This window comes from Novipirellula rosea, from assembly GCF_039541335.1.
Classification (GTDB): domain Bacteria; phylum Planctomycetota; class Planctomycetia; order Pirellulales; family Pirellulaceae; genus Novipirellula; species Novipirellula rosea.
In genome coordinates this window covers 1-230,686 of record NZ_BAABGA010000029.1, presented here as the reverse complement: position 1 = coordinate 230,686, position 230,686 = coordinate 1, and the positions used below count along the sequence as shown (strand labels likewise).

Sequence of the window (230,686 nt, the reverse complement as noted above, 5' to 3'; positions counted from 1 at the left end):
TCGAGCTCGGCATTGGTGTCGACCGAGTCGTTTGTGGCAACGTCGGCCTCGCCCCGGGCATCACTTCGCAGGCCAGAGGGCTCACGAGCATCTTCGGCAGTGCCGTCTTCGCTGGATTCTGCAGTGCCCTCTGCGGCAGCCTCTTCGGCGACCTCTGCGGCAGCCTCTTCGGCGGCTTTCGCTGCTTTTCGCTCTTCGCGGCGGGCCATATGTTCAGCCGCCATGTCTTCGATCGACTGCACGTGATCGGGTTCGGTCTTGCCAAACTTCTTTTCGTACAGTGATTCGATAAATTGCGGCAGCGGCACCTTCCACGGTTTATGTTCGGTGTTCGCGAGCCGGTCGAACCGCTTGGGCGACATCCCCAATTCGCGAGCCATTTGGACTTGAGCGTGCGACAAACGGTACTTTTTGCGAACATCAATCCACGGCAAAAATTTGTGTGGAATGCGGGTGTTTTTCTTTTTCTTCTTGCTCATCATCTGCTTTAAGTACGTCGTCTATGGGTCAATTCGCTCGCCAGCGTGGGTGGTGAAGGACGAGCCAATCCAGGATTGTAGCAAGAACTGGCAAATGTTCGACTTCGGTTTGCGAAGAATCATCCGTCGCATTCAACCGAACAGGGGTGCGAGTGAGGATTGCAAAGCAGTTTGCAGAGAGGGGGGGAAGACACATCCAGGCGAGACGCAGGCGAATTTTAGCGTGATTCCGCTGGCAGCGTCGTACTGGCCGTGACCGTTGTGCCGGCCAACATCCACTGTACACCGACTCCGACTTGGCTGTATGGCACCGAGATGGTGACCGTGACCGGCTGCATCTCGGCCGTGATCTCCGCCTTGGTCGCAGGGACGAAATCGATAGTGTGTCCCGAGATGCCTGCTTCGCCTAGCGACAGATTAATCATGTCACTTGCCTGTTGCTGCGTCTTGTCGCCAAGGGCGTAGATACGGCACCCATTGATACACGCTTCTTGTAGCGAGTGCTGGACGGCAAAGGCGCGAGCCACCTCGACCGATACCAGGATCAGCAACAACAGGGGCGGCAAGACGACGGCAAATTCCACCGCCGCGATCCCGTGTGATTTTCGTCGTCCGATGAATCGAGATTTCGCGTGACGACGAGCAATCGACTTTGGTTTTAAAAATGACATCATGATTCTATTGCACTAAAACGGTGCGGTTGATCGTGCCGGCGATGTTACGATAGGCCTGTTTCAACGTACGGGTAAGTTCGCTTCCGCTGCCTGTGGCCGAAAACTGTTTACCGCCGGTTGCGTTTGCAATCGCGGTCATCAACGCGACATCCGCGTCGTCTCCCAAGCTAATCGTGTGAATTTCGATCCCAAGGCTTTCGGCATAGTTTGCCATCGCGATCGCGTATTGGTCCGGGTCGTTTTCAGGTTTGTTGGCATAGCCGTCGCTCATCACCACCATCAACATCTTGACTTTGTTACCGTGGCTGTCGTGTTTGCGGTGATTGGCATACAGATAGTGAGCCCCATCGCGAACGGCAGCACCGATCGGAGTTCCTCCGCCGTATTTGTCGGACGTCAACGAACTGCTCGACAGAATGCTGTTCTTCAAGAATGAGAAATCATTTGTCATCCGAGCTTCGAGAATGCCAACCCAGTCCGTGGACGTGTCATAGGGATCCGGAAACAAGCTGGACGGCGTTGCGGTATACATGATTCCGGTGTGTCCCGCTTTTTTGGGATCGTAGCTACCTTTTCGGGCACCGTACCCCATCACTCCGATACGGTCTTCTTTCAGCGACAGCTCGATCATCCCGACAAATTCAGGCGAAGCTTGTTGTAGTGCTTCGATGCGTCCATCGGAGCTCATCGATCCCGACAAGTCGAGGACCATGACGATATCCAGCGGGATACCGGGTGCGGATGCAATGGCATGGCGTGGGATCGAGAACGAGGATTGACCAAAGATGCCCGCGAAAAAGAAAGGCTCTTTGTCTTGAACCGCGTGCACCCGAATCGCACTGGCGCTGGTGTTTGATACGGTAAAGGTTTCGGTGTTGGGGTCCCAGTTTCCGGTTTCCAAAGCGATCGTATCCGGTGGTACATCGACCACGAAGCCCACTTTGTTCTTGGCAATAAAACTTTCCGCCACCGTCTTGGCACCCTGAATATCATCGGGGTTGTTTTTAAGGTGCAGTCCTCCGGCGATTGCTCCTGCATCCACTGCGGACTGCAATTGGCTGCGGACCAATTGCATCCGGCCAATGTCCACCGCGAAGGCCGCCATACCAACAATGACGACCATTAAAACGGCAAACAACACAATCGTGCCCCCGCGACGTTTGCACGCTGGAGAGAAAGCAATTTGCGGCATCATCGTAACTCGCTGAAGAAAAGTGAAATGCCATTGCGTATGGCGTGGAGAGAACGCTAACCCATCAAGACTATTGAACGAGCTCGCCTTCACGAGGCAAAACACAAGCGGCGGTGTAACTCATGCCGCTGAAATGACGTGGAACTGGTAACCAAGTCATATCGGCAAAGTTCGCAGTGACACGCACCGTGACGGGATCCCATTGCGGAGTGGTGTCTAGCGACGCGGGTTCTATTTCGATGCTGTGTTTGGAGATTCCCATCGCTTCGGTCAATTGTTTGACTTCGGCTTTGATATCCGAGGCGCTGGCTCCTTTGAGTACCGCGATCCGGCAACCCGATCGTGCCGCTTCCTCCAACGCTTGGACCGTCATCATTCCGCGGCCTAGTTCGACGGCTGCAAACAGCAAGATAAACATCGGAATGGCGACAAAGGCAAATTCGACGCTGACGGTACCGCGACGCTGTGCCACGCGATGGATGGCGACCGAGCGGCGAAAGTAGCGATTGCCTTGTAATTCGGCGCTGCGTTCGGATTCAGCGCTGCGTTCGGATCCGGCGCTGCGTGTTGATTCGGCGCTGCGTGTTGATTCGGTGGCACCCATGATTTCGGAAATCGCCTTTGAGCCAATTTTCTAGTGGGGAAGGGACTCGCGTCGCAGCCATTGATCCACGACGGACTTCGCATTCAATTAATAACTAGCTTGCAAACCCCCCAGAAAAGCGGATCTTCCTTCGATTTTTGCGGCCCGAGTTAGCATGTCATGCTGAATGTGCCGATTGCACCAAGTGCACCGGTAATTGCCGAGACGGATAGAACGATGAATGACAGCGGAGTCAGCAGAGTGGATGTTCACCGCCAGCCTGCGACTTTTCCACAAGCCGACTCGGCGTGCGAGCGATATGAAGTACAATGCTGGATTGATTGATCCTTTCACTCCACTAGATAACGAAATCATGGATAAAAAAGCGAAGAAGCGTCTCGATGTTATCAACAAGAAACTGCAAACCCTTCGCCCCCGTTTGGCTGGGTCGCGTGAACAGGCCGACGATCTCGATGAACTGAAGCAACTCGAAGACGAAGTCGCTGCGTTGGAAGCCGAAGCAAAGAAATTAAAAGAATCGAAGTAAACCTGCAGCCGTCGCCCTAATCCGAAGCGACCGACGATTCTTGCTCGTGACTCGCTTCCGCCGCATCGGCTCCGATGATCTCGGCAGCAATCTTCGCTAACGTGGCAATGCTGGGTTCGTCCATGAAATGGCTGATCGGGATCACGATTGCCAACTTGGTTTCGATCGTGTTTTTCAACTCGATGGCCATCAGCGAATCGAGACCGAGCGAACCGAGCGATTCGGATCGATCCAATGTGGTCGGGTCCAACGACATGATTTTGCCAAGTTGCTCGCTGAAGTAGATTTCCAGCCGCTCGCACCGTGCATCGTGGTCGAGCAAACGAAGCTCTTGCAGCAATGCGTCGTCTTTCGCCGAAACCGCCTCGGAGCGAGATTGACCGTTGGCAGTGTGCAGAGCACGAAAAATCGAGGGCACCGCAGATTCGGGAAGCGAAGAAAGCATTTGATGCCAATTCGCGTCCACCATGACTCGCGAGCGAGGGCCGTTTGGATTACCGGCATCAATCAGTAGGTCCAAAGCGGCATCAAACCGCAGCGGACGCAGTCCTCGCGAGGCCAGATTCTTTAGCCGCGTCGGGTCGTCCGCCATGCCTGCCGAACTCCAAGGGCCCCAGTGGACCACGTTGGCAGGTAGCCCCTCGTTGCGCCGCCGGGCCGCGAATCCTTCCAAAAACCCATTCGCAGCCGCATAGTTTGCTTGCCCGGGTGACCCGAATACCGAAGCCACCGATCCGAGCATATTGAACATCCTCAGCGGTTGGTCTTCGGTCGCCTTGGCCAGCGCAACCGCTCCGTCGACTTTCGGACGCAGCACACGGGCCACGGATTCCGGCGTCATCTCGTGCATCAGACCATCGTCCAAAAGGCCGGCGGTGTGAATCACGCCCACCACGGGTCGCATCGCCGGAGGTAGTTGCCGCATCGCAGCGAGCAGTTCGTCTTGGTTCGTACAGTCGCACTGCAGATACAAACACTCCGCACCGTTTTCTTCGGCCCACCGGATCAATGCTTCGACCCGCTCGGTCGCTTCACGGCGTGCAAGCAGGACGACCTTGGTCGCACCTCGCTGAATCAACCGCCGTGTGATTCCCGCAGCGATCGCGCCGCTGCCGCCCGAAATCAAATAAGCCCCGTCGGCGGTGACGTGATCCCGTCCGTCATGCGTGGCGTTCTTTTCAGGCGATACGACAATCTTGCCAATATTCCGCCGAGCACTCATGAACCGCAGCGATGCCGGCAAATCCGATAACGCAAACGTGGTAATGGGTTTGGGTTGATAGATGCCCTTTGCGAATTGCTCAGCCACCTCGGCAAACAACGTTCGCACTTGCTCGGGGCGATGCCGGAACAGTCGATCCAGATCGATAGCCGAATAGGTCAGGTTGTCCTGGAATGGCAGCAAGCCAAGTTGTCGGTTTTGATAGATATCGGTTTTCCCAATCTCTAAAAACCGGCCGTGCGCCGCTAACAGTTCCAGCGACCGGTTGATCCATTCGCCCGGCAACGAATTCAAAACGACATCAACGCCGCGGCCTCCGGTGCGAGCACCAATGGTGTGTAGCGAATCGATATCCCGACTGTCAAAAATGTTTTGCGGGTCGATACCCAGCATCGACAACAATCGACGTTTCAGTTCGCTGCCGGCCGTGGCAAACACCGTGGCGCCGACGCTGTGTGCGACCTCAATCGCCGCCAATCCGACGCCGCCTGCGGCAGCATGGATCAAGACCGTTTCGCCCGCGGCAAGCCGGCCAATGTTTCGCAGCGCATAATGCGCCGTCATGTAGGCGACCGGGATGCTCGCCGCCTCTTGCGGGCTGATTCCTGATGGAATCTTGACGAGCAAGTATTCTTTTGTAGCGACATCGGACGCGAATCCGTAGGGCACAATTCCCATCACGTGGTCGCCAATGCCCACCGATTGCACTTGATCGCCAATCGCCGTCACGGTGCCGCTCGCTTCGATCCCCAGCGGAACCACCTCGTCCGAAATTCCGGGATAAAGTCCCATCGCCTTCAGCACATCACTAAAGTTCAAACCCACCGCATCGACCGAAATCACCACCTCGTCCGGCTTGGGTTTCGGCATCGCCATCCGCTCGACCCACAATCCTTCGGTCCGATTGGTTCCATCAAGCCGGACTCGATAACTGCCGCTCAACGGGATCGGCAATTGCGACGCGTCAGAAGGTTTGGAGAGCGAACGTGGTGACGCCATCAATCGTGGCGACAAAAATTGACCATTTCGAAAGGCAAGTTCGGTTTCATTTGATTGCCGAGCAAGCCAAGACGTAACCGGTTCGGTGCTGGCAGCATCGCACACAGCAACATCGAGCATCCGGATTTGCAACGCTGGATATTCGTTGGCGGCAACTCGGGCCATGGCGGCCAATGCCGCGGACGCCGGGATGCTGTTTTCATTGCCGATTCCAAACGCACTCTGCAGCACCAACGACACCAGAGGCGTCGTGGGCTGGCGAACCGCGGTTTGAATGAATTCCAGCAGCTCGCAAACACTCGCTTCGACATCGTCATGCGTGTGTGGTTGTGTCCAAAGCCAGTGCTCTTGCGACGAACTCGGTTCAAAGGTCTTGGGGATCAGCGTTTGGTAAATCGCCGATCCAAAATGGCGGATAGGATACGTGTCGTGGTCCTCACCCGAGTTGCCATCCGCCACCGATACGGGAGTCCACGAGCATTCATAGATCCATTGTTGAGGATCCATTTGGTAGCGGGTGTGATCCTTTTGCAGCCGTTTGCAACGCACCCCTTGTAGCGACACACAAATGCGGCCTTCACGGTCGAGCAATTGGACATCGGCAACGACTTCGCTCCATTGGTCGTTCGTGTTTTCGTGCCGACGCACGACGGCCGAAGCGATCTCAGTTCCGTCCTGCGTCACAACACGGTCCACGCCGACCGGCAGAAAGGTGGGTGGGTCGGCGGATTGGCGAATGGACGCTGGCATCGTGGTCGCAATCAGTTGCAAGGCGCCATCGAGCAAAGTCGGATGCACCAGCGACCGCTTTGCTTCACTCACCAAGCTTGCGTCGATTTCAAGTTGGGCACTGGAAGTGTGGTCTTGATTCAGGATCGATCGCAGCGGTTGAAACAGTTCGCCGTAACGAAGTCCCGACGCGGCGAGCGATTCATAGAATCCGGCTCGATCAACCGCGGTGGCTTGTGAGGGGCTCAAACTTTTTAAGGCCGCCAGCATCGTTCCGCTGGCCTTTTTTACTCGGCATGTGGCCGACAACGTCCACTCCGAATCATCCCCTTGGGACCGCGAGTGAATTTGAATCTGTGATTGTCCGCCCTGAATCGGATCGGCCGTCGTTTGGATTTCAACGGATTGATCCTTGTGCAAAAACAAGGCACGGTGAATCGTGACTTCAAAAAGCTCGAAGGCAAACTCGCCAAACAATTCCTTTGCTGCAATTCCTAATGCGTCAATCCAGGCTGCGGCGGGAACAGTCACCGATTCGGCAACGACGTGCTCCGAAAGATAACCAGGTTTGTTGATCGCAAGATGCGAAATAAATAACAAACCACCGGATGCCAAACGCTGACGGCTGCCCAGCACCGGATGAACGCTTTGACCGCCAATGCCAGATTCCAGAGCGGGAGGTGAATGCCAACACCGTTGGCGTACAAAAGGGTACGTCGGCAGTGCCACTCGCTGAGATGGATAGATGCGATCGATAGCGCTGAAATCAACCGGGGCACCCACGCACCAAGCCGTGGCGACAGCACGGATCCAATTGGTGTAATCGTTGTCGTCCGGATGCAGCGTGTCGACGGTGCGAAGCAGCGGTTCGCCTGCGTCGGATTTTAGTGAACGACGAATCATTCCCGTCAATTGAGGTCGCGGCCCCACTTCGATCGCCAGATCTATGTTTTGGTTTGCCAATTCGGCCATCACGTCGCCGAAGCGAACGGGGCTCATCAAGTGCCGGATCCAGTAGTCAACGTCGATCGTTCCCTCTTGCGCCGCGCCGGTGACCGACGAGACAAAGGTGACGTAGGGAGGCAGTTTTACGTCGCCAACCCACTGCGATAAACTCGCCCGCAGCGGATCGGCAGCATCTTGCATCAGCGGCGAGTGAAAGGCGTGCGATACCTTCAGCGGTCGACACATCGTTCCGGCCGCTTCGGCCTTTGCGACGATTCGCTCGACCGCTTCGTGCGTACCAGCAATGACCGTGTTTTGGTCACCATTGATGGCGGCAATCACGGCATCCGACTCGAGTTCATCGATCCACTGCTGCACTACCGCCGCGCTAGCCAGCACTGCGGTCATCGTGCCACACTGCGGCAGCTCGCCCATCAAACGGCCGCGATGAGCCGCAAGCATCAGTGCTTGCTCTTTGCTTAACGCTTTCGCCGCATACAACGCGGCGATCTCGCCGATGCTATGACCCGCCACCACGTCGGGAACGATACCAACGTCGGCAAGTGAATCGACCAAGGCGATTTGAACCGCCGTGATCGCAGGCTGGGCCATCGCGGTGTCGTCAAGAGAACGTCTCGGGACGTCGTCACAAATCAATTCCAACAGAGACAAATTCAAGACGGGATCGAGAATCGCCGCACATGCTTCGAGTGATTGCTGAAAACTCGGCAACGTCTGGACCAAGCCTAACGCCATTCCCGCGTACTGAGACCCTTGACCGGTAAACAGCAACGCGATCCGGGGCCGACGTCCATGCACCGGTCGGCCGCTAACCGCTTGTTTACTTGCGACGCCCTCGGCAAGTCGCTGTAGTCCTTTGGAAAGTTCCGAGCTGGATTCGCCCAACGCGACGGCTCGGTGCGATAACATGCTGCGGTATTTTGCGTACGAACCACACAGATTGTGCGTTTGCAATGCGTCGGTCGTGGAAGAATCGGTCAACCGACCCAAGGCTTGCCGAGCCGCTTTGGGCATCGCATCTTCGCTGCGAGTCGACAGCGGCAGAAAGAAACACGGCGGCACGCGTGGTGCTTCTTGCTCGGGCGTGTTGGTCCCGACTGCCTTTTCCAAAATCACATGCGCATTGGTGCCCCCGAACCCAAACGAGCTGACGCCGGCCAGGAAGCGTCCCTGTTTGTTGGGCGTCCAAGCTTGGTTCTCGGTGGCAATCCGGAGCCGATTCGAATCGAGTTTCGCGTTCGGATTCAGTTTGCCAAAATTAGCCTGACCCGCGATCCATTGGTGCTGGCACATCTTCAGTACTTTGATCATTCCGGCAATTCCCGAGACCGTTTCGGTGTGCCCGATGTTGGCTTTGACGCTGCCGATGTGAACCGGCGGTAGATTTTCGTCGCGGGCGGCAAACGTTTCCGACAACGCCATCAACTCGATCGGATCGCCAAGCGGGGTGCCGGTGCCATGCGCTTCGATGTAGGTCAAATCGTCCACCGAGATTTCGGCCGCCTTCATTGCGTTGCGGATCACACGTTGCTGGGCCGAACCGCTCGGTGCGGTAATCCCGCTGGTTCGCCCATCTTGATTCACCGCACTGCCGCGGATCATGGCCAGGATTAGGTCCCCATCGCGAACCGCGTCGGCCGCACGTTTCATCAAGATCAAACCACAGCCTTCGCCTCGAACGTAACCATTTGCGTTCTCGTCAAACGAACGGCAACGTCCATCGGGGCTCAGCATTCTGGCCTTGCTAAACGCGATCGTAGTTTCCGGTGAAAGAATTAGATTTACACCACCCGCAATCGCGGCATTACTTTCACCACGCAACAACGAGATGACTGCCGAGTGGACCGCAACCAAGGCAGATGAACATGCGGTGTCGACGATGAACGACGGGCCTTGTAAGTCGAACAGGTACGAGATCCGGCCCGCCGCGATGCTGAGCGCGTTGCCCGTTCCCATGTGGGCATCAATCTGTTCGAAATAGTCAGGGTAGCGAGCGGGAATTTTGGAGTAATCGGTGCCGCCGATGCCGATAAAGACACCGGTTTGGGTTCCCGAGAGACGTTCGATCGGAACGCCGGCGTCTTCGATTGTTTCCCAGGCGACTTCGAGCAACAATCGTTGCTGGGGATCCATTCGCGAGGCTTCACGCGGTGCGATCCCAAAAAAAGCGGGATCGAACATGTCGACGTTCGAGACCGCACCCATCGCATCGACCGACATTTTCCCAGGGGTGCGGCCACTGGGATCAAAGTATTGATCGCGATCCCAACGGCTTGCCGGCACGGGCCCCACACTTTCGCGTTGTTGTTGGATCAGGTCCCAAAATGCGTCGGGGGAATCCGCGCCTGGCATCCGGCACCCCATTCCGATAATCGCTATCGCATTGGAATCATTGACAGCGGATGGCGGACGCGATCCGAGCCGGTTCTGTAGCAACGCACGTTGCGCAGGAGTCAATTTGGCCAGTCGAGCTGCAAGTTGTTTGTCCATCAGCGATTACGTTTTTTTCTTGTCGCTCAGGGCCGCGTCGATCTCGGCGTCCGAAAGTTGTTCGATTTCACTTAATAAGGCTTCGAGTTCTTCGGGTGACACGTCTTGCGACACCGTCTCGTCGACGGACTCGGACCGAGGCGCACCGTTGTGCGCGCCGTTGTGCGTTGCATTCACGCTTGACGGCACATCGTCGGGCAGCGTTTCGGGCGTTTCCGAACCAATCAACTCTTTGGCGATAAAGCGACTCAGTTGTGTCACCGTGGGATGGTTCCAGGCCACGATCGGAGTCAACTCGATTCCCGACCAATCTTCGGTCTCACCACTGAGTTCGACCGATGTCATCGAATCGAGTCCGTAGTCGGCAAACGGTTTATCAAGTTCGATGGTCTGCGGAGCCACTCCGGCGCGAACCACTAACCACTCGGCAAGCCAAGCTTCAATCATCCGCGTCAGCGGCTCACGATCCGCTGCGGTGGGATTTTCGGGAAGTTTTGGGATCGCGATCGGCGCCTGCTCGGACAGAAATTTGCGGTCGTAGCGATACTTGCAGCGAATTTCGTCGGCGTCGAACATTTTGCGACATCGATGTCGCTGGACTTTTCCGCTGCTCGTTAGCGGCACTGTCGCGGGGCGACATAGCAACACGTTGCGTGGATCGACTTCGTGAACGTCAATGACGCTTCGGCGAATCGAACGCACCCATTCGGGAAACGCAGCTTCATCACAGTGCCGCGGAACCTCGGCGACGATCGCCAATCCTTCACCGCGTGGACCGTCGACCGAGAACGCCGCACATTGGCCCCCTTCGCTGCCGATGATCTCGCGAACCGTCGCTTCGATATCTTGAGGATACAAGTTGCGGCCGCGCAGAATCACGACATCCTTGATCCGTCCGGTCACATACAGTTGCCCGTCGTCCAAAAAGCCAAGGTCACCGGTACGACAAAATCCGACGCGGCCATCCGCGGTTAGCGCCGCAAACCGCTGGCGATTCTCTTCGTCGCGATTCCAATAGCCGGCGGTGACACTGGCGCCTTTGATCCAGATTTCGCCAATGATTCGTTCCTCGCAAACGGACAAGGTCTGCGGATCGACGATCAATAATTCGGTTTGGTCGACAGCGGAACCGCACGCGACAAGCTTTTGGAACGCTTTGCCACGGCCTTCGGGTTGGATGTCGACGCGGCCTTCACTCAGTTTGTCGCGAGAAACGCTCAGCAAACGTGGTTCTGCGGGCCCGTTGCCGCCGGCGGCGAGCAATGTGGCTTCGGCGAGTCCGTAACAAGGATAAAACGAACTGGCGGAAAATTTGCTGCTCGAGAAACGGTGCGCAAAATCGCTGAGCGTGCGAGGCATAATCGGTTCCGCACCACAGAACGCTGTTCGCCAATTCGATAGATCCAGCGAATCGGTTTGATCAGGTGAGATGCGATCGATACACAATTGGTAGGCAAAGTTAGGGGCACCGCTGATCGTCGCCTTGTAATCGCTGATCAACTGCAACCAGCGAAGCGGCCGCTGCAGGAAGGCTCGCGGGCTGATGAACACGGTGGACCGGCCCATGTATAGCGATGCTAACAATCCGCCAATCAGCCCCATGTCGTGGAAAAACGGCAGCCAGAAAACGCCGGATTCGGTTTGATTGGGATCATCATCGATCCAGGGGATTTGAAATCCTCGCCGAATCGCTTCGAGGTTGGCCATCACATTGCGATGACGAACCATCACACCCTTGGGATGGCTGGTGCTGCCGCTGGTGTATTGCAGTAGCGCGAGCGAGTCAGGGTCGATCGACAGTGAATGCGGATCGATCCAGTGCTGCGGTTTGTCTGTTCCGAGCGGTGGCACGGAGGCGTCGGTCGCAAGACGAGGGATATCACGTGCCGCGTCGCACAGTTTTTCGGGATCCATTCCCGCTAATGTTTCGGTGTCTGCAATGATGGCCGAGGGATGGCAGTCGCGTGCGGCCGAATCGAGCCGTTCCATCACCCGGCCTGGTTTGGGGTAACAGGTCGGCACAGGAACCCAGCCGGCGACGTGGGCTGCGAAGAAGCCTGCTACGAATTCGAGTCCTGGTGGGAATAACAACAGAGCGCGAGGTTGATCTTGATCGACCTCAGGCATCCGCGCTGCAAACTCGCAAACACGCGACCAAAGATCGCGGTATGTCCATTGTGTCATGCCGCCGTCATCGTCGATGAACGTCAACGCAAGCCGATCACCATGTCGTTGGGCACGGATACCGATCCACTGCGGCAAGGGGGTCGCGGTGGACGGATCGAGTGATGACATAACACGGTACTCTGCGTCTTGCTACGCGTTTTCTGACTCGAGAATATCGGGTCCGAAGAGCGCGAAGGAATGGATGGGCGTCAAAGTTTTTGTTGGCTCGTTCCGCTAGGCCGGAACAACCGTCGGTGGCAACGGATCGGTCGTCACGAAAACGTCGGAGACGAATCAGTTGGGGCGGTAACAAGATTGTGGCGATGCAATCTCTTCTTCGCCCTTCTCTTCTTCGTCCCTTCGCTCACGCAACTACAGTGTACTTCAGCGTAGTAGCTCGGAGGGGCTTCGACAAATGCATCCTCCATTCCTTAAAAACGTTAGAACCGATTGCGATTCGAGAAGAGACGACGAAGTCCCATTGGGTTCGAGGTCGTAGACGCGTTACTTGTTCCCATGCTTGGGTATGCCAAAGGGGCATATTGATAATTCGACGCGGCAGGCTGGCCGACCACGCTCGGTACGACGCTCTGAGTTACAGGCAAATCGGTGGGGCGTGGCAGAACTTCGCCGCGATAATGCATACGCCGAACGGTGTTGCCATAAAAATGCCCCGGACGATAGGGACGCTGTTCGATCGGCATCGATTTAATCTCTTGCCGATAGGCACCTGTGGGAATGATGATCGGCGACCAGCCGGGCTCGGCCGCTTTCGTCGTCTGGACGTCGAGCCCCAAAACCACAAGTAGAAGGGTGAACATCAACACGGCACGTAGAACGTTCTTCACGCTGCTTTCCTCTTTTCTGCTGTAAATGTGTATGATCTTTAGTACAGGTACGATCGCAATGCGACGATCACGCCAGGCAAGCTTCCCATCTTCTCACGATTCCAGGGGTTTGCAAGGCAGGCCATCATGACTTGATTTCGCTGCGAGTCTACTAATCTAGGTTACTCTGACGGGAATACGAGATGGATAAATCCGAGCCTGCTGGGAAAAATCCCCTGACAGTAGGGAAGTCGTCGCTCGGGGCGATCGGAACCCTCGTCCTTGTGGGGGTATACTCCCTCGTCCAACCGGAGCTGAATGCCCGCTTTGGCTGGAATCTGCCGCAGCTTCGATCTGACGATGCGGGCGAAGTCGCGGTGGTGGCCGAACCGAAGTTCGAGCCCCAAAAGACACCGCAATCACAGTCGACGCCACAATCCGAATCGGCAGCACAATCCGAGTCGAAGTCTGAGCCCGAGCTGAAATACGGATTGCTGCGTGAGGTTTCCACAGATCGCTATCTTTCGCCCGCTGGATTGCAGTACACCCCGGGCAGTGCCGAGGGCCATCGGCTCGAACACTTGCGGCGGCACATCAAGGATGACCCTTCGCGACCGGGCAGCCACGGTGTTTTCGATGGCGACATGGAGGGAGCGCTTAAGACGATTGACCGCGCCTATTTGAAAGCCAAGCAAGGCACAAAAACGACCACACGCGTCGATGACGGGCGGACCATCTATACCGTTGATCTCGGTAGCCGAATCGGATTTGTCGGGGGACGTGATGGCGCTCGCAAACGCAATCCCATGGCACGTCGTGTCCGCATTGTATTGGAGGGAACACGCGTCATCACTGCGTACCCGCTGTAGCGAGCACCGTCCTACGTCCGTTTTCCCGGCTATTTTCCCTCTCTATTTTCCCTGTCTATTTTCGCTGTCCGCGTGTTTTTCGGAGACCCCACCATCGTGAGCCCAAGACATTCAGTTGACTACTGTCCGAATTGCGGCGGTGGATTGTGCGGGGTTCGCATTTGCGGTTTGCCCGAGCCAACGGAAAAACCACCCAAGTCCGTAGATTCATCCAACGTCAACGATCCCCCGCTGCCTCATGGATTGGTGGTGTGTGACGAGTGCGACGCGATCTGGCTCGAGCCGGATCTGACGTCGCGGCATCAATACCCCAATGGCTGTGACGCTCGCTGCCCGGTTTGTCTCGAACCCTTGTGGGGCAACCAAAGTCGCTGGGCTTCCCAAACCGACATCGAAGTGCTTGGATGGGCTGGCTGCACCAAACCCGAACTCGATGTACTGCCCGACTCAGCCCCACCCGAATCCGACCAACCCAACTCAGACGCGCCGTGAGCGGATGGAAATTTTAGGGCGGGGGCGCGAGTGCGGCTAGAAAATGCAGGTCCGCAACCCAAGCTATCGAAAGCACTTCCTTGTTAGAACGAATCGCCATCCCCTCGTCCGTTGATCGGCGAACCCCACCCGCAGAAATCCAGTTGTGGATCAGCGACGCGCGGCAGCGGATCGAAGCGTTCCAAGATCGCTGGGACCAACCGCAAATCGAACAGTTCGTCGCCGCCGATTACGAACTGGTTTACCAATCGCTTGGCTGGGCGCTGGAATCGCAAATGTTGATCGGCAAACGGTTCCTGGAATGGGGCTGCGGTTTTGCGGTGGTCAGTGCGCTTGCCTCGACGCTCGATTTGGATGTGATTGGAATCGAAGCCGAGTCGGAGTTGCTAGCGCAAGGCCGTCGCTTGGTCGACGAATGGAAAGCGGATGTCGAACTGATCCATGGAAACTTTTTGCCTGCCGATAGCGAATCGCTTGCCGATGATCCGACGCTGCCGAGTCTGGGGCATGACGTCCCCTGCGGCTACGCGGCGCTCGGTTTGGAACTGGATGATTTTGCGATCGTCTACTCCTACCCCTGGCCGGGCGAGGACGATTTTCACGAGCGAGTGTTCGATCGCTACGCGTCCAGTGGAGCTCTATTGATGCAATTTTGCGGTCCCAACGACGTCCGATTGTGGCGAAAACGTGGCTGAAATAGCGACGATCGCGATAGCAATCCCCGTGTCGTCAATGCAGTGACAACTCCAACAACCGCTCCACTCGGCACAGTTTTCCTCAACTCGATACTCCTGAATCGCCGAAACTTCATCTTAAGCACAGGGGTCTGCACTTAGCGGATCACGAAGCTCGTCGCGGTTGGTGGACTGCGGCAAAAAACACGGTGGGGGATGACGGTGCCGGGGGGATCGATTCAACGAATCGTAGGTGGGAGATGCGCGCTCACAGCGGCACTGCTGCTGACGTTGGTGTTGTCAACAACCACCGCGTCGGCCCAGGGGCTGTTGGACCGTTTCGGTGCCGGCATCGGGAATTCCGATGACGGCCAAAGCGGGACCGCGTCGATCGAGCGCCGTCGCGAAGTATTGGCAAGCTTGCCGATGCAGCGATTGACCGTGGATGCGCAGCAGCGGATCCTGTCGATCGCCAATTCGCCTACGATCTTTCGCCAATTGCCGACCCAGGCGATTAGTTGCGATCGAGATCTGTTTTTGCTGATCGCTCGGAATCCCGAAATCCTTGTCGGTATGTGGGATGTGATGGGAGTCACCCAGGTGACCACCAAACGCATCGCGCCGTATCAGCTTGATGCGTCTGATGGCAGCGGTACTCACTGCGTTGTCGACCTAGTCTACGGCGACCCGAATATGCATATCTATGTTGCCGATGGATCGTACGATGGCAAATTGGTTGCCAGCCCAATCAAAGGACGCGGCGTGTTTGTGTTCCGCAGCACGTATGCAAAATCGGCCTCGGGTGAAACGACGGTCACGGGGACGTTGGACTGTTTTGTGCAGTTGGACAGTTTGAGTGCCGATCTAATTGCTCGCACGTTTAGCGGGTTCATCGGCCGCTCGGCGGACAGCAACTTTATCGAGACCGCTCGCTTCTTGAGTCAAATCTCGGCCGCGTCGCAGCGTAACCCACACTCAATGATCGATCTGGCTCACCGTTTGCCCCAAGTCCCGCGTGAGACGAAGCAGCAGTTTGTCGAGGTCATCAAGAATGTAAACCGTCGGCAAAACGAACTGGTTCATTCGTCGCGACCACCGCGGACCGCAACCGCACCGACGGCGGATCATCGCTAGAATAGAACGTTCGTTACGAGCGTTCTTTTCTATTGCGACGGACTCCTTTCTACGATGACGACGTTCGAGCACGCACTGCTGGGGATCAACGGAGCCTTGGCTGCCGGATTACATCGTCACCACGGCTGGAAAATTGTTGCGCTCGCTGGCGTCGCTGCGATCGCGCCAGACTGGGACGGAGTGCCGATGTTGATCGACATGAGCCGGTTCGAGGCGGGGCATCGCGTGTGGGGACACAACCTGCTGGCTTGCTGCGTGCTCGGTTTGCTGCTGGGGACGGCGGATTACCGGTTGGATCTCAGCGGCCGCGCCGCCGCTCGAATCACACGGTACGGACCCTTGAAAGAACTGGCGACGTCGATCGAACGCCGGCAATCGTTTTCCACCCGCAGCTGGTGCGTCTGGATCAGCGTCGCGACCGTGGCAGCGCTCAGCCAGATCCCTGCCGACGCCGTGGTTTCGGGAGCCGTAGGTCTGAGCGACTGGGCGCTGAAACCGCTGTGGCCTTTCTCGCACTTTCAGTTCATCTATCCGCTGGTCCCCTGGGGCAACGTCGGCGTCACGATCGTGTTCGCCATCGCCATGATTGTCGAGCTAAAGAAGCCCAATCAAGCTCAGCAAATCGCCCTGCTAACGCTCGTGGTCGTGGTGATCTATATCGCGTTGTGGGGAGCTTTTGTGAACGTGCGAAATTAGGAACGTGCTGGATTAAGAATGGGCTGGATTAAGAATGGGCTGGATTAGGAATGGGCCAAACAACGCAGGGCGCGGGATCCCATTGAGGCGTCGATTTTCTGTTTTCACCTTGACTTCGCTGCTGCCGTTTTGTTACCGGAGGGGTGTTGGATGCACCAGACGCGGAAGCTCGGGTCAATTTTCCCTCTCTGACACACTCTTTTCTTGTTGGGAACCACGCATGGGCACTCTCGAAATCACCCTGCCGCTACACACCAGTGTCCGCAATTTCCCAAAAAATCTACGGTCCCGCGACGTCCAGCTTTTTGCCTCGTGTCGGTATCAAGAAATCTCACCCGCATCGATCGAGCGATTGCGAGGGGTAGAGGCGTTTGGCCGAGGTCCGCTGCGTCACGAAGGACGCTACTTACAAGAGAGTTTTGTGACGCCGGCCCATGCCGAAACGTGGCGGCGTGAACGCGGGCATTTGCGTGCCGCTGCCGAACGTCTAATTCAATCTCGCTCGGTCATCCAGTCTCCCACAATCTGGATCACCGACAATTGGAGCTGTGGCTATTACCACTGGATGTGCGACGCCTTGCCGCGTTTAGAAATGGCGTCCCAATCGCATGACTTGTCGGCGATGACGCTGCTGTTGCCCTACAAATATCGCAAGCACGCCTACATGCGGCAAAGCTTGATTCCCTTCGGGCTTGGCGAGGTTCGATTCTTAAAACGGTTCGAACGGGTGCTGTGCCACAACCTAATTTTACCGTCGCATGTGGCCGTGACGGGCAATCACAACCAACCGATCATCCAGCGAATGCACCAGCGGTTCAGCAGCTATTTGCCCGAGTCGGCTACGGCCCAGGACCACGCCGCAGTGAGCAAATTTGGCGATCGCGTTTACATCAGCCGCAGCATGGCAACGCGGCGGCGTGTCGCCAACGAAGAAGCGATAATGCCGGTGCTGAAGAAACACGGATTCACCGTATTTACGGCCGAACAACACGATTGGCGGGTCCAGGTCCAAGTCGCTGCTAACGCGAAATATCTCGTTTCCAACCACGGCGCGGGGCTGACCAACATGATGATGATGACGCCGCAAAGCCGCGTGCTCGAGATCCGTGATGCCGTTGAAGAGACGCCGAACTGCTACTTCTCGCTCGCTTCCGCATCGCGACTGGACTACTACTACGCACTAGCCCATCGTGTGGATCCACAGCAATGTGTGCATCACGGCGATGTAAACGTCGATCCCGAGCAATTCGATACGACGCTCGGCGAAATGGTCGCCGAGTGATTTGACGTTCGCCGCGATTTCGCAGACACTCGAGTATGCGTGCAGCGGATTGCCTGAGAAATCTCTTCGCTACATCTTTCCGAGTCGCGGATCGCTAACGATAATCAAAGCATTCGCCGAGACCTATCGGATGTCATGACACGTTGGACATCACGATTCCTTTTTTGTTTCTCTCCCAAATTGCCTCACGTCTTTCATGCACACCAAACCCAAGTCCCCTGTCCGCGTTGGTACGCGACTTGGAAAATATCGGATTGAAAGACGGCTTGGCGCGGGGGGATTTGCGACCGTTTATGCTGCGTTTGATACCTTGCTTGGGATCAAAGTGGCGCTGAAGATTCCGTCCCCGGAATTGGTTTCACCGCAACTGCTCGAAGAGTTTCGCCGCGAAGCGCGTTTGACGGTCCAATTGGATCACCCCAACATCTTGCCGATTCGCGATGCCGCCTTTATCGAAGGCCACTTCGTGATCGTTGCCCCCATGGGAGAACGCACGCTGGCGGATCGCATCCAAAAGCGGATCGGGTTCGAGTTGGCGTTTGACTACGTTAGCCAATTGCTCGAAGGGGTCGCATACGCGCACGAGCAGGGGGTCATCCACTGTGACATCAAGCCCGAGAACATTTTGTTATTCGAGGACAATGTGATTCGGCTAGGCGACTTTGGGATCGCCAAGGCGGCCCAAACCACGATTAGCGGTTCGGGAACCGGAACCCTCGGACACATGGCTCCGGAACAGGCGATGGGGAAACCATCGACCCGCTCGGACGTCTTTTCGATCGGTTTGATCGCTTATAGGATTTTTTCCGGTAAGTGGCCTGAATACCCGTTTGAGTGGCCACTAGAGGGGGCTGCACAGCTCCGCCGGCGTGCTCACGGTGATTTAATCGCTGTAATCCGCAAATCACTTGAAGTTAACCCCCGCCATCGTTATCGGGATGCGCCTCAAATGCTATCGGTCTTTGAACAAACTCGACTGAAAGCGATCCGCTTCTCTCGTCGGAACCGAGTCACGGGCTAGAATTAGGTACACGCTAATTCTTCCCCCCTCCACCTGCGGGTGGGTTATGATTCCGCCTACCATGCTCTCCACCATCCCCGAAACGCTGCTCGAGTTCTGCATTGAAAGCGATATGGGCGAACCACGCTCGCTGCCGATGCTGTCGGGATCCGTGATTTCGATTTCGCGGAGGTGTCCAGGCAAGATCGAACCCAACGATGATAGTTCGGTAGTGGTTCGCACGGCTGGGGGTGCGTTGGTGATGGCGGTGGCTGACGGAGTGGGCGGCTGCCCGCTTGGCTACAAAGCGTCGGCGATCGCGGTGCACTGCATCGCCGAAATGGTCGCCGCGTCGGCCCCCGATGCAGATCTGCGGCCCGCGATCCTGGATGGGATCGAAAAAGCCAATGCTGAAATCTTGGATCTTGGCATCGGAGCGGCAACCACATTGTCGGTGGTCGAGATTGTCGAGGGACGCGTTCGCGCGTACACGGTCGGCGATTCGATGACGATGATTGTGGGTCAGCGGGGATCGCTAAAGTGGAAATCGACGTCGCATTCGCCGGTCGGCTATGCGATCGAATCGGGCATGTTAGACGAGGCCGCTGCGATGACGCACGACGATCGTCATGTCGTCTCGAATCTGGTTGGATCCAAAACGATGCACATCGAAGTCGGCCCGTCGCGTCAATTGGCCGCGCGAGACCGCGTGATCTTGGCCAGCGACGGATTGTTCGACAATATGCATCTGTCCGAAGTCGTTGCCACGATGAAAAGTGGAAAACCGATCGGCTGTATGCAGCAACTGGTTCAAATCGCCAGCCAGCGGATGACTGGCAGCGATGAACAGTTGCCCGGCAAACCCGACGATTTGACCATGCTGTTGTACGCCCGCTAAGGCTGCACTGTCGCCTAGTAGACGTCGCGGACGTAACGTTTTGCTTTCGATAGGTTGGCCACGTATTGATCGGCCTGTTCTTCGCTCATGTTGCCATGCTCCGCAACGATTTGCTTTAACGTTCGATCGACATCGGCTGCCATCCGTGATGCATCGCCGCACACATAGAAGTGAGCTCCCTCGGTCAACCACTGGAACAACTCGGCCCCGTTTTCTCGCATCCGGTCTTGAACATAGACCTTCTTGTCCCCATCGCGACTGAACGCGGTATCGAGCCGCTGTAGACTTCCCGATTCGATGTAGCCTTGCAGTTGTTCTTCGTACAGAAAGTCATAGGCTTCGTGTTGATCACCGAACAACAACCAATTCTTTCCCTTGGAATCCGTGGCGACGCGTTCTTGCAAAAACGCCACAAACGGCGCGATGCCGGTTCCCGGACCGACCATGATGATTGGCACACTCGAATCGGTCGGGACCGTGAATCCGGTATGATTCGCATGCGTAAAGATTCGCAGCGACGACCCCGATTCCAAGCGATCGGTCAACATCGTGCTGGCGACTCCCTTGCGAACGCGTCCTTCACGCTCGTAAGTGACTTTGCCGACGGTCAAGTGAACCTGTTCGCCAACCGCCTTCATGCTGCTGGCGATCGAGTACAGACGAGGATTGAGCGGTTCGAGAGTTTCCATCAATTCACCAGCGGTTAGCCTAACGTCGCTCGCGAGACTCAATGTATCCAGCACGTCAAATCCATCGGGCACGCCGTCTTCGAGCAGCTTGGCCAGAGCCTGCTTGCCGGTTTCGTCCGCACAGCGACCGATCAGTTGTTCGAGCAGTTCGTCGCTGGGGTCTTTCAAGCAGCAATCTTCTTGCAATCCCAACGCGATCGGCTTGGTGTTTCCTAGCGGCGTGGTGACTTGGGCATTTGGGTCCGACTCGATCCGTGTGAGAATCTCGCTCACCAGATCACTACAATTCGAGGGGCATACGCCCAGGGCATCACCGACTTCGTACTTGATCCCCGATCCCGACAAGTCGATTTCGACGTGATGAACCGCCTTGGCGGATCCCTCTTTGTTCAAACAGCGTGACGCGAGCAGCTTGGCGGTGTAGGGAGCGGAACGCGAAGAGCCAGGGATTTCTTTTGCAACCGCGACGCCGTTCATCGCAGCGCCATTCATTGCAGCGCCGTTGGATTCTGCACCGCCTCCTTCCTTCAGCAGTTTCTTGATCATCTGCTTGGTCTCTTTGCCACCGGGGCTACACAACGACAGATTCTTTTCTGTCCCCGAGGCAATCGCTTCACTGTACGTTTGGCACAGATAGCCACACGATCCACAATCGAGCTGAGCCATCGCGGCCATCAATTTTCGGTCGAGTGGCTTGCCTTCGGCTAGACTCATCCGGTCCACGATCGGCAACGAATCATCGTGCCAAGGAAAATCCTCTTCCTCGTCGGGCGATTCGCTTGACACCGCGACGGTTTCACTGGAAAACCCCATCGCGGCAAGCGTTTCGCCTTGCTGAGTATTGGACTGAATGCCCATCATGCCGGCGAAGAAACCGTTCAGCCAAGCACGCTGTTCTTGGGAAAAAGGCGCGGTATCAGGAATCAAGCTACTCATGGTTCGGTTCTAGAAGGAGAGGGAGTTTCTTTTTCGACAATGACCGTAGTCACTTCATTTCAAACACAACTAACGGCCAACGCTTTGAGATCTTCGTCACTGGTTCGCCGAGCAAAATCGACGAACGATTCGTTGTCTTGGCGTCCTTGCAAATAGCCACCGACGATCGCCGTGATCAATGCCGGGATGTCCGAAAACGCGACCGATTCAAACAGCAGTCGGGCGATCGCTTTGCGCGTTCCCCAACCGCCACCCACATTGACGTGATATCCGTCGACCATGTCATCGCCTTGTTCCACTTGACACGCCTGCAGACCGATGTCGCCGATGTAGTGCTGGGCACAACTGTGGTGACATCCGGTGACATGAATATTGATGGGTTGATCGAGTTCGAATTGCGATTCAAGCGTCTCGGCAATGATCATCGCGTGTTTTTTGGTATCGGCCCCTGCAAACTTACAACCGGCACTTCCGGTACAAGCGACGAGTCCGGCGCGAAACGAACTGGCGTCGCAACTGAGGCCAATCAAATCTAGCTTTGCTTTCACTTCCTCGACGTCTTCGTCGCGAATATGCGGGATCAAGACGTTCTGCCAAACGGTACAACGTATCTCACCGTTACCGTAGGTCTCGGCAATATCGCTGAGCCCGCGTGCTTGATCGCTGGTGATGCGGCCGACCGGCAACACCACACCGACGTATTGACGACCGTTTTGTTTTTGCGGGTGGACGCCCACATGCGCCTGGCGGTTTTCATTGTCAGGGATCACGACAAGACTCGAATCGACTTTTCGCAGATCCCGCCCCATCTCGGTTTCGACCGCTTGAATGAACTTTTCAAACCCCCAATCATCCAGCACGTATTTCAAACGAGCTTTTTTGCGGTCGGTGCGGTCTCCGTTTTTCACGAACACGCGAACGATCGCGCCGGCGACTTCCACGCACTCCTCGGGACGTAGCAAAACGCCGGTGTCGCGAGCGAAATCTTTGTGTCCGGTGATCCCGCCGAGCGTCAATTGGAAATAGACACCCGCGGGCAGCGTTTCGTTGGCGTTTTCGTCGGTCACCTGCACCGCGTGGAAGCCGATGTCGTTGGTGTCGTCGAGCGCACTGATGCTGCCGCCGCCATCAAAGGCGATGTTGAATTTGCGTGGCAATCCATACATCTCGCGGTGGTTCACGATGTAATGATGCATCCGTTTCGCATACGGAATCGTTTCAATCAATTCGCTTGGATCGATTCCCGACAATGCACTCGCGGTGCAGTTGCGGATGTTATCGCCCCCTGAACCGAGGCTGATGATGTCGAGTTCGCGAAGCCCATACAGGATGTTCATCGCGTGATCGGCCGGGATTTCGCGAAGCTGCAGATTCGCGCGTGTGGTCACGTCGACGAAGCCGCCTGCAGATTTTTCCGATAAATCTGCCAACCCACGCAGTTGCCGCGAATGCAATACGCCCCCGGGCAATCGCATCCGGCACATAAAGCTGTTCTGAGCCGGAGCGACGAAGAACAGTCCATGGAATTTGGTCAGAAAGACATCGTCGCCTTTGGGAAATTCGTTGGCATCGGATCGAGCTTGAATCTCGTCCCACATGTCCAGCGGGTTTTTCGCCTGCTTGGCCTTCTCTTCTTTGCAGAGTTTTTTGCCAGCGGCAATACAGTCGGCTTGGGCTTGCAGTGCGATCCGTTCAGGCCCGACCGGCAGCACTTTGCCGTCGACGGTTGCAGCGCCACCGCCAACGGTGACCGAGTTCCCCGAAGGACCCGCGACACAGTTGCTAACCATCGGCAATCGGTTCACCGCGCGTGCCACGTCGGCACCGAATGCGAATCCGGCGATGTATTGTTGTTGCTCTTTGCTAAATGGTTTCTCACTCATGCTCGTTCGATCCTTACGGCACAGTCTTTGTAACTGGGTTGACGGCTGTGGGGGTCAAAGTGTCCCAGCGTTAGTTGGTTGGTGGCTTCGTAATGCATTGGCATAAACGCGTGTCCTGGTTTCACGGTGGGTGTCACCATGGCCGTTGCCAGCAGGCTGCCGCGACGTGATTGAGCACGGACTTGGTCGCCGTTTTCGACGCCCATCGCCGCTGCATCCTCAGGATTGATCTCGATATACGCTTCGTTGGGATACAGTTTGCGAAGCACCGGACTTTTGTTAGTGCGAGTTTGTGTATGCCATTGGCTGACCGTGCCACGGCCGGTCATCAACAGCGTCGGGTATTCCGCGTCCGGGGCTTCGGGCATCGCGGTCACATCGTCGACGACCAAGCGAGCGCGACCATCGTGGTGATAGAAACGGCCATCGGCAAACAGACGACGTTGTTGTTCCGGTTGGAAATCGCCTTCGGCATCCGCTTCGGTCCATGGCCACTGGACACCGCCGCAGCGATCAATTTGTTCGTAGCCTTGGATCCCGGTGATGTCACAGGGTTGATCTTCACTCGCCCGTTGCATGATGCGAAACACCGCTTCGGGATCAGTCCATTCCGCGAACATCTCTTCCACGCCCCAATACGATGCAAGCGCACGAAAGATATGGAAATCAGCCAGTGCTTTGCCGGGCGCGCGACGCACTTTCTTCAGGACGCCGTAGCGACGTTCGCTATTGATGAACGTGCCGGACTTTTCCCCCCAACCGGCGGCGGGCAGAATCAAGTCCGCATGTCGAGCCGTTTCGGTGGTGTGATACATGTCTTGAACGACGAGGAAATCGAGCCGATCGAGTAGGTTGCGAGCTTCGCTCTGGTGAATCCAACTGTGTGCGGGGTTCGTCGCGATCACCCACAATCCACGAATGTCGCCGCGGCGAATCCCATCCATAATCCCGTCGTAGGACCAACTCGGTTCGGTCGGGATTCGTTCCGGATCAATTCCTAGACTGCTGGCGACTTTTTCACGATCCGCCGAGTCCTTGAAATCGTGGTGCCCGAAGAGGTTAGTGGTGTTGCTCCATAATCGTGACCCCATCGCGTTGCATTGGCCGGTGATGCTGTTGGCCCCCGTTCCCGGTCGGCCGATATTGCCGGTGATCAAGGCAATATTGATGATCGCTTGTGCGGTTCGTGTGCCTTCATAGCTTTGGTTGACACCCATCGTCCACCACAGCGACACCGCTTTTCGTCGCCCAATTGTTTCAGCCGTCTGGCGAATCGCATCGGCCGAAATACCGGTCATCGGAGCGACCGCGTCGGGTGTAAACCGGCTAACGTGCTCGCAAAGTTTTTCAAACCCTTCGGTATGATTGTTGATGAATTTGCGATCCACACATTCGCACGCGATCAAGTGATTGGTGATCGCGTACAACAACGCCAAGTCACTTTTGGGACGAATTTGCAAATGCTGAGTCGCCGCCATCGCACTTTCCGTACGACGAGGGTCGATCACGATGATTTCAGGATCGTTCTGGTTCCGTAGCACACGTTCCCACATGATCGGATGGCCGATGCAAGGATTGGCACCGATGAAGACCATGCAATCGCTTTGCTCGAAATCGTCGTAGGTGAACGGCGGTGAATCGAACCCGAATGATTCCTTGTATGCAGTTGCCGCGGTGGCCATGCATTGACGTGTATTACCATCGCCATGCTTGATCCCCATCCCAAATTTTGCCAACGCTCCTAGAAACGCCATCTCTTCGCAGGCGATTTGTCCCGTGCTCAAGAATGCGACCGAATCGGGGCCGTGTTGACGTTGGATCCCTTTCATCCGGGTCGTGAACAATCGCAAAGCATGATCCCACGACACCGCGGCGAATTTGCCGTCAGAGCCGCGAATCAACGGCTCCGTTGCACGGTCCTCTGAATCAAGCACCCGCAACGCTTCCCAACCTTTCGGACACGCCATGCCGAGATTGACCGGGTATGACGTTTCCGGAGTCAATCCGACCGCTTCCTCGTCACGCAAGTGCAGTCGCAATCCGCATCCGGTCGAACAGTATCCACATACCGCCGTCGTAGTCGCGTCGGCTTGCATCGACTCGTGGGTCATCCCGAGTCCGTGATCTCCCGGGTGCAGCAGTAATTCACGCGTCATCTTGCCATCGTGCTTACGCAACAGTTTTGGCAAGAGTGACCGCGGTGACATTCCGTTGGCATTGGGCGTTGGCTGAATCATCGGAAAGTTCCTGGCATCCGGTCGTAAACCACACTCATGAAATACAGCAGTCGTTCGGCAATCTCGCCGCCAATCACAATCAAGCTGGCGACGATCGCAATCGCCGCCGCAGTCCAAGGGGAAACGAACGTTGCCGCCGCGGCAACACACAACAACCCCAAGCTCGCATGGGCCGCCAGCATCCGAGAACGTGCAAGCCGCGATAGTGATTGACGCACCAAGCGGCGTGAACGACGATCGTAAACATCGCCTCGCCCGTTTGGATTCAAATGCACGCTCCACTCCCAAGCGGCTTTGCCAGCCAGCGTGATCAACCCCAAGATCGTGATCGCCACGCAAACAAAACGGCTTTCACCACTGAGGATTAAAATGGGCAGTACACTGATCGCTCCGGCAACCACGGCGGTTCCCATGAAGCGAATCAACGTTCGCGAGCTTCGCCAAATTTGCCGGCGCGTCGCGATGTAGATCATGGCGCTGCTGAACAGCCCCGCCGCGCCGACGATGATCGCCATCACAAGAGTCAAATTTGCGGCCCACGCGGGGATCCACTGCGAAATCGATTGCGGCAGGTAATCACGAAACACTGGCATCCAATACAATGCGGTCGCGGCGGATAGCAATCCCATGTACTTGCCCAGCACGACGGCTTCGCGACTGAGCCAGCTCGTTTTTAAGCCTAGAAAGACTCGCCACGCTCGCAGCGGTTGACCGAGGTGCAGCGAGGCGATGTTCAATCCGACGCCGCCAATCAGCAGGGCGACAAGCAATATGGATCGTGTGGCGATGACCGAGTGATCGTGTCCCGAAACCCAAGCCAATGTCGCAGCGAAACGCTCGATGAAAATCATTCCCACCGAAACTTGGGTGGCAACCAACATCACCGCCAATGGCCAATGGCTTTCGGCAACATGATCCACCCCGATGTCTTGGGGTGCAGCGTTCTCTGCAATATCACGGTATTCGGTGCGGTAGTTCGTTGTCGGTTTGGTGATCGTCGATACAGGAGCGCCCGCTGCGATGCGGTCGTCGGCGGCGAATTCGGTTTCGGCAATATTGACCACCGCGATCGAGATGGCTTCGTTTGGACACGCTTGCACACATGCGGGAGCTTCACCAGCGGACAAGCGTTGGTGGCACATGTCACATTTGCGGACGATCCCGAGACGCTCGCTGTACTGAGGCACCTCGTACGGGCACATCATCGTGCAGTATTTACAGCCGATACACTGGTCATCCAAGTGACGGACGATTCCCGTCTCTGAATCCTTTTCGTAGGCTTTGACCGGACATCCGCTCAAACATCCTGGGTCCTCGCAGTGATGACAGGCGGTGGTGACGTGTTGGATTCGCGGCGATTCAAGCTCACCAATCGTCAGCGTACCGACACGCCGCCAACTCTCGTCTTCGTCCAATCCGTTCATCGTGTGGCACGCGACCACACATGCTTTGCAACCACTGCATTGATCCAGATCGACGTCGAACGAGTACTGTTGTCCCGGCCCCGGTGGTGAAGCGGGCATCAGACTGCGGTAGTATCGTGCTTGTGCCGGTGCCACACTCGCGTCGCTGTCATGTGCGGAACTGAATTGTTCCACGGCCGAAAGCGACTGCTGCTCGGCCAGCAATTGCTCGACCAAGTCAGGTGACGACTGAACGATAGGGAGTGCGATGGACATGATTAAAACAACAACACAGTGACGCTGGTGATTGCGTCGGATTCATAAAAGGGGATTGCAAGACATCCTTGGATTGGGGTGGCGTCCTCGTCGAAGTGTCGCCCCGATCGCAGAATCGTTGGATTTTCCGACACCGTGGCTCCACCGTGCTCACACGCCAACGCAGGAATGCCCGAGTTCGCTGGCATCGGAGTGCCGATTCCTAGCTCGATCGCCGGGTCGGAGTAGCTGGCGGATTCAAGGGTGTAGCCGCCGTCCGCGTCGGCTCGCCAAACTTCAAAGCCGCGCGCCATCGGAGTCGCTTTGCTGCTGAGCAGCAGCACCGAAGCGACGTAGTTTTCGCCAGCAACCGGAATCCCGATTGCCGTCTCTAAAGTCCCAGCACTTGCCCCCGCCGCACGCAAAAATCCGCTGTGATTGGCGAGATCTTCGTGGATGATCGAACGCAGCGAATTCCAAACTTGCCCTGGTAATCCCGATCCCTTTTCAAAACGAACAAAGGACGAGACGTTTTGGAAACGTGCTAGATTGCCATAAAAACCCGAGCTTAATGCAACTTCTTCGTGGATCCCCACCGGCGACCAGACTTCAAACACGCCTGGCGTTTGGTCGTCTGCCTTGGTTGCCAAGACGACGATCGAAACAATGACCTCACAGCGATGGACCGGAAATGCGATGGCCGCGCCCGGTGCCTCTTGCTGCAATGTGACCACGCGAGCGGTTCCGGTTTGCAGACACTCGATTGCCAAACGATCAAGTTCGGATTCACCTTCGTTACCGACACAGCGGTTGTCATCGACATCGTAGGTACGAACATCGCACAAGAATGCGTTGGAGAGCTGACTCGGCAGGACTAAGCACATACGGAGTCCTCCTCGTTCACGTTTTCTGTTTTCTTGGCTTCATGCTCAGCAACCTCTTGCTTTAACTTTTTGTGGTCTTGTTCCTCTAAGAAACGAAGCAATTTTTCTCGGTAATCGTAGTACTCGGGATGCTCGAGCACCTCGGTGCGAACACGGGGACGATCAAACGGAATATCGAAAATGGCACCAACGGTCGCACGGGGACCGTTGGTCATCATCACGACGCGGTCGCTCATAAACAGAGCCTCGTCCACATCATGGGTAATCATCATCGTGGTCACTTTGTCTCGCATCAGTATCTCAAGCAGAATTTCTTGCAGTTCCATCCGCGTCAGCGAATCGAGCATCCCGAACGGCTCGTCAAGCAAAAGCATTTTGGGTTTCAAAGCAAACGCACGTGCAATGCCGACACGTTGTTGCATGCCTTGGCTTAGATCCGATGCACGCGTGCGTAAGTTGTTGCCCAGACCGACGAGCGACAGGTAATACGCGGACAGATCGTGTCGCTGTTGCTTAGTCGCATGCGGGTAAACCTGGTCGACACCCAAAAGCACGTTTTCGATCGCGGTCATCCACGGCATCAGACAGGGCGACTGGAACACGATTCCGCGATCGGGTCCGGGACCATCAATCTCATGATTCGCGACCACAACGCCGCCGTCGGTGATATCACAGAGTCCCGCAACCATCATCAACACGGTGCTCTTGCCACAACCAGAGTGCCCCAGCAGACTCGCGTATTCACCCTGCTTCATGTTCAAGTTAAAGTCTTCGACGATAACCGCAGGACCTTTCAACGTGTCATACGTCTTGCCGAGACGAAACATTTCTACGTAGCCAGCCATTTTCTTTTCCGTTTCGTTATTACTTAGCCGGTGTATTGACGATCAAGCGATGAGGCTTCGTCAAACTGACAGGTTCGATGTCGGGTAGTTCAAACTTGGGCGCGGTCGAAACAGCTGCTTCGTCGGTACGCGACTTTTGGCGAACGGCAACCAAGTAATTGGTCACGGCGTTTCGCAGCCCTTTAAAACGCTCGTTGTGGTTGAGTGCCGATTTGTCACGTGGACGGTCGAGTTCGACCGTGAACATCGGACCTAGCGAAGCACGCGGGCCTGGGTTCAAAGCAACAATCCGATCAGCGACCAAGATCGCTTCGTCGACATCGTTGGTGATCATCAAACACGTTTGACGCTCCTCTTCCCAAATCTTCAAAATCTCTTCTTGCAGCACGCTGCGGGTTAACGCGTCGAGTGCGGAAAGCGGTTCGTCCAGCAGTAGGACTTTGGGTTTCATCGCCAACGTGCGTGCCAACGAGGTGCGTTGCCGCATACCGCCGGACAATTCATGAGGATGGCGATGCGCCGCGTGAGAGAGCCCGACCATCTCGATGAACTTTTCCACGTGGTCGCGGCGTTCTCCTTTGCCCCACGTGCGAAACACACTATCAACCGACAACGCGATGTTGCCGCGAACGGTCAACCACGGCAGCAGCGAGTAGTTCTGAAACACCAAACCGCGATCGGGCCCTGGGCCGGTGATCGGTTCGCCTTCCATCAAAATTTCGCCACTGTCGGGCTGGATCAGTCCCGCCAACAATTGAGTAAAAGTGGTCTTTCCACTGCCTGAAAAACCAACGACCGCTAGAAACTCGCCCTCGCGGATATTCAGATTGATGTTCTGCAGGACTTCGTTGCGAGTCACCCCACTGCCGTACCCCTTCGATACGTTTCGCATCGTCAGAATCGGGTTTGGCGGCGAGTTGTCCAGTCGTGTATCAATTGCTGGATCCGCAAGAATGGCGACGCTCATCGTTTCTCTCGTTCGTTCGTGAGTAAGGTCTTCGGAAAAATAGGAACCTTGGTGTCCTAGCCCGCGACCGGGTTTCCGAAACTAACCATGTTGCGTAAACAAATCATGATGCGATCAAGCACCAGTCCGATCAGACCGATGATCAAAACGCTAAATGCGATACGTGCATACGTGGTGCTGCTGCCGTTTTGGAATTCGTCCCAAACGAATTTGCCCAGCCCTGGGTTTTGAGCCAACATGTCCGCCGCGATCAGCACCATCCATCCGACACCGAGACTGATTCGCAATCCCGCGAACATCAGTGGCAAACTTGCTGGCAAGATGATCTTGAATAACTTTTGCGACCAAGTCAGCTTCAACACGCGAGCAACGTTCAGGTAATCCTTATCCACGCTGGCGACACCCAAGGTGGTGTTGACCAGCGTCGGCCATAGCGAGCAGAGTGAAACGGTAACAGCGGAGATCAAGAACGCTTTTTCAAAAAACGTCTCTCCCGGTTGTGAATTGCTGTATGCCCAAATGATCACGAGACTGGCCAACGGCAACCACGCTAGCGGGCTGACCGGTTTGAACATCTGAATCGCCGGTGTTAACGCGGCGTTGAACCAGGGGCTCATGCCACACAGCACGCCCAGTGGAACCGCGATCAAGGTCGCGATGGCAAACCCAAAGAAAACGGTCTTCAAACTGGTGAAGATTTGGTCGATAAAAGTCGGAGCACTCGAAGGGACATAGTTTGCCGCTTGAAGTGCTTTCTTTTTGTAGATCAACGCGTTGGCGAGCAAGGTTTCCTTGTCGCTGGCCGATGCGGCGATCGCTTGATTTTCCAGTGACTTGGCTTGCACCATGAAACTGATCGCCTCGGCAAGCATTTCATCCTTTTTGACACGATCTTCGGCGCGTTGTGCAAAGTGCATCGAAAACAAGTCGGCACCGGCTTGCCACGTCGCTGATGGACTAGGCAACTGCATGCTTTCCGTGACCACCGTTTTTGCCGCCAACGACCAGGCACCGATGAACAAGGCGATGGCGACGATCGGCAGCAAAACGAATTTCGCAATTCCTTTGAACTGCTCTTTAGGATCTTCGCCCGCAGCGAGCCGCACGAAGGGCTCGAAGATCGGCATCCCCGAGACGTTGCAAAGCTTTAAAGCGGTTCCACGCCAATTCATTTTTTCTCTCGATAACAGTAGTTGTGTGATGTAAATCTCGCTGACCGCTCCGCGATCGTGCTAGACACAGTGGACTTTGTTGATGAACCGTTGCTTGGGATTTTGAACAAGATTCACTACGGTCAAGCTCTGGTTTGCATCCCGCGATGCGATCCGCGTTAGTGATTTCGGATCCGCCCCCCTCTCTCCCCCGCAACTGGCTACGTGGCGGGGGAGAGAAGACAGAAATGCCAAAGTGAATCACCAACCGTGTGGTCACGGTTATTCGTTAAAGCTTTGTGGGCGGGGCGTCAGCAGAGTCGCCGTCTTTGTTGCCAATCACGAAGCTGTTGATATAGCCAATCGGATCACGAGCATCGTAGGTGTTGCCGTCGATGAATTCGTTGGTCGCCGGTCGATAGCCGTCGTAGTCGCTCGCGGGAATTTCTTCCGTCGAAACTTTGCCTTCGGCTACCAACATCGCAGCGGCCTTGCGGTAGATCTCCGGCTTGTAGACCTCTTTTGCGGTTTCTTCGTACCACTCGGCCGGCTTACTTTCGGTGATCTGCCCCCAGCGACGCATTTGGGTCAGGAACCAAATGCAATCGCTGTAATGCGGATAGCTGGCGTGATGATTGAAGAACACATTGAAATCAGGCATCGGGCGAACATCGGTCTTTTGAAAGACAAAGGTGCCCGTCATGCTTTTCTTGATCAACTCTTCGTCGGCTCCGACGTAATCTTTGCCACTGAGAATCTTGGCCGCTTCCTGACGATTGGCCAGCTTGCCATCGGCATCGGTTTCATCAAGCCATTTGCCTGCTCGAATTAACGCTTTCACGACCGCGATGTGAGTGTTCGGATACTTCTCGTTCCACTCCGCAGAAACTCCGAACACCTTTTCTGGATTGTTCTTCCAGATGTCGTAGTTGGTCGTCACTGGGACGCCGATTCCCTTGGCAACCGCTTGCTGGTTCCATGGTTCGCCGACGCAGTAACCCAGGATCGTCCCCGCTTCGAGGGTCGAGGGCATTTGGGGCGGTGGCGTGACCGACAACAATACGTCGGCGTCAACCATCCCAGTGATATTGTCTTTGTTGTAGAAGCCAGGATGAATCCCAGCGGCTGCCAACCAGTAACGAATCTCGTAGTTGTGCGTGCTGACGGGGAACACCATCCCCATGTTAAAGTCTTTGCCGTCTTGCTTGTAACGATCAACAATCGGCTTGAGCGATTTTGCCGAGATTGGATGCGGCGGCGTTGGCGATTTCAAGCTCTCGTCGTTCTCTTGCATCTGGCTCCAGATCTCGTTGCTGACCGTGATGCCGTTTCCGTTGTAGTCCAAGCTGTAAGCGGTAATGATGTGCGCTTTGGTGCCAAATCCGATCGTCGCCCCGATCGGCTGGCCAGCGAGCATATGAGCGCCATCGAGTTGGCCGTCGATGACGCGGTCCAGCAAAACTTTCCAGTTCGATTGAGCTTCGATCTCGACGTTCAAGCCTTCGTCCTGGAAGTACCCTTTCTCTTTGGCAATCACAAGCGGTGCACAGTCGGTTAGCTTGATAAAGCCAAACTTCAGTGACGGTTTTTCGATGTCTAACAATTCAGCGACGACGGCATTTTCAACGACTGACGCGCCATCGGATGTAGTATCTTGCTGCACCTTCGCAGCGGCGGCCTCCAGGTCCTCCAGCGTAATCTTCGATCCTCCACAGCCAGCGGTCGTCAACAGTAACAACGCAGTCAAGGAACACACGGCCCCACCGAGGCCAAGATTTTGGAAAGATCGATAGAGAGTTGCGGAAGGCATAAAAACAGACCTGGACGGTGCGCCGTCGGAAAAAGTGGAAGAGCGATAAGGGGGAGGGATACACACGCAAGGCAGCCATCCGGTGCGTACGATCGGGTACTGCCGGGGGCTGCGTCGCCGTCTGCAGTGTTAGGCAACAAATGGGCCAACCGCCTGTCTCGCCAGGGGGACACCGGAGCTAAGGTGGGATAACTCGCGATAAGACCGTGATTGCGGGATCCAGAATCTCGGTAGCGTCTTTGGTTTTCTCGAAAATACCAGTTTTTGTATTCTGAGTATCAGTTTTGGATCAGCTTAGAATGTCAGCAGTTGCCTATTTGTTAAGCATGGCCAACCCATTCCAGGCGTATGAGGGCGCAATAGAGGCCCGCTAATCATGATCGTCCCGTTTGTATGGCTGGCAGGGATACGGGTTGAACTTCCCCTGTATCAATGGTGTCGTTTGGGATCGTTCGTCCGGATTGGTGCGATCGATCGCATTTTAAGTGCCAGCCATTTATTGCAGGTCCCACCCCTTTGGGATGCCGATGGCAGCCATAGTCTCGATTTGCTGGAGACGGTAAGGGGTTGGCGGGAATGAGGAATTCTCACCATGAATGATGTTCTTGTTGATGCGGAAAACGCATCGACGAAGCGCGGGAACGCATGCTGCAAATCCGTGGCTCCTTACTTTGGTTTTGCAAAATATCATTCACTGGGGAAGGACCCTCATCATGATGACGCTCCCAAAACGACGTCGTTCACGTGCCGCACTGTTGGCGGCACTGTCGACCTTATTCACACTCAATGCGGCTCAGGCGGATCCGTATAACAATACTGGCATCTTGGATTCGGCGACGGAAACCGTCTTTGTCGAACCGGCCGTCCGAGTCGTTAGCGATACCGTCGACACCGCAGCCGAAGCGATCGCGCCGGACGAGGCTGCACCGCTGTCGGACACCGCGGTTTACCCCGAAGCGTTGCCAGCCCCCGCCGACGACACGTCGGCACCCTGCGGATGCTGTAACAGCACCTGTTGCAAAAAGCAACAACGAGACGCCGCGACCGAGAAGATGAAAAAGGCCTACGGTGGGGTATTTTACGCGAACGATTTCAGCTATTTGAATGACCCTTGCTACAACGGCCCCTCGTTTTTTGGCGATTCACTCAAAGGCCTCGCCGATGGCAAGCTTGATCTTGGTGGCGAAGTTCGCGTTCGCTATCACGACGAAGATGGGATGCGTGGACTTGGATTGACCGGACGCGACGACGAATTCTGGTTGACTCGCTTGCGTCTGTTCTCGGACTACCGCATGAACGACTACATTCGTTTGTATGGTGAGTACTTGTACGCCGATTCGGGAGGCGAGTTTTTCGACAACCGCCCGATCGAAGAGAATCGTGGCGAGATCCAGAACTTGTTCGCCGACGTGAACTTGTTCTCTGACGGATCCAGCAAACTGACGGCACGCGTCGGTCGCCAAGAATTGCTCTACGGCAACCAGCGGTTGATTTCGCCATTGGATTGGGCCAACACCCGGCGCACGTTCGAGGGTGGACGCTTGTTGTACTCCAACGAAGATTGGAACGTGGATGGATTCTTTGTTCATCCCGTCAATCGCAACGCGGCAACGGAGAGCAAGATTGATGACGCCAACGAGAGCGTCGATTTCTTCGGCACCTACTTGACCCGCAAAGGGTTAGATATCGGCACCTTGGATATGTACTATCTCGGGCTCGATGACAGTACTAACAATTTTGACTACCACACGCTGGGATCTCGCGTTGCCGGCAGCAATGGCGATCTGCTTTACGAATTCGAAGGCGGTGTGCAGTTCGGTTCCAACAGCAACGGCAGCAGCCACGATGCTGGATTCTTCACCGGAGGATTGGGACGCAAACTAAAAGTCGCCGATTGGAAGCCCACCGTTTGGTTCTGGTATGACTACGCCTCCGGTGGCGACGCCGACTTTGTCGCTCGCGGTGATGACGCGTTTGATCACCAATTCCCGCTGGCCCATAAATACAACGGTTTCATGGATTTGTATGGCCGTCGTAACCTTCACGACATCAACATGCAGTTCATCACTCCGGTGCTTGGCCCCAACGTCAATCTATTGGTTTGGTACCACTATTTCCTGCTTGATACGTCGACCACGCCCTACGGCGTGACGATGCAGCCGTACAATACGACCGCATTGGCCGAAGACAAAGAACTCGGACACGAGATCGACGTCGCCATCAACGTCAATTTAAACCCGCGTAGCAGCATGCTGATTGGCTACTCGCGTTTCTTTGCCGGCGACTACTACGACGAAACTCCAGGCGTGTTGTCCAACGAGGATGCCCAGTTCGTCTACACCCAGTTTCAAACGCGTTTCTAAACCACCAACCGACCGGTTGGAAACGATAAACGCCGCTTGATCAATCAAGCGGCGTTTTTTGGGTGAGCCGTGGGCCACGAGGCAGCGGGCAGCGGGTTGGGCGGCATCTCTAACAATCACGTACGCACCGCGAATCAACGATTCTTAGTGAACGGCGATGGTGAGCCACCCGTCACGCGAATCGATGTGATGGGCACGGTATTGGCGTCCGCGAATCGCTTCGATTTCAACGGTCTGAGGGACCTCGATCTCACGCTGCAAAAGCGACTCGGGAAAGACTTCGTCAAAGCGTTTTTGAATCGTTCGCTTTAGTCCTGCTTGGGAAACACTCAACCGTTTACGTCCGGGGAAGTCAACATTCACATCGGCATCACGGATCAAAATGGCGTGCCCTTCGGGCGTCATCGCGGGCCGGTAGGTGGCGGTGATTTCCATCGGCACCTTTAATTCGCGTTCGCCTTGGGCAAACCGAGTTCCGCGAACCCCAAAACGAATGGCGCCGTCGCGTGCTTCAAAGACGATCGGTTGCAATCGAGCAAAATCGATTTCAAACGGCGGCTCAGCGTCTTCGCTCTCTTTCTTTTCAACCGGTCGGCCTGACTCGGCCAACAAGTCGTTGATCATTGCTTCGTTGACGGTTCGTCCGGCCAAGAAAGGGCCCAACGCATTATCCACTACGGATTCTTGGATTTGAATCGCAGCGTCATAGGCAACCGAGATCGGCGGCCGCGAGACGGTTGTCGAAATCTGGTCATTGCGGCGCAACGTCGTGTCGACAAACAAGGCGTCGTCGGTCGAGCCCCATAGTCGAGCTGGATCGACAAGCGACAATCGGTTTAATGTGGGAGCGATTTTTTGCGAGATGTTTGGCGTCTCCATCCCACTGGCTTCGCGAGTTTGCTGGGCAAATTCTTCGCCCACCTGCTGCCGCATTCGTTCGACGGCGATGCGGTCAGCTTTGGGTTTCTGCTCGGCAGCCTTCTTTCGTGCGATGCGGCGAACCAGTTTCAACTTGTGTTCGATCGCTGTAATTTCGGTATTTAAAGAAGCCGTCGCAAAAGCGGGGTCCATCGTTACCCCCGACTCGTTGATGTTCAACGTGCGAGTCGCGGAAACCTGAGCATTGCCTGTGGTGCGAAGTTTCACAGGGCCGTTGTATCCGGTGCTGCGAGTGGAGACATCCGCGTTCAGCGAGACTTGGATTCTCGCCGCGCCGATCGAAGGCAAAAGATTGGCAGTCACAAAGCCGGTCGTGTAAGCTTCGCCAATGATCCGTGTTCCCAGGATACAGTCGCGGATTGGACGTGACCGATTGACGTCACGATTGACCGCTTGTTGGATTGCGGATTCACCGACAAAGATGGCGACGTTGGGACGCCCAAAGACTTCGCGAATCGATGCAACGACGCCGCGGACTTGTTGCGACTCTTCGAGCAGCGATACCAGTGCGGAGAGTGCCGCCGCGTCTTCGGCCGAAGGGATTTGGTCCATCGCCTCGATTCGCTCCGCCAACGATTCGAGTTGCTTGCCGAGCTGCTCGGCCGCTTTCTCGCCGTCACGGAATCGGATGGCCGCGAGCAATTTTTCGATCGAGCTGCGAAGCCGTGTCAACGAGCTCATTTCGAGCCCTTCGATGTTTCCGATCAGACGAAAGCGTACATCGATCGCAGATCGTGCGACATCCGACAGCGAGTCCGATTGCAACGCCTCGGACAGCGGAGCGAGATCAAGGTAATCCAGCCATGCTTGGCCATTGCTCTGCGAGCGTTGCGCGAGCATGAACTTCCGCACCGCATCAATCTTTTCAGTGACGTCTTGTTTCGCCAACTCCAAATCGGGAAATCGATCCTCGGTGATCTGGCTGGCGTCATAGCGAATCTGGGACACTAATCGTGCCCGATCGCTATCGGAAAGTTGCGCCGCCGATTCACTCGGAAAATAGGCCTGGGCACCGAGCAAAGCGGCGAAACAGACCGTGCGGAGAAGAATAAACGGATGTGAGCTGAGCTGTTGCAATCCCATTGCGTACCACGGTTAGTCTGGGGGTTTTGGGGTGGATTTGAGCCCTATTGTAAGTCCCCGGCATCGTTAGGGTGAGAGGGCGCCCCCGACAAAAACTAGCTCTTTTCCAGATCCAGCACTCCTGACCATCCCGCCGGTGGCGATTGTCCCTGACGCGCCATTTGGCCCAAAATTCGCTGGCTCGGGCGATCACGGTCGGCAATACAAGCAAAGGCCTCACTTGCCACGCTCCAATCGCCCTCGATAAATGCCTCGAGTCCGCGTTGGTACGTCGCCAGATCACCGTCTTTGAGCGATTCACTGGCGAGGCTGAGCTCGTAAATATTCACTGGTTGGATCAGGCCAGCGGGTCGCACTCGGGCCAATCGCCGCGTCACAATCGGCGACTCAAGGCCGTCGATCGCTCCGTGATCGGTACGATTGCCGTCGATCGCCCCGCGATCATTGCGTCTCATCTCCATCAGACTCGTGGCCGTGGGTTCATCGATGATCGTTTGCACCCCGAATTGCTTCGTCAGCCCCTCCAAACGACTAGCGAGATTCACGACCGGTCCGAACGCGGTGACTTTCACCTGATCGATGGTTCCAATTTGCCCCGCGACGGCATTGCCCGTCGCGATCCCGATGCCGTGTTGAAAGTGGTGTCCGCTCTCGCTCTCTCCCATTTCATTAAGCAACGTGAGTTGACGACGAATTTGAATCGAGGCATTGGCCGCTCGGACGACATTGTCGGATTGCGCGATTGGCCAGCCCCAAAACCCCATCGCAGCATCGCCATGGAAATCGCCGATCACGCCACCGCAATCGAGGATCGCTCGGGTCATGACGCCAAGCGACTCGCTGACTTGGTTTAACAGTTCCAGCAGATGGTCGGATTGTTCTTCACTTTTTTGAGTGAACCCCCTTAGATCGCAAAACATGACCGACAAATTCGCCTCGCGCGGCCGCAGCACTTCGGCCGGATCTTGATTGGCCAGGGCATCCATCACGATCGGTGCAAAGAATTGTCGCATCGATGCTTGGCGTCTTTCCAAGCGGCGAGTTTGCCGCAGGTTGGCAACCATCGATCCAACAAGTTCGGCAAACTTCAAATCGTCTTGCAGCGCGTCGGGCGGGGTCGCATTTTGGTCTCGCGGATCAAAATGCCCATGCGTCGCGGATTGACCGGTGACGTAGATCGCCCAGCCACGACAGGCAACGCTTCGCAGCGGAACACAGAACGCCCAATCAACACCTTCGTTCGTCGTGAATCCGCTCTGCGCCGCATCGTGCGGGGACCAGACCTGCAACACGCTCTCGCGATTTTCGATCGCCGAGCGTGCCAGCCGCGCACTGACTTGTGCCGAATCGTATTCAAACCCGCGGCTATCGTAATGCAAAATTCGGACGGGCCGGTCCGCTCGCGGACGGCTACGATTTTCGGTTGCCGCGTCGTCTTCGAGTGCGACGACGGCCACTGCGGTTGCCGCCGGTGTGGCCTGCAGCAAGACGTTGGTCATCCGCACCAACAACTCCTCATCGGTCTCGCTGCTGGTGATCAAATCAGGCAAACGACTCAGCATTTCGATCCGCGAATTGGCATCGCGAAAATGACGGCGCCGCAAAACGGTGTAGTCGTAGGCGTGCTGGGTAACATTCTCGCTGGATGGCAATTCCGAGGCCCCCGGCCGATTGACCACCGTGAAGGTGGTTTCCCCAATAACAAAATGTTCTCCGACCGTCAGTTTAAATTGGGGCGATTGTCGTCCGCGATAGAAGACAGGATTGCGAGCATGCACATTCTGAATGATTTCGATTTGATGATCCAAATGCACTTTGATCCGCGTATGACGTCGCGAGATCATTGAATCCCAGGGGACGTTCCAATCGCTGTCGGCACGTCCCAGCAGAATCTCGCGACCGGAAGCGGCGTCCGGTAGTGCACGCCGCCAACGCTGTTGGTCTTGAGGCCCTTGAGCGATTAAGTCCGCCACAGCTTAGCTTTGAGTGCGATGAGAAATTAAGAAGTCGATCGTCAATTCACGAGCCTTTTCATTGTTCATCAAGAAACTATGCAGCACAGGCACGGTGTAAAACTGCTCCGCTCCGTCGAGTTGAGCTTCCTCCACGCTGACGACAAAATCACTGGCTCCGTCGACAAGCGGGTTTTGAATAGGGTTCGAGGAAAGGTCACCAGCGACAATTGCAAATGGAAACGGCGGTGTCGCCAACCGGTCTGCGAACGCTTGCCACTCACCTCCCAGCTCGCGACAGCCTTTGCCGGTGATGACGTCAAAGATCCCAGCGGCATTGATTCGCCGAGCGATCGCGGCGCCTTGGTTCGGTGGCCCCAACATGACCATCGACTCACATCGCGGCAATAGGTTCTTGGGATCTCCGTCTCGTTGTAGATCCCCGATCAGATGCCGCGTGACAATGTTGCCCATGCTGTGTCCAACAAAGCTGATACGAGTGTCCTCGGGTAACCCTTCGAGCAGTTCGCGAAGGGCTGCGGCGTGGTCGCCAATCGAACAACGTGTGCTGGCGTAAGAAAATCGAATGATCTCGGCGTCGTCGGTCGCCCTCAGATCCTTTTCTATTTGCATCATCGAATGATGCGTTCGCATCAAACCGTGCAGCAGAATGACCACGCGTTCGCAGTTGGGTGCGGGAGAGGCTTTTGCAATCTGCTGGGCCAAACTGGTTTCACAGTGCTGGCGAGTCCCCCAGGTGATGCGAGTGTTATCTCGAGCCAGCAAACGCCAATGCCCCGTCAACGCATTTTGCTGAATGCGGTGTCCATCGCCCCACGCATGGTCGGTCCAAACCTGGGTCCCCCCGGCCGTCTTGTTCAGGAAGGCCATTGGCGAGGAAGGCGTCGCCGGAGTTTCATCATCGGTCGACGCTTCGGCGATCGGCGGATCCGTAGGTGATTGAGATCGCACGAGATTCGATTCCTGAGAAAGAAACAACAGAGCTAGGAGGCAGAAAATTCGCATGATCGTCGTTCGGGGATGAAAGAAAAAGCGAGTGATAAGCCTAAAGAGACCGCCGCAGGCCAATCACTTCGCAATTCTTCGAGAATTCTCATGCAATTCGAAAGGTCGTGGAACGTGCTACTTCCTACTTCTTTTCCTCTATCTGCTTTTCCTCTATCTGCTTTTCCTCTTCTGCTTCGCTGTTTTTCACAGCAGCTTGCTCCGCGTTCGTTTTCTTGGCTGCGGGGGCTTTGATCACGGCAGGCGGCTTTTTGCCTTGAGGGACAAATCGCATGGAGATCGAGTTGACGCAGTGGCGAGTGTTTTTGGCAGTGAACCGCTCGCCTTCGAAAACGTGGCCGAGATGCCCCTGGCAGTTACTGCAGACAATTTCGATCCGCACGCCATCGGCATCCAAATGTCGCTGGACCGCCCCTTTGATCTCATCATCAAAGCTGGGCCATCCGCAATGGCTCTCAAATTTGCTATCGGATTTGTATAGCGGAGCATTGCATTGGCGGCAGATATAGAGCCCGGGGTCCTTCAAGTTGGTGTATTCCCCGATTCCCGCTCGCTCGGTTCCCTTGTGCAGAATCACATAAGCTTCGCGTTCGCTGAGCGGATTGAAAGCAAACGGAGCATCCGCCGCCTCCGTCGTTTCGGCTCCCGCGTCGTTTTGGAGCTGGGTGGAGGCATTGTCGGCCGGGTCGGCGGGAGCCGAGACGAAAGTCGCGGCAGTTTGCGGCGAGCCAGCCGATTCTGTGCTTGCGGCATTGTGGTTGGCGGCATCGCCGTTGGGCAGCGACGTGGTCGTTTCGCATCCAGCGAAACATCCGGCCAAAAGGAGGGGGAAAATGGCAGGCAGTCTCAAGCGAATTCTCCTACGAGCGAATCATTAGTCATTTCGGTGTGAGATCGGATCTCCGATCGTTCTCCATTCTAGCCGCGAAATAGCTCGATGGGTCCCCCCTTTTTAGCCGCCCATTGTCGGCACGGCTCTCCAAGCCGATGGCGTTCCTTCACTCGCAGCAAGACCGCTTCATCGGCAACCCGTTCATTGCGACCACTGGTGCACCAACGGCGAGCAATTCGTCTCTCGCGGATCGGAGGCATCTATGCCCCTCCTACTATGCCCATCCTGCAATGCTTGCAAGGCAAAATCTTTTAGGGAAGCCACGGAAAGTGTGGTAGGCTGGTTCCCCGATTTTGCGTTTCGATCCGCGTGCAACAGCGACGGCTCAACGCGACTCCGCTCTCTTCATTGCATATTGGGGCACCCAAGGCATGAACACTTCTTCTTCTCACAGCGGCACAAGTCCTTTGTCGACACGTTGGCTGGGCGTCTACCGCGATGGGCGACTGTACACTCAGCCTCGCGGCCGCTACGCACCACGCGAGGCGATCGAGGACTTTTTATCGAGCCGGTTAGCCGTGATCGATCTTGATTCCGTTCGTCCTACTGCGGCCGAGTTTCTGCGAATCATCCGGCGTGAACTAAAAATCAACTTCTTTTCGTTCAACACGCAATCGAATTACCGTAGCTATCTGAAATCATTTTTACGTTGGTTTGGCAACGCACCGCACGCGATTACCCGCGAGCACGTTCGTGATTACCTCGCATACTTGGTAGATGCTGGCCTTGATTCGTCCACCGTTTCGGGGCACTTGTCAGCGATCCGCACGATCTTTGACAAAATGTGTTTTCGCGAGATCACGCTCGGGATCGCCACCCCCCGAAAACCGAAACGCAAGCCGGTCATCCTCAGCACGGCCGAGGTCCAGCGACTGCTGCAAGCGACACCCTCGCTGCGAGACAAACTTTGCTTGGGGTTGATGTATGCGACCGGGATGCGGGTCAGTGAAGTCGTGCGACTTCGCTATCGCGACATTGATTTTGATCGCGGCATGATCAGCGTTTGGCAAGGCAAAGGGCGCGCCGATCGATCGGTCACATTGCCCAACAGCTACCGGCCACTGCTGAAAAGTCTCGGCGATCAGCACGACGCATCGGAGTATGTTTTTCCGAGCGAGAAACGAGGCCGCCATCTGTCGCCACGAACGGCCGAGCGGATGATGGCCCGGGCGGTGAATATTGCGGAAATCAAAAAACACGCCACCCCGCATACCCTCCGTCACTGCTTCGCCACGCACAGTTATGAAAACGGCTGCGATATTCGCCGTATTCAACGGGCGCTGGGGCATGTGAATTTAGAAACGACGACGATCTACGTCCACATTGCCCGCCCGGGCGAAGGCATGTTGCCCAGTCCGCTGGACCAAATCGAGTCGTCCGCCACTCCAGATCCGACCGCGTCGATCGATGCCAAGTTGCCGTCAAAGCCGATCAAAACTCGCGAACGCAAACGGGCCGGAATTCTCAGGTTGCATTTCAAGCCCGAGTACGATTTGGCAGGCGAATTGTTGTCGAGTCGGGTCACGATCGCCGTGCAGAACGGGGATCGTCCAATTTACTTTACGGGCATCACTGCGACGATGGAGCGACCAGGATTTGTGACGCTATCGATTCCGCCTGAGGAGCAATGGAGTGACTCACTTCGCTGGCTCACAAGAGAACAGCAAGAGCGGTTTGCCACTGCGGAATTTTTTACAATGCTACAAATGCAGATCACCGGTCGGTATTTGAGGCTCCCTCAACGCTCGCCACCGAAGTAAGCGGTTGCTGAATGTTGCAACGGCAAGCTCCGGACAAGACCGTCGTGATCGCAAACAAGCTGGCTGCGGTTTCGCACAGAGGGCAACAGGGAGCTGGAACCCCATTCCACAAAGCGAACAAATTTTGCAGCAACCAGTAATACCTCGTCAACAAAAATGGATTAAAATCAAGGAAATTAAAAACGAGACTCCAGCGTGGGATCTCCTCCCCCATAAAGTACGACACCGAGTCGTACATAACTCCGTTGTCCGCTCCAGAACCATGCCCAAACCCACTGGAGAATACCACCGAGACGCCAGTGATTGCCTGTGCTTCGAGATGTTCGACGTTGACTCCACTGACTACCCCAAACTCGTAGCTCGAATCGTCGAGCACTTCGGGTTGAAACCAACGTCCGATCTCGTGATTGGCCCCGACCAACTGATCGGCGGGTACTCGTGTGGCAACTGCTCAATCGGTCTGGACTGGGACAATTGGTCTGGCTTCTTCGTGACCGCGCACACACCTGAGGCCGAGCCATTGGTTAAATCTATCGGCACGTTTCTCTCTAATGGCTGACCGCAGTGGGCGGACAACATGGTTTTTACGCTAGGCCTTCGGCACACCTTGGCTCTTTGGCAACGGGCCATGGCCTTGGTACAATCTTTTGTAGTTCAGACATCGTTCGCTTCGTTCAGGGCGGTGTCGTAAAAACCTTCCGTTACCCGCCCGCTAGTCACTTGGTCGTGGCAGCCTTCTGCCGCAGTTTTGGCCGTTCCGATGGCTTAATCGCCAACGACTTGTAAACCAGATTCTGGAGTAACCCAACGCCCTTTTTCCGGCCGTCATCGGCCAACACGTAAATGAACGACAGAGGTATTTCAAAAAATCCAGCCAGCGTTTCCATCTTGGTTGACGACAGCTTTCGTCGCCCGTTTTCAACTTGGCTGATGAAATTGACTGTCACTCCCAACGCGTTCGCAACTTCTTCTTGCGTTACATCCTTCGCCTCGCGAAGTTCGCGAATTGCGTTTCCGATATCCACTTCTTGTACTTTCATGATTCCGTCCTTATTTAACGAAACAGGTCAATCAACTTGCCAACAGACGCGCCAACAGCTCCAATTCGATCGACACCGCGAATCACACGATCCAAAAGCGATCGGTGTTCCGGGATCGGCAAATTCAGGAGCTCCAGCATGCAGTCCTCAAGTTCATTTTCAACGTAGGTCAGCAAGTGGTCGGTATCAGTAAACCCAGACTTGTCTGGTGCTTCACGATACTCCTCCATGTCCACCAGCAATTCTTCAATGCGCTGTCGTACGGGATTCATATTGTCTTTCCCTCAACTCGTTAACGTCCATGAAATAATGAACGTGACGCAGTCCAACCACGCCAAAACCGCTACATTCACAACGATACGCAAGGATTGACATATTGTCAAGGGTCGCCGCAGGCGGGTAACATGGTTTTTACGCTAAGGCCGCTCTCATTTGGAGACTCGTTCGGCCATGAACGTCGTTTGCTTCGGTAACGTTTTGCTCCGATGGAGACAGCGGCACACCCTCGCTCTTTGTTCAACCAGCGTTCCTTTGGTACGATGTTCGGTAGTTCAAGCTCGTTTGCTTCGTTGAGGACGGGTGTCGTAAAAACCTTCCGTTATGCGACCTTCCGTGATCAATGATCGACTATCCACGTTTTCTTGCTGCGACGAACGCGTAAACGATCGCGACACGTTTTCTGCGTGGGCGTCCGGACGATGGCCGTTCCACGAATCACGTGGTCCACTTGGCGCTCTGCCAGTTCGTCGCGCGTACGCTATCGCCAACTGGCGCGGCACAGAACTCGATCATTACGCTGGACTCTACCCGCGCGATACCGCGACCGACATACTCGACTTTGCGCTTTTCGAGGCGTACACCTGCTCCATTCAGCAGAGCATAATCAGGGACTCGGAACCTGACCTCGACTGGTTTCGTCCCGATGATCTAGCGACTGGCGTCGCCGGATTCGTCCGTTACATTACGGACAACGATTCGATCTACGCTGGATTTGCCATTCAGCGACGCATTGCTGCTTGGCAATTGCCACCTGAATTTGCTTGGCTCTCTGAACTCAACATCAACGAGGGCTTTCTGTTTGAATCAACCAGCGAGGCTCACATTTGCGCAGCTACAGACGAGGGCTTTCTCACGTTCATGGCCCTCAATGGTTGACCGGTCGCATAACATTGTTTTTACGCTAGGCCTTCGGCACACCTTCGTCCTTTGGCAACGATCGCTGGCCTTGGTACAATCTCTCGTAGTTCAAACATCGTTCGCTTCGTTTAGGGCGGTGTCGTAAAAACCTTCCGTTGTGTGCCCCTAGAGTGAACGAATGTCACGGTCTCCGGCGATCACGCGTGCGACTTCGATACCGTCCCTGATTGGCCTGAAGAATATCACGTAGCGACCAACCACACTGCTGTGGATGTCGGCACCGTACTCAGGACGCCGTTCACCGAATTCGGGCGTTGTCGCGATGAGCTTGCACTTCTCTTCGATTCTCTCGACCCAGTTAGCCGCAGCAATGGGTTTGTCGCGTGCGATGTAATCGTAGATGTCCGACAAATCCTGCTGCGCGGACGGTGCAATTATTAACCTTGGCATCACTCGGATGACTCCATCGCCTTCTTACTCCATCGCCTGCTTGGCGCGTTCTCGCAATTCGCTGAACACGACATCTCCGTCGATTCCTTGACCCGCGTCTAGCTCATCAATCCCCTTTTGAATTTCCGCGCGCAACTGCTGCTGGCTTTTCAATAACTGCACGCCAGCATCAACCGCAGCCTCTGTAGACTCAAACTGTCCTGACGCTACCAAACCCTCTACGAATTGCATTGAATCGGGGCTAAGCTGTACATTCATGGATACCTCCAATCGGGGCTGCCGGGTCACACAACATGGTTTCTACGCAAAGGCCCTTCGGGCACACCTTCGACGTGGTGCTGGGCTCGCTCTCATTATACAATCCGATTCAGTTCAAAACACCTCCGCGTTGGTAGCGGCGGTGTCGTAAAAACCTTCCGTTGGGCGGCACAGATAATTGGCAGCGTTTTACCCACTTGTGTTCCGCGACGATTGGAATCAGCAATCTGTAATTGACGCGGTAGCGCAAATTGCGAACTCGCTCGGCTTTGCCAACACCAAAACTGATTCTGACACCGATTGGGCCGACCCAGAACGCACAATCGCAGAGATTGTTCGTGACTATCGCATTACTGATTCATCGGCACTAGCTCGGCTCGATTCGCAGCGCCCCCAACTTTCGCGGAGCTACGATAGACTTGCGTACTATTGGTCAGGTGATCACGGCGAGATCACCCTCGTGATCTGCGATGCCAACTTGACACCATTTGCGGCTCCCGGTGTTCGCAAGACCGGCGACATTTGGTTTGCATGCGGTTTTGTTGACATCTTCATGCCTGACGGTGACATCGAACGTCTCGGACTTGATGAGCGCATGGCGACGTTGCAATTGCTGTACGTCCCAGAGTGACGCCTAACATACTAGGCCTTCGGCACACCTTCGCTTGTTTGGCAACGGGCGATGGCATTGGTACAATTTCCGTAGTTCAGGCATCGCTCGCTTCGTTTAGGGCGGTGTCGTAAAAACCTCCCGTTAGGCGACCTAGCGATTTTTGTTGGCGGCGGTGACGTGATTCTGACGCGGCACCGATTAGTGTGCGATTAGCGCTGATTAGTGTTCCCAAACTCGGGCGCTACGCGGAACACTAATCTTCTCTAATCAAGCACTAATTTGAATGGCTGGATGGTCTGTGCTGCGTGAACGGCGAGTCAACGGTCGCCTAACATGGTTGCACCGCAAGGCCGCGGCTTCGTCGGTGGTGAGTCTTTCGGTTGGTCACGTTCATTCGCTTTGGTAACTTCGTCTGGCTGGTCACGCCGCGGTCGCCTCATTTGGTTGTTTGACCTTTACTCCGTTGGTAGAATCAAATGGCTTGCCACGTTATCTCACTTCGGTCACGAACGGCGTCGGCAAAAACCTCCCGTTGGGCGTCACGGACTATTGGCACGTAAACGTAAAAAGAGATCGCTGGATCTTCCAAACACAATGACCAAATCGCGTGAAGACGATGGGCTGTCGTTTCGCGACCGTGTTAAGCAGCTTCGCTGCCCTCACTGCTGCGAAGCGTTTACCGACAGTGCTGTTGACTGGGGCGACGAATGGCTCGCGAATGACAGCCCGTTTGCACGCGATGGGCCGTTTAAAGCGCAATGCGAAGCATGCCTGCTTCACGCGTTTGTCAACTACTTTGACTGGACCGTCTCCACGACACATCCGCACTGCGAGTGACGCCCAACATGGCTTTTACGCTAGGCCTTCGGCACACCTTGGCTCTTTGGCAACTGGCCATGGCATTGGTACAATCTCTTGTAGTTTAGACATCGCTCGCTTCGTTTAGGGTGGTGTCGTAAAAAACTTCCGTTGTCGGACCTAACGACCTCGGATGACAAACGACGAACCTGCTGGAATCGGGGTAGTTCACTGCGATCCGTTCACTGGAATCGTCGGCGAGCCATCTCCACCGTTCGACAAATACAACTGTCGTCCCAATCCAACCACAATCCCATTTGACTCGCGCGACGACGCGATCCGTTACTGCGAATCGGTTGTCGCCGAATATCCTCATCTGCAATGCATGCTTCTGGGCGACCCAACGGGCGAGGGATTCGTTCTGGATGCCCCCGACTGGATTGAACAGGAATCGCAACGACGCCAATCGCTGCATCACTCGCAAGTTACACAGTATCGCTCCGCCACCGCGATGATCACTGCTGCGATTTTGGGCCTCTTCCTTGGGGCACTCGTCGTATACGCCCTGTTTTGGTCATAGCGTAACCAAGTGGACCAGCCCGACAACTTTTTAGGGGTTGGGGTCAGCAAGGGACGAGCCTGATCCCAAACTGATGTTCAAGGCGAGCCGCTTCGTGGTGGGAGGCGGCAGGATCGTTTACGCGACGTCGGTTGACATGACCAATCGCGTGTGGGGAGTACAGCTCGATGCATCGCAGTTCCCCGGATGGAGTACTACATTGAGAAGAAAACAAGAAAATGGGTGACACGAAAATGAAGATGTTGCATTTGGGGGCTGACCATTTTGCTGTCCCTCATCTTCCTGTAAATTCACCTTTGCTTGATTGATCGATGAAGCGATGTTTCGTAAGGCCAATTCCTACACACCGAACTAATTAGTCGCCCACAGTACCTTTCCAGCAACAATGAAATAGAATCGGGGTAATTAGAAGCGAGCCTCCAGCGTAGAGTCTCCTCCCCATAAAGTACGACACCGAGTCGTACATAACTCCGTTGTGCGGCAACTCCCGTATGGAAATCATCCGCATCACCGACCAGAAAAACGGAACTCTCTCCGATTTCTACACCCGCGAGAGTGATGGATACCGTTCTCGCGGCAATGACACCAACGCAGACATGATCGCAAACATGGTTCGCTTGCTCGATGCACTTTCTGTGGCTGACGGGCCAACACTGTTCGGCGTAACGTCACACTTTCGCTTGCGGCTCCTCAACGTCGACGATTATCGTGCCGCAACTGTCGCTACGATCCAACCCGTCATCGACGGCCCCAAGACTTTCGCCTTCGACATTGCGTATCCCATGCCCATCGCGGATTCGCCGTGGGACAATGCGTGGGTTCGTGGACTTGCATTCGACGCCGAAATGGCCGTTCCTATGGTGCTGTCCGCTGTTCGCCACTCTGCCAACAGCGCGTAGCCCACGCTCGTGTTGCCGCACAACATGGTTTTTACGCCAGGCCTTCGGCACACCTTCCTTGAATGGCCATGCGGGCTGTCTTCGCCGACCGCGATCATTTTGGCACGGACAGCGAACGGTATTCGGAGATGGTTGACCTCTTTGAGATATGGTTCTCGTAGCCTCTTTCGAGGAAACGAGCGATCGGCAAGAATGAGTGGCTTACAATTTCCGACGCCAAATCCGTGGCCAAATTCTCTTTCACAGTCCGACCTTAGTGCCAAGCGAACCCTCCACCCCTACCGGAAAGTCGGCGATCAATGCGTTTCTGATTCACGCGGCAATGATCTTGCACCGCTACGGAACGCCTTCGCACCGACTCGAGCGTGTGATGACACAAGTGGCATCATCGCTGGGGGTGGAAGCGGTATTTCTGTATACGCCCACGGCGCTGGTGATCTCGATCACCAACGGGACCCGCGAAGAGACGGTGGTCCGCCGCGTGGATTCACGCGAAATGCATGTCGACAAGCTGTTCCAAGCCGACGATGTCCTGGGAAAGCTCGAGCGGGGTGAAATCACAATCAAGATCGCCGCTTCACGCCTTCGCGAAATCGATCACAGCGAGCCGACCTATCGGTTTATCCCGTTCGCGCTCGCCTGTGCAACCGGCTGTGGCGTACTTGCCACGCTATTCCAAGGGTCGCTCGCCGAAGTACTGGCCGCGATGGTGATCGGGTTGGTCATCGCCGTGATCGAGCGGACGGCCGAACGATTCAGTGGTGAACCAAGCCTGCTGCATCCGATCTCGGGTTTTGTGGCGGCGATCTTGTCGCTTGCCATTGCCCACTTCGTCGTCCCGATTGATGACCGCTTGGTCACGCTAGCGGGGTTGGTCGTGCTGCTGCCAGGACTCCGGCTAACCGTCGCCCTTACCGAGTTAGCGGTAGGGCATTTGTCGGCCGGCGTGGCTCGTCTTGCCGGCGCGATTGTGATGCTATTTACGCTACTGCTGGGCGCTGCGATTGCTTGGCGTTTTGCACTCCCGTGGCGTGATATTCCTGAAAAAATTGCGGTCACAGGAACTTATTGGCAATGGATCGCACTGCTGATTGCCCCGATGGCATTTGCCATCATCTTTCAGGCTCGCATGGCTCAGTGGCCGGCGATCTTCAGTGTTTCAATGCTGGGCATTTTGGTCCTTCGCTCGGTGGATCCGCACTACGGTTCCGAAGTCGCCTCGTTTTCTGCAGCACTGGCAGTCGGATGTGGCAGCAACCTGTACGCTCGTTTCCGTGGTCGTCCCGCGTTGATCGTGCAAACGCCCGCGATGATCATCCTAGTTCCAGGATCGTTTGGCTATCGATCGCTGATTGCGATGTTGGATCATGAAACCATCGCGGGTATCGAGATTGGATTTCACACGGTGATGATTGCGATGTGTTTGGTCGGTGGGTTGCTGATGTCCAACGCCCTCGTCCCCCCGAATCGAATTCTGTAATCCAAGAACGCTCACATGAAAACGCCGGCGGAAGAGCTCGAGTCTGCCTATCGGCAAACAATTTACTGGTGCGAATTGCCGGAACAATCCGTTGCAATTCGCATTGGGCACAAACATCCCGTGCTGGACGATGCACTGCGAAACGAAGCGGTGAACGAGTGGGCCTTCATCACCGCCTATAACCCTCATTCGACTCTAAAGACGCCGCCACAAAATCGTGCGATGAACGAGCAACTAGAGTGCGAGATTGCCCGTCTCGGCTACTCGTACTGGCACGGCACCGGCATCGACCCCAAGGGGCAATGGCCGCCCGAAGCCAGTTTTTTGGTGCTCGGATTAGCCCCTTCATCCGCAGCCGATATCGGCAGGAAATACCACCAGAACGCGATCGTCATCGGACGTGTCGGTAGTGCTGCGGAACTAGTCTTTTTGACTTCTGAATCGGAATCACGCTGATGTCGACCACGCTGCAAAGCGTCTGGCAGCTTAAATCCAACAAGTGACGACCTTGTTTGCTGACGTTATAATGGCGGCACCCCCTTGGAATTGATGCAATGTCCGCTGCCTTAAAATTTGCTCCTCACTACACCGTCGATGACTATTCGCTTTGGAAGGGCGACTGGGAACTGTGGGAAGGGCTTGCGATCGCGATGAGCCCTAGTCCGTTTGGTGTGCATCAAGACGTGGTAACGCAGCTAATTCGCATGCTTGGCAACGCGGTGGAAGCGGCGGGCTGCGATGCAAATCCGCTGGTCGAACTCGATTGGATTGTGAGTCGTGATACGGTCGTTCGTCCCGATGTGCTCGTCGTGTGCGGTCCACCACCAGAGCAGCATTGCGAGAACACTCCGGCGCTGGTCGCCGAGGTTTTGTCGGATTCAACACGTCAAAACGACCTGGGCTATAAGCGACAGCTTTACCATCGCGAAGGAGTGGGCGTCTATCTAATCATTGACGTCGAGGCGAAGACGGTTCAAGTGGATTCCCGAGTTGCCGACGGCAGCTACGATACACACGTCGCGGGCGACGAACTTGGCTTGCGACTTTGCGAGGACTGTGAAATTTCGATCCCGATTACGAAACTTTTTCGGCATTGAGGACAGCTAACCAGGAACCGTGGCGAGTTGATTTAGTCAGCCGCTCGTGAGTCAGGGGCCGGGTTCCACGCATTATCCTGTGCGTTACGGCCCACGACTCACAAACTCCGCTCGCAATCGCTCCTTGTTAGCCTTCACTCATGAATCGAATTTCGTTACTAGCCGGCGGATCGGTCATCGTCTTCGTCATTTGCGTGGCGCTGCTGTTTGCTACTGATACGAACCGCAGTTCCGATCGCGATGTCGATACACGGCCTTTGATGCTGTACTGTGCCGCCAGCAACCGAGGCGTGATGGAACAGATCGTGCGTGATTACCAGCGTGAATTTCAGCGGCAAATTCACGTTCAATATGGCCCGTCGCAAACCTTGTTGTCATCGATTGCCGTCAGCAAGACGGGCGATCTGTTTCTGCCTGCGGACGACAGCTATTTGAAGATCGCGGAACAGAAGCAGCTTGTTACACAGCAATTCCCGATCGCGATGATGCATGCCGTGGTGGCCGTTAAAAAAGACAACCCTCACGCGATTTCCAAACTCGAAGATTTGCTGCAAGACGACATTCGCTTTGTTCAAGCAAGTCCCGACTCGGCTGCGATCGGCAAGGTGACTCAGACAGCACTGAAGCGTTTGGGACGCTGGGACGCGATCGATGCGGCGACCATTGGATATCGCACGTCGGTCAACGAGGTGGCGAACGACATCGAAGCAGGATCCGCCGACGCGGGCATCGTTTACGACGCGGTGCTGCACACCTATCCGAACCTCACACTGGTTCGCATCGCGGAACTCCAAAACGCGACTTCCCAGGTTTCGATCGGCATCATCGCGACAACGAACCATCTAGAAGCGGCGGAGCATTTTGCCCGTTACGTTTCCCGTAGTGCTCGCTCTCGCGAGCACTACAAGAACTACGGCTTTGATGTCAGCGACTGAAAGGGCAGCAGCTGCTACGTTACAGTCAGAAATCAGGGTGCAAGTCGTAGCGGAAGTCGTCAAGACTTTCGACGTTTAGCTGAAAAGACGAAACTCTTGACGAGTTCCGCTACCCTAAAATCAAGCTGCAACGCATCACTACTGAACAGGTACAAGCTTGGCTTCGACGCCGAGCGTTCCCTTCGCAGCCGACTTGCTTTGATCCAACACAAACGGCCCAAATTGACGGTCCAGATGCAGCATTAGCACGGTCTCGGATGCCGCAACCAAGCGTCGCTCGGGCTTGAAGTCAGAGGTGTAGATCGCTTTCTTGGACACTCGAACTTCGTCGATCTTGCCCAGGAACGGACGCGTGGCTTGGCCTTGCGTGTCGGGATCGGCTCCGATGAACAGCGGCAATTTGTTAGTCGTTCGCTTGCCGGTGGCCTTTTTGGAACCCACAAGCGTCCCGTTAACATACAGCTTGACTTCGGCGCCGTCATAGACGCCCGCCAAGTGAGACCACTGATTCACAGGCAGCACATCCGTGGCTTTTGCACTGTTGTATTTGCCCTTTAGATTCACATCAAATTGCGGCACCCCTTCATTCATAAAGAAGGCGAACTCACTCTGCTGAGTCTTTGCGATCAAACCGCGATGACCTTCGGTTTGTGCCGGGTTAACCCATGCTTCGATTGTGAAAGGCCCATTAGGAAGTTTCAGTTCCGAAGAATCCACTCGCACAACCGATCGTTCATCGACGACATTCAAGCAGCGATTCTCGCTGCCACTGAAATAGTCGGCGGGAACAGCGGCCAATTTCATCGAAATCGGAGTCGAGGTCGGTGGCAAATTGATCCGTGTCGACTGGCCAACATAATGCAAATCCATGCGGATGCGTGGGTTGGTCAGTTCAGCTTGCAAATCGGCTTTGCGTTGTAAACCGAAGGACAATTGAAGTGTTTTGCCTGCTTCGATCGTCACATGTTGATGGTCGAGCGTGGTGGTCCAGTCTCGGTTCACTGGGTCCAGCGACGCGGTGGCTTCGATCGGTTGGGCCGAAGTGTTTGTCAACGAGAACGTTAGCTCGCCTGAAGCCGATCCATCAATCTGCAGCATCAAGTTGTTGTCGACCTCTTCAGGACGGATCTTGCGAGCCTTGTTGACGTCGGCCAGAAATTCAGGAGTAAATTCGGTTGGATCGATGACCGACCCGACGGGCAACGCCGCAACGGTGACACTTTCTTTGCGAACGGTCACGACGTTTAGATGGTGCAAGTATCCTGCCCCAGGAATGTCGGCCGACAAATGGCCTCCGGTGGTCGCCAACGTGTAGTAGGCGATCCCGTCTTTGGGTCCATCAAAACGCATTTGGTGAATGTGACCGGCGAATACGGCACTCACGTTTCCAGCCGCCTTCAAAATCCCGTGAACTTCATCCCAGTTGCCGTCGGTGTAACCGGCACCGATCCAGCGTGGGTGATGCAAGAACAAGAAAACGTGTTCGAGATCCTTATGTTTTTCCAGCGACTGACGCAAGAAATCCAGCTGCTCGGGGCTCATCGTTTGCAACCGACCCTCGTTAAACCCTTTTTCGTTGGTGGCCGAATCCCCTTCGTCACTATACAGAACCACAAAGCCCGCGTTTTTGTGCTGGAACGTGTACCAAAGCGGCCCGAAGTGTTTTTCGTAGTTGGTTTCGTGTTGGCCTTGAGGAGCTTTGCCCTCACCACGCCAATAGACGTCATGGTTCCCAGCGACGGGGAACCACTGCATCTTTAAACGATCCATGATCTCTTTGTACTCGGCCATCTGTTCCATCCACAACGGCGCGTCGTTGTAACCTTGGATCAAATCGCCCACGGTCATGACCAAATCAGGATCGAGCAAATTGGTGTCGATGACCGCTTGTTCGAGCACTTTCAAACCCGCTGGCACGCCTCCGGTGCGATCCCCATAAACGACAAAGTGAAAGACATCCTCTTCTTTGGCCAGCGGCAGAACCCGCGATGATTTGCGGGTCGTAAAGAATTTACCCGCATCATTGTGACCGCGAGTCTTGCTGTGCACATGAGGATGCGGGCCCTCATGAGCTTGAGCGTTTGGAACACACAAAATTAACAGCGAGAAAACAGAGCAATGCAGAAGTAGTCGTGACATGTTGTTAGTTAGACCGTGGGGGAGAGGGGGAGGAAGGAAGGGATGGGGCGAGACGCAAACCATCTCATGATACCTAAAAATTTCACCGGCTACCGAGAAGCGGGTTCGCAAGCGTCGCTACGAGGCATTCTTGGTCGTTCCGTCGCCGCGTAGATCAAAATTGAAAGTCGTCTGAGAATCGGAGACGCTGACCTGCAACTCGGATTTTTTGTTGTAAGTCACGGGAAAACGCTCGGTCCGCTTTGCTTTAGGTGCACTCGATTCGGACTCGGACTCTTCCTCGTCTTCTTCTCCTCGTTCGCCCGTACTGGCGACCGTGCTGATTCGCACCGTCTTGGGACCTTGGGTGACCCCCGTCGTTTTGCTGTTGAATTTCAGTTCGTAATGGCCCGAATCATCAGTCGTGCCATACGAAAACGTGCGATCATCCGCTTCAAAAAAGACGACGGCACCCTCGATCGGTTCGCCATCGAGCGTCACCGTGCCCGAGACGGGAACCAATCCGATGCTGGAGTAGTCGGCATCCAGCGATCCGCCGCAACCGAGAGTGGAAAGCACAAGCACGATACACGCGGTGGTGATGAACGCTGTGGCTTGTAAATGAGGACGCATGCTAGTTGACTCCTTCACTGAGCGACAGCAAGTTCGCAGCCTGCTGTCTGCCCCGTGATGTTTTAGTTTGGCTTTAAATGAAATGAAAGGAAGTTTCGGTGCTGTTTTTAGTACTCGGTCACGACTTCGTGTCCGTCACGCGACCCGATGGCCTTGTACGTTTCCATATCGAGTGAATCGGTGATGAAACGTACCGCACCGTCACTCATCGAAAAATGAGCACCACCGACGTGATAGCTGCCAAAGGACAGTTCCATCAAATAGCCGCTGGTTGTCGGCGCTTTGCGAATCGCATTGATTTGGGCGATCGTGGTGCCGACGACTTCCGAGAACTCCGAACCGCCGGTGCCACCATCGCAGCGACATGGATCGGCTTGTGGCGAACCGATATACCAGTAATCCATTCCCTGACCGTCTTTGACAAATTCAGGGTCGGTGTAGGATTCGCCGATCATGATCGTGTTGGAGGTTCCGTCGATGATGTCGCGAAACTTGGTTTTGCTACAGGCATAGAAAATGCCGTCTTGATCAAGGTTTTCGAGTCCCTTGGTTCCAGCCACTGCGGTGCTGGTATCGTCGGAGCTCGATTCGGTGCCCGCGCTACCGCGATAGCTGCCGGGAACACGCTCGGGGATTCCGTTGTAATCCAAGTGTTCCTTTAGCGCCATGCTGGGACATCGGTAAGTCGGGATCACAGTGCTGACGGCGATTTCGTTGGGCGAACCATCCGAATCCCAGTTCCCCGGTCCACTCTCTTGAAAGATCAGAGTTTGGTACAGGTTCGCTTGCTCGATTTGCGGCAAGATATGACCGCTCCAGGTCATCCCACGATTGTCCCAGCCGTAAGGAAAAACGCGAAAGGTGTCGTGATAGGTGTGGAGCCCCAAACCAATTTGTTTCAAGTTATTGCTACACGACATGCGTCTCGCCGCTTCACGAGCGGCTTGAACTGCGGGCAGAAGCAGCCCGACTAATACACCGATGATCGCAATCACAACCAACAGCTCGACCAGAGTGAATGCGCCGCGTAAAGGGCGGCGAGGAAGCTTCGCGGAGGTGAGATTCCACTGCATGTTTTTCAATTCCGTTATGGGGGACTTCGCTGCAAACGAGCAATCGCTTCCAGCGTGGTTTCGCTTTTCAAATTCAGACCACAGTCATCTGAATCGGCGGAAGAATAGAGAAACGCGATGAGGTTTCCGTCAACGAAATGTGAAGGAATCGTGTAGCTGACCCGATCCGCCGAAGAGCCCCCCGGCAGTGAAAAACGCGGCAAAACGAAGGGCAATTCCAAGTCGCACTAAGGCAACCACTAAGTGGAAATCCAGCCCAATAGCCCGCGGGCGAGCCTTCTAAGGAGGGGCGTGAAACTGCCGAGAAATATTTGTGACGGTTCCACAAAATGGTGGTCCGAACAGGAAACCTCTCGGACTGAATAGGACGTCCGGCTGAGGACGCGAATCAATCGCGATCGTAATCGGGGTTGACCAAGTTGGCTGGGCGTTTTCCGGTGCATCCGGCGAGACAGTTCTCTACGGCCAACTCGCCCATCTTGGTGCGAGTGGCGATTGTGGCACTGCCAAGATGCGGCGCGAGAACCGCGTTGTCGAGCTCAAACAGTCCCGCTTCAATTTCTGGTTCATTCTCGAACACATCCAATCCCGCGCCCGCAATCGCGTTGGTCTGCAGCGCTCGCAGAAGCGCCTTTTCATCGACCACCGGACCACGAGCGGTATTGATCAGATATGCCGTTGGCTTCATTTGCCCAAGTCGCCGTTCGTCGATTAAGTGTTTCGTGGCTTCGGTCAAGGCAACGTGCAGCGAGACGAAATCGCTTTGAGCGAGCAATTCGTCAAGCTCAACATACTCGACGCCCAGCTCGCGTTCTTCATCCGTCCCCATTCGCGTGCGGTTCCAATACAGCACCTTCATATCAAATCCTTTGGCCCTTTGGATCATCGCGCGGCCGATGCGTCCCAGCCCAACAAGCCCAAGCGTGCTGCCGCTGATGTCGAGCCCTAGATATTGCAGCGGAGCCCAGCCTTGCCAATGTCCGCCGCGGACAAAGCGGTCAGCTTCGACCACGCGGCGGGCCACCGCGAACATCAACGCCCACGCCATATCGGCGGTCGAATCGCTGAGCACGCCGGGGGTGTTCGTGACCGCAATTTTTCGCTTCGTGGCCGCAGCGACATCCACGTTGTTGAACCCCACGGCGTAATTAGAAACCACCTTCAAATTGGGATTCGACGCAAGCACCTCGTCGTCGATGATATCGGTCAATTGACACAATAAACCATCGACGCCTTGCAGCCCCGCAAGCAGTTCTTGCTTACTCAGCGAGCGATCCTCGTGATTCATCGTTAACTGCGAACTTTCTCGTAACCGTTTCATACTGGCTGGCGGCAACTCGCGAGTAAGAAAGATGCGGGGCAGATCGCTCATCGGAAAGAACCTGGGTGCTATGCAATCGGTGGAAGGGAGAAAACGGCTTTTTTACGTCTGCGATATCGTAACGGATGTGCCCGTCGATCCTAGCACCGATTGTCGTAGGACGGATTGGCAATCGTGGCTCGACACATTCCAATCGAAAACAGGGGGGGTGACAATCGGAGATTGTCTGGACGCTTTTTGACGATACTTCTCGACCCGCGGAGGGGGTTTCTGAATGGCACGCAACGAACAACTGATTCGCCAACACAAGCTGCTTCAATTATTAGAAATGTCACGCTTCGGCAAGACGCTTGACGAATTACGCGATGATTTGGTCAGCGACTTGGGGCTAACGACGCTGCACGAGCGAACGGTTCGCCGCGATGTCGAGGCGCTGCAAGCGGCCGGTTTTGACATCCAAAGTGAAACGCTCGAACGCGGCAAGGTTTTCAAACTGGGCCGCAACAACAAGGGCGTTCACGAGATTGGGATCTCCGCGACCGAGTTGATTGCGCTGTCGATCGGACGCGAATTGCTGTACCCGCTGCTGGGAACCCAATATTGGCGAGGGATCGAGACGTTCTGGAACAAGGTCCGTGAAGTGATTCCCGACGGCGTCTTTGAACACTATGACCGCTACCGTAAAACGCTGTACGTGTTCGGATCGCCCAACAAGACGTACGAACAACACGAAGGGATGCTGAAAACACTCAATCGTGCGATTCTCGAGCACCGCGTGGTCGAGATCCAGTACGCGTCGGTGGGCAAACCGGTCTCGACGCGGCGAATTGAACCGTACGGATTGGCGGTTTACCAGAGCAGCATCTACGTGGTGGCAACGGCGCCGGAGGTCAAAGAGCCGAGCCAGCGGTTACGCAACTGGAAACTCGACCGTTTCCGCCACGCTGTGGCGCTAGACGAATATTTCAAGCCCGACCCCAGCATCGAACTGGCCGACCGGCTGGGGCGAGGTATTGGGATTTTTTCAGGCGAATCGCCGACGATCGTCCACATTCGCTTGGGCGAGCGAGCTGCCGCGTGGGTCAGTGAAGACCCCTGGCACCCGGAACAACGAATGGAATTGCAGGACGATGGCACCTCGATCCTGACCGTCCCAGCAGCCCATCCCCGTGAAGTACTGCCCAAAGTGCTGTCGTTGGGCGTGGACGCCGAGGTCCTAGAGCCGAAAGAGTTCCGTGACGCGGTCGCCGAAGCGGTGCAAGGAATGGCGGCGAAATACTGAGTCGGCAATAACTTGACGCTGGCGGTGTAGCCCCAAAGCTATCGACTTTTGCTAGCGGAGCTATTTTACTAGGGGGTGCGGGCTGATGGTTTAGTGAGCCGCTCGCGCGTGAGCGGCCGGGTGTGACGCACTACCCGGTGCGTTACGGCCCATGGCTCACTGTCTCGGAGGGGACTCGCCGTGGAGCAAAAGCCGTCGACGACTTCCGCTACGCTAAAAATGCATTCACAGAATGCCAAATTCGGATTACGGCCATTGGATCCACGCGTCGGGTTCGGCCGGAACGACGCGGGTGAATCCGTCAGCGAGCGGATCGGTGGCGTAATGATAGCCAAACGCGGTCCCGAGGAGCTGGTCATCGATCGCGTACACCTCGACGCGGACGCGGTGGTACAGATTGTCGAAACCAGGCTGATTCGTCCCTTCGATCTGGTCCAAAACCTTCAGCACTTGCGGCATTTGCTCATTCGTGAAGCTCCAGAATTCGCCCCGAACTCGGTCCTCGCCCGCCTGCATTGCCGGATAATCGTGACGATGAAACAGCGTCCCCCGCGTCCAACCGATTTGGATCGACGCGGGACTGCAGGGCCAAAGCGACTCGCGACATTCACCCCGTTTGAGCGTTCCGTAGACAAAGACCGATGTCAGCATGGTGGTCCATTTTGCTGGCTAAAGAGGATCGTCCGGCTTGGCAAAACCATAACCCGAGCGAGTCGAGCTGAAAATATAATCCGAATGCAGCGGCGAAGATCCTGCGGTGCTCTGGTTCTCAATCGCAGCTTGATGCATGATGATGATTGTTCCCCTTTGTTACCAGTTCTCTTTGCTACTATTTGCCGATGTCATTGGATCCTGAATTTGCTGCTGCCCTTGACGCTCATTCGATGGAAATCGACGAGGTGATCGCGCTAAAGCTGCAGGCCTATGCCGAAGCGATGTGGCGATGGAACGAGCAATTGAATTTGACCCGTCACACGACCTGGGACTTGTTCGTCAGCCGCGATTTGCGTGATTGCCTGCAATTGGCTCCGCTTTTAGAGGCGGGCGAGGAGGTTTTGGATTTGGGCAGCGGCAACGGGGTTCCCGGAATTCCGCTGGCGATTTTGCGGCCGGATATCGAAGTTTCGCTGGCCGAATCGGTGGCCAAGCGTGCTAACGCGTTGGGCGAGATCATCGAAGAACTTGGCTTGCCGGTGCCGGTTTACGCTGCCCGGGGTGAAGATTTGCTCGAGGATTTCCGTTTTTCGAGCGTGGTCAGCCGCGCGGTCGGCAGCATTGCCAAATTTTGTCGCTGGATCGAACCCCACTGGGCCAGCGTCGATCGTCTGCTGCTGATCAAAGGGCCTAAATGGGTCGAAGAACGGGGCGAAGCACGTCACCTCGGCTCGCTCGCGAATCTGCAACTGCGTCGCGTTGCGACCTATCCGCTGGGCGATGACGAGGCCAGTGAAGGGGTGATTCTGCAGATTTGGCCCGCCGGCCCCCGCGGTGCTCGCTACAACTAGCGTCCGCCAAAGCACGCCTGCTGCGGATTCACCCGAGCCACGCAGCAGGTTCACCTAGTCACAGATCGGCGAACGTCTATACTCGTGCATTGAACGTGGCCAAAAATGGCCCAGCCCTCTCCCTTTTGCACTCGATTCCTCGGCGCGATGTCGGACTACAACCTAACTCACCTCAAGCAACTTGAAGCCGAGAGCATTCACATTATTCGTGAAGTGGTCTCGGAATTTAACAAGCCCGTCATGCTGTATTCGATCGGCAAAGACTCGGCGGTGCTGTTGCATTTGGCACGAAAAGCGTTTGCTCCTGCCAAAATCCCATTTCCGCTGTTGCATGTCGACACGACGTGGAAATTCCGCGAGATGATCGAGTTCCGCGACAACTTGGTGAAAAAAGAGCTCGGTTTGGACCTGCTCGTTTACATCAACCAAGAGGGTCTAAAGCACGACATCAAACCGTGGGAAGACAGCGAGCGGCACACGGAATTGATGAAGACCGACGCGCTCAAGGCGGCCTTGAACAAATACGGCTTTGACGCCGCCTTTGGCGGTGCCCGTCGTGACGAAGAAAAGAGCCGCGCGAAAGAACGCGTGTTCAGCTTTCGTGACAAAGCGCATCGCTGGGACCCCAAGAACCAACGCCCCGAACTTTGGAATCTGTACAACGGCCGCGTGAACAAAGGCGAATCGATTCGCGTCTTTCCGATGAGCAATTGGACGGAACTAGACGTTTGGCAGTACATCCACCTGGAAAATATCCCGATCGTCCCGCTGTACTTGTCCGCCCCTCGCAAGGTGGTCAATCGAAACGGTGTGCTGCTGATGCGAAACGACGATCGCATGCCGCTGTTGGAAGGCGAAAAGGAAGAAACCCGCATGGTTCGCTTCCGTACGCTCGGTTGTTATCCGCTGTCCGGCGCGGTTGAAAGCGAAGCGACAACGCTGCCCGAAGTGATCCAAGAAATGTTGTTGGCGACGACCAGTGAGCGACAAGGCCGCATCATCGATCAAGACGAAGGCGGCGCCGGCATGGAAGAAAAGAAACGCCGAGGATACTTCTAGAAACTGGTGTCCTGCCCACGCCAAACGCCACCCTTTCAACTTCATATTTGACGCATGTCCCACAAATCTGACCTGATCGCTACCGATATCGAAGCCTACTTGAAGCAGCACGAGCACAAGCAGTTGCTGAGGTTCATTACGTGTGGCAGTGTCGACGATGGCAAAAGCACCCTGATCGGCCGCTTGCTGTACGACAGCAAGATGATTTACGAGGACCAACTATCGCAACTCGAAGCCGACTCGAAAAAGATCGGCACAACGGGCGGTAATTTCGACCCCGCGCTACTGACCGACGGCTTAAAGGCCGAACGGGAACAGGGCATCACGATCGATGTGGCCTACCGCTACTTCAGCACAGCGAAGCGAAAATTCATCATCGCCGACACGCCGGGGCACGAACAATACACTCGCAACATGGCCACGGGCGCTAGTTCCGCCGACTTGGCTGTGATCTTGATCGATGCACGTCACGGCGTCTTAACGCAAACTCGGCGTCATAGTTTCATCGTTTCACTGCTGGGCATTCGCCACGTGATCGTGGCGGTAAACAAGATGGATATCGTCGATTTTGACGAACAGCGATTCAACGAGATCTGTGACGACTATCGATCCTTTGCAACACGATTGGATCTGCCTGACCTGCACTTCATTCCGATCAGTGCACTGAAAGGAGACAACCTGGTCGATCGCAGCGAGAACATGCCGTGGTACAGCGGCAGCACGCTGATGAATTTCTTGGAAACCGTGTACATCGGCAGCGATCGCAACCTGCAAGATTTCCGCATGCCGGTTCAATACGTGAACCGTCCAAACCTGAATTTCCGTGGTTTCTGTGGCACAATCTCCTCGGGCATCATTCGTCCCGGCGAAGAGATCATGGTGCTGCCAAGCCGGCAAAAATCCAAAGTCAAAGAGATCGTCACGTTTGACGGGAATCTGGACGAAGCCTTTGCTCCGCTTTCGATCACGCTGACGCTCGAAGACGAAATCGACGCCAGCCGCGGTGACATGATCGTCCGCGCCGGCAACCTTCCCAAGAGCCGCGATCATATCGATGCGATGTTGGTGTGGATGGACTCCGACGCGATGGTTCCGGGCAAGACGTATCTGTTTAAACACACCACGCAAACGTTACCCGGCACGATCGACACGCTGAAGTATCGCGTTGACGTAAACACGTTGCATCGCGAGCCGGCACCGCAGTTGGAACTAAACGAAATCGGACGCGTCAGCATCTCGCTGAGCGGACCTCTGCATTTTGATGCGTACCGTCGCAACCGCAGCACGGGTGCTTTCATCGTGGTCGACCGGATCAGCAACGCCACCGTGGCGGCCGGAATGATCTTGGATAAATCGGGCGACAGTGATGCCAAGAGCATCTGGGACGATGATCTGCAAGCGAGCGATTCGGGCGACCCGAACGAAGTTTCGGCCGTGACCCCCGCGGAACGGGAAGCTCGATTTGGTCAGAAACCGGCCACGGTGCTGTTGACCGGATTAACCGGCAGCGGCAAGACCTCGATCGCGCTTGCGGTGGAACGGAAACTGTTCGAGCAAGGCCGCGCCGCCGCGATGATCGATGGCGAAAGCGTTCGCCGTGGGCTGAGCCGCGACCTTGGATTCTCGGTTGCCGACCGTAGCGAAAACCTTCGCCGCAGTGCTCACTTGGCACACGCACTGAACCAAGCGGGCATGATTTGCGTCGCCGCGTTCGTGGCACCGTCCGAAGAGGTGCGAAGCAAGGTCGGCAAGCTGATCGGCGAAGATCGATTCTTGGTGGTCCACGTGGCGACCCCGGTCAACGTTTGCCGAACGCGAGACACCAAGGGCCAATACGCCAAAGCCGACGCCGGTGAACTTCTGAATTTCCCCGGTGTGACGGCCGAGTACGACGAACCGGCGACCCCTGATTTGACAATCGATTCGAGTCAACAGAGTATCGATGAATGTGCTGACGCCATCGTCAAGCTGCTGCGAACTCGCGAAATCATCCGCTAATCACGTCTGCTGAGGACCGCCGCAACAATTTCCGGCGGTCTATCGCCGTACGGGGATTTCGTAATTCAGGATCCGCTTGCCATCTTGTTCCCCGGCACGCAGCAACATTGTGCTACCGAGCAGCGACTCGGCGTCATCCCAGTAAAATTCACGACGCACCGTTTCGCCTGGTTTGACCGTGATAAAGCGGCGTTGGTACTGCCGGCCTCCCTGCGGAAAGAGCATACAGTCGTATGCCTGGGTAACGCCGGAATCGTTCGTCATCTCAATTTCGACTCGCAGCTGATTGCCGGCCAATAGACGTGTTTCGGTTTCGATTCGCAATCCAATCGGACCGACCGTCAACTCGCGGTAAACCGTAAATTTCTTAGCCGGAATCGCTTGGTGTTCAAACCGAAGCGGGACTTCGTATTTGCCGACCTTGGCACTATTGCCGAGTACCAAATTGAACTGCAGCGTCGTACTCTTTCCCGCTTGTAATTCCCAAGGAATCGAAGGCTCATTAAAACTCCAATGCTCGGGTGCTAGCACACTGAGCGAACCGCCCAACCCTTCGCGTGTCGGGTTGGTGAAAGTGACATCCACCGGTTGCGTTTGCCCGAGCAAGCTATCGACTTGCTCCTGTTCGACCTCAACCGACATACGAAACGCCAACAACGCTGGATCCGCTCCGGTGATAAAGATCGGACGAGGCCCAATTTTGACGCGATGTGCAAGCTGCCCCTCCACCTCCGCGAGTTCCAAGGGCTGTCGTCGGCCCCAGATATCGACGACCTGAACTGCATCGCCAAGATAGATAAGTTCTTCACATGGCTTCGGTGACCACAACATCACCACGGCACGATCCGCTCCGGCGAAGACAATATTTTCAGCCTTGCTTCGCAGACGCAGCGATCCCATTTGACGCAGATTACCGATCATCAACGAGGTGGTACGCCAAGGCAACAACATCTCCTCGGGACGTCCATCGGCGGTCAACAGACCTCGTTCGGGATCACGCGGCTGAGACACAAATGCAGCCTGGACACGATGTTTCCGCACCACCGCCATCCGTTTTGCCAGATCCAAAATCCGATCATTACGGCCGTACCGACTTTGCTCGATCGGCTCGACAACCACCCACGTTCGTGGACCGTTCCGGCTGCCTTGCAACTCTTCGAGACGCAAATACTCATCGAGTTCATCGGCGGTCAACTCGGGTTCGCTCGACCGCTGCACTGCGTTCCACGATGTTTCCGAGGGCAAAAGGTCTCGCTCGGTCCACGGCCAACAGATCGCGACCTCGATCGGTTGCCCGTAGCCTTGCAGTCCCGTTGCGATCTCTGCGATCGATTCCTGAAGATGACTGCGGTCCAAAAAACTGTAATCCTGATTTCCGCCCAATTGCCACATCTTTACCTTCAGCGTCAGACGCGTCATCACCGGTTCGAGCAACGGTTGCCAGACCCGCGAATCGCGAAACAGCTGAGATGCCACAACATCGCGGCGACCGCGAATGTCGAACAGAGGGACTTGCGATTCAGGAGGCACGTCGAGCACCCCGATCGTCTGAATTCCGACATCTTGCAACCGCGAACTGGCATCCAAAATTCGGTCCGCTGTCGCGGTGTCGTTGGGCTCGATCCAACATGGAATCTTGACCCAATTGACGCCCAACGGAGCTAACCAGCCGGCCAGTTCACGTGGCGGCATGTCACGGCCACTTTCAAACAGCGTCCATCCAAAACTTCCTTGATTGGATTGCCCGATCGCCGGATCGATCACCGCGAACGTGGTCTCCGTTGCCAAGGTGCGGAGGTTACGGCCCTGAAGCGATGCCATCACACGATAGAAACCGGGTTCCAAATCAGGCAATTTCCAGTGCACCTGCATTCCCCGTGACCCACTCGGTTTTGACGCTCCTCGCAGTCCGGCTTGAGTTTGCGCCCCATCGACCGCAACGACGTTGGGAATATCCGATAGCTGCCGAGTGATCTCGTGGCCATCGACATCCATCAAACGAAACAAAACCTGAGTCGCACCGCTGGGCAACCCCAACACCGTCGCCGCTGCATCCACCGGATTGCCCACTGGGTGAATGCCCATTGGGTGATCGGTTACGAGTTGGAGCTGAGGAAACGGCTCGATGCTGATGTCGTCAAATCCAATTTCACCACGAATGTCCTCGAGCCCATCTTCGGCACCCTCGACAATCAGACGAACGAATACACCCGTGGCCGATCGCGGCGCACGGATGCGGTCGAGCACCAATTCGGTCCAAGCGGTGGTCCCGGTAACCGATTCAGTCAGATGCGTCTCAACCTCGTCGCCATTGTCATCGACAAAAACGAACTCCGCCCGGGCGCGGTCATGCCGCAATCCTTGGGTCATCACTCGGACGCTGAACCGATATTGATAAACGTGACTGGTTTTCACGGGGGGCGATTGCGTCATCACCAAACCACCATCCAGTTCGATCTTTAAATAGCGATCCACCATCGCATCGGCAAGTGACGGCGGCAGCACCGGCAATCCCTTGAAGTGCTTACGCAACCGAGGCCACTCGCGAATGACCATGGTGTCGATGGCCAGCAACTGCTGCTGAGCTGCAGGGTTCTTCGCTGCAATCGCCACTTTGACATATTTGGGATAGCGACGCCCTACGCGTCGCTGCCACGCGTCGGGCCAATCGTCGAAGTTCTTGTCGCTGCCGCGGCCAAAGTTCCACAGGTGACGCGGCAACTTATCAGCCGGCAAACTGTCAGCCGGCAACTTATCAGCCGGCAACTTATCAGCTGGCAAACTATCAGCCGGCAACGACCCCAAGGCAGCCTGCGAACTTGATCGCTCGGCCGAACCTGAAATCGAGCTGTTTGCTAGCGAAGGAGATTGAGCCGAGAGGATTAGCGGGGATGCCGCCACGGCGCAGAGCCCCAGCACCGCTACCATGATCGCAGAAACGATCCGGCGGCAATCGCCATACTGGCTTTCGTTTCGATAACGGCAGAGTAAAATGCCGCCGATTCGAAGGTTCATTTGCAAACGAAAGTAGGAATTCTGTGGCTGAAGTCAAAGTGGCGGTACGATTGGATAACTTGCGAGCTCCGTTACGCAAATCGCTGCCGCTGGTGGCAGCAATGGGTGCATCGGCAATCGAAATCGACGCGCGCAACGGCATTCGCCCTTCTGAATTGTCGGACACTGGGCTGCGACAATTGCGGAAAATGCTGGATGATCTGAATTTACGGGTTGCTGCGGTCCGTTTTCCCACTCGGCGGGGATACGATGTCACCCAGGATCTCGACCGCCGAGTCGAAGCGACCAAGGCGGCGATGGAGTTTGCTTACAAACTTGGCGCCCCGGTGGCCGTCAACCAAATCGGGATGATTCCTGAGGAAAAAGACGATCCTCGCTACATCACACTGCAAAGCGTCATGGAAGATCTCGGTCGCTACGGCACCCGAATCGGTGCGATGTTCGCTGCCGAAACAGGCACCGAATCGGGCGAAACGCTAGCAGAGCTTTTGGATGCTAGCGAAGACACTTACGTCGCCGCCGCGCTGAACCCTGGCCAATTGATCATCAACCGACACAGCCCACGGGATGCTATCAAAGCATTGGGGAATCGAATCCAGATTGTCTGTGCGGTCGACGGGGTGATCGACTTAGCGGCAGGCCGCGGGCTGTCGGTACCGTTGGGTCAGGGGACAGCCGATTTCCCAGAACTACTCGGGCTGCTCGAAAATTTTCAATACCGCGGTTATTTCGTCGTGGGCCGCCGCGACATGCCCGTCGACTCGGCCTACGACGAGCTGGCACAAGGCGTCGAGTACTTGCAGAACCTGTAAGCTTGCCAAGCAGATGTTTAGCGGCAACAGTACTTAGTCTCGTTGCCCCAGCATGGGGAAACTCGCCTCGTGCGTCATTCAGCAATGATCTTGCAGTTTGCGGCAGTGGACGAGGCGACGAGTCCCCACGATTCGACCGCACTTCAGGGACTCGTTTCCTCGTCCACTACCGCAATGTTAAAGTTGGCCCAACGCTAACGTTGAATGGTGCACTGGCTAAGTCGGCATACGAAACACTTCGATCGCTTTCTCGGTCCCGATGCCGGCTTCGCGTGCTCGCCGCGACAGAATCGTGATCGCGTGACGCCCCACGTCCCCTAAGTCGAGTGTCCAATCGTTGACGTACAAATCGACGTGTTTCATCAACACTTCGTCACTGAACTCTTGAGCGTATTTTCGCATGGTCGGCAGCGGGGCGTCGCGGTCGGCCATGGCAAAGGCGATCGAATCGCGGATGACTTGTTGGACTTTCGCAGTCACCTCCGCCGGCAAGACGCGGCGAGCCACGATGCCGCCCAACGGCAGCGGCGTGGTCGATTCGGTTTCCCACCGCTCGCCCAAATCTTCGACGCGGCCGAGCCCTTGGTCTTGCCACGTGAAACGGCCCTCGTGAATACAGACGCCAAAGTCGGCCTCACCACGCTGCAACATCGGCATGATCTCGGAAAAGACGACCTGCTTGATGTTTGTCGCCTTAGAATGAAAGATTTTCAGCAGCAGCGTCGCCGTCGTATGCTCCCCTGGGCAGAGCGTCGTTTTATTTTCGTCCTCGGGGGTGCCAGCATCATCGGGCGATGCCGATAGCAGCAGTGGACCGACGCCAAACCCCATCGCCGATCCGCTGGGCAATACCACGGTTTCTTCGCTAAGCAGCAGTGCCGCATGAAAGCTGGTTTTGGCGACGTCGAATTCGTTGCGAAACAGCCCATCATTCAGCTGTTGGATGTCCAGCAGACGAATATGAAAATCGAGACCACGCCAATCGACCAACCGGTTCATTAGGGCGTGAAACGCAAACGTGTCATTGGGGCATGTTGAAATGCCAAGTTCGATCGGTCGATTCACGTGAGAGTCTCTCTGGCTAGCGTGTTGCACAAGCGATGCTTGTCGGATCCTACAGCATAACGAGCTCGCGAAGTAGTGTCGCGGATCGCGCTGCGATCTTGCCTTTTCATTTTCACTTTGGTTTTTGCGTTTTCGGTTTGACCGCGGGGCGATCAACGACGATCGAGTAGCCGAATCACGAGTTCGGAGGCGGCTTGCAGAGCCTTGTCGATTTGCCATCGCGAATGATCGCGGTCACCCACGTCGTTCGAGATCCCGCGAACCACCTCTAACGGTACGCTGTGCATCTGGCATGCCATCGCGACACCAAATGCCTCCATGTCCTCGGCGACTGCATCGGGAAACCGATCGGCCCGAGCATCCGCTTCGCTCTCCGACTGCGACGCCGCGCACACACTCAGCAACCGCCCCTCGACCACCGTGGACGTGTCGCTCCATCCGCCCAGTTCAATTTCATCCCCGATATCGGCAAAATGAGCCCAACCGATATCCGACGCCGAGCGAAACGTTTCACCGGCGCCGACTCCGATCCCGTCACACGTCACTCTCCTAAACCGATACGCCGAACCGACATCCGCGCGACCAGAGAATGCTCCTGCAATTCCAACCAAGATGATTCGTTCGGGGTGGTGCTTCGCAATCAATTGTGAAGTGCGTGCCGCCGCAGCGATCTGGCCAAACCCACACAATTGGGTCACCCAACCATCATCGATCGCAGACACATCCAATCGCGACATGATTTTGTCGCGTTCGATTGCGGTTGGAATCAGCAATAAATTAGAAGCCACGCTGCAGTCCAGGAGTGATATCGATATCGAAGGAGGCAAAATCGCCGCGTCGAATCTTTTCCAACGCAATCGCACCCATCACGGCATTGTCGGTGCACAGATCCGGTGGGGCGATCGTCAGTGCAAAGTGATCCTGCGTGGCGGCGGCGGCGAATTGTTGACGCAGATAGCCATTGGCCGCGACCCCGCCGCCAATAATCAACTGCTTACACTTGTACTGTTTCAGTGCCCGGCGACTCTTGCGGACCAACACGTCGACAACCGCGGTTTCAAACGACGCACAAACATCCGCTTTGACCTGATCGTCGATTTCCAGTTTTGCAAAATCCTGTTGCCCCGGACCGGTGATCGCATACCGCACTGCCGTCTTCAGCCCACTGAAACTAAAGTCGAAATGCTTTTCATGGATCATCGAGCGTGGAAAGGCATACGCATCTCGCTTGCCCTTGGCGGCCAACTTTGAAACCTCGGGTCCCCCGGGGAACCCAAGACTCAACATCGCGCCGACTTTATCAAACGCTTCGCCCGCCGCGTCATCGATCGTACCGCCAAGGTATTCGAGGTCCAGCGGGCTGGTGCAGTAATACAAACTGGTATGCCCCCCGCTGACGATCAAACCGACGCACGGATAGACCGACGCTTCACTCGATAACTGGCAGGCGTACAAGTGAGCGTGCAGGTGATTCAGCGAGACAAGCGGTTTCTGCCAGGCGATCGCCAGGGTCTTAGCGGCGACAACACCGACCAGCAGCGAACCGGCTAATCCGGGGCGATCGGCGACCGCAATCGCGGTCAAATCATCAGGCGAAACGTTGGCTTGCCGAATCGCGGTGTCGATCACCGGCAAAATTCGCTCCAGATGAGCACGGGCGGCAACCTCGGGAACCACCCCGCGAAACTGCTCGTGAAGTGCCTCCTGAGTCGCGATGCACTGGCCCATCACCGCCCCATCGTCGCTGATCACGGCAGCAGCGGTCTCGTCACAAGTCGATTCGATCGTCAAAATAGGCAAAATAGCGTCCGCCCAAAACCCCATCCAAAGAGGGGCTGCGAGTTTGATTTTGCGAAGAATAAGCGTGCCAGCCGCAATTGTCCGCATAAAAAGAGATCTAAATCCTAAAACTAGCGTGAATCCTGCGGTAGGCCTGCCTTGATCGATTGGCGGCAGGTTGCTACATTTCGTGGCTCAAAACACGCTAAAACCCCCAGGTGGTACTGATGGCACATAAGAAAGGGCAGGGCTCCAGCCGAAACGGTCGCGATTCGAACGCTCAGCGACGTGGAGTCAAGAAGTTTGGTGGCGAAGCCGTCCGCGCAGGCAATATCCTTGTTCGTCAAGTTGGCACCAAGTTCCACGCTGGAAAAGGTGTTGGCCAAGGCAAAGATTACACATTGTTCGCATTGGTCGACGGCAAGGTCATGTTTGACCGCGAAGGCCGCCGTATCAATATCGTCACCGAGTAAAAGCCAAAACCGAGTCAATCAACGGCAAGATCGCTGCGACTTCGTTCGCAGTTACTCGCTGCTGAATGGACCGTAAACGCCTGCGCACGCAGGCACCACTGAACAAACCCAAGGTATTGCGCCCCGACGCTGCCTTGGGTTTTTTCGTGCTTGGATAACTCTGCGGGCGGGTGAACGCAGATCCGCTATAATCAATTGGAATGTCTCGTCGCTGGACATCCGACTGAAATCCCCCGAGCACAGCGGCACCCTCAAACTCGCTCGATCATTCACCGGGCCAATCTGCAGACAGGCCAATTTCCAGGCGGGGCTAACGGCGATGACATCCGACCCATCGAGAAAGGGCTCCTCCAGATCAGGCCCGTCGCTTACAAAACGTGCGGGCAACCCAACGTCGACCAACGCGGCAGTGCTGCTGGCCGTCGTGATCGCATGCCTGGTGGGCGTCGCCACGTTCAACGTGACGAAGACGCCAACGATTGAACCGGTCACCCCAAACGAATTTGATGTCATCGTTCCCAAGGTTCTCGAACCTTCTCGGGATGTGGTCCGTGCCGCGTTCTTTGATCGCGAGGTCGAGCCGGAGATCGCAAAGACCGACCGACTGAACCGCGAAGCGGCCGATCGCTGCATCCAGCGAATCGGACTGCTGATCCGCCGCTACCATCGTGGCGTGACCCCGTTTGTCAACGATTTGACCAGCATCTCGACTCGCTTGGGAATCGTCAAACGAATGCCTGGCGATTGGTGGCAGGAAGACAACCGTATTCAAAGCTATGTCGCGGAGAAGTTCGAAAAGCATTTGTTCTCGGAAAAAGTCCTGACGGATGACATTGCCGCGATCCTCGATGACTTTCGCAAAGAGATCGATGCCAATCAGAAACGCATGCTCGTTAATGTGCACGCGTCGCTCGAAGTGGCAGACCTTCCCGAAGTCCAACTCGATCAATATGAAACGTTTTACGAATCGATCTCACATCAGTTGCAATCTTTCTCCGCCGAGCAGGGTGCGACGAGCGTTTACAACGCGATCGTCGTGATTTTGATTAGCGAAGCTGGCAGTTACGCGGCCACCACCATCGTCGCTGGGCTGCTGGCACGTTTTTCCGCAACCGCCGCCGTCGGTGCTGCTGCGGGTGCGGGAACCGCTGCGGGTGCTGCGGCAACAGGTGCCGGTGGCGGAAGCTTTGTCGGTCCGGTGGGAACCGTCGTCGGGCTGGGTGTTGGATTGGCCGTCGGGCTGATCATCGATTGGTGGATGACTGAAAAATTCGAGGGCAAAGTCAGTGAGCAGCTGCACGACTATCTCGACATGCTCGAAGCCACCTTGTTGGACGGTGCTCCGCATAAATCCAATATTGATTCTTTAACGACGCAGCCCAGCGAGACCGCTGCAACACGCGGGCTCGGTTCGATCGACAACGCCAGCGGATTAAAAGCAACACTACCGCTGGTGTGTGACCAGTTACTCAATGCCTATCGCGACCAATTCTTTACCAAAATCGTTTCCCCGGGTGTAACTCATGACGAAGCTCTTTAATGCCTCGCGTCCCAATGTTTGCGGCTACACGTTGGCGGCATTGTTCATCATGTTCATGATGGGAACCGGTCGGGACGCCACAGCACAGCGATTGATGGGAAGTTCGATCCCCACCTCGGTGGTCAAAGCCGTTGTCAAATACTTTGGCAAAGAAGGGGCCGAACAAGCGACCGAATTTCTAGCCAAGAGTGCCAGTAAGGAAGTGATAGAACGTGTCGCAACGATGGCGGCACGCGAAGGGGGCGAAGAAGCGGTCGAGCAGGTCGCGAAACTGACCGGCAAGCACGGCCCCGAAGTGCTGATGGCTCTGGACAATAGCGCCACGGTGTTGCCTGTGATCAAGGCACTCGATGAGATCCCGGCATCGCAAGTCCGCGCGGCGCTCGGCAAACTCGCGGCGGGCGAATCAGGAAAAGCACTCAGCACCGCGGTCACTCGCTATGGCGCCAAGGCGCTCGAAACCGAACTAAAACATCCCGGCGCCGGCTTGGTGCTATTAAAACATTTTGGCGACGACGGAGCCGAACTGGCCAGCAAAATGACGAACGATCAAGCGATCGTGATCGCACGTCATGCCGACGAAATTGCGGCGTTGCCCGCCGCACAACGAACCGGCGTGCTATCGCTGATCCGTAACGATACTGAAAAAGTCGTCGCGTTTGCGGGACGTTTCATCGAAGCGAACCCAGGCAAATCGCTGTTCACAGTCGCCACCACGACGATCATCTTGGCTGAACCCGAACGCATTCTCGGTGGCGACGAAGTCGTCTTTGATGCCGATGGGAACCCGATCGTGGTTTCCAAGGCGGGCATCGTCGGCCGATCGATCGAATCAACCGGCAAAGCAGCCGAACACATTTCCAACAACTTTGTGCAACCGCTGTTCTACGCCGCACTCGCCTTCGCAGGAACGTTCGCCGCGTTGTGGATCGTGCTAAAGCTATGGCACACTCACAAGCGAGAAAAGCAGCTAACCGAACAAGCGATGCTGAAAAATCTGCCGTCCGAAGATCAGGCTTCCTAATCGAACCAAACAATTACGTCTGGGCTCGACCGCACGCTGGGTTGTCCACGTGATCCTGAGTCCACTGGAACGATGCCGGTCACGCGAACAGTTCCGAGATGACGGTGCCTTCGACGTCGGTCAAGCGAAAATCGCGACCGCCGTACCGGTAGGTCAACCGCTCGTGATCAATCCCCAGCAGATGCAACAACGTGGCATGGAAATCGTGAATGTGAACCTTTTGCTCTGCCGCGTAAAAGCCAAACTCGTCTGATTGGCCGTAGCTGAACCCTCGCTTCACTCCGCCGCCCGCCATCCAGTAGGTGAACGCATGTGGATTGTGATCGCGACCGTTATTGCCTTGCGCGGTCGGTGTTCGCCCAAACTCAGCGCCCCAAATCACCAGCGTATCTTCGAGCAATCCACGTCGTTTCAGATCAGCAAGCAGCGCAGCGATCGGCTGGTCCACCTCGCCCGCCAATTCAGTGTGCTTCTCTTTTAATTTGCTGTGTTGATCCCAGTAATTATGTGTGACCTGGACAAACCGCACCCCTGATTCAGACAACCGGCGAGCCAACAAACATTGACGTCCAAAATTGTCGGTCGGGCCGCCATCGATCCCGTACTCGGCAAACGTCGTCGCGGTTTCTTGGGAAAGATCCATCAGCGTGGGCGTTTCCATCTGCATCCGAAACGCAAGCTCGAACGATTCCAGCCTCGCCGCCAACTGCGCATCCAATCCCGCAGAACCCGCTTTCGCAGCGTCCAGCTTGTGCAGCAAATCGAGCTGCAACTGTTGCAGCTTTGGCGAGGTCGCAGTGGCGCTGGCGAGATTTTCGATCCTTGCATTCTTCATCGGGGCACGCGTCGATCCGATCCGAGTGGCTTGATGGATCGGCGGCAAAAAGGCCGAACCGAAGTTCCGCACTCCACCATGTCCCAAGGTCGGATTGATCGTAATAAAGCTTGGCAAGTTCTCGTTTTCCGAGCCTAATCCGTAACTGATCCACGACCCCATACTGGGTCGAACAAAGGTGTCCGAACCGGTATGCACCTTTAACATCGCCCCGCCATGAGCTTCGTTGGATCCGTGCATCGATTTGACGAACGTCAAATCATCGACGTGCTTTGCAACGTGGGGAAACAGATCACTGACCCAGGCGCCGGATTGTCCGTACTGGCGAAACTTCCAAGGACTTTTGAGCAAGTTGCCTGTCTTAGCAAACTGGATCCGCGGTTTATCAAACGGCAGCGGCTTGCCATCGTGCTTGGCGAGCTGCGGCTTGTAATCAAACGTATCGACATGTGACGGGCCGCCATGCATGAACAAGAAGATGACTCGCTTTGCTCGCGGCGGAAAATGCGGCAACGCCGCATCCGAATCCGCCAGCGACGTGGCAGCGGCGACCGACTTGCTCGACATCATCTCGGCCATGGCAATGCCGCCTAAACCGATCGATCCCTTGATCCAGTCGCGGCGGTGAGCCCGAGCCCCATTTTGACAACACGAGTCATTGGGTTTGGATTCAATCGACATAGCTAAATAAACTCCCCGCAATTAGCGTACGGCACAGTCCCGACCAAGCATGTCGAGGACTCGCCCCATCGGGAAGTCGCCGTGCGGCATCGGTAATAAATTCCTGGCAAAGAGCGATATCGGCCTCGGTGGGCGGACGGCCATACAGCTTCATCCACAAATGGGTGATTTGGTCCTCATCGTCTGCGTGGTCCAACATCGATGCACTCAGCCGTTCGGCTTGTTGATGGACAAGTTTGCTGTTGAGCAGGAACAGGGCCTGATTGGGCACCGTGGTAACGGGACGCTGTTCGATATGGTTGGCGGTTTCGACATAATCAAAGGTTGAAAACAGATCCAACAGCGCCGCCCGATTGATCAGCAAATAAACCGATCGTCGCGGGGCATCGGCATCAACCGGGCTACCCCCAAACGTGCGATCCAAAGAGTCGCCAGCGATGTGAATCGCATCACGCAGAGGCTCGATCTCCAGTCGCCGGCGATTCTGGTGCGAGAGGTACTCGTTTTCGGGGTCATCTTCGGAATAGTCCGCAAGGTCGCTTCGCATTTGGTAGGTACTGCTGAGCATAATCAAGCGATGCATGCGTTTCAGCGACCAGCCATCATCAATCAATCGTCGCGTTAACCAATCCAACAAATCTTGATGCAGCGGAGCTTGACTTTGCAAACCAAAATTCGAAGGGGACCGCATCAACGGCTGCCCAAAATGCCACATCCACAATCGATTAGCCATCACACGTCCGGTCAGCGGATGATCGTCCGAGGTCAGCCAGCGAGCCAAGTTCAAACGTCCGCTTTTATCGTCGGCAATCGTGTCAAACCCGACGACGCTTTGCAGCCGCTTCGGCACTCCACGGGGCACCGGCGTATCACCTTTGCTGAGATGGTTGCCACGGATGTGCACCGCCAACGTGGCTGGACTCCCTTCTTCGACCGCCATCGCGATGTCATACGCGGGCATCGCTTTTTCAGTATCGGCCAAAACTTTCCTAGCTGCGGCGAGTTGTTTCTTTGTCGCTTCGGGATATTGGTCTTCGGGTTTGGCGGGCAACTTCTCCGTTTTCAATTGTGCCAGTAGGGCTGCGTTGGCGTCGGCCATGATTTTCTCGACCGCCGCCCGGCTGCGATCAATCTTCTTCTGGTGTTCGCTCCGCTGTTTGTCGATCTCTGTCGACGGCAGATCGCGTTCCATCCATTTCGAAACAAAGTCTTCATGCAGCATCGACCGGGTGCTCGCGAAGATGCCCGCCAACGCGTAATAATCTTCGGCCGAAATCGGATCAAATTTATGGTCATGACATCGAGCGCAGGCGATGGTCATCCCCAACATCGTGCGTGTGACCGTATCAATTTGTTCGTCGACAATGTCGATCCGCATCTTCTCTTTGTCTTGTTCGGCCAGCATTTTGGGACCGATCACCAGCATTCCTGTTGCAGTGATCCGCTGACGATGGAGCTGTTCGTCGTCCGTGGGCAACAAGTCGCCAGCAAGTTGATGAATGATAAATTCGTCGAGTGGCTGATCATCATTGAGGCGATCAAAAACCCAATCGCGATAACGCCAAGCATGAGGCATCTTGTGATTTTCATCGGCGCCGTTGGTGTCTGCATAGCGAACAAGATCCAACCAGTGTCGTCCCCAACGCTGGCCGTAATGAGGCGACGCGAGCAAGCGGTCCACCACCCGATCGAAACTTCGTGGCGAGTCGTCGGCAAGGAACGCGTCGATTTCACTCTGGCTCGGTGGCAAGCCGATCAGATCAAACGTCGCACGACGCAGCAGCGTATATTTGTCGGCCTTGGCGGCTGGACGCCAACCTTTCTCGCTGAGTTTCGCCAACACAAAGGCGTCGATCGGGTTACGAACCCAATCTCGATCGTGTGGATCGATTTCCCGCTGCGGAACCTCGGGTGCAACCACGCTCTGAAACGCCCAATGATCACGAGCTGCAACGGGATCGATTCCGTGACGCGGGGCAGCGGCGGCCTGTGTGCGAGGATCAACCGCTCCTCTTTCAATCCAAGTGACGAAATCGTCAATGACCGATTGCGGCAACTTCTGCTTCGGCGGCATTTCAAAGTCGTCGTACTGGATCGCCGAAATCAACAAACTTTCCGAAACGTTGCCCGGCACCACCGCGGGACCGCTATCACCCCCGGTGTGTACCGCCTCACGACTGTCCAGCAACAAACCACCTTGAACAATCGCTGCGTCGCTTGAGTGACACGAATAGCAGTGCTCATCGAGTACGGGACGAATCCGACTTTCAAAAAAGTCGATCTCCGATTGCGGCAACGAGCCAGAAGGCTCTGTCGCGGCTACAGATCGCGATTGGATGACCCACCAAATGACCGCGAGGGCAATCAGCAAGGCCGCTGTGCGTCCGACAGGCAGCGGTTTCGATTCACCCATAAAAAATGGCATGGGAATTAGCAGTTTTGAGGCGGGGGGGGAAGTTCAGGCAGGACACGTATTGTAAACGCTCTGGCGGCGTGGCGCAACATTATTTGGCGGCAACTTACTACCGGCTCAACTGCATCATCCTGCAAACGTCCACCCTACAGTTTCCAGCAGGCAACCAGCAAAATTCCTCCCTGCTTGCCCAACCTACTTCATTTATCAGAAGAACTGCATATGGCAGTATGAGCCGAGTCACCATTGAGCTCTCCAAAAAATTTTTTATCTCTTAACGGGGAATCTGTCACATTCACGGTGGAAAAACACTCGACAAAGTAAAACAAAACGCCGCTAAGATCCTCCGGGTGGTTAAAAAACACCCCGTTAAGTTTTGTTCACTTGAAACGTGCATTTCCCCCCACTCTACTGGTGTATGTGATTTGACAGTTCTCATTTACGAAAGGAGCAGAAAGATGGCCGATTTTGATAAACAATGTCCGCGATGCCAAAGCACGATGTTTCGCGTCCCCCGCCATTGGCTGGAACGCGTTTTCTGTTCTGCTGCCTATCGCTGCAATCGATGTCGAAAGCGACGACGTCTCGCAATCATGATTCGTACACTTCTTTAGCTCCATACGCGGCATTGGCAGCGAGCGGTACAATGGATGGGAATGAACGACTTGGCACTTCGCTTCGAGTCATCCCTTCCAAGCTTGAGACTTTTCCTTGACCGATTCGAATCAAGATGGCGTGCCAAATCCGATCGATGACCAGGGCCGTCAAGATGACAAACTGGCACAGCACACTCCGCTAGCCGTTCACCGCGAGCCTAACTTTCCGGTCCGGATTGCAGTGGTCGCCATCACAGCGGGCGTCGTTGTTTTTCTGCTGCAGCGATTCGTTTCCGAACGAGACCATCAGAACGCCAACTTGTTCTCGTTTGGCGTCGTTGCAATTGCGCTGCTGACAATTTTATTCCAACTGTTTCGTCTCGCGCGAAACCATGGCTACCCACTGCTGATTCCGATCGTGGCGTTCACGGCGGCGGTGGTGTTTGCCAGCCTGTTTCGCTTCGAAGGCTTTAGCGGCGAGATGGTCCCCGATTTCAAACCACGATTTTGGAGTGTCAATCAACCCGAACGCATTCCGATCGCAGCGGGATCCACCGACTCGCTTGCGCCGCTCGAACCGTCGGAAGAGACGATTGCTGCCGAAGATTCAACGGGGTTCCTAGGAAACTCGCGAAACGGCTTCATCGCAAAGAGACAATTCAAAGTGCCCGCCGATGCAGCGGAGGCCGAAGTATTGTGGAAACAAGGTATCGGCGAAGGATGGGCGGGATTCGCTGTTAGTAGCGACCGAGCCGTCACCCTGGAACAACGCGACACCACCGAATCATTGACCTGTTACCGGATTGGTGATGGTGCGTTGCTGTGGGCAGTCAGCCACCAAGCGAGACACGAGCATCCGCTCGGTGGAATCGGCCCACGATCAACCCCTACGATCATGGGCGAGCGAGTGTACGCGCTCGGAGCCACCGGCAAACTCTGGTGCATCAACATTAACACTGGCGAAGAGATCTGGAGCGCCGACTTACTGAAGCTTGCCGGATGGAACCAAACGCAGTCCGAAACCGCGATCCCCTGGGGACGCTCCGCTTCGCCATTGCTGGTCGACGACATGTGCATTGTTCCGCTGGGTGGACCAAGCGATCCTGCGATCCCATCGTCCAACTTGGCCAAAGCCGGCCGAGGTCTGATCGCGTTTGACGCGGCAAACGGCGAAATCCGCTGGTCCGCCGGTGAAGATCAAATCAGTTACGCTTCGCCGATGCTGCTGACATTGGCGGGACAACGCCAAGTGGTCATTGTCAACGAGAGCACGGTTAGCGGACATCACATCGACGACGGAGTGGTCTTGTGGTCGTTCGAGTGGCCAGGTCAAACCAACGCATCCGCCAACTGCTCGTCCGTTGTCTTGGCCGACGACGACCGATTCTTAGTCGGCAAAGGCTACGGTGGTGGTAGCGCTCTTGTCGAAGTCACAGCCGATGCGGATGGAGACCTCTTCGCAAAGTCGGTTTGGCAATCTGGTCGCGTCTTAAAAACCAAATTCGCCAACACCGTGGTCATCGGCGCCACCGCCTATGCACTCAGCAATGGGTCGCTCGAAGCGGTAGCAATCGCCGACGGTGAACAGCAATGGCAACAACCTCGACGCGAACGTTCGGGGCAGGGCCAAATCCTGGTGGTAGAGGATACGATGGTGGTCCAAGATGAAGCAGGCGACGTGCTGTTTGTCCAATTAGACGATGAACAATATCAACTCGAACTTCGCTTGCCCGCCCTCACCTCGAAGACATGGAACGTGCCGACCATCGCAGGCCGGCATCTGATCGTGCGAAACGATCGCGAAGTCATCTGTTTTCTGCTGCCCGAGCGAGAGTAGAGGGAGGGCACCCACTGAATTATTCAGGTGGGCTGGCCAGCATTTTCATAGGAAAGATGCCGGAGGAATGGCCATCGGAAAACGCGATGCTGTAGGCGTAGGAGCCAACCGGCCGCATCGATTCGATCCGCAGCGGACGGGCCTCTTCGGCACTGAGCACCGGCAGGCTCAATGATTTCGGCGACGCCTGCTTTTTCTCGGATTCCTTTTCCTGTTCACCACGTTTCTTTTCGCGGCAAGTTGCACAGGGGCATGCGGCACGCAGTTGAGCCACGGTCCAGCGAGTGCGTGTACCGTCATTCCATTGAATTTCGATCGCCGTTTCGCCTTCGCGGGTGATCGAGACGGGCGTGAGGTCGGATTCGCTTGACGCAGATTTGTTTTCAGAGGTATTCATCGTGCTCACGGTTTAACCTTGGCTCGCCCTTTGGTCAACGAGACGACGTGATTTGGCTTCGAATCGAGGCAGCGATCCATCGGCGACCACAGCCACGTCGACCCGCAATGCAAGGCGATCACGCAGCAATTGCGAAACGAATGCTGCCTGCTCCGCCGTCCCTTCCAGCTCGATCCGAATTTGGTCCATTTCATCGAGTTGCTCGACGATGATCCGATATTCGCTCGACTCGCTCGTCTCGCGGACAATCGACTCAATACTGCTTGGAAAAATGTTCACTCCACGAACAACGATCATGTCATCTGCTCGGCCAATCACGCCTCCGTCGAGCCACAAAAATGTCGATGGCTGATCGTGATTGCGAAACGCTCGCACGATATCACCGGTACGATAGCGAATCGCGGGCCCTCCGTAACGTCCCAGATTGGTCAGCACCAATTCACCGATCTGCCCCTCGGCGACTTCGCTGCCGCCAGGATCGTCGCCGCTGAAATCGAGCACTTCTGCGATAAATTCCGATTCGATGACATGCAGCCCGCGTCCATCGAGACTACCGAATCCCCAAGCTCCAAGCTCACTCGCCCCGGCATGGTCGATTAATTTGGCGCCCCACGCCTGTTCGATTCGATTCCGGACCGCAGGCAACGACCCGCCGGGTTCCCCCGCCACAATGATCCGCGAGACGCTGTTTTTCGTCAGATCCAACCCCTGCGATTTTGCGGTCGAGACCAAATGCAACGCGTAAGTCGGCGTACAGCACAGCACGGTACAGCCGTGATCTTGAATCATTTTCAAGCGTGATTCGCTGGACATTCCGCCGAGCGGTACACAGGTTGCCCCGCGGTCGATCATGGCGTCGTTGGCGGTCCAAAATCCGATGAAGGGACCAAATGAAAACGCCATCATGGCGATGTCGTTCTCGGTCACCTGGGCCACGTCCAACACGTAGTGCCAACAACGAATCCACCATCTCCAATCGTCTTGAGTATCCAGCACCGGAAGCGGCCACCCCCGAGTCCCGCTGGTTTGATGCATGCGGGTGTAATGCGACATTGGCAAATCGAACATGCCCGCGGGCTTGGGCTGCGACGCGGGAATCAAGTCAGCCTTCGTCAACAGCGGAACCTGCCGAAGCTGCTCAAGCGACGTCAGTGGCAATCTCAGCCCCGCGAGCCGATCCGCATAAAACGGACGCTTCTGAGCCACCCTCAACAATGCGTTCAGCCGATCGAGCTGGCGTTCGCGAAGTCGAGCGAGGGATCCGTTTGCTGGAAAATGCTCAAAGTTGCTGTCACGCATCCAAAATACCGTCTCATTTGTGAGTAAATCGTCGTCTGCAATTATGAAGTGTCCGTTAACGCACTCGACCCGTCCGCCCCATTCGGAAATGCGAAATATTTCAATCCGTGATTTCCCAGCGGTATTCTCGCAGCCACTAACCGGCAACTATGGTGCTCCGGCAGACATCTCTAGGCAAAACGCTAAGCCTGTGTCTCCCCCCGCCCCCCGCTTGTTCATGAAGACGCGATGAAGGCTTTGTGAGTAACTCAGATTGCCATTTTCAAGCAGCATCTGACCACATTTAATGCTCCGCAACGTTGACGCCACGACGTCCATTCGAACGTGGATTTGTCGGCCGCGGCAGTGGTCATCACTGACATCCGAACACCGCCGAGCAAAAGCGAGGTTCGAATTTTACATCAATCTTATCACTGCCATCACCTTGCATTCATCTTCTGGAATTTGAATACGCAGGAATGCTTGAACTTCATCGTCTTCCCCATAAAAAATCTCTCGAGAAAAGTCATGTTGTCTAACCGATCGAACACCTCCGCCCCGACAAAGCGAGCGTCTGCGGCGTTCACGCTGGTCGAAATGTTGGTGGTGATTTCGATTATCGGAGTGCTTGCGACGCTGATGTTGCCCGCAATCAATCGAGCTCGAGCGGCTGCACGAGGGACACAGTGCCAAAGCAATCTGAAGCAATTCGGTGTCGGATTAACCTCACGAACCGTCACCGCTCCGGATTCAACCTTTTGCACGGGCGACTTCAATTATGAACGCGATGGTGTTCCCACCGAGTTTGGATGGGTCGCCGATCTGGTGGATCGTGGCGTGTTGGTCAGTGAGATGCGGTGCCCGGGCAATCCCGCGATGGCATCAACTGCGATCCAGCAATTGTTGACGATGGACATTAGCGAAATCAATTTGTCGAAATATGCAGGCTGCACGCCTTGCGTCGACTGTCTCTCGAGTCGTCGACTCGGCAGCGAGCCCTTCGAAGACGCGATGGGCGACCGAGTGATGAACATCGCTCGCGAGATTGACGAAAAATCAGTCAACGACCTCGCTGGCCGTGCAAATCTGGTTGATCGACGCTTGGTCCAAAAAGGATACAACACCAATTACGCAGGCACTTGGTTCCTGTTTCGCACCGAGTTCACGTTCGACGACAACGGCAACCCCAGCATAAACGAAAAGGGATGCAGTAACGCGATTGCCTCGGCCAGCAGCGAATTCACGCAACTAATCAACGATACCCGCGGTCGCTACAAGACACGCGGCCCGCTATCGACCAATCGAGTCGATGCGGGCAAGGCTCCTGCCAGCACGATTCCGCTACTTTGTGATGCCGCAGCGATCGGATTCCTGGAACTCGGTGTGGGGGAAACGATTCCCGATAGCGCACTCTACGCCACATCGATGGTCGGACAACCGGTCGCCATCAACAATGGCTCGGACTGGAGTTTGCTCGAAGTCCCCAAGCTTCCTTCGGGCACACCCCGCGAAGGCGTTTCAGGTTGGCTGCGTGTTTGGAACCACAAAACGCGACAAGACTACCGCGGCATGGCTCCGCTGCACCTAGGTGTCGCCTATGTGTTGATGGCCGACGGATCGATTCGTGCGATTGGGGACAAGAACGGCGACGGCTACATCAACAACGGCTTTACTCAACATCCCGATTACTGGACCAGCAGCGATGTCGAAGCTCCTGAGATCATGCTGTCCAGCTACTACTCGCTGAATTCCAAAGGAAGCGAGAACTAATCCGTTTTACTTACCGAGACTCAGTTTTTAACAACGAAGGAGGAGGGGGCTAGCTAAACGTAATACCGACGCACTCGGTGGCTTGGATGGAGATGATTCCATCAAGCGAACGCAGTGCATGTTTTGATCAAGTAACTAAAGAGCAGAGCGAGTGGCGCTAATCGTCAACGTCTTGGTTCGTGACAACCCAAACAGCAGCCTCCCTTTCACAGGAAGCTGACGACAACGCCACAACACTCCACCTACTCATCCCCATTCTGGGCTGCTTCTGCGAAGTGGGTCCAGAGTAAACAAGGAACTTTACGAATGAAAATGTCGAAAAAAGGCTTTACTCTCATCGAAATGCTGGTCGTCATTTCGATCATCGCGATCCTGGCGGCACTCGCGCTTCCCGCACTCGCCAAAGCACGTGAAGCGGCTCGCCGCAGCACCTGCTCGAACAACCTTCGCCAATTTGGTATCGGTCTGCTGACCTACGCCGAACGCGACCAGGTCGGCCGCTTGTGCACCGGTGCGAGCGATTACAACCGCGACGGATGCATGGACACCTACGGCTGGGTCGCTGACCTTGTCAATTCCGGTGCCGCACTTCCATCGGACATGCTTTGCCCAAGCAACGGCGGCAAAGGCTCAGAAAAACTCAATGACTTGCTCGGCAGCAACTCCACCAACGGCAAAGGAACCACCGCAGCACGTCTGAACAAAGGTGCTTGCCGCCAAATCTTTGGTGCCACTCCTGCCCTGGCTGCTGGGTCACCCGAACGTGCTTCACACATTGGAACCCAGTTCCTCGAAAAAGGCTACAACACGAACTACTCGGCCGGATACCACCTTGTCCGCAACGCGCCGCTGACATCGGGTACCGGAAGCAACATCGTATTGAGCACTCGCTCGGCCAACCAAACCGACTTCAAACAACGCGAAGGCACTTACGGTCCGATCCAATTGTCGATCATCGACGGCAGCCGTATTCCATCGTCGAGTATCGCTCTGCTTGGCGACGCCGGCCCTGGCGACATCGACGAAGCCGTTTTGGTTGTTTCGATCACCGACAGCAACGGCGAAGAACTGCTGCCCCAAGGCATGCTGTTGACCGAAGCGTTCAACGACGGCCCTGCCTACGTCAACTCTTCGGATTCGATTTCGTTGGCCAAGCAATCTGCTGCTGGCGACTCTTCGCTTCCTATCGCTTCCCAAATGCAATGCGAAAAAGGCAACGCAACGATCGCAGCTTGCTTTGATTTTGACAGCACCACAACCGGTGCAACGAACAAAGGTCCTACCGGAAAAGGTGGCAACAACCTTTACCTTCAAGACACCCGTGACTGGTTGGCCCTGCACGGCGGCATCGCCAACATCCTGATGGCTGACGGTTCGGTCAAACAGTTTTACGACGGCCGCAACGGCGACGGTTACTTGAATCCTGGATTCCAATTCGCCAATGGAGTTGCTACCGATTCTCAAATCAGTGGCTACGCCGACAGCGAAGTGGAATTGATGCCAAACGAAATGTTCAACGGTTTGTTCATCGATGCAGCGACCTTGAAGGGCACCTTCGAAAGCAACTAATTCGGTTGCTTCTGAAAAACACATCCGACCCAACCTTGTTTGGCCGGAATCAACACGACGGGGATGAGTGATGGTGCATCGCCAGACCTCATCCCCGTTCTTCCATTCACCCCGTTCATTCATTCACCCTGATTGCTCCTGAAAACGGATCCTCACCATGTTTTCCCTCCGCTCGACGGGTCTTCGCATTGCGATTGGCGGCTTGGCACTTGTGACCGTCTTTGGTCTCGCCATCGCGCTCGGTTCGGTAACCAAGTACAAACCGTACGGCGTCCCGGATCACCGCCGCGCTGAATACGACGCGATCCTGGCGAAGCTTGCGGCCGAGGCCAAGGAGATTGCCGAAGCGAAAAAGAGCAAGAACCCTGTCGCCAAGGTCGAGCAAACGGAATTTGATTTTGGATTGCTCGATCCCGGAACCCAGGGGGCAACTCACGACTTCGTCATTTACAACGACGGACAAGACGAACTCTTACTGACCTCCGCAGGCAGCAGCTGCAAATGCACCGTTGCCAAGATCGAAGACCGCATTGTTCCCCCCGGTGAATCCCGCCCGGTCACCTTGGTCTGGAATGTCGGCGAGGATGTCAGCGACCAATACGAGCAGGTCGCGATCATCGAAACCAATGATCCTCGAAAACCGAGCATCGAATTCACCGTGCGAGGAAAAGTGCGATCGGCATGGGCGGTGAACTCCGACGCGCTCATCCATCTGAAAGGCAGCGCCGACAAACCCATCGAAGCCTCGTGCGTGCTGTACAGCCAGGTGTTTGATGACTTTGTCATTCTGGAAACCGAAACATCCAGCGGAGCGATCGAGGTTGCGACTGAACCGCTCTTGCCGCTTGACCTGCATTCGCTGCAGGGACGTTGTGGCTACAAGCTGAATGTGAAATACCGTTCGCCCACCCACCGCACGGGGGCCTTCCAAGAGAACATCCGCGTTTGTGTGCTCGATACGCAAACGACACAAACCGAGTGGATCGATCTGCCGGTCAGTGGAACGATCGGCAAACCATTGGTCTTTCACGGTCCGGAACTCGATTCACAAGGATTGGACCTGGGCACGGTGGAGGTGGGCGATCCCAAAGAATGGTCCTTTTTTGTGCGTTTTCGCACTGAAACCAGCGTGACCGAAGCGATGGTGACCGATATTGCTCCGCTGGGTCTGACGGCAGTCCTCGAGCCGGTCACGCGAATCAAGAACACCTTTCGCGTGACGATCAAGTTGGCCGAGGATGCCAAACCGCACCGATTCTATTTTGACCGCCAAGGCTATATCGAAATCGCGAACAAGGCAAATCCCGAGCAGAGTGACTGGATGCCCCTTGCTGGCCAAATCATCACGCCTGCCGCAAAGGGGTTGGTGGGCCGCTAATTTCGGTCGTAGCCCGTATCGAAAGTCGCCCAGACTTTCGGCCTCCTGCGCGTCCGGTAGCGAAGACTCCCATCCCCACTCTTCCTTGCCGGGGCGGAATCTTGCTTGCCGGGGCGGAATCTTGGTCGGGATTGCCCGCCAGAACCTCATTTCTCTGGTGATCGCCCTGATTTTCACCGCGAAACCCGCAAATTCGGCTTCGCAAGAGGCATCCGAGCGGCGAAGATGCCTACCGCACGGGATGGACATGCGGGTATCTTAGTGGCATGTTCGCAGAAATTAGCCAGATCCGCTTATCGCCACCCGTCGTGCTGTGGCTCGTGTTTTCGTTAATCGCGGCAATGCTATTATTTTCGGGGCTCCATCGTCGCCGCTCTCGGCTGACCGACGCCCTCCGATCCTTCGTGCAGCGCAGCCAAGACGCTGGCAGCAAAACCGAAAAAGAGAAATCAAAAAAGAAGACATGAGCAAAGTTTTTATCCACACCGTTGGCTGTCAAATGAACGTGCTTGACAGCGAGATGGTTATCGCCGACCTGAAGCGACACGGTTATACCGTCGTGGATTCGCCCTTGGATGCCGACTGCGTGCTGTACAACACGTGCAGTGTTCGCGAGCATGCCGAGGACAAAATTTACAGTGCTTTGGGCAAAATCCGTGCTGCCAAAGAAGCCGACCCCAGCAAAATGATTGGGGTGATGGGTTGCATGGCGCAGAAGGACCAGGAAACGATCTTCAAGCGTGCTCCGTATGTCGATATGGTCGTCGGTCCCGGACAATTGCACACGATTCCTGAGTTATTGCAGCGAATTGGTCGCGGCGAAGGACGTCAACTCGCCGTTTCCCTCTCGCGGACCGATGGATCGCAAGCGACGATCGCGCGGAGCCATGAAACATTTGACCCGCTCCGCGATCCGACGATGCGGCCGACGCCGTTCCAGGCTTACTTGCGAATCCAAATCGGCTGCGACAAGTTTTGCACCTACTGTGTCGTCCCCAACACACGGGGGCCCGAACAAGGACGACCGCCGGCACAGATCTTATCCGAGGCTCGCACGTTGGCCGAGCAAGGATGTCGCGAAATCACGCTGCTCGGGCAAACGGTCAACAGTTACCGCTATCGCGATGGGGATCACACCACTGACATGTCTTCGCTGCTCGAAGAGCTGCACGAGGTCGACGGGATCGATCGCATCAAATTTGTGACGAACTATCCCAAAGACATGACCGAGCGGTTGTTGACGACGGTGCGTGATTTACCGAAATGCTCGCCTTACCTTCACGTCCCCGCACAAAGCGGTTCCGACGCGGTGCTGAAGCGAATGAAGCGTGGCTACACGATCGCCGACTACATGGAAATGTTCGAGCGAATCGAACGGATTTTGCCCGAAGCCGCCGTCAGCAGCGATTTCATCGTCGGTTTTTGTGGCGAAACCGAAGAGGACTTTCAAAAATCGGTCGCTTTGATTGAGCGTTGCCGATTCAAGAACAGCTTTATCTTTCAGTACAGTGTGCGACCGGGAACGCAGGCATCCAAACGACTCGAGGACGACATCCCGCACGACGTCAAAGTACGCCGCAACAACGAGTTGCTTGCGGTCCAAGATGCGATCGCCAAAGAAGACAATTTGAAATTGGTGGGCAGCGTCGTCGAGGTGCTGGTGGAAGGCCCTAGCAAGAAGGCGGCGAAAGCGGATCCCGATGCGAATGTCGTGCAAATGGTCGGCCGCACACCGTGTGACCGAATCGTTGTTTTTGACGGCAACCGTCGTCAAGCAGGCCAATTCATGAAGATCGCGATCGACGACGCACTTGTTCACACGTTGATTGGTCGAGTACAAACGGTGGATGTCGTTTCGATCGACCTCGCCCGAACCTAAGTACCCGTACCTAGTATCTGAAACTCACCTTGAAGGGATTGCCCTGAATACGTTGTCTTCCTCGACCGAATCCATCCATATCGAAAAACTTGATAACGGGATGGCGGTCCTTGTTCAATCCATGCCATGGCTGCGAACCGCAGCGTTTTCGTTATCGTTGCGAGGCGGCGTCAATGCCGAAGCGGATGACGACGCGGGACTCGCGTCGATGGTTTGCGAGATGGTCCAGCGTGGCGCGGGAAATTACAGCAGCCGTGACCTGGTCGCGATCCAAGACAATCTTGGGATGGATCGTTCGTCTGGCGTTTCGACCTCGGCCGTCTCGTACGGTGGATCGATGCCCGCGGATTCGCTGCAGGCCGCACTGGAGCTGTATGCCCACATCGTACGTCGCCCGCACTTGCCCGCCGATCAACTTGACGATGCCAAATTGATGGCGATGCAAGAACTGCGAGCAATCGAAGACGAACCGACCCAACGAGTAATGATCCGGTTGCGTGAAATGCAATACGGAAAACGACTCGGTCGCAACAGCCATGGTACGCAGACCAGTTTGGCAAAGATCACGCCCGATCACATTCGCGAATTCTACACATCCCACTATCACGCAGGCGGTGCGATCTTGGCGGTCGCAGGCAATTTGGATATTGAGGAAGTCGTGGGCTGGGCCAAACAGAATTTTGGCGACTGGAAGTCGGGCGAGATCGCGGCGGCGGCAACGTTTGAAGGCACCGCCGGTCAAGAGCACATCGATTCTCCGTCGAGTCAAACGCACATCGGTTTTTCCTTTAACGGGATCCCCTTTGGGCACACCGACTACTTTAAACTGCGTGCGGCGATCGGGATTCTCAGTGACGGAATGAGCAGCCGCTTGTTCGATCGCGTGCGAGAACAACGAGGACTCTGCTACACGATCACCGCAGGCTGCCATTCACTCGAGCAATTAGGGGCAGTGTTCGGCTATGCCGGCACCACACCGGAACGGGCCCAGCAAACCTTGGATGTGACGCTCGGCGAATTCAAAAAATTCACCGAGGACCTCCGCATCGATGAACTCGAGCGATGGAAAGTACGCATCCAAAGCAACTTGATTATGGAGCAAGAATCGAGCGCATCGCGTGCCTCGTCGATCGCGTCGGATTACTTTCAACTCGGCCGCGTGCTAACCACAGCGGAATTGGAACAGATCATCGAGTCGTTGACGCTTGACGAGGTCAAGTCTTATTGGTTGGACCATCTTCCGGGCGACTTTCGCATCGTCACGCTCGGTCCCAAAAAGCTGTCTGCACCGCAATAATTGCCGGATGCCGCTGTCCGTTCCCTCCACCCGCAATCTTAAAGTTCGATTTGAATATGGCGCAGTTCCGACACCACACGCTTGCCAACGGCCTCCGCATCGCAGCGGAGATTGATAACCGCTGTTATTCTGCGGCAATGGGCTACTTTGTTCGCGCGGGTTCTCGCAACGAAACCGACATCGAATCGGGGTTAAGCCATTTCCTGGAACACATGATGTTCAAGGGAACAGCGAAGCGATCGGCTGCTGATGTCAATCGCGAACTCGACGAGCTTGGTGGCCAAAGCAACGCCTACACGACCGAAGAACAAACGGTTTACTACGCCACCGTGCTGCCGAAATTTCAAGATCGGATCATCGAACTGCTGACCGATATGCTCAGCCCGTCACTGGATGCTGGGGAATTTGAAACCGAACGACAAGTAATCTTGGAAGAGATCGCCAAGTACGAAGACCAACCTCCGTTTGGTGCCTTTGAACGTGCGATGGAGCGTCACTTTAGCCCGCGAGGCCTCGGACGCCGTGTGCTCGGGACGAGCGAGTCGATTGAAACGATGCGTATCGAAACGATGCGTGACTATTTCAATCGCCGTTATCGTGGCGAAAACATTGTGTTGGCCGCAACCGGCAACGTCGACTTCGATGCGTTAGTCGCAGCGGTCGAAGAACAAACTCGCGATTGGGCCGACCGGCCCTGTACCCCCGAACCGCAGGCGGACGATCCGCAAACGCTGCCGGACGGGATTTCCATGGATGCGGAACTTGATATCGAAGATGCTGCGCAAGCTTATTTCGTACAGATGAGTCCCGGACCAAGCATGGCCAGCGAGGATCGCTACGCGGCACGCATCCTGGCTTCGATCGTGGGTGACGAAGGAGGCAGCCGGCTGTTCTGGGACTTGATCGATACCGGACGCGCCGAGGCCGCGACGGTGTGGCCGCAAGAATTCACCGATTGTGGCGCGTGGTTCGCCTACTTGGTTTGCGAACCAAGCGAGATGCAGGCCAATCGCAAATGGATGGCCGATGTGCTTCGCCGCACCGCCGACGAAGGGGTCACCAGTGACGAACTCGAGCAAGCCGTGAACAAGGCCACCGCCGCCTGTATCATGCAAAGCGAACGGCCCAGCAACCGGCTGTCCAGCGTCGGCAGCCGATGGCTAATCCGCAACGAGTACGCCAGCACCGACGATTTGCTCGAGCGATTCCGCAAAGTGGACCAGCAAGCGGTCGCCGATGCGGCTAAAAAATATCTCTGCCAAGAAACAACCGATGTGTTGGCAACGGCCAGCGAGGCGGCGGTCTAGGTCACGCTGCAGTGATTTCACAACCCGACGCGTCAGCGAGGGGAAACGGATCTTGATGCGATCCCTCGCCGACGCTTCGGGTTAGGATTGACTGAAAAAAACGACAAAAAAAACGCAGTTCCGATCGGAACTGCGTTTTTGAGAATGACGATTGTCGAAAATGATGGAAAAGTGAATCGGAGAGGCGAGAGGGATAATGAGTGGCCAGAGCAATTGCTCCTAACGGCGTCTCACCTGAATAAACCCGATTGTTTCGACGTGGGTACGAATTTAGATCATATTGGTTCGTTAGAAAAGAGCAGTTTCCTTGAATTTTTCTGAAACGAACGACGTCCCAGCTCTGCTGAGGATCAGTCCACGACTCGCCGTGCTGCCGATCATCCACGGCAGCGGCCAATTTGCGCTGACGGTTCGCCGTTGGTTTTTGGAGTATTCGTTTGATTGTTTGGCAGTTCCGCTGCCGGAATCGTTTCGCGAAGCGGTCGAAGCGGGCGTGTTGGACCTGCCTCGCGCGTCGATTGTCCTGCAGCCTCCGAAACCCGATTTCGCCGCCAGCGAATTTCGCTCGGAATGGGCTCAAGGCCCCTGGAACGAAAACGAGTCCGAAGCCTCGGACGATGACGAGGAAGATCCCGAAACGCCCCCGACCAGCTATGTGCCGATCGATCCTTGCCAACCTGTGATCATGGCGATCCGAGCGGCGATGGGCGAGCACCTGCCGCGAGCCTATGTCGACCTGGAAACCGATCCGTTTTGTCCCTATTCCACCGTGATGCCGGATCCCTTTGCCGTGCGGCATGTGGCCCCCGAGATTTTTGCCGCCGCATTGCTGCCCAGCATCGCTCGGCCGCCAGACCACCAAACCCGCAGCCGCATCGTGCACATGGCAATGCGGCTGCGTGAACTGGAAACCCGTCACGAGCGAACGCTGTTTGTGTGCAGCGTGCTGCATTGGCCATGGATTCGCGAAGCATACAACCAATTAGCACCGTCGACACAGCAAAGTTCGCGTAACGAGATGTCGGCCAACATCAGCCTACCCGAACATGACGTCGTGCAACCGGCCGAACGCTTTGCCGTCAAAGACCGCACGCTGATGTTCCTGTATGGCGAATTGCCCTTCATCACCGGATTGTACGAACGGGCGCGATCCGAACTGGAAAACGATGACAACATCCAAATTGACGGCGTCAAGGAATTGCTGATCGCGGCGCGTGATAGCTATCGCAAAGAACTCGGCAATCGTGCTCGCCGTGTCACGCCACTGCTGCTGTCGAAGTGTTTGCAATACATCCGCAACCTGTCGCTGATCCATCGCCGTATGACGCCCGATTTGGTCACGATTGTGACGGCGGCAAAACAAATCCTCGGAGATCAGTTTGCCTTGCACGTTGCCGAACTGGCTAACACCTATCAACACGGCAACCGGGAACCATTGCCACCGCAGGACGATGGCGAAGCGCTACCCGAAGTCACCCTGGGGATTGACCAAGCTCGCTTGCCCGACGGAGAAACGCATTCGCTGGTCAGCCGATTGCCAGGCCCGCCGCTAATGTGGCAAACCATTCAATTACAGCGCCGCGCGACCACGTACGAGAAAGAACGCTGGAAATACAAATGGAATCCATACAGCCATTGCAGCTATCCGCCTGAAGATGCTCGCATCGAAAATTTCCGCACGCGTGTGTTCGACCGTGCTCAAGCGATCATCGGTAACGATCTTGCCAAGACCGAGAAATTTACGACCAGCGTCAAAGATGGCATCGACATTCGTGACACGCTGCGTCATTGGTACGAACGACAAATCTATGTCAAGGTCGTGCCGCCGAGCCGCGGGGTGCTCGATGCTTGTGTGATGCTGTTCGATTCGCCCGCCGACCCACGAAAGTACCCCTGGCGCACCACTTGGTTCGCAGAACACAACGAGGAATCCACGCTCGCACTATTTGCTACCAATTACCAAGACGAGATGGTGGGTCCGGGAATCGGACTGAGCATCTATGGTGGCGCCCTGTTTCTGTATCCGCCGGTCGTCATTCCCGACGTTTGGGTCGACCCTCGAGTGGACTACGCCGAAACGCTCGAAGAACGGCTGATTGCCGCGGCTTGCTTGCATTCACGCGGACGCGAGATCGCTTTGCTATCACCATTACCGCCTGGTTCGGGATGGCAACGGTTGGCGCGGCGGCATCACAAACGGTTGGTGCATGTCCCGCTGAACTCGTTCAGCGACGAACAAGTCCAACAATTACGGATGGTCCACGTGCTCAATGGCAGCGAGATACGCAGCTTTGCCGCCGATTTCATTCGCCACGTTTAGAGGTCGGTGCTGCCCCCTCACGTCAAAAATTCTCGGAAATCAAGGTCGACAGGGGGGCTAGCTTCCTGATAAAGCCAAACGAGCTGGACGTTCGCATGTGATAACTCGTCACCGCGTTCGGCCGTCAACGCTGTTCGTTGACTTTATGTGTGTTATTCCATTTGGAATCGAAGATGACCGAGTTGTTTGGACTCCCGGCTGCTTTTTCCATGCTTGCGTTCCTGATCGCCGGCCTCCTGGTGGGACACCTGTTGTGGTATCGCGATAACGCTTCGGATCGCAAACGACTGCGTGAGACTGAAGATCGCTATCTGAAATCGCGCGAGGTCGTTCGTCAACATAAGCAACATGTCGCCGAACTCGAGTCACTGCTGAACGCCAAATCCAGCGAGCTCGATAGCCGATCGTCTGAACACGAGAACTTGGCGACTCGCAACGCCGAGCTTCAAGCATTGCTGGACACCACCCGTGGTGAATCGAGCGAAGCAGTCGCTGCACGCGAAGAGGCAACGATACGGCTGAACGAAGAGGTCAGTCGCAACGAACTGCTTGTTTCTCAGCTTCAAGAGGTGCTGCAATCCAGCTCGGCCCTGGACGCCGAAATCCAGCAAACACGTCAAGAAAACGAAACACGTGGGCAGAAAATCCAGGATCTAAACCAAACCAACACCCAGCTCAATGACGAGCTTGTGAAATTGCGAGCCGAACTGCAACAGCGGCAAAACGAAATCACCGAGTCCAACGACCAAACCGTGATCGATTTGCGTCAGCAACTCGAATCCGCACAAGCAAATTACCAGCACGTTGCTGAGACGAATCAGAATCTCGAGCAAGAACTCATCGCTCGGATCGCCGAGATCCAACAGCGGGACGCCGAGATTGCTGAGTTAACGACGCAGCAAAACGCCGCACACGAGCAAACCCAAGCACAACAAGAACGTTTCAGCCAACTCGACGACGAAATCAAAAGCAAACAGTCGCGGCTGGACCAAATGAGCGAAGAACTTGACTCGCTGTTGCCGTTGCGGGCTGAACTCGCCGAGACATCCGTCGCCTTGGCCGAGCAAAAAATGGCCTACGACCAACTGGTCAAACAAAACGATGCCCAGGCCGAAACGATCGATCAACTCACCGCTCAACACAGCGATTCGGGTAATCGCTACGAATCGTTGCAGCAACAGTTGAGCGACAAGGATGCAGAGATCACCGCGTTGACGGCGAAGCATGACGAATTAGCCGACGATTACCGCCAGCAAGCCGAAACCATTGCTACGCTGATCGCAGCGAAGGGTGAATCGGAGGATCGCTGCTCGGCGTTGCAGCAGCAATTGAGCGATAAGACAAGCGAGCTGGCTGCCTTGATGGACCACCATCAACAACTTGCCGAAGAAAACCAACAACATAGCGAAACCATTGCCACGCTGACGGCGAAGCACAGTGACGCGGGCGATCGTTACGACTCGCTACAGCAACAAGTAAGCGAGAAGGAAGCCGAGATCGCCGAGCTGATCGGAACCCAGCAACAACTCGCCGAAGAGAATCAACAGCATCTCGAAACCATCGCCACGCTGACTGACCAACACAGCGAAACGGGCGATCGCATCGCATCGCTGCAGCAACAGCTGAGCGACAAGGAAGCCGCAGTCGCCGAGCTGATCGGTACCCAACAACAACTTGCCGAAGAAAATCAACAGCATCTCGAAACCATCGCCACGCTGACTGACCAACACAGCGAAACGGGCGACCGCATCGCATCGCTGCAGCAACAACTGAGCGACAAGGAAGCCGCAGTCGCCGAGCTGATCGGCGTCCAACAACAACTCGCCGAAGAAATCCAACAGCATACCGAAACCATTGCCACGCTGAACACACAGCACGGTGGCACGGACGGAAACGTGCAACTGCTGCAACAACAGCTCGATGAAAAAGACGCGACGATTGCCGAAGCGATCGCTCACCAAGAACAACTTCAACAATCGTTACAAACGAAGGTTGCCGAAATCGCTCGCCTCGAAGACGAATTGAGCGAACTCGTACCCCTGCAGAGCGTTGTGGCTGGCAAACAAAGCGAACTTGTGCAACTGCAACAACGGTTGTCGAGCGCGATGATTGACTTGGAGCGGCAAACCGAGACGCTGCAAAGCCAAGAAAGCGAAATCAGCCAACTGCAGCAACAACTGCTCACTTCGGGAACTGCGACCGCCGAATTAGAACAAACCAAGCTCGAACTGACGCAAACCAAGAGCGAACTGGAACTATCCACGACGGCTCTTGCGGAAACTCAAACCGACCTGGGTCAACGTCAAAGTGAACTGGAACAAACCCAATCGCAACTTTCGGAAACCGTGCGACAGTTGGACGAATTGACTTCCGAGCGAGAACAGAGTCTTGTTGAAATACAACAACTGACGAGCGAACTCACCGAGACTCAATCACGTTTAAGTAGCCGCCAGGACGAATTGGATCAAACGAAGTCCAAATTGATCGAAACCACCTTGCGACTGGACGAACTGAAGTCCGAGCGGGAACGGCACGTGGCCGAAATCCAACAGCTAAGTGCGGTACGCGAACAAACGGCCGCGATGTTGGAACAAGCCAACGCAAAGTCGAACCAAAGCAAAACACTGCTCGAGCAGCACAAGACTCAGCTCGAGCAGGCGAAGGTCCAGATCGAGCAATCCTCGGAGCGAATCAAGCGACTCGCCGACGAAAATAGCCAACTGCGTGGTTCGATCCGACCGCGGCAGGCCGAGTTCGAGCAGATGCAATCTCAGTTCGCTGACTTGCAGCGATCGGCCGAAGAACTTGTCTTCGCGAAGCAAACCATTGTGGAACTTCAACACGAAATCGTATCGTTTGAAAAGACGAAGAACGAGTTTGCACACCAAAGCGAACGTTGGCAACAGGAAGCCGAGGTATCCGCTTCGGTTCGCGAAAAACTGCAACTTACCCAGGGTCAACTCGAAGAACTTCGCCGCGTTAACGAAGAACGCCGCGAAGAGATCGCGGCGCAAACCGACCAACTCGATTCGCTGAAGAGCCAACTGAAAGACTTTAGCCAATTGCGACATCAATTCGAGGAGGTGCAGCAGCAACTCGATGAGACTCGCGATCAACGAAGCCAGATCCAAGCGACCATCGACAATCAACATGCGACGATCCAAGAGCTGCAAAGCCAACTCGAACAATCCGAGCAACTGCGCCCCGAAAACGATGCGTTGCAAACCCAGATCATTGATTTGCGTGAACATCTCGACCGGGTGACCGCGGAACTCGAAGACAGTCTCGAGGCGAATGCCAAGGCAAGCAATCGGATTCGCGATCTTGAAAGCGAACTTCACGATCATGCCGAAAAAATTCGCGAACTACGGCGGGCACGGGTTTCGGCTTCCGAACCCCAGCGCCCTGCGATTGCGGACGACGAGGTAAAACGAGCGGCATAACCCAAGTCGCCGGGAATATCATACGCCGCGTTTCAGGGGTTGCTCGGCAAAGTCCCGATACACCCCCTGCAACGTATTGGCACTGGTGGGAACAAGGTTGAACTGAGCGAACGCACCTCGCTGAAATCGTCCGTGCCGGAACCTTCCCATCGCATCGGCGCCCTGGATCGTCCCCATACCGAGCACCTTTTCCGGATCGATGTCAGGACGTTGATTCAGCAGAAACTGAATCTCTCGCCAGAGATTCAGATCAGGATTGCTGGCACGCGAATCGGTCCCTAGCGCAACCCGAACTCCATGCTCTAACATCGCAAGAACGGGGTGGGGTGAGTATCCAAAAAAGTGATGCGTCCGCGGACAATAAACAACACTTAGCGATGGGTGATTGGCGATCTTTTCGATTTCGTTTACTTGAAGATCGTTGCCATGCACAAGCAAACCGTGGGGTGCTTTGGCAAGCTGGTCGATCAACCACTCAAACGGTTGATCGCCCCACGGGAACAGCGATGCATCCCAGACACCCAGCTGTTTCAACGTCTCGGCAAATGGTCCTGATCCGCCACATAACAATTGTCGCTCGGCAGGCGATTCGGCAACATGCATCGCTAGCGGACGCTCCGTTTGGCACGCCAATTGAACGCATCTTTCAATCAGCGGACGCGATGTCGAATAAGGCGCATGAGGACTAATGCCACCGCTGGGTTGTGTTTGAACATGTTGCTCGCTGAGCGCAAAACGCTCGTCGCCGCGTTGTTGTGACAGCCCGATCGTCTCGGCAAACGTGATGAGTTCAGGAGATTGATTGTGTGGTGAGAAATCAGACTGCGACGGATATTCACTCGGAAGCGTCGCAATTTCGCCGACCAGACTCACCCCCGCATCAAACGATTCCTGCAAACCTTTTGCGATCGCCGCGGCTTTTGCTTGGCCCGTGGTCGATTGCCGTGCTGCAATGACTTGGCCGACCCAGCGGTACAGCGTAATGCCGGGCTCGCCAATCGGAGCGTCGCAATCAGAAAACTCGAGATGCGTGTGCGCGTTGACCAAGCCTGGCAGTAGTGCCACATCGCCAAGATCCTCGGCATCGGTGGGTGCCGCCCCTTGCCCCACTTCGACGATCTGTTGACGATCCATGCGGACCCAACCACCATGAATAGGCGGACTCGAAACGGGAAAGATCCAACGTGCTGCAAAAGCGCGAGTTTGTTTTGTCATGAATAAATTGCCACTTCAAAAAGACCGTTTGACTCGCGAGTTCTATGCGAGGCCGACTGAAATCGTCGCTCGAGAATTGCTTGGCAAATGTCTGGTGCGACGTACGAATCGGCAATGGGTCGGTGGAATCATTGTCGAAACCGAAGCCTATTTGGCCGACGGGGATCCCGCCAGCCACAGTGCACGTGGGAAAACCCGAAGCAACGCGTCGATGTTTATGGACGCTGGCACATTGTATGTCTATCCGATCCACGCGAAATACTGCATGAATGCCGTCACCGAAGGCCCGGGACGCGGAAGTGCGGTTTTGATCCGCGCGATCCAGCCGCAGTGGGGAATCCAGCAGATGCAAAGCAACCGTCAAACGCAAGACCTGAAACGTTTGACCCGCGGCCCCGCGATGCTCTGCCAAGCCCTCGCCGTGGACCGCGGCGATGATGGAATCAATTTAACGACGGACCGCAACATCTTGATTGCTCAGCCGAGATCCCCCTCGCCTGCGACCGATGTTTACGCCACGCCGCGGATTGGGATCAGCAAGGCGATCGACGAGCGTCTGCGTTTCTTCTATCGCGGCAACTCCTTCGTCAGTGGACCTAAACGCGATCATCGCTGATGATCAAGAGAAGATTTCATCGCTGTGGATGATTTGCACGCCCGCCGCCTTCATCTCGTCGATCGCGTCCTCGAGATCGCCGGAACTCTGACTGACACTGCGGCATCCGTCGATCAGTACCGACGTTTCGAAATTTAACATCGCGGCGTCCAGTGCGGTGTACTTGACGCAGTAGTCGGTCGCCAGCCCCATGATGTACAGACGCTTGATCTGATGTTCGCGGAGATACTCGTGAAGTCCCGTGGCGTGTTTGTGACCGTTGTCAAAAAACCCGCTGTAGGAATCCATCGCTGGATCGGTGCCCTTTCGAAAAATGGCGACGTCGCAGCGGATTTCAAGCGCATCGGCAAACGCAGCACCTTCGCTCAGCTGAACACAGTGATCGGGCCACAACACTTGATCGGCATCGCCCACCTTCACGACATCACCAATGTGGCGACCTGGATGTTGGCTGGCGAAGCTCGAGTGGTTCGCGGGATGCCAATCCTGGGTAGTGATCACATTATCGAATTCCGGCACACATCGGTTCGCCACCGGGATCACTTCGTCGCCTCGGGCGACTGCCAAGGCACCACCGGGCAGAAAGTCATTTTGGATATCGACAAGAATCAAGGCTTCGTGTTTAGATTTCAAAGTGGAACCCTTCCTTCAAACGTTGCTGGTACTTGCGGCGATTGAATCGATACATGCGGGCCGCACGATGCGATACGTTTTGCTCGAACTCGTCAAGCTCTTCCAACACATCCATGTTTAACATCTTTTTGCGAAAGTTTCGCTTGTCGATCTCGCGATCCAAAATGATTTCGTAAAGTCGCTGCAAATCACGCAGCGGAAATTTACGAGGCAGCAATTCGAATCCAATCGGCTGATATTGAACTTTGCTACGAATTCGCTCGTGCGCCATCTTCAAAATTTCTTGATGATCAAACCCCAACTTGGGAAGCGAATTCACAGCAAACCAATCGGCGTCTGCCGCATCGTCGGCGTGTTTGGGCTGGCAATCTTCTTGGCGGACGAGTGCCATGTAGGCCACCGAAACGACACGCCCGCGCGGATCACGGTCGACGCCTCCGAACGTATACAACTGCTCGATAAACAGATTCTCAATCCCCGTTTCCTCTTGCAGTTCACGGCGAGCGGCGTCGTCGAGTGCTTCGTCCATGTCAACAAAACCGCCTGGAATTGCCCATTGACCTTTGAAAGGCGGATTCGCACGCTGGATCAATAAGACGTTCAGTGAGGAATCGCTCAGCCCAAAAACCACGCAATCAACGGTCAATGCGGGACGTGGATGTTTATAGGTATACGGCATCGAAAATCTCTTCGTGATAAGAACCTCAACCATGAAACGGCGATGCCGTCGCGATCAGCCTGCGTTTGGTTTCAAACAGTTGGACATCCAATCCGGTGGGATAGACCGCCGGTTCGACCAATTTACGAACGTCACCCGAGAACATTGCCAGCTGTTGTTGAGTGCGTTCGCGAATCTGATGAATCGTAGGCCACTGGCCCACTCGGCTGCCATCGCGAAGCACGGGAACAAGTAGATCCTCGCTCTGCCAATCTGCCTCGGATTCATCCGCAAGAAAGGAACGAATTTGATCGCAGCCCATCGGCACCATATGGGGCGACGCTGCGGTTCCATCGCGGACATCATAAATGACATCGGCGATGGCTTGCTTCGCTCTGTAAAATCGCCGGACTTGTTGGATCCCCGGATTGGACGTTTTGACCGATTGTTCGGATAACTTCACCCGGTCATGCCATTGCCCCTCCGCATCACAAATCGCCGATAATTTGTAGACACCACCAAGCGCCGGTTGCTCATATCCGGTCACCAATCGCGTGCCGACTCCCCAAATATCAATCTGAGCTCCGTCGAGTTTGAGCTTTTGAATTTGGTGTTCATCCAGATCGTTGCTGGCCACAATCTTGGCATCCGGTAATCCCGCTGCGTCCAACATCGCACGGGCCTGTTGACTGAGCATGACCATATTGCCCGAGTCCAACCGCACTCCAATCATTTCATGGCCTTGCTTCCGCAACTCCATCGCCACCAAGATCGCGTTGGCGACTCCGTGCACCGTGTCGTAGGTGTCAACAAGAAAGATGCAATTGTTTGGCATCACGCTCGCGTAGGCAGCAAACGCTTCGTGTTCTCCATCAAAGGACATGACCCAGCTATGGGCATGCGTTCCCTTGACCGGGATGTCGTAATGCTTTCCCGCCAACACGTTGCTGGTCGCATGACAGCCACCAATATATGCGGCGCGTGTCGCGGTCATCGCGCCGTTGATCCCCTGCGCTCGGCGAAGCCCGAACTCGAGCACCGTGTCGTCTTGAGCCGCCTGGCATACGCGGGCAGCCCGCGTGGCAATCAACGTCGGAAAATTAATGCTGTTCAGCAGCAGTGTTTCAAGAATCTGGCATTGCAGAATGGGACCTTGAACGCGAAGCAATGGTTCGTGTGGAAAGACCACCGTGCCCTCGGGAACCGCGTCAATGTCACAGCTCAACCGCAGCTCACTCAGATAGCGGAGAAACGGCTTGGAAAAGAGCGGTTGATGATCATTGCCACGAAGAGTTGCTAGATACGCAAGGTCGTCGGGTGTGAAGCGAAAGTCATCGAGCGTTTCCACCAACGGAGCCAAGCCCGCCATGATCGCGTAACCACCCTGAAACGGACTGAAGCGAAAAAACAGGTGGAAGACTGCGTCGCGATCGTGCCGCTGCGTCTTCCAATAGCCATACGCCATCGTCAGTTGATAGAGATCCGTCAGCAGAGCTAACGATCCGTTGCCGCGAAAGCTTTCGCCCATACTCTCATCTCAGTTAGTGTTTTCAATACACTAAGGATAGACGTTTTGTCGTGGTCGCGGGTTCACCCATCTCGGCAGCGACATCCGAAAAGCCGAGATTTCCGAATCCAAGTTTTGTTAGGCGCAAAGGAGGCAGGCTACGCTTGGGGCACAGGCACCTTTGAGAGCTGGCACCTTTGAAAGCTGGCATTTTCCCACTGGTTTTGCTCATTTCCTCGTCTGGTGCGGAACATTCCACAGGGGGGCATGCATGCGAATGCGGCCAAGACAGGAAAAAACCTTGCAAATTTAGCGATTCTTGGCAGATTGCGAGCTAGGTTTCCCATAGAGCCGGCTTCCTTGCTTCGCAAACCGGTCTAAACCCTATGACATTTGTAACCATGTTTAAACGATGCACCTCCAACACCTGTCCGCCGCGACGCGGTCGGCCGGCAACGCGACGACGAAAACGCCGCGGCGTTGCCTCGGTTGAATTTGCTGTATGCATCCCCGTGCTCCTTGTCCTGACACTGGGCACGATCGACCTGTGCTCGATGCTATTTTTGCGAGAATCGATCACGCTTGCCGCCTACGAAGGAGCTCGCCGTGGTGTCGGCCGAGGCTATACCAACAGCGATGCGACGACTCGTGTGATCGAATTCTTGGACCAACGCAACATCCAACATAACGGCAGTAGTTCGGTCAGTTTCAGTTCACCTGGATTTGACAACGCAGACACATTGGAAAACGTCACGATCACGGTCACGGTTCCTTGTGCGGGCAACCTGTTGGTTGCTTCGGGAATGTTCACCGATCTGACGATGACCACCAGCGTCACGATGCGCAAAGAATACCAAAACCTCGGAAAAAAATAGACGTCACGCCAAGCGGCATCTCACTTTTTCAATCGCAATTACATTCATGAAACGTCACCGAACTCGAACCGCTTTCCAACGCCGCAGACCGCGCCAAAAACGCGATGGAGCTGCGATGGTGGAATTTGCAATCGTGGCGAATTTGATGTTTGTCATGATCTTTACTTGCATGGAATTTGCCAGAATGAATATGGCTCGCAACTTGGCGCAAGACGCTGCCTATTTCGCAGCGCGTACCGCGATGGTGCCAGGAGCAACCCGAGCCGAAGCGATCGCTGAAGCGGATCGCATCATGGGTTCGCTGCTCGATGACAGCGGTTACGACGTCACCGTCAGTGACGTCAACTTTGACTCATCCACGATCACCGTCACGGTCAGCGTGGATCTGCAGGCGATTGCGATGTTCACGCCAATGTTCCTACCCAATACAACGATCGAAACCCAAGCGGTAATGAAAACCGAACGCTACGAAGGGTTCTACGAACAATAACGTTTTGCCAACACCGCCGTCATTCATTGAGTTAACTCCCCACACACCTATCGTTTCTCGCTGCGATCATCCCCATGACCACACGACTTTTCCATCGCACCGTTTCCAGCATCCTCACCGCTTCGTTTACGCGATCGCATCGACAACGACGCGGGAACGTATTTGCGTTGATGGCGCTGATTTTACCTGTGCTGGCGTTGCTTGCCGCGTTCTGTATCAACAGTGCCCAAATGCAACTGAACCGTACCGAGTTGATGGTTGCAACCGATGCGGCGGCCCGTGCGGGCGGCCGCGCATTCAGCGAACATCAAACCGTCGAAGCGGCAAAGGCCGCTGCGATTGCTACTGCGGCGCTGAACAACGTGGATGGGCAACCACTGCAAATTCGCAGCGAAGATTCCGCCAACGAAATTGAATTTGGCGTGACCACGCAGCCCAACGGCTTAACAGGCCGTTACGAATTCCAAAAGTTACCGACCGCGGCGGTGCAAAGCGGGACATTGATCGCCAGCGCCATTCGTGTCAATGGACGTCGTGACACAGGATCCCTCTCGGGTCGTGTGCCGTTTGTCATCCCTGGCATGCTCAACGCAAGCGACTTTGGCCCTCGCCAAGAATCGGTAGCCATGCAGGTCGACCGCGATATCTCGCTGATCCTTGATCGCAGCGGATCGATGGTCCCCAACCTGAACTTCGATTGGCCTGAGGGCATGGACCCCAACTCGGACTTGGTCAAAGAAGCTGCGGTGGCAGCCGGTGTGATGACCAAGACAGTGACAACCAAAGGCAACAATGGAAAAGGGAATGGAAAGGGGAACGGGAAAACCACGACAAGCTATGACTATGCCTCTGGCTACAACCAAATGACCTACAACCAATGGGCTTGGCAAGATTTTTTCAACCTGCCCAATTGCCCGATGCAGCCGTGGCAGGAATTGGTGATCGCCGTGGATGCGTTCTTAAACGTGCTTGATACAACCGTCCAAGAAGAACAGGTTTCGGTCGCCAGCTACGCGTCGAGCGGGTCGCTTGATGCCTGGCTTGTGAAGGATTTTTCACAAATCCGAACCGTCGTTGATGCTCTAAATCCCGGTGGGAATACGGCGATTGGGGACGGAATGCAATCCGGTATCCAAGCGTTACTGGATTCCGCAGCACGCCCTTATGCGGCCAAGACGATGGTCGTGATGACCGACGGCAATCATAACCGAGGCACCGATCCGCTCACCGTGGCAAAGTTCTTTGCCGCCAACTATCCGCTCACGATTCATACGGTGACGTTTGGTAGCGGCGCGAATCAACAACGGATGCAACAAGTCGCTGCGTCCGGAGGCGGGAAACACTATCACGCCGATGATGGTGAACAGCTCAAAGCGATCTTCGAAGAAATCGCGAACAACCTGCCAACCATTTTGACGAAATAATCCTGCGACAGCATGCCGATAGGTGTCGCCTCTGGTGTATCAAGACATGACTCCTGAAACAATCGAAACGACCTCGCCTCCGCCCCCCGAGAAACGCCCTCCCATGCGTTGGATTTGGCTTTCCATCGCGGTATCAAGTGGCATCATCATCTGGGCCTTTACGATTCCCATGCGGCATTCGCATGACCCGCACCTCGCCGCGATCGATGGGAACGCTCCGATCGCGACCGTGTCACATCACCGCGATCCATCACTCGACCAAGCACGGCGGTCCGAACAATATGTCGCCAGGGCATTGGAAATGGATCGCAAATTGATGAAGTTACAGCGAGCCAAGGACGCGCGTCCTCCACTGCCATCGCTGCCGGGCGAGGAGGAAGCACTGCAGCACCAGGAGAATTACCGCAACTGGATGCTCGCGGAAATCGAGCGATTGGCGACCGCACCAGAAAATTCCCCCGAATGGGAATTTCGTCAACAGTTGGTCCAGTCACTTGATGCCCCCCAGTAAGCGCTGCGTCAGCCAGGAAAAACGCGAGCCCTAGAAAATCGCGGGCCCTGGAAAAACACGGCTCTGGATGAACCAAGCGGCCCGTGACAACCAACGCCCATGGTACCAAAAGCCTGTGAAAACGCGGGGCGGGCCATAATTTGCCCTGCTCTTTGCGGGATCCAGGCGATCCGACGTTGTCGTTCATTTTCTTGATTATGATGAGAGCGTGTTGCCCAGCGTTCTCCCTGCAATCCACCTACGGTTCTCATGTCCTGCTACCTCCGAGCCATTGCTGTCGTTTCCCTGGTTGCCACATTAATGCTGGCTGCTCCGGGGCCTGAAAACCTCGTTGCTCAAGACGATTTGTTTGGCGCCCCTGCCGCCGCTCCCCTGTTCGGAGACGATTCGGGATCCGCTGCGGCTGACCAGCAGGCGGGCGAAGCAACCTCGGATCCATTGAGCGAACAACTGCAAATCAAGGCTCGCCGGGGCGATATCCAGCTTGCCGAATCGGTCGCAGCCCTGGTCCGCGTGGGGCGTTGGAGCGAAGTGAACACGCTGCTCAGCGAGGCGGCGGCCCGCGACATCAACGAAGCGATGTTGGCCGCAATGGCAGAACAGATCGAGCCCGCGCTGCGGCTGCGAATGGTTCGCTCGGACCAACTCGAGGAGCCGGCTCGCAAGTTTGTCGAAAAACTTTCCCAAGCTGCCACCGCAAACGCTCAATCGGAAAAGCGGTTGACCGCCGCGATCGACCGTTTGGATGCCGCCTCGGTCGACGCCCGCATCGATGCGGTACGCACCCTCCTCGCAGGCGGAAACCCTGCGATCGCCGCGTTGGTCAACCATGTTGTTTCTGATTCGCCCTCCGCGCCGCGCGACGATATTTTGCGAACGATGCTGCGGCTGGGTGATGGCGGGATCGATGCGCTGCGGCAACTTGCCTTGTACGGCAAACCAGCCGAACGGCTGGCAGCACTCAAGGCACTGGTGCGGATCAATCATAAGGCGGCGACGAGCGAATTGGTCACCACGCTGTTGGCCCCTGATTCCACCCAAGACGAAATTGATTATGCCACAACACGATTGCAACGCGTCTCGGCGGGCACGATCGATTCGGCTGCTGGAATCGATTTTTTGGCCAGCCAGTTGCGGCGGCTGCGAGCGACGGCAAAAACCGTTGACAATGATTTCCAAACGCGAATTCTGTGGAGCGTAAATCCGGATCGCCAGAGTGTCGGTTTTCGCGAAGTCCAAGCGATGCTCGCTGCCTATCGCGACGCGGCGGATGCCGCATCGCGGTTGCGACGAATCGGGACGCTACCGCTGAACGTCGCCAATGAGGTTTTAGCAGCCGAACTAAGCTATCGCGTGATCCTAGATCCCGATTGGGGTGACGAAAAACAGATGGAAACTTTCATTTCCGATTTCGCTCCGACGCTTCAGACCGCTTCTTGGGTCGGCATCCTTTCCAATGCAGTCGATAGCGGGGACGTTCCTGCCGCAATCGGCGTGCTGCGTTTGATCGGTTCGTTGCCGGATGCGGACCAGCGATACGATTTGCTGCTGTCCGCCGCCCCCAATCCTTCTCCGTTGGTCGTCGCTGCGATTTCCGCCGAGCCTCGCATTCGTTACGAAGCGGCCACTATCATCGCCGCGATGGGTATCCAGCGCGACTATCCCGGCAGCAGTTTGGTCCTAAAAACATTAAAAGAGATGGCATCGCTGGAATCGCTGCCGATCGCAATCTTGATAGAAACTCGGGCAGAAATGATTCTGGCCCAAGAAACCATTTTGAAGCGACTCGGTTACGCGGTCATGATTGCGCACTCAGTGGCCGGAGCCGAACGCGCGGTGGCTGCTAGCAGCGATCTACGACTGATCGTCAGCAAAACTAACCTGGCCGATGCCAGACCGATTGAATTGATCGATCGCGTTCGCCGGCTACCCATGGGTGAGGGCGTGCCCATTGTCTTCTTTGGTGACGCTGTCGCCCCCTTTAACAGTGATCGCTGGCCCGCTGCGATCCGTTGGATGTCCGATCCTCCGTCGTCGCCACAAGCGTATGCCGAGCTGCTCGACACGATCGCACTTCGCAACCGATTGCCCGAAATGACGCAATTGGACCGCGAACTTTACCGTCAAACCGGGATCACCGCGCTAAAACAACGACGAGCCAATCAATAGAGTCGCCTGTGTCCGATGTCGCCTGTGTCCGACGTCGCCTGTGCTCTGCGGTCATCCGCCTCCTTCAGGTATCGGCTACCCAAAATGGAGTTGGCAGGCTATTTTTAGGAAACGAAAGCGTTTTTCTAGAGATCCAAGACGAGGCGGCGTCGAAGATATCTTATAAGTAGAGGCTCTGAACGGCGATTGTCGCTGGACTAAGAAACACCAACGTATCTTCAATGGCGATGCTCGGCATATCCCCAAACGGTCCCGGAGAGCCACCGATCGCAGGCATCATTGGCAATTCGCCAGCGATGCAGCAGGTTTATCGCGTCACCCGTCGTGTCGCACCAAGCAATGCTTCGGTATTGATTCTAGGTGAAACCGGCGTCGGCAAGGAATTGATCGCCAGTGCAGTTCATCGTTTGAGCCACCGTAGCGGCGCCCCCTTTGTCCGCGTCAACTGTGGCGCGTTGAGCGAAAGCCTGCTTGAAAGCGAATTGTTTGGCCACGTCCGTGGTGCGTTTACCGGTGCGGTCGCCAATCGTGCGGGCCGTTTCGAAGCGGCACAGGGCGGCACGATCTTTCTAGACGAAATCAACAGCACAACACTCACGCTGCAAGTCAAATTGCTGCGGGTACTGCAAGAGAAAGAGTTCGAACGGGTCGGTGATACCAGCACCTTCAGCACCGACGTTCGCATCATCGCCGCGAGCAATCGCGATCTGATGAACGAGGTTCGCGAGGAACGGTTCCGTGAAGACCTTTATTGGCGACTTAACGTCGTGCCTGTGGAAATTCCACCGCTGCGTCGCCGTCGCGAAGACATCCCGGCCTTGGTTTCTTTCTTTCTAGAACACTACAACGAAATCAATGACCGCTACGTGGTCCATATCGCGCCGGGCACCCTCGAAGCGATGCAGGATTACCATTGGCCTGGAAACGTGCGCGAACTGCAGAACTATATCGAACGCGCTGTCGTGATGTCCGAAACCGACGAATTGACACTCGACCTGCTGCCGCTCTGCGTCACCAACCGTGACGTTGCCGTTGGCACCGAAAAACCGATCGGTGACATGAACGAATTGACTCGCGAAGTCGTGATGAAGGGACTCGGGGAAGCGGACACAGGCGAGGGCGGCGTCCACAGTTTGGTGGTCGACCGCGTCGAGAAAGAATTGATCGTGCAAGTCTTGTCGGCGTGCGGCGGCGTCCAAACCAAGGCCGCGGCGATGCTTGGCATCAACCGCAACACGCTGCACAAGAAAATCAAAGACTACGGTCTGGACGATTCAGACAACGGCAACAGCTAGACAGGTCGTTCGGTATTTACCGGTGAAACGTCGATCCTTTTGTGAGCCGTGGGCCGTAAGGCACCGGGTAATGCGTGGAACCCGGCCGCTCACGCGTCACGGCTCACTAAATCAACGAGCGGCTAGCGCCGTCGGCTCAGATCATTATAGTTCCCATCGGCCAATTCGATTGCGGAGCACGGCTGGTCGGAACCGGCCTTACTTGCCACGTGCCGTCGCCCGCTCAGCCGGGCCGAGTAAATGGCGGATCGGCGTTCCAGCGATTCAGTAGCCCGCCGTAGGCATCGATTCGCCGGTCGCGAAGGAACGGCCAATGCGTGCGGACGACGTCGATTTCGTCCAGGTTGCAATCGGCAATCAGCAGCCCTTCGCTCTGGTCCCCTTCGGCAACCACTTCGCCGCGAGGCGAGACGATGATGCTCGATCCCCAAAACTCGAGATTGTCTTCGATCCCGACTCGGTTAGGCGCCCCCAACCAAATCCCGTTGGCGATCGAATGAGCTCGCATTGTGGTCTGCCACGCACTTCGCTGGCCCGCACCAAACTCTTCTTTTTCCTCGTGAATCCATCCAATCGCGGTCGGATACAACAGGATCTCGGCCCCGGCGAGCGCGAACAAGCGAGCCGCTTCGGGGAACCACTGGTCCCAGCAAATACCAACGCCGAGTTTGGCAAACCGCGTTTCGATCGGACGAAACCCCAAGTCACCTGGCGTGAAGTAGAACTTTTCGTAGAACAGGGGATCATCGGGAATATGCATTTTGCGATACACGCCCGCCATCGAACCATCGGCATCAAGCACCACGACGGTATTGTGGTACAGTCCAGGGCCACGTTTTTCGAAGATCGGCGCGACGATGACCACCTCGAGCTCTTTGGCGAGTTTTGCCATCGCCTCGGTCGATTCACCGGGAATCGTTTCCGCCAAATCGAACATCCGATGATCTTCGCTCTGGCAGGGATAGGGGCCATTGAACAACTCTTGCAAACAAATGATCTGAGCTCCCTGGCTGGCGCTTTCGCGTATCCACTTTGAAGCGTTTTCGATCATCGCTGACTTCGAGCCAGCGTCTTTCATTTGCACGAGTCCGAGTTTGACGTTGCGTGTCACAAGCACTGCATCCAAGAATTAAAAAGGGGCTAACATGAATCCAACTCAACCAACCACAACCCACCCGTCATCCGAGCCGGGCACTCGACCCGCACGCCGATTGTTCATTTGCGGTACCGATACCGATGTGGGAAAAACTTTCGTCGCGTGTGCGATGGCGAAGCACTACCGACATTCTGGCATGCAGGTGGGCGTCTACAAGCCGGTAGCAAGCGATTGCCATGCCGAAACCGAGGAAAGTGGGGCTGAAATCATTGCTGCCGACGCAATGAACCTGTGGAACGCTGCCGGAAACCCGCGCACGCTTGCTGAAGTCTGTCCGCAACGCTTCCGCGCCCCGCTCGCTCCGACTCGCGCCGCCGCCGCCGAAGGCAAAACCGTCAACGCGGATCAACTGCACCGAGCCGCCGAATCCTGGCTGAGCGGATTCGACGTCACGATCATCGAAGGCGCTGGCGGACTGCTCAGCCCGCTTGCCGATGGCATTTTGAACCTCGATTTGGCCAAACAATTGGCTCCCATCCAGCTGGTAATCGTGACCGCCAACCGATTGGGGGTGATCCACCAGACGCTGGCGACCTGCGCCGCTGCGATCCACGGTGGCATGACGCCGGCCGGCATCGTGCTCTGTGACACCTCGGAAAATCTTGACGCCTCGGCAAATGAAAATGCGGCCGAAATCTCCCGCTACACGCCGATTCCGATTCTGGGCCGAGTTGGCTTCGGATCGTCCGCAGTACCGTGGGCCGACCGCTTGCTCGATTAGCAGCAACAAGACATCGCCATCGCCGTCATCTTTTCTTGACGATCCGGCCTCCGATTACTATCGTAGAAGCGGAGATTGACACCAAAACATCTCCCTCCGCCTGCCCATTCTTATAAACGGGCTACCTGCGTCAGTGCCAACTTTACTGGTGCTGGATTGGCGTGCCGTCTTGATTTGATCCTTGGATTGCCCTGTTTTGCAATCTCTATCGATCATTTCTTACTCCCCCAAGAGTCTTGACTGCCTCCAAACAGGATTTTTATGAGCGTTGTTGAACCACGCCGTTTTATGACGGTAGCGTTTCTCTGCACCGTTGCGGGCATTACCACTGCGGCCCTGACGGTCACAAACGCTGGCTGGGCAGCCGATCCCAGCGAATCGGCGTCCCCGCTGCGTTTCAATCTCGATGTCCGTCCGATCCTCTCGGAAAATTGCTTTCATTGTCACGGATTTGACGAAGCGGCACGCGAAGCTGATCTGCGACTAGACACCGAAGAAGGTGCCAAGGAGTACGCAATCGAGCCTGGCGATGCGACACAAAGCGATGTCTATCTGCGAATCATTTCGGACGATCCGGATCTTCGTATGCCGCCGGCGAGCTCGGGACGTTCGCTCAGCGAAGATCAAATCGAAACCATTCGCGAATGGATTGACCAAGGCGCCCAGTACGAAGGCCACTGGTCGTTTGCTGCCGCCAGGCGTCCCGACGTCCCCGAATCCGGCAATGGACAGCGAACCTATAACGCGATCGACGCATTTGTCCAAGCCAAACTCGTAAAGAACAACCTCTCGCTCGCACCCGAGGCGGATCGCGAAACGTTGATTCGGCGTGTCACCTTTGATCTAACCGGATTGCCGCCCACGATCGAAGAGATCGACTCGTTCTTGGCCGATGAATCTGCCGATGCCTACGAACGGCTAGTCGATCGGTTGCTCGACCGCGAAGCTTATGGAGAACGCATGGCAGCCGATTGGCTCGACGTAGCTCGTTACAGCGACACCTACGGTTTCCAAGTCGATCGCGACCGATTTGTTTGGCCATGGCGGGACTGGGTGATCCGAGCGTTTAACCAAAACATGCCCTACGACCAATTTATCACCGAACAACTCGCTGGTGATTTACTGCCAGGTGCCACCCGCGATCAAATCTTGGCCACCACCTTCAATCGATTGCATCCGCAAGAGTGTGAAGGGGGCAGCGTGCCCGAAGAATTCCGCATCGAATCGGTTGCCGACCGCACACAAACGGTTGCGACCGGGATCATGGGGCTGACGATGGAATGTTGTCGTTGTCATGATCACAAATACGATCCGCTAAAGCAAAAAGAATACTTCCAATTGTCCGCGTTCTTCGACAACATTGCCGAGGCCGGCTTGTATTCTTACTTCACTAACGCAATCCCCACCCCGACGTTGCCGCTGCCCACGGCGGAACAAGAACAACAACTCGCATCGACCACAAAAGCCGCCGACGCTGCCGCACAAGCACTCGAAAGTACGATCAATGCACGCACAGCGGAAGCAGAAAAATGGGTGGCGGATCTCGAATCCATTGACGCGGAAGCTCAGCTTGCCAAACCGATACTGGCCCTCGATTTCGAAGACAAACCGTCGGCGCCCAATTTGCAAACCGAAGGCATCGTCGGACATGCGGTGACCCTTACCGGTGACGATCCCATCAATACCAAGGTCGGCAACTTCTCTCGCTTTACGCCGTTTTCGGTTTCGTGTTGGATCAAAACACCCGATGTCAAAGAGCGGGCGGTGATCTTTCATCGCTCGCGTGCTTGGACCGACGCGGCCAGCCGCGGTTATGAACTGCTGCTCGACGAAGGCCGGCTCAGCTGGTCGCTGATTCACTTTTGGCCCGGCAATGCGATCAGCATCCGCAGCGTCCAGGCGATTCCCACCCAAGAGTGGATCCATGTTGTCGTTTGTAACGATGGATCCAGCACCGCCGCGGGATTGGCGATCTACGTCGACGGGAAACAAGTCGAAACGGAAACGGTTCGTGACGCACTGACAAAAAACATCACCGGTGGCGGCGGTGACAACATCGCCATTGGCGAACGATTTCGCGACAACGGATTCAAGCATGGATCGGTCGACGAATTCCAGGTCTACGATACCGAGTTAACTAAGCTGGAAATCCAACGGCTTGCCGCCGCGAAACTGCCCGTTGTGGAAACAGACAAACTGCTTCGCGATCACTACCTTGGTCGCATCGACGACACGGTGACCCAAGCTCGCTCGAAACTGAAAGAAGCTCGCAAGAATCTGTGTGCGGTGCAAGACGCCGTTGACGAGATCATGGTCATGCAAGAGCTGCCTGAACAAAAACCAAGCTACCTGCTCGAGCGTGGCGTGTACGATCAACGTGGCGAACCCGTCGAACCGGGCACCCCAAGTACGCTGCTTGAATTCCCCGAAGACGCTCCGCGTAATCGACTTGGTTTGGCACAGTGGCTGACTCGAGATGACCATCCGTTAACCAGCCGCGTTGCCGTCAATCGGCTCTGGCAAATCTGTTTTGGCGAAGGACTCGTGCGCACCCCCGAGGACTTTGGCAGCCAAGGCGCACCGCCGACGCATCCTGAATTACTCGATTGGTTGGCGGTCGAATTTGTGGATTACGACTGGGATATCAAACGGATGTTGAAGTTGATCGTGACTTCGGCAACCTATCGGCAATCCAGCCGAACCCCTGATCCAGGATCCATCGCCAACGATCCCGAAAACCGATTGCTGTCGCGTTTCCCCAGCTATCGTTTGCCAGCCGAGATGCTCCGCGACAACGTGCTAGCGCTGAGCCAGCGTTTGGTTTTGACGATCGGCGGGCCTCCGGTAAAACCCTACGACATCGAAGAATCGTTCAGTCCATCCAAACGAGACAGCGGCAACGCCTTGTACCGCCGAAGTCTGTACACCTATTGGAAACGGACTGGACCGGCTCCCACGATGATGACGCTGGACGCGGCGAAACGCGACGTATGCCAAGTCAAACGCGAACGCACTTCGTCGCCTCTGCAAGCGTTTGTGCTAATGAACGGGCCTCAGTTTATCGAGGCAGGACGTGTCACGGCGGAAAAGCTGATTCAGCTGCATGGCGATGACACCTCTGCCATTCTGGTCGATGCGTTTCGCAAAACGACCAGCCGGAAACCGAGCCCAGCTCAACTCGACACGTTACGAACGCTGTACCAAGCTCAGCTGGATTACTTTTCTAAACACGATGATCGCACGAGCCAATTTTTGGCAATCGGCGATGCTGAAATCAACGAAGAAATGGACCGCGCCGCGTTGGCAGCAACCAGCGTGGTTGTCGGTACATTGATGAACTTTGACCTTAGCGTGATGAAGCGATAACCAGCCATGAATACAAACTTACCAAACGGTTTCGGACTCAATCGCCGCAGCATGCTGAGTCAAATGGGAATGGGTTTCGGGGCACTGGCGGCAAGCCAGATGCTGCACACCGAAGCGGCCTCGCAATCAGGCAGTGGCGGGATCCTCAAAGCCCTGCATCATGCCCCCAAGGCAAAACGGGTCATCTTCCTGTTTCAATCGGGAGCTCCATCCCAATTGGACTTGTTCGATTACAAACCGCTGCTCAACGAGAAACATGGCACTGAATTGCCCGACGAAGTCCGTGGCGGACAACGGTTAACCGGAATGAGCGGGAACCAGTCGAGCTTGCCGCTGGTCGGATCCCCATTTCAGTTCAAACAGTACGGCGAAAGCGGTACCTGGATGAGCAACTTGCTGCCGCATACCGCCGGAATTGCCGACGATATCTGTGTTGTCAAATCGATGTACACCGAGGCGATCAATCACGGCCCCGGAGTTACGTTTATGCAAACCGGCAGCCAGTTTCCGGGGCGACCGAGCATGGGGGCGTGGCTGGACTACGGACTGGGTACCGAAAATAATGACTTACCCGCCTTCGTCGTGATGGTCTCCAAAAACGCGAGTGGACAACCGTTGTCGTCACGCTTGTGGGGCAACGGTTTTCTAGCCAGCAAGCATCAAGGCGTCCAATTCCGCAGCGGCAAAGACCCTGTGCTGTATTTGAGCAACCCAGATGGGATTGATAGCAGCAGCCGCCGCGCCGCGCTGGATGCACTGAACCAATTGCACGAAGGACAACTCGCAGAGGGGTCGGATCCTTATGTCGAGACACGGATTGCCCAGTATGAGTTGGCGTTCCGCATGCAAAATTCGATCCCCGAAGCCACCAATTTTTCCGACGAACCCGAGTCGGTGTTCGAGCTATATGGCAAAGATTCACGTAACCCCGGAACCTTCGCCGCCAATTGCTTGCAAGCACGCCGGCTAGTCGAGCGGGGTGTGCGGTTCGTACAGCTGTATCATCAAGGTTGGGATCATCACGGCGGATTACCATCGGGATTGCCGCGGCAATGTGCGGCGACCGATCAAGCGTCCGCAGCATTGGTGAAAGATCTGAAACGGTGCGGGCTACTCGAGGACACCCTTGTCATTTGGGGTGGTGAATTTGGCCGCACCAATTACTGCCAAGGCAAATTGACGGCAAAGAGTTTTGGTCGCGATCACCACCCTCGCTGCTTTTCGATTTGGATGGCAGGCGGGGGAATCAAGCCAGGAATTTCGTATGGGGAAACCGATGAATACGGTTACAACTTGACCGAAAACCCAGTGCATATTCACGATCTTCATGCCACGATCCTGCACCAGATGGGGATTGATCATGAACGATTAACTTACAAGTACCAAGGCCGCCAATTCCGCTTGACCGATGTCCATGGCCACGTCGTTGACGATATTCTGTCGTGATTGCGGACGGTTGCAAGATCGTGGTTGCTTTCACCATAATGGCGCAATCGGTATCACGAATTTTGAATTTTTGAAGAAATAAGAATTGAGCGGTTTGGTATGAGCGACTCGAAAGTCAGCGGCGTTGTCCATTTGATCGAAGACACCAAGACCTACGGAAACAAAGGTTTTCGCAAGCGTCTTGTTGTGCTTGAGCAAGAAAAGGGAAGCTTTACCAACTACGTTCCACTTGAATTTGTCAAAGATGGCTGCGACGCCGTTGATGACATCAAAGTCGGCGACGAAATCGAAGTGGTTTACCGTCTGAACGGACGTCGCTGGCAAAAGGACGAGCACAGCGAAGCTAAATACTTCCTCAACGCCGAAGCGTTGTCGTTCCGATTGGTTGGCGATGGCGGCGGAGCCGGTGGCACAATGACCGAAAAGGTCTCGCGTTCAGCAAACGACGCGTTCGACGAAGCCAACGAAGACGACGCCCCGTTCTAGGGCTAAGTCGTTGATCCAATGTGGGATAGGCTTCCAGCCTGCCATGGATGTAAGGAAAGGCTGGAGTCCTTTCCCACTTTGTTTCAGTCCGACTCGATGTAGTCCGCTAACACAGCGGCCATCCTGGGTGCCGCGGCGGGGTTCTGTTTGATCACTGCCGCCGCCACGACTGCAAGCTTGCTGAGATAGTCTTTCTCAGCAAACACGCCGGAATGCTTTTTCAAATACAGCAGATTCTCGCCAGCGACGCTTGCTCCGGCCGGCAACGCACCGTCGGTGGGATTTTTCATCCGCACAATCAACAGCGATTGCTCGGCGGTGGTAAAGAAAAAACCGCCCATCTTCTCATCCCAGAACAACTCGATCTGCTTCTCGGTCAGCGACTCGGCGGCATCAATCCATTTTGCGTCACCGGTTGCTCGATGCAGGGCAATCAGCCCCGAGACGAAGAACGCATAATCGTCGAGATAACCGTCTAGCTTTTTGGCTCCCGCGGCATAATCGCGTCGCAAGACTCCGTCGTCGACAGCAAGTTTTGCGAGTACGAAATCGGCTGCCTTCTTTGCTGCGTCGACGTAATCGGGTCGATCCAGCAATCGGCCGCAATCGGCTAGCCCCGCGATCATCAACCCGTTCCAAGCCGCCAACACTTTTTCGTCTCGCAGCGGCCGTTCGCGTTTCTCACGGATCTCACGCAATTCGTCTTTTACGCTCCGAAGCGAATCCCGCAGACTTTCATACGATTGCTCTTTTTGTTTCGCAATTTCGGTCAGCGAACGTTTGGGCTCGGGTGCAAAGAATTCGCCTTCAAAATTTGGCTCCTCACGAAACTGATAAACCGAGGCAAACTCGCCGAAACCACTCAAAGATTTTTCGAGCGTCTCGATCTCCTGTTCGCTCCAGCGATAGAACTTGCCCTCTTCACCTTCGGAATCGGCATCGAGCGAACTGTAAAACGTCGCATCATCGGACTGCAGTTCACGCAGCACGAAATCGCAGATTGCGATCGCCACGTCGCGGTACTCTTGACGCTTCGTGATTTCGTAAGCTCGGGCGTAAACCGACGCCAATTGGCCGTTGTCGTACAGCATCTTTTCGAAATGAGGAATCTGCCACTGGCGATCGACGCTGTAGCGATGAAACCCGCCACCGATGTGATCGAACATCGCTCCGCTTATCATTCCATCCAGACTTCGCGTCAACATTTTTAGTGACGCCTCACGCTCATCCTGGGATGTCGATTCCCGTTCGATTCGGTCCATCAAAAAATACAGATTCGATGGTTCGGGAAATTTCGGGCGATTCGGCTGGGCATCCGAAAAACCGAAACCACCGTACACCGGATCAAATTGCTCTTTTAATGATGCGGCAACGCGGTCGACGAGGTTTTGATTCAGCGCCGAGGCGGCCGCATCCAATTCTTCCTCGGCAATCCCACTGCGATTCGCCTTGATGAGCGACGTGACTGCTTCGGCTTGCGTTTCCACCGCATCACGTTGCGTTTTCCAGGCCTGGTCGATCTGCTCGAGGATGCTGAGGAATCCAGTCGACTGTCCGCGATCACCGGTACGTGCTGGGAAATACGTCCCTGCCCAAAACGGTTTTCCCTTCGGCGTCAAAAACACGGACATCGGCCAACCGCCATTGCCACGACTGACGATCTGGACTGCCAACATATAGATTTGATCGACGTCGGGTCGCTGTTCACGATCCACTTTGATGCAAACAAAGCGGTCGTTCAGCAGTGCTGCGATTTCAGGATCGACAAACGATTCGCGTTCCATCACATGACACCAGTGACAGGCCGCGTAGCCGACCGACAAGAACACCATCTTATTTTCGCGTGCCGCCTTCTCAAACGCCGCTTCCCCCCACGGATACCAATCGACCGGGTTATGTGCGTGTTGCAGCAAATACAAACTCGATTCACCCGCAAGCCGATTGGCAGGCCGAACCTCATCGGTCGCTTCATGCTTCGGCGATTCTTGCCCGTGACACGTATATGCCGCGAACGTCGTCAAAACGGTGAAGATCAACGTGTTATAAAATGAGGTCATATGGCAGGATCCTGAAGAGGCAATGGCAGAGGATCGCTCGCGTCTTTGCAGCAATTAGAGCGAACCACATCATGCCATTCTAACGCACGCCCCCCGCCCAGGAACCGTCCCCTCCCGTAGTGGATCTTGCTAAAGATCCCGGCCGCCGCCGATGCATGGAAAACGCCCCGGCGACTGGAAACTCGAGGGGACGTGTAGCCAAGTCCACTACGGGATCGATACTCGCTGAGCGGGGGGCGATGGTGGATTGTCCTTCGAGCCTCCGCTAGATTGTGCGAACCACGTCATCCCTATCTTAATGCACGGCCACGCGAACCTACGGAAACATCATGGAATCGATCCAATTAAAAAGCGGACGCTCCGTCCCTAAGATGGGACTTGGACTCTGGAAGATCGACCAAGCCGAAACCGCCGATGTCGTCCAATCCGCGATCGATTGCGGCTACCGGCATTTCGACTCCGCCTGTGACTATGGCAATGAAGCCCAAGCAGGCAACGGACTGAGTCAAGCGATTCGTAACGGCAAAGTCACGCGAGAGGATCTTTGGATCACGTCCAAGCTGTGGAACACCTACCATCGACCTGAACATGTGCGACCAGCGCTCGAAAAGACACTCGCCGATTTACAACTCGACTACCTCGACTTGTATCTGATTCACTTCCCGATCTCGCAGAAATTTGTGCCGTTTGACCAACACTATCCGCCGGGCTGGTTCGCCGATCCCGACGCGGCATCGCCGAAGATGGAACCGGACGATGTTCCGCTGATCGAAACCTGGCATGCGATGACGGAATTAGTTTCCGCGGGCTTGGTTCGCGAGATCGGTGTTTGCAATTTCAATGTCGCACTGATCCGAGAATTGATGAAGCAAAGCGATACGCCGCCAGCGATGCTGCAAGTCGAATTGCATCCGTACCTGACTCAACAAAAGTTGCTGCGGTTTTGCCGCGAGTCCGAGATCGCGGTAACCGCGTTTTCACCGCTTGGGGCTCAGTCGTATTTTCAGCTGAACATGGCCGAGTCCGGGGAAGCGGTGATCGAGCAGGCGAAGATCAAAGAGATCGCATCACATCACGATCGAACCCCGGCGCAAGTCGTGTTGCGTTGGGGTCTCCAGCGTGGCACCGCGATCGTGCCCAAAACATCCAAGACCGAGCGATTGAAAGAGAACATTAACGTGTTTGATTTCCAATTGAGCGACGCGGAAATGAAAACGATCGATGCGATGGACCGTCATCGCCGCTTCAACGATCCGGGTGATTTCTGTGAAGCCGCGTTCAATACGTTCTTTCCAATCTACGAATAACGCCGGAGTTCCAACAAATGAATCAACATGAAAAATTGAACTATGTCGAGTTCCCCTGCAAAGACCTCGCGGCCACCAAAGCGTTTTTTGGGGAAGCGTTTGGTTGGTCGTTTGTGGATTACGGTCCTCAGTACAGTGCGTTTTCAGACGAGGGCCTCGACGGCGGCTTCTTTCAATCCGATCAAGCCGCCACGACCGCCAATGGATCGGCGCTGCTGGTTTTCTATAGCCAGAAGCTCGAAGAAACGCAGAAGAAGGTCGAGTCGGCTGGCGGGACGATCATCAAGCCGATTTTTGCGTTTCCCGGCGGACGACGATTCCAGTTCACCGAACCGAGCGGCAACGAATTTGCCGTCTGGTCGGATCAATAACGGCATGCGACTCGATGAGGCGAAACCTCTCGGCATTCCGGCGGTTTAAACAAGGTGGGTGGATCGAGTGAGGTTTTGTCCATTTTTGAAGAGGCGGCCCTTTCGGCGTCAATGAAACATCGCCGTGTAGGTTCCCTTGCTGGGGCACCAAGATATGATGTAAACACGGTACAACGTTCGATTTGCGATCGACAGCCCACCTTTTTGCCGTCCTCCCACCCCATTTTCGAGCCTGCAATGCAGCCATTTGACACCCAAAGCCGAACGCGTGTGGTTTTTGGCGCAGGAACGCTCTCGCGACTCGGCGAATTAGCGAGCGATTTCCGCCCTAAAAGCGTGATGGTCGTCAGTGACGCTGGATTGATCAAAGCAGGCCATTTCGAACATGCGGTCGCCTCGCTCGAAGCGAGCGGTTTGAAGGTCGAATCGTTTCATGATTTCGCCGAAAATCCTACCTCCGACATGGTCGACGCTGGAGTCCGCCATGCGGCCAAGGTCAAACCCGATCTGCTGATCGGCCTCGGCGGTGGCAGCAGTATGGATTGCTGCAAAGGAATCAATTTCGTTTATTCGTGTGGCGGAACGATTCACGATTACCAAGGTGTCGGCCGCGCGACCACCGATCTATTGCCGATGATCGCCATCCCAACCACCTCGGGAACCGGCAGCGAAGCTCAATCATTTGCGCTGATCAGCGACGCCAAAACGCATGTCAAAATGCCCTGCGGCGACCCTCGAGCGGCTTGCCGAATCGCGATCCTGGACCCCGATTTGACCATGACCCAGCCCCGATCGGTGACCGCGCTGACGGGGATCGATGCGATCTCGCACGCGATCGAAACCTACGTCACCAAACGTCGCAATCCGATGTCGACGACCTATTCGCGACGTGCATTTGGGCTGTTGGCACAAGGTTTTTCGCGAGTTTTGGCCGATCCGAATGATCGCGAAGCACGCAGCCAAATGCAGCTCGGGGCCCACTTTGCCGGCATGGCCATCGAAACCTCGATGCTGGGTGCGGCCCACGCGACCGCGAATCCGTTGACCGCTCGGCATGACATCACGCACGGCCAAGCGGTCGGATTGATGTTGCCCGCAGTGATTCGGCTGAACGGGCTGGATCATCCCGATTGGTACGCGGAACTGCTGCGAGAGATCGACCCAACCGCCTCCAACGAAAATGCTCCTGCACGGTTGGCCGACAAGGTCACCGAGTGGCTTCGTGACGCGGGACTGGCTACGTCGTTTGAACAGTTGTCGATCCCATCGTCCGAGATCGAAGCGTTGGCCGAAGAAGCACTCCAGCAGTGGACCGGAACGTTCAACCCCGTCCCGCTGGACCCCGAAAAAGCACGCGCGCTCTACCACGCGGTCGCTTAGGAATGTGAACCACAGGTTGCGAGAATACGTCCTCACCGATATTGTCGAGCACGCCTATTTTCGCACGGTTCTTTCACATTTCTTCCAAAAGTCATTGCCTGTACCACGATGATCACCATTGTTGACTATCAGATGGGAAACCTCCGCAGCGTTCAAAAAGGAATTGAACGCGTCGGTGGCTCTGCACGAATCAGTTCCGACCCTCGTGAAATCGCCGAGGCAGAGAAGCTGATCCTGCCGGGTGTCGGGGCGTTCGGGGACGCGATGACCGAGATCCGCCGCCGCGATTTGGCCGGCCCGATCCGCGATTTTATCGATTCAGGCAAGCCTTTTCTTGGTATCTGCCTGGGGCTGCAACTGCTGTTTGAACGCGGTTTCGAGCACGGCGAACACGACGGACTTGGCGTGCTGAAGGGAGACGTGGTTCGATTTGAATTGCCGTCGTCCTACAAAGTGCCTCACATGGGCTGGAACACGGTGACGCACCAAACCGAACCACCGCTGCTGAAGGACATCAGCCCCGAAGCCCACTTCTATTTCGTTCACTCGTATTACGTTCGTCCGGCGGATCCCTCCGTGGTTGCACTGACGTGTGATTACGGCGGCCCGTTCTGTGCGATGGTTTGGCGAGACAATCTGTTCGCGACCCAGTTCCATCCGGAAAAGAGCCAAGCGGACGGGCTGAAACTGTTGTCCGCCTTTTCCAGCCTGCCGACTGGAAATGAGGTGACGGCGTGACCTCCGCTCCTCTTGCCTTGACGTCCCCCGATGGCTCGCTGCGAGTCGAATTCCGTTGGTGCGAAGACCGCTTCGTGCACCAGATTCTCAGCGGCGAAGCGTCCAGCGACGAAAACGCTGCGATGGCCAGCGTCAACGGCACTGCCGACCAAGCATGGCCTTGCTCGCCGCCGATCCAACAACTTTCGCTCGAATCGCTGCCGGTTGGCGATGCACTGTTGGGCGTCGGATCAGCCGGTGTCAGCCACTGGAGCGTCAGTGTGCATTGGCAGGAATCGGCCACCGAGCCCACGCTTTTCTTTGATTTCGCCTGCCGCTGCAAACAGACGCCTGAGTTTCTTGGCAGCACCTACCACACGAACCCACGGTTCAAAATCGAGCCGGGCGACGGCTCTCAAATGAGCATCGAGGGCGAGCGAACGGAGATCCGCCCCGCCGTGACGGACGCGTCTGGCACCCTCCGCTGGACCTACAGCATCAAAGGTTGCTAGCGAAGACATTCCGCCTATTCTGCGTGTCTTGCCTACGGTGCCAAGCGAATTCTCAGTTGAATCTTGCAGTCGTAACTCGCGTAGGGCAATCGATTTACTTCGCTGGCGAACATAAAACTCCAGTGAAACTTGTCCTCTCTACCCTACGCCCCCCTTTCGCCCAATTGGCAAAGTTTGCATTTTCGTTGGCTCGTTGATTGGCTGAGATTCTGGGCACGCTCGTATCGAACACCAAGACCGTGCCCCTTCTCGTTCTGCCAACGACTCTCGTCAAATGAAAGTTCTTGGTTCGTAGAAAAGGGAAGTAGTATGCTTCGAATGCTGTCTGTGGCTTTGGCTGGACTGATTACCACCACTGCAATGTTGGCAACCAACGTGGCCGCCAACAACGTGGTACTTGCGTCCAACCAATACGTGTGTCCCAAGTGCGGAAAGGTGCATTCGCACACCGCCCCGCCTGCGTCGGTCACGCAAACTTCGTGGACAAATCCCACGGGAATCCAATCGTTGCCAGGGCAATCAATGCCAGGGCAAATCGAGTCGGCACAAATTCAATCTGGGCCTGGGCAATCGTATTCCAGTACGATTCCGGCATCGACGATGCAACCCAGTGGTGGTACATCCAACGTGCTGGCGACGTTAAATGCCCAGCGGGCACGCAACGGAATTGGTGCACTTCGCTTTGATCCACAACTGCAAGCGGTCGCCGAACAGCGTGCCGCGTTGATGGCGTCACAAGGATTGAAAAACCATCCGCCGGGATCATTCGCCCCTGGTATGTACGAAGGGGTCGGATGGTCGAGTTCCTATTCACCCTCGGGAGTATCGGCTTGCTTTACAAACGATCCACGCATGCGGGTCGCCGGCGCCGCGATGGCCACAGGACGCGATGGCGTCTACTTCTGCGTGGTCTATCGCTAATACCGAGCTCGCTGACAAATAAAACTGTCTCAGCGAGCGCAGCCAATGTCGGCTCCAAGTCGCAGGGAACGCGACTTGGACATGGGGTGATCACTCTGATGGTTGCCCTCACGCTAAACCTATCGGCCAGCTTGGTCGTGGCACAGCAAACTCTTTCGGTTTCCGAATCGCAAGCCAAGGAATCGATGCAGTGGCTTGCGACGCGAGCGATGCAAGAAGTCCCCCCCGTCTACACGGGCGACAAGGACTGGGGCGATACAAAAAAAGTATGGGCCGGTGTCCGCGCGAAATTTGATGGGCTGAAACTAAAAACCCATCGACGATTCAAACAGGTAAACCACGGCCGCTGGATTCGTTATGAAATCAAGCTACCCGAGGTGAACGCCCCGAATGCCGCCACCACGAAAATCAATTCCGCAACGCGGAACGACCAGGATTACTGGCGGATTGATTCCACCACTGAAACGCCGATGCAGTTCACGGCTAAAGTCGAACGCTGGAACTTGGGCGTCAAACTCTACAGCGTGACAGTGACCGGACGTATGAAAGTACAGCTACAACTGACCTCCACGATCGGGCTGTATCTTGATTACAGCGAAATACCACCCGCTGTGGTCGCCAACCCGATCATCGAGGGCGCCAAGCTGACGCTGGTTTCGTTCGAGATCGATCGAGTCAGCAAGATCGGCGGCGATGCCGCAGAAGCCTGGGGCGAAATAATGCAGGAGGTCCTGATCGAACGCTTTATCGAAAACCAGAATGATCGAATCGTCTCGAAGCTCAACAAAGCGATTGAAAAACATCGAGACGATTTGCGTTTTTCTTGGTCGATGCTGCTCGATCGCTAAGGATCGGTTAGGATCACAACCGCCGTGCTGGCCAAACTGGTTCGTTCCGTGCCAGCTCTCATCACGTTTATGGAATCTTGCGATAATGTTGCGTGCACTGTGTCTCTTGTTGCCTGTGGTGGCATTCTCGCTTCCCGGTTGCTCGTCGGGGGAAGCCACGACCTATCCGGTCAGTGGCGTCGTCCGCTTTCCAGATGGTAAATTGCTTCGCGAGGGAACGATCGAATTCGAGATCTCGGGAGTGCAAAACCCCGTCACAGCGACAGGTGAGATTGCACCGGATGGCAGTTTTTTTCTTGGCACCTACCAAATCGATGATGGTGCGGTCGCGGGCACCCACCGCGTGGTCGTGATCGCGGACTCGGTCATTGGCACCGGAGTCGAGCGACCGGGACTGCTGCCTAAACCGATCTTGCATCCCAAATATCGTGACTTCCAAACTTCCGAAATCGTCGTCGAGGTTCAGCCCACCAATAACAACATCGTAATCGACGTCGAGTACGCTCCGGGCGACGACGCCGAGTGATGGCCCTTTCCCACTTCGAACTCCCCCCTCTCCTGAAACAAACTCACCATGTTTTACTTCCTTGCCATTTGGATTGGACTTTCGGCCAGCACACCGGATGCTTGGCCCGCGTTTCTAGGTGCCGGTGCGGGGCCGCGTGACGCGATCAACCTGCCGCTCTCTTGGTCGCCCACCGAGAACATAGCCTGGATCAAACCAATCCCCGGTCACGGCCAATCGAGCCCGGTCGTTTGGGACAACCGAGCATTTGTGACCAGCGTTGAAGGCCCCGAGAAAAACACCTACCACGTCGTCTGTCTAAACACCACGGACGGAAGCGAATTGTGGCACAAACAGATCACCAACTCGGCTCCGGAAAAGAACAGCTATTACATCAGCCGCGCAGCCCCCACCCCCGTGGTCGATGAACATCGTGTGATCGCATTCTTTGAAAGCGGCGACTGTGCCGCTTACGACCACGCGGGTAAAAAATTGTGGACCCGAACGTTGGTCAAGGACGAAGGACCTTTTGTTGCCGAATTTGGTTTGGGGGCATCGCCGTGCCAAACCGAATCGGCGATGTTTGTCTTGCTGGAACATGATGGACCGAGCAGCCTGTTGGCGATCGATAAAAAAACCGGGGCGACATTGTGGAAAACACCACGAGAACCACGCCGTAGCTGGAGCTCGCCGGCCATCATCGAAGTCGAAGGGAAACCGCAAGTCGTCGTCAGCTCGGCAGGGACTGTCGATGGCTACGATCCCGAAACCGGAAAATTGCTGTGGTCATTCGAAGACGTCGGAGGCAACACGTCGACGACGCCGATTGATATCGGCGGCGGGCGTTTTTTGATCGGCGCCTCACCCGGTCGCAACGGCGAGAATGCGGGATCCGCAGCCGACTCCAATGGCTTGATGCAAGTCACTCGCGATGGCGACACCTGGACCGCAACACGAAGGTGGACAGCCTCTAAAGCAACCCCCACATGGGCATCGCCGATCGTTCATCAAGGTTTGGCGTATTGGATCAACCGCTCGGGCGTCATTTATTGTTTTGATGTCACGACGGGCGAAGAGGTCTACACCGAGCGAATCAAGCAATCGAGCTGGGCGACACCTTTTGGTGTAGGAAACCGAGTTTATTTCTTTGGCAAAGACGGACTGGTTACCGTCTTGGCCGCCGGACGCGAATTCAAAATCTTGGCCGAGAATACCACTTGGAACGGCGACACGTTGCCGGCGGAAGCCAAGTTGGCCGAAGAAACGAGCGAAGAGCGTCAACGCGCCGCGGCGATGTTTAGCAAACCGACGCTATACGGCATCGCCGTCACCGACGACGCCTTCCTATTACGCGTCGGCAACGCCGTCATCTGCGTGCGTTAAACACACCTCAAACTGCCTATCCTTCCAAAAAGGTGTCCGACACCTTTTTTAGAGATCGACGCCGTCGGGAAGGAATTGGACATCGCGATCGTTCTTCAACAGCTCCCCTTCGGTACAGCGTCCACATTGGACTTCGACCTGCAGCAGACGCAGCATTGATTGTACTTTTTCGGGATGCGTTGCAACCAAGTTATTCGTCTCGGCAGGATCCGCCTTCAGATCGAACAACTGCATCGGCGGCAAACCTTGCTTTTTGGCTGCGTCTTCTCGCGGGGCACTCCATCCGCCACTGCCGCTGGACAAACAGAGCTTCCAAGATCCCTCGCGAATGGCGAAAAATCCGCCGATCGAATGACTGATCAGGGTGCGACGCCCCGATGTCTCGGCTCCCTCGAACACGGGCAACAAGCTGAAGCCGTCTTCGCCACCGAGAGCCTTCTTTTCTTGCCCTGTAATCGCCTCGAGTGTCGCATACACATCGGTCAAACACGCCAATGCATCGGTGGTACGACCTCCTTCGATACGCTCTGGCCAACGGGCGATGAAGGGCACCCGATGACCGCCTTCGTAGATGTCGGCTTTATGCCCACGATATCTTCCACTTGGGTTGTGCCCATGCTCCTTCAGCACCCCAAAGTTCGCCTCAGGTGAACATCCGTTGTCACTGGTGAAAATCACAAGCGTGTTTTCATCGAGTCCGGCTTCTTTGATCGTGGTGAACAGTTGTCCCATATGGGCATCGACTTGCATGACAAAGTCTGCATACGGATTCATTCCGCTGGCGTCCTTATACGGCGGCACAGGAACGATCGGAGTGTGGGGTGCGGGTAGCGGCAGGTACAGAAAGAACGGTTTTCCCGCTTTTGCATCCGCCGCTCGCTCTTTGACGTACGTCATCGATTTGTCGAACAGATGAGGCAGCACTTCATCGATTTTGAAATCAGAACTGATTGGCCCATTACGGTACCAACCGTACGAATCTTGTTTCTTCGTGACGCCTTCTTCGCGATCGGGTTGTGCCGTCACGCGACCGGTGTCGACCCAAACATAAGGCGGCATGTCTAGCGACCCGCAGTGACCATAATACTGATCAAACCCGTTGATATCGGGACCGTTCTTCACCGGCTGCGTGAAATCAATCCGCTTGCCGTTCTTGTGCCAATCCCAACCGAGATGCCATTTGCCAATCATTGCAGTGTGATAACCTGCCGCTTTCATAAGATGCCCAAGCGTGGGGCGGTCGGCGGGAATCAAGTGCTCGCTGGTTCCACTGAGCACGCCGCGGGCGAGCCGCGAACGCCAGTTGTAGCGCCCGGTCAGCAAACCATATCGAGTCGGGGTGCAGACGCTGCTGGGGGTGTGAGCATCCAGAAACGTCAGTCCTTGGTCCGCCATCTGTTGCAGATGCGGCGTTTTGATTTTGCAGTCAGGATTGGTCGGCGAAACGTCTCCGATCCCTAGATCGTCGGCCATCACGACAATGACGTTGGGGTGGCCCGAGGACTCCGGTGGCTCGTCAGCCAACCCGATCGAGCAGGTTGTACAAACCGAGACCATGACCATTCCGATCCATCGGCTGAAAGGGACCAGTCCTGAGTGATGTTTTATTTGCGAGGTAAGCATGGGCAGCAAGTTCAGTGGAAGGTGAGAGATTGAGAGGAGCATTTTCATGACCCAATTTAATCGATCCAGCGACGATTTGGGTGCATCAGTCGCCCAATCATTGTGACTCGGTCAGCAACCGACCGTGAAGATTCGCTCGAAAAATTTCGGAGTTTTTGACCTCAGGACTCGCTGGCGGCGGAGTATAAGGGGGGTGTGAAGAGTCCTCTTGCCGCCCTTTGAACACCGATTTTCCAAGTCTTATGCCGGAATCCGATGAGCAATTGATCGATCGGTGGCGCGAGCGAGGAGAAACGTCCGCGTTGGCGGAATTAGCCGAACGCTATTTGTCGCAGTTCTACGGGACGGCTCGGGCAATGATGCTGAGCGATAGCCAAGCCGAAGATGTGGCACAAGAAACGATGCTGAAAGTCGTACGCTGGATCGATTCCTTTGACACGCGAGCAACCTTTCGCACATGGTCGTACACGATCCTGGTGAACACGATTCGCAGTGACCTTCGCCGCCAAAAAACTCGCTCACAACATTTCGACGCGGCGGCAGACGTCACACGTGTCGCAGCGACAAATCAATCACACGAAACCTTGCTCACTCAGCAAGAGACTCGAAATGAGATCGAACATGCACTCGCACACTTGACCGACAAGCAACGCACCGCCTTGGTGCTGATGGTGACCGAAGGATTGTCGGCTGCCGATGTCGCTGAAATTGAAAACTGTTCGGTCGATGCCGTTTATCAACGCGTCAGCGAGGCGAGGAAATCGCTTCGCAACACCCCCGCATTGCGACAATTGTGGCAGGACCATCGGTAACGATTTACCGGAGAAATAAATGAAACCGTCCGACGACGACAAACTCGATCAAACGCTTCGTGATTGGCGAAGCGGACTGGAAGCGAATCAAGCACAACGTGATCGCATGCAAACACGTTTTCTTGACAAGCTTTCGGAGGGCCCAGACTCGATCACCGCATCGGTGACGCTGCCGCCAAACGACACCTCGCCCTACGCAAATGGATCGTGGATTCGTGTTGCCGCGTGCCTGGCCGTGGGTGCCTGCATCGTGTTTGTGATGTTCGCATGGCAATACCTGAGCGCCCCCAACCCCGCCGGAGCAATCGTTCATTTCGAACCGGCCCCGCAACCAACTTGGTCGTTCACGCCTGAGGATTTGCATCGCAGCGAGATGTTGGTTTGCGAGTTTGACCGCGTGTTTGAGCACCAAGTTCGTTCGATCCATCAACGTGGTCAAACGGTCGAAGTGGATCTGGTCAATCATACGGTCGCCTGGGAAGAATCGCCGCGTGTCATCGTGCGGTTTGTGCTGCAACAGCGAAACGCAAACTCGGCCTGGAAAACGATTCAACGCGACGAGTGGATCGGCAGCCAGGACCATCAATTTCATTTGTCAAACATCTCGGACATCGAGGTCCAAACGTGGTCGCACCTGCTTCCCGACAATTCGCTATGGATGGAAATCTCAGTCTCGTCGCCCGATGACGTGGCGGAGCGGCGGACCCGACACTGCATCGCTAACCAACCCGGCATCGTGTGGCAGCAGGACCGTGGCGACCAGCACTGGCAACTCGTCGTCGTGCACGAGTTGCTAAAGCCATGTGATGGAGAGCTGATCTGATGCCACTTCGCACGCTCTCACTCCTCGCTTTTATGATGGTCGGAACCGTCGTTTCGGCTCAACCGACCTCGGTAGCAATAACAACAACGCTGCGAGATTCACAGACGCAGTCTCAACAAGATCTCGCAAATGTGTTTCTTGATTTGCTTGAGGTTCAGCTCAGCCAAAATGATTCGATCATCGTCGTCGAGCGGATGCGAATCGAAACGGCGCTACAAGAACAGCTGATCAACCAAACGCTGGGGGCACAGCAACGCGAGGGCAGTTCATTTGGCAAATTGCTTTCGGCCGACTTGATTCTGAATGCCCAATTTTTATCGGCCGAGAAGGCCCCTGATTCCACTCGGATGATCGTGCGAGTCGTCGAAGCAAAAACCGGGACGATTCGTGGCGTCAGTCTCGCAGCGGTGGACGAGATTTCGCTCGAAGAATCGGCTGTGAACACGGCTCGCTACTTATCCGCGGTGATCGAAACTCCATCCGAAGCCGCGATCACTGTCGCTGTCGCCGCGTTTCAGTGCGAAGCACGATTCGTGCGACTGAGACCGCTTGAACTGGGAATACGCGACATGCTGACCGCGGAATTATTAAACCATCGACGGTTTCATGTCTTGCAGCGATCTCAAATGAGCGATCTCGTGCGTGAGATGGAACTGATCCAGGCAGGGTTCGTCGACTCGACGTCGCTACCAGCGAAAAAGCCAGAGCGATCGGCTGGCTACTTCGTCACAGGGACGCTGAACGAACACAACACCAACGGCAGTTTGCAAATCGAAGTCTCGGGGCAAGTGACTCAGGCTGGGCAGCAAACACCAATTCATGCGTTCGGGTTCCAGACCACGCCGAGTCAATTGCCGCGTGAATTGTCATTGGCGGCGATGAAGATTGCCGGCGTATTGTCCAAGGCCGCTCGTTTGCCCGAGCCGCCCCGACTCGCCGACAGTGATCGATCCGCGGATGCAGCGAGCGATGAAACGAAGCGATTGCTCGACCAAGTCCTTCGCGATCTGTACCGTTTTCGCCCACGATCTCCCACTTCGGGCGGCGAACGCAGCTTCCGTGTGCCCGGCATCGACCTGCGTGAAAAGGTCGACGCGAACGCCCCCAAGTACGAATCGCGTGGCTATTGGGCCAGCGTGGTGAGCGTCGACACTCCGCTGGGCACTCACTTGCTTCGTAAGTCAATCGACCGACTCGAGACGATTCTATTCATCGATCCCGATCACGCGGTGGCGGCATACGCGTTAGCGTTTTGCTTCAGCCATCACATCGACGACATTGTCAATCACGAGCGTGCCGGCGAGCTGCTACGGCAAGTAACGCGGCAAAATCCAAACAGCGATTTGGCGGCGACATCGCTCCACTTACTCTCGGGTATTGGACGGCATCACGCCTTCGGCATCAGTCGCCCCGTCGCACCGAACCTCAGTCGGATGTCGACCGAAAACGTGCAATTTGCTTTTGAAAGGATGCCGCCGCAACATCGCGATTATCGTTGGGGACGGATCCTAAATTTGCTCAGTGCACGGTACTTGCAGCCCGAGGACATCCAATCACTGATGCCGGTGCTGCGAATCGCGGCGAAGCGAATCGACGAGGTCGACGATGCGATGGTCAAGCGGTTGCTGGCCACCGAATCGAGCAGAATCGCCCGCATGCTCGATACCCCCGAAGCCGAAGCGTTGATTGCCAATTGGACAAGTGACGAAAACCCGTGGAAGCGACACGCAGGCTGTTTGTTCTTTGCGGAATCTGCTGCCCGAAAACGCAAATACGAAGAAGCGGCTAAGTGGTACGAGCAAGCCGCCAGCGGGTTCGCCGGAATGAACGAACACGCCGAGCGACACGCCTTTGAAAACTTGCTGATTCACGCCGCAGAATATTGGCGACGAGCCGACCGTGTTGATGCTGCGATGAAAGTCTTGGATTCGTTTTCACCGAGTCTGCCTCGCTCGCTGAACCGCGGCTACTACGCCCTGCAGCGTGGATATTGCTTGCAGAAACTCGGTCAAAATGAGCAAGCGGTGGCGACATGGGTTCGTGCAGCCGAGTCGGTTCCTCACTTGATCAATCAAGCCTCGGTAGCAGGGGCGATCAAATCCGCAGGTGGTGTCCCGTTGAATCCGGACCGTGAAATCAACGTTCGCTATCTGACAAACGCTGACAAATTTCCGAAGTCTTGTGTGGCGTTAGCAACCGACGGCTTGCGGGTGTTCTGTGGCGGGCGAGGAAAACAGAGTTACCAATGTTTCGCATTCGACATCGCCACTGAATCCTGGACCACGATCAAAGCACAGATTGGACGCATCACATGCATGGATAGCGATGCCGGTTCACTGTGGGTTGGAACCGACGACGAGGGACTGTATCGCTACGACATCGCATCCCAGCAATGGCACCACTGGGGACTCGACGAGTCGTTGCCGGATCTGCATATCGAATCGCTCCACGCCGTGGATAACGAGTGTTACATCGGTGTTGGAACCGCTCGTGGAGGCGGATTAGTGAAGATCAACGCAGACGGATCCGTACGATTTTTCGAGGGTAAAGACGCTCCCGACCAGGCTCCGACACACATCATTGTCAGCGACGACAAAATCTTAGCACGCTCGATCAAATCGATTCGGCATTACGATCAAAAAACCGAAAGGTGGAGTCCGCTAGAACTGACTTCACTAAAATCCCCGTTCCTATTTCCCGCTGACATCGGCTACTGGGCGTCCACCAGTCAACGTGAACTGTACCCGTTTGATCTACATGAGATCCCTGAAGATCGGTTCAAACAGGCTTGGTATCCGCCCGGACGTCAGAAGTCCGGCTATCAAGTGAAATTTATTATTGAACACGAAGATGAAATTTGGTTTGGCGGCACTCCTTATGAGAAATTTTTATCCAGCGGACTCTATCGAGTGAATAAACATACTGGTGATTTTTCGATGTATGGACCCCGCGATGGATTCAAAATGGACGGATATTACACATCGGATGATGGCGTCTGGGCAGCCGACCGATTGTGGATCGCCACCCATGCCGGATTGGCGGAGGTGACGAAAAGGCCCCACGTTTCCGAGGTGCAATCCAGTGACAATTAATTCACCCGAGCGAACTGCTAACTCACAACCACACGCCGTATGTTCGCGCAAGGTTCGCGTCGCAGCGGGGACCGTCTTTTTGCTGGTTGCATCCATGACCAATCCGTCATGGGCACAATTGAAACCAGGCCAATCGGACCAGTTTGCCGGGGAAACTTGCATCCTAACGCTCGCCCCCGAGGTGGCACCCACGTCAAACAAAGTCTATTGGCGATTAAACACAGCCAATCGCACGTTAACCCAAGGCGTCAGCGAACTGAAACCGGCTAACGAACTGCACTCATCAAACACGGGCGATGTCGCCGAACGGTCCTTTGCGATAAAGACTCCGGAAGTCAAACCAGATGTGACGCTCGAGGTGGACCTGTTTCTTCACTTCGGCGATCCGCTTTCCGAAATGCGACATCCTTTGCGATTGCATTCGCCCGATTGCTTTGTGAACATCCGGCAAACACTCAGCGATGCCGGAATTGCGTTGTACGATCCCGCCGGCATCACCGAGGATGCATTGGAAAAAACGGGCCTGACACCCAATGTGGTTACGTCTTTGAAACGCGTCGATAGCGAAGCGATCATCGTGATCGGCGAATCCATCGCGTGGGACAAACGGATTATTAAAGCGGTCGAGCAATGGGTCAGCGACGGAAAGTGGGTGATCGTGCTTCGCCCCGCCGATGAATCAACGTGGCCGATGCAGACGTCGGCTGCCGATGGCGTGAAGCTCGCTTTCACAACCATTGCGAACAGTCGCTGGCACCCTAAACAAATCGACCTGGAATTCTGGTCGTCGCACGCCGAGCATGCTCGCGGCTGGGAATTGCAAGTTTCAAACAACCAATTGCGGATGACTCCGGCGATCGGGTCTCAGGTTTGGCAACTTGCCGAGTATCAATCAAGAGAGAACCACGGCGGTTGTCTGTTTGTCGGTGTGCCGTTGATCTCGCGGTGGAACGAATTCCCCGTGCCGCGTGAATTACTGACGCACATCTTCCTCCAAACGCTTACCCATCCACCCCAAGCCCCTTGAAAGAATCGATGATGTACCGAACCTCCATACTCTGCAGCTGTGTGATCAGTCTGCTGCTCGCGTTGAGCCATCATGTGACCGCAGCCGATGCCAAGCGGCCGATTCCGACCGCGATACTGCCCTTTGAAAGTCGGGGCGATGTGCAAGAGGAAGCCGCTCAGGTTGCCGATTTACTGTTTGCCAACCTGATCGTTTCCGAGCATGTGATGTTGGTCGAGCGTCAAACGATCGATAACCTATTTGAAGAATTGAAACTCAGCAAAGCCGGCATCGTCAAAGCGGACGAGGCGATGCAAGTTGGAAAACTGACTGGCGCGAAACTGCTGATCACCGGATCAGTTTTGCAAGTCAACGACGATTTATATTTGGTCGCCAAGGTGATCGGTACCGAAACCAGTCGCTTGGCGGGCGCGTCGGTAAAAGGTTCCTCCAATACGGATTTGGGCGAATTGGTCGAACAATTGGCTGCGGAAGTGGACAAAGTCGTCGCGAAGAAAGCCAAGCTGCTGCTGCCGAAACCAGTTCCGGTCGACGATTGGCTTGCGAGCACTCGGAAATCACTTCGCGGCAAGAACAAGAAGCTGCCAAGTGTTACGGTCGCCGTTACCGAGCAACATGTGGGCCAGCAAACCTTTGACCCTGCGGCCCAAACCGAGATCGAGCGACTACTCACCGAGCTAGGGTTTGACGTGATCGCGTCAGACAACGCAAACTCGGCTCGCGCGGACGTCCTGATCAAAGGAGAAGGACTTTCCCAATTCGCCATGAGCCGCGCCGATCTGGTATCGGTGCAGTGCCGCGTGGAGGTTCAAGTGATCAAGCAAACTGATGGCACGGTGTTAACCTCCGACGCCGAGACCACCATGTCAATCGATTTAGCCGAGCAGATCGCCGCGAAATCGGGCTTACAAGAAACCGCCCGAAAACTGGTTAAGCGATTGGTTCCAAAGCTGGTGAAATGAAGCAGTGACAACTTGGATTTGTGAACATGCGACATGCAAAATCATGACGGTGTGGTCGCGGCTTCGTGAGGTGGAAAGTTGGAACCGGTTAAGACAACCGATGTGATGCCTACCAACCTAGTTTCGTGAGGGTGGCCTGGTGTCAACGATCTGAACTGGTTTCGCGTCGAGATCAATTGATCCAATGGACGACTTCGGGATAATACGTCGCCGTTTTGACGTGGAATTTGCATCGACCCTAATGTCATTGTCGATTTCGATCATGAGGTAGTCGTCGCCAATCGCCCCCAGCGTTCCAAATGTCGTTCGAAAAGGAGAGATAACGAAAAGACGCTCTGCAGCTTCCTCCGTTAGGTTGTGACGAACCATAAAGGCATCCAACTCACGTTGAATCGCTGGATTTATCGCTGCCGCATCCCTGGCGACAGCCCCTCTTCCCGCAAGCTTCGATGTGGCGAGGGCCGTTTCGTAGTCTTCGTCGGTGTAGACAAAAAGCAAAACACTTGCGGTGCCGTCCACGGATTTGACGCCAACATGCATTCCCGTCGCAAGGTACGCGAACATCGTTTTCGGTGAAGCAGGACGGACCTCGTCACTCGAGACTTCTTGTGCCGAAGAGACAATTGCGAACGCGAAATGCGTGAGAGTGACAAAGACGAACGCCAAGATCACAGCACCAACATGAATCGATCTCATCGAAACTTCTCCGAGCTTATTTAGGTGGCGAACGGGTGAGATCCCGGGGGCAACTGCAACTGCAGCGACAGTCGCGGCCGTCGCTGAATATAGCAGCGTAACAAGTCATTCGCTCAACTGCCGCCGAGAATCTGTGTGCGTCGGGGACATTCCGGTAAACCACCCAGGCTGGAAGCCTAGGCTACGAAGTTGTGCAAAGCGGAATTACTCGGATGCCGGAATTTGATTCAGCGTGTAATAGGCATGGGTATGCAGCAGCGGATCACCTCCTCGGCCTCGTACCCCGATCGCGTTCAGCTCGTGAACGAACTTTTCACGGCATCCATCGACGACCAAATGAACTCGCAAACCATCCTCGGACACCCTCGCTTCGCGAATCGCTAACGACTGCGTTTGAATCTCATCACTGCCGTACGAGGATTGATACAGGTAGGTGTAGCTGGACATCGTGTATGACGCGGGATCAGCGGCGGTTTTGACATCGACGGGTTTTGTAAACGTCAACTCAAATCCGTCGTGCTTGGCTCGCATCTCCTTGATTTCCAGCGGCGTTTCGCCAGTCCACACCAAACGCTGCAGACCGTACGACGCCGCTCCCAAACTGCTCCAACCGCGATTGGTCAGCCCCACAAACATGCTGCCGTCATGCCCTTGGGCCATCCGCAACACCGCCGACGCAAACCCGCTGCGGAATGGGAAACAGGCACCTTGGTATTCGCCGTTGACCTGTTCCAGAAACACGCGATGAATCGATGCTTGCGTGAACTCGCCGACAAACAACTGGCCTGCGAACGGACCAAACTTGCCACCGCTTTCGTCCAACATGATGTCGGTCGCCGATTGCCCCATTTTTTTATAGGGAAACCAAACGACTGGCGGAACGAGTTGCGGAAACGCCTTCATTGCGTCGGGAAACGGCAACCCGTCGGGAACCGATGCGACATCCGTGATCGGCGATTCAGGATGGTCGATTGACGCCAACGATTCGGCATGATGAAAAAACGCACCCGACCGCATGTGATGCAGCGTGTTGGTGCCGACCCAGTTGCCTTGTTGGTCGGTGTAGAACATTTGACCATCCGCGTTCGCTCCCAACCCCGAGGGCGATCGCATGCCGGCACAAACCGGAATTAGATCTCCATCGGCAGTGACCTTCATTCCCCAACCACGCCACAGGCCTTGCCGGTAGCCGAGCGTTTTGTTTTTAACGGTTCGTGCCAGCTGGTCGCCCTTCAACCCTAATCCGATATTCAACGTGATCCATAGATTGCCTTCGTGATCCAGCTTGGGCCCGTAGGCATATTCGTGGTAATGCCCCGTCACGCCCCAACCTTTGGCAACGGTCAAATACTCGTCCGCAACGTGATCTCCGTCGCGATCACGAATCCGAGTCAGCTCGGATCGCTGAGTCACATAAAATGAATCGTTGTGCCACAGTAACCCGAGCGGTTCATGCAGCGCCGAGGCAAACTTTTCATATTTCACATTGCTGGGCGGGTCGTCATAGACGCCGTCCATCGTCCAGATTTCACCCTTGCGAATCGCGACGGCAATTCGCGAATCGTCCATGACCGTCAGCCCGCTGACCTCCAGCACCAAACCATCGGGTGCCGGTTGCCAATTCGCCGAACGTGAATCACTCGCTTCGGCAACCTCGATCGAAACGATGCGGTAGTAATCACTTTCGTCGGCTGCGTTCATCGTTTGGGGTGTCACCACGGACGCCCCCAACACCAACATGCATGTCATCCAAAGCACGCGAACTACCATGAATAGTTAACCTCGATTTTGAAGGGAAATTCGCGTACGGGGACTCGCCACTCGGTCACATCATCGCTCTGGTAAACATGAGCGTCACGTGCAAGCGATGGCGGAATCGCAATCGTCAAACCGGCTTCGTTTTGACCAGTTTCGTTTTGACCCGATTCGTGTCGCATTGTGTGGTCATCGATTCGTGTCATCCGATCACCTTGATGAACACGAAACCAAAGCGGAGCGACCGTGGCGTTCGCGTCCGACTCGATCGGCGTCAGCGTTATCGTTCGTCGCAGCCCTGTTTTGTGATGCGTTTCCGATCGATCCTCTGCAGCCAAAGGTTCGATGTGGTCGGTGACCTCCACTCCGGCATAGCGGTACAAGAACAGGGGCGATCCATCGGCATTGATTCGGTAGCCACCAAACCGTACGTCCGGCGGCAATGGCCAAGGATCGTCTGCTTGATTCAATTTGGCAAAGGAAAATCCTTCCGGAAACTCGACAACCTCTTGCCCGAGCGGATCCGCTGGCGGTGCAAAGCGAACAAACCAAGTCCCCTGAGCATCCAAAAACCGACCACGCCAAGTTGTTGCTAATCGAACCTGCTCGGCGTCAAAGGCAAAGTGAACCTGTTCCGGAAAGCCCACTGCGATCGCGTGCGGCCCGGCTCCCGGCATGAACGTTCGCAAAATCATGGGACGATCCGTCGGCGAAAGCTCGTAATTCTCTGCTCGTGACTTTTCGATTTTGCTTGGCAGCGGATACTTGGGTAATTCGCTCAAATAGGTCCACATCGCCGCAATTTGTCGCTTGGGATCGCCATCGAGCAGGTCAGGTTTTGGGCTTTTACCATCCACAAAGAACGTCGGCATTCGTGTGCGGGCTTTCACATCGCCGGGGTTTAACAAAAACTGTTCGAACCATGCCGGATGAATGCGAGAATTAATTTTGTTCAGATCAACGCCGACGACGCCCGGCAACGCGTCGCCACCAAACGTGTGACACTGGACACAACCGATATCCATCAACTCTCGCCCCGCGTCGGCCAAGTCTTTGGTTTTGCCAAACACACGCGTTGTGTCGGCGTCATTGGCCTCGTCGACTTCCGCGAACAATTTTGGCAACGCTCGAGTGACATCGAGCGAAAATCGCGGCATCTGAATTTGCATGTAGGGACGGACCGGCGGCGCCTTGCCAGAAACGACGTTGGCAAGGTGCGCGGATGTCAATTTTGCACCGACGCCTGTCAGCGGCGGCGGTAATCGGCCCTCGTCACCTAAATCAATGTGACCTGCGGTTTCGAAATAGGGTTTACGATAGCGGCCGATCCCTCCGCGTTCGTCGCGTTGATGACACCCGTAACAATTCGATGCCAACAGGATATCGTCGAGTTTCTGCGTTGCTGAAACCGCCTGTCCCAACTTATTACTCGCGATCGCTTTGGCGATGGCATCTCGCTGCACCGAGTCGAGCGGGTACCGCACCGGGCGTTGCGGCGAATCTCCCAAACAACTTTTGGCGGCGGCAAAGTTGACTGCTGACAATGGCATCACGCTCGGCGAAGCAGCTTTGATTGACGAGTCATGACAAGCAGCACAGTTTAATTCAGTGAACCACTCGCGTCCCCGCTGCACCAGCGCCGCATCGTTCGCCGCATCGTCGCTCGACACAGCCGAGGATGGCTTCGCACTGAACGTGGGCTCATCCGAGGAGTAAGCACTCAGCAAATACTCGGCTAAATCCGCGGACTCGTTGCTCGACAATTTAAAATCGGGCATCCGCAGTGCAGGCCGCGTGTGCGCCGGATCGTGCAAGAAATGAGCCAACGATTTGCGAGTGTATTTGGCTGCCAGATCCCCGAGTGGAATCGAGTCGACTCGCCGTGCCGCAGCGGCCAACCCCATATCGGCGAGTTCTTCGGGGTCAAGTTCCTCCAACAACGCATCGACAGGTGATGTGATTGCCCCGGTCACAACATAGCCCGCGTCGCTGGAATGGCAGGCCACACATCCGCGTGTATGAAAAATCTCGCTACCGTGATCGGCATCGCCGCGATTCCAAAACTCGAACATTACCGGATTGGCGCCGGTCGCTTTGATCTCGGGATAATCGGCACGCTGAGTGTCGGCAAGAAAAGCCGCGATCGCGGTGCTGATCTCGCGTCGCTGCTGTGGCGAACGATTCCCCAGCAAATCCGGCATCGTCGTCCCCGGTTTAACCTGGTGCGGCGAGGCAATGAAATCAGCCAGCCAAGCCTGCGAGTAACGAAGTCCCGCACTGTGCAGTCGCGGACCTCGCTTCGGCGCGATCGCATCCGCGGTGTTTTTTTTGCCTGCGGCGGCAACATCACTCGCATGACATGCCGTGCAACTCAGCTCGCTGAGCAGCAAGCGTCCGCCATCAACGGCATCGATATCACCATGTCTCGCAAATCGATCGAACCCCGCTACCACAGGCGGAGCCGATGAATCGTGGAGCGATGTTAAGTCAGAACGTGATTCTTCCGCCACCGCGACTGCAGTCCATGCGACGGTGGCAACCCATAGGCCAGCAATCAAGTATCGCATCAAACCACCACGACGCCATCACGTGCCTTGACCAACAAATCGATCCACGGACCTAAGTAGTGACCGTTGTCATGAAACGTTCGGCCGCTAACCAAGTTGCCATCAACCACACAGGCTTCGTCGACAAACGTGCCACCACAAACTTCTAAATCGAATTTGCACTTGGGCACGGTCGCCATGCGGCGGCCGCGAACGCAATCGGCATAAGCGGGAATCTCGACTCCGTGACAGACCGATGCGATCGGTTTGTTGGTGGCAAAGAAGTGTTTTGTGATTCGCACCAGATCTTTGTCGTAACGAATGTACTCCGGTGCCCGTCCACCCGAAAACATGATTCCGGCATACTCCTCTTCGTTCACTTCACTGAACGGCACATTACAATCGATCGTATAGCCTTCCCATTCTTTGGTGATCGTCCATCCTGCTTTGACTTCGTGCATCACCATTTGGTAACGCCGTTTCTCGGGGGCGGTGACCACAGGTTGAAATCCCGCTTCTTGCAAACGGTAATACGGGTACATGGTGTCCAGCGTTTCGCTGGCGTCACCAATCACAATCAATACTTTTTCCATGGTCATTTCTAGACTTTGAAAGAGAAGAAAGGGGTCGAGGGGTTTGTGGGTTAGCTACAGCGATGCCAAGTAATCGCGAGCACGGTTCACCTCCGCGGTGACGGCGGCAGTGGAATCTGCAATCGCGGTTCCTCGCGGGAACGAGTGCATAAAGATCTCGGTCCAGCCCGCGTAATTCTCCTCGGCAAGCGCCTGCATGATCGGAGCAAAGTCGAGTTCGCCGCGGCCGGGCATTTGTTGCATTTCCAATTCACGAGCTTGTTTTGTTGTGCTGCCCATGCCGTGCTGCCACGCGTAGAACACTTCGATCCGCGGACCTAGCTCGCGAATCAAACCGGCCAAAGCGTTAGGATCTTGTGGCAGGTGATAGGGTGCCAACGCGATTCCAAGATGCGAGCTCGGACACAATTCAATCAACCATTTCATCGAATCAGGCGACTCGATCAAATTGTTGGCGTGATTCTCGATCGCAATCGTGACGCCGGTTTCCGTGGCAACGGCGAGGTGCGGTTTCATTTTTTCGGCGAATTCGCCAACGGCTCGTTTCAGCTCGCTGCCCTTCAAGCCTTTCGGGCCCGAACCGCCCGCGACAATCGTTTTGCAGCCAAACTTTTCCGCAAAACGCATCTCGTCCTGCAAACGAAATGGGCCCAATTTGTACTGCGTCAAACACCCAAGTTGGACGTCATGCTTGGCCAGCAATTCCGCGAACGCATCCGCTCCCATCGCTTCGATCTGCTCTCGCTGGTCCCCGTGCACTTTGGGCCAGATATCAACGGCGGTCGCGCCGCTCTTGCGAACTTCCGCGACAACGTCGGACACGGGTGCATAACCGTATAGACACGAGCCGAGCAAATAATTGGGGCGCCATGCGGCAGAATCGTTTGCCAGCGTGTGTGATGCCATTATGGCTGCCGCACTGGTCGCAGCGAGCTGGCAAAATTGACGTCGCTTCATCGAGGAATCCGAGTGGGAAGGGAGGCGAAAGTAGAATGACGATTGGGAGGGAGAGAGAGAGGCTGGTTAAGCTCACGATTTTAACATGAGCCGAAAGGACTCGCGCATACGTTTTTGCGTCATTCTTTTACACTATATTGCGTCTCAGAATTACTCGATTAGGCTGATACTTCTCTCTCGAAGGAGACTCTTCCCCTGCGCCGCGTTGCCCTCATCATCGAAACCTCACGAAGCTACGGGCGAGACTTGCTCAGTGGTGTTAAACGCTATGCAGCCGAGCAAGCGTCGTGGTCGATGTTCGTCGAACTACGCGACCTCGAATCTCAACCGCCCAGCTGGCTACGAAACTGGGACGGCGATGGCATTCTGACTCGCTCGGGTAACCCGGCGATCCAGCGTGCGGTGACCCAAGTCGGAGTGCCGACCGTGGAACTACGATCGAGTCGACTGGCAAAGCGATTCCCGTTTGTCGGGGTGGATAATCACGCCGTCGGTGAAATGGTGGCGTCCCATTTTCTTGAACTTGGCTTCGAACACTTTGGCATTTATCGGCTCGATACCGAACAGTTTTTCATCGACCGCCGGAACAGCTTCGTCGCCCACCTGGATGCTGCCGGATTTAAATGCGAAGAATTCCATCAATCGGGTGCAACCGAGAAACCGAACCAATGGGAACGTCAACAAGCTCGGTTATGCCAGTGGATCCAGCAGCTTCCCAAACCCGCGGCGATTCTCGCCTGTACCGACCAACTAGGGTGCTGGCTACTCGATGCGTGCCGCCGCGCCGACGTCCGGGTGCCGGAACAGATCGCGGTGGTCGGTGTCGAGAATGACGAAACACTGACCACCATCAGCACTCCTACGCTCAGCAGTGTACAATTGGACGGGCACCGAATTGGCTACCAGGCTGCTCGACTGTTGGACCGCATGATGAAGGGCGGCAAGCCACGCACCACACCACTGTTGATCCCTCCGATCGGCGTTATCACACGGCAATCCTCCGACATCGTCGCCACCAGCGATCCGCTGTTGGCGGCGGCGATTCGTTTCATCCGCCAACATGCTTGCGAAGGGATCCGGATTGCAAATGTCTTGGATGCGGTGCCGCTGTCACGGAGTCAACTTGAACGCGGATGTCGCGAGCTGTTGCAAAGATCACCCAATCAAGAAATGAATCGAATTCGCATTCAAGCTGCAAAAGAGTTATTGCGAGATACCGAGCTCAGTATCCAGCGTGTAGCAGCACGCACGGGATTTACGACACAGCAGTACTTTGTGCAGTTGTTTAAAAAACATTGCGGCATGACCGCCACCGCGTACCGAAGATCGGTCCGTGAGCTAACGATGCAAAACGATTGATCCGGCGAGATTGATCCGGCGAGATTGACTCGACGGGGCAGCCCCCCCCAAATCGATGGAACCATCTGACACAGTTACCCGGCGAAACAACAGACCTATGCGCAAATTCATCGATTGGGGTGCTTTCCAACCAAGTAACCACTGATTTCCATCACTAGAATACGAAGAGTGTCAAGCTGGGATGGCTTGATCGATAGCATCCAACTTTATCGCAGCCTCCCAGCAACCATCCCCAACAAAGACATCTTCGGCTTAGCGGCTCGTTATCACTCCAAAAGAGGTTAACAGGCCGCTAAATCACAAATCACTTGCCGCGTTCTCACTTAAGAGCCCCATTCAATGAAAATCACAGGACTAAAGATTTATCAAGTCGACCTACCACTGCACGAAGGCAATTACAGTTGGTCCGAAGGCAAAAGCGTCGACGTCTTTGACAGCACTGTGGTCGAGGTCGAAACCGATTCAGGTATCAGCGGTTTCGGTGAAGTTTGTCCGCTAGGCCCCGTCTATCTGCCCGCCTACGCGGCCGGTGCCCGAACAGGCATCCAGGAGTTAGCGCCCCATTTGATCGGAGACGATCCTACCGAACTCATGGCGCTGAACCTGAAAATGGACCGTTTGATGAAGGGTCACCCTTACGTCAAATCAGCAATCGATATGGCATGCTGGGACATCCTCGGCAAAGCAGCTGAAATGCCTGTCAGCACCCTGCTTGGTGGTCGTTATGGCGACGACGTGGTGCTCTATCGCGCCATTTCACAACGCCCTGCAGCCGAGATGGCTGAGAACGTAGCAAGCTATCGAGCGGAAGGCTATCGCCGATTTCAATTGAAAGTGGGCGGTCGAGCGGACGACGACATCGAGCGAATTCGCGCCGTACGCGAAATCCTGCAACCCGGCGACAAATTGATTGCCGATGCTAACACCGGATGGTTGATGCACGAAGCAATGCGAGTGGTCAACGCGGTCAAAGATGTCGACGTTTATATCGAACAACCTTGTGCCACCTACCAGCAATGCTTGAGCATCCGCCAAAACACGACGCTGCCGTTCGTGTTGGACGAGGTGATCGATTCGGTGGACGCCATCCTAAAAGGGGTCGCCGATCGCGCAATGGACGTGGTCAATATCAAGATCAGCAAATTTGGCGGCTTGACCAAAGCACGCCAAGCCCGTGATCTTTGCGTTTCGCTTGGAATCGCGATGACGCTCGAAGACAGCTGGGGTGGCGACATCATCACAGCGGCGATTTCGCATCTGGCGCACAGCACTCCGACGGAGTATTTGTTTACGTCGACCGATTTCAACAGCTATGTGACGCAGTCCATCGCCGACGGCGCACCGCAACGTGTCAACGGCCGGATGGCGGCATCGACCGAACCAGGACTCGGTATCTCGCCCCGATTTGACGTGCTCGGTGACCCCGTCTGGAAGTACCAAACCGCCTGCAACAAGTCGTACAGCTTGACGACCTAAGCGACGAAGTGATGGACATCCGCGAGTGTCCAGCCTTCGGGCTGGACACTCGCTTCAGAATGGACACGGGCTTTAGAATGGACATGGGCTTTGGGATCGGTATCGTGCCTATTGTCACCAGTAGGATGCTTCGATAGCGGTTGTGGGTTACGATAGTGGGGATTGCCACTTGGCTGCTAAAACGCCCGCCCCCATCTCAACCCAGAGGATCCTGAATGACTCGTTCATTTGCCTCGACGATCTCCTTCCGTCATCGCACTCCCACCTCTCAACCGCGTCACGGCCTCACTGGCTTCCACGCCGCCACGTTCGCGGTCGCGACACTGATTTGCTTTATAGCACTTGCTTGCTTCCAATCGCGAGTTGCCCGCGCGGCCGAGCATCCTAATATCGTCATCATGCTTGCCGACGACCAAGGCTGGGGTGATCTCAGCGTGCATGGCAACACCAATCTGTCGACTCCGAACATCGACTCGTTAGCGACCGATGGCGTGTTGTTCGACCGGTTTTACGTCTGCCCGGTCTGCGCGCCCACGCGAGCCGAATTCTTAACCGGGCGATACTATGCCCGAACAGGTGTGCGAGGCGTCTCCACAGGCCAAGAACGAATCAATCCCGACGAAGTCACGATTGCTGACATTTTTAAACAAGCCGGGTATGCGACTGGCGCGTTTGGAAAATGGCACAATGGGTCCCAATTCCCCTATCACCCCAACTCGCGTGGGTTCCAAGAGTATTACGGTTTCACCTCGGGTCACTGGGGACACTACTTTGACCCGATGCTGGAACACAACAATGAAATCACGCGGGGTAAAGGCTACATCACGGACGATCTGACGACGCATGCGCTGGAGTTCATGGAGTCGAATCACAAACAAGGCAAACCGTTCTTCTGCTACCTGCCGTACAACACGCCGCATTCGCCGATGCAAGTTCCGGATGAGTATTTTGACAAGGTCGCCAATCGACCGCTAAAAATGCACAACCGCAATCCCAAACAAGAGGACATGCCTCATTTGCGAGCCGCACTGGCGATGTGCGAAAACATCGATTGGAACGTCGGCCGAGTGCTCAAGAAGCTTGACGAACTCTCGATCGCCGAAGACACCATTGTCATTTATTTCAGCGACAACGGCCCCAATGGCTGGCGGTGGAACGGTGGCATGAAAGGTCGCAAAGGGAGCATCGACGAAGGTGGCGTCCGAGTCCCGATGCTGATGCGATGGCCAGGCCATATCGTCAAAGGCAAAACGATTAAGCCGATCGCCGGCGCAGTTGATTTATTACCGACATTAACGGAGCTCGCCTCGGTTTCCTACTCGCCACAGAAACCGCTCGATGGTCGATCGCTTGTTCCACTGCTACGAGACAACGAGACTCAGTGGAGCGACCGAATGTTGATCTCGTACCAACCACCACGGGGCGGCAAAGGCAAACCGCCAGAACCGCGAGTGAGCATTCGCAATCAACGATTCCGCATGGACGCCTCAGGCAAACTTTACGACATCACTGCGGATCCCGGCCAGGACACCGATGTCTCAGACCAACACCCGGACGTGGTGCGTGAAATGAAACGGACTGCGGACCAGTATGTCCAGGAGCTTGGGGATCTTGTCAAACCGGACGAGCGTCCTTTCCCTGTCGGCGAAGCACCGATCACGTTGCTGCCGGCCCGCGACGGAGTGGAACATGGCAGTGTCCAGCGAAGTGCGAGAGCGCCCAACTGTTCGTACTTTACCCACTGGGTCGGTGATCCTGAGGACGCGATCACGTGGGATATCGAAGTCTCGGAAACGGCAACGTTCGATGTCGAGATCTTTTACGCGTGTTCCACTGATGACGTCGGAGCCGAATTCCAACTCGATTTTGGCGACGCAAAACTGACCGGTAAAGTCACTCAGGCTCACGATCCACCCGCGTATGGAGCCGAATCCGATCGGACTCCAAATCGCGGATCCGAATCGTACGTCAAAGATTTCAAACCGATGAACGTTGGCAAGATCACGCTAGCGAAAGGTCGTGGGCTGCTGAAACTTTCGGCGATTGAAGTCCCAGGCGACGAAGTGATGGAAGTGCGGCTGTTGCGGCTGAGCAAGCAAAAGTAATTTTGTAAGTTCGCAACTCAGGTGACATGTGAGCCGCGGGGCCGTAAGACACCGGGTAACCCGCGGCAAGGATCGGACGCTCAATAGAGCATTGCTCCCCCTTGCTCTCACACCTCCGAAACTCTTGGCGAGTTTCGCTACGAGATGATGCCGCTGCCATCGTCAACGCTCTGAAAATGGATACGATGGGCAAAATGTTTTTCGCTGCTGTCGCTTACTCGTAACCATTGCCTGACCCATGACCGACGTCATCCCGCTGCATCGATTGGCGTTTGCGTTATTACCGGTTGTGCTCGTCCTTGCCCTGATGATTCGCTGGTCGCTGGGGTTTCGAGCGGCCATGATCGGAGTGATCCGCATGGTCCTGCAACTGGCGTTGGTCGGTTATCTGCTGGGTTACATTTTCAGCACCGACACATCGCTTGTCGTGATTGGGGTGTTTACAGCGATGCTGATCGCGGCCAGCTGGATCTCGCTGCGATCGATTCCAAGCGACCGCCGGCGGAATTTTCGCTTCTCGTTTCTAGCGATCTTGCTCGGCGCGGGATCGACCTTCCTGGTGATGACGCAGATTGTGCTGGGTTTGGATCCCTGGTTTGCTCCGCGGGTTTTCATTCCGCTGGCGGGCATGACGCTTTCCAGTAGTATGAATTCCGTCAGCTTGGCGGCGGAACGCTATTATGCGGAAATCCAACGAGGGTCATCAGACACCCAAGCTCGCGAAGTCGCTTTGAAAGCCGCGTTCATTCCGATCACCAATTCGCTGTATGCAGTCGGCATTGTTTCGATTCCCGGAATGATGACGGGTCAGGTATTGGCAGGGGTCTCGCCCCTAATTGCCGCACGCTATCAAATTATGGTGATGTGCATGATCTTTGGTTCCGCCGGACTTTCCGCAGCATTTTTCCTGTGGCTGATCGGTCGCTCCGAAAGCCATCCAAAGGTAAGCGAAGACACCCCAAGCGCCTGAGCGTTCAGTCATCCTCTCTCCCACTCTTTTCCAGGAAACACCATGCGTGCGTTCTCTCTTTCCAGCATCGTGCTGATCTCGGCCGTCTGTGTGACGACCGCCGCTGTCGGCGAAGATTGGCCTCAGTGGCGAGGCACTCAGCGCGACGCGGTGCTCCGCGAAACGGGGCTGATCAAAGAATTACCCGCCGGCAAACTGCAACGCCAATGGTCGGTCTCGATCGGTGCCGGCTACAGCGGTCCGACGGTCGCAGAAGGCCGCGTTTATGTAACTGACCACGGCGCTGGTGACGAACAAAAGGAAGTGGAACGCGTCTTGTGCTTCGATGCCCAAACAGGCAAACAGCTTTGGAAGCACAGCTACGATGTCAATTACACGATCAGCTATCGCGCAGGGCCGCGGGCCAGTGTGACCGTCGATGACGGCAAGGCCTATTCGGTCGGCGCGATGGGCAATTTCTTTTGCTTTGATGCGGCGACAGGCGACATTCTTTGGAAGCGTGATCTGGCGACCGACTACCACGCTCGGATGCCGATCTGGGGCATCACCACCGCGCCGATCATTTATCACGACACCGTGATCCAAATTGCCGCCGGCGATAAAGACGCCTGTGTCGTTGCTATGGATCGCACCACGGGCAAAGAAGTTTGGCATGCGCTGGATGAACGCGCCGGCTACAGTTCGCCGATCTTAATCAAGCAAGGCGACCAAGACGTCCTGGTGTGCTGGACCGGCGAGTCCGTGAGCGGATTGAATCCCACCAATGGAAAAGTGTTTTGGAGCATCGCGATGCTGCCACGAAACATGCCGATCGGCGTTCCCACGCCGGTGGTCCAAGACGACAAGCTGTTTGTTTCGTCGTTCTACGACGGCTCGATGCTGATTCGTTTGGATCAGGATAAACCCGCAGCCGAAAAACTTTGGCACCGTGTGGGCATTGACGAAAAAAATACCGACGCGCTTCACTGCATGATCAGCAACCCGTTTATCAAAGGTGACTACATCTACGGGGTCGACAGCTATGGTGAAATGCGATGTTTGGACTTGGCCAATGGCGACCGTGTTTGGGAAGACCAAAACGCGGTCAACCGTGCTCGCTGGGCCACGATCCACACGATCCGCCATGGTGAATCCGAGATCATGCTGAACGAGCAAGGAGAATTGATCTTTGCAACGGTCGCTCCTGATGGCTATCACGAGCACTCGCGAACGAACCTGATCTCACCGACACGCGAGCAACTCAATCGACGTGACGGCGTTGTCTGGTCCGCGCCGGCCATCGCCAACGGGTTCATCTACGCCCGCAACGACAAGGAACTCGTTTGTGCATCGCTACTGCCGGATCGCCGTTGATCGCTCTGCGATCAGCGACAATCGCTAGTCCATCCGCACGCCGACGGTCAACAAAATGTTGGCGTAGCGTTGTTGGTCGGCGGTTTGGATTGTTAGCACGTGGTCATTCGTGGACACGGCATCGTAGAAAGCCCATTTGTCGACGGGTTGGATTTCCAGATCGAGCCCCTCGTTTTTGATCGTTTTGCGGTAATCTTCCCATACGGGTGGGTCGCCATCCAAGGCGTACGGTCCGCTCGTTTCGGTCTGCATCGTCTGAATCGCTTCGACCGGGATCGCCGACAACAGAGCTTCGAGTACTTGGTTACAGGTGGGCACCCCCGGCATCAAATTCAGACTGACCAGTTCCGCTCGAGGTCCTCGTTTGCTGGCAGCCGGATAATTGCCATCGGCGATCAAAATCGAGCTGTGATGCCCCGCAGCGGCAATAATCGCAGTGATTTGCGGATGGATGAGTTTGTGTCGAAGCATAGATCTACACGCTCTTAACGAGGTTCAAGACGGGGGTAGGGATGAAATCAACTTATTTCGCTACGATACCTGATAGCGAGCGATGACAATTATGCCAGAAACCAGATTCGTTGTAACGGAGCCAATGTGTTAGAGCGCCGATTAAAGCTAGGCCGATTCCTCGGCATTGGGGTCTACGTGCATTGGACGTTTGGGTTGCTGATGGCCTACGTTGCCTACGAAACCCAATCGCAGGGTTTAATGGGCATTGCGTTTGGCATGGCGCAGCTGTTTGCCGTCTTTTTCTGCGTGACGCTACATGAATACGGGCACGCTTTGGCCGCTCGCAAATTCGGAATTCCCACGATCGATATCACGTTGCTGCCGATTGGCGGGGTGGCTCGATTACAGCGGATGCCCCGCATCGCATGGCAAGAATTGGTGGTGGCGGTCGCAGGCCCGGCCGTCAATGTCGTAATCGCATCGCTGCTGTTAGTCGGGTTCTACCTGTTTGGCGGCGCTGAAATCCTGGTCGAGATCTTTCATGCCTTTGTGGGCCCAGTGGAAACGGCGGCGACCGCACAGGTCAGTGGGGAGTTGGCCAGCGGGGAATTGGCCAGTGGAGAATTGGCCGAGGTGGAAATGTCTGCCGCCCCATCGTTTCTCGCATTCTGCGTGATCTTGTTAGCAGTCAACATCATGCTCGTCGTGTTCAACATGATCCCGGCCTTTCCGATGGACGGCGGTCGTGTGTTGCGAAGTTTACTAGCGATGGTGACTAACTATCGCCGAGCCACCTTTCTCGCCTCACGCATCGGGATCGCATGTGCGATGCTGATGGCGTTGGCGGGGATTTATGCTCAGGCGCCAGGGCCGGTCTTGGTGGCGATGTTTATTGCCTACGCAGGCATCTCCGAAGCTCGTCAAGTCGAGATGATGGAATCGGTGCGTGGTTTGAGCGTTTCGAACGTCATGACCCATTGCCACAATTCGATCCCGATGGACGCGACGCTTGATGAAGCCGCCCATCGCTGGCAATCGATCGATACGACAAGCTTGCCAGTCACAGCCCAAGGCGACATTGTCGTTGGCGTGCTAAGACTAAAAGATTTATTGACAGCGATTGAATCCGATAAGCACGCGATCACGACGGTCGGCGAGATTGCCGATCACAATGCTCCGTTTGCACGCGAATACGAATCGCTCGAAAACGCAATCCTTCGCAGCGGAGGGCAATATCGGCAAATTCCCGTCGTCAATAACGATGGCGGTCTCGTCGGCTGTCTCGATATGGACTCGATGATGACGCGTGGTTCATTGCGCAAACATCTGGCCAGTCGCGCGCCGGTGGTCGACCGGTTTGATGCCGTGACGTAGGTGGATTTTAGTTCGCTCGCGGCGCAAGCGGACTGTCGATTTAGTGAGCCGCTCGCGCGTGAGCGACCGGGTGCCACGCATTACCCGGTGCCTTACGTTACCCGGTGCCTTACATTACCCGAGGCCTTACGGCCGACGGCTCACGGGTTGGCAATGCGATTTTCGGCGACGACGATAAAGCCGCCCACGGGGCTGCGGGATCCGGAGACGATCGAGGCTCCGTCGATCGAAAGCGGATGAAACTGGGTGACGTCCCACTGCGTAGCTTGCAAATCGGCGATCAATTCGCGTTTCGAAAACCGATGCATGAACATCTTTTCGAGTCCACGGTACTGGTAAACGCTGTCGCCAAATTCGTGACCGGATTGCCATCGCGATTTGATCCACGACCGAACCAGCGATCGCCACCCACCGGGCTCTCGCAGTGCGGACCAGCGATTGTGCACGTGCAGCACCAAACGACCTTGAGGGCGGACGATGCGAGCGACATGGCGAAGCATCTGCTGGCGGTTTCTGCGTCCCTGGATCATCCCCATGGTGCTGAACAGACAAACCGCGTGATCGATCGACTGGTCGGCAAAGCAGTCCAATTGAACCAAGTTGGCGCGGACCGCGTGAATCTGCTCCTGCAATGCCAGCTGCGAGGCTTTTGCCATCATCACTTCGAGCATCCGCTGGCTCAGATCGACCCCAACGACACGGTAGCCTCGATTGGCTAATTCCATTGCCACCCGCCCGCTTCCGCAGCCTAAATCGACAATCGAAGTCAGGCTGGGCGCGGAATCATCCGATAAAGTGCCAGGAAAGACTTCTTTCAAAATCGACTGGTCCAGGGCACAAAGCGGAGTATCCGCCACAAACGCATCGTAATGGTCCGCTATCGTCCACTCGTTCACGTAACTCCATGTTCCCGCAGAAACGCCGATCGGGCGACGCCAGTCGGGCGGACGGGTGGTTTTCGGGGGCTGGTTCAAAGGGCTACCGGGTTCCTATAATTCGCGGCGTGCTCGTGATTGAAAGTGGCTTGTGTTTTGCCACTGGACCACGAAATGTTTCGAGCAACCCATTGCTCGAGTGACAATCAGCTTACCGTATCAGACGGTTTATTCGACGCCAGCCAGTGATCCTGGTTCGGCTCCATCAACTTGAGGAGAAATAGGACAGTGGCAATACGAGTTGGAATTAACGGCTTCGGCCGAATCGGACGTATGGTTTTTCGTGCCTCGGTGACTCGCGATGATATCGAAGTCGTCGGCATCAACGACCTTCTCGATGTTGATTACTTGGCATACATGCTGAAGTACGACTCGGTCCACGGCCCGTTCGAAGGCGAAGTGTCGACCGAAAACGGAATGCTTGTCGTCAACGGCAAGAAGATCCGCATCACCGCCGAAACCAATCCTGCGAACCTGAAGTGGGGCGAAGTTAACGCCGACGTGGTTGTGGAATCGACCGGTATCTTCTTGACCTCCGAGTCGGCCAAAGGCCACATCGAAGCCGGTGCGAAGAAGGTTGTCATGTCGGCTCCGTCCAAAGACGACACCAAGATGTTCGTCATGGGCGTCAACGACGACAGCTACGACGGCGAACAATTCGTCTCCAACGCTTCGTGCACCACCAACTGCTTGGCTCCGATCGCCAAGGTGCTCAACGACAGCTTCGGCATCAAGCGTGGTTTGATGACCACCGTTCACGCTGCAACCGCAACCCAAAAAACGGTTGACGGACCTTCGGCTAAGGATTGGCGTGGTGGTCGTGGTATCCTCGAAAACATCATTCCTTCGAGCACCGGTGCTGCCAAGGCAGTGGGCAAGGTGATCCCTGAGCTGAACGGCAAGTTGACCGGGATGGCTTTCCGCGTCCCCACTTCGGACGTTTCGGTTGTCGACCTAACCGTCGAACTCGAAAAGGAAGCTTCCTACGACGACATCTGCGCCGCAATGAAAGCCGCAGCCGAAGGCCCGATGAAGGGCATCCTTGGTTACACCACCGACAAAGTGGTTTCCACCGACTTCCGCGGCGAAACCCGCACTTCGGTATTCGATGCCGACGCTGGCATCCAACTCGATAAGACCTTCGTCAAGGTCGTATCGTGGTACGACAACGAATGGGGCTACTCGAACAAGGTTCTTGACCTCGTTGCAAAGATCTCGAAGTAAAACTTTCGCAGATCGTTAAACAAACAAGAAGGCCCGAAGCATCACGCTTCGGGCCTTTTTTTATGTAATGTGGAATTGGCTTCCAGCACGTCATCAGCATTCTATGACAGGCTGGAAGCCTATCCCACACTCATGCCGAAACTCTTGACGAGTTTCGCTACGAAGAGATTACCAAGAGATCTTGCGGACTCGCGTTAGCGCAATGACGAAACCGGGCGGGGTTTGCGATATTTGTTGGGGTTCGCGGCTTTGCCCGTGATCTCGTACAGAAATTGACTTGGGATCGTCGGACGCGGCTTACCCCATTTGCGGCGAGTCAGTGCCATCGACATCGTCAATGTCTCTTGAGCTCGCGTGATCCCGACGTAACACAGCCGACGTTCCTCGGCGATGTCTTCCTCGCGACCACTCTTCACACTGCGGCTATGCGGCAGAATCCCTTCTTCCAAACCGACCATAAAGACAACCGGAAACTCGAGTCCTTTGGCTGCGTGTAACGTCAGCAACCAGACGGAATTCTTGAGCGCCATCTTGTCCTTTTCGTTCCCCATCTCGCGTCCAGCAAGCGCCGTCTCGGCGAGGAACCCGGTCAAATCCGCCTCTTCGGTTTTGTCTTCAAAGGCCGCGACCGCATTGGTCAAATCGCCAATCGACGCCATCCGCGCATCGCGTTCTTCGGGGTTTTCGTACAGCCGAGCGATCTCGTCAGCGTACGCCGTTCGCTCGAGCAGCGTCCGCACGGCGTCGGTCAGCGAATCACTCTTGGCTCGCAGCCGAACATCCTCAGCCATCTGTGCGAGCTCGGTGATCCCACGCCGCGCGCTCGGCGATAAATCTTGAACCGCCGAATTGTCCTGCATCACTTGCCACACCGGCACCCCACGCTCGACCGCGCGTTTGACCAACAATTGTACCGTCTTGTTGCTCAGCCCCCGCGCGGGCGTGTTGATCACACGCAGCAGCGAGATCTCGTCATCGGGCTGCTCGATCCATTTCAAATAGGCAATCAAGTCACGGATTTCACGCCGATCAAAAAACGATTGGCTCCCCATCATCACATAAGGAACATCGTGCTTGCGAAGCTCGGTTTCAAACAATCGCGGCTGCTCGTTGGTGCGAAACAGGATCGCAATGTCTCGCGGCTGGATGTGTTGGTTGTCGATCAGATTCTTGATCTCACGCACCACCATCTCGGCTTCCGCCGTCTCATCCTTGTGCTGCAAAATACGAGGCCGGCGACCATCGGGACGACTGGGAACCAAGATTTTATCGTGCCGGACGGTGTTGTACTGGATTAACGTGTTGGCCATCCCCAAAATCGCCCCCGTACTGCGGTAATTGTCTTCCAGACAAACCACCTTTGCGTCAGGCCAATCTTTGGTGAAGTTCAAAATGTGCGTGACATCGGCACCTCGCCATGCATAGATCGATTGATCATCGTCACCCACCACGCAGAAATTACGATGCACCTCGGTCAGCGCCCGCGTAATCCGGTACTGGCTGCCGTTGGTGTCTTGGTATTCGTCGACCAACACGTGATCGAACTTCGAAGCTTCCTCTTCACGAATCGCATCGTGCTCGAGAAATAGCGTTTCGGTTTGCAGCAACAGATCGTCAAAATCCATCGCTCCCCGGGCCCGCAATGCATTTTGGTAGCGGCGATAACCCGACGCCGCAAAATGCTCTTTGTCGGTCGAGGCGATCGACATCGCCTCTTCGGGATGAATCGACTGGTTTTTCCAGCCGCCGATGATCGACAACATGTCACCCGGCTTCAGCGCGGTACCGGACAAACGCAATTCACGCAAAATGTTACGCGCAATCGACTCTTGGTCGCTACGGTCGTAGATCGAAAACTTGTCGGGATAGCCGAGCGCTCGAGCGTGACGCCGCAGAATCCGCACGCACAGCGAGTGGAACGTGCTGATCGTCGGCTTGGGCTCTTGCGGTTCGCCTTTGCGAGGTTTGCGTTTTTTCTTTGAACCGATCAGCTCGCCGATCCGCTCCTGCATCTCGCCCGCAGCTTTATTGGTAAACGTCATCGCAAGAATGCGATCCGGCGGCGTCCCATTCCGAATCAAATTGGCGATCCGGAATGTCACCACCCGCGTTTTGCCAGTTCCAGCACCTGCCAGCACCAGCATGGGCCCAGACAACGTTTCAACTGCGGCAGCCTGAGCCGGATTAAGTCCGTGGCTCACATTCATTCCGTTTGATCAAGGTAACGTTTCACTGCTAAAAATCAAAAACGGATCCCATGGCCCTTGCCGTGTGCGATCCGTTTTCGTCCGATAAGGTCCCGACGCGTCGGCTCGGGACTGATTTAGAAAGGGGTTTACAGGCCTTTTTTAACGCAGGGCATCTCGATCGACGAGTGGGTTAGCCGACCCGGTCGCAATCAGCACCATTGGAGCCATTTGCGGTTGGTTCGAGTTGACCAATTGACGATTGAACGGGATCCCATAACAGGCATAGTTGCCCGTCGCGGTGTCCAATACATAGACGACCGAAGGCGCCGCAGGTCGGTTGCTGGCCCGCGGAAAATCGGCCATCCCGGTGACCATCATGTACGAGCCCCCTTTTCCGCCGCTGGAAAGGGCATCGGCGACATTGACGCTAAAACTGGCCATAAATCGGCCGACACGTGGGTAAATCACGGTGCACTGCAGCAATCCCGAATTGTGGTCCAGCACGAAAAGCCCTTCGGCATCTTCGCTGATCGGTCCGGTCGCCATCGAAAACTTTTCGCTGTACACCGACGACGTGGCATCGATTTTCGGAAACGTCACGTGGGTTTCCGACGACGATTTTCCTACAAAATAGGCGACCGCAGAGACTCCGACGAGCGAAACCGCCAACAAAAGCATGCCCAAATAGCCTTTGCCAGCACAGCAACGCCCCGCAGGGGTGGCAAGAACCGGCATCGGTGTGTCGATCGAGTTTGATTCAGAAAAGTCAATGCTCGCGTTGTGATCGGACATTGTTTTTTTGCTCCAGCGAGGTGGCATTTGACGAGATTTGGTGACTTCCAGGGAATTGTACGCGCTGGCGATCGACTTTACGATTGCCTACTTAGCGAGATTCGGAACAGATTTTTCTGGCCCGACTTCTTCTGACCCGCGTCTAGTTTACAGTATCGGGCGTCAGCACGATCAACTGAAAATGCTTCCCCACCCCGCTAATTCTAAGGACAAACAACCATGGGCATTAATTCTCCACTGAATCGCAAACTTCGCATGGGGCTTGTCGGGGGCGGCCAGGGGTCATTTATCGGACGTGTTCACTCGATCGCCGCCTGCTTAGACAATCGCGCCGTCGTGACCGCCGGAGCTCTTTCGAGCAACCCTGAACGCAGCAAGGCATCCGCTCCCGATTACGATATCGATCCGGCGCGTGCCTATGGCAGCTATTCCGAAATGTTCGAAGCAGAATTGAAACTGCCCGAGGACGAGCGAATCGATTTCGTCAGCGTCACCACCCCCAACCACACCCACTTTGATATCGCCAAAGCGGCGGTCGAAGCCGGATTTAATGTCGTTTGCGACAAACCGATGACATTTGACCTCGGTCAGGCCGAAACGCTGCTGGAAACGGTCAAGAACAGTGACGTGGTGTTTGCCGTCACCCATAACTACACCGGCTATCCGATGATCCGCCAAGCTCGCGAGATGATCCTGGGTGGCGAATTGGGCGAGATCAACGCGATCCGCTCGCAATACATCCAAGGCTGGCTCCGCACTTCGCTGGAAGCCGAAGACCAAAAACAAGCCGCCTGGCGAACCGACCCCAGCAAGAGCGGTGCTGCGGGTGCTTTTGGGGACATCGCAACGCACGCCTACAACCTCGGTCGCTACATGACCGGGCTGTTACCCGATTCGGTCAGCTGCTCGCTGAAATCGTTTGTCGAAGGCCGACGACTGGACGATTACGGCACCGCCGTCATCCGCTACGAAAACGGCGGACTCGGAACGGTCACGGCGTCGCAAATCAGCCACGGCCGCGAAAACGATTTTGAAATCGAAATCGATGGCACCAAAGGCTCGTTGCGTTGGCGTCAAGAAAATCCCAACGAGATGATCGTTCGACGTAACGGCAGCCCGCACCAAATCTATACACGTGACCCGAACGGATCGCACACCAATGCAGCCGGCGCGGCGGCGTGCCGCTTGCCTGCGGGTCATCCCGAAGCGTTCTTCGAAGCGTTCGCTAACATCTACGCAGCCGTGTTCGATGCAATTGCGAAGCGTGCCGAAGGCGGCCCCGTCGAGAAACGCGACACCGTCTATCCCAACGTGTTTGATGGCGTCGAAGGCATGTACTTCATCCAACAATGTGTCGACAGCAACTCGCAGAACTCGGCTTGGTTGCCGCTGAAGCACGAAGCCGCACGACGCTAATCGCATGAACGATCCTCATCCAACCCAATTGGCAACCGGCTGTATTGCCGCCGTATTGCCTGCGGCCGGCAGCGGCCAGCGGTTTGGTAGCGATCGCAATAAACTTTTCGCCATGCTGAGCGGTAAACCGATCTGGTTTCATGCCGCGTCGCGGTTAGCGGCTCGCCCCGAGGTGGGCCGCATCGTGATGGCGATCTCGGAACAGGACGAAGTCGATTTCCGCGGCCCGTTCGCCGAGCTTGTCAACGAACTGCGAATCGAATTGGTGCGAGGCGGCGACCAGCGTAGCGACAGCGTTCGCGCAGGCTTGGATGCCGTCGCCGATGACAAATCGATCGAATTCATCGCGATCCACGATGCGGCTCGCCCGCTGGTTCGCGATGCTGATTTGGCCGCCGTGTTTGCCAAGGCCGCCGAGACCGGAGCCGCGATCTTGGCGGCGCCTATCACGGCCACTCTGAAACGCGTACTCAACGACGGCAATGCGTCGCTGACCGTCGATCGCAGCGAACTTTACAGTGCGTTGACGCCTCAAGTCTTTCGCGTCGACGTGCTTCGCCGCGCCTACGATCGACACCGCGGACGCCCTGCGACCGACGACGCTCAATTGGTCGAGCGGATCGGGCATCCGGTGGCGCTGGTGCACGGATCGGCCGACAACATCAAAATCACTCACCCCGAAGACCTCCGGATTGCCGAAGCTATTTTGGCCCGCTGAAAAACCTTACTCGCTCGAACTCATTATGACTGCAACGAACTTAATCGAAGAACTTCGCTGGCGTGGCCTAATCCATCAAACGACTGACGAAGTCGAACTGGGCAAACTACTGCAATCCGGCCCGCAAACGATCTACATCGGTTTTGACCCTACCGCGTCGAGCTTGCACGTCGGACACCTGATGCAGGTGATGATGCTGCGTCGATTCCAACGTGCCGGACATCGACCGATCGCCTTGGTGGGCGGAGCGACTGGGATGATCGGCGACCCCAGCGGCAAAAGCGAAGAACGCAACTTGCTGACCGCCGAACAACTGCAAGCCAACGTCGACGGCGTGGCGGAACAGATGAAACAATTCCTCAATTTCAGTGGCGATCAAGGTGCACTGCTGCTGAACAACTTCGAGTGGATGAAGTCGTACTCGTACCTCGAATTCTTGCGAGACGTCGGCAAGAATTTTCCTGTCGGTGCGATGATGGGCAAAGAATCGGTCCGCTCGCGACTCGAAAGCGAAGCAGGCCTGAGCTACACCGAGTTCAGCTACATGCTGTTGCAAGCGTATGACTTTGTGCAACTCAGTCGCGAACACGGCTGCAAGATCCAAGCGGGCGGCAGCGACCAGTGGGGCAACATCACCGCCGGCATCGATCTGGGTCGCCGCATGCTCGGACAGCAACTGTTTGGTTTGACCGCGCCGCTGTTGACGACCAGCGATGGTCGCAAGATGGGCAAGACCGAAAAGGGAGCGATCTGGTTGGATCCTGAGCGTACCAGCCCCTACGAGTTCTTTCAGTACTGGGTCAATGTCGAAGATGCTGACGTGATGCGCTGCATCGCTTACCTGACCGAAATCGAGCGAGAAGAGTACGACGAGCTTGCGGCGCAAACCGAAGCCGACGCGGGCAAGCGTGTCGCACAAAAACGACTCGCCACCTGGATGACCGAACTCGTTCACGGCGAACAAGGACTCGAGTCCGCCGAGCGTGCGACGAAGATTTTGTTTGGCGGCGAAATCGAAAAGGCATCCGATGCCCAGCTCAGCCAAATCTTTGCCGACGTCCCCAGCACCGAAGCCGAGCGAAGTGTTTTGGGCGGCGAAGGTTGGTGGATCGTCGAAGCACTGCAAGCGTCGGGATTGACGACCAGCAGCAGTGACGCGCGACGTGCAATCAAAGAAGGCAGCATCTATTTGAACAACCGCCGCGTCGGGGATATGAACCATCGACTCAGCGAAGAGGATCTTGCCAGCGAGACGGTCACCGTGCTGCGGCGTGGCAAACGCAAATACGCCCTGATCCGCTTTCGCTGAGCGAGAGAGGTACGGTGATGCTCTGCGATTGTCATTGAGCTCGTGTCGTGCCGCTAGTGAATCTACTCGCCGGTGGCGAATCGGCGATTGAACAACTCGGGATCAAACGGGTTGCCGATATCGGGCAAGCGAGCGGGGCGTGCCGAAGTGACTGGTGTGCTCACCGGAACCTCGGGTTCGGACGGCTCCGCGATCGCCGGCATTGGAATCGCCTCATCGGGCGTAAAGAACTGCCCCAATGGTGGAACATGAGTCGGCACTGATTTTGCCGGTGCCACGTTGGCGTGCACCGATTCGACCCATTTTTGGATGGTCGCTGCAGTGGTTTGACGTCGAGGATCCACTCCGCGTGGTTCGTCACCATGCGGCGTTTGTGCCTTGACCAACATCTCACTTGTCAAAGGTGATTGCATGTCCAAAAACTGAAACGCCGCTTTCAAATTATCGTGCGTCATTCGTGCTGATGGTCGTGAACCAATCGACGGTGTCATCAGTTGCCATTTTCGCTTCGTATCATGCGAATGACATTGGGCACAGCGGTTGATCATCAATGGTTGAACGAAGCGTGCAAAATCTCGCACGCGATCGGACGACTCCAGCGCCGCAGGGATCCATGCTTTGGAAGGGTCGCTCGGAGCATCGTCGACAACCGGTTCGCTTGGCTCAACTTTTTCCACGTCCGCAGCCATCGCGGTGCTCCGCAATCGCTTTTCAATCCGCTTGGCTTCGGGATGGTCCGGCGCGATCGCATAAATATCGACGAGTTCCTTGGCAGCCAAATCGTACAAGTCGTAACGCAAGCACCATCGGGCATCTTCTAATCGTGAAACAAGCGATCCCACACCGCGTCGATCGATCCGATATTGATACAATTCACGAATCGAATTCCCCCAACAAGCCACGTCTTTGCGGGCCAGCTGAACTTCAGACACGCCATCACGGCTGACCATAATCCATTGCCCGAGCTGGGTCACAGTGCCCCATAACACGTTGCCGTTGTTTAACAGCACGCAAGGCTGCGATTCGGCAGCAACGGGAGATCCCGGGTTTATTGAATGTGTGTTCGTATTTGAATGGGAGCTGGTTCCGGAATGATTGACATCGGCGGACTCCAGACCGACAGGCCTCTGTGGATCCGCCCACTTTCCATCGACAGTGGGCTCGACCGGATTGACCACCGGGACGGCTTCGGTTTGGAAATTGGTCCGCGCATTGACGATCCGCAACACCGGCGATGGCGTCACCATCGGGTCAGAAGGTTCATCACTGCTAGCAAATTGATTGCCACCCATCAGGGTCAACAAACAAGCCGCGATCGTGCGTCGTTTCGGAAAAAGGGTCCACATGACAGTTGAATTACCAGTTTGGTCAATTCCAAGTCAATCGGATTTCGAGGATTCTTTGGCAAAGTTCGCCATGGCGTCCCCAGCTTTGCTTGCGTCAGAGTGCTGGCATCAGCCATTGTCGCTCGGCTTTCCAAACCGATTGCGTTCATTCACCGACAGCAAACTGTTTGATCGGCAACCCGCCGTTGATCGCGAGTGTGAGCAAGTTGTAGGCAGCGACGATGGATTCCTGCGTTTCAAACCCGATCGCGATCGAGCAGGCGATTTGTCTTGGAAAACCGGTTTAGGCACTCGGGCGATGTTCGATCGGCATGTGAAACTTGACCCAACCGGGGAAGACCACGCGCGTGATCGCGGGACGGCCGACCGACATTTTGATTCGCTGCGAAAATAACTTGTCGTCCAGACGGACCTTGTCAAATTCGCTCCACGGGATGAACAGTGGCGGATGCCCTAGCCGAAATGGCAAGAATACCGAGATCCGAAGTCCGCGTGTGTCGGCGACAAAGTTCAGCGTCGAATGGTACTGGATCGCTCCGATCCGACCGGTTCGCATGTAGGCTCGGTTCGAATCGTCGCCAAAACCGTCACCCGGTTCTGCGGCGTACCGCTGCGACAAAACCCACCAACCGCTCGACCAACTGAGCACCAGACAAATGCCACACCAGACCACGGGAATGGAGGTCAGCAGTGCGGCGCGATACCATAGGTCGGGCATAAGACGACCTCGTTTATCGGCTCTCGACCTTGGCAAAAATCATTTTGCCCGCATTGGTTTGCAGCGTGCTGGTGACGCGAACATCCAAGTCTTGGCCGATCTTATGTCGAGCTCCCTCGATGACCACCATCGTGCCATCATCCAGATAACCGATCCCTTGCTCGGGACCTTCGCCGGCCTTGATGACTTTGATGCGAAAGGTTTCATCGGGCAAAAAGACCGGACGAAGCGAATTGCTGATCTCGTTCAAGTTGATCACCGGAACGTTGTGAAGCTTCGCTACCTTGTTCAGATTGAAGTCACCGGTGACCACTTTGCCGTCGAGATGTTTTGCCAACAACACGAGTTTCAGATCAACCGTTTGACCCGCGAGTTCCGGCAGCTCGCGATCAAAGATCATCAGATCGACGTTCTCGTCCGCACGCATTCGATTGAGCACATCGAGGCCACGTCGACCGCGAGTACGGCGAAGCTTGTCGCTGCTGTCGGCGATCGCCTGCAATTCCGTCAATGCAAATCGCGGCATGATCAATTGGTTGTCGAAGACGCCGGTGCCGACCAAATCCGCAATACGCCCGTCGATCACCACGCTGGTGTCCAACACCAATGGCTTAAAACCTTTGACCTCGCGAACAAATTCCACATACGGAATCAAGAAGCGGAAATCGTCTTTGGTCTGCAGCAGCACGCTCGTGCAGATGTAACACATCAACAACCCAATCACTAACTGCAACCCGCGACCATTAAAGGATTGATCCATCAGAGGCGCGATCGCGATCCATAGGATATAGGTCAGCAAAACGCCGATCAGCACCCCAAAGTACAACGCCGAAATGGTGTCGATTCGCTTTCGTGGCGCGTAAATATCTCCGACCACCACGACAGTGGCCAGCGTCATAATGCCAGCAAATATCAGCCATGGAACGGATGTCGAGGTATCGCTCGAAAGCGATGTGTTGATGATTGCAGACACGCCTCCGGCACAGAGCAGGAAAACACATCGCAGAATGATCAGAGCCATGGATGGATCGTGGGTTGAAAGTCTTGCAGCATGGGGTGCAGTCGTGGGGGGCGGAATAAATCGGTCCCACTGACCGCAAGGAATGGTTCATAGTGTAGATCGATCGACAGTCCACACCCAAGGGGTTGCAAGCCGCCAGAACGAAGTGTCGCGGTCGATGCATTTACAACCGCTAGTTTCGATACGATCTGAAATCCGAATCGGTTTGCCAGGATAGGGCAGCCTACGGCAGGGAGCGAGACATTCTGATGTCCGAAAACCAATTCAAAAACAGGGGTTCGTGCCCCAAACCCATTAAATCGTCACAAAGGGAATAACCGGCCCCTTTGCGCCATCGAATTCGACTAAGAACGCGACCTGCAGCGAATGGGCGAGCTAAATTTTTTCGGTCTTCTTCGCATTTCGTAGCCCATCGCTTGGTTCTATCGATGATCTCACGCCATTTTCAGCCTGCCGTCTGCGTTGCCTTCGCACTGACAATCAGCGGATGCTCGGTCGAGCCAGAGCAAATCGAGCAGTGGAGCGACTCGTTGCGAGCATCAGGCGCAATCGGCTCCCCGACCGCCAGATCTCCCCAGCCGATTGCAACCGAAATCCGTTTTCGTCCGAAATACCAAGAGCGGAGCGATCCGTTTCATTTCCCCAACGACCAACCGACCACTGTCGTCAAACGGGACTCACGCGTCTCCAAGGCGACGCAGCTCGAAGTTCTCGGGTTTGCCCAGCTGGACGTTCCTAAAGTCATCCTCAGGACAAAAGACTCGACCATCACGCTCGCGACCGGACAATCGCACGACGGATTGGAGGTACTTTTGATTCATCCCCCGTCGGTCAAGCTGAAATCGGGCAACCTTGTGTGGACTGCAACGATGTTCGACCTGACGAAGCCTGAAAACTAAGCAACTCAGCAGGAATCATGAGGTGAAATCTCCCCCTCCTAAATTGACGCGAGTGCTGCGTTACAGCTTCATTTTGCAGTCGCGAACGTCGTCAAGACTTTCGCTGGATCTGCCGCGATCCAAAAGTCCTGACGACTTGTAGAAGCACTGACCTGGACTGCTACAAGTAATACAGCACCAAGCAGATTGCCAGCAGGATCGTGGCCCAGAACGTCATCGTGCTAGTCGACCACGTGCCGCCAAGAACACCTTTATCGTTAAAATTACGGTTCGCGGTGGAAAGGAAACCTTTCAAAATCACCAGCCCGTCGTCTCGCATTGCCCGATCCATGGCCCGAACCATCGACCGGGTTACCGATACAACTGCGGGCAACGCGCGTCGATACACCCAATCGGTATCGAGATTGGTCGACCGCTGCTCGGCGGGATACAGCCCTGACTTCATCAAAAAGACAAACGCCAATCCCGCAAACATCAACAACTGCAACTGGGTGACGACATGCGTCACCGTGTACGGGTGATAGACGATCTCGGGGTGCGGCAGCATGCGGTACAGCACGGGATAGGCAACACCAAGTGCGATGCAGAAGAACGCCGCGATTGCCATCGCAACCAACATATTCGCCGGAGCTTCCTTGACTCGCTTTCCTGAATCGTGGGCAAAGAAGGCAAAAAACGGAATCTTGATTCCCGAGTGCTCCATCACCCCCGCCGACGCAATCAACAGAATAAACCACACCCAGAATTGATGTTCCTCGGCTGCAGCACTGATGATCATCGACTTGCTGATAAACCCGCTAAGCAGTGGGAATCCCGAAATCGCTCCGGCACCGATGATACAGAAGATTGTCGTTAGCGGCATCGATTTGTGCAGCCCGCCGAGCTCGGTCGCCTTCACAGTACCGACGCGAAACAGCACCGCGCCCATCGACATAAATAACAGCGATTTGTAAATGATATGGCAGAACGCGTGAGCGACGGTGCCATTGATGGCAAGCTCTGTCCCAATTCCAATCCCAACCACCATGAATCCAAGTTGGTTGTTCAAACTGTAGGCCAACACACGGCGGAGATCGTTTTCGATCACAGCAAAGACGATCGGGAACAACGTCATTGCACAGCCGATCCAAATCAATGGTTCAAACCCAGCAAAGCCGCGGATCAACGAATAGACGGCCAATTTGGTGGTGAATGCACTCAGAAACACCGTCCCGGTGACGGTCGCTTGCGGATACGAATCTTGCAACCAATTGTGCAGCAGCGGGAACGCACATTTGATTCCAAAAGCGAACAGGATCAAAAACGCCGACACACTTAGCGGTTCACCCTCGGTGACAAAGGAGGTGAACTCGAGCGATCCCGTTTCCACAAATCGCATGATCGCACCGGAAAGCAACAACACTCCCGACGCGACTTGGATGATCAAGTAACGCATTCCGGCTTTGTAAGCCTGCTCATTATCGCTGGCCCAAACCAGGAAAACACTCGAAAGCGCCGTCAATTCCCAATACACGAACAACGTCAGCAGATCGCCTGCGCAACAGGCTCCGATCGCGGCGCCGGCATAGACGATCCCAGCAACATGTTGCCGAGTATCGCGAACGTGCAGCGCATAGATTGCCGAAACGATGGCGGCGATGTGAAAGACGATTCCAAACAACCGACTGAGCCGATCGATACGAATCGCTTCCAACGTCATCCCAAACAGCTCGATCTGCCCAAACGTCGTTTCAGGGGTAAACCAAAACACAACCATGCTGATCAACGACAGCACTAGCACGCCGATGGCTTGCGCTCGGTGCGCAAGAAACGGCAACAGCAACGCGCCGAGGATCATGATCAAGCCGGGCGGAATGTTATCGATCATAATAATCCTCCGGCCGACGTACGATCACGCGTAGCAAACGTCCTAAAAAGACGATGATCACAAAGGCAATAAATCCAAACCAAGCTTGAAACCCAAACACGTTCTCCCACTTGGGAAAGTGCGGATGCGGATTCTCGTAAAACAAGTCGGCCAGCACTAGCGCCACGCACGCGAGCACCAGTACACCAATCATCAAATTGATGTTCCGTGGCTTTTCAAACCAACTCGGATCGCTTGGGGGTTTCGTTTCGGTCATCCGTTTAACTCGCCACCGTGATCGGCAAAAGCACTTCGTAAATCCAATCTGCGAAAAAGAACAGCACCACACTCAAGATCGCGGTCACGCACAGCGGCACCACACACATCATCGGAGCCTCTTGAATGCCGCCGGTCACCGCGTGGGCATGATCGCCGTCGGCATGATCCGACCGATTCGATTCAGCTGAATCCTCGGCAAGCGGCGTCATAAACGCTTGGATTGGAATGGGAATCAGGTAGGCAATGTTCAACAGCGAGCTGATCATCAGCGCGGCCGTTAAAATGTAGAGATGGGTTTCGACGGTTCCAATCGCAAGGAACCATTTACTCCATGCACCACCGCCTGGCGGCAGTCCGATGATGCTAACCGCAGCAACAAAAAACGCGGCAAAGGTGAACGGCATCTGCCGACCGAGACCCCGCATTTCACTGATATTCTTTTTATGCGTGGCAACATAGATCGCTCCGGCACAGAAGAACAACGTAATTTTGCCGACCGCATGCATCACAATATGCATCCCGCCACCCAACACCCCGCTTTGCGTCGCCAATCCGGCACCCAGCGTGATGTAGGCGAGTTGGCTGATCGTCGAATAGGCAAGACGCGCCTTCAGGTTGTCCTTGGTCATCGCCACAAGCGACGCGAGCAAAAGCGAAGCTCCGGCAGCATACGCCAACCAAATACTAACACCCGTGCTTGAAAGCAAATCGATGCCAAAGATGTAAACAACAACTTTCAGCACCGAGAACACACCGACTTTGACGACCGCCACCGCGTGCAGTAGCGCACTGACCGGCGTCGGGGCGACCATCGCGGCGGGTAACCAGCGATGAAACGGCATCAGAGCGGCCTTGCCAATGCCAAAGGCAAACAGGGCCAACAAGATGCCAAGTCCGAGCGTGGAAATGTCGCCATCGGCATGAGCGGAACTGAGAATGCCGCCAGCGGTAAAGTCCAGCGTTCCCGCCACATACCATGTCCAGGCGACGGCCAGCATGAAGAAGGCGATCGAGGTGGAAAGCAAAATACCGAGATAGACGCGGCCACCGTCACGAGCTTCGGCGGTCCCGTGATGCGTCACCAACGGATACGTCGACACGGTCATCAATTCGTAGGCGACGAACAAGGTAAACAAGTTCGCTGAGAATGCCGCAGCGATCGCGGCAAAGATTGCGATGGCAAAACAGGCGTAAAAACGCGTTTGGTTTTCCTCGTGATGGCCTCGCATGTAACCAATCGCATACAGCGTGGTCAAGATCCACAGCCCCGACGCGACCAGTGCAAAGACCATCCCTAGCGGTTCCACTTCGAACGCGATACGAAACCCCGGTAGCATCTCGCCCAAACTGACCGAAGGTCGCTCGCCTGCGAACACAAAACTCGACAAGCGACACGTCGCAGCAAACAGCAGCGTGGAAACCACGATCGTAGCAGCTTCACGAAGATTGGGCCATCGACCACAGGCGTAAATCAACCCCAGTGCGACAAGCGGCAACACTCCCGCGATCCAGATTAATGTTTCGGCAGCCATCATTGCGTGCCTCCTAACAAGAGCGACGCGGCCCCCGCAGCCAAGTCAGCCGAGTAAACCGTCCAAACGCCAAACACCAAGGTGGCAAGGATCACCGTGTACATCGGAACCAACATTCCCAGCGGTGCCTCGATCGCTTGTTTGGCCTTTTCGGACGGCTCGGCGAAATACAACGTCTCGACCACTCGCCAAACGTAAACCAGTGCCAGCAGCGAACTGAGCAACATCAATACCGCAACCGACCAGTGGTGAGAATCAAACGCAGCGGTCAACAACAACCATTTGCTGATAAAGCCTGCAGTGAATGGCACTCCGATTAACGCCAACCCACCGATGGCCCAAGCGAATGAGGTCCACGGCATCGTACGACCGGCACCACGCCAATCGGTAAGCTGGACCGAGCCAATCCGCAGAGCGAAACAGCCCACCACCATGAACAGGCCGCCCTTGATCAAGGCGTGATTGAACATGTGAACGATCCCAGCGGCCAGCCCCGCTTGGTTCGCCATACTAATTCCGAGCAACATGTAACCGATTTGAGCAATGCTCGAATACGCCAACAAACGCTTCACGTTGTCTTGGTAGATCGCAGCGGTCGAGGCGGCAAAAATGCCCACCAACGCCATCACCATCAACGCGGTATCCAGCGGCAAAACTTCAAACGCAAATTCGCGTGTAAAGATACTGAACACAATTCGAATCAACGCATAGACAGAAACCTTGGTCGCCGTTGCTGCGATGAAACATGTGACCACCGACGGAGCATAGGTGTAAGCATTGGGCAACCAAGTATGAACCGGAAAGACGGCCATCTTGATAAACAGACCAATCGTCAAAAATGCAAACGCCACCAAGACGGTTCGCGGACCATGATCCACCGGTAATCGCGTTGCGATATCGGCCATATTGAGAGTGCCGGTCATCTGATAGACCAAGCCGATACCGATCAGAATGAACGTGGCTCCCACGCTGCCCAGGATCAAATACTGAAACGCCGCCAACGGTGCACGCCGTGATCGCCCCAGACTGATCAACGCGTACGTTGACAACGATGAAATTTCCAAGAACACAAACACGTTGAACAAGTCGCCGGTGACACACATCCCCAACAAACCGGTCAGGCAAAGCAAATACGTCGCATAGAACAGATAGTGTTTGGAACGTGGAATCTCTTTTTCGATGCTGTGCGGTGCGTACGTCAGCACGATCGCACCGAGTGCCGAGACGAACAGCATCACAAACCCGCTGAGTTCATCGACAACATATTCGATCCCATAGGGTGGCGCCCAATCACCAATGTTGTAACGCAGCGGCCCGTCGGCATTGACCGTACCGACCAATGCGACCGCCATTGCGAACACGCACCACGAAACCGTCAACGCAACGATGTAGGCAAGTTTGCGATTGCCGATCAAAACGCATAGCGGCGCGGCCAATAACGGCAACACGATCAGCAAGATGGGTAGATGACTTTCCATCAAGAATCCCGATCCAATTCCAAGATTTTGTCTTCCTCAATCGTGCCGTACTCTTCACGGATGCGAACGATCAGTGCCAGTGCCAACGAAGTCGTCGCAATCCCCACCACGATTGCGGTCAGCATCAGCACGCTGGGCATTGGGTTTGAGTAGATGATGGGCTCGACTTGCGATGACAGATCGGCTTGCTGAGCGATTTCACCGAGCGGCGACAGCACCTCTTCGGCAACCGATTGAGCATGCTCGCTCGGCGAATCCACTGCATCGTGAAGCGACGAGGTTAGAGAGTCCAGCGAATTCCCATGCCCGTTCACGCCATGCCCGTTCACGTCATGGCCATTCGCGCCATGACCATTCGCGACACGAGGCGGAATGATCGGTGCGGTGCCGCCGTTCACCTTGCCCATCGTGATGTAAAGCAGGAAGACGGAGGTTTGAAAGATGTTCAATCCGATGACGGATTTAATCATGTTCTGGCGTGCGATAACGATGTAAAACCCCGTCATCATCAAGAAGATCACGATCCAGTAGTTGTATAGTCCGACGACTTGTTCGACGCTCATACGATTCTTTTCCTGCCAGCAAAGGAGTAGAAAATCATCGTCATCACCGAGGTTACGGTGATCCCGACACCGAGCTCGACCAAGAAGATGCCGAGATGCTGTCCGGTGGGAAAGATGTGGGGATAGAAGTGGTGCTCGAGCACCGCATAATCAAGGAAGTTGCCTCCGAGTGCCAACGTCAACACTCCGGTCATCCCATACACGACGACTCCGAGTGCCATCAGTTTTTCGATGACCATCGGTGGCGCGACGCGTTTGACCGATTCGAGTCCAAAGACCAATCCGTACAGAATCAACGCCGAGGCAAAAATCACGCCGGCTTGGAATCCACCGCCAGGCCCAAAATCACCGTGAAATTGCACATAAAATGCAAATAACAAGATGTACGGGATCAAGATCTTTGTGACGACTCGAATGACAGGAAATGTTCTCACGTCAACTTCTCCGCCGAGGCATCTTGTTCGGAATCGTCATTCTCTTTGCGAAGAATAATCAGCACCGCGATGCCTGCCGTTAACACCACGGTCGTTTCGCCGAGCGTGTCGTAACCACGATAGCTGGCCAATACCGCAGTCACGACATTGGGCAACCCGTGCATATCATGTTGAGACTTTTCAACAAAGGATGGATTCGGATGCAATTGGATCGGAGCCTTGGGGTCCCCGAAGTGCGGCATATCCAAGGTGCCGTAAACGAGCACACAGCCGGTAATCAGCACCAGAAAGAAAGGCATGATCGGGGCGTGCGCGAGTTGACGATCTTTTTTGCCCGTTAGCGCCAACGTACTCAGCATCAACACGGTGGCAATCCCCGCACCGACCGCCGCCTCGGTAAACGCCACATCGGGTGCGTCGAGGATCAACATCCAACTCGCACTCAAAAAACTATAGATACCAGTGAACATGATCGCCGCCCACAAATCTCGCATCCGCGCGATCGTGACCGCGGTAATCGCGAGCAGGGCAAGGATAGGAAAATCGATCAAACTGCTCATGATTGGTTCGGCTCCTCACTACGCGATTTTTCATCAAGCAGTGGCTCTCCATCGAGCACCGGTTTCAATCCATGCGTCATCGCAGAGCGTGCCAACGCGTGACACGAACTCGGGCTGGTGACGGTCAAGAAGAACAGAATCGCGACCAACTTCAGCGCCGTCAAACTTAACCCGGCTTGCAGCAGCAGTCCTGCAACGATCAAACCAGCGCCCATCGTGTCAGTGATCCCAGCGCCGTGCATCCGCGAGAAAAACTCGGGAAGCCGGACAATGCCAATTCCACCGATGATCGAAAACGTCGCTCCGGTCATCAACAGGATCCAGCTCAGCAGATCGACAATACTCATCACGACACTCCTTCGTCACTGAAACTGCCGTATTCTGCAAATCGCAGTAGCGCCACCATGCCGATGAAATTCATCAGACTGTAGAGCAGCGCGAGATCGAGAAAATCATCACGGCCGGTCATGAAGTCGACCACACAGATCAGCAGCACGGTTTTCGTACCAAAGGTATTCAGCGCCAACACGCGATCAAAGACCGTGGGACCAAACATCGCACGGATTAACGCTAAACTCATCGTCACCAAAATGGCGATCGAGGTGACGGCAAACATGTCGATGCTGATCACGACTTCTCCAATTCACAGATACGTCGATCGGTTTCACCGGTAATGTCGGATTCGTCGTTGGTCAGTGCGAGGGCGTGGATGGTGATGCTTTCCCCTTCGACTCGCACCGATACGGTGCCTGGAGTCAGCGTGACGGAATTGGCAAGCATGACGCGTCCGAGTTCGGTTTTCGCTCGCGTGGGCACCGTCACGATGCGACGGCGGAGCGGCATTTTGGGAGACAGGATAATTTTTGCGACGGTCAGATTGGAAACCAAAATCTCTTTCATCAACCAGGGCGCGTAATGCGTAAACGGCCGCAAACCGAGCTGAGCCGGAGCCCCCTCTTCGTCGACGATTCGCATCCGCTGCGATATCCACAGACTGCAAAGGCACGATAACACGCCTAAACCCAGCAAGAATGGGCTTTCAAAGTGCCCAGACCAGATCAGCCACGTGAGGAATAATGCCACTGCGAGGGTCAATGTGTATTTCACAATTGCCGTCCTGTTGCGGCGTTCCATCCGCGAGAAGTGTTCTGCCAAGTCCAATACATGTGAAAAACTTTGCAGAATATAGCCGCCGTGCGTTTTAGTGACCATGGCGGATCCGATGGCCTGAGTCCATTCGCCCATTGCCACCTATGTTAGTGGCGTTCGCGTTTGAGAAACGCTTGCGGGACGCCAACCGGTTAGCAGCGAGAAGAAACCATTCACGTTGGCCCAGCCGGCCTGCGACGCCCCCCGATCGAAAACTCGCTGTCTCTAGCTGAGCAACTCGTCTCTAGCTGAGCAACTTGCCCAAGGTGGCTTCATACCGCGTGATCATCTCATCGCCATTGGTCACATTCATGTCCAAGTCACGCAGCCGACCGTCCGTGAGCGCATAAACCCAACCATGCACCGCAAGCTTCTGGCCTTTCCGCCACGCGTCACGCACAATCGTGGTACGGCACACATTCATCACCTGCTCCATCACGTTCAGTTCACACAAACGATCGCAGCGTTCACGCGGCACCTCAATCGCATCGAGCTGTGCTTGATGGATCATGGCGACGTCTTGGATGTAACGCAGCCAATTTTCGATCAGCCCCAACTCTTTATGAAACAGTGCCGCGGCGACACCCCCACAACCGTAGTGCCCGCAAACGATCACATGCTCGACCTTCAAAACCTCGATCGCAAACTGCATCACCGATAGACAATTCAAATCCGAGTGGACGACCAGATTGGCGACATTGCGATGGACGAACAGTTCACCGGGGTCCAAACCGACAATCTGATTAGCCGGCACGCGACTGTCGGCACAGCCAATCCAAAGATACTTGGGCGATTGCTGCTGCGACAATCGCTCGAAGAATGTGGGATCCTGTTCGACAACTTGCTCCGACCATTCACGATTGTTATTAAAAAGTTCTTGCAGCGAATGCATACTCATTTTCCGGCTAGGGTTTCGGATTCGGGGGTCGAGTGGTTAGAAGATCCTAGAGCGAAGGCAACGGTGCGATCAAGTTGGTCACGCAATTTTTCCATCTGGTCTTTGCTCAATCCTTGACCCACCAGACTGGCAAGATGAAGCGTGGCAATCACCGCAGCGCCGCCAGGAATCAGCAGCAGCCCCCAAGGCGCCGCTCCCATGAACCACTGGACGTAACCATACACACCACCGACGAACATAAAGAAAGCAGTGATAAAGTAGACGAGCATAAAAAACGTCCAAACCTCGGGACGTGGTGCAAAGCGAGCATACAACTGCGTCCCGGATTCGATATCGCTTAGCTGCACCGACAATTGCGGCGACCAAAATCGCCGCTCCTCGGGGCGTACCGCAAACTCGGCACAGTCCCCTACGGCTCTTGCATTTTCGATCGAATCCAGCTCGGCGATTGCCTGGCGGATCCGCTGCATCGCCTCGTCTTTGCCTAAGGGCAAATCCAAAGTAAAGGCAGGCAGCATTCTCAGAGACGGCACGAAAGGAACCTCGCTGCAACAGCCGCTGGCCAAAGAAAAGGAGCAAATAGGAAAATCGCGACGCCTCCGCATGGTGGCACGGATACCCCTGCCATGCTAACTCCATTTCGCTGACGCTGCATTGCGGTTTCGGGGGCGATCCCCAAAAATCCCAAATGACAAGATTGCAGCGTCGAAATCAGCGTTACAGCAAATCAGGCTGAGTGGCGTTGCCCGCCTTGGACTTCCCATCCTTTTTCTTAGCAGTCGACTTTTTCTTCGAGACCTTATCCGCCAATCGCTTTCCGTTTTTCGTATTCGGGGCGCTTAGCAATGGATTTGCCGGGCCCACCAACGGGTCACCGACTTTGGTCTCCTCGAGTCGCGATCGAATTTTGGCCGCGTACTCTTCGCTGAGTTCGGTGCCGATAAAGTTTCGCCGCAGCTTCTTGGCGACGACCAATGTGGTCCCGCTACCCGAGAAGGGATCGAGCACGCAATCACCCTCATTTGAACTCGCGCGGATGATCCGGCCAAGCAGTTGCTCCGGCATCTGGCAGCCATGAAAGCCTTGGCGTTCTTTAAACGTTCCGGCAACGCGTGGGAAATACCACGTATCCCCATCCTCTTCGAATCCATCAGGTAGATCTTGCGGGCGAAGAATCCAGGTGTTGTCGGGCAGCCGGCCTTTCGGATTCGCGCGACGGTCTCCGTAAACCAATTGCCGTGCCGAGGGGATGCGGATCTCGGGATCCGCGGCGTTGAACGTAAACTGCTTGGGATCTTTGACGAAATGAAACAGATGGGTATGCGAACGGCTAAAACCGTATTTGCAATTGACCCCAAATGTGTAATACCAAATCACCCAGCTACGGCAGACGAAGCCGACTTCGCGAGTGGCACAGACTTTTAGCTCCGCAGCGTACTCGTCGCCAATCGCCAACCAGAAAGTCCCGTCAGGTTTCAATACCTGATGAACCCCCTGAATCCATTGGCGGCACCAATCGAGGTAATCTTCGTCACCTCGCTTGTCGTCATAGACGTCGTAGTCGTAGCCAATATTGAACGGAGGATCGGCAAAACAAAGATCGACCGACCCCGGATCCATCTGCTTTAGCAACTCGATACAGTCCCCTTGATGAAGCTGGTTAAAGTCGAGTGCCACGCAATATCCCCTCTAGAAATGCCGTTAAATGGCTGATCAAGCTGCCACGTTCTTGAAATTCATCGTAACGAAACGTGAATTGCTGGCAATGCGGGGCTGCCCAGAAACGCCCACACCACTCATGACCGCCATGAGTGGTGTGGGGTTGTTTATCGGATCGCGATATCACGGATCCAAGAAGTTTACGGTGATCGCCGCCGGATTAGCGAATTTGAATCCGGTTGGCCGGAGCCGGGTAGGCGTTCGTTTGCATTTGATTCGGAGCAACGTATTGCGGAGCGATATATTGCGAATGAATGCTGGCCGGAGCGACTTGGCCTAGCGGGATCCGATTGACCACGGGGGCCACGGTTTCGGCAGGCGTCATATTTTGGGCTGGAATCGCTGGCGACGTGTTTTCACCCATTAACTGTGGGACCGAGGCCGGAATGCGTCGCACGGGAGCGGGCAATTCGACGGAGGTCTTGGTTTGCGTGAATCCACTTACGCGGGCCGGAATTTCTGCCGGAATCGTCGGTACACGCTTGGGCAAATTCGTCATCGTGGGAATCAACCGCGGCGATTGGGTTTCAATCGACACAGGCTCGAACGACTTTTTCATTTCGTAGGGTTCCGGTGCCGAAGCCAGGGGCATCGGTAGCCCCGAGCTCGCCGCAACGGGCATCGCGATGATGCGGTTCCACTGTTCTGCGGGGATATCGAAAGTGTCCTGCGACGCGACCGGCTCCGACTTATTTGACTTCGCAGAGGCGGGGGCCGTCACCGACGCGGCAGCCCCTAGCTTTTCCGTCTTTGGCTGTGGAACGGCGATCCGCTGGACCTTCGGGGACGCATCTGCCTCGGTGGCCCGATCCTTGGCGGTAGCCAGATCCTTGGCGGTGGCCAGATCCTTAGCGGTAGCTGGATCCTTGGCTTCCGGTTTCGCAACCGGAGCACGTTTGGTTTGCGGAGCCGCCAGTGCGGGAACGTTTGCCGAAGATTTGACCGAGACGGACTCTGGAGTTTTCACAACCGGCGTTTTCGCAACTGGAGTCGCTGTGACCGGAGTCTTGGCAACTTGAGGAACAGGCACTCGAGTCACCGAGGGCACTTTGTCGACCGTCACCGCACGTTCGGGCGAAGGCACTGGAAAGTTTAATACCATCGGCTTTGCATCGCTGGCCGAATCTTGCCTGTCGATCACCGGCTTGGCCTTGGCAATTGATTGCGATGGAGCGACTCGAGGCACAGGGGCTTCGATCATCCCGTCCACCAACGAGGTATCCATTGGCGGCAACACGGCCAAATCACGCTTCTGGCTGATCGGCTTCGCTTGCGTTTGATCATCCAACCGCACTTCAGGCGTGGTAACGTTCGTGCGAGCAGGAACGTCCACGTCAATCGGGCTACTGAAATTCGGCGTGGCAACGGGAGCCGTGCGATCGCTTGCACTCGGGATGGCGTGCTCGTCCTCTACCGCGACCTGAGGTGCCGCGACTTTGGGTGCCGCGACAGCATCAGCTGCAAAGGGAACATGATTGGGTTCATGCTCAATGTGAACGCCATCGTGTTCCAGTGGAATACCATCAGAGTATTCGACCGGCGGCATCATTTCGAGCATTTCAGGGTGACACGCTTGAGCTCCGCTGGGACATCCCCAGCCTTCGGGGAACTTGTTCCAACACGTGGGCTCGTAACCGTAGTACGGTTTCACGTAGGAGCAGTGCGGGCAACATTTTGCATGGGGGTTTGCAACGATTTGGCCGCAATGAGCACAGTGGTAGTACGACTTTTTGCTTTCGCGAAACTTGTCGAACCCACAGTGTTGCGCCCAGTCGTGGTGCACAGACACACAGCCAACGCTGGCACTGATCGTGACGGCAAGCGTGATCGCCACCGCCGCAGTCAGTTGTGTTTGGGATTGTCGTCGCATCGTTGTCACCGCTTACTTTTTCAAAAATTGACACACGTAGATTGATACAGTTGGGCAGAGGAATCGCACTGCTGATTGCGTCACTTGGATTGATCAGCAAACGCCCTCGGTTCCCACCACAGACCTAACATTGACTCAGGCTAGAATCCGCTCACACTTCGTGGATTTCCACCGCCCTTGAGCACACTTCCCGAGAAACGAGTCGCTGTGCCAACACTTAGTAACGAGAAGCCCATCATGCGTTCAAACGGAGCAAACATTTTGGCGAGCTTGTTGTCAAACGCGACCATATGGTCTTCTTGAACAAACAAACGGTCGCCAGGCATGAGTTGAAAGTTCGTATTGGCGGAACCACACTCGGTCACCGCGTGCCAATCGACTGGCAAAATTTGCGAGTCGCAAAGATCCGATGTGGGTCGTGCGATCCACATCTTCTTTGACGAAACCTGCTCGAGTCCATTGATTTGTGAAATCGCATCAAGAACGGTTTCGTTGCCCGTGATCGGGAAACGATAGACCGCGTCGCCGAGCTCGGCTCCCTGCAATACGATGTAGTACACCTTGCTATTGAAAGCGTGGACGTTGACCGAGATGACCGGCTCTTCCAAGAACTGTGACAAGTGTTGTTCGATCGTCCATTTCGCTTGAGCCAGCGGCATGCCGACGACCGAAACGCTGCCATAGCTGCCCAGCGTGACGGTACCATCGGGGCCGACGAGGTATTGTCCGACCAAACGCTGCGATGCACCAAGCTCGGCCAGCGACACCGCCACCTCCGGCTTCTTCAAGTATTTCTTTAGATGTTCCTCAATCGCCGTCTGAGCCTGCGGTACAGTCATGCTCGAAACCGAGACCACTCCATAAGGAGCCCCGAGGTTAATCACCCCGCCGGGTTCGATCGGATAACCACCGCCGATCGGTCCCTCAGGCAACGTTCCCTGGACTCGCACCGACAACACATCAAGCACCTTTAATGTATAAGGCGACTTGGGTACCGCGTGCACGGTCTCGATCGTCAAGATATCGGGCGGCTCAATAATGTAATCCGGCATCACTGTCTTGGCCAACTCCCGAGGCATATTTGCGACTTCGGGCGGCACCACAGAAACCTGTGACGCATGGTGACTCTTTTTGAGTCCTTGGCATCCGACCCCACTTAACAGGCAGATTGCCGCGAACATTTGTAGAGGAGCTACAAAAGGTCGTGATTTGAATTGAGACATAGTCACATCCGTGCGTTGTTCTGGAGGCACCCAAAAACATCCGGCAACATCCTTGCCCCGGCTTCCATTTGTTGGGTTTGCGACAAAAACGACCACCAAAAATGAAAAGGGTGGATGTCTTGTTGCGGTGAGCGATCTCGGGTGTCGGCAGAATGATTGGCAAGCATTGCTTGCAAACCGCTGCTTCATCCCCACGCCTCGATGCCTCGGACGATGCACTTGGACCAAGAAAGGCTTGCCATCAAAGCTTGATTGCTCTCCGGTCGACCCTTCTTATCTCTGCACGCATCGGCGATTCATCTTGGAATTCGCTCACAGGAGTTATCGTCGAGAGGGCAGGCCCCCCCCGCCGAAACGTGGGTTCATCCGCGATCTTTTCGAATTGTCTCTCGGGTTGCGCTCAACAAACCGGTTGTTCGAAGTAGGTACCAAGTGCGGGTTAGGAAAGATCTAGCGAGAAGATCGCGTCTCATTGATCCGAGTCAGTGCCATCGAATCTGGTCGTACCAGGGAGCTGGGCGGCCTGGATGCAGTGAGCACAATGGTCGATCCGATCGGACGCCCACGCTGCGCCGCTACAAAACCAATCGCACAGCGGCACAGCGGCACAGCGGCACAGCGGCAAAGCGGCACAGCGGCAAAGCGGCAAAGCGGCAAAGTGAGGAATGGCATTCCGCATTACAGAACACAGTCCTTCGGCTCGGAGAAAACTTGAACCAGCCCCAAAAAATCTTGGTGATCGCAGCAGAAACATGGGTGTCGACGTCGGCTGGTTGTCGCATCCGATTTTGCAGCCACATCGATTCGGCAACCCATTTGGCCGCCAATGAATCGACTTGGATTACAGCCCACCGGAGTGGCCAATGAGCAGCCAATCCTACTGTCCAAGCAAAACTTGGGATTCAAGAAAATCGTGAAACTCGCCTTGGGTAAGCCCCTTTGTCTAAGTGACCTTCACCACCCTTGCGGCTCATCTAGGTTGGGATACGACACATCGACTGATCCTAAAACACCTAGGCATGGGGAGTAGTTGCTTGCCCTCCCCCTCCAGCAGGCTTATGATCGTAGAGGTTGGCCCAACACCTGCAATACGGACGGCCGTTCTCACCCATTGATTCCAATCCAGGGCAATCCATACCTCCCTGCGAAAATGATGTGTTAGCGACCGAACCTTATTTATTTGCGTCCTACGAAACCGAGAAGCATTTGTTGCGGAAAGTTGACTAGCAATACCCTCAATCTTGAGTAGGGTGGACCACCACACCCAAGATTGGCACCTAGTCACCAGCCAGAACAACTACATAAGAATTCAACAAAGGCTTCTACGAAAATTCATCTCGTTTAGCAAACCGAGATATTAGTAGGTCGACGGCAAGCGATTAAGGAACAAGTGAGAACTAAGGACGGACATGCTATGACCAATAGCAGCTTGACAGTCACCATTTGAACAGCACCTTGAGTCGAATCGATTGACGTGATGTGATCATCGCGGCCAATCGAAAGCGGGAGATTGGTTTTTTGAGTAACAATGATTTCGTCGACCTGGCATCGTCCGACTCAAGCAGTCGTTCGTTGGTGCCAGTAAACGACCATGAGATCTCTCCCTCCTATATTTTTCACCATGCGTCGACTGGGAATGACCACGAAGCGCTTGTGGGTCCTCGATACCTTATTCACTCGCTTACGACGTATTGGTATCTGACCATTCCCTTCGCCATTCTGTTGGCAGGGTTATCTGCGACCGCAGTTTTGATGACGTTCACTCCGGTGTATCGTGCGAATGCGGTGATGAAGATTGCAAGCTACGCTCCTTATATTGCGTATACGACACCTGAGCCTCAAATGAATCCGGAAGATTTCACGGAGACTCAGATTGAATTAATTCGCAGCTCGCTTGTCGCAGAGCAGGTGCTTGAGGATTCAGAGATTGCCGAGTTGCCAGGACTTAAATCGATCGAGAAGCCCATTGCGTGGTTAACCGAAAATATTCGGGTTCAGCAGGTTGGCAGTTCGGAACTCTATAATGTTTCTCTTGAGACATCCGACCCCGAGTCCTCTGCGATCATTGTCAATGCGGTGCTAGACACCTATTTCGCGGTGCGAGCCAAAGACAACGAAGACCAAACCGCGAGGGTGCTCGAACTGCTGGGGCAAGAAAAACAGGCGCGTAGTGCCGAGATCCAAAATCTACGTGAAAAGATGCGTCAACTCGGTCAAGACGTTGTCGGAATGGATCCCTATACCGGGATGCCACAAAAGAATGGAGGTCAAGCGGGTGCCGGACCGCTGGAGCGACTTCGCGAACGGCTGACCGCAGCCGAGGTCGATCGCAAAATGCTTGAGATGGAAATCACTGCCATCCGTGAAGCGATTGCAAAAGAAGATCTTCGCATCGCTGAAGTGGATGTCGAAATGGCGGTGGGGGAAAGCCAGGAGGTTCTCGATCTACGCGCCATGATTGCCGAACGCAAATCGATGATGCATCGTGTCGAGAGCACGGCAGCCGGGGGACGAAACGATCCATCCTACTTGCGTCTGGAGTCCGAAGTCAAAGGATATGAAGAGAGCCTCAAACGAGCCGTTGCGAGCAGCCGTCCCAAGATCACCGACCAACTGAAGTCGCTCGCGGAACTCGATCGCCGCGACACACTTCACGAGCTCGAAGCGAGACTCGAGACGCAACTGGTGCTCGAGAACCTGCTCGGACTGCGGTACAAAGAGATGCTTGGTACCGCGGGTGAATCCGGCAATAAAATGCTGGAACTCGAATTCGCTCGTGCGGAACTCGAACGCGAAGAACGTGTGTTTGACTTGATTGCCGAGCGGTCGATGGCGCTGAGCACCGAATCGCGTGCTCCGGGTCGTATTGTTCTGCTGCAGCCCGCGGAACCCACGCTTCATCCGGTCGCAAGTTTTCCGCTGCGAAACATGGCGATCGCAGCCTTTCTGAGCGGCTGTCTGCCGTTCGGCCTCGCCCTGCTTTGGGAATTGTCCACCAAGCCGATCAGCGACGTCAATCAATTGACAAGCAATACCGCACAAACCACCGTCAGCGAAGTTGCCAAGTTGCCGGTGCGAACGATCTCGCTTGGTTCGCGACAAACCAAAGCGATGAGTATTTTTGAAGAAAGTATTGATAGTCTTCGTGTCGGTCTACTGTTAGGCGAAAAACATAATACGGTTCAAACGCTTGCGGTGACCAGTGCCGTTCATGGCGAAGGCAAGTCAAGCATCTCGTCGCAGCTTGCGGTCAGCATTGGACGAGCGACCGGCGAACCTGTGCTGCTTGTCGACGGCGATCTTCGCGCCCCGGATATTCATAATATTTTCCAGGTCTCAAACAATCTTGGTATGACCGCCGTGCTCGAAGGACGTGCCACATTGGACGAAGCCGTCATTCGCGACTGGAGCGATCAGATTCACTTGCTGCCGGCAGGTCGACTTCGTGTTAACCCTCATCAATTGATGACACGTGATTCACTCAACAAGATTTTTGACGAATTGCGAGTCCAATATCGGTATATCGTTATCGATACGCCTCCCATCCTGTCTGCATCCGAAGCGATCTTACTCGCTCGTTGTGCCGATGGCTCTCTGCTTTGCACTCGACGCAACGTCAGTCGCGAAGGCCAAGTAAAAATTGCTCATGACCGGCTCGCCAAAGCGGGTATCAAACCGTTGGGCACCGTGCTTAACGGTGTGCCCACACGGAGCTATGCAAAGACGTACGGAAGTTACGACTACGCAAGGCGTTTTGAGTAAATGACGCATCTGCATGTAACTAAAACATGCATGATTTTTAATAAAGCACATACATACGTTTGATAGTTTTAATACACGTGAAACTAACAGCGTTGAAGTAGACGGTGGCCGCTGCGCGGTCGCAGTTTCCTTCGTTGATCCATCGAAACGTAAGGCGTTTTTCCACGATCCAATTAACTTCATCGATTGAAGTGTAAATGGGGGATTAGCCCATTGAATCGGCTCGCTTTACCACTAGCATGACCCCATCCCGAGGGTGCACCACGTACCGCTTCGTGAGTGTCACCCAGGTGGACGAAGTCCGCGCAGAAAGAAGCAGAAAGAACTCGTAACTGGCTACGACCAGTTCGGTGAAGCACACGTGTTTTCTAGCTGGATTTGCTCACTTAGATAAAGCGTCTTGACCATGAGTGCGAAAAAGAACACACCCTTGCACCGCATCTTGCCTGTAAGAATTTATTTTCTGGTACTGGTGCATCTGATTATTTTCATCGCGTCCTACGAGATCGCGTTGCGGTTGCGTTTTGATATGGTCATCTCTGCGGACGTCCGTAAAGATTTCTGGAGTATGCTGCCCTGGATCTTGATCATCAAGTTATCCATGTTCCACTTGATTGGCAGTCTGCACGGATGGTGGCGTTACATTACATTCACTGATCTCGCGATTCTGCTTCGCACCTCGACGGTCGCGAGCATTCTGATTGCCGCGGTGGACTACTTGTTCAGCCAACAGTATCAAATTCCCCGATCGGTATTACTGATGGACTGGGGCATCACGATTCTGCTTGTCGGCGGGCTGCGAAGTGTCTATCGCCTAAGCCAAGAAATGATGTGGCCCGCACTGTCGCTGAATGATCGCAAACCCACACTGTTGATCGGAGCGTTACAAGGGGGCGAACTATTGGCCCGCCAAATACATAACCATCCCAACCTCGATTTTCACATCGTTGGATTCTTGGACGACGATGAACACAAGCATGGATTACGATTGGGAGGCATTCCATTTCTGGGTGGTCCCGAGGACATTGTCGAGCATGCTCGCGCTCACGATGCGAAAGATCTTCTTGTCATTTCCAATGTGTTGCCAGGGCAACAACTCCGCGAGCTTCTCGATCGCTGTGAACGCGCCAAGATCCGGGTCAAAATGGTTCCGCCGGTCGATGAACTGATTAATGGTTCGTTCCGCTTCCAGACCCGCGACGTTGAAATTAACGACTTACTACGCCGAGACCCAATCGAACTCGATTCGCAACCGGTGCGAGAGATGTTGCAAGGAAGACGAGTCGTCGTGACCGGTGCCGGAGGCAGCATTGGCTCGGAGATATGTCGCCAGATTGCACGCTGCGAACCGGCTCAATTGATCTTGGTCGAGCGTGCCGAAAACGCGTTGTTCTTAATTGATCGAGAAATGACCCTTCGCGATTATGGCGACATGTGCGTGCCCTTCGTCGCTGACATTTGTGATCAACATCGCATGCGAACGCTGTTCGAAAACTATCAGCCTGAAATTGTGTTCCACGCGGCGGCCCATAAACATGTTCCATTGATGGAATTGAATCCATCGCGAGCGTTAAAAAACAACGTGCTCGGCACCGCAGGCCTGGTCGAACTTTGTCACGAATACGATGTCGAGCGATTTGTAATGATCTCGACTGACAAAGCGGTCAACCCCACAAGTATCATGGGGGTGTCCAAACAATTGGCGGAACGCTTTGTACATGCCAAAGCAGAAGTATCCAAAACTAAGTTTGTGGTCGTTCGTTTCGGTAATGTGTTGGCCTCGGCCGGCAGCGTCGTCCCCATCTTCCAAGAACAGATTGCCAACGGCGGACCGATCACCATCACGCATCCCGAGATGACTCGCTTCTTCATGACGATCCCCGAAGCGTCTCAGCTTGTGCTACAAGCATCGAGCATGGGCAAGGGGGGTGAAATATTTGTCCTGGACATGGGCAAGCAGGTCAAAATTCTCGACTTGGCCAAAGACTTGATTCGATTGTCTGGTCTCGACGAAGACGACATTAAAATTGAGTACACAGGCATTCGTCCCGGCGAAAAACTGTACGAAGAACTGTATATGAAACACGAAGAGATGATGCCAACCCTTCATCCCAAAGTGAAGACGGCCTATCACCAATCGTTTAGCTGCGAGGAAATTCGCAGTTTGATGCAGAAGCTTCAATCACTGGTCGGCGAAGACGACGAGGTGATTCGCAAAACAATGTGCGAGATGGCGATCGCCTTTCAGTACCCAGAGAATGAACAGCATGCTGAGAATGCAGGAGTCGGAAGTGATGATCTCGCAGCCTCGGCCGAACCGATTGGATAAGCTGCGAGTATCGGTGGTAACCAAGAAACACAACATCAAGAAACACAACATGGCGAAAACGAGTAGACCAGTAACACGATGAGCACCGCGATTGAAACCGATCCGATCAGCCAGGAAGTGATTCGGATCCAGCCCGCCAAGGGTTGGATGCCACTGCGATTGGGTGAGTTATGGGAGTACCGCGAATTGCTGTACTTTCTGACTTGGCGTGACATCAAGGTCCGCTACAAGCAAACGTTACTCGGGGCGGCTTGGGCCATCATCCAACCCCTCAGCACGATGGTGGTGTTCACGCTATTCTTTGGCAAGCTTGCCGAAATGCCATCTGACGGAGTTCCTTATCCGATCTTTTCGTTTGCAGCATTGGTACCTTGGACATTTTTTGCCAATGCCATGGTGGCCTCTTCAAACAGTCTGGTTCAAGGTTCGAACCTATTGAAGAAGGTTTACTTTCCGCGATTGGCCCTGCCGATCTCAACTGTGTTGGGCGGGATCGTCGATTTCGCTTTGGCCTTTTCCGTGTTGTTACTGATGATGCTCTACTTTGGCATCGCGCCGACATGGAATGTACTCGTGCTTCCTTTCTTATTGCTGCTTGCCTTCATGACATCTCTGGGTGTCGGATTGTGGCTCTCGGCGATGAACGTTCGCTATCGTGACGTCCGCTACGTGCTGCCGTTCATTACCCAACTTTGGATGTTTGCAACCCCGGTGGTTTACCCCAGCAGTATGCTGGATGAACCCTGGCGAACGCTGTATGGCATCAACCCAATGGTGGGCGTGGTCGAAGGTTTTCGCTGGGCACTTGCCGGAACCGACACTGCACCGGGGCCGATGATTGCCGTTTCCACCGTCGTCTCGACTCTGATCTTGATATCGGGCGCGTTTTATTTCCGTCGTATGGAGAAGTCCTTTGCCGACGTCGTCTGACATCGCCAAGCTAACACTCGCTGATGACCGATGTTTGATCATCGCCGAGGTGGCGCAGGCCCATGACGGCAGTCTCGGTACGGCGCATGCCTACATCGACGCGATCGCCAAAGCGGGTGCGAACGCAGTGAAGTTTCAAACGCACATCGCGTCTGCGGAATCGACTCCCGGTGAACCATGGCGAGTAAAATTTAGTCCTCAAGACGAAACCCGTTACGAGTACTGGCAACGGATGGAGTTCACCGAGGCTCAGTGGCATGGGCTAAAACAACATGCTGACGAGGCAGGTTTATGGTTTCTTAGCTCGCCCTTTTCTAGCGAGGCGGTGGAGTTGTTGAGCCGCGTGGGGGTTGCGGCATGGAAGGTTGCTTCCGGAGAAGTCGGCAACTTGCCGATGCTTCGACAGATGGCCAAAACCCAGCTGCCTTGTATTTTGTCGACCGGCATGAACCCGATCGAAGAAATCGATACGGCAGTGCGTACAGTCCGCGAACACGATACCGAGGTCGCGGTGCTGCAGTGCACCACGGCCTATCCCTGCCCGCCGGAAAAGATCGGCTTGAACGTGCTGGAACAATTGCGATCCCGCTACGAGTGCCCGGTGGGATTATCGGATCATTCCGGCACGATCTATCCCAGTTTGGCCGCCGCAACATTGCACGCCAATATCCTGGAGGTGCATGTGACATTCAGTCGCGAGACGTTCGGCCCAGACGTTCCCGCGTCTGTCACCACGACTGAACTTGCTCAATTGGTCGAAGGGGTGCGTTTTATCGAAACGATGATCGCCAACCCCGTCAACAAAGATGCGATGGCAAAGGAAATGACGCCGCTGCGTGATCTGTTCGGAAAAAGTGTCGTGACGCGTCGCGATTTAGCGGCGGGAACGATCCTCAGCCCCGAGCACTTGACCTTGAAAAAGCCGGGCAATGGCATTCCCGCAAAACGCTTACCGGAAATCTTCAATCGAAAGCTGAAAGCTGCGGTTGCCGCCGACACTCTGTTAGCCGAGGACGATCTTGAGTAATCACAGTGAAACCAATGGTGCACGCCGCAAAATCTGCGTCGTGCTGGTCGACCGAGCCAACTACGGACGCTTGAAACCGGTGATGCAGTCGATCGCATCGCGTCCGGAACTCGATCTTCAAGTGCTGGCGGCAGGGACGATGGTTTTGGAGCGGTTTGATCTTCCGGTACGGGTCGTCGAACAAGACGGCTTCAAAATCAGTGGTCAAATCTACGTCGAACTCGAAGGCTCGAATCCCACCACGATGGCGAAATCGCTCGGCTTTGGCGTGGTGGAATTCGCCAGCGAATTTCGACGACTCGACCCCGATGTTGTCTTGATCATCGGCGATCGCTACGAAGCACTCGCAGCGACGATGGCGGCGGCGTATATGAACTTGTGCATCGCCCATATCCAAGGCGGCGAAGTCTCGGGGTCGATCGATGAAAGCGCTCGCCATGCCATCAGCAAATTCTCGCATTTTCATTTCCCGAGCACGCAGCGTGCTGCCGACTATCTCATCCGCATGGGCGAGAAACCTGAAACCATCTTGACGATCGGTTGTCCGAGCAGCGACATCGCACGCACGCTGAAACGACGTGATTGCCAGGATTTGATCAACTCCAAAGGCAGCGGGGCCTCGATCGACATCAACAATCCCTATGCCTTGGTGATCTTTCACCCCACGACGACCGAATACGGGGGTGAGGCAAAGCAGATGGAATCGCTGCTGACGGCGTTACATGCGGTGGGCATGCCGACGCTACTAATGTGGCCCAACATCGACGCCGGCAGCGATCACGTCAGCAAAACCATTCGGCGATTTCGCGACAAACACAACCCAACTTGGTTGCGTACATTGATCAACTTGATGCCCGAAGACTATTTACAAGTGCTTGCCAATGCCACTTGTGCAATCGGCAACTCGAGCAGTTTCGTTCGCGATGCGGGTTTCTTTGGCACGCCCGTTGTCCTGGTGGGCAATCGTCAAGAAGGTCGCGAAACCGATCAGCACGTGACTCCTGTTGCTCCCGAAGTTGAAAAGATCGAACAGGCGATCTTGGATCAAGTGGCCAAGGGACGCTATCCCGCCAGCGAATTGTACGGAGATGGCTTTGTTTCCGATCGGATCGCCGAGTCGCTCTCTCATCTAAATCCCTACGTGCAAAAACGTTTGGACTACATTTACCGCGAAAACGAAGCGGCCGACTCATTCTCTGGCGATGCCAAACCGTCCCCCACAGAAACGGAACCCACCAACGGGAAAAGCAAAGCATGCGTGTCCTTGGAATCGTAACCGCAAGAGGCGGTTCCAAGGGAATACCGCGCAAGAACGTACAAATGTTGTGTGGAAAACCGTTGCTGCAATACACCGCCGAAGCCGCCTTGGCCGCATCCAGATTGACACGTGTCATTCTCACCACGGAAAGCGACGAGATTGCGGAAATTGGCAAACAGTGCGGACTGGACGTTCCGTTTATGCGTCCCGCTGAATTGGCCAAAGATAACACCCCCTCGTTGCCTGTGATTCAACATGCCGTGCAGTTTGTTCAGTCGCAGGGCGAACACTATGACGCCGTGTTTACGCTACAACCGACTCATCCCTTGCGACTAGCTGCCGATATTGACGGCGCGATCGATTTGCTCGAAACGACCGAAGCCGATTCGGTGATTTCCTTTGTCGACGTCGGCGAAAAACATCCTGCCCGCATGAAGTTTATTGACGACGGCGGTCATGTCATCGATCCCCCGTTCGCCGAGGAGTTTGAAGGACAACGCCGTCAAGATCTGCGACCGCTGTACTTGCGAGAAGGCTCGGTTTATCTAACGCGAACATCGGTCTTGATGGAACAACATTCCTTCAAAGGCCAGGATTGCCGGGCCTGGATCGTGCCTCCAGAGCGCGCGTGCAACATTGACACTCCCTTTGACATGCAGATGGCCGAGTGGTTAATCACCACCGGTCTTGGATGGGGCGAGCCGGTCCAATGAGTAACCAAATTTTAGTAAGTGAATCGGAACGATTTTCGGTCCAGGCCGCTGAGCGGTTACGATCTATCGGTGAGCTGACTCTTGCGGATCTCGATCGGTCCGAACTGCTATCAGCGATCGAACAGGTCGACGCACTGTGGATACGTCTGCGACATCAAATCGACGAAGAGGTGTTCGCAGCCGCCCGCAATCTACGTGTCATCGCTTCGCCAACCACGGGACTCAATCACATCGATTTGGAAGCCGCCCAGCGGCACGGTGTCCGCGTCATTTCACTGCGGGGTGAAGTCGAGTTTCTGCGTGAAATTCGTGCTACTGCCGAACACACGATCGGATTGATGTTGGCCGTGTTACGCAAACTGCCGGCGGCGACGGAGCATGTGATCGCGGGGAATTGGAATCGCGATCTGTTTTGTGGCCGGGAACTCCATGGCAAAACAGTGGGGATTGTTGGGTTTGGTCGTTTGGGCCGCGTGGTGGCCAAATACTTGCACGCGTTTGACACTCGCGTCATCGCCGTCGATCCCAATGTCCAACAAGACCAAGTTCCCGATTACGTCGAAATGATGCCTTTGCATTCGCTGCTCGGCGAATCCGACATGGTCACGCTGCATGTCAACCTTTGCGAACAAACCAAAGGCTTCTTTGGAAAAGAGCAATTCGATCGGATGCAAACGGGTTCTTGGTTCATCAATACATCTCGCGGTGAACTTGTCGATGAAACCGCGTTTCTTGACGCACTGCAAAGCGGCAAGCTGACGGGCGCCGCGGTCGACGTTCTAAGCGACGAACGAACAAATGGCATGTCGCATCATCCACTCGTCGCTTATGCCCGTCAAAATCCTCAACTGTTAATCACACCCCATATCGGCGGATGTACCACCGAATCGATGATCAAGACAGAAATGTTTCTCGCTGAAAAACTATGTGCGGTATTGCAGGAATCTTCGGTAACTCGGTAGCCCGAGACGATCTCGAAGCGATGGTGGCCAGCCAGCATCATCGCGGTCCGGATGCATCCGGTGTCTACGTCGATCCGGCGCAAACCGCGGGTTTGGGGCACAACCGGCTCAGCATCATTGATTTGTCGGATGCGGGTTCGCAACCGATGACGTCTGCGGACGGTCGATACAAAATCGCGTTTAACGGCGAGATCTATAACTACCTGGAACTTCGCGCCGAACTGAGCGATTATCCCTACCGCAGCCACAGCGATACCGAAGTCATCTTGGCAGCGTATCAACGTTGGGGCGAAGCGTGCTTGGATCGTTTCATCGGCATGTTCTCGCTGTTGATTTGGGACGAGACACAGCAGCGATTGTTTGCCGCTCGCGACCGATTTGGCGTGAAGCCGCTGTATTATGCCAAGTCACCCTCGGGGCAATGGCTATTGGCCAGCGAGATCCGTGCCCTGCGGGCAGCAGGCTTGGTGACTCAGCCGGACACCACCGCTTGGGCAACGTACTTGACCGCGGGCGTCTACGAACACAGCGCGCGGACGTTTTGGCGTGACGTGGCGTCCTTGCCGGCGGGCCATCAACTTACGATCCAAAACAACCAACTCGAAATATCGTGCTGGTACGATTTGGTCCAGCGCTCCGGGCAAACGCTGGACACAAGATGCGAAGACGAGGTGGCCGAAGAGTATCTAGCCTTGCTAAAAGAGAGCACTCGTTTGCGATTCCGCTCGGACGTCCCCGTGGGCGTCAATCTAAGCGGTGGACTGGACTCTTCGGCGCTGCTGGGATTGGTTCAAGAATTGCAGGGCGAGTCAAGCGAAGTCAAAGCCTTTACATTTGTCACAGGTGACGAGCGTTACGACGAGTTGCCCTGGGTCCATCAGATGTTGGCGCATACGAAACATCCATCGATCCAGTGCACGCTGCGTCCGAGCGACGTTCCCGAGTTGGCCGAGTCAGTGCAATCCCACCAGGACGAACCGTTCGGTGGCATGCCGACGCTTGCCTATGCTCAGTTGTTTGCCCGCGCTCGCGCCGAAGGGGTCATCGTCTTATTGGATGGCCAAGGACTCGATGAACAATGGGCTGGCTACGACTATTACAAACGGGTCCTTGATGGGACAGCCAAGATCCAAGACGTGGGAACGGTACAAGCGGCCAAGAAAGGAGCCACTCGTCCGAACTGTCTGAGTCAAGAATTTGTGGCGGCTGCGGAATCCTTCCAAGCCCCCACGCGCTACCCTGATGCACTGCGAAACCTGCAATACCGCGACGCCATGCACACCAAGATCCCCCGGGCACTACGATTTAATGATCGCATCTCGATGCGATCTTCCACCGAACTGCGTGAACCCTTCCTTGATCACCGACTATTCGAATTGGCACTGCGTCAACCTGCCGACCGCAAGATCGCCAATGGAATTCAGAAGAGACTGCTGCGTAAGATCGTCGCTCGTTTAATGCCCGGTGGTGTGGTCGAAGCTCCCAAGCGTCCGCTGCAAACGCCCCAGCGTGAATGGCTACGCGAAGACCTGCGTGACTGGGCCGATGCAAATATCAAGACGGCGTTAGAGACGTACGGAGGTCAGTGGCTCGACGCTCGCTCGGTCCGCGATGAATGGGATGAATATCAAAAAGGCGAAAGCGACAATAGCTTTTACGTCTGGCAATGGATCAACTTAGGCCTTTGCTGCAACTCGATGAAACAACTGGTCGCATCATGAAATCGGATCTTGCAATTCACGCCGAGGGTATTGGTAAGCAATACCGCATCGGCGCTCAACAAAAAAGTTATAGCACGCTACGTGAATCGTTGATGGATCTGTCGACGAGCGCAGTGGGTGCGGTCCGTGGTGGGCTAAAAGAACTACGGCAACGACGCGAGAAGAATTCGTTTTGGGCACTCAAAGACATTTCGTTCGAGGTCAAGCGTGGCGACGTCGTCGGTATTGTCGGATCCAATGGAGCGGGAAAGAGTACACTGCTGAAAGTACTGTCGCGAATCACCGATCCGACGCTTGGTTTTGTAGATCTTCGCGGACGCGTCGGATCGCTATTGGAGGTTGGCACCGGTTTTCATCCCGAGCTGACGGGTCGTGAAAACATTTTTCTCAATGGGGCAATTCTGGGAATGCCTCGCAGTGTGGTTAAAAAGCAATTTGACGCGATTGTGGACTTCGCGGGGGTCGAGCGATTTGTCGACACCCCGGTCAAACGTTACTCGAGCGGGATGTATCTGCGGTTGGCATTCGCGGTCGCCGCCCACTTAGAACCCGAGATCCTACTGGTCGATGAAGTACTCGCGGTCGGTGACGTCCAGTTTCAGAATAAATGTATTGGCAAAATGGAGTCCGTGGCAAAAGAGGGACGCACGGTGCTGTTTGTCAGTCATAACATGGCAGCAATTCGATCGTTGTGCACCCAAGGAATCATGCTTCGTAGAGGCCAGGTGGTTTCGCAAGGTGACGTGCAAACGGTGATCCAAGACTACTACGCTGATTTGGGGTTGTTGGGATCAAATGAGTCGCCCGAAGAAGAGGATGGTCGAAACGTGTTTGGACGCATCGTTTTGGATAGCGGTGAATCCAATACGCTGAACCATGCCGAACCGTTTGAAATTTCAACGACGTTCAAATTTGATACCACGGTCAGTGGATTTCGCCTGTTTTGCTTTTTTTCGGACATGCGGAATCAGCAGCTGCTTGGGGTCTGCAAAACGAGTGAAGAACTCGGATTCAATGCAGACGTGCCTGCTGGCAAGCACCGAGTATCGGTAAGCTTTCCACCGCTGTGGCTGAGCCCCGGCATGTACTCGGTCTACTTCAAGATGATGATGGCCGATGTCGACACGTCCAAACATCAATCCGACGCGTTTCCTTTGGACGTGTTCGGCGACAGCAGTCCCGTCGACGCAATGATACATCCGGACACGAATTGGACAGTTCAAATAAGTGAGGACACGCGGAGCAACACATGGAAACTGAAAACATCCATTCAAACATCTTGAGTGAACAGCAGACGATCGAAGAATTGATACGCGATTACCAAACCACTCAATCGGCCATTCGCTGGCCAATCGAGGCGGAATTGGAAGCCGCAGTCAAAGTCAGCTATCGAAATCAATTGGCAACTCAATTGGTTCACGAAAGTGCTGAAGTGATTAGCCGACGCTACGTCTACATGACCGATGCCGCGATGAACGAGTTGGTGGATCTCGTGGAGCGAAAGCTACTCAAGCAACCTCTTCACGGCTATGGAATTGAACTCGGATCGGGTTGTGCATTGTTAGCGGCTGTGGCAGCAAAACGGGAAAACGTCAAAGCGGTACTGGGGTTAGAGGTCTGCGAGAACTTCGATGTATTGATTGAAATTGTCGCCGCCTCGGTGCTCGGGGATGACGCCGCCAAAGTCATCCCTGTCATCGGATCGTTTGACGATTTAAAGATCCCCGACAATTCGCTTGACTTCGCTGTCGAACATGATTCGCTGCATCATTCCGACGATCTTCCGCGATCGATGACCGAGTGCGCTCGAGTGCTGAAACCCGGTGGCGTACTGATCTGTTTTGACCGCTGCCACCCCAATTCGGTAACCGATGACGATGTGAACGCCTTGCTCGACCACGTTTACTCGGCCAGTTTTTTGAAGGCGAACGGGTATCCGACCGATGTCGTGCTGACCCGTCGTGACAATGGCGAACACGAGTACCGGCTCTTCGAATGGCAAGCCGCCGCCAAAGCAGCCGCACTGGACTTCACGCATCACTGCGAATTCCACAAACGAATCACGTTCAAAAAGGCGGCCAAAGGCTTGCTCTCGTTGCTTCCCAAGCCGATCGGTGAAAAACTTGGTGCCAAAAGAAACACCGACTTCAGGACCACCCGTCAATGGGGCTCGCAACGTTTGAGCGCGCTCCGATCGAACCACGCCAGCATACTGGCGCCCAAACAAACCACTGTCATGATTTTCACCAAACCAAAGTAAACGCAATGCAAAAGGACGGTAAAGAGCCAAGCAATCCACGACGGCATAACACAGAGATGTCCGATTTTTCGGCACCCGAAGGTGACGCAAGATCTGACACCAAGAACGCGAATGACTTTACACACTGAGATTGGCAGAACACTGTAGATCATCCTCCGGGGGGAAAATGATGAGTTCACGAGTATTAGAAAACGATGGGCGGACGATTGATGAAATACGCGAACACTATGAGATTGAAAAAGCGCTCGCCGATCGGTTGCGTCATGCATCAGCCGAAGAACGTGCGACGCTTTATTCGGAGGTCTATGATGAGTTGTTTCAACGCGTCAAACACCACCCCCTTGTCAGTGGCAAAGAACAAGACGGGCGGGCGCGGCGTGTGGCCAGCACGATTCCGTTTCTTCGCAAATTCCTAAAACCGGATAGCACGTTCCTGGAAATCGGACCGGGCGATTGTGCGTTGACGTTTGGCGTCGCAAAGCTGGTTGAGCAAGCTTATGCGGTCGATGTTTCTGAAGAGATTATGACCATTGCCGGGTGTCCCGAGAATTGCGAATTAGTGATCTCCGATGGCAGCGACATTCCAATCAAACGAAACAGCGTGGATGTCGCCTACAGCAAGGATTTGTTTGAACATCTGCATCCCGAAGACGCCGCCCTCCACCTCAAAAACGTGATCGAGGTCCTGTCGCCTGGCGGAGTCTATATTTGCCGTACGCCAAATGCACTATCGGGACCTCATGATGTCTCGCAATTTTTTGACGACAACGAACCCACCGGATTACATTTGAAGGAATACACGACGACCGAGTTGGCACGCGTCTTTAAAGAAGCGGGATTTACGAAGGTGATTCCTTACGTGTGGCTCAAAGGCAGACTAATCAAATTGCCACTTTGGCCGGTTGTGGCGGCGGAATCGGTGGCAAGTTGTCTTCCCCGTCCGCTGTGTAAAGTAGTTACCTCTCGATTACCATTAAAACGAGTACTAGGTCGTGTTATTGCAATCAAATAATGCCCTTTCGGAAGTCGAAAACGAGACATCTGTGATTAATATGAGGCAGATGAAAACTGCTGCATTTTTTCCCGATGGTGTCGGGATCCGCAACTTCGTACTCGGCTCCTTTCTTGATCGTGCCGCCGACTTGGGCGAGGTGTATGCCTTTCACGACATTCCCGAGCAGCATCTCGACGAGTACAAAAAAACGGAAAACGATCGAGTGCACTGGAAGCAGTGTATTCCCTATCGAGACGAACCGCTGGTACGTTTTCTACGTCGATCGTTGTCGCATGCACACCTGTATCTCAACGATACGATGGCAATGCGGTACGCTCGCAAGATGCCGGTCCGAGGCAACAAACGCAGTCGAATCCAAACGTATGCCTCTCGCGCGTATGGTTGGATGTCGGCCTCGCCTCATCGCATTGGCAAGCTGTTGCAATGGCATGATCGGGAGGCTGCAAAGCTGGCAAGCGTCGACGAATATGTCAAGCTGTTTGAAGAGATTCGTCCGACGGTCCTGTTTTGTTCTCATCAACGCTGCCTCGAGGTGATTCCGGCGGCACTGGCGGCCCGATCGATGGGAATCCCCACAGCGACGTTCATCTTCAGCTGGGACAACATCACCAGCAAGGGACGTATCGCAGCCCCCTTTGATCATTTTCTGGTTTGGAGTAACCAGATGCGTGATGAGCTGCTGCAGTATTATCCCGAAGTCAATGGTGAAAACATCCATGTCGTCGGGACTCCGCAATTCGATCCGTATGCAGATGAATCGTTGGTTTGGTCACGCGAGGAATTTTGTCGACAAGTGGGGGCGGATCCGGCAAGACCAATCATCTGCTACTCCGGCGGCGAGCCCGGCACGACCCCCGAAGACCAGAACCATGTTCGGGTCCTCATGGAATTGGTCAGCTCGGGACGCATCAAGGGCAATCCGCAAGTCTTGCTACGTCCCGCACCGGTGACGCGGGCGGATGAGCGTGTGCGTTATGGTGATGTTTGCCGGGACTATCCCGAGTTGATTTACAGCAAGCCTCGCTGGCTGCAGACCATCCCCGGTGATTGGACTTCCGTGATTCCCTCGCGTGATGACATCCAACTACTGGCGAATCTGACCAAGCATGTGGATCTAAACATCAATGTCGCCTCCACCATGACACTTGATTTCGCGATTCGCGACAAACCGGTTGTGAACATCGGTTTCAACACGATGTCGCCGCCTCCGTTTGGTGTGCCGCTAAAAGATTACTACTACAAATTCGAGCACTACCGACCCGTCGTCGAAATGGGAGCGGCGAGATTCGCAGGCACGCCGGACGAGTTAGCCGAACACGTCAATGCCTATCTCAATGACCCTTCGCTCGACCGAGATAAAAGACGCCAGTTCGTCGAGTTTGAACTCGATCTACCCATCGGTCGCTCCAGCGACAAGATCACCCAAGTCTTGCAGAGGATTTCCGCCAAGAACTGATGAAAATTTGCTTCATCTGCAACGAGTATCCACCAGGTCCCCACGGAGGCATTGGCACCTGTGTGCAAGTCCTAGCGCGAGAACTGGCACAATCTGGTCATCAGGTTCGCGTGGCGGGGATGTACCCACGAAGTTATCCATCGGCGGATTACGAAGAAGATCAAGGCGTCCGAGTGTGGAGATTCCGGCGACCTCCCGGTCCCATCGCGGCGCTGACGAGTCGTTATCATTTGTACAAACAAATCGCTCGTTGGTGTCAAAACGGCGAAGTGGACATTGTCGAAGTGCCTGATTGGGCCGGTTGGGCTGCGGGCTGGCCAAAGCTTCCCGTTCCCGTCGTGGCCCGGCTCAATGGATCGGCCAGCTATTTTGCTGCGGAAATCAACGGTTCCGTCGGCAACACCACTTACTGGCTCGAACGTGCTTCGATGCGCCGCGTCGATTACTGGTGTTCGGTTAGCAACTACACTGCGGCCAAGACTCGCGAACTTTTCAAATTGCGAAGCGGTCCCGATGCAATCCTTTACAATCCGGTCGAAGTCCAACCAACGCTAACAGCGGATCGTGACTCCAATCAGGATGTGGTGTTCACCGGAACCCTCACTGAAAAAAAGGGGGTCATTCCGCTGTTCGAGGCATGGCGTCAAGTGCTCGCTGAATGCCCCAATGCAATGCTGCATATTTACGGAAAAGACCGCGCTACGATCGATGGCGAATCGATGCAGCAGCACCTCTGTTCGCTACTGAGCCGCGACGAACTGCAACACGTCGTCTTTCACGGGCACCTTGACCGCGAGGACCTGTTCAACGTCCTTCGCCGAGCTCGCTTGGCTGTGTTCCCCTCCTATGCCGAAGCGTTTGCGCTGGCACCACTGGAGGCCATGGCATGTGGTTGCCCCACAATCGCCAGCAAACGCGGAGCGGGTTCGGAGTTGATGCGCGAGGACCAAGATGGATTGCTCGTCGACCCTGATAACATTGATGAAATTCGTGCGGCAATCGTTCGTTTACTGCAAAATGACCAAGTCGCCGCAAGGTTGGGCGAGGCGGGTCGAGCCCGCATCGAACAGACCTTTTCGATCCATAAACTTCGATCACAAAATGAGGCGTTTTATCGCCAGTGCATCGAAGCCTACTCGCAGGTGGCAGCCTAAACCGAACCAATTCCCATGAGTGCTTCCGTAACCGAGCCCCGCGTTGATGCCCGTCACCAAGAAGACGTTCTGACCTTCATTCGTAATGGAGTGAGAGTGCAGGACATTCCGGAACTGCCCGATGAATCAGCTCCGCTTCGTCAAGGTTTGACCGTATGCATCTGCACCTTTAAACGTCCCGATAGTTGTATTCGCTTTCTCGATTCGCTGCCCCAGCAAGATTTAAAGCCGGATCGTCTTGTGATTGTCGACGCGAGTCCTGGGGACGAGACCGAACAGCGAATTGCCAGCTATCCCAGATTGGCGGATTTGGCGCACGAGGTATGCTACTTTCGCGTCCGAGGTGCGTTTCAAACTTTGACCTGTTCACGCAACTTTGCGATTCGTTGGGTCGAAACCGATTTGCTCGTCTTCTTCGATGACGACATCGTGTTGCAACCGCGATGTTTGTCCGAGATGGCCCAAGTGTATCGGGACAACCAAGACCAAGTGGTCGGCGTTAACGCCCATGACCAACAAGGCGTCAAGTCGCCGCCGCTGTTGTGGCGTGTCCGCCGCCTATTTCGAATCGTCCCCCACCTAAAACCCGGCACTTACACCCGAGGTGGCATTTCGGTCCCATGGGTATTTCAGCCGCCTACCGAATCGGTGGTTCAAGGCGACTGGCTCAGCGGTTGTGCGATGATGTGGAAAACGTCGGTAATCCGCGAGGTCAAATTCAACGAAAACTTTGGGGGGCACAGTACGGGCGAAGACCTCGACATCAGTCTCCGCATGGCACGTCATGGCAAACTGATGATGGCAGGAAAAGCCCATGTGCTGCACCTGCCCGACAAAGCAGGACGTCCGAACAGCTTTGCCATCGCCTACGCAGGCATCCAAAACGCATACGACATCCACCAGCGTTGCTTAGAAAATCGCACTTTCCTAGACACGCTGCGGTTCATCTATGCGTTTGGTCTGGACACCGTATTGCGAAGCTTGACCTTCGTCCGCCCAGGACAAATGAAGCGGCGATGGAACTTTGTACGCGGCAGGACCATGTTTTTTGTGGATCGATTTTTGCGACGTGACTCCAAACTGAAATCGGGCTAACAAAGAATATCATGTCCGCCGGCTTGGCCTCTCATCGCACCTTCGTTTCGCCCGGACCTCCTCCGATTGAACACAATGCTGCGCTGCCTAAAAACAGCAGAGCAGAGAACGCAGCATTGTGGATCGGCGTCGCAGTGGCACTGCTTTGGCTGAGCACCGTGATCGTCGGTTTCAAAGCCGCTTTGGGCGTGATCACATTGTGTGGTTTTGTGATGGCGATTGTCGGGCTTCGCCATCCGCTGATAGGCGTGTTGGGCGTCAGTGCGATCTGTTCGGTCGATGCGTTATCACGCGTGTTCCTGATGACCACGGGCGTGCTGCGGTACAACACGTTTAACTACTGGCTTGTGCTCGTCATCCTGCTAACGATTCCTCTGCAATTACGCCAAAAAGATCCTCACACTCGACTGCTTCAATTTTTCGTCTTTATCCTGTTCGGCGGATTGATCCTGACCCCGGGTCTGAAAGACGGCATTCTACATCTACTGAATTTGGTTTCCGTTTTTGGACTGCTCGCCTACTTCTACCGTTGCCGAAACTATTCACACGTTTGGTACGTGTTGGGGATCTCCATTGGGACGCTTTCGGCGATTGGCGGGTTCGCGTTTTTCTTTATGCAGGATGAATTGAGTTTTGTCGAAGCTCGTGCCGAGTACGTCGCGAAAGACATTATTGATCGCAACTACATCGATCCCAACGCACTGACCTATTTCTTTCTGACCGGGATCTTTGCCACCTGTTTCGCGATCGCCGGAAAATCAAAAGAAGGAAGGGCGCGGACAACGCTGCTTGTGCTTTTTGCCGTCAATTGCTGCTGGGCTTTTTTGGTTGGTAGCCGCGGCGGAATTTTAGTAGCCAGCGCATGCATCCTATTTGTTTTGACTTCGGTCCGTTCCAATACAAAGCGGTTCAAGTTTATCGTGGTCGGGGTGCTGGCGGTGGTCATCGTGATCAACGCATTCCCGAATCTCCGCGACCGATCGATGGGACGGATCGACAAATTATTCGATGACCAATACACCGCCGCTGAACGAACCAGTAGCCGATCCGATTTTGCCATCGGTGCATGGCGAATATTTTTGGAAAACCCGTTGGGCATCGGCACCGGAGGGTTCAAGCGAGGCTGGGCCAATCTAAAAAACACCGATGGACTGGGCAAACGCAAACTTGGTGTCGAGAAAGCCGCCCACTCGGCTTGGCTTAAAACGCTGGCGGAAAATGGAGTCCCAGGGATCGTAGTATTCGCTGCCTTCGTGTTTTCCTTTGCGTATATCGGTTGGGAATATCGCCGCCGTGGCGATTTGCCTCTCGGATTGCTGGTCACGATGACATTGACTTCCGCCTTTACCTCGACCCAGTTCCAAGCAAAAGGAATCTGGTTCATTGTCGCTGCTGCAATTGTTTTTCTACACCATCGTCCTCGCATGGCACCACGCATGATCACGCCTCGACGCTCAAGTGGATTGCGTGATTCCTCTAGCCTCCTTCGTACAAATCCCAACGGATAAGATGTCAATTAAGGTATTAATCACAGGCGGCGCTGGTTGTATCGGCTCCGATTTAGCCGAAGTGTTAGTAGCTCGAGGTGATCACGTCACCGTGCTGGACGACCTCAGTAGCGGCCGCCGAGAGCATATCGAACCGCTGCTTGCAAACGATCACTTTCGTTTCATCGAAGGCGATTTGCTCGATCAACGCGTGTTGGAATCCGCGATGGATTCAGTCGAGATGGTCTATCATTTGGCCGCCAACCCGGATGTCAAATTCACTCCCGGCGATGCGACGGACAAGGATCTGAAACAGAACACGTTGGCGACCTATGCCGTCTTGGAAACGATGCGGCAACATGGCGTTAAGAAACTGGCATTCTCGTCCACCTCGGCAGTCTATGGTGTCTGCGAAACGCTGCCGATCAGCGAGCAACAAGCACCGCATCCAATCTCACTTTACGGTGCCAGTAAACTGGCCTGCGAAGGATTGATCGGATCCTTTCAACATCTATTCGGAATGCAGTGTTGGGTTTTTCGGTTTGCCAATATCGTCGGCAAGAAAGTTCGCTCACGTGGGCGTACCGTGATTGCTGACTTCGCGCATAAACTGCTCGACGATCCAACCACGTTGCCGATTCTTGGTAATGGAAAACAAGCAAAATCGTATTTACTTAGCAGTGAATGCGTCGAGGCGATGTTATTTGCGATCGAGCATGCCAAGCAACCGATCAACACCTTCAATCTGGGCTGCAGTGACTCGATCACGGTCGACCGAATCGCGGAATTGATGGTCGAAGCGATGAACCTCGAAAACGTCAAATTCGAGTACACGGGAACCGAAGGGGGTTGGGCAGGTGACGTCCCACGATTTTTATTAGATGTCTCGGCCATCAACCAACTCGGTTGGCAGGCGAAACATAATTCCGAGCAAGCGATCCGCTTTGCCATCGAAAACACACTCCAAGAAATCAACCAACCGACATGCAAGCCGTAATCCTCGCCGGCGGTCTAGGAACTCGGCTTTGGCCGTTAACCAAAACGGTTCCCAAACCGATGGTTCCTATTGCCGGGACTCCCTATCTGGAACACCAACTGCGATTGCTCCAGCAGCAATCGATCACGGACATTGTGTTGTTAACAGGCTATCTGAGTGAACAGATTGAAGAACACTTTGGTGACGGTTCCGACCTGGGGATAACGGTTCACTACTCTCGCGAAACCACACCGCTGGGTACGGGTGGAGCGTTGCGGCAAGCCGGTCCCTTACTCGCCGAATCGTTTCTAGTGATCTACGGTGACTCGTATTTACCAATTCAGTATGCAGACGTGCTAAACACACTCGCCGATTCATCAGCGACTGGTGTCGTGACCGTGTATGACAATCAAGAGGAAGACACCGGAGTTACGAATAACATTAGTTTGGACGAGAACGGTTTCATCGCCAAGTACAAAAAGGACGCGGCAGACGATCCGTCACTGCGATTTGTCGAAGCAGGCGTACTCGCGTTCCGGCGTTCCGTACTCGACTTGATCCCCGCCGGACAAGTCTCGCTCGAACAACAGATTTTCCCCCAACTTATCGCCAAACGAGAACTGTTCGGACACGTCACACGCCAACGGTTTTATGACATTGGCACCCCTGAACGGCTCGAGCGAATTGCGGATCAACTCACATGATTATTACACGTACTCCGTTTCGTATCAGTTTCGCCGGCGGTGGCTCGGATCTGGAGGTCTTCCACAGCCAGGAACCGGGTGCGGTGATTTCCACCGCGATCGACAAATATATGTACTTGACGGTGAAGGAGCGGTTCGGTAACTCGTTTCGTGTCAGCTATTCGCAAACCGAGCTTGTCGATACACCCGATGAAATCCAACATCCGATCGTGCGTGAATGCCTTAAATCGCTGGATATCCGAAAAGGGTTAGAAATCGTTTCGGTTGCCGATTTACCAGGGCAAAGCGGGATGGGATCGTCCAGCAGTTTTACGGTCGGATTGTTACATGCGCTGCATGTTTTGAACGGGCACGTCGTGACCGCAAAACGTTTGGCCGAACAAGCCTGCAATATCGAAATTAACATTCTGAAAGAACCGATTGGGAAACAGGATCAATACATTGCTGGTTTTGGCGGGTTAAAATTCATTCAGTTTCACCCCGATGGCACTGTGTTTGTCGATCCGGTCGTGTGTCGACGTGGGACGTGGGAGGAACTGAATCGCCGACTGCTACTATTTTTCACAGGCAAAACACGACGCGCAAGCAGTGTGCTGAAGAAACAAAAATCCAATTGTGAATCGCGGCGTCCCGCGCTTCGTCAATTGTGTGGTATCGCTCACCAGATGCGTAACATCCTTTCCGAAGGCCGCGACTTGAACGCATTCGGACGCTTGTTGCATGAGGCATGGGAAACGAAGAAAACACTCGAGTCGTCGATCAGCAACGGCGACATTGATTCCGTCTACAATCGTGGCATCGAAGCGGGCGCGCTCGGGGGCAAGTTGCTTGGTGCCGGCGACGGCGGCTTTGTACTCTTTTTCTGTGAACCCCATTTGCAGTCGCAACTACGCGAAGCGCTATTCGATCTGGTCGAAGTCCCTTTTCGTATGGAACCCGAGGGCAGTAAAGTCATCTTTGTCGATGGAGATCGCTGGTGAGCCGTCGCTGCATCTTTCTTGATCGCGATGGAGTGATCAACGTCAAAGCCGATGAAGGTGATTACATCCGCAGTTGGGAACAGTTCCAATGGATTCCCAATACTATCGATTGGATTCGCTTGTTCAATGCACTCGATTTTTTGGTCATTGTGGTAACCAACCAGCGTGGCGTCGCACGAGGCTTGATGACACAAGCGAATGTCGATTCGATCCACGAACAAATGGTTCGCGAACTTGCCGCGAAGGATGCCATCATCGATGATGTTTTTGTATGTCCTCATGAAATTGGATCCTGTCAATGCCGTAAACCGCTGCCGGGTATGGTTCACGCGGCACGCGATAAATGGAACATTGATGTGGAACATTCGCTAATGATTGGCGATTCCGAATCGGACCGCCAACTCGCATCGAACTGCGAGATGGGATTCATTCACGTTCACGAAGGAAAAATCAGCGGAATGCAGTTGCAGCACACCATCGGGAAACGAAGAGGTCACTGTGACGTGCGTTAAACGATTACTGATTGTGACGCACGTCACTCACTATCGACACGAGGGCAAGATTTTTGCCTATGGGCCTTATGCCCGCGAGATCAACATTTGGTGCGATCTGTTTACGGATGTCATGATTGCGGCACCCTGCAAAGTGGGACCGCCGCCGGGCGACGGCGTGGCGATCTCGCGAGAGAATATAGAACTAAGATCGATCCCGGCTAGCGGCGGCGAATCGATCAGAGCGAAGTTGTGGCAATTGATCCTGCTGCCACGAATCGTAGGGTTACTGATCTTCGCCATGCGGGCAACCGATGCAGTCCATGTGCGATGCCCCGGCAATCTAGGTCTATTGGGCGTGATTCTCGCACCTTGCTTTAGCAGCAAACTGATTGCGAAATATGCCGGACAATGGAACGGGTTCCCAGGGGAATCGTGGAGCGTCCGGCTGCAGCGGCACTTACTTGGCTCGCGATGGTGGCGTGGAATCGTGACAGTGTATGGTGATTGGCCGAACCAACCGCCACATGTGATCCCATTTTTCACGTCGGTGATGACTGCAGAACAGGTCGACCGAGCTAAAGAAATCGCGGCACGAAAAACGGCTCAACAAACATTGTCTCTGTTGTTCGTTGGTCGGTTGTCGAAAAGTAAAAATGTCGATGTGCTGATCGAGGCAGTGGCAAGATTGAAACAAGCGGACATCCGCGTGCACTGCGACATCGTCGGTGATGGCGCACAACGTCGTCAGCTTGGTGAACAAGTTCAACGATTGAAACTCGAAGAATGTGTCCACTTCGCCGGTGCAATTGATTTTGATCAGGTATTTGACTTTTACGACCGATCTCAAGTGCTTGTACTGGCGTCGGACACCGAAGGTTGGCCCAAAGCGATCGCCGAAGCAATGGCCTGCGGCTTGGTGTGTGTAGGATCCGATCGTGGACTAGTCCCCTGGATGCTGGGCAAGGGCAGAGGGTTTGTGGTTCCTGCGAGAGACGTCGATGCCCTGACAAGCACCTTGCGTGAACTCGCGTTGTCTCCGGTAGAGCGAATCGAGATATCAAAACGGGCGGCTACTTTTTCGCAGCGATACTCGCTGGAAACATTACGTGAAGCATTGCGAAAATTGTTGACGGAACATTGGCATGTGAACATGAACGAGGTCATGCCAACAAAACGCAACTCGGATCCGTGTATCAAACAACAAGCAACAGTTTCATGAACAAGCAATGGGATCGAATCGTGTCCCACACTTCGATCCACACTGGAACCAAAGCGGGCGATTTCCCGTTGCGGTGCCGTCGAGTTGTCTTGCTACGAAATGCAGGCAGATAATGAAACGACTGGTCGTGTTATCGCATGTGGTGCATTATCGTCACGACGGCAAACTTTATGCCTTCGGCCCCTATGCCCGTGAAATCGACATCTGGGCCGATTTGTTCCCTGAGGTCGTGATCGCGGCGCCGTGTCGAGACTCCGCCCCCAAGGGCGACAGCATGCCATTTGAACGTGCAAACATTACCATTCATCCCATTTTAAAAACGGGCGGAGATTCGCTCGGGGCCAAAATCGCTCAGCTGATTTGGCTTCCCCTTGTCATCGTTGGTTTAAGTCGCGCCATGGCGCATGCGGATGCGATTCATGTGCGATGCCCCGGAAACCTAGGCTTCCTGGGCGTATTGCTGGCACGTTTTTTCTCTCGCTATCGTGTTGCCAAGTATGCAGGACAATGGAACGGGTACCCGGGAGAGAACTTGACCGGGCGGCTGCAACGCTGGCTTTTGAAATCATGGTGGTGGGGGGCTCCGGTCACGGTCTATGGAGAATGGAAAAACCAACCGCCGCACGTCCATGCGTTCTTTACCTCGATGATGAGTGACCAGCAGGTGGAAACCGCAGTAACGCATGCTCGAGAGAAAACATTTTCTTACCCACTACGAGTGCTGTTCTCAGGACGCTTGGTCGCAGAAAAACGAGTGCATGTATTCATTGACGCAATCGCTGCAGTGGCCGCCAGCGGCATCAAAATCGAAGTCCGTATCGTCGGCGATGGTCCTCTGCGGGAGGAGCTAGAAGCCCAGGCCAGAGCCAGCGGGATTGCGGAATTCACCCGTTTTGTGGGTGCCGTTCCGTTTGACCAGTCACTCCAGCACTATCGCTGGGCCGACTGTCTTTTATTGCCCTCGGTCCACTCGGAAGGTTGGCCCAAGGTCATCGCCGAAGCGATGTGCCATGGACTGATTTGTGTCGCGGTAGACCATGGGCAAGTGGGCAGAATGCTCAACGGGCGAGGAATCTTGTTGCCAAACGGCGAGACTGAACAATTTGTCACTGCGCTGAAATCGATTGCGGATGATCCCGCAAAATTCCGCGAACTCGGCCAGCAAGCTTCGCATTGGTCGCAGCGATATTCACGCGACGGTTTGCGATCAGCTTTGGCCGAACTGCTGCAGCAAAACTGGAGCGTCCGACTGATTCAGCCTGGCAATACATCCACTGCCCCCGAAGTGCATTCCGCGGAAATACTCTTAAACGAATGATTGCGGAAAACAAAACCGATCGTCGAATTCATGTGATGCACATGACCGACACGCTTGATCTGGGAGGACGTGAGCGAATTGCCGTCGAGTTGGTGAACCAGATGCCTCGCGATCGGTACCGGACCTCGCTATGCACGACGCGTCGAGACGGGCCTCTTAGTCAATGCGTTTCCGCAGATGTAGGCCGGATTTGTCTGCACCGAAAACACACGTTTGATCTTCGTGCGATTCGCAACCTCGTGAAGTACAACCGCGATCACCGTGTTGACGTACTGCATGCTCACGGGTCGTCAATTTTAGTCGCGCGAATGGCGGCGATGTTTTCACCTCATCCTGCGATAATTTGGCACGACCACTATGGAACCAACGAACGCAAAGAACGTTCGACGTGGTTGTTCCGACTTTTGCTGCGGCATGTCGGAGGCGTGGTCGCGGTCAGCAAACCATTAGCGGATTGGTCACAAAACCAACTGCACTTCCGCAAAGACCGGATCTGGTGCTTACCAAACTTTGTCGACACCACCAAACAAGTCGCTCCGCATCGCGAATTGCCGGGACGCCGAGGCTCGAGAATTGTCTGCGTTGCGAATGTTCGTCCCGTCAAAGACCATCTCACACTGATTCGTGCGATGCAACGCGTCGTCATACCTTACCCCGACGCACATCTGTTGTTGGTCGGTGCCCATCCCGACGCCAACTACCTCAGTTTGGTGCAACGCGAGATTCAGATCCAGGGGTTGCAATCACATGTTACTTTGCTTGGCATACGCCAAGATGTCACCAGTATTCTCGAGGGTTGTGACATCGGCGTACTGAGCTCGACATCCGAAGGGCTTCCCGTTTCGCTGTTGGAATATGGTGCCACATCGATGTCGGTCGTGGCTACTCGCGTGGGACAGTGCGGTGATGTACTGGACGATGGCAAGGCCGGACTGCTGGTCCCTGCAAGTGAAGCGAGTCAATTGGCAAATGCCATCATCTCGTTACTGGCCGACGAATCCAAACGAAAATCACTAGGCCGTGCCTTTTTTAACCGAGTCCAGTCCCGCTACAGCGCCGAAGCGGTGATCGGACAGCTTTCGGAGATCTACGAAACCGTGTTGGGGTCGCGATGAGCGTTTCGACAAACACCTCCGTCCTGCTGGTAGGCAATTTCCTCTCGGGCAATGTCGGCAACCATTCGGTGTGCGAAGATCTGGCGGGCAAACTTGAATCGGTGGGACTGAATGTATTCACCGCGTCGGATCAGCGTCCCCGTGCGGCGAGGTTGCTTGATATCGTCACCACCACATGGAAACGGCGACACGAGTACAGCGCGGCCAACGTCGATGTTTACAGCGGACTCGGATTTGGATTGGCTGAATCTGCCTGCTTCGTCTTGCGAGCCGCTGGCAAACCGTATGCTTTGACCTTGCGTGGCGGCAATTTACCGGATTTCAGCAAACGTTGGCCGCGACGCGTCGATCGCTTGCTGCGTCATGCCGCAGTGGTCACAACGCCGTCGGAATATCTGCAGCAACGAATGGAACGGTATCGAAACGATATCCAATTGTTACCCAATCCACTGCACCTGAACCGCTACTCATTTTGTTTACGAGACAAGCCTGCCGCCAAATTGGTTTGGGTACGCAGCTTCCATCACTTGTACAACCCCACGCTGGCGATCCGCTTGGTTGCCGACCTGCAACCTACCTTTCCCGATATCCAGCTGACGATGGTGGGCCCCGACAAGGGCGATGGCAGCTTTCAGGCCACGCAACGAGCGGCCCTCGAACTAGGTGTCTCGGATCGCGTTCGATTCACCGGCGGGGTTCCGAAAACTCAAATCCCAGATCATCTGGCGCAAGCGGATGTGTTCATCAATACGACCAATTTCGACAACACGCCGGTCAGCGTACTCGAAGCGATGGCGTGTGGATTGTGCGTCGTCAGTACCGATGTCGGGGGCATGCCGGATCTGGTCGATCACAATCAGAATGCCCTGCTCGTGCCGCCTGATGACACGGCCGCGATGGGAACGGCGGTCCGCCGCGTGTTAAACGAAGACGGATTAGCCGGAAAACTATCACAAAATGCCCATGCATTCGCCAGCCAATTTGATTGGCCAGCGATCTTGCCGAAATGGGTCCGACTGTTCGAAACGTTAAGCGAAAAAGCAACGCACTGAAATGCCTCTTACGGAATCCAACCATGCGAGTCGTTGATACCACTGAAAACGTTCGCGAGAACGAACAACACTACGACCAGTCTTATCGCGACGTGAATGTCGACGAGATTGTCACCATGGTCGAAAACTTCGACGAATTCTTCAGTGACGCGGTGCGGACCGACACCAGTTGGTACGGGATGTACATGGATGGTTTCGCGGACCGGCTGAAAGGAAGACGCGTGCTGGAATTGGGCTGTGGCAACGGCGTCAACGCACTGGCGATGTGCATGCTGGGTGCCCAAGTCGTCGCGGTGGATATCTCCAGCGAGAGTGCACGGATCGTAAATCAAGCCGCACAGAAACTTGGATTTGGCCCCGAGCGTGTCCAAGGATTGTCGGGCGATTTCACCTCATTGAACCTCGAAGATGAACCATTTGATTGCGTGGTGGGCAAGGCGTTTCTGCATCATTTGACTGAGGAACTCGAGCGAGAGTATTTGGCCAAAGCAGCGGGAATGCTCAAACCCGAGGGCGAAGCAAGGTTTTTCGAACCCGCCGAGAACAGCCCTACACTCGACTCGCTACGATGGATGGTTCCGGTGCGGAATCGCCCTTCGTCGCTGAACAAAAAGGCGTTTGCGAAATGGAAAGCGAGCGACCCGCATCCGGATCGCAGCAATAGCTCGCAGACGTATCTGCAAAACGCGGCATTGTATTTCGAGCAGGTCGATGCATTGTCACTTGGCAGCATCGAGCGATTCCACAAACTGCTTCCGGGTGGCTCGTTCAATCGCAAATATCGTCGCTGGGCTCATCGGGTCGACGCCCGCATGCCTAATTGGTTCCGACACAAATTTGCACGATCCCAATTGTTGGTCTATCGCCACCCCAAGTCTAGCGCCGCGGATCGCGGTTCACTTTAGGATTAACGCTCCGTGGAAATCACCATCATCCTTAGTTCTCCGCGTTCGGGCAGCAGTTGGTTGTCTCGCGTGGTCCGCAGTATCCCCGATCACAGCGTGTTTACTCACAACACGTACACGACGCAGTTCCTATACTCGCTGTACCCGATCAAGTCAGTCAATCCGTTCAGTGATGACGGCATCGCACGGCCGGGGGTGGTCGATTCGCTACTGAAGCCATGGCGGGTGCGCCGCGTCCGTTCGTACATCGAATCACGTGCCTCTGGCAATCCGATCGTGCTGATTTCACCCACCCTCTCGAATTTCCTGCCGCTCTTGAAGGAAGCGTTTCCCGAGGCACGCTATGTGCATTTCCAGCGAAACCCGCTCGACACGATCGCCTCGATGAAAAACTTCTTGGCCAAAAACGACTGCGGTGGATTCATCGATCGTTATCGAGCCCATTCGTATGGGGGCCGCTTTTTTGCAATGCGAAGCGCGTGTATCCACACGCTGCATCGATTGCGTTGGATGCGGTTGGTGCATCGCGGGTATCTTGGCGTCCGGCCCGGCGGATTTCAACAAGCCGCTCGATACAGCTTGGTCGACTTTCTAAGTTGGTACTACACCGCCAACCAACGTGACATTCTCGCCGGGCTCGTAGATATCCCCGAATCACGGCAAGTCGCAATTCACTACGAAAAGCTCGTCGAATCTTATGACGACGAAGTCGCCAAGCTGCTGGAGTTCATGATTGGCGATCAAGAAAAACCGGAAATCCCTCATTCTCATGACGGGGTCCGCAGCGGTGCCGTGGGACGCAGCAAGGAGTTGTTCGACGAAGCACAGCTTGAGCAAATTCGTTCTTTCTTGTTAACCAACGCACCGCAACGGGTTTTGCAAACCTATGGGCTGGCAACGGCTAATTCAACCGCTGAGCAGCAACGAATTACGCAGGAGACATCATGAGTAACACATTACCCACTCAGGCGGATCAATGGGAAGAACGTCTTGTGGCGACGCCGCAAGAAACGATGGAACATTGCCGAGGGCTTTATGACGCCGATCATTTGAAGCCACTATTTGATCTCTTGCCTCCGCAAAGCAAAATCGTCGAGGCAGGCTGCGGGCTGGGGCAATTCGTCTATATGTTTGCCTCTTTGGGGCATCACTGTATTGGGCTGGATTATTCAGCGAAATTGATCGACGAGGCTCAAGCTCGAGGCGAAAACCTGACGGACCTGCCCGGAACGGTGCAGTGGGTCGAAGGCACGATTCTCGACTTGCCGTTTGAGGACAATTCGCTGGACTGCTACGCGAGCTTCGGAGTGCTTGAACATTTCACTCGCGATCAACAGCGAATCATTATGTCTGAATCTCATCGCGTACTCAAACCTAACGGATTGTTGTATCAATTTGTGCCTAGCTTCTGGTCCCCGTGGACGCTGCGCCGCGAAATTCGATACTGGTTTCGCAAATTGGTTCCGCCCAATCTGGTTTGGCAAAAAAACATCCGCCGATCCCTGCTGCGAAAGATGGGTGCGGAAGCGGGTTTCCAAGAAATCAGTTGCCAATCGGTGTATGCCGGTGTCGCGCTGCGAAGCATGAGGTTGCCGAACCGACTTCGCCGTCTGACTCCGACCCGCATCCGCCAAACTTCGCAAGACGCCATCGATCGAATGGGACAGTGGTGCGACCGCCACGATATTCTCGGCTACGGTCTTGTCTACATTGGAAAGAAATAATTCTAACGACATGCCATCACGCCCCCTAAAAGATCGCACTTGGTCATGGTTTATCTCCAAAATATTGCTGCCGGCGGGGGATCGTGCATTTGGGCAGCAAATGATGCAGAGATACCATTTCCTGCAGCAAGCCCAGTGGTGGGATCCGCAGCGAGTGCAAGCGTATCGCGACGAAGCGCTCGCCAAATTGATTAGCACGTCGTATGCGGAAGTACCTTTTTATCGACAACAAATGGAGGCTGCCGGAGTAAAGCCAGACGATATTCGCACCGCTGCGGACCTCGTTAAACTGCCGGTGGTCAACAAGACGATGTTGCGATCGGGCTATCCCCACGAAACAACCAGAGACACCGGACAAAAGGTTTACGAAGCCTGCACCTCGGGATCGACAGGCAAAAATTTTTGTATCAAAGAAGATGCTTGGACAGCTGGCTGGTACCGTGCCTCGTTCCTGTTGTGTCTGGATTGGGCGGACTGGACTTTCGGCGAACCGCATCTGCAGACCGGCATCACGTTGAATCGGTCGATCGATCGCCGCATCAAAGACCGACTTTTGCGTTGCCACTACGTTCCCGCATTTGACCTGCACGACGACCGCTTGGATGAAAACCTAGAACAAATCGATCGATACAAAATTGACCACGTATGGGGTTACCCCAGCAGCCTGTACTACTTGGCACGACGGGCAAAAACGCGTGGCTGGAACCGCCCGCTGCGATCGGTGATCACGTGGGGTGACATGGTGTATCCGCGGTATCGAGAAATGATTGAATCGACGTTTGGTACTCAGGTCCGTGACACCTATGGATGTTGCGAAGGAATGCACATTGCAGCCCAGTGTGGTCACGACAACCAATATCACATCCACTCGTTGGACGTCATCGTCGAGTACCTCGATGCGGACAACAACCCCGTCGATGCCAATCAAACCGGCGACGTGATCGTAACGCGTCTACACCCCGGCCCGATGCCGTTGATCCGTTACCGTATTGGCGATCGTGCGACCCGCAGCGATGGCCAACCGTGTCGTTGCGGACGTGGATTTGAATTAATGAGGGGTATCCAGGGCCGCGACACTGATTGTGTTGTTACCCCGACGGGAAACCGCTTGATTGTTCACTTCTTCACCGGTGTGCTGGAACATTTCCAAGAAGTCGATTCGTTTCAGGTGATTCAAAACGAACGAGATTCTGTGCAAATTCGGATCGTGCCGCGTCAAGGGTTTTCTCGCGAAACCGAACAACACATTGCATCGACCCTGGCCGAACGAGGCGCGAAAGATCTTCGCATCGATGTGGAAACGGTGACAGAAATCCCGCTGACTCCTGCTGGCAAACGTCGCTTCGTGATCAACAATCTTGACCGACCGTCAAATTTAATAGCGGATGAAGGAACTTAGAGAAGCCAACGATGGGAACACCTGATCAGTTTGATGCGTGTCTACTGGTCGCGGGCCAGCACAACGCTGTTAGCGTGTACGGAGTATATTGGAACGGGGTCTGCTTTCGCACCGATTACAAGGCATTCGTGTCAAATGGGTTCCTACCAAAGCAGTTGACGACGTAGACGCGGCGGATCTGCGAAGCCGCGGGTCACAGAGAATGGGTGAGGTCAAAGTGGTGGTGGAACCGGTAACAGAAATTAAACTCACCAAGGCTGGAAAATTTATGGCGGTAATCAATTTGACTTCAAAACAATCAAACGCAAGCACCGGAGCTAGTGAATATGTCGACCACTGAGTTGTCGCGACTGGCAACGGAATCGGCGTCTTCCTCTGCAGGAGCACGCCCTAAGATCTGTATTTTGACCCAATATTTTCCACCCGAAATGGGTGCTCCTCAAGCCCGTTTGTCGGAACTTGGTGAACGCCTGATTGATTTAGGATGGGACGTCGAGGCGTTGACAGCGCTTCCCAACTATCCCACCGGAAAAGTGTTTGAAGAATTCGATCCTCGGCAGCCGCATGTGCATCAAGTTGGCCGCATTCGCACCGTCCGCGTTCCGCTGTACACCGCTAAACAAGGCTTTAGCAAACGCATTCGCTGTTATTTCTCGTTCGTACGCGGCGCCAAGCGTTTTGGTCCCAAACTTTGCCAACGTCCTGATTTATTGTTCGTCGAGTCGCCCCCGCTATTTATCAGTTACGCAGCAAAATATCTGGCGAAACGATGGAAGTGTCCCTTTGTGTTTAACGTCAGCGATTTGTGGCCTGAGTCGGCGATTCGCATGGGAGTGGTAAAACCGGGACTCGCTACGAAGATGGCCGAACGTCTGGAGCTCGCAACCTATCGCCGCGCCACCGCCATTACGGGTCAATCCGATGAAATCATCGCATCGGTGCGTGAGCGATGTCCGGAGGTGCGAACGCAAGTCATCACCAACGGCGTCGATCCAAGTCGCTTTGGTCCTGAGCATGCCGACGATGAAGCACGTCAATTGATCGGATCCGAACCGGGGCCGATCTTTATTTTTGCGGGGCTGATTGGTTTAGCCCAAGGGTTGAACCAGATTCTCGATCTCGCCAAATCGCTCGATGCCTCGACACCAGGACGTTTTGTCTTAGTCGGAGACGGGCCCGCGCGTGAGGACTTAGAGAAACGGATTGAGCGAGAATCGATCGACCGCGTCAAGATTGTCCCGGCGCAGCCGCGCGAGCGGATTCCCGCGCTGCTCGCCTCGGCCGACGTCGCCATCATCAGTCTGGGAATGGCAATCCCCGGCGCCGTTCCCAGCAAGATCTATGAGGCCATGGCATCGTCACTGCCCATCTTGTTGATCGCCGATGGTGAACCGGCCAAACGAATAAAAAATGCAAAATGTGGAATCGCAGTCTCGCCCAGCGACATTCAGAACCTATTGCCAACGTTCAAGCAGCTCGCTTGTGACGCGGAATTGAGACGGGAATATGGCGAGCAGGGGCGTGCCGCAGCGGAGACCACCTACAATCGAGACCACATTGCCGCGATGCTTGATCGAGTTCTCAGAGACGTGTTACCGGCATCACGTGACATCTAAATGCATGTGGCAACTCTCATGACGGAGAATCAGGGCCGATGAAGGGAATTATTTTAGCTGGCGGAAGCGGCTCACGACTGGCGCCGTTGACGACCGCGATCAGCAAGCAATTGCTACCGGTTTACGATAAACCAATGATCTATTACCCGCTGAGCACGCTGATGTTAGCGGGCATTCGCGAGATCTTGGTCATTTCAACGCCGCAACACACTCCTCTTTTTCAATCCCTTCTCGGCGATGGCAGCCAGTGGGGATTGCAGCTGCAATACAAAGTCCAGCCGAAACCGGGCGGATTGGCCCAAGCGTTTACTCTTGGCGAAGAATTCATCGACGGACACACCAGCTGCCTGACTCTGGGAGACAATCTGTTTTACGGCCAAGGGATGATCAATCTGCTCCGCCGCAGTGCCTCGATCCAGCATGGGGCTCGCGTCTTCGCCTATGAAGTCCGCAACCCGTCTGCGTACGGCGTTGTCTCATTTGACGAAGAAGGACACGCCATATCGCTGGAGGAAAAACCGGAGCAACCAAAGTCGAACTTTGCCGTTCCAGGACTTTATTTTTATGACAGCCGAGTTTGCGAACTTGCCAAAACATTAAAACCATCGGCGCGAGGCGAGGTTGAAATCACCGATTTGAATCGGATCTATTTGGATGAGGGATCGCTAGGAGTCGAAATGTTCGGCCGGGGTACCGCTTGGTTAGACACAGGCACCAATGAATCATTGCTTGATGCGAGTAGTTTCGTGGGCGCGATCGAAAAACGAACTGGGTTAAAGGTTTCCTGCCCCGAGGAAATCGCTTACCGGCAAAACTGGATCACCAAGGATGAATTGGCGGAACTTGCTGAAAAGTACAGCAATTCAGACTACGGATACTATTTAAAACGACTGCTCCAACAACCCATCAGGCACATTCAATGAGTGGTCAGCAAACCGACACGCCACTGCGTGTGGTGGTGTTAGGTGCGGCTGGATTCCTGGGATCCTCGATGACGCGGTTTCTGGCGGCACAGGGTCATGACGTGGTTGCCTATTGGCGACAACCGCGTCCCGAAATTGAGCAACTTCATGGTGTGACCTCGGTGGTCGGTGACATTCGCGACACCTGGATCCTTAGTGACGCGATCAAAGGCGCTGACATTGTTTATCATTTTGCCTCAGCAACCTATCCAAGCCGATTCTTTTCGGAGCCGACAGCCGAGTACACCGAAGCGCTCAGTCCGCTGCTGGTACTAATGGAAACCGCCGCCTATCACGGCGTACGAAAAATTGTCTTCCCATCTTCGGGTGGAACAGTTTATGCGGACACCGACCAACCGCGGCATGAGAATTCAGCGACGGACCCTCGTTCGCCCTACGCTATTTTCAAATTGGCTGCCGAGCAATTGCTCGGACATGCAACGCGTCGCGGGCAATTCGCCAGCGACATCTTTCGGATTGGAAACCCTTACGGACCAGGGCAGCGGACTCGGCCGGGTCAGGGTGTATTGCCGCATTGGATCGAGGCCCTTCATCACGGCACCCCGATTCGAGTCTATGGCGATGGCTCCGCCAGCCGAGACTACATTTATATCGAGGACGTGTGTCGGTTGATGGCAATTTCATGCGATCGGTTAGATGAATCGAACGTGTTCAACCTTGGCACGGGAGTCGCCACATCGCTTGAGCAGCTGATTCATACGATACGACGTCTGCTCGATAAAGAATTCGAGGTGATTCACTTGGCACATCGCAGCAGCGACATCGCATCGATCTCTTTATCCCCAGACCGACTGCTCGCCTTAACGCCGGAATATAAATTCGTCCCAATCGAAGAGGGCATTCGGCGAACCCTCAAACATCATCGGCTACTATGCGATTAGAATGGAACGATCGTCACCCGATGTCGTTTGCAATCGTTGCACCGGACATATTGTCCATAAAGAAGAGAGTGTCCCAGCGTGCAGTTGAACGATGCAAAAAAGGCATCACCGCCGAGAACGTTTGCTCCCACATGAAAGACTCGCTCCATGATTGAGACGTTATGCAAAAGCGAAAGTGAGCTAACGAACGCACAACCGTTGTTGGCCAAACGGTTGCTGGTTGTTTACGAGAATCATCCGCTTGAAACGACCACTGCGCGTGCCGTACCGAGACTTCTGGCGCAATTGGCGGCCCATTTTGCCAGCACCGACACGGCAACCGAAGTCATTGCCGTTGGACCTGGCAACACCAACATTGATGGAGTGCGATCGGTTTCGGCCACATTAGGGCTTGCCGGACGTGTACGTTGTCGCATCCGTGGCGGTCGTGTGGGACGCTCGCTAGGTTTTCGCCCAACCGTCGAATCGACCGCTCCCTATCAACGTGCTCGAGAAGCTTTAAAGCAATTTACGCAGACTGCGGATGAACAGACGATTGTCATTGCCTCGACGATGGCGGTTGCGGCATTGGCCAAACAAGTGTTGCCACGCGCCCGCGTCGTGTATTGGATCCAGAGCTTGCCGCGATTAGGCCAAGAAGCATTGGCAGCCCGTGCCGTGGCAGGCGCCGATGCGATTGTAGCGCCCTCTCACGCGATCTACGCAGATCTATTTGCGTTGATTTGCCGCGATCGGTTTCCACCGCCGGTTTGGACTATCCCCAACTGGATTGACCAATCCCAGGTCAAGACGCTCTCACGCGAGCAGATCGCTGAAACCAGACAACGCATCGGACTGGCCGATGATGATTTTGCGGTCATGCATGTGGGGCGTGCACCGGAAAAAGGACTTCAGATAGCCAAAACCGCACTGGCGATCGGACAGTTCCAAAAGAATACGGTACTGGTCACGATTGGGGGCGCAAAAAAGGAACGCGGCCGGCTGAACGATCGTGCCGAATTTCTGCAATTGGGCTGGATCTCGCTTGAGGAATTAAACGCGGTTTATCAAACCTGCCAACTCGGACTCGTACCCAGCGTCTGGTGGGAGAATTGCCCACTGGCCCTGATCGAAATGATGTCGTTGGGGATCTGTCCGATCGGATCGCGAGTGGGCGGCATCCCCGAGATGATCGACCACGGCAAAAGCGGACTGATCGTCGATGCCCCCAACGACGTGGATGCATGGGCATCGGCGATCCAAACGTTGGCCGCCGATGACGAACTTCGCAACCGACTTGGACATCAGGCAAGTCTTAGCGTCCAGCATCAATTTGATCGTCAAAATATCTTGTCGCGTTGGCGTCAAGTGTTAAACACGGTCATCGCCACCGCATAGAAGACAACCCACTGAACGACACCCCATTGCACGACAACGGGTTTCATTGGAACACGATTTTTGACACGCGTTTGCATCACTAAGGGTAGAACAAAATGGCAACTCTCACGCAACTTGCAAATCAGTTTAATTCAGACAAGGGCGATCAGGTTCGATGTTGCCATCGATACACAACCCTATACGAGAAGATCTTTGAACCCTTTCGCGACCAAGCTATCTCGATCTTAGAAATTGGACTCCAGCGAGAAACCACACAACATCAACTCGATTGTCCCTCGCTGAGAATGTGGCTCGAGTTCTTTCCCCAGGCCCGGATTTCAGGCTTTGATCTAACCGATTTCAGCGAGGTCGACATTCCCCGAGCCAAGACGTTTCAGGGCGACCAAAGCGATGCCAATCGGCTGCGAGAAGTAGCGGAAGAAGCCGGCCCCTTCGACATTATTATTGACGATGGCAGCCATGCTTCGGCACATCAACAGATTACCCTCGGGACACTGTGGCCTTACTTGAATCCCGGCGGACTGTTTGTCATCGAAGACGCTCATTGGCAACCCCAACGCGATGTCGAGCGGCGAGACGGTATCGAAACGATGCTCTCGATTTTCAAACGGTTCTCGCTTTATGGCGAACCCATCGAATCACCCTATATCAGCGACGAACGTTGTCGCGAAATCGAACAAAACGTGGTGCGATGCACTTTTTCACATCCGTTTGTCGATGAGAAAGCGAGGCCGCAAAAGCGATCGATGATCCGAGACATCGCTCGACGCGTGCTAAAGGGAAAACGACGCTACTCGGACCAACGTCTGTTCAAACTGATCATCTTGGAAAAGAAAGGGACGGCAGACACCTCGGGGTTTGAGACCGCCGCCGTCCAAATGACGTGTGATGCCGTCTAATTTGCGCCCATTGCACGTTCCTGTTGCCCATCGATTCTCGTAACCGAAGTCTGACAATAGTTTGACACAATCACAAATGCATTCCAAAGACATCGTCGCCTGTGTGGTCGGTGCACGTCCCAATTTTGTCAAAATGGGTCCGATCCTCCGCGGGATTGAAGCTTGTGCTCCCAACGTTCAGACTCGCTTGATCCATACCGGACAACATTACGACGATGCAATGAGCGATTCGTTTTTTCGGCAATTGGGCTTGCCCCAACCTGACGTTCATTTGTCGGTCGGATCGGGTCGCCAAGGGGAACAAACGGCCAAGATTCTTGACAGCTATGAACGCTGGTTGCTCGATTGCGAACAGACGCCCGCTGCAACCCTGGTCGTCGGCGATGTCAATTCCACCGTCGGATGCGCGTTAGCTTCAACCAAACTTCAAATTCCTGTGATTCATGTCGAAGCTGGATTACGCAGTTTTGATCGCACGATGCCCGAGGAAATAAATCGCGTTGTGACCGATGCGATCTCGGAGCTACTATTGGTCAGCGAACCGAGCGGACGTGAGAACCTGCTCAAAGAAGGCAAATCGGACGAGTCGATCCGCTTGTGCGGAAACGTCATGATCGACGTTTTGCGATCACAGCTTGATGCTGCCACGGCGCTCGATCCGCTCCGCAAAATGGGGCTGACCAAGAACCAATATGCGGTTTGGACCATGCACCGTCCGTCCAATGTCGATGATCCAGAACAATTGCGCCGTTTTGTCGACGCGATGACACAAATCTCGCAGCTGTTGCCGGTCGTATTTCCTGTCCATCCACGGACTCGCAATCAGCTCGAAACCTTAGGGCTGTGGCAGACGCTCGAAGCAACCTCAACGATTCTGGCCACCGATCCACTGAGCTATCACGAGTTGCTCGGATTGACGTCCAAGGCCAAAGTCATCATTACCGATTCGGGCGGATTGCAAGAAGAAGCGACCGCACTTGAGATCCCCTGCCTGACGTTACGAGAAAACACCGAGCGTCCGATTACCGTCGATGAAGGCACCAGCGTGCTGGTCGGACACGACGTGGGATTACTTGTCAAACTTGTTGATGACGTGATCGAGAACAAGTTCAAGCAGGGTAAATGTCCCCAACTGTGGGATGGATCCGCGGGGCGACGCGTGGGTGCCGAAGTGGCAACATTCATGGCAAGTCGCAAGAATCCCTCCTAACCAATCAAACATGACTAGCGAAAACGACGCCCGAATGAACGTCCCCTTCTTTCGACCCTCGATATCCGAACCCGCCATCGCGGAAGTGACTGAGTGTCTCCGCTCGGGTTGGTTGACGACGGGGCCACGCGTAAAACAGTTTGAATCCGAGTTTGCCAAGTTCATTGGTGCTGAACATGCTGTCGCAGTGAACTCGTGTACCGCCGCACTGCATTTGGCGGTCGAAGCCATGCAATTGAAAGCGGGACAGGGGGTTTTGGTGCCGACAATGACCTTTGCCGCCACTGCGGAAATCGTGCTCTATCAGGGCGGTATTCCGATTCTGGTCGATTGCGATCCAGTCACGCTGAACATGGACTTCGACGACGCCGCAAAAAAGTTGGAAGCGGCTCGCAGCGGAGCACTCAAGGGTGCACCGATCGAGGTCGTCGGGTTGATCCCAGTGCACGTAGGTGGATTGATGCTCGACGTCGATCACATCAACGCCTTCGCAAAGCAACACGCATTGTGGGTCGTCGAAGATGCCGCTCACGCCCTGCCATCGGCCTATCGCGGCGACGCGGATCAAGCTTGGCGAATGTGTGGCGAGAACACAGCAGCAGTGACTTGTTATTCGTTTTATGCCAACAAGACCATGACCACGGGCGAAGGAGGGATGGCGGTCACCAGCGACCCGCACTTGGCCGACCGAATGCGGCAAATGTCGCTGCACGGTTTGTCCCATGACGCTTGGAAGCGTTTTCAAGGAAACAGCCAATGGGACTATCAAATCGTCGCCCCCGGATACAAATACAATCTGACCGATCTGGCGGCTGCGATCGGCTTGCATCAACTGCATCGAGTCGAATCGATGCGTCAAGAACGTGAAACCATTGCTGAATTCTTTTTCCAACGACTCTGCGATTGTGCGGAACTCGAACTACCACCGCAACTGGAAAACCGTCTCCATTCTTGGCACCTGTTTCCCATTCGCCTGTGTCTGGATCAATTGAGCATTGACCGCAACGAATTCATTCAATGTTTACGCGAGCGTGGCGTCGGATGCTCGGTCCATTGGCGTCCCCTGCATTTGCATCCCTACTATAAGGAAACGCTGCAGTGGCAAGCATCCGATTGCCCCACAGCAACCCATGTCTGGAATCGGCTTGTCAGCCTTCCGATCTTCCCCGGCATGACCGAATCCGAACAAGAACATGTGGTTCGCGTGGTCACTGAACTGTGTTCGCAATACTCATTGCGACAGCCAGCAGCGCAGACGAATCCGTCGGAAATATAACCCCTGTGTCGAACCAACCCTCTTCCATCGCGATGCCTCTGTTACAGGCGACTCCGGTTCAAACCGCCGCAAAGCGGTGCTTTGACATGTTCGCATCGGGGCTAGGAATCTTGCTTCTTTCGCCACTACTGATTGTGATCGCGGTGATCATACGGTTTACCAGTTCCGGTCCGGTGTTGTTTCAACAAACACGGGTGGGGCGGCAACTGCGACCGTTTAAGATACTGAAATTTCGCACCATGGTTGAGAATGCCCCTTCGTTGGGGCCCGCCATCACCTCGGGCGGCGATCCGCGGATCACCCGTATCGGACGACTGCTGCGGAAAACAAAGTTGGACGAATTGCCTCAATTGTTCAACATCCTCAAAGGGGACATGAGTCTGGTCGGTCCTCGGCCGGAAGTCCCTAAGTACGTTGAGATGTTCGAGGATGACTTCCGACAAATCTTGATCGTCCGGCCGGGTTTAACCGATCTGGCATCGATCAAATATCGAGACGAATCCACTGTGTTGGCCCAGGCCGAAGACCCTGAACGTGAATACATCACCCGGATTCTTCCGGACAAAATTGAATTGGCGAAACAGTATGTTCGTCATTCCTCGATCGCGTTGGATGTGAGGGTGATTTTGCAAACGCTCTTACAACTTTTTCGCTAACCACGATAGCCGCCGCGGTTTTCGGCGATTCACAGACGGTAAGACGCTGCTCGTCGTCTGCTGCATGAGCCATTTTCTGTTTCCGCTGATCTTGTATGCGGGATTCATAGGTCCAACCGTTCCGTTGTTGGCGTTGACCCCCAGTGATCATGACTTTCAATAGCTGTTCTGTTCCGCATCCCGCAACTCTACTGAATGCCAGCTTGATGAATCCATTGCTGCTGCTGGTCTTATTCGTGATGGGATTGATGGTGTCGCCATCAAACGCCGACGACGGAACGGGCGACGCTCGGTCACAATTTGTGTCCGTAGACACATCTCGCTTGATGACGTCGCCCTATCCTTACACGCTTGAAAACGCGTTTCCAAATATGGACTTCGGCGACAAGGGACCGCTGCAGCTGCTAACCGCGCCTCACGATCATGAACATGTGTACGTGCTCTGCCGTGATGGAGAACTTCATCAGTTTGCAAATGATTCATCGGTAAGCGAAAGCAATGTCCTGTTTGACATTTCCCACAAGACGGCTCGCGATGGGGAAGAACAAGGACTACTGGGTTTTGCGTTTCATCCCCAGTATCCAGAGAACGGTGAAGTCTTTGCCTCCTATGCCGCCCGAGCTGAATACGGGACTGCGGCAGCTTACTTTGACTTGACGGTCGCTGGCGTGTTCATTTGCGGGTTGATTGTGGGCAGTGTCATTCCCATTCCTCGCCGACTGGCGCACGCAATCCTTTTAATATGTACTGCACCAATTGCCGGTTTCCTGGTATTTCTTGTCGTTCCAACCGAAGGTTTGACCGCCGGACAGAAGAAATGGATTGCCGTTGGGGTTTTCGTGACTTGTTACACGGTGATTGTATTTGCGTATCGTCTTTTAATGTCACGTAATGAACGTATCGCTCTACACATGGCGGGATTGTGTTGTGGTTTGATGGGCGCTGCGGCAGTCACCGTAATACTAACGCTCGTAACGGCAAAGTTTGTTGATCGATCAAGCGAATCAATCTTAACGTCGCATAGCGCCTTGTTTCAGTCGGAGGTCGCCAACCGCTTGGCGCGACAGACACCAGAACCGCTGAAACACTATTTGCAGACGTTGCTGCTACCTCCCAAAGGCAAGTTAGTCATTTCGCGGTTTCGGATGCACCCCGATGACCCCCAACATGTTGATTTGGCATCGGAACAGCGATTGTTTTCGCTGACGTATCCAAGCCTATCTCATTACGGAGGATCGATCGAATTTGGGCCGGACGGTTTGCTATATCTTGGTACCGGAGACGGTATGAACCAAGATTCGTCTCAAGATCTTGGCACACTCCATGGCTCAATTCTGCGAATCGACGTCGACCAGCGGGATCCTGGTTTGAATTACGCTATTCCCGAGGACAACCCCTTTGCCGACGTAGCCACACGCGGAAACAAACGGCCTGAGATTTGGGCGTATGGTCTTCGCAATGTCTGGCGTTTGTCGTTTGATTCACAAACCAATCGAATGTGGGCGGGCGATGTGGGGCTGAATCGGTTCGAAGAAGTGAATCTGATCCATGGCGGAGCTAATTATGGATGGCCGCATCGCGAAGGACGGTTCCCATACAATGTCGGACACTCGTGGGACATGCCGACACCTTCCCTCGCGGAATCGCAAACCCCTTCGCAATTTGTCGACCCCATCATTACGTATGATCACCGCTACGGACGTGCGATCGTCGGTGGCCGCGTCTATCGAGGTGAGCAATTCCCCGAGCTGCAAGGTGCTTATCTCTATGGCGACTACGCTAGCGGGATGATTTGGGCATCGTATTATGATGGCAACCAAGTCACTCGAACTGTAAAACTGGCAAGTCCCAAGGTGCCGCTTGCCGGGTTCGGCCAAGACGCCGACGGAGAGATGTACGTCTGCGCCCTCGACGGAAACGTGTATCGATTTCGCAAGGTCAACGTCCCCCACGACGAACCGCAGCAGCCCTTTCCGGAACATCTGTCGGACACCGGCCTCTTTTCGTCACTCACCAACCTGACTCCGGTGCCGGGCATGATCCCCTACGAGGTGAATATGCCGATGTGGGCCGACGGGGCAAACCAGCAACGGTATATTGCCTTGCCTGCGGCAGGTCAGGTCGGTTTCTCGGTGAACGAGCCCTGGACCTTCCCCACAGGCACCGTGTTTGTCAACCATCTCTCGATCCCTGTCATGAACGAGGATCAACCGATCCGTCGACTCGAAACACGATTATGGGTTCACGGACACACGGGATGGGACGGCTATACCTATGTTTGGAACGAAGATCAAAGCGATGCATCGTTGCTTGAGCTCCCCGAACCTCGGCCACTGGAAGTTCCCACCGAACAGGGATCTGACCAGAGGCATTGGCACTTTTTAACCAACGAACAATGCAACGTTTGTCATTCCAAAGCCAATGGTTTTGCGCTTGGTCTGAATACACTGCAGATGAACCGAATCGAGCCGGACGGGGATTTGAATCAGATCGAACGGCTTGAACGCTTGGGCATTTTCCAAGATCCACTTCCATTGCCTCCGGCGACCTTACCCTCGTTTGCGGATTGGCATGCACGCGCAGGCAGTATCAAGGAGATGGCGCGGGCTTATTTGGCTGTAAACTGCGCCGTTTGTCATGTCCGTGATCGGCTTGGAATCACCCAAATTGATCTTCGCTACACCACCAATTTGGCACAGATGAAGTTGGTGGGAATACGCCCGCGACGCCCCAAGTCCGAGCGATCGGCCGCGCGAGAATCGTTGGTTGAACCAGGGCATCCCGAGGACTCGGAATTGCTTCGACGTCTCGTCGCGGAAGACGAGGACCGAATGCCTCCGCTGGGTCGAACGATTCTCGATCCCGATGCTGCGGAGGTGATTTCCGCTTGGATCAGCGGGATGCGTGACGATGCCGGAGACTTTGATCCCGAAGTGATGATCGCGATGAAGCCTGAGGTGACTCGGAGCCACGCCATTACCGAGAAGTATGACGCCGAGTACGTCCGTAAACTTGCCGAGGAGGTGCGAACCGTTGGCGACCCCAACGCTGGACGGCTCGTTTTCATGTCCGATACTGCCAATTGCAAATCTTGTCACCATGTGGGCTTAGAGGAACATGCAGACTCTTTCACCAAAGGTCCCAATTTGGCTGGTGTGAGTGTCGATAATTCGTTGGAATCGATTATCGAGTCCGTGCTTTGGCCGCAACGGACGGTGAAGAAAGGATTCGAGTTAACTGCCATTCTGTTGGACGATGGTCGCGTCGTCTCTGGCTACGTCGCGTCCCAAACCGACAACACCATGACGATTCGCGACATTTTGACGGGCAAATCAACGAAGGTTGATAAGGCATCCGTCGAAGAGTTTGGTAGCACTGGATCGGCCATGCCGTTTGGTGTCGCTAACCATTTGACTCGCAGCCAATTACGCAATCTGATCGCCTACCTTGACTCGCTGAACACCCCCCTGGGCGATTCCCAGTCGAGGCATTCATTGTCGTCTCATTCTTCCAGCTTGGAAAATTAGTTAGTGTCAGACATCCGGCATTGCTTTTCGATGCGTTCAACGATGAACGATTTGATGCGTGTGTTCACTTTGGTCGTCCATGCTGTTTAATTCTCTAGCGTTTGCAATCTTTCTGCCGTTCACCTTTGTGTGTTACTGGTGGTTACAGCGGCATTCACTACGAATTCAAAACACACTGCTGCTGCTGGCTAGCTATTTTTTCTACGGCTGCTGGGATTGGCGTTTTCTGGGCTTGATCGCCATCAGCTCTGCAATCGACTTCGTCGTGGGAATCCAACTCGATTCCGCGACGCACCCACGCTATCGCAAGCTACTATTGGCGATCAGCATCATTGCCAACCTCGGCATTCTTGGCTTTTTCAAGTACTACGGATTTTTCGTCGAATCGTTTATCGCGGCATCGGAACGTCTTGGTTTCCAAGCTCACCTCCACACGCTGCAAATCATTCTGCCTGTGGGAATCTCGTTTTATACGTTTCAATCACTCAGCTATACCATCGATGTCTATCGCCGTCATGTGCAGCCAACGCGAGATTGGATCGCCTTCTTTGCCTACGTCAGCTTCTTTCCCCAATTGGTCGCGGGCCCGATCGAACGTGCCGCTCACTTGTTGCCGCAATTCCTATGCAAACGAACATTCGATACCGTTCTTGCCAAAGATGGGCTGCGTCAGATCCTTTGGGGCTTGTTCAAAAAAGTCGTGATCGCGGACAACCTTGCACCGTTGGTCGATGAGAGCTTCGTCAACTATTCACAGCATAACGGCGTCACGCTGTTTTTGGGCGTATTGTACTTTGCGATTCAGATCTATTGTGATTTCAGTGGCTATTCCGATATCGCGATCGGCACCGCTCGGTTGTTCGGTTTCGATTTGATGCGGAACTTCGCCTACCCGTACTTTTCCCGAGACATTGGCGAGTTTTGGCGGCGTTGGCATATTTCCTTGTCAACCTGGTTTCGTGATTACGTGTATATCCCGCTGGGTGGTAGCCGCACGTTATCGAAAGCCCACCATTTGGCGAACCTAATCATTACGTTTACGGTTTCCGGTTTCTGGCATGGCGCCAATTGGACGTTTGTGGTTTGGGGATTTTTGCATGGTCTTTACTACTTGCCGTTGGTAATGACCGGCAACCATAAACGGCACCACGACATCGTCGCCGCAGGACGCTGGTTGCCCAACCTTCGTGAACTGGTCCAAATGGGGTCAACGTTCGCCTTAGTGCTATTGGCCTGGGTTTTCTTTCGTGCCGACTCGATTCCACATGCCTTGGCATATATTTCGCACATGATGACATCCCCCTGGCAGACGCCAAGTTTATTAAAAGGCTTGCCCTTCGTCGCTTTGTTGTTGGCGATCGAGTGGGTCCAACGCGACAAACCACACGCGTTAGAGATCCAGCAGATGCCGGTGTGGATTCGGTGGCCAGCCTATTACAGCCTGATTGCCGTCATGTTTTTATACGGCAACACCGGCCATGTTCCTTTCATCTATTTTCAGTTCTAGATGCAACTTCAATCTCCTACGGAACAACAACAGGATCAACACGCCGCTTGGAAGTTGATCCGACGATTGTTGTGGTTCCTAAGTCCGATCGTGATTCTAGTTCTTATCCCGGAGTTGGCACTATGGAAGACTGGCGAAACATGGCCGGCAAATCACGCGGCGTACAAGCAACAAACCGCCACGGAAGAGACCCTCTATAGCCGAGAGTTTCTATCGCAGCAGTTTGGTGTTTATAAATTCGCCGCCATTCAGTTGCGAAAACCAAAAATCATCGCTCTCGGCAGTTCGCGTGTCATGCAATTCCGCGACTTCATGTTCTCACCACTCGAAGACTCTTTCTACAACGCCGGTGGGATGACCCAAAGCGTGACAGAGCTTAATGAGTACGTTGATCTCCTCGAGAACCAGCAACTACCCCGACCGGAAATTGCGATCATCGGCATCGATCCATGGTGGATCAAAAGCGAGTATCAGCGGGACAAATCATGGCTGGCTCAGCAGGACGAATCGTACCATTTCGCAGCTCATATCAACGCATTGCGAACCCTTGTACGTCGCAACCGGATTCCCGAGCTGACAAAAGCAATCACCCACAGCAACCGCAGTCCCTATTTTGGTTATCGCGCGATTGGCACCGCCCCAATAAAATTTGGAAGTGGCTTTCGAAAAGATGGCTCTTGGCAATACACACCCCAAATCTTGCTAGAGATTGTTGAGACCCATCAGTTTATCGATCGAGAAGACCCTCCGATCATCGAGCGGATTCGCTTTCATCACGGCAATTTTTCCACCCCGGCGACCGTAGATCCGGAAAAAACCTCGCGGCTATTAAGTTTGTTAGAACGTTTGCAAACACTTGGCATTGAAGTGATGGTGCTGCTGCCACCCTATTCCTCGGACTGTATCGACGCTTTGTCCACCGATGCCAATTTGAAGTCATGGTGGGATTTCTATCAAACTCATTTTGTCGACTCGCTTCGTTCCCATGGCATCCACGTGAATCCTGCTGCGTCCCCCAAGGACTTTGGTCTCGATGACACCTACATGATCGACGGATACCATCCCGGCGAAGTGTTCATGGGGCACATTGTGCTGGAACTACTTAGATTGGCACCGTCTGAGAGCATTCTACAGAAGGTCGATCGACAGGCACTACAAACAAAAATTGACTCAGCCTTTTCTCCTCTTGGTTTTGCTTCGCCCGAAAAGGCCCTTAGCGAGAGTCGCGATGCAAAGTCGATCGCATTGATGAGTGACGCTGCCGGACCGTGACTTAGCGGTATCGCCTCGCTCTTTCTTTTCCCTTGAATCACTGAATTTTGACTCGATCAAAATTGGTGCCTAAGGGACAAACACGTTAGGATAGAAGCGGCGACAAAGGGGGGCACGTCACTACTAACGCGGAACATTTCCCGCGTCATGACCATGATCCTCACGTGGCTTTTCAGCCGCAGGAGCCGAGGCATGTTATTCAATCGAAGGGCAAGACAGTCTGCGAGCGTCCGAGCAAGTAGGCGGCGGAAACGGTGGAAGGTTCTCGAGCATCTTGAACCTCGCCTGCTGCTCGCATCTGGAAATCGTGCTCCCATTCTCTCGCACCCCATCTCCGATCTTACGCTCGCATCGGAGGCACCATTCGTCTTCGATCTTCAGCCCGCCGGTTCGGTCGTGTTTGGCTTTGATGTGGGTGGAAAGAATATTGTTGCCACTGATAACTATTTCAGCAGTGGGGTGCAGTTCTTCCAATCGTGGCAAGACGTGACGTTCACTGGCAACACGGTCTTTAACGAGAGCCCGTACCGGGTGGCGCAGATCAGCGATTCTCCCATCAACGGCGCGGTCCCCGGATACACGTGGGACCACAACGCTTACATCACCAATGCCGAGCGTCCCTTTATCATCACCGGCGGTTCGGCAACGACGGACCAATGGCTTACCCGAACCGGATTCGATACCCATAGCACGTTCTCCGATACGCCTCGCGGCACTTTCGCATCGGTGTTACCCAACGAATACGAACCCGGTCGTGGTCACGCAGTGGTCTACAATTGGGATCAACTCGATTCTGTCGATCTCGATCTCTCGTCGCTGGTTCCCCTCGGCGTCTCTTACGAAATCTATAACGTCCTTGATCTAAAGGGAGCCCCTGTGGCTACCGGCGTTTACACCGGTGGCACGATTGCACTCCCCATGACGGATGTAACCTCGCCGATTCCGCTAGGACACAAAGCGGTCGCTCCGTTGGTCGTGCAAAAGGAATTCGGCAGTTTCGTAATCGTTGCAGATGTCCCCGCGATCCCCGCGACCGGGAACGAGTTTTTTGTCTCGACCAGCGGAACGCCGCTGGGTGACGGCAGCCTCAGTCATCCGTGGGACCTCAGCACCGCGATGAGTCATCCCGAGGCCGTTTTACCAGGAGATACGATTTGGATCTTAGGTGGAACCTACACAGGCGATTTCACCAGTATTTTGTCAGGTACGCCGACGCATCCTATCCACGTTCGCGAGTGGCCCAGCGACGAGGTGATTATCGATTTAAATAATGGTTCACCGTCGCGAAGCGAAGTGATCACGATCGAAGGTCAACACACGATTTACCAAGGATTCGAGGTTTTCTCGAGTGACTTGTCATCACGCACCACCTCGATACCAGGATCGTGGCCAGAAGACATCAATCGTGGCAACATCAATGTATTTGGTGACCACGTCAAATTGGTCAACTGGGAAATTCATGATCTCAATAAAGGAGTCGGCTTTTGGGGGCGGGCGGACGGTGGCGAAATCTATGGATCGCTGATTTACAACAACGGATGGTCGGGGCCCGATCGCGAACATGGCCATGGCATCTATTCACAGAACGAAGACTTTGACCGCCGATTTGCTGACAATATATTGTTTAATCAATTCCGGCATGGCATTAAAATCTATGGTTCCAATGCTGCAAGTTTGAAAAACTATCAGTTGGAAAGAAACATTTCCTTCAATAACGGAGCAGCCGGAACCGAGGGATTCACCGGTGCTTGGCAGTATTTTGTCGGAGGTGGATCGCTCGCCGAAAACATTATCGTCGATAACAACTATGCGTATGTCAGCCGCCGTCCGATTCAAGAGCTCGACGCCGGGGACGAGGTTGTCTATACGGCGCAGCAGTCCAACGGCGAACCGTTACCTAACTGGCTTAAATTCTATGGTGATGAAGGTTATTTCGAGGGGACGCCATCGGCCGCCGACATAGGCACGATTGAGATCGAATTGACAGCCACCGACCTACAAGGTGAATCGGTCACCGACCAATTCAAACTGACCGTCACTCCGCCAAACCTCGTCCCCACCGTAGTCGCCCCGATCGAAGACTTGACACTGCTTCGTAATGACCCGATCCATCTGGATACCTCTGCTGTTTTTGACGATCCTGATGGAGACACGCTCTCGTACACGCTGTCACCACAAGCGGGTGGTGTCATTCCGAACTGGATACAAATCGATCCCGCCACGGGTGTCATTACCGGCACGGCCGTCGACGTTGGAACGACGATATTGGAAGTCACGGCGTTTGACGATTCAGGCGATTTTGTTACTGCATCCTTCGCAGTAAAGGTCAGCGATGAATTGCTGGTCAACTTGTTCCCGCTTAACCCGGTCGAAGCGAAACTGGATGGTAGTTGGTGGTCATCGATTGTCGCATCGGACGGGAATGTTTACTTCGGTTCGTCGACGCATGCTCACGACACAGCGGCTCGCATCTTTCAGTATGATCGGGTCACCGAAACCGTGACTCCCGTGGGGCCTGACCTCAGCACGATTGTCGGTGAAGACCCCACCGTCGAAGTGCCACAAGGAAAGCTGCACGGACCCTTTGTCGAATCAGACGGATGGCTTTATTCATCGACGCATTTGGCAAACTATTGGCCCGAAGCGATCGATGCTTACACCGGCGCCCACGTGTTCGGATACCGGCTGGGAAGTGGGCAGGAAGCCAGCGGTCCCGAGTTCGTTGATTTCGGTATCCCTCAATCACGATTTACCACCTACGCTTCGGTCGCGGTGGACCCGAGCGGTCAATACGTCTGGTCCTTCGGAACGCCTTGGGCGGCCGAGGACGTGTCAAACCAGACGGCTCATCTCTACCGAACCCACATTGCCACCCGCACGATCGAAGACTTTGGTGAAGTGATCGCGGGGGAAAAGGGTGCCCGAGCTAGCTTTGGGATCCATGTTGATGATCGCGGTGATGCTTGGCTTGCGCCCCAATTTGGCGGCGACAAACTTTATGTCGCACGAGCGGCAACGCAGACAATCGAATCGTTCGAGCACGCCTTGCCCTCCATGAACGATTCCATGACCCCGGGACAGCGTTCCGCATACCAAGACGGCACTTGGATCCAGTGGGGCACATCGATCGATGGCGAGCGTTTTCTGTTTACGATGGCGGACGACCAAGCCCCTTTTGCGGATCGCTCGGGAGGTTCGCTATGGGAGTTTGACGCCAGCAAAGCGATCGATGGCGATCTCAGCGACGCGTTCCGCGAAATCGCGTGGATCGGTGCCAGCAACCTTGCTGTCACACACAGCGACGACACCGTTTACTTCGTTCGCCGCAACGACGGGGGAAACAACGCCAAAATTGACGGATCCGATGACAACGGCGAGACCTGGAATCCTACGCTCGATACCGGCGTCCGGCTGCATTTATACAGCGTCAATATCAATGATCCCGAGGGCGTGGTCACCGATTGGGGCATGATCACCGATGCCGACGGACGGATACCGTGGCGGATACACAGTGTGTCCGCTGATGCGGCTGCGGGCGAAGTCTACATTTCAGGCGATTGGATCATGAACGAGTCGGATCCTGTCAATTGGCGGACCTTGCGGCATGCGGGTGATACCTCGGCAATCTACACGCGGCTGATCCGTGGCCAGGCGTTTGCTGTTGCGAAGCTGCCCGCGATCGCTGATTTGAAGGTGACAGTCAGCGACCACACCACCACCGTGCTGCCCGAAGAAACGTTGACTTACACGATCGAAGTCACGAACAAGGGCCCTTCGGCTGCAAACGATGCCACGCTCAGCAACACCTTTCCACCGGAATGGCTTGACGTGATGTGGACGGCAGTTGGCAGCGACGGAGCGACCGGATACAGCCCCGCCGGTACGGGTGCTATTCTCGACACCGGACTCCAACTACCGTTCGGGGCAACCATCACTTACACGGTCCACGCAACGGTCGCCGACGATACGCCTCATGCAAAACGATTCATCAACACGGCGAGCGTGTTTGACATCAACGCCACCGACATCGATACAAGCAACAATTTCGCGACCGACAACGACACAATTGTCGTGGACGCAGATAGTCGCTTGGTCGCTCCGGCACATCGTCTAAACCCCTACCAAGCGACGCTCGATGGGCAGACGCAAGGCTCGTTTTTTGCCTCGGACGGAAAAGTCTATTTTGCCTCGTCTACCCACGCACATGACGAAGCGGCGAGATTGTTCCAATACGATCCGGCCACCGATGCTTTGACCGTTTTCCCGCAAAACCTCAGTGAAATTCTTGGCGAAGACGTCACGACGCAAGTTCCGCAGGGAGCGATTCGCAGTATCGCCGAAAGCAACGGATGGCTCTATTTGAGCAGCCAACTCGCAAACGAAGCCAACGAAGCCGAGACCCTCTATACCGGTTCGCATCTGTTCGGCTATCAGCTGGGGACACTTGAAACCGGTAGCCCCGTGTTCCGTGACTTTGGCATTCTTAAAAATCGCTACTCAAACGACTCGGCGGTGGACATCAGCCCCGATGATCAATACGTGTGGACGATCGCTACACCGGTGGCAGATGATGACATCGAAACGGGAGGCACGTACGCATATCGTACATCGATTGCGTCAGGAGTGAGCGAGGAATTTGGTCCGCTTGCGACTGCGGTCATGGCACCGCAAACCGCTTTAGGATTTCACGTCGACGCGCGCGGCGACGCCTGGATCACGGCCTCCTTGGCGGACAACCAACTTTATGTCGTTCGCCACGACACCGGTGTGTTGGAAACGTTTGCCGATGTCCTGCCCTTAATGACCGATTCACAGACGCCGGATCAACCTGGGACGAATCAGGATGGCCGGTGGTGGCACTGGAATCATCAAATCGATAGCGAGCGTTTGCTGTTCACGATGTACGCCGACCCTACGGTCGCACCGCAACATCAAAGCGGCGGTTCAATCTGGGAATTTGACACCAGCAAGATTGTCGGCAACGACTTTAGCAACGCATTTCGCCAAGTCGCCTGGATTGGACCTCACACGTCGGCAATGACCTACAGCGACGGAACCGTGTTTTTTGTGCGTCGTAACGATGGCGTCTCTCAAACGCAAATTGATGCGTTAGCCGATGGCATTTTTTGGGACACATACTCGGATGAAGGAGTGCGACTGCACCTGTACAGCATCGACATCAATGACCCCAGCGGTACGGTCGTTGACCAAGGCATGATCAGCGACAACGAAGGACGGGTGCCATGGCGGATCGAGTCGATGTCCGCGAATCTCCGAGCCGGGCAGGTTTATCTGACTGCGGACTTGGTGATGAACGAAAACGATCCAGACCAATGGAAGTCGCTCCGGCATCGTGGCACGTCTGAGAATCTGTATCAGCAACGCATCCATGGCCAAGTCTTTATGGTCGCGCCGATCACAGTGCCACACGGTGCGAATCTGGAAATCGAGGCGTCCGACTCGATCGATCCCGTAACCATCGGCGACCAAGTTACCTACCATTACACCATCACAAACCATGGTCTCGATCCTGCCACGAATGTCGTGGTCACTAATCCGTTGCCCGAATCGACGACCTTCGTTTCCGCATCAACGCCCCATGACGAAACGGACTCTGTCATCACTTTTAATCTCGGCGACCTTGGCATGGGCGAGTCGACCGAACTATCAATCACTCTGCTGACATCCCAAATTGGCACGTTACACAATACGATACAGGTTAGTTCGGATACCGAAGAATCCATCACCGCTAATAATACGATCACGGCGACCACCACGGTCAACCCGGTCCTCGCCGACCTCGAACTTACGGTCACCGACGCATTGGATCCGCTCGTGATCGGCGACGACATTGCCTACCAATGGACGCTCACTAATCATGGGCCGCGTACGGCATCCAATGTGGTGATCGCCGGTTCGATTTCTCTCGCCGCCAATTTCGTTTCGTCATCCCTTGAGTTCGATATCGAAGATGGTAGTTTTGTGACGCGATTCGATGAGGTCACCGTCGGCCAATCAGTGGTCATCGACCTCGTCGTCACTCCAACTCAGATTGGCGAGATGATTCTTTCTGCGAGCGTCTCATCCGATACGCTCGATCCCAACCCGAGCAACAACGCCGGTTCGGAATCGACCATCGTCGAACCACTCAAAGCAGATTTGCAGCTGATTGTTACAGACGATCTCGATCCTGTACTCGAAGGCGACCAGGTTGTCTATTCGGTCATGCTAACCAATCAAGGGCCCCACGCTGCCACTGACACCATCCTTAGCTCGCCCCTGCCGTCCAACGTGACGTTTGTCTCCTCGACTGCGTCGTGTTCCCTAGAGAACAATGTAATCCGCTGTGATCTAGGCGATCTTTCCAGCGGCCAATCGGAACCGGTTTCGATCGTTGTAGCCTCCACGTTGCCGGGTGAAATTAGTAACGTGTTCTCGGTGACGTCGAGCACGCTCGATCCCGACCCAACCAACAACACGGCCACTGTGACGACGCAAGTCGATCCAATTTTGGCCGACCTAACCGTTGAACTTGCCGACGACAAAAACCGCGTCGCGTTAGGGCAGGAAATCACGTATCACGCCAAAGTCACCAACCACGGTCCTCATCTCGCACAGAACGTTTCTTACACTCAGGTGCTTCCCGCAGGGATCTCATTCGTTTCGGCGACGACGTTGATATCGAATGCGTCTGGAACGCTCACGGGTGACTTAGGAGATTTGCCGGCGGGCGAATTTGTCGAGTTTGACATCGTGGTCACCTCCACGGCATCGGGCCAGATGCCCAGCACCGCTACCGTTCATTCGGACACCCGTGATCCGGACGCGACAAACAATTCGGTATCGGAACTAACGCTTGTGGCTGGCCCGCCTGGGTCAACGGATGTCGTCTTTGTTAGTTTTTCAGACAGCGGCCGAGTGGATAACATCCCCTATGACGACGAAGACATTCTCGCGTTTGACAGCACCACGCAGCAATGGTCGCTGTACTTTGATGGATCCCAGGTCGGTTTGGCCGGCGGCGATATCGATGCGTTTTATATCCACGATGATGGCAGTCTGCTGCTTAGCTTCGATGCGAATATGAACGTCAGCGGTTTAGGGCTGGTTCGCGATTCTGACATCGTCAAATTCCATCCGACCTCGCATGGTGTTTTGACGGCGGGCAGTTTCGAGTGGTTCTTCGATGGATCCGATGTGGGATTGAGCCCCACCAGCGGCGATGTGGATTCCATCAGTTTCACCCCCGACGGACGCTTGCTGGTTAGCCTGCTGGGCAATTACCTTCTTCCTGGACTGCCACTCAGCGGCGACGACCTGCTAGTCCTTAACCAAGGCGTCTATGGCATCGACACGTCGGGGGAATGGGCAATGTACTTGGATGGATCCGAACTTGGCCTCGAGGGAAACAACGTCCAGGGCGTTTCAGTCGACCATGCCACTGGCGAAATTCACGTTACCACCGCAGACACCGTCTCCAGCGGCAATACCCAAGGCAGCAGCAGCGACGTTCTGACGTTTCTCGAATCAATCAGCAGCGAGTCGTTCTACACGCTGAACCAGCGGTTCGATGGATCCGCCCACCGTGTGACCGATGGCCAATCATTCGATGGCCTCCAAATCGGAAAATTCGCCGGTAACGAAGTCTTCGGTAGCGAAGTGATCTACATGAGCCCGGCAAGCAATTTAAATGCCGGTGGCTTTTATGTTGCTGACGAAGACATCGTCTACCACGACACTCGCACCGGTGCCTGGCGGCTCTTGTTCGATGGTTCCGACGTTGGCA

General features: G+C 55.0%; 184 protein-coding genes and 1 pseudogene (1 of these 185 cut by a window edge). 113 read left to right on the top strand and 72 right to left on the bottom strand.

Features of this window, described 5'->3' with window-relative positions; genetic code table 11:
• From ABD971_RS10835 to ABD971_RS10820, 4 genes are all read right to left on the bottom strand, one after another.
• On the bottom strand, nt 1–479 hold the 5' portion of the coding sequence (locus ABD971_RS10835; RefSeq protein ID WP_345321923.1) for a hypothetical protein. 34 nt of this gene lie to the left of the window's left edge; 479 of the gene's 513 nt are visible here — the first part of the coding sequence; it begins with the start codon at nt 477–479; its stop codon lies off the left edge, out of view.
• Nucleotides 480–697: 218 nt separating this feature from the next.
• Entirely contained in the window at nt 698–1,153 is a 456-nt protein-coding gene (locus ABD971_RS10830) for a TadE/TadG family type IV pilus assembly protein (protein ID WP_339939985.1), read from the bottom strand.
• 4 nt (nt 1,154–1,157) lie between these two features.
• Entirely contained in the window at nt 1,158–2,345 is a 1,188-nt protein-coding gene (locus ABD971_RS10825) for a pilus assembly protein TadG-related protein (RefSeq protein WP_345321920.1), read from the bottom strand.
• 70 nt (nt 2,346–2,415) lie between these two features.
• Nucleotides 2,416–2,949 (bottom strand): TadE/TadG family type IV pilus assembly protein, encoded by a 534-nt coding sequence (locus ABD971_RS10820; RefSeq protein ID WP_345321918.1) that lies wholly within the window; start codon nt 2,947–2,949, stop codon nt 2,416–2,418.
• Nucleotides 2,950–3,169: 220 nt separating this feature from the next.
• On the opposite strand from ABD971_RS10820, the gene ABD971_RS10815 reads away from it, so the two are divergent.
• Nucleotides 3,170–3,475 (top strand): hypothetical protein, encoded by a 306-nt coding sequence (locus tag ABD971_RS10815; protein ID WP_345321916.1) that lies wholly within the window; start codon nt 3,170–3,172, stop codon nt 3,473–3,475.
• Nucleotides 3,476–3,491: 16 nt separating this feature from the next.
• Here ABD971_RS10815 and ABD971_RS10810 read toward each other — a convergent pair whose 3' ends face one another.
• The 3 genes from ABD971_RS10810 to ABD971_RS10800 all read right to left on the bottom strand — a co-directional run bounded on the left by ABD971_RS10810 (nt 3,492) and on the right by ABD971_RS10800 (nt 12,895).
• Nucleotides 3,492–9,881, bottom strand: coding sequence for a type I polyketide synthase (locus ABD971_RS10810; RefSeq protein WP_345321914.1), 6,390 nt, complete (start codon nt 9,879–9,881; stop codon nt 3,492–3,494).
• Between the two features lie 6 nt (nt 9,882–9,887).
• Nucleotides 9,888–12,176 (bottom strand): AMP-binding protein, encoded by a 2,289-nt coding sequence (locus tag ABD971_RS10805; RefSeq protein WP_345321912.1) that lies wholly within the window; start codon nt 12,174–12,176, stop codon nt 9,888–9,890.
• 311 nt (nt 12,177–12,487) lie between these two features.
• On the bottom strand, nt 12,488–12,895 hold the full coding sequence (locus tag ABD971_RS10800; protein WP_339939976.1) for a hypothetical protein: 408 nt from the start codon (nt 12,893–12,895) through the stop codon (nt 12,488–12,490).
• A gap of 263 nt (nt 12,896–13,158) precedes the next feature.
• Between ABD971_RS10800 and ABD971_RS10795 the strand changes: the two genes are divergently transcribed.
• The 8 genes from ABD971_RS10795 (at nt 13,159) to ABD971_RS10760 (ending at nt 19,919) form a co-directional block, all read left to right on the top strand.
• Nucleotides 13,159–13,743, top strand: a complete 585-nt coding sequence (locus ABD971_RS10795; protein ID WP_345321909.1) for a hypothetical protein — start codon at nt 13,159–13,161, stop codon at nt 13,741–13,743.
• A 96-nt stretch (nt 13,744–13,839) separates the two neighbouring features.
• Nucleotides 13,840–14,235, top strand: a complete 396-nt coding sequence (locus ABD971_RS10790) for a paraquat-inducible protein A (protein WP_345321908.1) — start codon at nt 13,840–13,842, stop codon at nt 14,233–14,235.
• Between the two features lie 80 nt (nt 14,236–14,315).
• A complete protein-coding gene (locus ABD971_RS10785; protein WP_339939971.1) occupies nt 14,316–14,930 on the top strand; it encodes a class I SAM-dependent methyltransferase in 615 nt (204 codons plus the stop codon).
• A gap of 273 nt (nt 14,931–15,203) precedes the next feature.
• Nucleotides 15,204–16,043 carry a hypothetical protein gene (locus ABD971_RS10780; protein ID WP_339939970.1) on the top strand — a complete coding sequence of 280 codons (840 nt, stop codon included), beginning with the start codon at nt 15,204–15,206 and terminating at the stop codon, nt 16,041–16,043.
• A 54-nt stretch (nt 16,044–16,097) separates the two neighbouring features.
• Complete coding sequence (locus tag ABD971_RS10775; RefSeq protein ID WP_339939968.1) at nt 16,098–16,739, top strand: metal-dependent hydrolase; 642 nt, start codon at nt 16,098–16,100, stop codon at nt 16,737–16,739.
• Between the two features lie 220 nt (nt 16,740–16,959).
• Complete coding sequence (locus tag ABD971_RS10770; protein ID WP_345321903.1) at nt 16,960–18,021, top strand: glycosyltransferase family 61 protein; 1,062 nt, start codon at nt 16,960–16,962, stop codon at nt 18,019–18,021.
• 196 nt (nt 18,022–18,217) lie between these two features.
• Complete coding sequence (locus tag ABD971_RS10765; RefSeq protein ID WP_339939965.1) at nt 18,218–19,042, top strand: serine/threonine-protein kinase; 825 nt, start codon at nt 18,218–18,220, stop codon at nt 19,040–19,042.
• 61 nt (nt 19,043–19,103) lie between these two features.
• Nucleotides 19,104–19,919, top strand: a complete 816-nt coding sequence (locus ABD971_RS10760) for a PP2C family protein-serine/threonine phosphatase (RefSeq protein WP_339939963.1) — start codon at nt 19,104–19,106, stop codon at nt 19,917–19,919.
• Between the two features lie 14 nt (nt 19,920–19,933).
• Here the strand turns inward: ABD971_RS10760 and ABD971_RS10755 are convergent, their stop codons facing one another.
• From ABD971_RS10755 to ABD971_RS10715, 9 genes are all read right to left on the bottom strand, one after another.
• Nucleotides 19,934–21,544 (bottom strand): sulfite reductase subunit alpha, encoded by a 1,611-nt coding sequence (locus ABD971_RS10755; protein WP_345321899.1) that lies wholly within the window; start codon nt 21,542–21,544, stop codon nt 19,934–19,936.
• Between the two features lie 59 nt (nt 21,545–21,603).
• Nucleotides 21,604–23,427, bottom strand: coding sequence for a NirA family protein (locus ABD971_RS10750; protein WP_345321897.1), 1,824 nt, complete (start codon nt 23,425–23,427; stop codon nt 21,604–21,606).
• Nucleotides 23,424–25,664: a molybdopterin oxidoreductase family protein gene (locus ABD971_RS10745; RefSeq protein ID WP_345321895.1), complete on the bottom strand. Its 2,241-nt coding sequence runs from the start codon at nt 25,662–25,664 to the stop codon at nt 23,424–23,426. The genes ABD971_RS10750 and ABD971_RS10745 overlap by 4 nt, the downstream gene beginning before the upstream one ends.
• Nucleotides 25,661–27,343, bottom strand: coding sequence for a DmsC/YnfH family molybdoenzyme membrane anchor subunit (locus ABD971_RS10740; RefSeq protein WP_345321893.1), 1,683 nt, complete (start codon nt 27,341–27,343; stop codon nt 25,661–25,663). The genes ABD971_RS10745 and ABD971_RS10740 overlap by 4 nt, the downstream gene beginning before the upstream one ends.
• Nucleotides 27,344–27,345: 2 nt before the next feature.
• Complete coding sequence (locus ABD971_RS10735; RefSeq protein ID WP_345321891.1) at nt 27,346–28,206, bottom strand: GAF domain-containing protein; 861 nt, start codon at nt 28,204–28,206, stop codon at nt 27,346–27,348.
• Nucleotides 28,197–29,051, bottom strand: a complete 855-nt coding sequence (locus tag ABD971_RS10730) for an ABC transporter ATP-binding protein (RefSeq protein WP_339939953.1) — start codon at nt 29,049–29,051, stop codon at nt 28,197–28,199. The genes ABD971_RS10735 and ABD971_RS10730 overlap by 10 nt, the downstream gene beginning before the upstream one ends.
• A 19-nt stretch (nt 29,052–29,070) precedes the next feature.
• A complete protein-coding gene (locus tag ABD971_RS10725) occupies nt 29,071–30,018 on the bottom strand; it encodes an ABC transporter ATP-binding protein (RefSeq protein ID WP_345321888.1) in 948 nt (315 codons plus the stop codon).
• Between the two features lie 56 nt (nt 30,019–30,074).
• Complete coding sequence (locus ABD971_RS10720) at nt 30,075–31,190, bottom strand: ABC transporter permease (protein ID WP_345321886.1); 1,116 nt, start codon at nt 31,188–31,190, stop codon at nt 30,075–30,077.
• Nucleotides 31,191–31,458: 268 nt separating this feature from the next.
• The gene (locus ABD971_RS10715) at nt 31,459–32,907 is read right to left on the bottom strand and encodes a CmpA/NrtA family ABC transporter substrate-binding protein (RefSeq protein WP_345322141.1); all 1,449 of its coding nucleotides are present in this window, start codon (nt 32,905–32,907) and stop codon (nt 31,459–31,461) included.
• Nucleotides 32,908–33,692: 785 nt separating this feature from the next.
• Here ABD971_RS10715 and ABD971_RS10710 point away from each other — a divergent pair.
• A complete protein-coding gene (locus ABD971_RS10710) occupies nt 33,693–35,342 on the top strand; it encodes an alginate export family protein (RefSeq protein WP_345321884.1) in 1,650 nt (549 codons plus the stop codon).
• Between the two features lie 144 nt (nt 35,343–35,486).
• Here the strand turns inward: ABD971_RS10710 and ABD971_RS10705 are convergent, their stop codons facing one another.
• The 4 genes from ABD971_RS10705 to ABD971_RS10690 form a co-directional block, all read right to left on the bottom strand.
• On the bottom strand, nt 35,487–37,364 hold the full coding sequence (locus ABD971_RS10705; protein ID WP_345321882.1) for a hypothetical protein: 1,878 nt from the start codon (nt 37,362–37,364) through the stop codon (nt 35,487–35,489).
• Nucleotides 37,365–37,459: 95 nt separating this feature from the next.
• Nucleotides 37,460–39,337: an adenylate/guanylate cyclase domain-containing protein gene (locus tag ABD971_RS10700; protein ID WP_345321880.1), complete on the bottom strand. Its 1,878-nt coding sequence runs from the start codon at nt 39,335–39,337 to the stop codon at nt 37,460–37,462.
• A 3-nt stretch (nt 39,338–39,340) separates the two neighbouring features.
• Complete coding sequence (locus ABD971_RS10695) at nt 39,341–40,288, bottom strand: esterase/lipase family protein (protein ID WP_345321878.1); 948 nt, start codon at nt 40,286–40,288, stop codon at nt 39,341–39,343.
• A 178-nt stretch (nt 40,289–40,466) separates the two neighbouring features.
• Nucleotides 40,467–41,192 carry a methionine-R-sulfoxide reductase gene (locus tag ABD971_RS10690; protein ID WP_345321876.1) on the bottom strand — a complete coding sequence of 242 codons (726 nt, stop codon included), beginning with the start codon at nt 41,190–41,192 and terminating at the stop codon, nt 40,467–40,469.
• Between the two features lie 413 nt (nt 41,193–41,605).
• Between ABD971_RS10690 and ABD971_RS10685 the strand changes: the two genes are divergently transcribed.
• Both ABD971_RS10685 and ABD971_RS10680 read left to right on the top strand, forming a co-directional pair.
• On the top strand, nt 41,606–42,994 hold the full coding sequence (locus ABD971_RS10685; RefSeq protein ID WP_345321874.1) for a tyrosine-type recombinase/integrase: 1,389 nt from the start codon (nt 41,606–41,608) through the stop codon (nt 42,992–42,994).
• A 4-nt stretch (nt 42,995–42,998) separates the two neighbouring features.
• Nucleotides 42,999–43,553 (top strand): hypothetical protein, encoded by a 555-nt coding sequence (locus ABD971_RS10680; protein WP_345321872.1) that lies wholly within the window; start codon nt 42,999–43,001, stop codon nt 43,551–43,553.
• Between the two features lie 157 nt (nt 43,554–43,710).
• Here the strand turns inward: ABD971_RS10680 and ABD971_RS10675 are convergent, their stop codons facing one another.
• On the bottom strand, nt 43,711–44,034 hold the full coding sequence (locus tag ABD971_RS10675) for a helix-turn-helix domain-containing protein (protein WP_345321870.1): 324 nt from the start codon (nt 44,032–44,034) through the stop codon (nt 43,711–43,713).
• 14 nt (nt 44,035–44,048) lie between these two features.
• Nucleotides 44,049–44,306, bottom strand: a complete 258-nt coding sequence (locus ABD971_RS10670) for a hypothetical protein (RefSeq protein ID WP_345321868.1) — start codon at nt 44,304–44,306, stop codon at nt 44,049–44,051.
• A 340-nt stretch (nt 44,307–44,646) separates the two neighbouring features.
• Here ABD971_RS10670 and ABD971_RS10665 point away from each other — a divergent pair, with 340 nt between their 5' ends.
• Entirely contained in the window at nt 44,647–45,189 is a 543-nt protein-coding gene (locus ABD971_RS10665; protein ID WP_345321866.1) for a hypothetical protein, read from the top strand.
• A 147-nt stretch (nt 45,190–45,336) separates the two neighbouring features.
• Here ABD971_RS10665 and ABD971_RS10660 read toward each other — a convergent pair whose 3' ends face one another.
• Nucleotides 45,337–45,621 carry a type II toxin-antitoxin system RelE/ParE family toxin gene (locus tag ABD971_RS10660; RefSeq protein WP_345321864.1) on the bottom strand — a complete coding sequence of 95 codons (285 nt, stop codon included), beginning with the start codon at nt 45,619–45,621 and terminating at the stop codon, nt 45,337–45,339.
• 24 nt (nt 45,622–45,645) lie between these two features.
• Nucleotides 45,646–45,879 (bottom strand): ribbon-helix-helix domain-containing protein, encoded by a 234-nt coding sequence (locus tag ABD971_RS10655; RefSeq protein WP_345321862.1) that lies wholly within the window; start codon nt 45,877–45,879, stop codon nt 45,646–45,648.
• Between the two features lie 178 nt (nt 45,880–46,057).
• Here ABD971_RS10655 and ABD971_RS10650 point away from each other — a divergent pair, with 178 nt between their 5' ends.
• From ABD971_RS10650 to modA, 8 genes are all read left to right on the top strand, one after another.
• The gene (locus ABD971_RS10650; protein WP_345321860.1) at nt 46,058–46,510 is read left to right on the top strand and encodes a hypothetical protein; all 453 of its coding nucleotides are present in this window, start codon (nt 46,058–46,060) and stop codon (nt 46,508–46,510) included.
• A 576-nt stretch (nt 46,511–47,086) separates the two neighbouring features.
• Nucleotides 47,087–47,329 (top strand): hypothetical protein, encoded by a 243-nt coding sequence (locus ABD971_RS10645; RefSeq protein ID WP_345321858.1) that lies wholly within the window; start codon nt 47,087–47,089, stop codon nt 47,327–47,329.
• Between the two features lie 154 nt (nt 47,330–47,483).
• A complete protein-coding gene (locus tag ABD971_RS10640; RefSeq protein ID WP_345321856.1) occupies nt 47,484–47,870 on the top strand; it encodes a hypothetical protein in 387 nt (128 codons plus the stop codon).
• A 491-nt stretch (nt 47,871–48,361) separates the two neighbouring features.
• Complete coding sequence (locus ABD971_RS10635; RefSeq protein ID WP_345321854.1) at nt 48,362–48,769, top strand: hypothetical protein; 408 nt, start codon at nt 48,362–48,364, stop codon at nt 48,767–48,769.
• Between the two features lie 256 nt (nt 48,770–49,025).
• Nucleotides 49,026–50,249 (top strand): threonine/serine exporter family protein, encoded by a 1,224-nt coding sequence (locus tag ABD971_RS10630; RefSeq protein WP_345321852.1) that lies wholly within the window; start codon nt 49,026–49,028, stop codon nt 50,247–50,249.
• 15 nt (nt 50,250–50,264) lie between these two features.
• Entirely contained in the window at nt 50,265–50,705 is a 441-nt protein-coding gene (locus ABD971_RS10625; protein ID WP_345321849.1) for a DUF3293 domain-containing protein, read from the top strand.
• A gap of 98 nt (nt 50,706–50,803) precedes the next feature.
• Nucleotides 50,804–51,346: a Uma2 family endonuclease gene (locus ABD971_RS10620; RefSeq protein WP_345321847.1), complete on the top strand. Its 543-nt coding sequence runs from the start codon at nt 50,804–50,806 to the stop codon at nt 51,344–51,346.
• A gap of 140 nt (nt 51,347–51,486) precedes the next feature.
• Nucleotides 51,487–52,281 (top strand): molybdate ABC transporter substrate-binding protein, encoded by a 795-nt coding sequence (modA, locus tag ABD971_RS10615; protein ID WP_345321845.1) that lies wholly within the window; start codon nt 51,487–51,489, stop codon nt 52,279–52,281.
• 138 nt (nt 52,282–52,419) lie between these two features.
• Here the strand turns inward: modA and ABD971_RS10610 are convergent, their stop codons facing one another.
• The 4 genes from ABD971_RS10610 to ABD971_RS10595 all read right to left on the bottom strand — a co-directional run bounded on the left by ABD971_RS10610 (nt 52,420) and on the right by ABD971_RS10595 (nt 57,477).
• On the bottom strand, nt 52,420–54,420 hold the full coding sequence (locus tag ABD971_RS10610; protein ID WP_345321843.1) for a LamG-like jellyroll fold domain-containing protein: 2,001 nt from the start codon (nt 54,418–54,420) through the stop codon (nt 52,420–52,422).
• Between the two features lie 117 nt (nt 54,421–54,537).
• On the bottom strand, nt 54,538–55,032 hold the full coding sequence (locus ABD971_RS10605) for a transthyretin-like family protein (protein ID WP_345321841.1): 495 nt from the start codon (nt 55,030–55,032) through the stop codon (nt 54,538–54,540).
• A gap of 107 nt (nt 55,033–55,139) precedes the next feature.
• Nucleotides 55,140–56,105, bottom strand: coding sequence for a DUF1559 family PulG-like putative transporter (locus tag ABD971_RS10600; protein ID WP_339941187.1), 966 nt, complete (start codon nt 56,103–56,105; stop codon nt 55,140–55,142).
• A 388-nt stretch (nt 56,106–56,493) separates the two neighbouring features.
• Nucleotides 56,494–57,477, bottom strand: coding sequence for a 2-hydroxyacid dehydrogenase (locus ABD971_RS10595; protein WP_345321839.1), 984 nt, complete (start codon nt 57,475–57,477; stop codon nt 56,494–56,496).
• A 223-nt stretch (nt 57,478–57,700) separates the two neighbouring features.
• Between ABD971_RS10595 and ABD971_RS10590 the strand changes: the two genes are divergently transcribed.
• Nucleotides 57,701–58,708, top strand: coding sequence for a helix-turn-helix transcriptional regulator (locus ABD971_RS10590; protein WP_339941183.1), 1,008 nt, complete (start codon nt 57,701–57,703; stop codon nt 58,706–58,708).
• Between the two features lie 246 nt (nt 58,709–58,954).
• Here ABD971_RS10590 and ABD971_RS10585 read toward each other — a convergent pair whose 3' ends face one another.
• On the bottom strand, nt 58,955–59,359 hold the full coding sequence (locus ABD971_RS10585; RefSeq protein ID WP_339941181.1) for a gamma-glutamylcyclotransferase family protein: 405 nt from the start codon (nt 59,357–59,359) through the stop codon (nt 58,955–58,957).
• Nucleotides 59,360–59,547: 188 nt separating this feature from the next.
• Here ABD971_RS10585 and rsmG point away from each other — a divergent pair, with 188 nt between their 5' ends.
• From rsmG to cysN, 3 genes are all read left to right on the top strand, one after another.
• Nucleotides 59,548–60,213: a 16S rRNA (guanine(527)-N(7))-methyltransferase RsmG gene (gene rsmG / locus ABD971_RS10580; RefSeq protein ID WP_345321836.1), complete on the top strand. Its 666-nt coding sequence runs from the start codon at nt 59,548–59,550 to the stop codon at nt 60,211–60,213.
• 147 nt (nt 60,214–60,360) lie between these two features.
• On the top strand, nt 60,361–61,272 hold the full coding sequence (gene cysD / locus ABD971_RS10575; protein ID WP_339941227.1) for a sulfate adenylyltransferase subunit CysD: 912 nt from the start codon (nt 60,361–60,363) through the stop codon (nt 61,270–61,272).
• 54 nt (nt 61,273–61,326) lie between these two features.
• On the top strand, nt 61,327–63,270 hold the full coding sequence (gene cysN, locus ABD971_RS10570; RefSeq protein WP_339941177.1) for a sulfate adenylyltransferase subunit CysN: 1,944 nt from the start codon (nt 61,327–61,329) through the stop codon (nt 63,268–63,270).
• Nucleotides 63,271–63,309: 39 nt separating this feature from the next.
• On the opposite strand, the gene ABD971_RS10565 is transcribed toward cysN, so the two are convergent.
• Nucleotides 63,310–66,285 carry a COG1470 family protein gene (locus ABD971_RS10565; RefSeq protein WP_345321833.1) on the bottom strand — a complete coding sequence of 992 codons (2,976 nt, stop codon included), beginning with the start codon at nt 66,283–66,285 and terminating at the stop codon, nt 63,310–63,312.
• A 23-nt stretch (nt 66,286–66,308) separates the two neighbouring features.
• Between ABD971_RS10565 and ABD971_RS10560 the strand changes: the two genes are divergently transcribed.
• Nucleotides 66,309–67,097 carry a sugar phosphate isomerase/epimerase family protein gene (locus ABD971_RS10560; RefSeq protein WP_339941173.1) on the top strand — a complete coding sequence of 263 codons (789 nt, stop codon included), beginning with the start codon at nt 66,309–66,311 and terminating at the stop codon, nt 67,095–67,097.
• A 216-nt stretch (nt 67,098–67,313) separates the two neighbouring features.
• Here ABD971_RS10560 and ABD971_RS10555 read toward each other — a convergent pair whose 3' ends face one another.
• The 3 genes from ABD971_RS10555 to tsaD all read right to left on the bottom strand — a co-directional run bounded on the left by ABD971_RS10555 (nt 67,314) and on the right by tsaD (nt 69,986).
• Nucleotides 67,314–68,162, bottom strand: a complete 849-nt coding sequence (locus ABD971_RS10555; RefSeq protein ID WP_345321830.1) for a menaquinone biosynthesis family protein — start codon at nt 68,160–68,162, stop codon at nt 67,314–67,316.
• A gap of 152 nt (nt 68,163–68,314) precedes the next feature.
• Nucleotides 68,315–68,950: a futalosine hydrolase gene (gene mqnB, locus ABD971_RS10550; protein ID WP_345321828.1), complete on the bottom strand. Its 636-nt coding sequence runs from the start codon at nt 68,948–68,950 to the stop codon at nt 68,315–68,317.
• A complete protein-coding gene (gene tsaD, locus ABD971_RS10545; protein ID WP_345322139.1) occupies nt 68,940–69,986 on the bottom strand; it encodes a tRNA (adenosine(37)-N6)-threonylcarbamoyltransferase complex transferase subunit TsaD in 1,047 nt (348 codons plus the stop codon). Before tsaD ends, mqnB begins: the two co-directional genes overlap by 11 nt.
• A gap of 182 nt (nt 69,987–70,168) precedes the next feature.
• On the opposite strand from tsaD, the gene rpmA reads away from it, so the two are divergent.
• From rpmA to ABD971_RS10530, 3 genes are all read left to right on the top strand, one after another.
• The gene (rpmA, locus tag ABD971_RS10540; protein ID WP_339941165.1) at nt 70,169–70,414 is read left to right on the top strand and encodes a 50S ribosomal protein L27; all 246 of its coding nucleotides are present in this window, start codon (nt 70,169–70,171) and stop codon (nt 70,412–70,414) included.
• 319 nt (nt 70,415–70,733) lie between these two features.
• Nucleotides 70,734–71,954, top strand: coding sequence for a hypothetical protein (locus ABD971_RS10535; RefSeq protein WP_345321824.1), 1,221 nt, complete (start codon nt 70,734–70,736; stop codon nt 71,952–71,954).
• Nucleotides 71,938–72,978, top strand: coding sequence for a hypothetical protein (locus ABD971_RS10530; protein ID WP_345321822.1), 1,041 nt, complete (start codon nt 71,938–71,940; stop codon nt 72,976–72,978). Before ABD971_RS10535 ends, ABD971_RS10530 begins: the two co-directional genes overlap by 17 nt.
• Before the next feature lie 79 nt (nt 72,979–73,057).
• On the opposite strand, the gene ABD971_RS10525 is transcribed toward ABD971_RS10530, so the two are convergent.
• Both ABD971_RS10525 and ABD971_RS10520 read right to left on the bottom strand, forming a co-directional pair.
• Nucleotides 73,058–74,494, bottom strand: a complete 1,437-nt coding sequence (locus ABD971_RS10525) for a DUF1501 domain-containing protein (protein WP_345321821.1) — start codon at nt 74,492–74,494, stop codon at nt 73,058–73,060.
• Complete coding sequence (locus tag ABD971_RS10520; RefSeq protein ID WP_345321819.1) at nt 74,484–76,919, bottom strand: PSD1 and planctomycete cytochrome C domain-containing protein; 2,436 nt, start codon at nt 76,917–76,919, stop codon at nt 74,484–74,486. Before ABD971_RS10520 ends, ABD971_RS10525 begins: the two co-directional genes overlap by 11 nt.
• A 699-nt stretch (nt 76,920–77,618) precedes the next feature.
• Between ABD971_RS10520 and ABD971_RS10515 the strand changes: the two genes are divergently transcribed.
• On the top strand, nt 77,619–79,340 hold the full coding sequence (locus ABD971_RS10515; RefSeq protein ID WP_345321817.1) for an outer membrane protein assembly factor BamB family protein: 1,722 nt from the start codon (nt 77,619–77,621) through the stop codon (nt 79,338–79,340).
• 19 nt (nt 79,341–79,359) lie between these two features.
• Here ABD971_RS10515 and ABD971_RS10510 read toward each other — a convergent pair whose 3' ends face one another.
• Nucleotides 79,360–79,737, bottom strand: coding sequence for a DUF971 domain-containing protein (locus tag ABD971_RS10510; protein ID WP_345321815.1), 378 nt, complete (start codon nt 79,735–79,737; stop codon nt 79,360–79,362).
• A 12-nt stretch (nt 79,738–79,749) separates the two neighbouring features.
• On the bottom strand, nt 79,750–81,036 hold the full coding sequence (locus tag ABD971_RS10505) for a phenylacetate--CoA ligase family protein (RefSeq protein ID WP_345321813.1): 1,287 nt from the start codon (nt 81,034–81,036) through the stop codon (nt 79,750–79,752).
• A gap of 507 nt (nt 81,037–81,543) precedes the next feature.
• Here ABD971_RS10505 and ABD971_RS10500 point away from each other — a divergent pair.
• The 8 genes and pseudogenes from ABD971_RS10500 (at nt 81,544) to ABD971_RS10465 (ending at nt 95,978) form a co-directional block, all read left to right on the top strand.
• Nucleotides 81,544–82,785: a DUF1559 family PulG-like putative transporter gene (locus tag ABD971_RS10500; protein ID WP_345321812.1), complete on the top strand. Its 1,242-nt coding sequence runs from the start codon at nt 81,544–81,546 to the stop codon at nt 82,783–82,785.
• A 306-nt stretch (nt 82,786–83,091) separates the two neighbouring features.
• On the top strand, nt 83,092–84,354 hold the full coding sequence (locus ABD971_RS10495; protein WP_345321811.1) for a DUF1559 family PulG-like putative transporter: 1,263 nt from the start codon (nt 83,092–83,094) through the stop codon (nt 84,352–84,354).
• A 157-nt stretch (nt 84,355–84,511) separates the two neighbouring features.
• Nucleotides 84,512–85,732 (top strand): DUF1573 domain-containing protein, encoded by a 1,221-nt coding sequence (locus ABD971_RS10490; RefSeq protein ID WP_345321809.1) that lies wholly within the window; start codon nt 84,512–84,514, stop codon nt 85,730–85,732.
• A gap of 463 nt (nt 85,733–86,195) precedes the next feature.
• Nucleotides 86,196–87,611 carry a tRNA (N6-isopentenyl adenosine(37)-C2)-methylthiotransferase MiaB gene (gene miaB / locus ABD971_RS10485; RefSeq protein ID WP_339941140.1) on the top strand — a complete coding sequence of 472 codons (1,416 nt, stop codon included), beginning with the start codon at nt 86,196–86,198 and terminating at the stop codon, nt 87,609–87,611.
• Nucleotides 87,580–88,908 (top strand): M16 family metallopeptidase, encoded by a 1,329-nt coding sequence (locus ABD971_RS10480; RefSeq protein ID WP_345321807.1) that lies wholly within the window; start codon nt 87,580–87,582, stop codon nt 88,906–88,908. The genes miaB and ABD971_RS10480 overlap by 32 nt, the downstream gene beginning before the upstream one ends.
• A 56-nt stretch (nt 88,909–88,964) precedes the next feature.
• On the top strand, nt 88,965–90,215 hold the full coding sequence (locus ABD971_RS10475; RefSeq protein ID WP_345321805.1) for a M16 family metallopeptidase: 1,251 nt from the start codon (nt 88,965–88,967) through the stop codon (nt 90,213–90,215).
• A 646-nt stretch (nt 90,216–90,861) separates the two neighbouring features.
• A pseudogene (locus tag ABD971_RS10470) lies at nt 90,862–92,535 on the top strand (hypothetical protein); the annotation flags it as partial.
• A gap of 173 nt (nt 92,536–92,708) precedes the next feature.
• Nucleotides 92,709–95,978, top strand: coding sequence for a hypothetical protein (locus tag ABD971_RS10465; RefSeq protein ID WP_345321801.1), 3,270 nt, complete (start codon nt 92,709–92,711; stop codon nt 95,976–95,978).
• 18 nt (nt 95,979–95,996) lie between these two features.
• Here ABD971_RS10465 and ABD971_RS10460 read toward each other — a convergent pair whose 3' ends face one another.
• Entirely contained in the window at nt 95,997–97,193 is a 1,197-nt protein-coding gene (locus ABD971_RS10460; protein ID WP_345321799.1) for an amidohydrolase family protein, read from the bottom strand.
• Between ABD971_RS10460 and ABD971_RS10455 the strand changes: the two genes are divergently transcribed.
• Nucleotides 97,192–97,809, top strand: a complete 618-nt coding sequence (locus tag ABD971_RS10455) for a DNA-3-methyladenine glycosylase (protein ID WP_345321797.1) — start codon at nt 97,192–97,194, stop codon at nt 97,807–97,809. The genes ABD971_RS10460 and ABD971_RS10455 overlap by 2 nt on opposite strands.
• Before the next feature lie 3 nt (nt 97,810–97,812).
• Here the strand turns inward: ABD971_RS10455 and pncA are convergent, their stop codons facing one another.
• The 3 genes from pncA to ABD971_RS10440 are packed head-to-tail and all read right to left on the bottom strand — an operon-like array spanning nt 97,813 to nt 100,628.
• Nucleotides 97,813–98,442 carry a bifunctional nicotinamidase/pyrazinamidase gene (gene pncA, locus ABD971_RS10450; RefSeq protein WP_345321795.1) on the bottom strand — a complete coding sequence of 210 codons (630 nt, stop codon included), beginning with the start codon at nt 98,440–98,442 and terminating at the stop codon, nt 97,813–97,815.
• On the bottom strand, nt 98,432–99,121 hold the full coding sequence (locus ABD971_RS10445; protein WP_339941123.1) for an NUDIX hydrolase: 690 nt from the start codon (nt 99,119–99,121) through the stop codon (nt 98,432–98,434). Before ABD971_RS10445 ends, pncA begins: the two co-directional genes overlap by 11 nt.
• Nucleotides 99,122–99,146: 25 nt before the next feature.
• Nucleotides 99,147–100,628, bottom strand: a complete 1,482-nt coding sequence (locus ABD971_RS10440; protein WP_345321792.1) for a nicotinate phosphoribosyltransferase — start codon at nt 100,626–100,628, stop codon at nt 99,147–99,149.
• Between the two features lie 380 nt (nt 100,629–101,008).
• On the opposite strand from ABD971_RS10440, the gene ABD971_RS10435 reads away from it, so the two are divergent.
• The 6 genes from ABD971_RS10435 to ABD971_RS10410 all read left to right on the top strand — a co-directional run bounded on the left by ABD971_RS10435 (nt 101,009) and on the right by ABD971_RS10410 (nt 107,371).
• Nucleotides 101,009–101,482: a TadE family protein gene (locus ABD971_RS10435; protein WP_339941119.1), complete on the top strand. Its 474-nt coding sequence runs from the start codon at nt 101,009–101,011 to the stop codon at nt 101,480–101,482.
• A gap of 115 nt (nt 101,483–101,597) precedes the next feature.
• The gene (locus tag ABD971_RS10430; RefSeq protein ID WP_339941117.1) at nt 101,598–101,972 is read left to right on the top strand and encodes a TadE/TadG family type IV pilus assembly protein; all 375 of its coding nucleotides are present in this window, start codon (nt 101,598–101,600) and stop codon (nt 101,970–101,972) included.
• Between the two features lie 74 nt (nt 101,973–102,046).
• Complete coding sequence (locus ABD971_RS10425) at nt 102,047–103,396, top strand: vWA domain-containing protein (RefSeq protein WP_339941115.1); 1,350 nt, start codon at nt 102,047–102,049, stop codon at nt 103,394–103,396.
• 46 nt (nt 103,397–103,442) lie between these two features.
• Nucleotides 103,443–103,907 (top strand): hypothetical protein, encoded by a 465-nt coding sequence (locus ABD971_RS10420; protein ID WP_345321788.1) that lies wholly within the window; start codon nt 103,443–103,445, stop codon nt 103,905–103,907.
• Nucleotides 103,908–104,156: 249 nt separating this feature from the next.
• Nucleotides 104,157–106,076 (top strand): hypothetical protein, encoded by a 1,920-nt coding sequence (locus ABD971_RS10415; RefSeq protein ID WP_345321786.1) that lies wholly within the window; start codon nt 104,157–104,159, stop codon nt 106,074–106,076.
• Nucleotides 106,077–106,297: 221 nt separating this feature from the next.
• Entirely contained in the window at nt 106,298–107,371 is a 1,074-nt protein-coding gene (locus tag ABD971_RS10410; RefSeq protein WP_339941108.1) for a sigma-54 interaction domain-containing protein, read from the top strand.
• Between the two features lie 223 nt (nt 107,372–107,594).
• Here the strand turns inward: ABD971_RS10410 and ABD971_RS10405 are convergent, their stop codons facing one another.
• Entirely contained in the window at nt 107,595–108,482 is an 888-nt protein-coding gene (locus ABD971_RS10405) for a carbon-nitrogen hydrolase (RefSeq protein WP_339941106.1), read from the bottom strand.
• Nucleotides 108,483–108,516: 34 nt separating this feature from the next.
• On the opposite strand from ABD971_RS10405, the gene bioD reads away from it, so the two are divergent.
• The 4 genes from bioD to ABD971_RS10385 all read left to right on the top strand — a co-directional run bounded on the left by bioD (nt 108,517) and on the right by ABD971_RS10385 (nt 114,546).
• On the top strand, nt 108,517–109,248 hold the full coding sequence (gene bioD / locus ABD971_RS10400) for a dethiobiotin synthase (RefSeq protein WP_345321783.1): 732 nt from the start codon (nt 108,517–108,519) through the stop codon (nt 109,246–109,248).
• Nucleotides 109,249–109,509: 261 nt separating this feature from the next.
• Nucleotides 109,510–112,614: a DUF1553 domain-containing protein gene (locus ABD971_RS10395; protein ID WP_345321781.1), complete on the top strand. Its 3,105-nt coding sequence runs from the start codon at nt 109,510–109,512 to the stop codon at nt 112,612–112,614.
• 6 nt (nt 112,615–112,620) lie between these two features.
• Complete coding sequence (locus ABD971_RS10390; protein WP_345321779.1) at nt 112,621–114,060, top strand: DUF1501 domain-containing protein; 1,440 nt, start codon at nt 112,621–112,623, stop codon at nt 114,058–114,060.
• Nucleotides 114,061–114,159: 99 nt separating this feature from the next.
• Nucleotides 114,160–114,546 carry a DUF3127 domain-containing protein gene (locus ABD971_RS10385; protein WP_339941098.1) on the top strand — a complete coding sequence of 129 codons (387 nt, stop codon included), beginning with the start codon at nt 114,160–114,162 and terminating at the stop codon, nt 114,544–114,546.
• Between the two features lie 83 nt (nt 114,547–114,629).
• Here the strand turns inward: ABD971_RS10385 and ABD971_RS10380 are convergent, their stop codons facing one another.
• Nucleotides 114,630–116,603, bottom strand: coding sequence for a thioredoxin domain-containing protein (locus ABD971_RS10380; protein ID WP_345321777.1), 1,974 nt, complete (start codon nt 116,601–116,603; stop codon nt 114,630–114,632).
• Between the two features lie 329 nt (nt 116,604–116,932).
• Here ABD971_RS10380 and ABD971_RS10375 point away from each other — a divergent pair, with 329 nt between their 5' ends.
• The 9 genes from ABD971_RS10375 to ABD971_RS10335 all read left to right on the top strand — a co-directional run bounded on the left by ABD971_RS10375 (nt 116,933) and on the right by ABD971_RS10335 (nt 124,547).
• Complete coding sequence (locus ABD971_RS10375) at nt 116,933–117,910, top strand: aldo/keto reductase (protein WP_345321775.1); 978 nt, start codon at nt 116,933–116,935, stop codon at nt 117,908–117,910.
• A gap of 17 nt (nt 117,911–117,927) precedes the next feature.
• Complete coding sequence (locus ABD971_RS10370) at nt 117,928–118,281, top strand: VOC family protein (protein ID WP_345321773.1); 354 nt, start codon at nt 117,928–117,930, stop codon at nt 118,279–118,281.
• Nucleotides 118,282–118,518: 237 nt separating this feature from the next.
• Complete coding sequence (locus ABD971_RS10365) at nt 118,519–119,661, top strand: iron-containing alcohol dehydrogenase (protein ID WP_339941090.1); 1,143 nt, start codon at nt 118,519–118,521, stop codon at nt 119,659–119,661.
• A 108-nt stretch (nt 119,662–119,769) separates the two neighbouring features.
• Nucleotides 119,770–120,399: an imidazole glycerol phosphate synthase subunit HisH gene (hisH, locus tag ABD971_RS10360; RefSeq protein ID WP_339941088.1), complete on the top strand. Its 630-nt coding sequence runs from the start codon at nt 119,770–119,772 to the stop codon at nt 120,397–120,399.
• Complete coding sequence (locus tag ABD971_RS10355; protein WP_339941086.1) at nt 120,396–120,890, top strand: hypothetical protein; 495 nt, start codon at nt 120,396–120,398, stop codon at nt 120,888–120,890. Before hisH ends, ABD971_RS10355 begins: the two co-directional genes overlap by 4 nt.
• A gap of 309 nt (nt 120,891–121,199) precedes the next feature.
• A complete protein-coding gene (locus ABD971_RS10350; protein ID WP_345321770.1) occupies nt 121,200–121,811 on the top strand; it encodes a CAP domain-containing protein in 612 nt (203 codons plus the stop codon).
• Nucleotides 121,812–121,909: 98 nt separating this feature from the next.
• Complete coding sequence (locus tag ABD971_RS10345; RefSeq protein ID WP_345321768.1) at nt 121,910–122,659, top strand: hypothetical protein; 750 nt, start codon at nt 121,910–121,912, stop codon at nt 122,657–122,659.
• Nucleotides 122,660–122,744: 85 nt separating this feature from the next.
• Nucleotides 122,745–123,185, top strand: coding sequence for a hypothetical protein (locus ABD971_RS10340; RefSeq protein ID WP_345321766.1), 441 nt, complete (start codon nt 122,745–122,747; stop codon nt 123,183–123,185).
• Nucleotides 123,186–123,233: 48 nt separating this feature from the next.
• A complete protein-coding gene (locus ABD971_RS10335; protein WP_345321764.1) occupies nt 123,234–124,547 on the top strand; it encodes an outer membrane protein assembly factor BamB family protein in 1,314 nt (437 codons plus the stop codon).
• 48 nt (nt 124,548–124,595) lie between these two features.
• Here the strand turns inward: ABD971_RS10335 and ABD971_RS10330 are convergent, their stop codons facing one another.
• On the bottom strand, nt 124,596–126,104 hold the full coding sequence (locus ABD971_RS10330; protein WP_345321762.1) for a sulfatase family protein: 1,509 nt from the start codon (nt 126,102–126,104) through the stop codon (nt 124,596–124,598).
• Nucleotides 126,105–126,412: 308 nt separating this feature from the next.
• Here ABD971_RS10330 and ABD971_RS10325 point away from each other — a divergent pair, with 308 nt between their 5' ends.
• The 5 genes from ABD971_RS10325 to ABD971_RS10305 all read left to right on the top strand — a co-directional run bounded on the left by ABD971_RS10325 (nt 126,413) and on the right by ABD971_RS10305 (nt 132,886).
• On the top strand, nt 126,413–126,982 hold the full coding sequence (locus tag ABD971_RS10325; RefSeq protein WP_345321760.1) for an RNA polymerase sigma factor: 570 nt from the start codon (nt 126,413–126,415) through the stop codon (nt 126,980–126,982).
• 19 nt (nt 126,983–127,001) lie between these two features.
• Nucleotides 127,002–127,805, top strand: a complete 804-nt coding sequence (locus ABD971_RS10320) for a hypothetical protein (protein ID WP_345321758.1) — start codon at nt 127,002–127,004, stop codon at nt 127,803–127,805.
• Nucleotides 127,805–130,897, top strand: coding sequence for a CsgG/HfaB family protein (locus ABD971_RS10315; protein WP_345321756.1), 3,093 nt, complete (start codon nt 127,805–127,807; stop codon nt 130,895–130,897). Before ABD971_RS10320 ends, ABD971_RS10315 begins: the two co-directional genes overlap by 1 nt.
• Nucleotides 130,898–130,991: 94 nt before the next feature.
• A complete protein-coding gene (locus ABD971_RS10310) occupies nt 130,992–131,924 on the top strand; it encodes a hypothetical protein (protein ID WP_345321754.1) in 933 nt (310 codons plus the stop codon).
• Nucleotides 131,925–131,932: 8 nt separating this feature from the next.
• Complete coding sequence (locus ABD971_RS10305; RefSeq protein ID WP_345321752.1) at nt 131,933–132,886, top strand: CsgG/HfaB family protein; 954 nt, start codon at nt 131,933–131,935, stop codon at nt 132,884–132,886.
• A gap of 117 nt (nt 132,887–133,003) precedes the next feature.
• On the opposite strand, the gene ABD971_RS10300 is transcribed toward ABD971_RS10305, so the two are convergent.
• From ABD971_RS10300 to ABD971_RS10280, 5 genes are all read right to left on the bottom strand, one after another.
• Entirely contained in the window at nt 133,004–133,405 is a 402-nt protein-coding gene (locus ABD971_RS10300) for a hypothetical protein (RefSeq protein ID WP_345321750.1), read from the bottom strand.
• Between the two features lie 381 nt (nt 133,406–133,786).
• Nucleotides 133,787–135,352 (bottom strand): DUF7133 domain-containing protein, encoded by a 1,566-nt coding sequence (locus tag ABD971_RS10295; protein WP_345321748.1) that lies wholly within the window; start codon nt 135,350–135,352, stop codon nt 133,787–133,789.
• Nucleotides 135,346–137,904, bottom strand: a complete 2,559-nt coding sequence (locus ABD971_RS10290) for a c-type cytochrome (protein WP_345321746.1) — start codon at nt 137,902–137,904, stop codon at nt 135,346–135,348. The genes ABD971_RS10295 and ABD971_RS10290 overlap by 7 nt, the downstream gene beginning before the upstream one ends.
• Complete coding sequence (locus ABD971_RS10285) at nt 137,904–138,476, bottom strand: DJ-1/PfpI family protein (protein WP_339941221.1); 573 nt, start codon at nt 138,474–138,476, stop codon at nt 137,904–137,906. The genes ABD971_RS10290 and ABD971_RS10285 overlap by 1 nt, the downstream gene beginning before the upstream one ends.
• A 54-nt stretch (nt 138,477–138,530) precedes the next feature.
• A complete protein-coding gene (locus ABD971_RS10280) occupies nt 138,531–139,433 on the bottom strand; it encodes a sugar phosphate isomerase/epimerase family protein (RefSeq protein WP_345321744.1) in 903 nt (300 codons plus the stop codon).
• Between the two features lie 195 nt (nt 139,434–139,628).
• On the opposite strand from ABD971_RS10280, the gene ABD971_RS10275 reads away from it, so the two are divergent.
• The 5 genes from ABD971_RS10275 to ABD971_RS10255 all read left to right on the top strand — a co-directional run bounded on the left by ABD971_RS10275 (nt 139,629) and on the right by ABD971_RS10255 (nt 146,696).
• The gene (locus ABD971_RS10275) at nt 139,629–140,792 is read left to right on the top strand and encodes an AraC family transcriptional regulator (RefSeq protein ID WP_339941219.1); all 1,164 of its coding nucleotides are present in this window, start codon (nt 139,629–139,631) and stop codon (nt 140,790–140,792) included.
• 339 nt (nt 140,793–141,131) lie between these two features.
• On the top strand, nt 141,132–142,268 hold the full coding sequence (locus ABD971_RS10270) for a cis-3-hydroxy-L-proline dehydratase (RefSeq protein WP_339941049.1): 1,137 nt from the start codon (nt 141,132–141,134) through the stop codon (nt 142,266–142,268).
• A gap of 215 nt (nt 142,269–142,483) precedes the next feature.
• A complete protein-coding gene (locus ABD971_RS10265) occupies nt 142,484–144,373 on the top strand; it encodes an arylsulfatase (protein ID WP_345321742.1) in 1,890 nt (629 codons plus the stop codon).
• Nucleotides 144,374–144,611: 238 nt separating this feature from the next.
• The gene (locus ABD971_RS10260; RefSeq protein WP_345321740.1) at nt 144,612–145,343 is read left to right on the top strand and encodes an ABC transporter permease; all 732 of its coding nucleotides are present in this window, start codon (nt 144,612–144,614) and stop codon (nt 145,341–145,343) included.
• Between the two features lie 42 nt (nt 145,344–145,385).
• Nucleotides 145,386–146,696, top strand: a complete 1,311-nt coding sequence (locus ABD971_RS10255; protein ID WP_345321738.1) for a PQQ-binding-like beta-propeller repeat protein — start codon at nt 145,386–145,388, stop codon at nt 146,694–146,696.
• 24 nt (nt 146,697–146,720) lie between these two features.
• On the opposite strand, the gene ABD971_RS10250 is transcribed toward ABD971_RS10255, so the two are convergent.
• Entirely contained in the window at nt 146,721–147,167 is a 447-nt protein-coding gene (locus tag ABD971_RS10250) for an RbsD/FucU family protein (RefSeq protein ID WP_339941041.1), read from the bottom strand.
• 126 nt (nt 147,168–147,293) lie between these two features.
• Here ABD971_RS10250 and ABD971_RS10245 point away from each other — a divergent pair, with 126 nt between their 5' ends.
• Nucleotides 147,294–148,523: a site-2 protease family protein gene (locus ABD971_RS10245; protein ID WP_345321735.1), complete on the top strand. Its 1,230-nt coding sequence runs from the start codon at nt 147,294–147,296 to the stop codon at nt 148,521–148,523.
• 140 nt (nt 148,524–148,663) lie between these two features.
• On the opposite strand, the gene ABD971_RS10240 is transcribed toward ABD971_RS10245, so the two are convergent.
• Entirely contained in the window at nt 148,664–149,497 is an 834-nt protein-coding gene (locus ABD971_RS10240) for a class I SAM-dependent methyltransferase (RefSeq protein WP_345321733.1), read from the bottom strand.
• Between the two features lie 189 nt (nt 149,498–149,686).
• On the opposite strand from ABD971_RS10240, the gene gap reads away from it, so the two are divergent.
• Entirely contained in the window at nt 149,687–150,682 is a 996-nt protein-coding gene (gene gap, locus ABD971_RS10235; protein ID WP_339941035.1) for a type I glyceraldehyde-3-phosphate dehydrogenase, read from the top strand.
• Between the two features lie 194 nt (nt 150,683–150,876).
• On the opposite strand, the gene ABD971_RS10230 is transcribed toward gap, so the two are convergent.
• Both ABD971_RS10230 and ABD971_RS10225 read right to left on the bottom strand, forming a co-directional pair.
• Entirely contained in the window at nt 150,877–152,889 is a 2,013-nt protein-coding gene (locus ABD971_RS10230; protein WP_345321730.1) for an ATP-dependent helicase, read from the bottom strand.
• Between the two features lie 141 nt (nt 152,890–153,030).
• Nucleotides 153,031–153,663, bottom strand: a complete 633-nt coding sequence (locus ABD971_RS10225) for a hypothetical protein (RefSeq protein WP_345321728.1) — start codon at nt 153,661–153,663, stop codon at nt 153,031–153,033.
• A gap of 219 nt (nt 153,664–153,882) precedes the next feature.
• Between ABD971_RS10225 and ABD971_RS10220 the strand changes: the two genes are divergently transcribed.
• The 3 genes from ABD971_RS10220 to tyrS are packed head-to-tail and all read left to right on the top strand — an operon-like array spanning nt 153,883 to nt 157,106.
• On the top strand, nt 153,883–155,079 hold the full coding sequence (locus ABD971_RS10220; RefSeq protein WP_339941028.1) for a Gfo/Idh/MocA family protein: 1,197 nt from the start codon (nt 153,883–153,885) through the stop codon (nt 155,077–155,079).
• A 4-nt stretch (nt 155,080–155,083) separates the two neighbouring features.
• Nucleotides 155,084–155,797, top strand: a complete 714-nt coding sequence (gene ispD / locus ABD971_RS10215; RefSeq protein ID WP_345321726.1) for a 2-C-methyl-D-erythritol 4-phosphate cytidylyltransferase — start codon at nt 155,084–155,086, stop codon at nt 155,795–155,797.
• A gap of 25 nt (nt 155,798–155,822) precedes the next feature.
• A complete protein-coding gene (gene tyrS, locus ABD971_RS10210; protein ID WP_339941024.1) occupies nt 155,823–157,106 on the top strand; it encodes a tyrosine--tRNA ligase in 1,284 nt (427 codons plus the stop codon).
• A gap of 62 nt (nt 157,107–157,168) precedes the next feature.
• Here tyrS and ABD971_RS10205 read toward each other — a convergent pair whose 3' ends face one another.
• The 3 genes from ABD971_RS10205 to ABD971_RS10195 form a co-directional block, all read right to left on the bottom strand.
• Nucleotides 157,169–158,452, bottom strand: a complete 1,284-nt coding sequence (locus ABD971_RS10205; RefSeq protein WP_345321724.1) for a hypothetical protein — start codon at nt 158,450–158,452, stop codon at nt 157,169–157,171.
• A 283-nt stretch (nt 158,453–158,735) separates the two neighbouring features.
• On the bottom strand, nt 158,736–159,170 hold the full coding sequence (locus tag ABD971_RS10200; RefSeq protein WP_339941021.1) for a hypothetical protein: 435 nt from the start codon (nt 159,168–159,170) through the stop codon (nt 158,736–158,738).
• 13 nt (nt 159,171–159,183) lie between these two features.
• Nucleotides 159,184–160,191, bottom strand: a complete 1,008-nt coding sequence (locus tag ABD971_RS10195) for a PIN/TRAM domain-containing protein (RefSeq protein ID WP_339941019.1) — start codon at nt 160,189–160,191, stop codon at nt 159,184–159,186.
• A 428-nt stretch (nt 160,192–160,619) separates the two neighbouring features.
• Between ABD971_RS10195 and ABD971_RS10190 the strand changes: the two genes are divergently transcribed.
• Nucleotides 160,620–161,090, top strand: coding sequence for a hypothetical protein (locus ABD971_RS10190; RefSeq protein WP_345321720.1), 471 nt, complete (start codon nt 160,620–160,622; stop codon nt 161,088–161,090).
• A 160-nt stretch (nt 161,091–161,250) separates the two neighbouring features.
• On the opposite strand, the gene ABD971_RS10185 is transcribed toward ABD971_RS10190, so the two are convergent.
• The 16 genes from ABD971_RS10185 to ABD971_RS10110 form a co-directional block, all read right to left on the bottom strand.
• Entirely contained in the window at nt 161,251–162,957 is a 1,707-nt protein-coding gene (locus ABD971_RS10185) for a Na(+)/H(+) antiporter subunit D (RefSeq protein ID WP_425571283.1), read from the bottom strand.
• A complete protein-coding gene (locus ABD971_RS10180; RefSeq protein WP_345321718.1) occupies nt 162,947–163,213 on the bottom strand; it encodes a hypothetical protein in 267 nt (88 codons plus the stop codon). Before ABD971_RS10180 ends, ABD971_RS10185 begins: the two co-directional genes overlap by 11 nt.
• Nucleotides 163,214–163,217: 4 nt before the next feature.
• Nucleotides 163,218–164,747: a proton-conducting transporter transmembrane domain-containing protein gene (locus ABD971_RS10175; RefSeq protein ID WP_345322134.1), complete on the bottom strand. Its 1,530-nt coding sequence runs from the start codon at nt 164,745–164,747 to the stop codon at nt 163,218–163,220.
• Nucleotides 164,747–166,225, bottom strand: a complete 1,479-nt coding sequence (locus tag ABD971_RS10170; RefSeq protein WP_345321716.1) for a monovalent cation/H+ antiporter subunit D family protein — start codon at nt 166,223–166,225, stop codon at nt 164,747–164,749. Before ABD971_RS10170 ends, ABD971_RS10175 begins: the two co-directional genes overlap by 1 nt.
• Nucleotides 166,225–166,788, bottom strand: coding sequence for a sodium:proton antiporter (locus tag ABD971_RS10165; RefSeq protein WP_345321714.1), 564 nt, complete (start codon nt 166,786–166,788; stop codon nt 166,225–166,227). The genes ABD971_RS10170 and ABD971_RS10165 overlap by 1 nt, the downstream gene beginning before the upstream one ends.
• Nucleotides 166,785–167,222, bottom strand: coding sequence for a Na(+)/H(+) antiporter subunit B (locus ABD971_RS10160; protein WP_339941009.1), 438 nt, complete (start codon nt 167,220–167,222; stop codon nt 166,785–166,787). The genes ABD971_RS10165 and ABD971_RS10160 overlap by 4 nt, the downstream gene beginning before the upstream one ends.
• On the bottom strand, nt 167,219–167,782 hold the full coding sequence (locus tag ABD971_RS10155; RefSeq protein ID WP_339941007.1) for a DUF4040 domain-containing protein: 564 nt from the start codon (nt 167,780–167,782) through the stop codon (nt 167,219–167,221). Before ABD971_RS10155 ends, ABD971_RS10160 begins: the two co-directional genes overlap by 4 nt.
• A complete protein-coding gene (gene mnhG / locus ABD971_RS10150) occupies nt 167,779–168,129 on the bottom strand; it encodes a monovalent cation/H(+) antiporter subunit G (protein ID WP_339941005.1) in 351 nt (116 codons plus the stop codon). Before mnhG ends, ABD971_RS10155 begins: the two co-directional genes overlap by 4 nt.
• Nucleotides 168,129–168,413, bottom strand: a complete 285-nt coding sequence (locus tag ABD971_RS10145) for an MrpF/PhaF family protein (RefSeq protein ID WP_339941003.1) — start codon at nt 168,411–168,413, stop codon at nt 168,129–168,131. The genes mnhG and ABD971_RS10145 overlap by 1 nt, the downstream gene beginning before the upstream one ends.
• On the bottom strand, nt 168,410–168,994 hold the full coding sequence (locus ABD971_RS10140; RefSeq protein ID WP_339941001.1) for a Na+/H+ antiporter subunit E: 585 nt from the start codon (nt 168,992–168,994) through the stop codon (nt 168,410–168,412). The genes ABD971_RS10145 and ABD971_RS10140 overlap by 4 nt, the downstream gene beginning before the upstream one ends.
• Before the next feature lie 181 nt (nt 168,995–169,175).
• Nucleotides 169,176–169,829 (bottom strand): carbonate dehydratase, encoded by a 654-nt coding sequence (gene can / locus ABD971_RS10135; protein WP_345321709.1) that lies wholly within the window; start codon nt 169,827–169,829, stop codon nt 169,176–169,178.
• A complete protein-coding gene (locus tag ABD971_RS10130; protein ID WP_345321707.1) occupies nt 169,826–170,362 on the bottom strand; it encodes a hypothetical protein in 537 nt (178 codons plus the stop codon). The genes can and ABD971_RS10130 overlap by 4 nt, the downstream gene beginning before the upstream one ends.
• A 184-nt stretch (nt 170,363–170,546) precedes the next feature.
• Nucleotides 170,547–171,506, bottom strand: a complete 960-nt coding sequence (locus tag ABD971_RS10125) for a DNA-methyltransferase (protein WP_345321705.1) — start codon at nt 171,504–171,506, stop codon at nt 170,547–170,549.
• Between the two features lie 202 nt (nt 171,507–171,708).
• Nucleotides 171,709–173,418, bottom strand: a complete 1,710-nt coding sequence (locus ABD971_RS10120) for a hypothetical protein (protein WP_345321703.1) — start codon at nt 173,416–173,418, stop codon at nt 171,709–171,711.
• 140 nt (nt 173,419–173,558) lie between these two features.
• Entirely contained in the window at nt 173,559–174,641 is a 1,083-nt protein-coding gene (locus ABD971_RS10115) for a polysaccharide biosynthesis/export family protein (RefSeq protein WP_345321701.1), read from the bottom strand.
• A 575-nt stretch (nt 174,642–175,216) separates the two neighbouring features.
• Nucleotides 175,217–175,516 (bottom strand): hypothetical protein, encoded by a 300-nt coding sequence (locus tag ABD971_RS10110; protein WP_345321699.1) that lies wholly within the window; start codon nt 175,514–175,516, stop codon nt 175,217–175,219.
• Between the two features lie 778 nt (nt 175,517–176,294).
• Here ABD971_RS10110 and ABD971_RS10105 point away from each other — a divergent pair.
• The 39 genes from ABD971_RS10105 to ABD971_RS09915 all read left to right on the top strand — a co-directional run.
• Nucleotides 176,295–178,403, top strand: coding sequence for a polysaccharide biosynthesis tyrosine autokinase (locus ABD971_RS10105; protein WP_345321697.1), 2,109 nt, complete (start codon nt 176,295–176,297; stop codon nt 178,401–178,403).
• 406 nt (nt 178,404–178,809) lie between these two features.
• The gene (locus ABD971_RS10100; protein ID WP_339940989.1) at nt 178,810–180,732 is read left to right on the top strand and encodes a polysaccharide biosynthesis protein; all 1,923 of its coding nucleotides are present in this window, start codon (nt 178,810–178,812) and stop codon (nt 180,730–180,732) included.
• A 78-nt stretch (nt 180,733–180,810) separates the two neighbouring features.
• Entirely contained in the window at nt 180,811–181,662 is an 852-nt protein-coding gene (locus ABD971_RS10095; protein WP_339940987.1) for an ABC transporter permease, read from the top strand.
• Nucleotides 181,646–182,689 (top strand): N-acetylneuraminate synthase family protein, encoded by a 1,044-nt coding sequence (locus ABD971_RS10090; RefSeq protein ID WP_345321694.1) that lies wholly within the window; start codon nt 181,646–181,648, stop codon nt 182,687–182,689. Before ABD971_RS10095 ends, ABD971_RS10090 begins: the two co-directional genes overlap by 17 nt.
• A complete protein-coding gene (gene neuC / locus ABD971_RS10085) occupies nt 182,682–183,965 on the top strand; it encodes a UDP-N-acetylglucosamine 2-epimerase (RefSeq protein WP_345321692.1) in 1,284 nt (427 codons plus the stop codon). Before ABD971_RS10090 ends, neuC begins: the two co-directional genes overlap by 8 nt.
• Complete coding sequence (locus ABD971_RS10080) at nt 183,944–184,660, top strand: acylneuraminate cytidylyltransferase family protein (protein WP_345321690.1); 717 nt, start codon at nt 183,944–183,946, stop codon at nt 184,658–184,660. Before neuC ends, ABD971_RS10080 begins: the two co-directional genes overlap by 22 nt.
• Nucleotides 184,657–185,622, top strand: coding sequence for an NAD(P)-dependent oxidoreductase (locus tag ABD971_RS10075; RefSeq protein WP_345321688.1), 966 nt, complete (start codon nt 184,657–184,659; stop codon nt 185,620–185,622). Before ABD971_RS10080 ends, ABD971_RS10075 begins: the two co-directional genes overlap by 4 nt.
• The gene (asnB, locus tag ABD971_RS10070) at nt 185,586–187,343 is read left to right on the top strand and encodes an asparagine synthase (glutamine-hydrolyzing) (RefSeq protein WP_345321686.1); all 1,758 of its coding nucleotides are present in this window, start codon (nt 185,586–185,588) and stop codon (nt 187,341–187,343) included. The genes ABD971_RS10075 and asnB overlap by 37 nt, the downstream gene beginning before the upstream one ends.
• Entirely contained in the window at nt 187,340–188,626 is a 1,287-nt protein-coding gene (locus ABD971_RS10065; protein WP_339940975.1) for an ABC transporter ATP-binding protein, read from the top strand. The genes asnB and ABD971_RS10065 overlap by 4 nt, the downstream gene beginning before the upstream one ends.
• Complete coding sequence (locus tag ABD971_RS10060; RefSeq protein ID WP_345321683.1) at nt 188,593–189,603, top strand: class I SAM-dependent methyltransferase; 1,011 nt, start codon at nt 188,593–188,595, stop codon at nt 189,601–189,603. The genes ABD971_RS10065 and ABD971_RS10060 overlap by 34 nt, the downstream gene beginning before the upstream one ends.
• 169 nt (nt 189,604–189,772) lie before the next feature.
• Entirely contained in the window at nt 189,773–190,615 is an 843-nt protein-coding gene (locus tag ABD971_RS10055; RefSeq protein WP_345321681.1) for a class I SAM-dependent methyltransferase, read from the top strand.
• Nucleotides 190,616–190,664: 49 nt separating this feature from the next.
• Nucleotides 190,665–192,074: a hypothetical protein gene (locus ABD971_RS10050; protein WP_339940968.1), complete on the top strand. Its 1,410-nt coding sequence runs from the start codon at nt 190,665–190,667 to the stop codon at nt 192,072–192,074.
• Nucleotides 192,074–193,228, top strand: a complete 1,155-nt coding sequence (locus ABD971_RS10045) for a glycosyltransferase family 4 protein (protein ID WP_345321678.1) — start codon at nt 192,074–192,076, stop codon at nt 193,226–193,228. The genes ABD971_RS10050 and ABD971_RS10045 overlap by 1 nt, the downstream gene beginning before the upstream one ends.
• Before the next feature lie 15 nt (nt 193,229–193,243).
• On the top strand, nt 193,244–194,323 hold the full coding sequence (locus ABD971_RS10040) for a glycosyltransferase family 2 protein (RefSeq protein ID WP_345321676.1): 1,080 nt from the start codon (nt 193,244–193,246) through the stop codon (nt 194,321–194,323).
• An 11-nt stretch (nt 194,324–194,334) separates the two neighbouring features.
• The gene (locus ABD971_RS10035; protein ID WP_345321674.1) at nt 194,335–195,831 is read left to right on the top strand and encodes an O-antigen ligase family protein; all 1,497 of its coding nucleotides are present in this window, start codon (nt 194,335–194,337) and stop codon (nt 195,829–195,831) included.
• Between the two features lies 1 nt (nt 195,832).
• Nucleotides 195,833–196,807, top strand: a complete 975-nt coding sequence (locus tag ABD971_RS10030; RefSeq protein ID WP_339940960.1) for an SDR family NAD(P)-dependent oxidoreductase — start codon at nt 195,833–195,835, stop codon at nt 196,805–196,807.
• Entirely contained in the window at nt 196,795–197,490 is a 696-nt protein-coding gene (locus ABD971_RS10025) for a nucleotidyltransferase family protein (RefSeq protein WP_345321671.1), read from the top strand. The genes ABD971_RS10030 and ABD971_RS10025 overlap by 13 nt, the downstream gene beginning before the upstream one ends.
• Nucleotides 197,487–198,470, top strand: coding sequence for a GHMP family kinase ATP-binding protein (locus ABD971_RS10020; protein ID WP_345321669.1), 984 nt, complete (start codon nt 197,487–197,489; stop codon nt 198,468–198,470). The genes ABD971_RS10025 and ABD971_RS10020 overlap by 4 nt, the downstream gene beginning before the upstream one ends.
• A complete protein-coding gene (locus ABD971_RS10015) occupies nt 198,467–198,982 on the top strand; it encodes a D-glycero-alpha-D-manno-heptose-1,7-bisphosphate 7-phosphatase (protein ID WP_345321667.1) in 516 nt (171 codons plus the stop codon). The genes ABD971_RS10020 and ABD971_RS10015 overlap by 4 nt, the downstream gene beginning before the upstream one ends.
• On the top strand, nt 198,969–200,183 hold the full coding sequence (locus ABD971_RS10010) for a glycosyltransferase family 4 protein (RefSeq protein ID WP_345321665.1): 1,215 nt from the start codon (nt 198,969–198,971) through the stop codon (nt 200,181–200,183). Before ABD971_RS10015 ends, ABD971_RS10010 begins: the two co-directional genes overlap by 14 nt.
• Nucleotides 200,184–200,295: 112 nt before the next feature.
• Nucleotides 200,296–201,501, top strand: coding sequence for a glycosyltransferase family 4 protein (locus ABD971_RS10005; RefSeq protein WP_345321663.1), 1,206 nt, complete (start codon nt 200,296–200,298; stop codon nt 201,499–201,501).
• Complete coding sequence (locus ABD971_RS10000) at nt 201,498–202,616, top strand: glycosyltransferase (protein ID WP_339940948.1); 1,119 nt, start codon at nt 201,498–201,500, stop codon at nt 202,614–202,616. The genes ABD971_RS10005 and ABD971_RS10000 overlap by 4 nt, the downstream gene beginning before the upstream one ends.
• Nucleotides 202,613–203,668, top strand: a complete 1,056-nt coding sequence (locus tag ABD971_RS09995; RefSeq protein ID WP_345321660.1) for a glycosyltransferase family 4 protein — start codon at nt 202,613–202,615, stop codon at nt 203,666–203,668. Before ABD971_RS10000 ends, ABD971_RS09995 begins: the two co-directional genes overlap by 4 nt.
• 23 nt (nt 203,669–203,691) lie before the next feature.
• A complete protein-coding gene (locus ABD971_RS09990) occupies nt 203,692–204,573 on the top strand; it encodes a class I SAM-dependent methyltransferase (protein ID WP_345321658.1) in 882 nt (293 codons plus the stop codon).
• Between the two features lie 12 nt (nt 204,574–204,585).
• A complete protein-coding gene (locus ABD971_RS09985) occupies nt 204,586–205,521 on the top strand; it encodes a sulfotransferase (RefSeq protein ID WP_345321656.1) in 936 nt (311 codons plus the stop codon).
• Complete coding sequence (locus tag ABD971_RS09980) at nt 205,518–206,297, top strand: class I SAM-dependent methyltransferase (protein WP_345321654.1); 780 nt, start codon at nt 205,518–205,520, stop codon at nt 206,295–206,297. The genes ABD971_RS09985 and ABD971_RS09980 overlap by 4 nt, the downstream gene beginning before the upstream one ends.
• A 10-nt stretch (nt 206,298–206,307) precedes the next feature.
• Complete coding sequence (locus tag ABD971_RS09975; protein WP_345321652.1) at nt 206,308–207,696, top strand: phenylacetate--CoA ligase family protein; 1,389 nt, start codon at nt 206,308–206,310, stop codon at nt 207,694–207,696.
• 326 nt (nt 207,697–208,022) lie between these two features.
• A complete protein-coding gene (locus ABD971_RS09970) occupies nt 208,023–209,312 on the top strand; it encodes a glycosyltransferase family 4 protein (RefSeq protein ID WP_345321650.1) in 1,290 nt (429 codons plus the stop codon).
• Nucleotides 209,313–209,350: 38 nt separating this feature from the next.
• On the top strand, nt 209,351–210,235 hold the full coding sequence (gene rfbA, locus ABD971_RS09965) for a glucose-1-phosphate thymidylyltransferase RfbA (RefSeq protein ID WP_345321648.1): 885 nt from the start codon (nt 209,351–209,353) through the stop codon (nt 210,233–210,235).
• Nucleotides 210,232–211,176 (top strand): NAD-dependent epimerase/dehydratase family protein, encoded by a 945-nt coding sequence (locus ABD971_RS09960; protein ID WP_339940932.1) that lies wholly within the window; start codon nt 210,232–210,234, stop codon nt 211,174–211,176. The genes rfbA and ABD971_RS09960 overlap by 4 nt, the downstream gene beginning before the upstream one ends.
• A gap of 147 nt (nt 211,177–211,323) precedes the next feature.
• Complete coding sequence (locus ABD971_RS09955) at nt 211,324–212,553, top strand: glycosyltransferase family 4 protein (RefSeq protein WP_345321645.1); 1,230 nt, start codon at nt 211,324–211,326, stop codon at nt 212,551–212,553.
• A 95-nt stretch (nt 212,554–212,648) separates the two neighbouring features.
• Nucleotides 212,649–213,452, top strand: a complete 804-nt coding sequence (locus ABD971_RS09950) for a hypothetical protein (RefSeq protein ID WP_339940928.1) — start codon at nt 212,649–212,651, stop codon at nt 213,450–213,452.
• 76 nt (nt 213,453–213,528) lie between these two features.
• Nucleotides 213,529–214,662 (top strand): non-hydrolyzing UDP-N-acetylglucosamine 2-epimerase, encoded by a 1,134-nt coding sequence (gene wecB / locus ABD971_RS09945; protein ID WP_345321643.1) that lies wholly within the window; start codon nt 213,529–213,531, stop codon nt 214,660–214,662.
• 10 nt (nt 214,663–214,672) lie between these two features.
• Nucleotides 214,673–215,938: a DegT/DnrJ/EryC1/StrS family aminotransferase gene (locus tag ABD971_RS09940; RefSeq protein WP_345321641.1), complete on the top strand. Its 1,266-nt coding sequence runs from the start codon at nt 214,673–214,675 to the stop codon at nt 215,936–215,938.
• 5 nt (nt 215,939–215,943) lie between these two features.
• The gene (locus tag ABD971_RS09935) at nt 215,944–216,594 is read left to right on the top strand and encodes a sugar transferase (RefSeq protein ID WP_345321639.1); all 651 of its coding nucleotides are present in this window, start codon (nt 215,944–215,946) and stop codon (nt 216,592–216,594) included.
• Nucleotides 216,595–216,800: 206 nt separating this feature from the next.
• Nucleotides 216,801–220,121 carry a PQQ-dependent sugar dehydrogenase gene (locus ABD971_RS09930; RefSeq protein WP_339940920.1) on the top strand — a complete coding sequence of 1,107 codons (3,321 nt, stop codon included), beginning with the start codon at nt 216,801–216,803 and terminating at the stop codon, nt 220,119–220,121.
• Between the two features lie 79 nt (nt 220,122–220,200).
• Nucleotides 220,201–221,628 (top strand): MBOAT family O-acyltransferase, encoded by a 1,428-nt coding sequence (locus ABD971_RS09925; RefSeq protein ID WP_345321634.1) that lies wholly within the window; start codon nt 220,201–220,203, stop codon nt 221,626–221,628.
• The gene (locus ABD971_RS09920) at nt 221,629–222,900 is read left to right on the top strand and encodes a hypothetical protein (RefSeq protein ID WP_345321632.1); all 1,272 of its coding nucleotides are present in this window, start codon (nt 221,629–221,631) and stop codon (nt 222,898–222,900) included.
• A gap of 396 nt (nt 222,901–223,296) precedes the next feature.
• Nucleotides 223,297–230,686: putative Ig domain-containing protein (locus tag ABD971_RS09915; protein ID WP_345321629.1), on the top strand; the 7,390-nt coding region annotated here is incomplete at its 3' end.

Excerpts from the sequence above, each read along its gene's own strand:
- ABD971_RS10830 (WP_339939985.1), bottom strand. The coding sequence starts at position 1,153 with ATGATGTCATTTTTAAAACCAAAGTCGATTGCTCGTCGTCACGCGAAA.
- ABD971_RS10825 (WP_345321920.1), bottom strand. The coding sequence starts at position 2,345 with ATGCCGCAAATTGCTTTCTCTCCAGCGTGCAAACGTCGCGGGGGCACG.
- ABD971_RS10820 (WP_345321918.1), bottom strand. The coding sequence starts at position 2,949 with ATGGGTGCCACCGAATCAACACGCAGCGCCGAATCAACACGCAGCGCC.
- ABD971_RS10815 (WP_345321916.1), top strand. The coding sequence starts at position 3,170 with ATGACAGCGGAGTCAGCAGAGTGGATGTTCACCGCCAGCCTGCGACTT.
- ABD971_RS10810 (WP_345321914.1), bottom strand. The coding sequence starts at position 9,881 with ATGGACAAACAACTTGCAGCTCGACTGGCCAAATTGACTCCTGCGCAA.
- ABD971_RS10805 (WP_345321912.1), bottom strand. The coding sequence starts at position 12,176 with ATGTCATCACTCGATCCGTCCACCGCGACCCCCTTGCCGCAGTGGATC.
- ABD971_RS10775 (WP_339939968.1), top strand. The coding sequence starts at position 16,098 with ATGACGACGTTCGAGCACGCACTGCTGGGGATCAACGGAGCCTTGGCT.
- ABD971_RS10770 (WP_345321903.1), top strand. The coding sequence starts at position 16,960 with ATGGGCACTCTCGAAATCACCCTGCCGCTACACACCAGTGTCCGCAAT.
- ABD971_RS10765 (WP_339939965.1), top strand. The coding sequence starts at position 18,218 with ATGCACACCAAACCCAAGTCCCCTGTCCGCGTTGGTACGCGACTTGGA.
- ABD971_RS10760 (WP_339939963.1), top strand. The coding sequence starts at position 19,104 with ATGCTCTCCACCATCCCCGAAACGCTGCTCGAGTTCTGCATTGAAAGC.
- ABD971_RS10755 (WP_345321899.1), bottom strand. The coding sequence starts at position 21,544 with ATGAGTAGCTTGATTCCTGATACCGCGCCTTTTTCCCAAGAACAGCGT.
- ABD971_RS10750 (WP_345321897.1), bottom strand. The coding sequence starts at position 23,427 with ATGAGTGAGAAACCATTTAGCAAAGAGCAACAACAATACATCGCCGGA.
- ABD971_RS10745 (WP_345321895.1), bottom strand. The coding sequence starts at position 25,664 with ATGATTCAGCCAACGCCCAATGCCAACGGAATGTCACCGCGGTCACTC.
- ABD971_RS10740 (WP_345321893.1), bottom strand. The coding sequence starts at position 27,343 with ATGTCCATCGCACTCCCTATCGTTCAGTCGTCACCTGACTTGGTCGAG.
- ABD971_RS10735 (WP_345321891.1), bottom strand. The coding sequence starts at position 28,206 with ATGTGCTTAGTCCTGCCGAGTCAGCTCTCCAACGCATTCTTGTGCGAT.
- ABD971_RS10730 (WP_339939953.1), bottom strand. The coding sequence starts at position 29,051 with ATGGCTGGCTACGTAGAAATGTTTCGTCTCGGCAAGACGTATGACACG.
- ABD971_RS10725 (WP_345321888.1), bottom strand. The coding sequence starts at position 30,018 with ATGAGCGTCGCCATTCTTGCGGATCCAGCAATTGATACACGACTGGAC.
- ABD971_RS10720 (WP_345321886.1), bottom strand. The coding sequence starts at position 31,190 with ATGAATTGGCGTGGAACCGCTTTAAAGCTTTGCAACGTCTCGGGGATG.
- ABD971_RS10710 (WP_345321884.1), top strand. The coding sequence starts at position 33,693 with ATGATGACGCTCCCAAAACGACGTCGTTCACGTGCCGCACTGTTGGCG.
- ABD971_RS10705 (WP_345321882.1), bottom strand. The coding sequence starts at position 37,364 with ATGGGATTGCAACAGCTCAGCTCACATCCGTTTATTCTTCTCCGCACG.
- ABD971_RS10685 (WP_345321874.1), top strand. The coding sequence starts at position 41,606 with ATGAACACTTCTTCTTCTCACAGCGGCACAAGTCCTTTGTCGACACGT.
- ABD971_RS10675 (WP_345321870.1), bottom strand. The coding sequence starts at position 44,034 with ATGAAAGTACAAGAAGTGGATATCGGAAACGCAATTCGCGAACTTCGC.
- ABD971_RS10670 (WP_345321868.1), bottom strand. The coding sequence starts at position 44,306 with ATGAATCCCGTACGACAGCGCATTGAAGAATTGCTGGTGGACATGGAG.
- ABD971_RS10660 (WP_345321864.1), bottom strand. The coding sequence starts at position 45,621 with ATGCCAAGGTTAATAATTGCACCGTCCGCGCAGCAGGATTTGTCGGAC.
- ABD971_RS10655 (WP_345321862.1), bottom strand. The coding sequence starts at position 45,879 with ATGAATGTACAGCTTAGCCCCGATTCAATGCAATTCGTAGAGGGTTTG.
- ABD971_RS10645 (WP_345321858.1), top strand. The coding sequence starts at position 47,087 with ATGACCAAATCGCGTGAAGACGATGGGCTGTCGTTTCGCGACCGTGTT.
- ABD971_RS10640 (WP_345321856.1), top strand. The coding sequence starts at position 47,484 with ATGACAAACGACGAACCTGCTGGAATCGGGGTAGTTCACTGCGATCCG.
- ABD971_RS10635 (WP_345321854.1), top strand. The coding sequence starts at position 48,362 with ATGGAAATCATCCGCATCACCGACCAGAAAAACGGAACTCTCTCCGAT.
- ABD971_RS10625 (WP_345321849.1), top strand. The coding sequence starts at position 50,265 with ATGAAAACGCCGGCGGAAGAGCTCGAGTCTGCCTATCGGCAAACAATT.
- ABD971_RS10620 (WP_345321847.1), top strand. The coding sequence starts at position 50,804 with ATGTCCGCTGCCTTAAAATTTGCTCCTCACTACACCGTCGATGACTAT.
- modA (WP_345321845.1), top strand. The coding sequence starts at position 51,487 with ATGAATCGAATTTCGTTACTAGCCGGCGGATCGGTCATCGTCTTCGTC.
- ABD971_RS10610 (WP_345321843.1), bottom strand. The coding sequence starts at position 54,420 with ATGTCACGACTACTTCTGCATTGCTCTGTTTTCTCGCTGTTAATTTTG.
- ABD971_RS10605 (WP_345321841.1), bottom strand. The coding sequence starts at position 55,032 with ATGCGTCCTCATTTACAAGCCACAGCGTTCATCACCACCGCGTGTATC.
- ABD971_RS10600 (WP_339941187.1), bottom strand. The coding sequence starts at position 56,105 with ATGCAGTGGAATCTCACCTCCGCGAAGCTTCCTCGCCGCCCTTTACGC.
- ABD971_RS10595 (WP_345321839.1), bottom strand. The coding sequence starts at position 57,477 with ATGAGCGATCTGCCCCGCATCTTTCTTACTCGCGAGTTGCCGCCAGCC.
- ABD971_RS10590 (WP_339941183.1), top strand. The coding sequence starts at position 57,701 with ATGGCACGCAACGAACAACTGATTCGCCAACACAAGCTGCTTCAATTA.
- ABD971_RS10585 (WP_339941181.1), bottom strand. The coding sequence starts at position 59,359 with ATGCTGACATCGGTCTTTGTCTACGGAACGCTCAAACGGGGTGAATGT.
- rsmG (WP_345321836.1), top strand. The coding sequence starts at position 59,548 with ATGTCATTGGATCCTGAATTTGCTGCTGCCCTTGACGCTCATTCGATG.
- cysD (WP_339941227.1), top strand. The coding sequence starts at position 60,361 with ATGTCGGACTACAACCTAACTCACCTCAAGCAACTTGAAGCCGAGAGC.
- cysN (WP_339941177.1), top strand. The coding sequence starts at position 61,327 with ATGTCCCACAAATCTGACCTGATCGCTACCGATATCGAAGCCTACTTG.
- ABD971_RS10565 (WP_345321833.1), bottom strand. The coding sequence starts at position 66,285 with ATGAACCTTCGAATCGGCGGCATTTTACTCTGCCGTTATCGAAACGAA.
- tsaD (WP_345322139.1), bottom strand. The coding sequence starts at position 69,986 with ATGGGGTTTTGGGCGGACGCTATTTTGCCTATTTTGACGATCGAATCG.
- rpmA (WP_339941165.1), top strand. The coding sequence starts at position 70,169 with ATGGCACATAAGAAAGGGCAGGGCTCCAGCCGAAACGGTCGCGATTCG.
- ABD971_RS10535 (WP_345321824.1), top strand. The coding sequence starts at position 70,734 with ATGACATCCGACCCATCGAGAAAGGGCTCCTCCAGATCAGGCCCGTCG.
- ABD971_RS10530 (WP_345321822.1), top strand. The coding sequence starts at position 71,938 with ATGACGAAGCTCTTTAATGCCTCGCGTCCCAATGTTTGCGGCTACACG.
- ABD971_RS10525 (WP_345321821.1), bottom strand. The coding sequence starts at position 74,494 with ATGTCGATTGAATCCAAACCCAATGACTCGTGTTGTCAAAATGGGGCT.
- ABD971_RS10520 (WP_345321819.1), bottom strand. The coding sequence starts at position 76,919 with ATGCCATTTTTTATGGGTGAATCGAAACCGCTGCCTGTCGGACGCACA.
- ABD971_RS10510 (WP_345321815.1), bottom strand. The coding sequence starts at position 79,737 with ATGAATACCTCTGAAAACAAATCTGCGTCAAGCGAATCCGACCTCACG.
- ABD971_RS10505 (WP_345321813.1), bottom strand. The coding sequence starts at position 81,036 with ATGCGTGACAGCAACTTTGAGCATTTTCCAGCAAACGGATCCCTCGCT.
- ABD971_RS10500 (WP_345321812.1), top strand. The coding sequence starts at position 81,544 with ATGTTGTCTAACCGATCGAACACCTCCGCCCCGACAAAGCGAGCGTCT.
- ABD971_RS10495 (WP_345321811.1), top strand. The coding sequence starts at position 83,092 with ATGAAAATGTCGAAAAAAGGCTTTACTCTCATCGAAATGCTGGTCGTC.
- ABD971_RS10490 (WP_345321809.1), top strand. The coding sequence starts at position 84,512 with ATGTTTTCCCTCCGCTCGACGGGTCTTCGCATTGCGATTGGCGGCTTG.
- miaB (WP_339941140.1), top strand. The coding sequence starts at position 86,196 with ATGAGCAAAGTTTTTATCCACACCGTTGGCTGTCAAATGAACGTGCTT.
- ABD971_RS10480 (WP_345321807.1), top strand. The coding sequence starts at position 87,580 with ATGTCGTTTCGATCGACCTCGCCCGAACCTAAGTACCCGTACCTAGTA.
- ABD971_RS10475 (WP_345321805.1), top strand. The coding sequence starts at position 88,965 with ATGGCGCAGTTCCGACACCACACGCTTGCCAACGGCCTCCGCATCGCA.
- ABD971_RS10465 (WP_345321801.1), top strand. The coding sequence starts at position 92,709 with ATGACCGAGTTGTTTGGACTCCCGGCTGCTTTTTCCATGCTTGCGTTC.
- ABD971_RS10455 (WP_345321797.1), top strand. The coding sequence starts at position 97,192 with ATGAATAAATTGCCACTTCAAAAAGACCGTTTGACTCGCGAGTTCTAT.
- ABD971_RS10460 (WP_345321799.1), bottom strand. The coding sequence starts at position 97,193 with ATGACAAAACAAACTCGCGCTTTTGCAGCACGTTGGATCTTTCCCGTT.
- ABD971_RS10445 (WP_339941123.1), bottom strand. The coding sequence starts at position 99,121 with ATGCCGTATACCTATAAACATCCACGTCCCGCATTGACCGTTGATTGC.
- ABD971_RS10440 (WP_345321792.1), bottom strand. The coding sequence starts at position 100,628 with ATGGGCGAAAGCTTTCGCGGCAACGGATCGTTAGCTCTGCTGACGGAT.
- ABD971_RS10435 (WP_339941119.1), top strand. The coding sequence starts at position 101,009 with ATGTTTAAACGATGCACCTCCAACACCTGTCCGCCGCGACGCGGTCGG.
- ABD971_RS10430 (WP_339941117.1), top strand. The coding sequence starts at position 101,598 with ATGGTGGAATTTGCAATCGTGGCGAATTTGATGTTTGTCATGATCTTT.
- ABD971_RS10425 (WP_339941115.1), top strand. The coding sequence starts at position 102,047 with ATGACCACACGACTTTTCCATCGCACCGTTTCCAGCATCCTCACCGCT.
- ABD971_RS10420 (WP_345321788.1), top strand. The coding sequence starts at position 103,443 with ATGACTCCTGAAACAATCGAAACGACCTCGCCTCCGCCCCCCGAGAAA.
- ABD971_RS10415 (WP_345321786.1), top strand. The coding sequence starts at position 104,157 with ATGTCCTGCTACCTCCGAGCCATTGCTGTCGTTTCCCTGGTTGCCACA.
- ABD971_RS10410 (WP_339941108.1), top strand. The coding sequence starts at position 106,298 with ATGGCGATGCTCGGCATATCCCCAAACGGTCCCGGAGAGCCACCGATC.
- bioD (WP_345321783.1), top strand. The coding sequence starts at position 108,517 with ATGAATCCAACTCAACCAACCACAACCCACCCGTCATCCGAGCCGGGC.
- ABD971_RS10395 (WP_345321781.1), top strand. The coding sequence starts at position 109,510 with ATGAGCGTTGTTGAACCACGCCGTTTTATGACGGTAGCGTTTCTCTGC.
- ABD971_RS10390 (WP_345321779.1), top strand. The coding sequence starts at position 112,621 with ATGAATACAAACTTACCAAACGGTTTCGGACTCAATCGCCGCAGCATG.
- ABD971_RS10385 (WP_339941098.1), top strand. The coding sequence starts at position 114,160 with ATGAGCGACTCGAAAGTCAGCGGCGTTGTCCATTTGATCGAAGACACC.
- ABD971_RS10380 (WP_345321777.1), bottom strand. The coding sequence starts at position 116,603 with ATGACCTCATTTTATAACACGTTGATCTTCACCGTTTTGACGACGTTC.
- ABD971_RS10375 (WP_345321775.1), top strand. The coding sequence starts at position 116,933 with ATGGAATCGATCCAATTAAAAAGCGGACGCTCCGTCCCTAAGATGGGA.
- ABD971_RS10370 (WP_345321773.1), top strand. The coding sequence starts at position 117,928 with ATGAATCAACATGAAAAATTGAACTATGTCGAGTTCCCCTGCAAAGAC.
- ABD971_RS10365 (WP_339941090.1), top strand. The coding sequence starts at position 118,519 with ATGCAGCCATTTGACACCCAAAGCCGAACGCGTGTGGTTTTTGGCGCA.
- hisH (WP_339941088.1), top strand. The coding sequence starts at position 119,770 with ATGATCACCATTGTTGACTATCAGATGGGAAACCTCCGCAGCGTTCAA.
- ABD971_RS10350 (WP_345321770.1), top strand. The coding sequence starts at position 121,200 with ATGCTTCGAATGCTGTCTGTGGCTTTGGCTGGACTGATTACCACCACT.
- ABD971_RS10345 (WP_345321768.1), top strand. The coding sequence starts at position 121,910 with ATGGTTGCCCTCACGCTAAACCTATCGGCCAGCTTGGTCGTGGCACAG.
- ABD971_RS10340 (WP_345321766.1), top strand. The coding sequence starts at position 122,745 with ATGTTGCGTGCACTGTGTCTCTTGTTGCCTGTGGTGGCATTCTCGCTT.
- ABD971_RS10335 (WP_345321764.1), top strand. The coding sequence starts at position 123,234 with ATGTTTTACTTCCTTGCCATTTGGATTGGACTTTCGGCCAGCACACCG.
- ABD971_RS10330 (WP_345321762.1), bottom strand. The coding sequence starts at position 126,104 with ATGGTCTCGGTTTGTACAACCTGCTCGATCGGGTTGGCTGACGAGCCA.
- ABD971_RS10325 (WP_345321760.1), top strand. The coding sequence starts at position 126,413 with ATGCCGGAATCCGATGAGCAATTGATCGATCGGTGGCGCGAGCGAGGA.
- ABD971_RS10320 (WP_345321758.1), top strand. The coding sequence starts at position 127,002 with ATGAAACCGTCCGACGACGACAAACTCGATCAAACGCTTCGTGATTGG.
- ABD971_RS10315 (WP_345321756.1), top strand. The coding sequence starts at position 127,805 with ATGCCACTTCGCACGCTCTCACTCCTCGCTTTTATGATGGTCGGAACC.
- ABD971_RS10310 (WP_345321754.1), top strand. The coding sequence starts at position 130,992 with ATGACCAATCCGTCATGGGCACAATTGAAACCAGGCCAATCGGACCAG.
- ABD971_RS10305 (WP_345321752.1), top strand. The coding sequence starts at position 131,933 with ATGATGTACCGAACCTCCATACTCTGCAGCTGTGTGATCAGTCTGCTG.
- ABD971_RS10295 (WP_345321748.1), bottom strand. The coding sequence starts at position 135,352 with ATGGTAGTTCGCGTGCTTTGGATGACATGCATGTTGGTGTTGGGGGCG.
- ABD971_RS10290 (WP_345321746.1), bottom strand. The coding sequence starts at position 137,904 with ATGCGATACTTGATTGCTGGCCTATGGGTTGCCACCGTCGCATGGACT.
- ABD971_RS10285 (WP_339941221.1), bottom strand. The coding sequence starts at position 138,476 with ATGGAAAAAGTATTGATTGTGATTGGTGACGCCAGCGAAACGCTGGAC.
- ABD971_RS10280 (WP_345321744.1), bottom strand. The coding sequence starts at position 139,433 with ATGAAGCGACGTCAATTTTGCCAGCTCGCTGCGACCAGTGCGGCAGCC.
- ABD971_RS10270 (WP_339941049.1), top strand. The coding sequence starts at position 141,132 with ATGAAAATCACAGGACTAAAGATTTATCAAGTCGACCTACCACTGCAC.
- ABD971_RS10265 (WP_345321742.1), top strand. The coding sequence starts at position 142,484 with ATGACTCGTTCATTTGCCTCGACGATCTCCTTCCGTCATCGCACTCCC.
- ABD971_RS10260 (WP_345321740.1), top strand. The coding sequence starts at position 144,612 with ATGACCGACGTCATCCCGCTGCATCGATTGGCGTTTGCGTTATTACCG.
- ABD971_RS10255 (WP_345321738.1), top strand. The coding sequence starts at position 145,386 with ATGCGTGCGTTCTCTCTTTCCAGCATCGTGCTGATCTCGGCCGTCTGT.
- ABD971_RS10250 (WP_339941041.1), bottom strand. The coding sequence starts at position 147,167 with ATGCTTCGACACAAACTCATCCATCCGCAAATCACTGCGATTATTGCC.
- ABD971_RS10230 (WP_345321730.1), bottom strand. The coding sequence starts at position 152,889 with ATGAATGTGAGCCACGGACTTAATCCGGCTCAGGCTGCCGCAGTTGAA.
- ABD971_RS10225 (WP_345321728.1), bottom strand. The coding sequence starts at position 153,663 with ATGTCCGATCACAACGCGAGCATTGACTTTTCTGAATCAAACTCGATC.
- ABD971_RS10220 (WP_339941028.1), top strand. The coding sequence starts at position 153,883 with ATGGGCATTAATTCTCCACTGAATCGCAAACTTCGCATGGGGCTTGTC.
- ispD (WP_345321726.1), top strand. The coding sequence starts at position 155,084 with ATGAACGATCCTCATCCAACCCAATTGGCAACCGGCTGTATTGCCGCC.
- tyrS (WP_339941024.1), top strand. The coding sequence starts at position 155,823 with ATGACTGCAACGAACTTAATCGAAGAACTTCGCTGGCGTGGCCTAATC.
- ABD971_RS10205 (WP_345321724.1), bottom strand. The coding sequence starts at position 158,452 with ATGTGGACCCTTTTTCCGAAACGACGCACGATCGCGGCTTGTTTGTTG.
- ABD971_RS10200 (WP_339941021.1), bottom strand. The coding sequence starts at position 159,170 with ATGCCCGACCTATGGTATCGCGCCGCACTGCTGACCTCCATTCCCGTG.
- ABD971_RS10195 (WP_339941019.1), bottom strand. The coding sequence starts at position 160,191 with ATGGCTCTGATCATTCTGCGATGTGTTTTCCTGCTCTGTGCCGGAGGC.
- ABD971_RS10190 (WP_345321720.1), top strand. The coding sequence starts at position 160,620 with ATGATCTCACGCCATTTTCAGCCTGCCGTCTGCGTTGCCTTCGCACTG.
- ABD971_RS10185 (WP_425571283.1), bottom strand. The coding sequence starts at position 162,957 with ATGATCGATAACATTCCGCCCGGCTTGATCATGATCCTCGGCGCGTTG.
- ABD971_RS10180 (WP_345321718.1), bottom strand. The coding sequence starts at position 163,213 with ATGACCGAAACGAAACCCCCAAGCGATCCGAGTTGGTTTGAAAAGCCA.
- ABD971_RS10175 (WP_345322134.1), bottom strand. The coding sequence starts at position 164,747 with ATGGCTGCCGAAACATTAATCTGGATCGCGGGAGTGTTGCCGCTTGTC.
- ABD971_RS10170 (WP_345321716.1), bottom strand. The coding sequence starts at position 166,225 with ATGGAAAGTCATCTACCCATCTTGCTGATCGTGTTGCCGTTATTGGCC.
- ABD971_RS10165 (WP_345321714.1), bottom strand. The coding sequence starts at position 166,788 with ATGAGCGTCGAACAAGTCGTCGGACTATACAACTACTGGATCGTGATC.
- ABD971_RS10155 (WP_339941007.1), bottom strand. The coding sequence starts at position 167,782 with ATGAGCAGTTTGATCGATTTTCCTATCCTTGCCCTGCTCGCGATTACC.
- mnhG (WP_339941005.1), bottom strand. The coding sequence starts at position 168,129 with ATGAGTATTGTCGATCTGCTGAGCTGGATCCTGTTGATGACCGGAGCG.
- ABD971_RS10140 (WP_339941001.1), bottom strand. The coding sequence starts at position 168,994 with ATGGTCACTAAAACGCACGGCGGCTATATTCTGCAAAGTTTTTCACAT.
- can (WP_345321709.1), bottom strand. The coding sequence starts at position 169,829 with ATGAGTATGCATTCGCTGCAAGAACTTTTTAATAACAATCGTGAATGG.
- ABD971_RS10120 (WP_345321703.1), bottom strand. The coding sequence starts at position 173,418 with ATGCGACGACAATCCCAAACACAACTGACTGCGGCGGTGGCGATCACG.
- ABD971_RS10115 (WP_345321701.1), bottom strand. The coding sequence starts at position 174,641 with ATGTCTCAATTCAAATCACGACCTTTTGTAGCTCCTCTACAAATGTTC.
- ABD971_RS10100 (WP_339940989.1), top strand. The coding sequence starts at position 178,810 with ATGAGTGCGAAAAAGAACACACCCTTGCACCGCATCTTGCCTGTAAGA.
- ABD971_RS10095 (WP_339940987.1), top strand. The coding sequence starts at position 180,811 with ATGAGCACCGCGATTGAAACCGATCCGATCAGCCAGGAAGTGATTCGG.
- ABD971_RS10080 (WP_345321690.1), top strand. The coding sequence starts at position 183,944 with ATGCGTGTCCTTGGAATCGTAACCGCAAGAGGCGGTTCCAAGGGAATA.
- ABD971_RS10075 (WP_345321688.1), top strand. The coding sequence starts at position 184,657 with ATGAGTAACCAAATTTTAGTAAGTGAATCGGAACGATTTTCGGTCCAG.
- asnB (WP_345321686.1), top strand. The coding sequence starts at position 185,586 with ATGTGCGGTATTGCAGGAATCTTCGGTAACTCGGTAGCCCGAGACGAT.
- ABD971_RS10065 (WP_339940975.1), top strand. The coding sequence starts at position 187,340 with ATGAAATCGGATCTTGCAATTCACGCCGAGGGTATTGGTAAGCAATAC.
- ABD971_RS10060 (WP_345321683.1), top strand. The coding sequence starts at position 188,593 with ATGGAAACTGAAAACATCCATTCAAACATCTTGAGTGAACAGCAGACG.
- ABD971_RS10055 (WP_345321681.1), top strand. The coding sequence starts at position 189,773 with ATGAGTTCACGAGTATTAGAAAACGATGGGCGGACGATTGATGAAATA.
- ABD971_RS10050 (WP_339940968.1), top strand. The coding sequence starts at position 190,665 with ATGAAAACTGCTGCATTTTTTCCCGATGGTGTCGGGATCCGCAACTTC.
- ABD971_RS10045 (WP_345321678.1), top strand. The coding sequence starts at position 192,074 with ATGAAAATTTGCTTCATCTGCAACGAGTATCCACCAGGTCCCCACGGA.
- ABD971_RS10040 (WP_345321676.1), top strand. The coding sequence starts at position 193,244 with ATGAGTGCTTCCGTAACCGAGCCCCGCGTTGATGCCCGTCACCAAGAA.
- ABD971_RS10035 (WP_345321674.1), top strand. The coding sequence starts at position 194,335 with ATGTCCGCCGGCTTGGCCTCTCATCGCACCTTCGTTTCGCCCGGACCT.
- ABD971_RS10030 (WP_339940960.1), top strand. The coding sequence starts at position 195,833 with ATGTCAATTAAGGTATTAATCACAGGCGGCGCTGGTTGTATCGGCTCC.
- ABD971_RS10025 (WP_345321671.1), top strand. The coding sequence starts at position 196,795 with ATGCAAGCCGTAATCCTCGCCGGCGGTCTAGGAACTCGGCTTTGGCCG.
- ABD971_RS10020 (WP_345321669.1), top strand. The coding sequence starts at position 197,487 with ATGATTATTACACGTACTCCGTTTCGTATCAGTTTCGCCGGCGGTGGC.
- ABD971_RS10005 (WP_345321663.1), top strand. The coding sequence starts at position 200,296 with ATGAAACGACTGGTCGTGTTATCGCATGTGGTGCATTATCGTCACGAC.
- ABD971_RS10000 (WP_339940948.1), top strand. The coding sequence starts at position 201,498 with ATGATTGCGGAAAACAAAACCGATCGTCGAATTCATGTGATGCACATG.
- ABD971_RS09995 (WP_345321660.1), top strand. The coding sequence starts at position 202,613 with ATGAGCGTTTCGACAAACACCTCCGTCCTGCTGGTAGGCAATTTCCTC.
- ABD971_RS09990 (WP_345321658.1), top strand. The coding sequence starts at position 203,692 with ATGCGAGTCGTTGATACCACTGAAAACGTTCGCGAGAACGAACAACAC.
- ABD971_RS09980 (WP_345321654.1), top strand. The coding sequence starts at position 205,518 with ATGAGTAACACATTACCCACTCAGGCGGATCAATGGGAAGAACGTCTT.
- ABD971_RS09975 (WP_345321652.1), top strand. The coding sequence starts at position 206,308 with ATGCCATCACGCCCCCTAAAAGATCGCACTTGGTCATGGTTTATCTCC.
- ABD971_RS09970 (WP_345321650.1), top strand. The coding sequence starts at position 208,023 with ATGTCGACCACTGAGTTGTCGCGACTGGCAACGGAATCGGCGTCTTCC.
- rfbA (WP_345321648.1), top strand. The coding sequence starts at position 209,351 with ATGAAGGGAATTATTTTAGCTGGCGGAAGCGGCTCACGACTGGCGCCG.
- ABD971_RS09960 (WP_339940932.1), top strand. The coding sequence starts at position 210,232 with ATGAGTGGTCAGCAAACCGACACGCCACTGCGTGTGGTGGTGTTAGGT.
- ABD971_RS09955 (WP_345321645.1), top strand. The coding sequence starts at position 211,324 with ATGATTGAGACGTTATGCAAAAGCGAAAGTGAGCTAACGAACGCACAA.
- ABD971_RS09950 (WP_339940928.1), top strand. The coding sequence starts at position 212,649 with ATGGCAACTCTCACGCAACTTGCAAATCAGTTTAATTCAGACAAGGGC.
- wecB (WP_345321643.1), top strand. The coding sequence starts at position 213,529 with ATGCATTCCAAAGACATCGTCGCCTGTGTGGTCGGTGCACGTCCCAAT.
- ABD971_RS09940 (WP_345321641.1), top strand. The coding sequence starts at position 214,673 with ATGACTAGCGAAAACGACGCCCGAATGAACGTCCCCTTCTTTCGACCC.
- ABD971_RS09930 (WP_339940920.1), top strand. The coding sequence starts at position 216,801 with ATGAATCCATTGCTGCTGCTGGTCTTATTCGTGATGGGATTGATGGTG.
- ABD971_RS09925 (WP_345321634.1), top strand. The coding sequence starts at position 220,201 with ATGCTGTTTAATTCTCTAGCGTTTGCAATCTTTCTGCCGTTCACCTTT.
- ABD971_RS09920 (WP_345321632.1), top strand. The coding sequence starts at position 221,629 with ATGCAACTTCAATCTCCTACGGAACAACAACAGGATCAACACGCCGCT.